This window comes from Vibrio sp. Y2-5, from assembly GCF_014596725.1.
Lineage (GTDB): Bacteria > Pseudomonadota > Gammaproteobacteria > Enterobacterales > Vibrionaceae > Vibrio.
Genome location: NZ_JACVEG010000007.1, coordinates 1 through 205,570, shown reverse-complemented (window position 1 = coordinate 205,570; position 205,570 = coordinate 1). Strand labels below are relative to the sequence as shown.

The window sequence follows — 205,570 nt, the reverse complement described above, 5'->3', positions numbered from 1 at the left end:
TTGCGACGTCTGCCGTGTCAGTGAGGCGGCATTATAGGGAGGAATTAAAACTGCGCAAGTGCTTTTTTAAAAAAAATTGAAAAAACAGCTCGTTCGTTTAATAAAGCAGCAAAAATAACAAAAAGAGGGCTTTTAGCCCTCTTTTTCATCTCGAATTTAGTAAGTTTTTATATAAAAGCGTATGCATCAGCAAACATCTTTTCACTCAACGCTTGTTTATTTTGAGTAAATTGTTCTCTCGCAGCACCAGCCATTTCAAAGCGTCCAGCAATATAGATATCAAAATCAGCCAGAGAATCGAAATCAGAGCTTATTGCTTGCAATACATTACCTACTTTTCCTTGCCAGTCTGTATCAGCTTCTTCAACTACCGGAATAAAATGGACATTTTCATGTTTCGCAGCTATCTGCTCGAGTTCAGTCAAAGCATAAAGTTGGCTTTCGTCACGAGCTCCCCAGTATAAATAGATAGGATTAGCTTTGTTTTGGGCAATACAGTGATCCAAGATCGAACGAACGTAGCTAAAACCAGTACCGCCAGCAATAAGTAATATCGGGCTTTCGCTGTTCTCTCTAACCCATGCATCACCATGTGGCGCATCAATTTCAACTTCAAGCTGCTTTTCTAATGCTTCACGCATCAGCTGTACAACTTCGATTGCATAAGCATTATGCTCAGCTGCACCAATGTGTAACTCAAGCTCACCTTCATGACGGCAAGGACTACTTGCGATTGAAAATGGACGTTTGTCTTTCTCGCCCATCACTACCATTAAGTACTGGCCAGCTTTGAATGTAACTGGCTGATCAGGATGAAGCAGTATTTGATATGTATTACTGGCTAAAGACTGTATCGACTTTACTTTACATTTAATGGTCATATTTATCCTTCTTACCTACTCTGAAAAAGTAAGTACCAAATGACTTTCAGCTACAGCTTGGCAGGGGAATATCCATCCTTCAGCTTGCTCTTTCTCTGTAAGCATAGGCTCTAGATGGTAAGTTACATCACCTTCCACTTTACGGCACAGGCATGCAGCACATGCCCCCACTTGGCAACGATGAGGAAATGGAATTTGCTGGTTGAGCGCAGCTTCCAATATCGTTTGCCCTTTTTCAACTTCAAACTGAAGCTCGCTTGGCAGCAAACGTACAGTAAAAGTCATAGAATTCCTAGTTCATCCCAGATGGCATCGATTTTCTCTACCAACTTAGGGTCTTTGTGAATTGGTGTTCCCCACTCCCGCGATACTTCACCCTCAAATTTGTTGGTTGCATCCAAACCTAATTTTGACACAGCACCATTTTGAGCGGGAATAACATAGGTATCTCGAGCTGGGTCCATTCTTGTTGTGATAGCCCAGATAATATCATTCCAATCACGAGCATTCACATCATCGTCGCACAGTACAACGAACTTGGCGTCAGTGTACTCAGCTAAAAAGGTCCATACTGCTTCCAATAATGCTTTTGATTCACCAGCAGAATATTTACGCATTGAAACGATAGCGATACGATTTTCAGATGTCGGTGGAAAATAGATATCTTCGACTTGCGGGAAACGTCGTTTGAACTCTTCAATATCCGCATCTTCTATTGAGTGAGATGGTCGAGCTTCGATTTTAGGTGTCATCGCAAGTTCGGCATCCCATTTCATCGTTGCATCTAAGCCCATCTTGGAACCTAGTCCCGCCACCGGAGAAGCAAAATCCAACGAATCGATCGGCGTGTTCTCTATCATTAATGTATCGCGTACCGGATCCATATGTTCACACATGGCTTGGGTCACGGAATGCCAATTTCGAGCATTGACGCCTTCATCAAGCACAACCACATATTTGGTGTACATGAACTGGCGTAAGAAAGACCACACGCCCATCATGACTCGCTTCGCATGACCAGGGTATTGCTTCTTCATTGTTACTACGGCCATGCGGTAAGAACACCCTTCTGGCGGTAGGTAGAAGTCTACAATTTCAGGAAATTGCTTTTGTAGAATAGGCACAAAAACTTCATTCAGTGCCACACCCAAAACAGCGGGTTCATCAGGTGGACGACCAGTATAAGTACTGTGATAGATAGGTTCGTTACGCATGGTAATGTGAGTCACAGTAAAGACATGATGTCGTTCAACCTCATTATAGTAACCTGTGTGATCACCATAAGGGCCTTCATCCGCGAATTCATTCGGATCGATGTAGCCTTCCAGTACTATTTCAGCACTGGCTGGCACTTCCAAATCATTACTGATTGATTTAACCACTTCTGTTTTGCTGCCCCGTAATAAACCTGCGAAAGCATATTCGGATAACGTATCCGGCACAGGGGTAACAGCACCTAAGATAGTGGCAGGGTCAGCACCAAAAGCGACCGAAACAGGGAAGTTCTTTCCTGGGTTTGCTTCCATCCACTCTCTAAGATCAAGCGCTCCACCACGATGAGCTAACCAGCGCATGATAACTTTATTCTTCGCGATCTTTTGTTGGCGATAGATACCCAAATTCTGACGCTTTTTGTTTGGGCCTCTAGTGATAGTTAACCCCCAAGTCAAAAGAGGGGCAACATCATCAGCCCAACAACTCATCACGGGGATTTTATCCAAATCGACATCTTCACCTTGCCAAATAATGTCCTGACACGGTGCTTTACGCAGCTTTTTCGCTGGCATGTTCAATACTTGTTTGAAGACCGGAAGTTTATCAAGAGCATCACGAAACCCACGAGGTGGCTCGGGCTCTTTCAAATATGCCAACAGTTTTCCAACTTCACGTAGATCTTGAACGTTTTCGCGTCCCATACCAATGGCGACACGCTCTGGTGTACCAAATAGGTTCGTCAGGACAGGAAAATCGTAACCAATAGGGTTTTCAAATAACAAAGCAGGGCCAGCTTGGCGTAGTGTTCGATCACTGATCTCCGTCATTTCATAATGCGGATCAATAGGATGAGAAATACGCTTGAGTTGTCCCTGTGCTTCAAGATGGTCAAGGAAATCACGTAAGTTTTTAAAGCTCATAACTGCTCTATGGATGATTAAACTGCACGCAGTATAACAAAAAACACTTTGCTATCGATTTCTCTTTTCTAAAAAGCGCTGTGCTCTTGTAGAGAGATTGTCCTGAGCATAGTGAACTCTTATTGCTGAGAAAGAACCTGTAGAATAGCTTGGCTTTCAACACGGCGATTGCTGTTCAACAGTTCTTTCAACCACGATTGATATCCTTGTTCCACAAGTGCTTGAGCCACGATTGGCGCATCCGAAGAGTTCTCTAAGCGCTTCACTAAAAACTGCTTCACTTGATCAGAAAAAGGTTTCGGTATTTGGACTAAATACTGCAATGCACTGGTCGCCAGTCGCGGATTGTCTGCGGCTAACATGATTTGATTAATGGCAAAATCATCACCAACATTTGCTAAACGCTCAAGCTCTTGCTCAACGTAAAAATCCGCGCGCATTAACCACAACAACTTATAAAGCTGAAGGTCACCTGTTACCTGTGCCATTTTAACCATCACACTCGATGAAGGTAACCAAACCACAACTTTTACCTGAGTCAGTTGCTGAACAAGATCGTGCTGTACTTTCTCAGACAAGTTATCGAACTCACTCAACAGCAAATTTTCCCGCTCTTGTACTAAATAGTCAGGTCCAGATAACCATTCATCCAGTTTTAATTCTCCACTTTCGGCTTTTAGGATGAAGTTAAGCACGCTCTGCTCTTGTTTCCACTGTTTTGTTAAGCGGTGAGCAATAGCTATGTAGTCAAATGCAGGAACGGAAAATTCATACCCTTCCCCCTTCTCTAGTACTTGATAAACAGGAACGATGTTTTTTTGCTTTTCAACAAAATGGAACAAATTCTCAGACAGAGCGACTTGCTGTTGTTCTAAGTGCTGCAGTAATAGAAAGCGAGCGACTTCCTGCTGTGGCAACGAGATACGTTCTACAGCAAATGAAAGGGCATCGATATCGTCTTTTATCGCCAAGTCGACCAGTTCTGTAACCTTCTGCTGTAGCAGATGATCTTGCAGCAAGTTTTGCTGGCTTGTTGATGAAACCTCAACAGCAGAAACCGGTGTCCAAGCAAATAAAAGAGAGAGGAATAAACTAAACAACAGTCCTTGTTGCATATTAACCTCCTGTTAACATTCCTCATAATTGTCGTGCGGTAATGAAAAGAATGCAAACAAAAACACCACCCAATGGGTGGTGCTTCAAAATAATCAATGTTTATTCATTACTGACGGCGCATTGCGTCAAAGAATTCATCATTGGTTTTGGTCATTGCCAGCTTGTCGATGAGGAATTCCATTGCGTCAGTTTCGCCCATAGGGTGAACAATCTTACGCAGGATCCACATTTTTTGTAGCTCATCAGGCTTAGTTAATAGCTCTTCACGACGAGTACCAGAACGGTTGAAGTCAATAGCAGGGAAAACACGTTTTTCTGCAATCTTACGGTTCAAGTGCAGTTCCATGTTACCTGTACCTTTGAACTCTTCGTAAATCACTTCATCCATCTTAGAACCAGTGTCAACAAGTGCTGTCGCAATGATAGTTAAGCTACCACCTTCTTCCACATTACGAGCTGCACCGAAGAAACGCTTTGGACGGTGTAGTGCGTTAGCGTCCACACCACCGGTAAGAACTTTACCTGATGAAGGGATTACTGTGTTGTAAGCACGCGCTAGACGAGTGATTGAGTCAAGAAGGATAACTACGTCTTTCTTGTGTTCAACAAGACGTTTTGCTTTTTCGATAACCATCTCTGCAACTTGAACGTGACGAGATGCTGGCTCATCAAACGTAGATGCAATCACTTCACCTTTTACAAGACGTTGCATCTCAGTCACTTCTTCAGGACGTTCGTCAATAAGAAGTACCATCAATTCACATTCAGGGTGGTTGTTAGCAATACTTTGGGCGATGTTTTGTAGCAACATAGTTTTACCCGCTTTTGGCGGAGCTACAATCAGACCACGTTGACCTTTACCGATAGGAGATGCGAGATCAAGAACACGTGCTGTAATGTCTTCAGTCGAGCCATTACCACGCTCCATTACCATACGCTCATTAGCGTGCAGCGGAGTTAAGTTCTCAAATAGGATTTTGTTACGTGCGTTATCAGGCTTGTCGTGGTTAACAGTGTTCACTTTCAGTAGTGCAAAGTAACGTTCACCTTCTTTTGGCGGGCGAATTTTCCCTGCAATCGAATCACCAGTGCGTAGGTTGAAACGACGAATTTGGCTTGGAGATACATAGATATCATCTGGGCCTGCAAGGTAAGAACTGTCTGCGCTACGCAAGAAACCAAAACCGTCTTGAAGAATTTCCAAAACACCGTCGCCGAAGATATCTTCACCGCTCTTCGCGTGCGCTTTCAAGATGGCAAAAATAATGTCTTGTTTTCTCAGACGCGCAAGGTTTTCTAGGCCTAGGCTCTCACCAAGTTTGACAAGATCAGATACGGGTCTGTTCTTCAGTTCTGTTAGATTCATTGTGGTGGATACTTGTTTAGTCAAAATAGGATCTATTTTCTAGTTAAGATGGATTTGGTCTCAGGATTGACCAAGAAGTGAACACTTGTTTAATTTACGTGCGATAAACTAGCACTAAATATTAGCCTAGTCTAGAAATTGTTTTTTACAAAAACAAAACCGTACATATTTCTATGTACGGTAAAGTTATGGCGAATTATAGGTTTGCGTCCAAGAACTCTTTCAGTTGAGTTTTAGACAGCGCGCCTACTTTTGTCGCTGCAACGCTGCCATCTTTAAATAGCAATAGCGTAGGAATACCACGAATACCGAACTTAGGCGGTGTACCTGCGTTGTGGTCGATATTCAATTTACCGATAGTGAGTTTACCTTCGTATTCTTCTGCGATTTCATCAAGAATAGGGGCAATCATCTTACAAGGACCACACCATTCTGCCCAAAAATCTACTAGAACAGGACCTGCAGCTTTGATTACATCGTTCTCGAAACCATCATCAGATAGCTGCAAAATTTTATCACTCATCTTCCACTCCAATGTGTTTTTTCTGCACTGATTTTTCACGAATCAGAAGGCTGATTGGTGAGTAACCAGTAAATAGATGCTCTATTGGAATGTATTTACTTCCGTATTGCAAGTGGAAGCTGATATTCTATAGCAATGAAAAAGACGCATATCACAGAGCAAAAATTCGCCGACTTGGATTTACATCCCCAAGTAATTGAAGGATTGGAAAAAAAAGGGTTCGAATTCTGTACCCCTATCCAAGCCTTGGCGTTGCCGGTACTGCTCACCGGCCAAGACATTGCAGGCCAGGCCCAAACGGGAACTGGTAAAACCATCGCGTTTCTCGCTGCTACTTTTAACCATTTGCTAAAAACACCCGAAATTGAAGGACGTAAAGTCACTCAGCCTCGTGCAATTATTATGGCTCCGACGCGTGAACTTGCGATTCAGATCTTTAATGACGCAGATTCACTCGTGGCGAGTACCGGTCTTAAAGCTGCGCTGGCTTATGGTGGCGAAAGCTACGATAAACAGCTGGGCAAACTTCAAGAAGGCGTGGATATCCTGATTGGCACAACTGGCCGTATCATCGATTTCTACAAGCAGCGTGTTTTCAATCTGAATAACATTCAAGCTGTGGTTCTGGATGAAGCAGACCGTATGTTTGATTTGGGTTTCATTAAAGACATCCGTTTCTTATTCCGCCGCATGCCTGAGCCGAAAGATCGTTTGAACATGCTGTTCTCTGCGACTTTATCTTACCGCGTTCAAGAGTTGGCATTTGAACACATGCACAACCCTGAGCACGTGGTGGTAGAGCCTGAACAGAAAACAGGTCACCGTATTAAAGAAGAGCTGTTCTACCCTTCTAACGAACACAAAATGGCACTTCTGCAAACTCTGGTTGAAGAAGATTGGCCAGATCGCGCCATCATTTTTGCAAACACGAAACACCGTTGTGAAAACATCTGGGGTGCTCTTGCAGCCGATGGTCATCGTGTAGGTTTGCTAACCGGCGATGTTCCGCAGAAAAAACGTGAACGCATTTTAGAGCAGTTTACTCAAGGTGAAGTGGATATTCTGGTTGCTACAGATGTGGCAGCTCGCGGTCTACACATCCCACAAGTAACACACGTATTTAACTACGACCTCCCAGACGATTGTGAAGATTATGTTCACCGTATTGGTCGTACTGGTCGTGCTGGTGAAAGTGGTCACTCAATTTCGTTTGCTTGTGAAGAGTATGCAATCAACTTAACTGCGATTGAAGAGTACACTGGACACTCAATTCCTGTATCGGACTACGATCCATCAGCATTACTGACGAATTTGCCGAAACCATTAACATTACGCTCTTCGTCACCACAGCGCCGCACCAATACTGGCGGTTCTCGCAACGGAAATCGTAAACCACAAAGACGCCCTCGCGCGCCACAGAAGCCAAAGGATTCGTAATTCATCTATGTGCCAAACTGTTTCTTCACCGTTATATGCTGCGATTGATTTAGGCTCTAACAGCTTCCATATGCTGATAGTGCGTCATGTCGACGGTAGCGTTCAAACCATGGCTAAGATCAAGCGAAAAGTACGTCTTGCCGCAGGTTTAGATGACCATAACGCGTTAAGTCATGAAGCCATGCAACGCGGTTGGGATTGTTTGAGTTTGTTTGCTGAACGCTTACAAGACATTCCACAAGAGAACATTCGTATCGTAGGTACCGCAACATTGCGTACAGCGACGAACATCAATGATTTCCTAGTGAAAGCGAATGAAATTCTAGGACATTCTATTGAAGTCATCTCAGGTGAAGAAGAAGCTGCCACTATCTATAAAGGTGTCGCTCACACCTCCGGAGGCGTTGGGCGCCGATTAGTGGTGGATATTGGCGGAGCCAGCACCGAAGTGATTATCGGTGAGGGCTTTGAAGCAAAAGCGTTAACCAGCTTAAAGATGGGATGTGTGACTTGGCTTGAACGTCATTTTAAAGACCGCCAGCTCAACACTACCAACTTTAACAACGCAATAGATGCAGCGAAAAAACGTTTAGCTCCCGTGTTAGAACAATATACCCAGTTAGGCTGGGATGTGTGTGTGGGAGCAAGCGGCACAGTTCAAGCTCTGCAAGAGATCATGTTGGCTCAGGGGATGGATGAAGTCATCACTTTGGCTAAGTTAAATCGCCTAAAAAAGCAGGCGATGCAGTCTGATCATCTTGAAGAGCTTGAAATTGAAGGACTAACTCTAGAGAGAGCGTTAGTCTTTCCAAGCGGTTTATCCATTCTTATCGCTATCTTCGAATCATTAAACATTGAATCTATGACGCTAGCTGGCGGCGCTTTGCGTGAAGGCTTGGTCTACGACATGATGGATGACTTGCGCCAAGACGACATCCGTTCGCGCACGATTCACAGTGTGCAGATTCGCTATCAAATAGATCAATGTTACGCACAACAAGTTTCTGATCTTGCCAACAAACTCCTCACTCAGTGTGGAGGGCAAAACTGGATTACTGAGCCGCAGGCAGAAATGCTTTTACTTACGGCAGCACAACTGCATGAAATTGGTCTATCCATCGATTTTAAAAAAGGTGGTGAGCACAACGCTTACCTGCTGCAGAATCTTGATTTACCCGGTTTCACGCGTGCACAAAAACACTTACTTGCAGAACTGACAAGACGCTACCGAGAGCAATTAACAACCTTGCCTGAGCAACATGCATTGTCCGTATCAAGCAGTAAGCGAGTATTACGCTTATTACGTTTAGCGGTGCTTCTGAGTCACCGCCGTTGCGTAGAATTGGAGCCTAATATTGTTCTCGCTGCCGACGATGATGAACTAACGTTAACCATCGACAAGCAGTGGCTACAAGCAAATCCATTAACTCGCGCGGAACTTGAACTTGAAGCAAACCGTCAAACAGACATAGGTTGGCCGTTGAACATTCAAGCGAATGAATAAACAATAGCTTTGACGTAATACTGCAAATATTAAGAAGCCCTCAAATGAGGGCTTCCTTTTATCCAATACGATTCAGCAGAGCTCTTAACTTCAACGGTTTAACGGGCTTAGCGATAAAGCTGAAACCATTGGATTTAATACCATCGAGAATATCAGGACTGCGGTCGGCACTGATGATCACTCCTTCAAAGCAATCCCCCAAACGCAATCGGCATTGCTGCAACACTTCTAAACCGGTACGTCCATTATCAAGGCGATAGTCAGAGAAAATGACATCGGGAATCCATTGATTATCGAGTGCCTTCATGCTCTGCTTAATGTCGAGAGCCGTTTTGACTTCACATCCCCATCGTTCCAACAAGGTCTGCATTCCAACCAGTATTTCTTCTTCGTTATCTACACAAAGAACTCGCAGATGCCCTAAATCATGTACCGCTTCCAAGACTGCTGCTTTTTGCGGCACCACCTCTTGTGGTTCAGCTCTGTCCAAAGTGAGCGAGAACACACTGCCTTGATCTGGCCAAGAACGCATTGAAATTTCATGGCCTAATACAAAGGCAATCCCTTTCGAAATAGCTAACCCCAAACCTAATCCTTGATCTGAACGTACTTGGCTACCACGGTTAAACTCTTCGAAGATCTCTTGTTGTTTATCTTGTTCTATCCCAATGCCGTTGTCCCACACATCGATACGCACCCTACCAGCAACTCTTCTTACACCCAATACAACCTTTCCTTTCGGGTTGTAACGAAAAGCATTGGTTAAGAAATTCTGAATAACTCTTCGCAGCAATTTTGGATCAGAATGAACATACAGTGAGGAAGATACCGTACTGAAATGAATCCCTTGTTGATGCGCCAGCGCTTCGAATTCCGCTTTCAAATTGGAAAGTACGTCATTGACCTTGAAGCTCTGCAAATGCACTTCAAGTTTTCCTGATTCCAAGCGAGAAATATCCAGCAGATCACCAATGAGATCTTCCGCAGCGCTAAGTGCACTTTCAATATGACGTGACAAACGCTTCGACTCTTCTTCCTGAGCAACTTCTGAAAGTGAAGAAGCAAACAACCTTGCCGCATTAAGCGGCTGCATTAAATCATGGCTGACAGCGGCTAGAAATCGTGATTTAGATTGTGACTCTTGATCGGAACGCTGTGTCGCGGCAACGAGCTTTTTATTCAGCGATTCCAGCTCGCGGGTTCGTTTCAATACTCTTTCTTCAAGGTTTTCATTTGCTTCTTTCAGCGTTCGCTCTGCATCACGGAATACCGTGATGTCGGTAAAACTCATCACGAAACCACCACCCGGCATTGGGTTTCCTTGCACTTCAATTACACGACCATCAGGGCGAATACGCGAAGAAGTATGGCGAGTCCCTTGCTCTAAGTGGTAAACCCTACGACGTACATGTTCTTCAGGATCGCCCGGTCCACACAAACCTTGCTGAGCATTGTGACGAATCACATCTGCAATCGGTCTGCCGACTTGTATCAAACCCAGAGGGAAATCAAACAATTCTAAATAACGTTGATTCCAAGCCACCAGCCGAAGCTGCTTATCAACAACCGCAATACCCTGCCCAATGTGTTCAATCGCCCCTTGCAGCAAACCACGGGTGAAATCATAAAGCTCAGAGGCTTCATCGACGATGGTCGCCACCTCTTCCAACTGCATATTGCGGCCTTGTAAAGCAGAAGTGAGCACTAACTTGGCAGATGATGCACCGAAGACACCGGCAAGCACACGCTCAGTGTGGCGAATCAACGTTGCAGGCGCTTGCTGATTGGGCATGAGCGTTTCACGTTGCTGCTCCCAATACTGCCCAAACGCTACACGAACCCTTTGTCGTCCAACAAAGCGCGAGGCAAGCATTTCAAGCTCACCGACCGTTACACGGCTTTGATACAAACTGATGTTTTCATTTTCCGGCAATGGCGTACCAACGAAAGATGCCGACTGTAATCGCTCACTTAAACTGGAGCGAGTTGCGCTGGATATCACCACATAGCAGATACTATTGAGAGTCACGCTCAGCAACATCCCCCAGTCGGAGTTTTCTAACCCCATATTGCCGAGGAACTGAGGCGGCGTGATCACCCAAAGTAATACGTTACTTTCATGGTCGCCTGCCAGCATATTGGTTGCACTCATCAGAGTAATCAGCCATAAGGTGAAACCCACCATGAGGCCGACATAAACCCCTTTTCGGTTGCCCTCTCGCCAATACATTCCACCAATTAATGCTGGTGCGAATTGAGTGATCGCAGAAAACGAAAGAAAACCAATCGCAGACAAAGATGGGATGGTGTCTAAAACCAGATAGAAGCCCCACGCCCCTAACAACAGCAATAAGATCAAAGTACGACGAATAATGACCAGCAAACCGGAAAAATGGCGATGATTTCGTTGTGACAAGCGCATTCGGCGTAACAACAAAGGCATCACCAAGTCATTGGATGCCATTATCGCTAATGCAATAGTCGAGACGATCACCATACCAGAGGCTGCAGAAGTGCCACCTAGAAACGCTAGCAGCGCAATGTCATTGGCGCCCACAGCAACAGGTACACTAATCACGAATGTGTCCGGTGAGGTGCCACTCAACAAACTCTGCCCCACCCATGCAATAGGCAGGACAAATAATCCCATCAGAATCAGATAAGAAGGGAAAAGCCAACGTGCAGTGTGCAAGTCTTGCGCGCGCTCATTTTCTACCACCATGGTATGGAACTGACGAGGCAAACAGATGATGGCTATCATGGTTAAAATGGTGTGGACAATTAACGTTGGCCAGTTCGGAGCCTGATAGGTCTCGCGTGCCACATCCAACAACGCAACATCTTGCTCTCTCAATGCAAGATAAAGGATGAACATTCCCACCACCAGAAATGCAACCAGCTTAACGATAGATTCGAAAGCAATGGCCATCATCATTCCTCGGTGATGTTCGGTATTATCAATATGACGAGTACCAAACAACATGGTGAACAGAGCTAGCGCCAAGACAACAAACCAAGAAACACTGTCGTCCTGATAACCAAACTGAGTGCCCAGATCTGGTGCTATGATATTCAGTCCCATGGTGATACCACGAAGCTGCAAAGCGATATAAGGCAGTATGCCTGCAACCGCGATCAGAGTGACGGCAACCGCTAATCCTTGCGATTTCCCATAACGCGCAGCAATAAAGTCAGCAATAGAAGTGATGTGCTCACGCTTGGCAATCAGGATCAGACGAGCCAGTATTCGCCAGCCAAACGTAAAGACGATGATCGGAGCAATATAAATCGGTAAAAATGACCACGGGTTCTGACTGGCTTGCCCCACCGTGCCATAGAAAGTCCAAGAAGTGCAGTAAACCGCAATCGATAGGCTATAGATCCAAGGTCGCCATTTCGCGAGCCAACGAGTTTGACGATCGCCATACCACGCGATGAGAAACAGCACGCCTAAATAAGCGAGTGAGACTGGAACCACCAACCAACCCTGCATTCGACTTCCCTATTCCCTGTGAAATCTTTGAACGTTCTAAAACAGCCAGTGAGGCTTATAAAGAAATAAAGCTTCTCCAAAAGGAGAAGCTTTATTAAACAGGGTTAGGATTTTATCTCAATCTGATTGGGCTAATTTTGTGCTTCAGGCTCCGATTTATGAACTGAAACATCGTTAACTTGTGATTGAAGCAATTCGACTTTCACAAACAGAGCCAGTACGCCCATTAACGCCATTCCCCAGAACACACCCGCACCCCAGCTTTCGTAACCCCAGCCGCTCAGCGTTGTCATCAGTGCTATCACAGCGCCAAGAGGAATTGCGTTATACAATGCCTGCAATGCAACCATCTTATTTTGTGGGGCATGTTGAATGTATTTAATGGTTGCGATATGAGCCAGAGCAAAGGTCACCCCATGCAAGGATTGAATCGCCACCAAGGCAACTAATGTTGTTGTTGATGCCGTTAATCCCCAGCGTACAATCACTCCTAGCGCAGAAATGATAAACAAGGTACGGATATTCCAGTTGGAAAACACGCGCTTGCTGATGGCAAACACCAGAATCTCAGAAACCACCCCTAAGCTCCACAAGTAGCCAATGATATCTTCTGAATGACCCGCCGCGCGCCAGTGGATCGAACTAAAGCTGTAATACGCCGCATGGCTACCTTGGATTAGAGCGACCAACAACAGAAACTTAATCACCGGCCATTCACGCAGTAATTCCGTTAGCTTAGGACGCACCTTATGTTCATGACTTTCTGTAACAGGCAGAACGGTGGGGTTACGCAGGCTGATCAGCAAAGTAACAAACGTGCCGAACAACGCGGTATAAACGATCATGTCTGAGCCATAAAGCACAATCAGATACCCCACCACCGTAGAACCTACAATAAAGGCAATCGATCCCCATAGACGCGTACGTCCGTAGTCCAGCATATTGCGCTTGGCATAGTGGTTAGCCACTGAATCTGATAACGGTAACACTGGCCCACACATCATATTGAAAAGAATCGTCGCCAAGGCTAACAACCAAAAACTACCACCCGTGAAAAAATGGAAAGCGGTAAATAACATAAGGGCAAATGTTACCCAGCGTAGTGCGGGTAGCAGATGTTCAACCTTGTGAATACGAGGTGTAATCACTAAGTTCGCCACACATCGAGTTGCAAAACCAATCCCCACTAATGCGCCGATATCACTGGCTGACACTCCTTGTCCTTCAAACCATAACGCCCAAAACGGTAGATATACGCCGTATGCAAAGAAGAAACCGAAAAAGTATTGAGAGATCCATCCGTAGGGAGAGGGTTTAAACATTAGTGATCCTAAACTGCATGAGAAAAGTAGACGCGGCCATTATGCAACGAGTCGAGCTTGTGAAAAAGGGAACTTTGTTGAACTAACTGTTTCCCCTATCACAACTTTCATTGCGTACAAAATGGCGTCATTAGACCAAAGTCGTCTGGAGGGCTTAAGGAAATTTGTCACACTTACCTTAGATATCTCTAACTGGTGAACTTTGTTATGCCTGATAAATTCAACATGCAATCGCCACCCTTTGATCGTTTGAACTCAGATCAACAGAAAAAACTTCGCGCTTCATTAGATGTGGCTTATTACCGGCTAGGCGCAACTTTGCTAAAAAGCGGGCAAACCAGCACCCATCTTCACGTCCTTATAAAAGGAACAGTAGAGGAGCGTTCACCAACGGGGAAAGAGATATTCGCTCACTACGCGAATGATGACATGTTCGATGTACGGGCCTTATTTGAAGAACACACCCGCCACCAGTACATTGCACTAGAAGATACTCTTTCTTACTTGATCCCAAGAGAAGTCTTTCTTTCCCTCTATAACGAAAATGGACAATTTGCCGCTTACTTCGATAACAACTTAGCTAAAAGGCAGGAGCTGATAGAAGCCGCGCAACAACAGAAAAACATTGCTGAATTCATTCTGACCAAGGTAGATAACTCCATCTACTCGCCACCAATGATTGTCACTCCTGAACAATCATTGAAAACAGTCACTCAGCAAATGAAAGAAAACGGAGTCGATGCCGCGCTGGTTGAGCTGGATGAATCCGATATTCGCTTAATTGATTCTACTCAGCATCCTTACGCCATCGTCACCCGAACCAATATGCTGCACGCCGTGATGCTGGAAGACCACCCGCTTGATACCCCAGTAGGAAAAATAGCGACATTTCCTGTCATGCATGTTGATGAAGGCGATTTTCTGTTTAATGCGATGGTGATGATGACCCGGAATCGTGTCAAACGCGTGATGGTGTGCGATGGTAACAATGCCATCGGTATGCTGGACATGACGCAGATCCTCAGTACTTTCTCTACACACTCGCATGTACTCACCCTGGCAATAGCACGAGCCTCCAGCGTTGAAGAACTGGCTTTAGCATCCAATAAACAAATAGAACTGATCGAAAGTTTGCTCAGTCGCGGCGTACGCACCCGTTTTATTATGGAGTTGATTGCGGCGGTCAACGAACAAATCATCGAAAAAGCGTTTGAACTTGTTGTGCCACCAGCGTTGCATGACCACTGCTGTTTTATCGTCTTAGGATCAGAAGGACGCGGAGAACAAATACTTAAAACTGATCAGGACAACGCTTTAATTATCAAGGATGGGTTGGAATGGCATCAATGTGAAAACGTCATGCAAGAGCTGACTCACACCCTATTGCAGCTTGGCTATCCTCTGTGCCCCGGCAAGGTGATGGTGAATAACCCTAAATGGGTTAAAAGCCAGTCGCAGTGGAAAAAAATGTTGAGCAGTTGGGTCAACTCCGCTAAGCCCGAACAAGTGATGGATATTGCGATAATGGCTGACGCTCACGCAATTGCAGGTAATAAGTCTTTACTGGCTCCTATCAAGTCGCATTTGAGTCACCTGATGGCCGATCAGGAACTGATCCTTACAGAATTCACCCGCCCAGCGCTGAACTTTTCCGTTCCTCTCACCTTATTCGGCAATGTGAAAAGCTCAAAAACGGGACTGGATATCAAGCAAGGCGGCATATTCCCTATCGTCCACGGTATTCGCGCCTTGAGCTTAGAACACATGATTGAAGTAAATAATACCTTCGACCGAATCAGTGAACTGGTCAAACGCCGTGTACTAGAAAAACAGACCGGAGACAATCTGAGCGAAGCGCTCAAGCAATTTTTCAAATTGCGCCTCGCGCAGCAATTAACTCATCCACTTAATGGTGAAACCAAAGGCAGTAACAACATCAACATTAACTTACTGGATCGAACTGAGCGGGACTTGTTAAGGCACAGCCTGCATGTGGTAAAGAAATTTAAACAGTGGCTTGGTTATCACTACCAAATCCGAGATTAGCGAGTATTACTATGAATTGGATAAGTCGTCGCTATTGGCACCACAAGCTTAAAGGGTCTAGCTACCAAAACCTGTTTGAAGCAAACAGTGGCAATGAGTATGTCTCGCTCGACTGCGAGACCACTAGCTTAGACCCGAACAGAGCAGAGCTAGTCACTATCGCGGCAACCAAGATCATTGATAACCGAATCATCACCAGCCAGCCATTCGAAGTTAGATTACGGGCTCCTCAATCTCTTGATTCTAATTCCGTCCGTATTCACCGTATGCGTCACCAAGATTTGATTGATGGTATATCGGAGAAAGAAGCGCTGATTCAACTCATTGCCTTTATTGGTAACCGCCCATTGGTTGGTTATCACATCCGTTATGACAAAAAAATCTTAGACATTGCATGTCGTAAACAGCTTGGTTTTCCGCTACCCAATTCCCTGATTGAAGTTAGTCAGATTTATCATGATAAGCTTGAGAGACATTTACCCAACGCTTATATCGACCTGAGTTTGGATGCTATTTGCAAACATCTTGGTCTGCCACAACAAGACAAGCACGATGCACTGCAAGATGCGATCTCTGCCGCATTGGTTTTTGTTCGCCTAACTCAGGGAGACTTGCCAACGTTTACCTCTTCTTATCACTAAAGTCTGATTTGTCACGCTACGACCTGATAAAACAAACGCCCTTAGCAACTAAATTCCGTTTTATTTATCCTTCAACAAACCGCATTTATCCTAAAGTCTAATTGTGAAACTTGCCGCTGTGACTAAGAGTTATAGCTATAACGAATTTCCTTGTTGGACGTTTTAAACGCCATCAAGGTGATCGCCGTATTCACAAGGAGAATTTGTAATGAGTGAAGCCCACATTTATCCGGTAAAAGAAAATATTAAATCTCACACGCATGCGGATAATGACACTTACCTAGCCATGTACCAGCAGTCAGTTTCAGATCCTGAAGGTTTTTGGAGCGAGCACGGTAAGATTGTGGATTGGATTAAACCATTCACTAAAGTGAAACAGACCTCTTTTGACACAGGACATGTTGATATTCGCTGGTTTGAAGATGGCACACTAAACGTTTCTGCAAACTGTATCGACCGCCATCTTGCTGAACGTGGTGATGACGTAGCTATTGTCTGGGAAGGAGACAACCCAGAAGAAGACAAGACTCTGACCTTTAAAGAACTGCATGAGCAAGTTTGTCGTTTCTCGAACGCCATGAAAGAGCAAGGTATTCGCAAAGGTGATGTTGTCTGTCTATACATGCCAATGGTTCCAGAAGCGGCCGTCGCGATGCTGGCTTGTACACGTATTGGTGCTGTCCATACTGTTGTATTTGGCGGCTTCTCTCCAGAAGCTCTGTCAGGTCGTATCATCGACTCTAACGCGAAACTTGTTATCACTGCCGATGAAGGTGTTCGCGGTGGTCGTGCAGTACCACTGAAGAAAAACGTCGACGAAGCACTGACTAACCCTGAAATCAAAAACATCAGCAAAGTGATTGTGTTTAAACGTACTGATGGCGAAGTTGCTTGGCACGATCATCGTGACGTTTGGTGGCATGAAGCAACAGCAAAAGTGTCGGCTGACTGTCCTCCTGAAGAGATGAAAGCAGAAGACCCTCTGTTCATCCTTTACACCTCTGGTTCTACAGGTAAACCCAAAGGCGTACTTCACACCACAGGCGGCTACCTTGTTTACGCAACCATGACGTTTAAATACGTCTTTGACTACCAGCCGGGCGAAACTTTCTGGTGTACTGCGGATGTGGGCTGGATTACCGGTCATACTTATCTAATTTACGGACCACTGGCGAACGGCGCCAAAACCATTCTGTTTGAAGGCGTACCAAATTACCCTGATACAAACCGTATGAGCCAAGTTGTCGATAAGCATCAAGTTAATATCCTTTATACAGCACCAACCGCGATTCGCGCTCTAATGGCAAAAGGCGATGAAGCAGTAAAAGATACTCATCGAAATAGCTTACGCATTATGGGTTCTGTAGGTGAACCAATTAACCCAGAAGCTTGGGAGTGGTACTACAAGACCATAGGTAACGAGAAATCTCCAATTGTGGATACTTGGTGGCAGACAGAAACTGGCGGTATTTTGATTACCCCACTTCCGGGCGCTACAGACTTGAAACCGGGCTCAGCGACTCGTCCATTCTTCGGGGTGCAACCTGCGCTAGTTGATAACATGGGTGAAATCGTGGACGGTGCAGCTGAAGGTAACCTAGTCATTCTTGACTCTTGGCCGGGTCAAATGCGTACCGTGTATGGTGACCACGAACGTTTTGAGCAAACCTACTTCTCTACCTTTAAAGGCATGTACTTTACTGGTGACGGTGCTCGCCGTGATGAAGACGGTTATTACTGGATCACCGGTCGTGTGGATGACGTACTCAACGTATCCGGTCACCGCATGGGTACGGCTGAGATCGAATCGGCTCTAGTCGCATTCGAGAAAATTGCTGAAGCAGCTGTAGTTGGTGTACCTCACGACATTAAAGGCCAAGCAATTTACGCTTACATCACGCTCAATGATGGTGTGTATCCAACAGCGGAACTGCACAAAGAAGTGAAAGACTGGGTGCGTAAAGAGATTGGCCCTATCGCAACACCAGATGTGCTTCACTGGACAGATGCACTACCTAAAACACGTTCAGGTAAAATCATGCGTCGTATTCTACGTAAGATTGCTACTGGTGATACCGGAAACTTGGGTGATACCTCGACCCTAGCGGATCCAAGTGTTGTCGATAAACTAATCGCAGAGAAAGCCGAACTGGTGTAACCAAACACACAGCTAAAGTCTAAAAGTAGAAAGCCCCAATTCGCTGGGGCTTTTCTTTGTCTCGACATCAATACTTATCTCAATATTAGTCTCGTCAACTTCACTCGATTAGTTAAATTGGTAGGTGTATGACGCAATAACACGTTTATCGGCTTCATCTAAGTAAGTGTTGTTGTCCATTAGAAAACTCATCAAGCTGAATGAGTGGTTCTTATTTGCCAGATAGCTAACGCCACCACCAAGGAAGTATCCTTTGTAGTTTTCACCTTCATCGTTTTCAGAACCATAAGTCCCCGCAGCAAAGCCCATTAATGTCACTTCTTGAGATAGTGGTTTCAAACCAAATGCACCGACATAGCCACTACTACCCGCTGAGTCTGCCATATAAAAGCCATTCTCAGCACTTGGCGTACCCACGAAGTTCACCTCTGAACATGCACTAGCGCTGTTACCATCACAACGAGGAGACTCACCATCGTTGTAGGTGTAACCCGCCATTGGGAACAACTGAACACCCAAAGGTTCAATACCAAATAAACTCATAGGAATAAAGGTACCCACACTGTAATTCGTTTGTGTTGCTCCGTTAGTGTATTCATTCTTACCAAAGTTAAAGTTCAAGATACCAACTGGAAATAACCAAGAGCCACCCACACGCCATTCACTCGCATCTGAATTAAGTCGAACATTAATCTTTCTAGCAGGATCAAACGCTAATGAACCGGAAAGAGAGACGTTAGAGTCATTAAAATCATAGTTGTTAGCATAAGACACACCCACTTTGGTCACTACCTTGGTTGGGTCATCCGCTAACTTAGATTCATTATCTTTAATATCTGAGCTCGGTGCTGCTTGCGCTGAACTTGCAAGAATTAACGTTGCTACCGATATGAATGAGGCTATTTTCATTTTTTAAATACCTTAATAACGAAGAAACCGTTGGCATAGATGTCTAACTCCATCCAACAATATTGTTCTTCGGATACACCACTGACTTGAGTGTAAGAACACTTTTTAAAGCCGAATTCATAAACTATAGTTTCTGATTGAGTCTTGAATATCAGATTAATAACAATATTCTGAATTTTCAGACAAATCTGATATTGGCTTGCTCATAAAAGAATGAAAGGCTTATGGATCGGCCTACTGTGTGCTGTTCCTTCCATTTCATCTATACTTAAAAGCCAAATAAAAGTGATAAGACCAGTAATTTGCTGCCATTTGCTGTGAATTAGCTATAATCTTGGTCAATTTGAAAATTTCTACGAATTTTTGACAAAAAATAGTGTCGAATACGAGAAGATTTCCAAGAATCTCCGATTCGCTCCACATTAGAGGAAGATAACGACACAATGGCTGCCAAATCACGCATTCTTGTCCTAAACGGCCCCAACCTAAACCTTTTAGGTTTACGTGAGCCGACACATTATGGTTCTAACACCTTAGAACACATTGTCACGACGTTGCGTGAAAATGCAGAAAAAGCAGGCGTTGAGTTGGAACATCTTCAATCTAATCGCGAATATGAGTTGATAGAAGCTATTCATCAGGCTCATGGAAATGTGGATTTCATTATTATCAACCCAGCAGCATTTACGCACACAAGTGTCGCTATTCGTGACGCTTTGCTCGGCGTTGCCATTCCGTTTATCGAAGTGCATTTGTCGAACGTGCATGCTCGTGAGCCATTCCGCCATCACTCTTACTTGTCCGATAAGGCACAAGGAGTAATTTGTGGTCTGGGCGCACAAGGTTATGAATTTGCTTTATCTGCAGCAATCAAAGCTCTGCAGGCAAAGTAACCAAACACTCTGCAGTCCTAACGGATTGTCTTACTCAACAAGATAAAAGAGAAAAGAAACAATGGATATTCGTAAAATCAAGAAGCTAATCGAGTTAGTTGAAGAATCAGGCATCGCTGAATTAGAAATTTCAGAAGGCGAAGAGTCGGTACGAATCAGTCGTCACGGTGTTGCTGCGCCAGCTCCAATTCACTATGCTGCACCAGCTCCTGTAGCTGCACCTGCACCAGTAGCGGCACCTGCTCCTACAGCTCCAGCGGCATCTGCAGAGCCAAGTGCGCCAGCAGGTCATAGCGTTCTTTCTCCAATGGTTGGTACGTTCTACCGCTCTCCAAGTCCAGATTCAAAACCATTCATCGAAGTGGGTCAAAAAGTGTCTGTTGGCGATACTCTATGTATCGTTGAAGCGATGAAAATGATGAACCAAATCGAATCAGACAAATCTGGTGTTGTTACTGCGATCCTACTTGAAGACGGTCAACCTGTTGAATTCGACCAACCACTTGTTGTTATCGAATAATAGAGGCCTTTTCTATGTTAGATAAAGTAGTCATCGCGAACCGAGGTGAAATTGCACTTCGTATTCTTCGCGCATGTAAAGAATTAGGGATCAAAACGGTTGCTGTTCACTCAACAGCAGACCGCGATCTGAAACATGTATTGCTAGCAGATGAATCTATCTGTATCGGTCCAGCGTCAAGCATGGAAAGTTACCTAAACATTCCACGTATCATTTCTGCTGCAGAAGTGACTGGTGCTGTTGCGATTCACCCAGGATACGGCTTCCTATCTGAGAACGCAGACTTTGCTGAACAAGTAGAGAAAAGCGGCTTTATTTTCGTTGGTCCTAGAGCAGAAACCATTCGCCTAATGGGTGACAAAGTTTCAGCAATCAACTCAATGAAAAAAGCTGGCGTACCTTGTGTTCCGGGTTCTGACGGTCCTTTGGACAATGACGAAGCGAAAAACAAAGCTCACGCTAAACGCATTGGTTACCCAGTCATCATCAAAGCATCTGGCGGCGGCGGCGGTCGTGGTATGCGTGTTGTTCGCTCTGAAGCAGAACTCGTTAACGCGATCAGCATGACTCGTGCAGAAGCAAAAGCGGCCTTCAACAACGACATGGTTTACATGGAAAAATTCCTAGAAAACCCTCGCCACGTTGAAGTTCAGGTGCTTGCTGATGGTCAAGGTGGCGCAATCCACTTAGGTGAACGTGACTGTTCAATGCAGCGTCGTCACCAGAAAGTTGTTGAAGAAGCTCCAGCTCCTGGTATCACTGAAGAGATGCGTAAGTACATTGGTGAACGTTGTACTCGTGCGTGTATCGAAATCGGTTACCGCGGTGCTGGTACATTCGAATTCCTATACGAAAATGGCGAGTTCTACTTCATCGAAATGAACACGCGTATTCAGGTTGAGCACCCAGTAACAGAAATGGTAACTGGCGTAGACTTGATTAAAGAGCAACTTCGTATTGCGGCTGGTCAACCTCTGTCATTTACTCAAAGTGACATCAAGATCCGCGGCCATGCAGTTGAGTGTCGTATCAATGCTGAAGACCCAGTACGCTTCCTGCCAAGCCCAGGTAAGATTACTCGTCTACACACTCCGGGTGGTATGGGCGTTCGTTGGGAATCGCACATTTACTCTGGTTACACAGTTCCACCGTACTACGATTCAATGATCGGTAAACTGATCACTTTCGGTGAGAACCGTGATGTAGCAATCGCACGTATGCGTAACGCGCTGAACGAAATGATTGTAGAAGGCATCAAGACAAACGTACCTCTACAACAAGACATCATGAAGGATGAGAACTTCCAACATGGTGGCGCGAACATTCACTACCTAGAGAAAAAACTGGGTTTGAATAAGTCTTAATAGACAAACAGAAAGAAATGCCCACTTCGGTGGGCATTTTTATTTCTGTGATTTTTCTTTTGTGGCTTTTTTTTGTGATGACCGTCATTAACGAACAAAGTTGCAGCAGCATCATCGCGAGAGTAAACTCTGCGCCAACATAAAGTACGAAGAGAGCAATAACATGCCTTGGATTCAAATTAAGCTTAACGCGACTAATGAAAACGCCGAACAAATTAGCGATATGCTAATGGAAGAGACTGGCGCGTTATCCGTCACTTTCCTAGATGCAAAAGATACCCCAGTATTCGAACCTTTACCGGGTGAAACTCGCTTATGGGGTGATACAGACGTACTAGCTCTCTACGACGCTGAAGTGGATACCGCACTCATCATCAGCCAAATTCGCGACAGCCAGCTTCTTCCTGAAGGCTTTGCACATAAAGTTGAACAGATTGAAGATAAAGACTGGGAACGTGAATGGATGGACAACTTCCACCCAATGAAGTTCGGTGAACGCTTATGGATTTGCCCAAGCTGGCGTGATGTTCCTGATCCAAGTGCTGTGAACGTAATGCTCGATCCGGGTCTTGCATTCGGTACAGGTACTCACCCAACCACAGCACTGTGTCTTGAATGGCTTGAGTCCCTCGATTTAAGCGGCAAAACCGTCATCGATTTCGGTTGTGGCTCTGGCATCCTAGCTATTGCGGCGATCAAACTCGGCGCAGCAAAAGTTATCGGTATCGATATTGATCCTCAAGCTCTGCTTGCTTCTAAAGACAATGCTGGTCGTAACGGCGTTGAAGACCAAATCGAAGTCTATCTGCCGCAAGACCAGCCAGAAGGTTTGGTTGCTGATGTGGTTGTCGCCAATATTCTTGCCGGCCCTCTGCGCGAACTTTCTGGCGTCATCAAAGGGCTTATGAAACCAAATGGTCTGTTAGCAATGTCTGGCGTGCTAGATACTCAAGCCGAAGACGTCGCCAACTACTACCGAGATGAACTGCGAGTTGACCCTATTGTGGAGCTCAATGAGTGGTGCAGAATCTCTGGACAGAAATTAAGCTAAAGATAAGTTATCTGCTTAATTGATTGAAAATTGGACTATTTACAAAAACAATTTGTAAATGCTCAAATATTAGTCTTTTCACGCAGTAAAAAAATGCGTAAAATGCGCGCCCTTGCTGGTACTAAGCTGTGAAGACGTTTTGAAGATCGGAAATTATCAACTTAAGAACAATCTTATCGTTGCCCCTATGGCAGGTGTCACTGATAGACCTTTTCGTGAGTTGTGTCTTCAATATGGTGCAGGAATGGCCGTCAGTGAAATGATGTCTTCCAACCCTGCACTGTGGAATACCGATAAATCAAAAAACCGTATGGTACATGAAGGCGAATCGGGCATTCGTTCGGTACAAATTGCGGGAAGTGATCCACAGCTTATGGCTGATGCGGCTCAATTCAGTGTTGAAAACGGTGCGCAAATCATCGACATCAACATGGGCTGCCCAGCGAAAAAAGTGAATAAGAAGCTAGCCGGCTCTGCACTACTTCGTTTTCCAGATCTCATAGAAGAGATTTTAAAAACGGTGGTAGATGCGGTGGATGTCCCAGTGACACTCAAAACCCGTACTGGCTGGGATACAGACAATAAAAACTGTGTCTACATCGCTCAATTAGCCGAAAACTGCGGCATACAGGCATTAGCACTCCACGGGAGAACGCGAGCGTGTATGTACAAAGGTGAGGCCGAATACGACAGCATTAAAGCGGCGAAAGAGGCAATCACTATTCCGGTTATCGCTAACGGTGATATCGATTCTCCGGAGAAAGCCAAATATGTGCTTGAGTACACAGGCGCTGACGCTTTAATGATTGGACGTCCTGCCCAAGGTCGTCCGTGGATTTTCCAGGAAATCCGACACTATTTGGAAAACGGCACCACAATGCCCGACCTTCCTCTTGAGGAAGTGAAAAGTATTATGCTTGGTCATGTGACAGCTCTGCATGGTTTCTATGGAGAGTATTTGGGGCCACGAATCGCGCGTAAGCACGTGGGTTGGTACTTAAAAGAACATGAAGAAGCGAGTGAGTTTCGCCGTACCTTCAACGCCATAGAGGCAGCATCGCTGCAATTGGAAGCGCTTGAAGGTTATTTTGATAACGTTGCATCATAATTAAGAGAAGAGCTAGACCGAATATGTTCGAACAAAATCTGACTTCAGAAGCTTTAACAGTAACTACAGTAACTTCACAAGACCAAATCACGCAAAAGCCACTACGTGATTCCGTTAAAGCATCTCTTAAAAACTATCTTGCTCAGTTAAATGGCCAAGAAGTAACAGAACTATACGAGTTAGTTCTAGCGGAAGTTGAACAGCCACTATTAGATACAATCATGCAGTACACTCGCGGTAACCAAACTCGCGCAGCAACTATGATGGGTATCAACCGCGGCACTCTTCGTAAGAAACTTAAAAAATACGGCATGAACTAATAGAAAGTGCTAACTAATTGAATTTAAAAAGCTCAGCTAGAAATAGTTGAGCTTTTTTATTGCATCATTGCCAAAGCCTTTCTCCCACCATCAAATTCTCATTACAACACCCACGCCAAATTTCAACTAATAATTGTTAGATCTTACCAACAGTTTTTACTTTTTTATCCTTTAGTCTCATATACAAATCAAAAGCCACATTGTTACATTAATGTTAACAACACAATTCATTATTCAGTTTGCTAGCCCGAATTGCCGTATTACAAGGAGTGGCTTTATGATTTTTGTCTCTTTACGCCGAATCAGCATCCGTGCTCGCTTATACCTGCTTAGTGGAATGATCACTCTGTTCCTTCTGTTTCCTCTTATGGTAATGGTGCAGGATTATCAAAGTGACCTAATAAAAGCTAAACAAACACAAACTCGCCATTTGGTTGAAAACACCCACTCTCTACTCAACCACTTCTATCAACTCCAGACTCAAGGAACCTTGAGTGAACAACAAGCTCAAGGCCAAGCCAAACAAGCCGTAGCCCAGTTGCGTTATGGAGAAGAAGACTACTTCTGGATGAATGATATGACCCCGACAATGGTCATGCACCCATTTAAACCTCAACTCGATGGTAAAAATCTTTCTGCGGTGAAAGATCCGCAAGGCAAAGCCTTATTTGTCGAAATGGCGAACATTGCCCGTGATCAGGGCGAAGGAACGGTTTATTACATGTGGCCTAAACCAGGTTCAGACACCGACGTTGAAAAAGTCTCTTACGTTAAGTTGTTTGAACCGTGGGGCTGGATTGTAGGTTCAGGGGTTTATATTGATGATGTAAACGCTTTGGTTTGGCAACGTCTGCAAAGTGTATTTACTGGCTTAGCCATCGTACTGGTAGCTATGTTGACTCTTGCGTATTTGATCGGTCTAAGTATTACCAAACCATGTGTTGCGACATTGCAGGCGATGGAAGATATCGCTAAAGGTGAAGGAGATCTTACCAAACAACTTGATGCATCAGGCAAAGACGAACTGTCGCGTATCGCTCAAGCCTTCAACCAGTTTACTCATAAGCTTCGTCATATAGTGCTGGATATTGTACCGGTGACTGATGGAGTGACCGATTCAGCACTTGAGCTGACTCATGTCGCTCAAAATGCGGCGGGTAAGGCAATGGAACAACAGCAATCGGTGGATACCGTTGCTTCTGCTATGAACCAACTTCACTCCAGCAATCAGGAAGTGGCTAACGCGGCACAAAATGCGGCGATTGCAGCTCAAACCGCTAATGAGAAGAGCCAGCAAGGGCGTGATGTAATCCATCAAGTATCCGTTTATATGGATTCACTATCAGAAAGACTTACCGCTACCGACAGCAACACCCAAGCCTTAGCCAAAGAGATTCAGCAAGTAAGCGCGGTACTTGAGGTGATCTACGGCGTAGCAGAACAAACTAACCTGCTGGCTCTCAACGCAGCCATTGAAGCAGCACGTGCAGGCGAGCAAGGGCGAGGTTTTGCGGTGGTTGCTGATGAGGTCCGTTCACTGGCAACTCGCACCCAGAGCAGCACCCAACAAATAGAACAGATCATCGCAGGGTTACAAGACCGAGCACATCAGGTGAGCGCGTCAATGGACGAAACTCAGCTACAATCGAAAGGTACTCAGGAACAGGCAGAAAAAGCTCAACAAGCATTGGATGATATTGATCAACAGATTCGACAAATCCTGCAATTGAATGAACATATCGCCGAAGCCAGTGCCCAGCAATCTTTGGCAACAGATGAAATCAGCCGTAACCTCACTCTGATAGCCGATCACAGTGCTCAAGCGGCCATTCAGGCAGAGCAAGTCACGGCAGCAAGCGAGCAGCTACAAGAAAACGGGCAACGTCTAACTCACAGCTTTTCTGTATTTAAGGTTTAAAGGGGAAGTGGGCAAGTGCCCACTTTTTTCTTCCTCACATCAAGCTTTTACTTATTAACACATCTATATCTTATTTTCTGACTACAATATCAACGGCTCAATCCACTCCCACTTCCCTACTAGAAATAACTTACTTTATTTACCTCTTCGTTACTTTTTTCTCTTGAAAAACCTGTTTTTAGAGTTTATTTTCCCCATGCCAAACGATTGCGCGAGATCTTTTGTAATAAATTGGTTAGAATACGCGCCATCCGAAATCTGGAAGACTATTGATACAGATATAGGGTCTTTACCAAAACTGACCAAGCTGTAATGAATCATCATTGCCCATGAACAGTTTTGGCAAACACCTTTCGTATCAACTCCATGAATTAAAGGAAAATGGAAGCATGAGTAACGCTCGTCCAATTCGCCGCGCACTGATCAGTGTTTCAGATAAAACTGGTATCGTTGAGTTCGCCCAAGCGCTAGCACAGCGCGGTGTCGATATCCTATCTACTGGCGGTACCGCTCGCCTGCTTGCTGAAAAAGGCATCGCTGTAACTGAAGTTTCAGACTACACCGGTTTTCCGGAAATGATGGACGGGCGAGTAAAAACGCTACACCCGAAAGTTCATGGTGGCGTATTAGGTCGTCGCGGCCAAGATGATGAAATCATGGCTACTCATGGTATCAACCCTATCGATATGGTCGTTGTTAACCTTTACCCATTCGCTGAAACAGTCGCGAAAGAAGGTTGTACGCTGGAAGATGCTGTTGAAAACATCGATATCGGTGGTCCAACAATGGTTCGTTCTGCAGCGAAAAACCATAAAGATGTGACTATCGTAGTTAACGCTTCAGATTACGACCGCGTTATTGCTGAAATGGATGCGAACGAAAAATCTCTGACACTTGCTACTCGTTTTGACCTAGCTATCGCAGCATTCGAGCACACAGCGGCATACGACGGCATGATCGCGAACTACTTCGGCACTATGGTTCCATCTTACGGTGAGAACAAAGAAGGTGATGAAGAGAGTAAATTCCCTCGCACATTCAACATGCAGTTCGAGAAGAAACAAGACATGCGCTACGGTGAAAACAGCCACCAAGCAGCGGCTTTCTATGTTGAAGCGAATCCGCAAGAAGCGTCTGTTTCTACAGCTAAGCAAATTCAAGGTAAAGCGCTTTCTTACAACAACATCGCAGATACAGATGCTGCGCTAGAGTGTGTTAAAGAGTTCGCTGAACCAGCATGTGTGATCGTAAAACACGCGAACCCATGTGGTGTAGCACTAGGTAAAGATATTCTTGAAGCCTACAACCGCGCTTACCAAACTGACCCAACATCAGCATTTGGCGGCATCATCGCATTTAACCAAGAGTTAGATGCAGAAACCGCATCCGCGATTGTTGAGCGTCAATTCGTTGAAGTGATCATCGCGCCAAAAGTTTCTGCTGAAGCGATTGAAGTTGTCGCAGCGAAGAAAAACGTTCGTCTACTAGAGTGTGGTGAATGGTCAACGCAAACAACTGGCTTTGATGTTAAACGCGTTAACGGCGGCCTTCTTGTTCAAGACCGCGACCAAGGCATGGTTTCACTTGATGACCTGAAAGTGGTTTCTAAACGTCAACCAACTGAAGAAGAGCTGAAAGATGCCCTATTCTGCTGGAAAGTTGCAAAATACGTGAAATCAAACGCGATTGTTTACGCAAAAGGCGATATGACAATTGGTGTCGGCGCAGGCCAAATGAGCCGCGTATACTCAGCTAAAATTGCAGGCATCAAGGCGGCAGACGAAGGTCTTGAAGTTGCAGGTAGCGTAATGGCTTCTGACGCATTCTTCCCATTCCGCGATGGTATCGACGCTGCTGCAGAAGCTGGCATTAAGTGCGTAATTCAACCGGGTGGCTCAATGCGCGATGACGAAGTAATTGCAGCAGCAGACGAACACGGCATGGCGATGATCTTTACGGGTATGCGCCATTTCCGCCACTAATTTTTACTCTTCATATTTGGCGTTGTAGCGGCATTAACGGCTTTCTCCCTCCCCAGTCCATAGATATCTATGCTTCTGGGGAAGTGCTCAATTGTCGCCTAGCTACATCACCAACTATTTTGAGTAAACATTTTTGATATTTTTGCATTTTAAATATCTGATATTTTGAAATGCGTTAGAGCAAGCCAATGGCTTTAGTTCAAGGAAAAAGCGCGCAGTTTATAAGCATAAATGAGCTCTTTTGACACAGAAATAATGGCATTGGCGCAGCTATAAGGATTTTAAAGAATGAATGTATTAATTATTGGTTCCGGCGGCCGTGAACATGCGCTTGGTTGGAAAGTTGCTCAAAACCCGAACGTTAGAAACATCTTTATCGCACCGGGTAATGCAGGTACAGCTCTTGAACCTAAACTGCAAAATGTGGCGATTCAGGTAGAAGATGTTGCAGGTTTAGTCGCATTCGCAAAAGAAAACGCAATTGACTTAACGATTGTTGGCCCAGAAGCGCCACTCGTTATCGGTGTGGTTGATGCTTTCCGTGCAGCAGGCTTACCTATCTTTGGCCCAACGCAAGCTGCGGCTCAGTTAGAAGGTTCAAAAGCGTTCACTAAGGATTTTCTAGCTCGTCACAACATTCCAACGGCGGCATACGCAAACTTCACAGAAATTGAGCCAGCATTGGCTTACGTTCGTGAACAAGGTGCGCCTATCGTTGTTAAAGCGGACGGCCTTGCAGCTGGTAAAGGCGTGATTGTCGCAATGACGCTGGAAGAAGCAGAAGATGCGATTAAAGACATGCTCGCTGGCAATGCATTCGGTGATGCTGGCAGCCGTGTTGTTGTGGAAGAGTTCCTTGATGGTGAAGAAGCAAGCTTCATCGTAATGGTTGATGGTGTAAATGTGCTACCTATGGCCACCAGCCAAGACCATAAACGCGTAGGCGACAAAGATACAGGTCCTAACACCGGTGGTATGGGCGCTTATTCTCCAGCTCCAGTGGTTACTCAAGAAATTCATGACCGTATCATGCAGGAAGTGATTTACCCAACAGTACGCGGTATGGCTGCAGAAGGTAATCCATACACAGGTTTCTTGTATGCTGGCCTTATGATTGACAAAGCGGGTACTCCTAAAGTTATCGAATACAACTGCCGCTTCGGCGATCCAGAAACTCAACCTATCATGATGCGTATGCAATCAGACCTAGTTGAACTTTGTCTGGCCGCTATTGATGGCAAGTTAGACCAAATGGAATCTAAGTGGGATCCACGCGCTTCTATCGGTATTGTACTTGCTGCGGGGGGCTACCCTGGCGATTACAACAAAGGTGATGTAATTTCTGGCTTACCAACAGTTGAAGTTGAAGGTCAAAAAGTTTTCCACGCTGGTACAACTGACAAAGACGGCAATGTTGTGACTAACGGTGGTCGCGTTCTATGCGCAACGGCACTGGGCAACACAGTATCTGAAGCACAGCAACGCGCTTATGAGTTAACTAAACAAATTCAGTGGGACGGTGTGTTCTACCGTAATGACATCGGCTACCGTGCTATCGCGCGCGAGCAACAAGCTGATAAGTAATAGCTAAAGCAATTAAGATTAAGGCGCTGTGGAAACTCAGCGTCTTTTTTATTGGTTGGAAACTCAAAAAACGTTATTCAGTTATCAACTGAGGCCTTTCGATACAGTCGTGATCGTCATCTGCAAGAATGAGCAATTCATCGATATAAACGGTGTTATTGCGGATTTTCCCTAGAAAACCAATGTAGTTATCCAAAGTAGACAAGCGACTCATAACGAAATTAGGAAGCGTATGGTTAAACTCAACCTTGTTGTAATCGGGTCCGTTACAACGTTCAAATGTCGAACCATCCCAATACCCCTGAATAAGCTCAAGACCTTGTTTATTTTGGTCTTTAGTCATTTTGGTAATGGCGTTTGCTTCTAAAACGTAGCGTTCTAATTGCCCTTCGTTGAGAGGTAAAATTTTCTTGTTCACTCTGTACTGCTGATATACCGCTTCGCCATCCTTATTAAAACGGACATGTGCAGTATAAGGAACCAAGTCACCATCTTTGAGTTGCTCACCTTTACGAACCACTTCACGCACACTTCCTTCATCCCAACGGTAAGAGGTTTCATACCAACCATAGGTTTCAGAGGTAACATGATCAGAAGCAGATAAAGCTTGAGATGCACTTTCGGTGTACCAGTAATAACTGGTTGCATCTCCGGTACGTTGACCACCAGAAAACTGACTCATTTGAGCGAAGTTAGATGTGTCGACGGAAGAAGAACATCCCGCAATAAGAGTGGCAGCGATAACAGAGGAAAGAATTTTTTTCATAGAAAAGAACGCCGAGATAAGACTACCTCGGCGTAGTATAGATTACTTAACAGAATCTTTCAGTGCTTTACCTGCTACGAATGCAGGTACATTTGCTGCAGCGATTTGAATCTCAGCACCAGTTTTTGGGTTACGGCCAGTGCGAGCTGCACGATGATTTACTTTGAATGTACCAAAACCAATTAGTTGAACTTGGTCACCATCTTTTAGTGCACCTTCAACTGCGCCTAGAGTCGCTTCAAGAGCAGCTTTAGCTTGAGCTTTAGATAGGTCTGCTTTTTCTGCGATAAAGTCGATTAATTGGGTCTTGTTCATTAGTTTTCCCTTCTGATAGGTTATCGAATTCGCTTCACTCTAAAGCATAAGTGCCCCAGCTGGCAAAGGTTTGTCACGCAAGATCTGCTTATCTGACGTAGTTTTAACCATATTCTGAGCATTAACTCACAATTTGCTAAATCAATTGGCTGCATATCCCCTTGCTTTACCGCAAAAAAGCCTTATTAAATAAGCATCAATGTGTTGAAACATCTGAAATATTAGGGTGTATTTCGCTCTCTTACCTAAGGAGTACTCATGTTTCTACTCACGATTTACGTCTTGATTGCGATTGGCGTGTCGTTTATTTGTTCGATTCTTGAAGCCGTGATACTGAGTATTACGCCAAGTTATTTGGCACAGTTACGTCAACAAAATCATCCTTGCGCACAAAAACTGGAACGCCTAAAAGCCGATATTGACCAACCTCTGGCCTCAATTTTGACGCTAAACACCATTGCGCATACAGCAGGGGCTGCGGGAGCGGGCGCTCAAGCATCTGTCGTATTTGGCAGTCAGTGGCTGGGATTATTTTCAGCCATATTAACGCTCGGTATCCTTTTTCTTTCAGAAATAGTGCCTAAGACTATTGGTGCAACTTACTGGCGACAACTTGCTCCGTTTACCGCAAAGATCCTGAACTGGATGGTATTGTTGCTTTTACCTTTCGTTTGGATGTCTAAAAAGATCACTCATGTGCTTACTCGCAACCGAACAACGCCCAAAGTTCGTGATGAGTTGTCAGCGATGGCTCAGCTCGCCAATGAGAGTGGCGAGTTTACTTCTGGTGAATCCAAAATTCTCTACAATTTATTGAACATTCAAAACGTGCCGGCAATTCAGGCAATGACACCGAGAAGAGTGCTTTTTAGAGTTGATGCCACAATGACCATCAATGAGTTTTTGTCCCAACACAAAAACACACCGTTTTCCCGACCACTGATCTATAGCGAGAACAAAGACAACATCCTTGGTTTTGTGCACCGATTAGAGCTGTTTAGACTGCAACAAAAGGGAAAAGGAGAAAAGCAAATAGGTAGTGTTATGCGGCCATTGCATGTTCTGCTGAACACTATCTCTTTACCCAAGGCTTTTGAGCAAATGATCGAAAACCGTTCACAACTGGCGATGTTGGTTGACGAATATGGAACTGTTCAAGGTCTGTTAACGTTGGAGGATATTTTTGAGAATTTGATTGGTGAAGAGATTATTGATGAAGCTGACCGTACAACCAACATGCAAAAATTAGCGGTTGAACGCTGGGAGCGCTGGAAACAAGCACACAGTGTGATTGAAAGTCGCGACAATGACGAGTAACTGAGTGAGATTGCCCTTAGCGCAACTCACTTAGGGCAATATAAAAAAGAATGGTTACTTAACCCGCAAGAGATGATGCGTCTGTTGGTCAAAGTGAAAAATACGAACCTGAGATCGTTGCATATCCTCGACCTGTTCTAGCATCACGGGAGTGTAATTACGACGCTTCATCCACTGTAAAGGTTCTTGAAAACTATCTTCGTTGATAACAAAGGATTCATCTTTCAATCTCGATTCAGATATTCGAATCACCCAAATGCGCGAATGAAAATCTAACGCTCGAACAACCTTGCTACTTACTGCACTTTTCAACTGCGCTATTTTTTTAGATAGAAACATAGCTCGTAAAACCTAAACAGAGTTAGAGAGTCACACCAATGTTGCTTTCGCCTTCATCACGAAGTTCTTGGCGTAAATCTTTAATTAGATTGATATCACGACCTTCAGCTTCACGCAGCGGACGATAAATTGCCCACTGAACGTCCCATTCAGCACAAACTGCTTCGTTCTGCTTTTGGTTTTCGTTAGTGATCTCTTCACCCGTTTGAGCTTCTTCCAATTGAGCGACAGTGGTTACCGATATCTGACTGACTTCTAACATGTTTTCAAACAGGTAGTCACGGTCTAGCAAGCCGTGTAGCAAGGTAGACAAAGCCACACAAGCATCTATGGCAGGATAAACGGCATACATATCGAAATCTTCAGAGTTCGGGATGATCTCTTCTAACTTCTCTAATTGATGCTCAAAGTTCACTTTGGCCGTTTTGACTGTGAGCTGCTCCCACACGCTATCTAAAATATCGCGATATACACGGGCATGAGCAAATTCAGTATTTTCACAAAACATGGCATAGTTAGGGTACATACGCTCACACAAGCAAGCCATGAAGGTAATTTGTTGCCAAGGCTCGAACTTTTCTAGACGAACCTGTACAGGATTTTGGAGCATAAGCACTCAACCGTTGAGGAAAATAGACAGCGGAAGTGTACTGGATAACCAACGGGGAAAAAAGCCGCTCTTATGAACAATTTCACTCACAAGCTTTATATTTTGACGGAACAAAACGACGTTTATCGAGAAAACGTTGAATCATTGATGCTTGAAGACTTAGTCATCACAGAACAAAGAGAAGAAGCGTCGATACTTTTGGCTGCGCCTCCCATGGCTGCGAAATGCCTTGATGACTTCCCAAAGCTAGAATGGCTACAATCCGCTTATGCAGGTGTAGATGCTTTAACTGCACCTCATCTTCGAAAAGACTACGAGCTGACCAATGTGAAAGGCATCTTCGGCCAGCAAATATCCGAATATGTTTTAGGTTACACAATTAGCCATTTCCGTCACTTTGCAACGTATGAGAAGCAGCAAGCTCAACATCAATGGCAGCAACACTTATATCAATCCCTTGATACCAAGGTGATGCTCATACTCGGCACTGGTTCTATCAGTTCTCACCTCTCTTCAGCAGCCGCGGCACTAGGTATCAAGGTGATAGGCGTGAATACGACGGGCATTCCTGCAAAATCGGGAAGATTTCATGATACTTATCATATCAATGAACTCGAAAACGCCATGAAACGCGCTGATATCGTCGTTAACACCTTACCAAATACCGCAGAAACTAAAGGGCTGTTAAACGCTAAAACATTGGGTTACTGCTCAAACGCTCTGCTGTTTAATGTTGGACGCGGTGCTATTTTGATTGAAGAAGATTTGATTCCTGCTATTGAACATGGGCATATCAAACACGCCTTTCTTGATGTGTTCATCAATGAGCCACTAATAACAGAACACCCTTTCTGGCAACATAGTAGTATCACTATCACACCACACATAGCAGCCTTGAGTTTTCCACATCAGGTGGTTGAAATTTTTGCTCACAACTACCGTTTATGGCGAGATGGCTTCCAACTAGAAAATCGAATTGATTTTGATAAAGGCTACTGATGTTAGATCTTCTACTCAGGGAAATCAGAGCTTGTGATGTATGTGCTCACTCACTTCCCTTAGGTGCAAACCCGATTATTCAGGCTAGCAAAGACGCTAAGTTGCTCATCATCGGGCAAGCTCCGGGAGTAAAAGTACACGAGACTTCTATTCCTTGGAATGACCCCAGTGGCAATCGACTACGAAGCTGGCTGGATATCGATAAAGAGACATTCTATAACCCAGAAAAAATTGCCATCATGCCAATGGGCTTATGCTATCCCGGCAAAGGTAACAGTGGCGATTTACCGCCAAGAAAAGAATGTGCCCCACACTGGCATCAAAGAGTGCTAGCCGAATTACCGAATATAGAAATGACCTTACTGATCGGTCAGTACGCGCAAAATTACTACCTAAAAGATAAACCCGTAACCCTCACAGAAACCGTACAGCAATGGCAAAAGTGGGCACCGAGGTTTATACCACTTCCACACCCTTCACCTCGGAACACTCTTTGGTTGAAGAAAAACCCTTGGTTTGAAGCAGAAGTTGTGGAGTATATGCGTAAGATGGTTATAGGTGTATTGTGAGGCATGCCTGAATGAGTTTATAAACGCTCTATTCCTCCCCTTTTCAAGGGGAGGCTAGGTGGGGTTTCCTCCACTAAACGTAAAAGAGTTACAATTCAGTCACCGACCTCACTTAAAATCAAATCAACTACACTATCTAAATCCGACATAACCTGAGAATTAGTTACCCGTAACACTTTCAACCCTAAAGAAATCATACATTCATCCCGAATTTCATCACTTTCTTTAGCTGAATTGGTGAAATGGCTATCTCCATCAATTTCAACAATCAATTTCTTCTTCGGACAATAGAAATCAACAATATATCGACCTATACCATGTTGACGTCGAAACTTAACACCTAAGTGATTATTACGAATACGGAACCACAATCGTTTTTCAGGTTCCGTCATGCTTGTTCTCAAGCTCTGGCGAAGCTTTTTATATTGCGGAACATTAAAGAGATTATTCATGACAAATTGCTCTTAGTTCTCCCCCTCAGATGAGGGGGGAGTTAGAGGGGGTTGAACCAACGATACTTATTAATAATTGCAATATTTATTAAGTTCCGTGGAAACAACCCCACCCAACCTCCCCTTCAGAAGGGGAGGAGTTTCATCACTCCACTACCTCATATCCTTTACTACGTAATAGCTCAGCAAAAGCCTGCTTGGATTCGAGCTCTCCGTGAATGAGATGAATCTGCTTAGGTTTGCTTGGTATACCTTCAACAAACTTGAGTAGGTCATCACTATCTGCATGAGCAGAATAGCCTGACATAGTATGAACGTGAGCGTTTACTGACACTCCTTCTTCATCAATCCAAACTGTTTTGTTCCCCTGTTGAATACATTTACCTAGCGTCCCCTCAGCCTGGAAGCCTGCAAAAATCACATCTGTTCTCTCATCAGGTAAAAGAGCTTTGAGATAATCCATAATTCTCCCGCCTTCGCACATGCCAGAGGCAGCTACCACAATCGCAGGTTCTCCTGTTGAAACCAGACGATTCACCAGTTCTTGATGCGCTTGATGGTCGCCAACCGTAATACATTGTTCAAACGCGAGTGGATGGCGATGCATTTTCAGACGTTGTTTAGCTTCCTCACCCCAAAGACTTCTGAATTTTTGATAAGACAAGGTGACCTTTTGCGCCATAGGTGAATCAAGAATGATAGGCAGTTTAGAATCGAGTTGGTGTTCATGAATCAATTGCTCGATATCGAATAACAACTCTTGAGTTCGCCCGACACTAAACGCCGGAATAAGGATTGTGCCACCATCAGACAAAGAACGATCGATGATCTCTCTTAGTTTCTGAGACCGGTGCTCTACCCCTTCGTGTTTGGTATTACCATAAGTTGTTTCAATTACCAGATAGTCTGCTTGCTTAGGCGGTAAAGGATCAGGTAATAGCGGAGTATTGCTTGGACCTAAATCGCCAGAAAACACCACAAGTTCCTGATTTGGAAGCTCCACTTCTAAATACGCAGATCCTAATATGTGACCAGCCGGATTAAATCGACAGCGGAAAGTATCGACATCAATCCAGCGATAATAATCCACCGGATGAAGCAGACGAATGATCGCTTCAATGATCGGCTTGCGAGCTTCTAACGTTAGGCCTTGCTGAATTTTAAGCCCATCATCAATCATCAAAGGCACTAACTCAGCCGTTGCTTTGGTGCAGTAAATGGGTTTATCAAACTCTTGAGTGATGAGCCAAGGCAAGCGCCCTATATGGTCTATATGCGCGTGAGTAAGTACTAACGCTTTCACGTTATCTAAAAGAAATGGTTCGGTAAGTTGCTGCGCATCTGCACCTTGAAACATACCGCAATCAATAAGAATAGAACGGTCACCGAATACCAGCTCGTGACACGAACCTGTAACTGTATTTTTACCGCCGTGGTGGATGAGTTGCATTGCCAACACTCCCTATCTTTGTCTTTAATTTCAGAGTAATACTCAAGACAAAAATAGGAAGATTAGCATTGTGAAGTTGCGGGGAACGTCGAGTTAAACGCGATCTCCAGATCCTTTGCCTGTCGCTGTTTGGATTAAATAAGTGAAATAGTTCTTCAATGACATGGTTTGAATCATCTTTTCATCCCATTCAGCCAACTTCTCAGGAGTAGACATATCAATTTCATTAACCTGAGCTAAACCTGTGACACCGGGAAGTACCTGAAAGACACCTCTAGCCTGTCTGGCATCAATAAGCTCTTTTTGATTAAAAAGACATGGTCTAGGACCAACCAAGCTCATTTCGCCTTTAACCACATTAATTAATTGAGGAAGCTCGTCCAATTTGGTTTTGCGTAAAAAGCTGCCTAGTTTTGTCACAGAGCTAGCACCAACCAAGTGCGTAGCAACCGACTGAGTATTTACTGGCATTGTACGAAATTTAATAAGTGTAAAAGGCTTCTGACTTCTGCCAACTCTCTCTTGTCTAAATATTGGAGAGCCAGTATCAAAATAACCAAGAACGCAAATAACCAATAAAATTGGCCAAAGAAACAATAAACCAAAAAAAGAAAACAAAAAGTCAAAAATACGGATCAAAATTTAAACCCCAAATGGCAAATAATCTGGTATCGATAGATTCTTAAACAGTTTCATATTGTATTGCTTTTTAAATAAGCATCCACCGTTTTCTGAATTCCATACTCAAATGAATAAGGTGGCTTCCACCCTAGTGTTTCTTCGGTATGTGATATATCAACTTGCAGGTTTCCGCATATTTTTTGAGATATTTGAGGTTTTCCAATCAATCGAGCTGCAAAATTTATCCATGACATTGGAATTGGTAACATTCGATTTGGTCTACCCATCGCTTTCGAGACACTATCAAGAAGCTGAGAAGTCGACACATCATAACCATCAGAGACTAAAAATGTTTGGCCTTTAGCATTCGGATGCGTACAGCAAGTCAAGATCAGATCAACTAAGTTATCCAAGAAAACCAAACTTCTTTGATTACGAATAGCACCTAAAGGCAGAGGTAAGCCTTTTTCCACCCAACGCATCATAGAATAAAAATTGGCTTTAACTTCCGGACCATAGACTAGCGGAGGACGAATAACTACCACTTCAAGCCCTGTCTCTTTTGCGATGTCCCACAGTCCTTTTTCTGCTTCATACTTACTAAGTCCATAAGGATCAGTAGGAACTTGATTTGATTGGCTAACAAAAGGAGCATCCGAAGGTGTAAATTCACCATTCACTTTTATCGAGCTGATAAAAACAAGGCGTTTAACACCGTTCTTTGCGGCTTGACGCGCCAAATTTAGTGTTCCGAAGGTATTTACACCTCGGTAAGCATCAATTGGTGATTCTATATTTTCTTTCATTTGATGCACGCGTGCCGCACAATGCACAACACAATCAACACCTTGAAGAGCTTCTTTCCAGTCTGTGTCTTCTGATATTTCACTTTTGAAAATAGAAATACCGTCAATGCTCTTACTACGCGATTGACCTATAACAGCCCAGCCTTTAACGACAGCCGTTTGGACAATCGAATGACCGACTAACCCAGAAGCTCCAGTTACTAATAGTTTCAAAGTAATTCCCACAAAAGTTTAAAGTGAAAACGTGACAAAGAGTCATTGGTATGTGCAAAGTCTATCACACTGAACGCTAGCTTATCGTACTCAAGAGTTTTACAATCTGGGCGATATAAAATAATAGACTCCACATAACAACTCATCTGTTGGCGAATAATTATAAGGCAAGCTGTAGCGCAATGTTCACACCTATTCGAATTCTACTTAACGCACAACGACATAATAAACGTATTATCACTTTGATTTACGATATTTTAGCGATATTTGCCTCACTACTTGCTGCGCATGCCTTAAGGCTGGATACACTGTCTTTTGATATAGGTTCCCGTGAATTACTCAGTATGATAACGACGGCTGCAGTCACTATTGTGTGCTTTGTGAAACTGGGAATGTACCGAGCAGTATTACGTTACATGATGTTACCTGCCATAGGTTATATCTTTTTATCTGTACTGATATCAGCAATAACGCTAGCCGTAAGTGGTTTCTTCTTTCAAGCATTCATTCCACGTAGTGTTCCGTTTATTTACGCAGGGTTGGCGACATTAACTCTTGGTGGTCCAAGACTTTTTATTCGCACCATTTACTATCACTACTACAAAAGACAAAAACCTAATGTTCTAATCTATGGAGCGGGCTCTACTGGACGAGACTTGGCCTACTCTCTAATCCAAGGAGGAGAATACCATCCGGTAGCGATTTTGGATGACGACACCAATAAAGTTGGCCAGATCATGTTTGGCATTCGGGTGCATCACTCTAGCGAGTTTGCGAATATTCAGTCTCTTTACCAACCAGTCAAACTCTTGCTTGCCATCAACAATATCAACAAGGGGAAGCGCCTGCGTTTGGTTGAAAAGCTGTCTAGTTGGCCAATCGAAGTGCAATCGGTTCCTTCGGTGGAAGATATAGCAACAGGTAAGGCACAAGCAACTGATGTACAGGATCTCGATGTAGCAGATTTATTAGGAAGAGCTCCTGTTGACCCAGATAAAGAATTATTAAGAAAGAATATCATTGGAAAGAGTGTCCTTGTAACTGGTGCTGGCGGCTCTATTGGGTCTGAGCTTTGCCGGCAGATATTGGCACAAAAACCAAAAACCTTGGTTCTTTTCGAACTTAACGAATATAACCTTTACAAAATTGACCAAGAACTAAAAAGTATTAAAGCGAACATCAAAGGTGAGACAGAGATAATTACCGCTCTCGGTTCAGTGCAAAACGAAAACCGACTGTTTAATATTATGACAACTTACCAAGTAGAAACCGTATACCATGCAGCAGCTTATAAACATGTTCCCATTGTTGAAGATAATATTGTTGAAGGTGTTCGCAATAACGTATTCGGCACGCTCTGTTGCGCTAGAGCAGCAATCCGGTCGCATGTTACTAACTTCACGCTTATTTCCACTGATAAAGCTGTACGTCCGACAAATATAATGGGAACCACCAAGCGCATGGCTGAGTTGGTGTTACAAGCTTTAGCTGATACTGAAACCAAGACATTATTTACCATGGTAAGGTTTGGTAATGTATTAGGCTCTTCCGGATCAGTTGTTCCACTGTTTAAAAAACAAATTAGATGTGGTGGCCCTGTCACTGTTACACACCCAGAAATCATTCGTTACTTTATGCTTATCCCAGAAGCCGCCCAGCTAGTAATTCAAGCGGGGGCAATGGGCCGTAATGGGCAAGTTTTCGTTCTGGATATGGGTGAACCTGTCAAAATCGTCGATCTAGCCAAACGAATGATTCACCTCATGGGAATGAAAGAATTCTACGATGGCAATAGTGAAGATGGTGATATCGAAATCAAGTTCACTGGATTGAGACCAGGCGAAAAACTGTACGAAGAGTTGTTGATAGGTGACAATGTCGAGGGTACAAGCCATCAAAAGATCATGACGGCTTCTGAGGACAAACTTAGCTGGGAAGAGATGGAAAAACTTTTGAAAGAGCTAGATATGTGTTGCCATAGCTTCGATGTCGAATGTATTAAGCGCCTTCTGTTGGAAGCGCCAACTGGTTATCAAGTGCGAGAATGCAAATAATGGCGTTGTTTATATCTGTTGTAAATCATAATCATGACGAAATGATTAGCGCAAATGATACGCTAAAAAACCTTGCTCAAAAACACACAGTAATCATTAAATCTAATACTGAAGCCAAAACATGCCTTAAGCAATACTGTCAAAAATCTGGAATACATCTCATTCAGGGCTCTTCGTTTAAAGGGTTCGGAGCAAATAACAATGAAGTCTTCAAAGTAGCTAAAACGTCATTTAACATGTGTAAAGAAGACTATTTTCTAGTGCTAAATCCTGATATTGAAATTAGCCTAGAATCAATTTCATCACTTTTAACTGAGCTTCAGCACACACCAACAGATATAGCGGCCATAAATCTTTTCAGAAATAGAGCAATGACTGAATACGATAACTCAATTCGCCATTACCCGAAGCTACTGAACCCTTTTAAAACATTACTTAGATTACCCCGCAAAGATTTTTATGATAAAAGCGTGATTAAACAACCAATATCAATAGACTGGGCGGCGGGCTCATTTCTATTGTTTAAAACTGGTTGCTATCAAGAATTAAAGGGGTTTGATGAAAAATACTTTATGTACTTTGAAGATGTGGACATATGTAGAAGAGCAAACGAACTTGGGTTAAGCATCATTTATTTCCCTCAAATAAAAGCTAAACACCTAGCTGCATATGATAATAGAAATTTCTTTTCAAAGAACTTTAGATGGTACTTAACTAGTTCTCTAAAATATCATTTTTCTATTAAATAGAAACTTACCAAGGATTACATTTTGAAGCAATTAACAAATAATAGATGGATTTTTATTTATAGCTCTTTAGCTTTAGTTTCACTCTATATTAGATACAAATATTCTTTTACTTCTGTAGGTGTATGGAACCAAGAATCTACATATCATGTATTATTAACCATAAAGTCATTAATAGGAAATGAATTTAACTTTCATCATTTATTACCGACGGTAACGCTACCAGGACAAGACAATTACTCAATTTCTTGGGGAGCAACAATGCCGACAGAAAATGGCGCTCAAATTTATACAAGCTTTGGTTCTTTAGGTTTTATTATTGCAGCAATTCCCTACTATATTTTTCCATAAGCCCAACATTAACAAGTCTCTATTATTACAATTTCCTTCTATTATTTTTCTCTGGATATTTATTCCTAATTACAATAAGGAATATGTGCAGCGATATAGGATTAAAAAGCTTAGATAAAGAACTAGTTACTTTTTCAGTAACATTAATTCTTATGCTTAACTCAGAATCATTGTTATCCCATGGGATAAATTTTTGGGTGTATAGCATTTTCCAACTCGTATTGTCAGCAGGAATTTATAGCTTTTACAATTACATCAATCATAATAAAAATTATATTCTACTATTATTTATTTGTTATGTTGGCCCGCAAATAGAATGGACAGGATACATTTTTAATATTGGTGTTTTTGTTTTTTTCTTAATCTTTAAGAAAAACGACTATAGGAAATTGTTTTATATAGCGATAACGACATTTACAGCAGGTACAACGCAAGTTATTCATTTTTCATCAGTACTAGGCTTAAATGAATATATGCAAAATTTGTTCTATCGATTTACATCAAGAAATATAACCAAAAGTAGTTTTTCGGATCTTTATAATGGTTATAAGGATAGCTACGGGTATTTTCTGTTAATAATACTATTTGCAGGGACAATAGTATTAAGCAAGAAAAAAACACCTTCATCTATACTTGCAACAGTTGGTATCTGTATATTTGTAAATCTAGAGAACATTATCATGTTGCAACATGCTGTTCAATTTTCATTTGATAGATTAAAGTTATCTTACTTCTTATCTATGCTTATCCTTTTGACTTTTATAAACGGTAGCCGTATAGTTAAGCATGTGTTTACACTGCTGCTACTCATCCCCGCAATTTATTCTATATCAACTTTTAAAAGTAATATTTATCAATACAACTACTGGAAAGAAATAAACAATCAAAATTCAGAACTAGCACTAGAGTCTTACAATAAATTAAATGACAAATGTAAAATAATAGCTTCCAGCGTGGGCGTAAGAGGCTATGCAAATATATTGTTTAATCAATCTATTTATGAGTACATTCCAAAAAATCTTTAGAAGAATTAAAAAACATCTCCAAAGTAAAATGTGGTGACATAGCTGTGGTTTATCTAGAAGGGTGCGGTGGTGATTTTCCAATATATAATAAGATGACTTTCATTTCCGAGGAAAGAACAGATTCAACATACACTGCTATTAACTTCTGTAATTAATTCTTTGGGGTATTGATATAAACATTTAAATACATTCTCTGAAAACTGATATAACTAAGAAGTATTTAATTACAACTAACATAGTATGGGCAAATGGAAAAACGTTGTAACCGAGAGCCCATACTTTCGACCAAATTTGTTGATATCAATTTTCCTTTAAAATGACCATGATTTACTATTCATATTATATCCCCCTACGTGGACTAGCTGAGTATGCAAGGCAGAGCAGAATGCTAGCTTACTTGTTGTCGCTAGCATCAGCTATTCAATAACGACTTGACGTAATTGTTGAACGGGAAAAGGAAATTGAGTTGTATACCACCTACGGTTATAGGTTATAGGCTTTAGGCTTTAGGCTTTAGGCTTTAGGCTTTAGCAAATTACCAAAAATACTGATACTTTTGGAGAATCTAAATAAACGTCCGATCCCGAAAAATACTTATGTACACAATTAAGAAATTTATAACCGAACTAATAATTTTACCTATTTAGGATTATAAAAACCCAAAGCGACTAGCAACAATTTCTTTATCACTTCAAGATTGCCTAAAATAGGACTAATTTTAGTTGGCACTTTACCCTTGCTTGGATAACGCCTAATTACTGGTATCTCTACACATTTCAACCCAACCTTTATGGACCGCAGAGCCAAATAATAGTGCAGCTCGTACCCATTAAATATATCACGAAAAAGAGATACGTCATTATTAAGAAGAAGGTTAGAGCTGTATGCTCTAAAGCCATTTGTAGTATCCGTGAACCTATAGCCCGATGCCAATCTCATTACTGGTATATGTATCAGTTTCAACCCAATCATTCGAGAAGTTGGAGTGTTAATTGCTTTTCCTCCAGGTATAAATCGAGAACCTTGCACATGATCATAACCTTCTCTCAGCTTGTTGATGAACTCAGGAATGCTTTCAACACTATCTTTGTTGTTACCATCAATAACAATGACACCTTTATAACCTTTCTCCAAAGCCCATGAAAAGGCGATTCGCATTTGTGAACCTAGTTTTCCTGAGTCTTTTTTGACCAACAAGGTATTAACATTATTTTTTTTTAAAATTGATATTTCTGTAGAGCCGTCTGTACTACCACCATCAGAGATAACAATATCTGCAGCAATTTCAATAGCGGACATCCGTTCTAACTGAGCGAGCAATTTCGTCCCTTCATTAATCACAAAAATAACCACACAGTAATCATGATTTTTATCGTTACCAAATTTCACTTCGTAGTTAGGTACTTCGTAATATTTTGGAATTCTCACTATTTATCCCTGCCTGTTTGGACCAAGTTAATATCTTCGCTTAAAGAGTCAAATAATACATTTTCTCTCTTATCATCTAACATAACAGAGCTATTCTTCTCAAAAATGACATTATATTCTCTATGCTCACTTCTATCATCTAAAAGCCTTGCTAAATATTCACCAAAAAATGAAAGCATCAAAAACTGCAACATAAATAGAAAAGACATAAACAATATCGTTGTAGTCCAACCTTCTGCAACTTTGTCATTTACGAAATTTATCACAATACTATAAATCGAAAATAGCATAGCAAAGCTACTTCCAGCTATACCTACAAAACTCATCCATCTTAGAGGTTTCGTCGAATTAAATACCATATGATGTAATATTTCGCTTATACCTTTAACGAGATTTTTCGTAAACTTTTCTTTAGTAGAAAACTCATAAGGTAAAGCTGCAATAGGATATCCAATGTTAGCCATTCTCATATGTAATTTGCAGTAAAATCTGCCTGATTCGGTTATAGCATTAACGGCTCTTCTACTTAAACAAAATGTACCCGTGGAATTTTCAGGTAAGGTATAACCAATAGTATTGATAACACAATTTGATGCTTTTCTTACTATTTTATAAAAGAAAGAATTTACATTTTTTGAGGTGCCAACAACTATATCGTATCCCGTCTTAGATAGTTCAACACAATCATTTATCAGTGATAACGGGTCCCTATCAGGATTAATGTTTATTACAAAATCACCAATAGCATTTTCTATCCCTGCAGCAAGAGCAACGTCATTGGGAACTTTTTGTGCTAATTTAATATAACGAACAGACTGAATACTAATTAATGCTTTATCCATGACTTTTTCAGTGTTATCTTGAGAGTTTTGATCGATTACTACTATTTCATAATCACTAAACCTAGGCTCAACATAAGAACTAATTTTTTCTAGGTAGCTATTTAAGTGCTCAGAGTTATTTTCAACTATAACTATAATAGTTATGAAATTATCACTTTTTTTCATCTGTCTAAACCTAAGTCTATAATAGTTTTAATCGCGTCATATACATTATCTATTTTCCCACCCATAATACAATGAAACCCGCGCATCGCATAATTTGCTTTAAATAATATAGGTCTTGAATCGTCTGAATCACTTCTAGGTAAAATAGTCTTAACTTCCCATATTGACTCTTTATATTGGATATCTTTAAAAGATGGAATATATCTCTGAGCATCTAGCTGCATACTTTTCCAAGCGGATTTCTTTTCTGAAAGATTGTAATGCTCATGAGCATCAATATATTGTGAAGACCCATCACTCCATTCGTAATGTGGTGTATATCTAACGTGACTAAATGAGTGAGCATTCTTTGATGGAAAAGGCATAGCAGAGAAAAATGGTCCACACATAACTGTAATACCAAGGTTACTGAAATCGTCGGGCATATCTACAATAGCCATTTCCGTCATTTCATGCCTAAGAGGGATTAAATCAATACCAGACCTCGATAACAAAGAGTTTAATAAAGAATATGTACAATTGAAAACCTGATCAGCAGTAATAATGTTATCACATCGTTCTGATTCTATAGCTAATTGCAACTTATTTGAAGAATCAGATTTTCTAACATTTACTACTCTAGAATCAAAAAATAATTCTAAGTTAGGCTTATCTAACCTATCCAACATAATTTCTTTTAAAATAGACGAATCAAAAGCGTATTCTTTTGTTCTGTAAATCGCATCAATCATCTGAGGATTGGTTAGTTTTTTTATATGATTTGGAGCCGGATCGCAAGTTGCTCCAATTCGCTCACAAAATTTAACAAACTGATTTGGAGATACTTTTCCAAGTTTTGTTGATATCATATAGTATTTATCAAAATCATTTTTGATACATGATGAAAACTCATCAACAAAACGAGGAAACGAAATTCTAGATCTTAGAGCTGTAAGTATACTTCTTGGATAATGATAACCATTATGTACTCGAGCTTGATTTACATAAGAAGCTCTTTGCATTGCATCAGATTCTTTTTCCAATACCACAACTGATTTACCTAGTTTATTAAAAAACTCGGCTAGATATAGGCCAAAGAAGCCGCCACCAATTATTGCAATTTGATAATTTTTCATAAATTACCTTATAGTTAATGCTACTACGCCACCCATAATCATCAATACACCCAACATATTTAGGATGCTCATGCTTTCACCAAACATGACTACAGATGCTATTGCGACTAAAGCTATAGAACCACTTGTTAATATAGGATGCGCAACATTAAGTGGCAATTTGGTTAGTGCCAATGCGTAAAGGACAAACGCAGCTCCATATAAAAGTACACCGATGAATAAAGGCCAATTTGCTAGTATAGTTAAGGGCTCTCTAATACTTATTGCTTGCTTCCGCTCTGTCATAGCAACTTTTATCAAAGTACTGGCTGATGCATTGGATAAAACACCTAAAATTAAAATCAACCATTTCATAATTTAACGCTTATAAAGTTTTTGTACTAAATTGACCGCTACTTCAACTTCTTGTATACATACATCTTTCGAAGTAGTGAGCATTTCAATTGCCAATGGAACATTAGGGAAATACTCATTAACAACAGGTGCAACTTTTGAATGATACTTACTATCAAACGATAATGGCCTTAGCTGAGGTTCGCTAATATGTATATGCCCTACATATGGGTATATTGATTCTATTATTTTCTTAGGACACTCATCATTAATATTCATAGCGCCTGTGTCCAACTGCATCTTTATATTAGAATGTCCTACTAATTCTACTATTTTTGCGGTGTCTAGACTATTGGTCATAAAGTTTGAGTTATAACATTCAGGATTAGGCTCTAAACAAACTATAACATTATTACTTAATGCCATTTCACCTAGATCGTAAAAAAAAGGTAGGGCAATATCCAATAGCTTACTATCTGGTATTTCAGAACGATCTCTATTTCGAGGAGAACCAAAAACTAGTTTTCTCGCATCCAATTTATTCCCAATTCGGCAGATATTAGATAAATGCGTCAGCATTCTATTTTTTACTTCTTTGTCACCAAATAAATTTAGACCTGTTGTACCAAAAAGCAATGATTGCATACCTAAAGGCTTTATACCTTTTGAAGACCAATATGAATTAATAATCCTAATTTCGTCATCAGAAATATTTTCAGGATTATTAAAATATTTAGCATGAGCGATATCAATATAATTAACCCCATAAGATATAAGTAAACCCGACATCTCATCATCAAAATCTACATCCCAAGCAATATTTGATATTGAAATCACGAATTCATTCCTTTTAGCTCAGACTGAGCATAAGATCTAATCGACAATAAGACTTCTTTTTTTGAATATTGATAGTTAAGTTTGCCTTCATAAATATCTACATAATTTGTTTGAAAATCATATTTAGGTGGGATATCTAACACTTCATTTTGGAAGTCTTTTATGCCAAATACCTTATCAGCAATTTCTGCTGTACTAATTGGTTCGGATGTTAAATGGATAATTTTTAAATTATTTTTTATGGCGATTTCTATATCCTGCCAAAGATTAACCATTGGATAAAACTGGAAAACAGACCGACTATCTATTGAAGATATATTATTATTATTTTGAAAATCATAAATAACATTTTTCTTTAATCCCGGACCAACTAATCCAGGAAGCCTTACAATAATATAATCATCAAAGTTTTTTTCAACAAACTCTTCTAAAAGTCTCCTATGCAATCCATAAGCATGAAGGCTTTCCTTATTTACAAAAGTTTCTTCATTAGACAAATTGGGAGAACTGAAAACATCAACTGTACTAATCAGAATAAACTTTTTAGCTCTTATCTTTGACAAATGAAAAATCAAATTTTCGATATTTTTTTTGTCACTATCCGGTTCTTTATTCGCCAACCACTTAACAGCCGGAGCTCCAGCGCAAACAATTGTGTCAAAATCACAACCAATAATTTCATCTATGTTAATGGAGCGATATAACGCATCAAAATGCCTCTGCTTTAACAAAGTTTGTCCGACAAACCCTGTATATCCTATTAACCCATCTTTCGACATAAAAAAACCTCTGAACTTTTATAAATCGTTTCAAAAATTATACTAAAAAATATAAATATACATATGGAAGCCGCCACGCTAGGCCAGTATAAATATCTAAAATCCGACGCTGGTAGAAAAATAATATAAGGAGCATAGTAAAGTAAAGAAGTTGTAGATAGTAACACTATCAACCTAAAAATATTTTTATCTTTCTTAATAAACAACGAAAGTGCCAATGTAAGAATATTAAATAAAAGCACATAAAAACCATTGATAACCCCATGTATATTAAAATATTCCACAATTGATAAGATAGCCATCTGACTATATAACCTAAAATATTTATCATATTCCCCACTAATATTCTTCATTTCAAAATTAGAAAAAAGCAGCTCTCTACTAGCATCATTTGAAGGCATTTGTGTAGAATAGAACCCACTGAACAAGAAGAATTTCATTAGTGAAAGTCTATGTTTAATATATGCGACAGGCTCTTCGAAAATTGATTTAAGCCATGCAGATTTTAATGCAGACAAATTTTCCTTATTAATAGTAAGAGGTAAGATTGAGGGTTCTTTATCTCTTAGAAAGACTAGTTTATTTGCATTTCCAGTAGTTTGTAACGATTCAATATAGTAGCTTTTAACTGCCTCAAAATTATAGGCTTCAGATTTTGTTATATACTCAGGGAAAAGAGATGTTCCAATTCTCGTTGAAATACCAGCCAAGTCATACAATTGTAGATACTGAATAGGGTAAGATTCCACGGAGTTAATATTTTTTTTAAATTCACCATTAGCCCAAAATACTAATAACGTAATAAAAGCAGTCACCATTAGTGTTTTTAATAATTTCAGCTTTCCGTTAAATATGTTATAAGATGCGTAAGAAATCATAAAAATAAGAATGAAAACTGCGTTAGTTCTTATACCCACTGCGATAATACTAAACAGTATCGAAGATGTATAAATAAAAAGCAATAAATATCTATTTTTACTGTAGTTGGTAAATAGAAGAATGGAAACAGATAAGAGAAGAAAAGCTGCTAGGAATACATCTTTCCAAACAACTCCTATAAAATTAACTATATATGGAGTAAATACTAACAGTGGGGTAAATAAAGCAGTTATATATCTATGCTCAATAACCAAAAATACTGAAACGCCTAACATCCCCAACACAAGTAAAACCACTATAATTGAATATAAAATTGGATAGCTTTGGGTATATGAAAGTAACATTGACCAAAAAAATGACATAAGCGGTGGATGCCAATCATTATAATTAGAAGTAATCGCTTGATGTAGTTGATCTGCTGAATCGTTCGTATATGTACCTGGGTAGAAAGCATATAAAACGATTGACGCAACTATAAAACTAATCACTGAGACAAGAAAAATACTATACGTTTTCTCTTTCATCAATAAAGAAAGAGTATAGCTGAATATAGAAAAAATAATGAATAGAAATATAAATAGGAAAATATCAAAATTCCCCCATATATTAAAAGGAGTTATCTCTATGAATTTTTGATATTTACTATATAGATTATAACTATATTCATTCCCATTTGATATAATAGTAACAAGACCTGAATAAGGATGCGTAGCAAAGGTTAGAGATGGTAAAGACTCCGAAGACAATGTCAACTTGGCTGGTTGTTGTTTGTATGAAACCCATACACCATTTCTATTTTCCCAACCATCGTCATAAGACTTAACTTGCCAGTTCTTTCCTTCTATTTTATACAGCCATATTTCTTTGCCCTTACTGTAATCTGAAGAATTACCTGTAGCAACTATCGTAACCAAATATTGAGATTTAACATCAGCATCTAAATTATTCACAATAGAGTAACACGTAAGGAGAAACGAAAATATGATTCCTACAAACATGTTATAACCAAGTCTTTTTGTATTGGTTTGCATATTATAATAAACTCATTTAAAGGAGTAATAAAAAGCAAAAGCGTTCAAAATAACACGCTTAAATATTGAACAACTTCTCGTTTGACTACGTGTTAAATCTTTAATGCTGATAGATTTTTCTTTAAATCGTCTATATTCTACGATTTGCTTCGCTACTATTTTTAATGACGCAATTGTATCTTCAATATAAATTAAGTTGTGAGCCAGATTTCTCTTTCTCCTTGCTCCAACCAAATTTCCGCCATGCTGTCTGTATTTGATAGTAGGTTCGCTAACAAATATGGGGCGCCCTATCGAACTTGCCACAACAGCAATCCACCAATCATGCATGGCAATATTGTCAATATTTATTATATTCAAAGATTTAATCACAGCATCTCTTAACTTACTGTTAATCATTATCGTAGCCCCTTGAACACAATTTTGATATAAAATACTACCATCCCTAACTGTATTAAAATCTAAATTTTGGTACTCAAAGAAACTAGTTTGCGTAACCTCTCCTACCTCATTTATTAATAACGAATCAGAAAAATAAAGTGTAGCAACGTTAGCACTACATTTATTAGCTTCTTCTTCATACAATTCAATTTTATTGTCTAACCAGATATCGTCTTGATCTGAAAATAAAACATACTCACTTTTACTGTGTCTTAATGATTGAAGGAAATTATACGTTACCCCTTTCCTTGGCCCATTTATTATCCTGTAATTAGTATAACTCAACTCATGGAATAAACTCTTAACTACTTCTAGCGTATAATCTGTAGAACCGTCGTCAGACAAAATAATATTAGCCGGCTTATTTTCTTGACCAATTATACTTTTTATTTGGTCTCGAATATATTTCTCTCCGTTATAAGTACAAATTATAACGTCATATTTAAAATCATTCATGTACGATATTTATCTACTATACGAACCTATTTTGTATTTTATTTTTCTAAGTTTAAAAAATAGGTTGGGGAAATTATTATTAATATAGTTAAGCGCCTTAAACCTTATTTGTTTGTACTTTGAAGCATTTCCTATTTTAGTACTTTCAACAGATTGCCAATAGGTATCCCACATTAAGCTTGCTGCTTTGAAAGAGCTTGTGTAATTATGCTTAACTTCAGAGCTGACGATGTTTAAACAAATATCGTTAAATACTTTGGAACTACTATCCCAGTCCGGCCAATCATTAGCAGTGTTGAGAGCTTCAAATTTCAAATTGTCAATCATCTTTTTATCAGCACACAACTGATTAATAAAGTTTAGAACTTCTTCGTCTTCTCTTGTAAAAGACACTAAAGCATTAGACGAGTGTTTTATATATTCATCATAGCCTGTAACATCGTAAGTAATCGATGTACAACCACAATGGAAAGCTTCTAAAGGTGGTCCAAACATGCCCTCAACAGTAGATAGCTTAACTAAAATATCGCAAGAGGCATATATTTGTCCTACTTTGGATATAGGAACACGGCTAAATAGTTTATCAACACCTTTCATTGCGCCTACTGGTGTTGATGTTAGCAGCCAAACTTCATCTGCATTACTTTTCTTTGCAATTTCTAAAGCTAGTTCGGTATTCTTAAAGGACACGTTTAAAGGTCCTTCAATCAATAATCTTGTTTTATTAGGCTCTCTTTTACATATAGGTTCGATTTGTTCATTGAAATACTCTTTGCGCACTCCATTTCTAACTAAGTGAGCATTTACAGCGTAATTATCAAACAAATATTCTTTTATCCAACTGGCTTCAGTTATAAACTCAACTTGAAGCGTGTAAGTTTGCTCAACTAAATTTCTTAGAATAACTTCTTCTTCAGGATAAAACTTTGACTCTATCGATTGGACAAAATATGCATATTTTTTTGCTTTAACTTTATGCAATGAGAATGTAGTCTTCCACCATGTAGCAATAGCTAAATCAAATAATTCGCCCTGAACTTCATTATAAGTTTTCCAAGTAACTTTCTCAGCACCTGGAAACCATTCTATTCTTTTTGTATTAACTTTATCATCTGTAACAATAGTTACTTCATTATCAAACTGAAGCATTCTTGTTGCATGCTCAAAAATCACATTAGTACCACCGCTAATGTCAGGGCTAAAAAGCAAAAAACAAACATTCATATTAAAAACCTAATTTATATTTTTTATATAGATAATAGACGTACATCAAAAAAGAGCAGCCGTTATTATAAAAAGCAACAGGCTTCCACCATTCTTTACCTATTTCAAAAGAAGGATTTTTAGCCACACCCATTAAGTAACCTAACCTTGATTTATTCCGCCCCCCTCCCAACACCGAATAGTCAAATGTTCCAAAGTTCTCATAATGTTTTATTTCGGAAATTTCCTTTATTTCAACTTCTCTTGGCAAAAGAACACCTTTAGCATAGTAATTAATAAGTTCATTTTCAAACTCCTTTGTAGATAAAGCATATTTTTCTCGACTGCTCTCTAACCATAATATTATATCTAAAAGCCTTTCTTGATACGGTCTGATTTTTGATGTGTATAAATTGCTCTCATAATCGTTGTGTTCTAATTCACCAAAACTAGGAAAACTGGTATATTTAATTAAGCTACCATGTGAAGCTGAACAAAATATTTCAAATGCAGCTCTAAACTCATTATATATACTAGTTTTATTAGTTCCGAATTGTCGAAACAATAGCCCGTGCTTAATACTATCATCACTAACACTAGCACCACTTAAGACACTACAGTAGTAGCCTGTAGTGTTCCTACCCGTCGCACTCCTAATATTATCTTGTATACTCCCTCTCCACCCAACATCAACTAAGTGAAGCTCCTCTTTACCTACTAAATAATCAATGTACTCATTGAGATATTTTTTTTGTCTAGCTCTTTCTCTATCATATACTTTGCAAAAAACTGGGTTAGAAATTAGTTTTTTAAATTCATCACTACTCTCTAAATTTTCATACTGTTCTTCAAATGATAGATCAGGTAATGCATCTTGAAAGCTATTCAGATGTTTATCTAATCCAAGAGAACTAATAAATGATTTCAGAGAAATCCTAGGGTATTGTTCTAGTAGTTTACTGAAACTTTCCTCGGCCAAATTTTTTAATGAAGGCAAATATGTAGCCCTTCGAGAAGCATACATATAGTGGCTTTGGGTAGTTGTTGAGTTTGATAAATTGTCATATATTTCTTTTAAAAACTCCCCCTCTCTGGCTAGAAATATAATATTCTTAATTTGATTAAACTCTAGATTCAATGTCAGTTTTTTTATAAATACATATAACGGTATAGCCATCCAGCAAAAACTAATGGATTTATCATCTCTAAATTTCTCATTCAGCCGACAGCGTAACTCTTTGATATTATTCTTAATTAAAGACTGTTCGTAAAACTGAAATGTCTCATTCCTGTCAATATGTACTGAAGACAAATCTTCTTCTAGTGCTTTTACATAATCACTGTGATAATTATCACCTATCATTAGCGTTTCAGTGGTACAAATATCATTTTCACATATTACTTTTCTATATAAAGCTCCAGTACGCTTTGAACTTAGACACTCACTTGAAACATATACCTTTTTAATAAATCTCTCAATTTTATGATGTCTAAGCAATTGTTCCATAAAACTTGAGTCCATATAAAAATCAGAAACAATATAAACATCAATCCCTTTGTTATAGCAAGACTTAATAAATTCGACGACATCAATATTAATATATTGATGTTTCATTTCAAGATTGAGTTCCAGTTCTATGCATTTACTAACAAACCGGCCCTTATTTGTATTTAGATTTAACTCCGAGGATAGTTGTTCAAACAGTAGTGATACTAATTCTTTATATTTAAATTCTTTTTCAAGCGTATGGGAAAAATTAATATCAGATAGTTCGCATTCAATCATCGAACGTAACTTGTACAAGTCTGCACTACGCATACTAAGATTGAAAGCATCAATCACATCTGAACACCACATTTTTTTAATTTCTTCTGGATGGCAGTTTCTTGATACTACAGTGTCGAAAAAATCTGAAAATATATTTTTTATATTTTCAGATATTGTTAAATTATTTAGATTCATAATAATTAAGTTCTATTCTAACCTTTCGTTTTAAGTTTTTTTATTTTCTCACCGATAGATTTGATAATTTTTTCAAATATAAAAAAATACTTGAACTTTTCTTCCATATCTTTAATCACTCTAAGCCTTTGCTCACAAATCTCTTCTGTAGCTTTTATTAATTCATATCTTTCTAGTGCCATTTTTTCTGCACATCTCATTGACTCATAAACAGGAATTAGCTGATCTTGGTCATACTCAACTAAGCTTTGTGATAGGAAGAATTTATTAGATATATCGTCTTTAATATTTTCATTACTACAAATAAATAAGAATGAGCCAAATTCTAGACTTTCGCTATTATCGACATGTTCAACTTCAAAATCACATTCATTTTCATCAATTATGAAGCAAGAAGATACTTGTCGCGTCATAACTCCAATTTTAACATTTACAAAATATTTCTTTAGGACCGTTTCCAATTTTTCCTGTGTAAATCTTGTAATGTGATATTTATTAGGGCCATAAACACTCTCACATTTATCATCATATTTTTTAGTCGGAACACTACCTATAAAAATTCCGTTAGGTTTAAGTACCCTAGTCACTTCGTCAAAGCAGTTATCTAAAACATCTTCTTCAACATGTTCTAGTGTTTCCATGCAAAAAAAAGTGTCAGCATAATTATCTTCCAAGTCTAAATTAGTTAGACTGCCAACTTTGAAATTAACATTCTCTTTTTTATAGTTGGAAAGTGCTATCTCAATAGAATCTTTTGAAATGTCAATACCAATATAATTTACTGCTTTAGTATGGTTTAAAATTATTTCGGAAGAATACCCAATACCACATGCACAATCTACAACACAGCCTTCTACTAGGTTAGAAAATAATTTATATCTTGAAAAATGCTCATCTATTAAATGTTTTTTTGTAACTAGTTCTTCATCCATTCTTTCCATTTTAGCCCCCAATAGTCCAGTAATGGTTAATGTTATATATTCCAACAGCTTTAAAATCATCTACTACTGTAAATTCACATGCAGGTGTAACTTCACTTAAAATCTGAATGCCTTCTTCATCATTAATAGCAAATCGCCAATAATACTTACCAGAAAGTAAATCTAACTTAGGAAAGGCAATTCTAACACAACCGTTTTCGGAGATAATATACGATTGATTACCTGTCATCAATGTAGTAGAACCACATATATATACACCATCAACACGATATAAGTTGAAAACAAAATGTACTTTGTTAATTAATTCTACGTCTGAACATTTAAAATCAAATTCTATAAAGACTGAATCTCCCGTTTTTATAGAATCCACATTATTACCATCAGAATTAGTAATTCTGCAATTAGTTATTTCAATGATTTTCTTTTCATTTACAGAATTACTAGAATCCACGCGCTCCTTTTTTTGTATACGATCTAGCTCTTGAAGATCTTGTAAGTAAAGATTAACACCTTCATTTACTTCACCAAAATATTTTTGCACCCCACTCTTCAAGTACAATACCTTATTACATATATTTCTCACTTGATAATCGTCATGAGATACAAAAAGTATGGTACATCCTGAATCTCTAATTTGTTTTAGTTTATTGATGCACTTTCTCTGAAATCTAGAATCACCTACGGATAATATTTCATCTACTATTAATATTTCAGGCTTTACGTGAATAGCAGTAGCAAAAGCAAGCCTAGCAAACATGCCACTTGAATAAGTTTTTACTGGTTGCTGTAGAAACTCACCTATATCAGCAAACCGTACTACATCATCAAATATTTCATCTATTTCCGGCTTGGATAAACCCATCAAAGCAGCATTGAGTCTGATATTTTCTAGACCTGTAAACTCTGGATTAAATCCGGCTCCTAACTCCAATAAAGCGGCAACTCTTCCATCAACCACAGCATTGCCACTAGTTGGAGCTAGGGTACCACAAATAATCTGCAATAACGTAGATTTACCAGACCCATTAACGCCTATAATACCAACTGTATCGCCTTTATTTACCTCAAAATTTATATCTACTAAAGCATTATATTTTGGACTTTGAGTTCTTAAGCCAAATATATCTTTCATCCTTTCTATAGGATTATTGAACAGTATAAAACTTTTAGATATTTTACTTACTTTTATGATAGTTTTAGATAACATCGGCAAAACCAACTTTAAGTTTATTGAACCACTTTGATGCTAGAAAATATGATATAACACAAACTAGAAAATACAATGCGTAAGGTATTACATCAATAAACCTCCCATATATAACCACATCACGCAAGCACTCAATAGCATAAGTAATAGGATTTAGATAAATCAGCCACCTATATTTTTCAGGCACACTTGTAATTGAATAAAATACTGGGGATAGAAATAGCAATATGGAAATTGCTACCGATATGATATGGCTAACATCTCTAACATACACACTTAGTGCTGATATAAACAAAATAAGTGCTAGTGCCATTATTATCATTGGTAGAACAATAAAGGGGACTAATAACTGGGAAGGCTGTAAGTCATATCCCATAACAAAATAGAACAATAAGAAAACGCAAAAAGAAATTAAAAACTGAAAGAAAGATGAAAGCAGGCTAACCCAGCATAGTATTTGTAGAGGGAAAATGACTTTCTTAACATAGTTAGCATTACCATGAATAAGGCCTGTAGCTTTCCCTAAACATTCAGAATAAAAAGCATGTGTAATGAGTCCAATAAACATTACTAAACTATAACTAATATTTGTATCTACACCCCATTTTGATTTAAATACAAAGCTGAAAACAAAAGTATAAATAGCTAACATAAACAGTGGTAAAGCTATGCTCCATAATAAACCCAAACTTGAGCTTCGATAGCGTTCTTCAATGTCTCTTTTTGTCAGCGATATTATTAGAGAGTAGTTTTTTGCTAAAGTTTTCATTATATTGCATCACTCAGTAATGGGGCTGTACTATCTTTTTCAGAAATTATTAAATCAGTATACTGATCTAAAGGCCACTCTATCCCAATGTCCGGGTCACTCCATACTATGGCACCTTCAGTATTGGGGTTATAATAGTCAGTACATTTATAGACAAATTCAGCTTCATCACTTGTCACATAAAATCCATGAGCAAAGCCTTCGGGAATCCACAATTGGCGTTTATTCTCAGCAGATAGAAACTCACCTACCCATTGACCAAACGTTGGAGAATTTTTACGAATATCTACTGCCACATCAAATACTTCCCCAGATACCACTCGTACTAGTTTGCCCTGTGCGTTTTTCGTTTGGTAGTGCAGACCACGTAAAGTAGCTTTCTTAGATTTTGAATGGTTGTCTTGTACAAATTGTGTAGGTTTACATGTGACTAATTCTTCAAATTTTCTCTGCTGCCACGTTTCCATAAAAAAACCACGTTCATCACTAAACACGGTTGGCTCAATAATTTTTACTTCAGGTATTTTGGTATCGATAACTTTCATATTTCACTACTTATAAGCTTGAATGTTTTCTAATGCCGTTTGCCAATCACTTGGCTTGATACCAAATTGATTGAAAATTTTACTGCAATCTAGGCGAGAATTAGCGGGACGCTTTGCAGACGTTGCGTACGCGGAAGTCGGAATAGCTTTAATTGTAGGCTGATTAGCTACTACGCCTTTACTTTCGGCTAACTGGAATATTTGGGAAGCAAATCCGTACCAACTGGTGTAAGGCATTCCTGCGAAATGGTAAACCCCCCATTCAGGCTTCTGCCCTTGTTCGACGTAGACGATCATAGCAATCAGCGCATCAGCAATATCTCGCGCATACGTCGGGCCGCCAAACTGGTCATCGACGATGTTAAGCTCATCTCTTGTTTGAGCGAGGCGTAGCATAGTCTTAACAAAGTTATTGCCATGCTCACCGAACACCCAAGCGGTACGTAAGATAAGGTGCTGTGAACAATTTTGTGCTACCGCCAACTCACCAGCAAGCTTACTTTGACCGTAAACACCTTGAGGTGCTGTTTGATCCACTTCTCTATAAGGTTGTTCACTTTCTCCATCGAACACATAATCCGTGGAGATATGTAATATCACAGCATTCACTTGCTGTGCTGCTTCAGCTAAATATTGAGGACCATCACGGTTTATCGCATTAGAAAGTTCAACTTCCTGTTCCGCGCGGTCAACGGCGGTGTGTGCCGCCGCATTGATAATGTAATCGGGTTTGAAATCCGCCACCGTTTTGCTCACTGCCTGTTGGTCAGTAATATCTAGCCCTTCATAGTCAAGGGCTAGAATCTCGGCTTTGCTTTTCAAACGTTCAGTTAAGCAATGACCCACTTGGCCATTGCAACCTGTGATGAGAACTCTCATTGATTTCCCTAATTATTTGACCAAAGAGTGTAGATACTGACCATAAGCATTTTTCAGCATTGGTCTTGCAATCACTTCTAACTGTTCATTGCTCAGCCAACCGTTGCGCCATGCAACCTCTTCCAAACACGCAACTTTTAAGCCTTGCACGTGTTCAATTGTCTGAACGAATGAAGAAGCTTCATGTAAGCTCTCATGAGTACCTGTGTCTAGCCAGGCAAAACCACGGCCAAGTAGTTCAACATTTAGCGTGCCATCGTTGAGGTACATCTCGTTTAATGAAGTGATTTCTAGCTCACCACGAGCAGAAGGTTTTACTTGCTTCGCAAGCTCAACAACACGATTGTCGTAGAAGTACAACCCCGTCACTGCGTAGTTTGACTTAGGCTTAGCTGGCTTTTCTTCGATCGAAACGGCTTTCATATTTACGTCAAATTCAACTACACCAAAACGCTCTGGGTCTTTCACTTGGTAGCCGAATACGGTTGCGCCATGATCGCGTGATGCAGCGCTCTTCAATGTTTTACTGAATGACTGACCATAGAAAATGTTGTCACCCAATACCAAGCAGACTGAATCCTTACCGATGAACTTTTCACCGATCAGGAACGCTTGTGCTAGACCATCTGGGCTTGGTTGAATCTCGTATTGCAGATTAATACCAAAATCACTGCCGTTTCCTAATAGACGTTTAAAGCTTTCGTTGTCCTCAGGAGTAGTAATAATCAGAATATCTTTGATACCCGCTAGCATCAGTGTAGAAAGAGGGTAGTAAATCATTGGCTTGTCGTAAACAGGGAGTAATTGTTTAGAAACACCGCGAGTAATTGGGTATAAACGAGTACCCGAGCCACCAGCTAAAATAATTCCTTTCACGGTTATTCTCCCGAGCCTAGACGCTCACGGCTATATGAACCATTTAATACACGGCTCCACCACTCTTTGTTATTCAGATACCATTCCACTGTTTTACGAATACCAGATTCGAATGTCTCTTGAGGTCTCCAACCCAATTCACGTTCAATCTTTTCAGCATCAATAGCATAGCGAACATCGTGCCCAGGACGATCTTTTACGTAAGTGATTAGGTCTAAGTATTGAGCAACACCTTGAGGTTTAACAGGCACGAACTCTTCCAATAGAGTGCAAATTGTTTTCACCACTTCAATGTTTGCTTTCTCGTTGTGGCCGCCGATGTTATAGGTTTCACCGACGTTCCCTTCAGTAACCACTTTGTATAGTGCACAAGCATGATCTTCAACAAATAGCCAATCACGGATTTGCATACCGTCACCATAAACAGGTAACGGCTTGCCATCTAAAGCGTTAAGGATCATTAATGGGATCAGTTTTTCAGGGAAGTGGAATGGACCGTAGTTATTTGAACAGTTGGTCACGATCGTTGGCAGACCATAAGTACGTAGCCACGCACGTACTAGGTGGTCACTGGAGGCTTTCGATGCCGAATACGGTGAAGAAGGCTCATAAGAAGTTTCTTCAGTAAACAGATCGTCAGTCCCTTCTAAGTCACCATACACTTCGTCAGTTGAGATATGGTGGAAACGGAATGCTGCTTTTTTATCGTTCTCAAGCGTGTTCCAATAACTACGCGCAGCTTCAAGTAAGGTATAAGTGCCAACTATATTGGTCTCAATAAACGCGGCTGGGCCATCAATCGAACGGTCTACATGCGATTCGGCTGCTAGGTGCATGACTGCATCTGGTGCGTACTGCTTAAATAGACGATCGAGTTCAGCACGGTCACAAATGTCTACTTGTTCAAATTTATATCGGTCACTTTGTGATACTTCTAGTAAAGACTCTAAATTACCAGCATAAGTTAATTTATCTACGTTAATCACGCTGTCTGATGTCTGTTTGATAATATGGCGAATAACCGCCGAACCAATAAAACCAGCGCCACCTGTCACAAGTATGTTCATATTCACATATCCACAAGAGTATTTAATAAACTAATTTAATAAATTTTAGACACGCTACCGCCCTTGGTTCATGCTATACCAAAAGCCATACACTACTAAATTTTTCCATATTTGGGGCAGAATCATACATCAAAAAGACTGGGGAGGCGATTATGTATAATGGTGTGAGCTTTTTTTGTGATTACAGCACTAAATCAACTCGCTATAATGCTGATATCTGTTCGCAATTTCATCATCCAAAAGGAACATTATGATCATCGTAACTGGCGGTGCTGGCATGATTGGCAGCAATATCGTTAAAGCACTTAACGAACAAGGTATCAACGACATACTCGTAGTGGATCATTTAAAAAATGGCCGTAAGTTCCAAAACCTAGTCGATCTGGATATTACCGATTACATGGATCGCGATGATTTCCTGACACAAATTATGGCTGGAGACGATTTCGGCCCTATCGATGCAATTTTCCATGAAGGAGCCTGTTCTGCCACAACTGAGTGGGACGGTAAATATATGATGCTCAACAACTATGAGTACTCGAAGGAGTTGTTGCATTACTGCTTAGATCGGGAGATTCCTTTCCTTTACGCTTCTTCAGCGGCAACTTATGGTGAAACTGATACTTTTATTGAAGAACCACAATATGAAGGTGCATTAAACGTTTACGGTTATTCCAAGCAACAGTTTGATAATTATGTTCGAAAACTTTGGGCAGATGCGGAAACACATGGTGAAAAACTTTCTCAAGTGACGGGTTTTCGCTACTTCAATGTTTATGGCCCACGCGAACAACACAAAGGTTCAATGGCATCTGTTGCGTTTCATTTAAATAATCAAATGAACGCTGGAGAGAACCCTAAACTGTTTGCCGGTAGTGAGCATTTTAAACGCGATTTTGTTTATGTAGGTGACGTTGCAGCGGTAAACTTGTGGTTTATGAAGCATGGTAAGTCAGGTATTTTTAACCTAGGCACAGGCAATGCAGAATCATTCAATGAAGTCGCTAAAGCAGTTATCAAGTTCCATGGTAAAGGTGAAGTGGAAACTATCCCATTCCCCGAGCACTTGAAAGGCGCATATCAAGAGTTTACCCAAGCTGACTTATCAAAACTACGTGCCGTAGGTTGTGACCACCAATTTAAGACTGTGGCTGAAGGTGTGGCTGAGTACATGGCAACCATCAACTAACTTTAATTGTTCGTAATAACGAGTCCATTGTGGCTCGTTATTACATTTTTCTTTCTTTAGCATCTCCACTTACTTATGAATTTTCGCCTAGATATTAATGCCTTAAGAGCGATTGCTGTTTCGTCCGTAGTCTTATACCATTTCAACTCAGCATTACTTCCAGGTGGATTTGCTGGTGTTGATGTATTCTTTGTCATCTCCGGTTTTTTGATGACAAGAATTATATTTACGCGTTATTCAGAAAATAGATTTAGCTTCGGTGAGTTCTATATTTCTCGAGCAAAGCGAATCATACCAGCACTCTCCGTAATGCTACTTGTCACATTAGTAGCTGGCTTTTTCACTCTTTCTCCTTTTGAGTTTAAAACGTTAGGCAAACATACGTTAAAAAGTGCGTTGTTCATCTCGAACCACGCGTACCTAAAAGAAGCTGGGTATTTTGACACTTCTTCGATGGATAAGTGGTTGCTCCACACTTGGTCACTATCCGTAGAATGGCAATTCTATTTAATTTACCCGCTAATAATTGTTGGGTTATTGAAAACATTTAAATATGAGACTGTAAAAAATTCAGTCCTATTTATATTTTTAGTGTCTTTCATCTATTCTATTTATACAGCTTATAATTCTCCCGATAGTGCTTACTACCTTTTAAGCTCAAGAGCATGGGAAATGCTGCTAGGTGGGATAGCATATTTATACCCAATAAAACTAAAGCGAACATTTGCTCAACTAGTTACAACAGCTCTTGGTATGTTATTGATTGTTGCCTCTTGCCTATTCATAGACAGCTCATTTGCATGGCCAAGTCAATACACTCTTCCTGTATCGATAGGCGCATACTTCGTTTTGTCTGCCAATTATCAACACGTTAGTTTTTACAATAATCTGATTATCAAGCAAATAGGCAAAAGCTCATATTCTATATATTTATGGCACTGGCCAATTTTAGTTTTGGGAAGCTATTGGCAAATACCTCATTGGGAAGTGGTAGGATTGCTGTTATCGATAGCTATAGGAATTTTCAGCACTAAATACATAGAGTCACTATCGTTTCAAGCTCCAAAGATATCTGTACTTCAACTAGTTAAGTATCCGCCTATAGCACTAACAGCTATCACTTTATTGTTATCACAACTCGTATACTCGACAAATGGCGCTCTAAGCTTATACCCTTTAAATATTCAAACCATCTCAAATGAAGCTACCAATTTGAACCCTGAAAGGGAAAGATGTCATGTGGGTACAGGAAAAGTGCCTGAATGCGTTTACGGGGAAGGACGTATTAATCAAATTGTGCTTGGTGATAGTCATGCAGCAAGCATTATAAGGAGCATTGACAAAGCATTCCCGAACTCAGCAACATTAGATTGGACAATGTCGGGATGTCGCACTGCATTCGACATTTATAATATTAGGGAAGTTAAGGAAGATCACTCTTGTGGAGAATTTATTGACTCCCGAATTGCTGCTCTAAAAAATTATCCGTCTGCATCTGTCTATATACTCAATCGCTATGCTTCACTACTTTATGGCGCAAATGAATATCAAGACAACGATGTTACAGAGTTTTTTGTTGGTAAATCAAGAATAAATCGAAGAGGAAAAGAATATACAGAGCAAGCTCTAAGCTCCATGTACGAGACAATCTGTGCCATATCGAAAGTCAATAAGGTATACGTGATTGACCCAATTCCTGAGCTCAGAAAACATGTTCCAAAAACCATGGCAAAGGAAATCATGCGGGGAAATTCTGACTATAGGGTATCCATTTCAGTCGATGAGTACACATCACGAAACAAAGAGATTTTTGCTTTATTTAATCAGTTAGAAACCGATTGTGATGTACATAGAGTCCAAGTCAAACAACTATTTTGCGACCAAGATTCTTGCTACGGTGACATAAAAGGAAGACCTCTTTATTTTGATGATGATCATCTTAGCGAATTTGGAGCAAGTCAACTAATACCAATAATTAAAGTCTTGTAATATAAGTCTGGTGTTTTCTCTACTTTTGTACGTTAGAATGATACTTCACGCCATCAAAACGACACTGGCAGTAAACAACAATTTACCGAATGTTGATGCTTGCTCAACTTACTTAACAATAAGATATTAATGATATTTCCAATTATTGAAACCAGTGCAATGTGCCTGCTGTTATTTTCTCTCTTTATCTCAAAAGCAGGTATCTACATTGGCTTAAGCTTATTGCTGCTAATTCAAATCTATTCCTTCGCTCGTAACAAAAGCTTCAGGGAGCTAGTGTCTAGTAATCGCCTTTTGTGGGGATTTATAGGCTTATTCTGCCTTGGTATTGCTTCAACATTGTCAATGGATACGAAAGACGCTATTACTTACTTTCGTAAAGCGAGCATTCTATTGGTATTTCCAATCCTTTACTTTCAACTACGAAAGAGTAATAACCTTCAGTGGGCACAAGTAAGCCTCATAGCTGGATTACTAGTCGGACTGGGAAATGCTTTTTATGAGTTAGCTCGAGTCACCGAGTGGCATGGACAAAGGATTACGAGCTTTTGGGATGTAGGCCGGTGGGCTGAGTGTCTAGGATACAGCTTAGCTATTTTAATACCTTTGATCTTTGAGCACCGCAATAGCTTCACTAAAGGTAAACGCCTATTTTACATAATTTTATCAGTCTGTTGTTTAATAGCATTAGTAATCTCAGGTGGTCGAGGGCCTCTTTTAGCGATTACCATCACCAGTACGTTATATCTTCTATTGCGTTCTCCAAAAGCTTTTTTCACTATCGCTCTAAGCTTATCCGCAATTTTTTATGTCGGTAAATCTTTTCCGCCAATAGAAGCAGTTCATCAGCGCATCTCCAGCATCGCTGATTTACATCACAATGATTCAAATAATGCACGACTTGTTATGTGGCAGAACGGTTTTAACTTTGCTAAATACAACTTAACCAATAAGCCCAGTGAGTTTTTTTTCGGCGTCGGTATTGACCACTTTGAGTCTAAGTATCGGCTGTTCTTAGAGCAGTCGACGAATGTTCAAAAGATGATTGAACAAACAAATGGAGAAGTCTCGTTTAAGGATTTACACAATACATACTTAGATTTGTCAGTCAAAATTGGGGCAATATACGCTTTAGCCTACATAGTTATTTTAGTGTTGATGCTAACATTCTTTCTGATGCATAAAGATCATGTAAGTGCATGGGCATACTCCGGTATTTGCTTAATCATAACGTACGGAATAACCTCTGTTTTCTATACTAGTGGGCTAGAATACCAAACGACCATATTCTTTTCCTTGGTCGCTTTATGCTATGCACGGGTTAATGTGGAATTAAAACAAAATGAATAAATATCAGTACGATGCTTCAGTCATCGTATCTTTTTACAATAATGTGGATTCATTGGCTTGTATCATCAAGGCACTAGATAATCAAAAAGAGAACTTTGAGATTATTGTTGCCGATGACGGGTCACGTGAAGAAAACGTGGCTAAAGTGAAACAACTCATCTCGGACTCTTCAAAGCCTGTCACTCATATATGGCAAAAAGACATCGGATTTAGAAAAAATCGCATATTAAACAAAGCCGTTAGTCATAGCAGTAGCGATTACCTCATTTTTATTGACGGTGATTGCATACCGCAAAGTCACTTTGTTGCCGATCATTTATCCAATAAACAGCCAAACTCAATCCTAAATGGCCGTCGAGTCGACTTAGCAACACAGTTTAAGGAACGCCTTTACACTAGTGCATCCCCAGATAAATTTTTCAACCGCAATAAATTAAAAATTTTTAGCCTTTATTTACTTGGTCACGGTAAGAATGTGGAGAAAGGGATTCGCATCACCCACCCTTTTTTGCTAAAAAAACTCAACACAAAGAAAAAAGGTATTGTTGGTTGTAACTTCTCTCTTCATAAAGAAGATTTCTTATCGGTAAATGGTTTTGATAACCGTTACGACATACCAAGTATTGGAGAAGATACTGACATTGAGTATCGTCTAGTCAAGCAGGGTAAGCAGATAAAAAATTTATTCTATCAAGCTATTGTTCTACATGTGATCCACACTGAGCTTCCTCGTTTAGAACAAGCGGAAGAATTATTCAGACAGACTCGCGAAGGAAATCACATCGTTGCTCTTGATGGTTATCATCAGGCGGGTAGCGTAGACTAGCACTTAATAAAAGACTTGATGAGCACACTATGAATATTTTAATGGCTCTTTCCCAGTTAGAAGTAACAGGGGCAGAAGTGTATGCCACGACAGTTGGAGATGAACTAACCAAACGTGGGCATAATGTTGTCTATGTGAGTGATACTTTAACTAAACCTCATCTTGGACCATTTTTCTCTTTACGATTCAACAAACGCAGCATTCCTCGCAGGTTCTGGCACGTCGCTTACCTTGTTTATCTAATTAAGAAACACAATATTCAACTTGTTCACGCACATTCCAGAGCTTCCAGTTGGAGTTGTCATATCGCTTGTAAAATCACTGGCACGCCAATGGTCACAACCGTTCACGGTCGGCAACCAGTTCACGCCTCGCGCAAAAAATTTCATGCGATGGGAGATAAAGCGCTTCCAGTATGCGAAGCAATAAAAGATCAACTCCATAAAGACCTAGCCGTACCACTTGATGAAATGGTGGTAAGTCGTAATGGCATACAAACATCGTATTTCAAATGGCAGGATGCGCCCAAGAATACTAAACCTGTCATCTCGATCATTGGTCGTCTAACTGGTCCAAAAGGTGATTTATGCTACAAGCTTCTCCAAGATTGCTTAGACACTGATAAATATGATGTGCGTGTTATTACTGGTTCAGAAGTGACAGACCGTTTTACTCCGTTCACTTCAAAAGTCACTTTTCCTGGTTATACCAATGATGTTCAGCAAGTTATGGCTCAATCCGACTTAGTCATTGGCGCTGGGCGAGTAGCGATGGAAGCATTATTATGTGGCAGACCTACTTTAGCTATTGGTGAAGCCAGCTGCATTGGACTCGTTGATAGCAACAATATTCATCAGGCTATGGCTACTAACTTTGGCGATATTGGTTCTAAAGACCTTGATATTGATTTCAGCAAAATAGCAAACATTGTTGAAGTAGCGTTAAAGACCAAGCATTGTGAAACTGAGGTTAACCAGCTTATCCAAGACAACTACGATCTCGCAAAGGTTGTTGATCATCTCGAAGATACTTATCAAACCGTTTATGTTGAGACGCTCCAGCGTGAAATGCCTGTGATCATGTATCATCGATTTATTCGAGATGAGAGTGAAAAAGGCGTTCACGGTACCTACATGCATGTGGATATGCTTGAGAAGCACTTCAAGTTACTAAAGCGAATGGGATTTGAAACTCTGACTTTTAGTGACTTGGCGGATAAAGGACTCATCCATAGACTCGAGTATGGAAAGCGCTACATCATTCTCACTGTCGATGATGGCTATAAAGACAACCACGAACTATTACTGCCACTGCTTAAAAAATATCACTTTAAAGCGGTCATCTATGTTGTGACTGGAGAAAAGTTCAATCGCTGGGACGTTGAAGTGCCAGAGAATCCAGAGAAATCCGTTCCGCTAATGTCTGCTGAACAACTGAAAGAGCTGCACAGTTCAGGTCTGGTCGAGATAGGTGGCCATACGATGACACATCCTCGACTGAGCACACTTTCAGAAGCAGAACAGAGAACACAAATAGAAACGAACAAACAAGAACTAGAAGAACTTCTACAAACTAAGTTATGCTCTTTTGCATATCCATACGGTGACCATAACCAGTGTTCTAAGGATATAGCTCAACAAGCTGGGTATCAATTTGCTGTTGCGACTAATAGCGGTCCATTAGCTATCCATCAAGATAAGTATCAAATTCGCCGTATTGCTATCTTCCCGAAGACAGACGTATTTGGTTTATGGCGTAAAATTCGTGGCAATTATACCTTTAGGAAAGTCAAAAAGTAGCAGTTCACTTATTCTCTTTTAATATGCCGCCTATATACATTCAATGTGAAAAACACTATGAAAATTCTGATTATTGGTCCTTCTTGGGTTGGTGATATGGTTATGTCACAAAGCCTATACACAACGTTAAGAGAGTTGCACCCTGCGGCACAGATCGATGTGCTCGCTCCTGCTTGGTGTAAACCGATACTTGAGCGCATGCCTGAGGTAAATAAAGCGATAGAAATGCCTATCGGCCACGGCTCTTTTAACCTCGCAGGACGTTGGGCACTAGGTAGAGAACTAAAACGTCAAAAATATACTCATGCCTTTATACTGCCGAATTCAGCAAAATCGGCGTTAATCCCTTTGTTCGCAGGGGTTCCAACTCGCACAGGTTGGAAAGGTGAAATGAGATATGGTCTTATCAATGACCTACGACCAGATAAACGCATTTTTCAATACATGGTCGAACGCTATGTCGCACTCGCTTATCCTAGGCAGACCATGCTTGAGCAGGTAACGCTTGAACACTGTCCAATACCAAAACTGACTGTTGATAAAAATGCTCAACAACTTACGCTTGAAAAACTTTCGCTAGATCTAGAACGCCCAGTTGTAGGCTTATGCCCTGGTGCTGAATTTGGCCCAGCGAAACGTTGGCCAGATAAATACTATGCAAAAATTGCTCATCAACTTATAGAAAAAGGCCAACAAGTTTGGCTGTTTGGTGGAGCAAAAGACAGAGAAGTCACAGATTCTATTCATCAACAACTGCCGCCTGAGCTTCAGCAGTACTGCCAAAACTTAGCAGGCCAAACATCCCTCATTGAAGCTGTAGATATGCTAGCGGCTTGCCATACGGTGGTAAGTAACGATTCAGGGCTAATGCACGTATCTGCTGCTGTAGGATGTAATATTGTTGCTGTTTATGGTTCTAGCTCTCCTCAATATACGCCACCGCTATCAAATAACGTTGAAATTGTTCATACAGACATCAGTTGTAGGCCATGCTTTAAGCGCGAATGTCCTTTGCAACATTTAAACTGCTTAAATAAGCTTTCACCTGAGACCGTTATGCAAGCTATTAACAAGTTTCTTAGCTAGTTATATCATGGCCTGCAATACCACTATAAAACGTCAGAATTATTTTTAATAAGGGACATTATGAGTCACTTACCAGTTATGGTCGCAAATCGCACAATTAAATTGATTGGCAATATCTTCAAGGTGTTGTCATACCCATTTCATTTCATATTACCTAAAGTGCGTTTTACTATCCCAGAATATTCACCAGCCAAGCTCAAAAGCTCCAATGATAGCGGTGTAACGAAAGTCATTTGGCAAACAAACTACTCTAATCGTAGTGCTCTGCCCGTATATCTGAATTATTTGTTTAATCGTTTGATGTCTCTCAGTTATGACTATCGATATGTTAGTACTGAGGCGAGAGAGGAGTATTTGAAAGAGAATGCTCCAAAAGAAGTCTATGAAGCTTATCTGAAGCTAACGGACGGAGCTGCTCAAGCCGATTTGTGGCGTGTGACCACCTTGTACAAAGAAGGTGGTATCTATATGGATATCGATGCGACTTTGGTTTGGCCGTTAAGCAAACTGCTTAAGGGAGTAAAAGACGCTTTATACATAAAGATTAAAAATGATACTGAAATTACAAATTACTTCTTAGCGACAGCGCCCAATAATCCGCACTTTAAGAAAGTCATGGATGCGATTGTCAATAACATTGAAAACTATGACCCAAAGAAAGGGGTTTATGGAACCACAGGGCCTAAAGTTTTTAATGATGTTCTTTCCAATGAAGCTATACAATCAAAGCGCCGCCGCTATGTTTGTATTCAGGGCACATTTACCAATGAATACTTTCAATACTTGGATAAACCGAGAGGCAAGTGGACCCATATGAAATCTGAAGACCTAATCAAGAAATAATCGAGGCTACCGTGCTCATTCGCTATATATACACTGCTTTGCTTGCTGTTGCCTCACCGTTTCTAATGTGGGGGCTATACAGACACCGAACAGGAAAACCAAGTGTAGGAAAACGCTGGAAAGAGCACTTCGGTGTAACACCTAAATTAGATTGCAGCCATGGACCAATATGGGTCCATGCCGTATCAGTAGGTGAAACTCTTGCAGTTACACCTTTGATTAAAAAGCTAAAAGCACAATATCCGCACCTAAGGATAGTCATCACAACAACGACAGCTACAGGCGCGGAACAAGCCGAAAAGTTAGCAGGAATAGCCGAACATCGCTATATGCCATTCGACTTCCCGTTTGCCGTTCGTGGTTTTATAAATGCTATAAAGCCTAGCCAGCTACTCATTATGGAAACTGAGCTTTGGCCCAACACTCTTCATACGGTCGCGAAAGCGAACATTCCTATTACCGTAATTAATGCACGTCTATCAGAACGTTCTTGCCAGCGCTACGCAAAGGTCCAGCCAATATTTGATATGCTATCCAAGAATTTAACTCAAGTCCTGTGTCAATACCCTGATGATGCAGAACGCTTTATTAGGCTGGGACTGGCAAAAGAAAAAGTCTCTGTCACTGGTTCAATTAAGTTTGATATTGAAGTTAGTCCAAAAGTGAAAGAAGAAGGCCAAGCGCTACGCAATCAGTTGGGTAATAATCGTCCTGTCTGGATAGCTGCCAGCACACATAACGGCGAAGATGAACAAATATTAACAGCACATCAAGAAGTATTAAAAGATCATCCTAATGCCCTGCTAATTTTGGTTCCACGTCATCCAGAGCGGTTTAACGACGTATTTAACTTATCTAAGCAAATGTTCCATACTGTTCGAAGAACTGAACAAAATGATGGACAGTTAGACACCAAAATTCAGGTTTACTTGGGTGATACTATGGGAGAAATGCTAACCCTCATGGAAGCGGCTGATATCTGTTTTATGGGAGGGAGTCTGCTAGGCGATAAGGTTGGAGGACATAACATGTTGGAGCCAGCTGCATTAGGGAAACCCATTTTAACCGGGGCGAGCTATTACAACTTCCTAGAAATTACAAAAGCGCTTAAAGACAACACAGCACTTTTAATAACAGAATCTTCAAAGGAACTCTCTGCGTCAGTATCACATATGTTCTCAGATACGTCTTACCGCGAAGTTTTAGGAAAAAATGCGTATTGTGTGTTCTCAAAGTCTTCTGGTTCAATACTAAATACTATAGAGAGAATAAAGCGTTACTTATAAAACCAATACGCTGTTTGCTGTAAAGAGTAACCAGATTTCATGTAGAGGTTCATCGCTTTAAGATTGCTCAATTGAGTTGCAACAGATAAGTTCTTACACCCCTTTTCAACAGCATAAGATTCCGCACACTGAATTAAAGCTCTTCCTAAACCAAGAGCTTGATACTCAGGTAAAACGCCAATTAAGCCTATTGAAGCATCATCATTGTCAACTCTAACTGTTACGAAACCGGCAATATTCCCACCCACTCGTTTAATTATACATAAATCATCAAACTGACCTAAAACCGCTTTTTTGAACCATTCCCTATAAAAACCGTCTTTTTCCTCTTCGGTAAACCACGGAGACTTAAAACGACTAGATAGATATAAGCCATCTGTAAGGTTCTGTACTGCTGGTAAATCATCTTTTCCCAAGCGCTCTACTTCAATTAGGTGTTTTACATTAAGGAGCGGTTTTACAAATAAAGCTTCTCCTTCACAAAAAACAAAACCAGCTTGATTCAAAAGGCCTATCTTATCCTCGTCCCTTGAGGAAACTTTCGTCGTAATTAGATCTAGATGTAAGCTCTCATTCGAACTAGGCGACCAATTAACATCCCCAATATGCCTTGAGAAAAAATCACTATCCCACTGTCTCAACTCAAAATTCATGACAATTATTTCTCAACCTCTCAAAATTCATAAAAACTATTTCTCAACTTCTATATTTGGTAAATTATACAGTAATTAAATTTCCACAATACTTAAGAGCTCACCATGTCTAGCCATATGGATTTTATTCCATTCAATAAGCCGCCAGTAACTGGCAAGGAACTACAATATATTTCTCAAGCGATTGCTGGCGATAAATTGTCTGGAGATGGGCCGTTCGCAAAACAATGTGAGCAATGGCTTGAAGAGCATACTCAATGTAATAAAGCTTTACTGACACCATCTTGCACTCACGCACTTGAACTTGCTGCCTTGCTTATTGATATTCAGCCTGGTGACGAAGTGATTATGCCAAGCTTTACTTTCGTTAGCACTGCAAATGCTTTTGTCTTACGTGGCGCCAAAATTGTATTTGTAGATATTCGCCCAGATACAATGAACATCGATGAGACTAAAATTGAAAACGCTATTACAGCGAATACTAAGGCCATAGTACCAGTGCACTACGCAGGAGTCAGCTGTGAAATGGATACCATTATGGCGATAGCAAATAAGCACAAGTTATTTGTTATAGAAGATGCAGCCCAAGGAATGATGTCTACTTATAAAGGGCAGTCTTTAGGTGCCATTGGTCATATGGCAACATTTAGCTTTCATGAGACAAAAAATTACACTTCTGGCGGAGAAGGTGGTGCACTACTTATCAATGACCAGCGATTTATTCAACGTGCAGAAATTTTACGAGAAAAAGGAACAAACCGAAGCTTATTCTTTAAAGGCATGGTAGATAAATACACATGGGTGGATATCGGCAGTAGTATGTTACCAAGCGAAATACAAGCTGCTTACCTTTATGCTCAGATGGAACAAGCTCAAGAAATTAATCACTCTCGCCTAAGCATTTGGAACAATTATCAAAATGCCTTTTTTAAGCACCAAACTGCTGGAGCAATCGAGCTACCTTCAATCCCTAGCGATTGCAGACACAATGCTCATATGTTCTATGTAAAACTTAGCGATGTGGATGTTAGAGATCAATTTATCACTCACATGAAGAATCAAAACATTCTGACTGTTTTTCATTACTTACCACTACATAGCACTGTGGCTGGCAGACAGTTCAGCCATTTCTATGGCGAGGATAAGTACACGACAAAAGAAAGCGAAAAACTTGTAAGACTACCTCTATTTTTTAATCTAAAAAAAGAAGAAGTGGATAGAGTAATCCGAGTCGCGTGTGATTTTTTCGACAAATTAGTTTGAGACGAGACAAATGCAAATACTGGTTTATTCGCAAAACTTTGATAGCAAAAATGGTGGTGTAGTTGTATTACATCGATTAGTACACCTTATAAATACGACTACAGAACACGAAGCTTTTTTAGTGCCTAACAGTTTAGATCTAACTATTAGCAAATATTCTATCGCAGGTCTAAAGAAGAAACTTAAACACAATAAAAAAGTAAAGCGTTATACAACTAAGTCACAATGGGCAACTCCTGTTCTCGATTCGCTACAAGGAATAGATCTGTCACAAGCGATTGTTGTTTACCCTGAAATTACTTCGGGCAACCCATTGAATGCAAAAAATATAGTCAGATGGTTACTCCACCAACCGGCTCATTTTAGCGGGCAGATCAACTATGGTGAGAACGAGTTAATTTTTAAGTTTAACTCCGCTATCAAAGACTTTTCACTACCTAACTCCAAGACATCCGAACAAGAGTTAAAAGTCATCTATTACCCAACAGATTTGTACAATGAAGAAGGTGTTCAACCTTATCAAGAGAGAACTCTGACTTGTCACGCCATCCGTAAAGGAAAACATAAACCCAAAGTACACCCTGAAGACTCTATTCTCATTGATTCGTTAAGTCATGAAGAAGTGGCACGCTTGTTTAAACAAACTAAGCGCTTTATCAGCTATGACGACTATACCGCTTACTCTATTTTCGCAAATTTGTGTGGGTGCGAATCAATAGTTGTACCTGATTCAGACACAACTATTGAGCAGTGGTATCCCAACATAACGGATCGATATGGTATCGCTTACGGTTTTGATGAAGAGCAACTTAAGTGGGCCAAAGATACTCAATCTTTAGTAAAAGAGCATGTAGAGAATGAACATCGACGTTCTGAACAGTGTGTGAAGAACTTTATAGAAGAAGCTCTGGATTACTTTCGACTATGAGTAAAAGTAGTAAGAGTTAATCTACTCTTACTACTTAATTTATAAATATTGGTCTATACCCTTCTTACAGAAATATATCCCTTTTTCCATATTCTCTTTGGTAATTTGTTTATTGACGTCAGCAAGCGAACGACGCGTAGGATGATCTAAGTGGTACACAGGAGACAGGAACTTTATGTTTCTCATCTCTAATCCCATCGCTATCATTCGGTGACTTAAATCATCATCTTCTGCACCGACACCGGGTAGTTCTTCGTTGTATCCATTGACTAACTTAAAGTCGTCGACAAAACATGAAAAATTACAGCCTACCAAATTGAGATATTTCTTTTTATAGAGTCTGTGCAGCAAAGGGTTGATAAAGCCAACTTCATAATTACGAACTTTATCTTTGTGCAAAGAGAAGATTTTACTTAAGTAAATGAGTGGGTTTTGCAGAGGAGCAATATTTTGGGGTTCTTGACGAACTAATTTAGAATATCGTTCTCCCAGAAACACTCGACGACCAATAAGCACACTACCTTTATTCCGTTGCTCTAAATGAATCTCTATATGTTTAAAGTGCGGAATACAGTCACCATCCAAGAAAATGACATAGTCTGATTTTGCTTTTGCCACCGCTTTATTTACTGCGGTCATCTTACGCCAACCAATGTCTTCTTGAGTGATGTGTACAAGTTGAAGATTATTGTAAGGTACTGAATTCAAAAACTTTGCAACTTTAGGATCATCCCCATCTTCCGCGATGATTACCTCAAAGTCAGAAATGGACTGCTTACTAAATGCATATAATATCGAGTTCAATGCCTCGACATCTTTATACATTGATACAATAACGGAAGCTTTTAACATTTTGCTACTCAATATGATTATTCTATTGCAGTGCTGTATTACACAGTATATCAACACTACCAGACTCTGTGATGATACTACTTCTAGCAACTTCTTTATCAAACGATCTCTTCAACCGTTCCAAATTGCTTAGCTTCCAACTATCACCATCTTGTTGGAAACATTTATCAAAATCGATAATCCATACTTTTCCTTGGTCATCGATCAAGATGTTATGGATATTTAAATCTGTATGATTGACTTGCGCATCGTGCATCTTGCGGATTTCTTGGCCTATTTTTCTATACATTTCAGCAGGCAAAGCTTGCTCTTGGAGAATAGACACTAAATCACGAGCATTAGGAATGCGCTCACTCAATAAGTCGGCTTGGTAGCAAAAAGTTCTCTTTACCGCTCTTGCCGCTATCGGCTTGGGTACATTGACACCAGCTTTAATGAGCGTGTTCAAAAGTTGGAATTCTTGATAACTGCGCGTTTTTTCCCAGCCCTGAAACCAATAATGATCTTTCACTAATTTACCAAACAGACCACCACGTCGATAATGGCGCAGCGCTGCCGAGCATTTTTCACCATCGACAAACCACGTAGTACCTCGACCCGTTGCGCTCCCCAAGACCTTGTCTTGGCGTTGCCAGAAATCGGCATCAAAACATTGCATTGGATCTTCAGCTAATAACGCTTCGTTAAACCAGATCGTTTGGTTTTTCTCTGTTAGTGTCTTGAACAAAAATCGAAATCCTCACAATTATCAACCAACCTCTCACGCTAACAACGTAAGTGCCTTAGCATTTTACATTTTATAGCGCACTCTGCATAATCTTGACTCAATATTTAGGTGGGTTCTTACATGGCGCTTTTTCAAACTGCTCCTCAATCAATCTGTATTTTACGTTTATCGGCTATCGGAGATGTGTGTAACACCATTTCTGCGGTTCAGGCAATTCAACGCGAATGGCCAGAAACGAAAATTACTTGGATAACAGGGAAGCTGGAAGCTCAGTTAATCGGAGATTTATCAGGCGTTCGTGTGATTGTGTTTGATAAGAAACAAGGCTGGAAAGCCTATCAAACATTATGGTCGCAGCTAAAGAATGACAGGTTTGATGCCCTACTCCATATGCAATACGCTTTTCGCGCTAGCATTGCCACTCTAGGTATAAAGGCTAGGTACAAATTAGGTTTTGACAAAGCGCGCAGCCAAGATTTTCAAACCCTGTTTACCAACATTAAAGTGCCTTCTCCTAATAAAACTCACGTTTTAGATGGTTTGTTAGCTTTTGTTGAGTTTATGGGTGTTAAAGATACACAAGCAAAATGGGAACTCAACTACCAGCACATTGATGAGCTGTGGGCAAATGAACAATTTGTCGCGGACAAACCCAAACTTGTTGTTGTTCCCGCAGCCAGTAAAGGATACAAAAACTGGACGGCAGAAGGTTACACTGAAGTAATTACTTACGCTCAAGCTCAAGGCTGGCAGATTATCTTAGCTGGCAGCCCTGCCAAAATAGAAAAAGACCTCGCCGAAAGTATCCAACAAAAATTAGCTGTACCAGTCATCAATCTCGTTGGTCAAAGTACTCTCAAACAGATGTTGGCTTTAATCGATAAGGCCGATCTTGTTATTGCACCGGATACCGGGCCTACTCATATGGCGAACGCAATGAATACACCTGTAATCGGTTTATATGCACACCATAATCCTGAGCGCACTGGCCCCTATAATTATCGTCAGTATGTGGTATCTGCCTATGAAGAAGCTTTACTCGCTGAAACCGGAAAGTCACCATCAGAAGTAAGCTGGCGTACCCGGGTTAAAGATGAACAGGCAATGAGCCGGATTACCGCGAAGCAAGTCATTCAAATGTTTGATAAAGCGGTACATGACTTTAAAATAGCAGCAACTAGCACAACTAAGGATCCATCGTGACCAAACCGACATTAGCCGTAGCTTTAATTGTTAAGAACGAAGCTCAGCATTTAGAAGCCTGTTTAGAAACCGTACATGACTGGGTCGACGAAATAATTGTTCTGGATTCTGGTAGCAGTGATAACACAGAAGAAGTCGCTCGTCGCTACACGGATAAATTTTTCGTTAACGCGACTTGGCCAGGCTTTGGCCCACAGCGACGCCTAGCGCAAAATCATGTCGAATCAGACTATGTTCTTTGGCTAGATGCGGATGAGCGAGTCACTCCAGAACTTAAAGAAAGCGTATTAAAAGCAGTCGCAGAAAATAAACCGAATACGCTTTACCAATTTGCACGTCTTAGCTGGGTATTTGGACGATATATTCGCCATTGTGGCTGGTACCCCGATCGTGTACTGCGTTTATACCCAACCAAACTGACTCAATATAATGACGCTCTCGTACATGAGAAAGTGGAAATGACTGGCAATATGCAGGTCGAGACGCTTCACGGGGATGCGATTCATTACACCTACAATGACATTCACCACTACCTAGTAAAATCGGCTGGTTATGCCAAAGCTTGGGCAGATCAACGTCAGGCGAAAGGAAAGAAATCATCATTAAGCCAAGGCATTGGACACGCTATCGGCTGCTTCCTGAAAATGTATGTGCTTAAACGTGGATTTTTAGATGGCAAACAAGGCTTTTTGATATCTTTACTGTCTGCTCACTCAACATTCGTCAAATATGCCGACTTATGGGTACGGAACAACGACAGTAACTATAAGATATAAATGAAAAAGCCTGAGACAATCTCAGGCTTTTTTGTCTATCAGAGGAAATTTTTCGCCCACGGATTAACTTGCCCGACAACCGTAGCAATATCAATTCGAGTCATGTTTTCTTGGCTCTGCTTGTCTTCTGCTTGTGGGGGACAAAATGCGATATGACGACCTTCTGAATTCAGAGGACGCCAACGCAGCGGCGTGGCTGAACGCTTAGCAGGGAAAAAACCTACCGTGGGTACATCTAATGTTGCAGCAATATGCAGTGGCCCTGTTGAGCCCGCAATAAACAGCTGAGCACAAGCTATAGAGCGAGTGAAATCTACCAGACCATCATTTTTATCATACAGAGCCACTTTACCGCCAAGCTTTTCAATAATAGCTTTTAGTTCTGCGGCCTTAGCTTCTTCACCTGGGCCTGCTGTTAACACAACTTCATGCTCGCCTTCCAAACCCTGAATTAAATTCGCGTACTGTTCCAAGGTTAGATTGTTTGCCGAGCCACCACTTCCAGCATGAACAAATATCCAAGGCTTATCGACATCAAGAACAAGTTGTTCTGAGAGTTTGTCTCGCTGAGCTTTCAATACTTCGTCGCTAAACGACAAATAAGGTGCACTAGGTTCAACGATTGTTATGCCTGTATCACGCAAAAATGCTCTGACTAAATCCAAGTTGTACTCGTATTCCGGTTTGGCCGATTGAGAGCGTTTCTGTTTGATGCGTTTGTTATAAAAGATTTGAGCCAGTTTTGTTGCAGGCGCAAGACGATAACGAATCCCAGCCTTCCACACTAACAACGCATTGTAGGTAGTGGAGAACAAGTTAATTGATGCATCGAAGTTTCGTGCTTTGATCTCTTCGATTAGCGCTTTCTGAGCGCTTTTATCTGACTTCTCTGTAGGATCAATCATCACAGCATCAATCCAAGGACACAACTCAGCCAATGCTGCCGTGTACTTAGGTACCAACGCAGTTATGTGACAATCAGGCATAGACGCTTTTAACATCGCAAAGCTTGGCCACGCCAGCATGAAGTCGCCAATTTTATCGTTGCGAATAACTAGTAACTTTTTCATTCTGTTCTGTTTATACTCAAATTAACTGGTTCAATCATACCGACTTCAAAGCCTTTTTGTTAGTATGGCGGACATTCCGTTCACTAAAGAGCAATAGATTGTGAGTCAAAAACGTATTTCTCGAGTGCTTTATCCGGGCACTTTCGACCCGATTACCAACGGTCATTTAGATTTAATTGAACGTGCGGCGAACATGTTTGATGAAGTCATTATTGCGGTAGCGGCAAGTCCTAGTAAACAAACCATGTTTACTTTAGATGAACGAGTAACCTTCGCCCGCGAAGTAACTAAACATCTTGATAATGTCACCGCGAAAGGTTTTTCTGGACTATTAGTCGATTTCGCTAAGCAAGAACAAGCCAATGTACTGATTCGAGGCTTACGCACCACAGTCGATTTCGAGTATGAGTTTGGTTTAACCAATATGTACCGACGCTTAATGCCCGGCTTAGAGAGTGTGTTTCTCACTCCAGCCGAAGAGCACGCGTTCATCTCTTCGACCATTGTTCGAGAAGTGGCGATCCATGGCGGTAATGTTGACCAGTTCGTACCGGAAGTTGTCGCAAGCGCACTGCATACCAAGAAAAAAGTTTAATTCTGACTCTTTTTTAATGTTGGCAAATTGGGCAGAAAAACGTATTTCTCTGCCCGATTTTTAGATCGATGATCGGCTCCCCACAACTTGGACATGCTTGTTTTGCTTTTCCATACACTTGCAGCTCTTGAGCAAAATAGCCAGGTTTACCATCCGCCTGAGCAAAATCTTTTAGCGTCGTACCACCTTGAGCTATCGCACCGGTAAGCACCGCTTTGATTTCTGCCACCAGCGTTTTCCACTCGTCCAAAGATAAAGAGCAAGCAGGGCGTTGTGGGTGAATTCGAGAGCTAAAAAGCGATTCACTGGCATAGATGTTCCCTACACCGACAACAACTTTGTTGTCCATAATGAACTGCTTCACCGCAACACGCTTGTTCTTCGCCTTTTCAGCCATGTATGGCGCATCAAACTCATCCGTTAGTGGCTCTGGGCCAATATTCCCGAGCACAGCGTGTGATTCTCCAATTGGGCACCACAGCCACGCGCCAAATCGTCGAGGGTCGTTGTAGCGTAATACTTTGCCATTGCTCAAAGTGAGATCAACGTGATCGTGCTTACCTGCGGTAATAAACCCATCCAACACCCGTAATGACCCCGACATCCCAAGATGCACGATTGCCGTACCGATATCGGTTTCAATAAGCAAATACTTCGCTCGTCTGGAAATGGAACGGATGACCTGCCCTTCCATCTGTTTCAGTTCAACGGGAATATCCCAACGTAATTTCGGTGTACGAAAGACTAATGACCGCACTTTCTGCCCCACAAGATGAGGAGAAATGCCCATACGACTGACTTCTACTTCTGGGAGTTCTGGCATAATACTTCCTGTCTCATTCTTTTGATTATTCGTTCTCAGGCAACAAGTAGCCTTGTTCAACCGAAATAGCTATCCACTTATCTTGCCAGTTTTTGAACAGCCAAAAACGCGGTGTCTGATAAAAAGTGATCCTTTGTGGTTCTTCGCGATCGCTGTACCACACCTCTACCGTTTGTGGATTACGCAGAATAGGCAGAAACGACTGATACGTTTCATCATCGACTTCAGTACCAACCAACGCTTTCCAGCGTTCTACCAATATTTCAGGTGCAATACTGGTTGGTGGCGTCGCTCTCCAGCGTCCTTGGTTCTTTTCTAAAGATTGCTGGGGAAAATGTATCGCTTGTAGCTGCCACTCTGCATTGAGCAACGTTGGGTAAGCTGGCGCGGGCGGTTCCATAAAGTAGGTTTTTATCACGGCGGGAAGATTTAGAACCCCGATAAATAACACCACAGCCAGAATAAGAATATTGTTCCACCGACGACGGCGACTAGGAGCAACACGCATGAAGCTATCCTTAATAAATGAGGAGATCCTTAGTAAAAGCGTGGATGTAGATTAACAGGAAGAAAATGCAGATCCTAGAGAGGAGTGTCAGAACAGTGAGCCTTTCAAGCAGAAGCTTGCAGAAAAAAGCATGGCGTAGAAAAGAAAAAACCCAACCTTATAGGCTGGGTTTTCTTACTACTTAAAGAGAGCAATCAATTACTTGATTTTCGCTTCTTTGTACATAACGTGTTGGCGAACTACTGGATCAAACTTTTTGATCTCGAATTTGCCTGGCATGTTACGCTTGTTTTTGTCAGTAGTGTAGAAGTGACCAGTACCAGCAGATGATACTAGACGAATTTTCTCACGAATGCCTTTAGCCATTGCTTAATTCCTCTTAAACGTTTTCGCCACGTGCACGGATGTCAACAAGAACAGCATCGATGCCTTTCTTGTCGATAATACGCATGCCTTTAGCAGTTAGACGTAGTTTAACAAAACGTTTTTCGCTCTCTACCCAGAAACGATGAGTTTGTAGGTTCGGCAGAAAACGACGCTTAGTAGCATTTCGTGCGTGTGAACGGTTGTTACCCGTTACTGGACGCTTACCAGTTACTTGGCATACTCGGGACATGAATGTCTTCTCCAAATCGTTTCAGCTCGATATCAACCTTGCTGGCTGAACCCCTTAATGTTCAAAAAGAACTGAGGTAAAAACCGCTATGGAAAATCCACGCAAGGCTATCAAAGGTCGCGCATTATACTAACTTGATACCCATTGCTCAAGACCCGAACAGATCCTTTTTGCAGGATTCGCTGATCTTTTTTCTCTGGCGAGCTGAATTAGTGTCAAAAAATGTGTGCGAATCATACCAGAAAACGACAGAAAGCTAAGCATTTTTTACGCATTCAGGCGAAATCATCAACAAATCTCTTTTAAGCATTGTTTTTTAACATAATGATAGGTTTAAACATTGCATTTTAGACTCGTTCATTCCATAGAAAATACAAAAGTTGGCAAGGTGTTGTTCTATTTTGCAGCTTGGGTTTGCTCATAAAAAGTGAGAATGAAGCGCTCAATGTTTACATCCACCCTCGCTCAGCAAAAGAAACGATTTCTCCGTCCCCAACAACAAAGTGATCCAAGACTCGAATATCCACTAAAGCTAAAGCGTCAGTGATACGACTGGTGATCCTTCTATCTGACTGACTGGGTTCAGCCACACCTGAAGGGTGATTGTGCGCCAAGATGAGCGCTGCAGCATTGTGGTGAAGTGCGCGTTTTACCACTTCTCTTGGATAAACACTGGCAGCATCAATGGTACCTTCAAACAAGATTTCATCCTGAATAACCCGATGCTGATTATCGAGAAAAAGAATATAGAAAGCCTCACGCTGCCTGTCGCGCAACACACTCGAAAGATACAACTGAGTCTGCTGAGGGCTGGTTAAAGCCTCTCCGCGCTTTAATGTTTCTGCCAAAAACCTCTGAGTGATTTCTAGTGATGCCTGCATCTGAACATATTTAGCTTCGCCTAATCCTTTGTGCTGGCAGAAGTGATCTTTGGATGAGGAAAACAGAGATCGCAACGAACCAAACTCTCGTAACAAAAAATCAGCCAACTCCAATACATTCATTCCTTGAGTACCTGTACGAAGTAATATGGCGAGCAGCTCTGCATCAGAAAGGGATTGAGGGCCTCGCGATAACAGCTTCTCACGGGGCATGGATTCACTAGGAAGAAATTTTCGCTTCATATCAGCTCCTGTCTATACTCTTCCAACTTGAAGCTGCAACTCCAAGTCGTTGAGGGATATTTGGCATACAAAAACGAAAAAATCCCCAAAACCGCAACTGGCTTTGGGGATTTTTAGACTGGGTTCAATATTGCTTGAAGCGAGGGTGTTGGTTAAACCTTAAAGTGTCCAACCAAGCTTCCTACTTTGTCTCCAGAATGCGTTAAACGATGGCTGATCGATTCCGAGTATTTCAGGTTTTCACTCAGATCATTCACAATATGCTGAATAGTCACAAGATTCTGGTTAATCTCTTCAGCTACTGCACTTTGCTGCTCAGCAGCGGAAGCCGTTTGGGTACTCATGTCTTGAATCACTGAAACCGCATTAGAAATACCAGAGAGCGTTTCTTTAATCTGAACTGACTCTAACGCCGTCTTCTCTCCACGTTCTTGGCTGACATTCATACTGGTGACCGCTTTGTTAACACCTTGATGCAACGCTTCAATCATGTCGCCAATCTCTTTTGTGCTGTTTTGCGTTCTGCTCGCCAGAGAGCGCACTTCATCAGCGACCACCGCAAAACCACGCCCTTGCTCACCCGCTCGCGCCGCTTCTATTGCTGCATTTAGCGCTAACAGGTTAGTTTGGTCAGCTATATCACCAATCACTTTAAGAACTTGAGTAATCTTACTGGTTTGTTGACTTAGCTCTTGAATAGCATCAGAAGTCAGATCGACTTCATTGACCAGAGCGCCAATGCCTTCAATAGCTAGGTTCACTTCTCTCTGAGCTTCGATAATTTGCTGATTTGCAGACTCAATAGCTTGTGCAGTTGCGTTGGTGTTGTTCGCCACCTCACGAGAGGTCGCACTCATCTCTGTTACCGCAGTGACAACTTTGTCGGTTTCTAAACAGTGTTCATTCATCTGATGGCTGGATTTAGACGTTTGCTTATCCAGCTCCATAGCTGCACTGCTTACGTCATCGGCAGAACGTCGAATATCGGCGATCATCGGATGAAGCTTGTCCATGAAATCATTGAATGCTTTCGCTACTTCACCAACTTCGTCGTGACTTTCCACTTTCAAACGAGCCGTCAAATCACCACCACCCGCAGCCACATCTTTCAGAGAGCCAACAATATGCTGCAACGGTGCTACACCACGAGCCACAAGCAAGCTCACAATCAAGCTAGTAATCAACAAGCCTAGGAAAGATAGACCCACTGCTGAATAAGTTTGGTCATGTAAAACGGCCAAGCGCTGCTTTTGATATTCGGCAAGCTGAGTATCGATATCATCGATGTAAATACCTGTACCTAACACCCAATCCCACTTCGGTAAATATTCTGCATAACCTAATTTCGGTGCTTGAGCCTTAATAGAAGGTTTTTGCCATGAGAAGTATAAGAACCCATCACCCGTTTTAGCCGCATCAATCAAACCTGCAATAACAGGGACGCCATTCTCATCCTTTAATCCGTAAAGGTTTTTGCCTTCCAGTGATGAATTCATTGCGTGAAGGGTATTCACACCTTTTGAGTCGTACGCAAAAAAGTAGCCATCGCTTTCAAAGCGCATCGACTTTAAGATTTCCTTTGCCAACGCTTTGTTTTCAGTGCTGCTGTCTTTTTCATAAAGAGACTTAACCGCCGTCACACCCATCATTAGGTAGGCTTTTAGCTCTTGCTTACGGTTGTTAACTAACTGCTCACGATATTGAGTCAGCTCTTGTTGCAAACTGTTCATCCCTATCCAGTAATACACCATAGAACTGACACTGGTTATCACAACTAACGGGACAACTGTTAGTAATAACAACTTGGTACGGCTTCTCATCGAACGAAACATAGGTGCTCCAGCGTTTGATTTTTTATATTGGTTTTATTGATACATAAGACATTATCTTCCGGAGGAATCTTTTCTTAAAGAAAATCTCGCCGATGTGTAAGCAAAATCTCATATATTCCGCCAGTGTAGATTGTTAAGTTGACACAGCTCATACATATTCTGGGAGTTGTGCTAACATAACCCGCAGATTTTTTGAGGAATCCAGAATGCAAACTTTGGCAGGAAAAAGAATTCTGCTTGGCATCAGTGGGGGCATCGCCGCCTACAAATGCGCAGAATTAACGCGACGTTTGATTGAGCGTGGCGCACAAGTTCAAGTAGTAATGACTGATGCTGCGCGTGAGTTCATTACGCCACTTACTATGCAAGCCGTCTCCGGCAATCCCGTTTCTTACAGCTTGCTTGACCCGAGTGCAGAAGCATCAATGAGCCACATTGAGCTGGCTAAATGGGCAGACTTAGTGCTGCTTGCACCAGCAACCGCTGATCTTATTGCACGTATGGCAGCAGGTATGGGTAACGATTTGCTCACTACTTTAGTACTGGCAACAGACGCACCTATTGCGGTCTCACCTGCAATGAATCAGCAGATGTACGGCAATCCGGCAACTCAGGAAAACCTAGTGACCCTTGCTCGTCGTGGCGCAATGATTTGGGGCCCGGCTTCTGGTCAACAAGCATGCGGTGATGTGGGTAAAGGCCGCATGTTAGAACCGATGGATTTAGTTCATCACTGTGAAGCATTCTTTGGTCAAAAACTCCTATCTACTGAAAAACCGTTAGATGGGAAACGCATACTGATCACCGCAGGTCCAACTCGTGAAGCACTTGATCCTGTTCGTTACGTGACCAATCACAGTTCTGGCAAAATGGGGTTTGCAATTGCGGACGCAGCAGCAAGAATGGGCGCGCAAGTGACTTTAGTCTCTGGCCCTGTAAGTTTGGCTACACCAGAACAAGTAAAACGTATTAATGTTGAGAGCGCGCTGGATATGCATGATGCTGTCATGCAAGCCGCGACAGAACATGATGTATTTATTGCTTGTGCGGCAGTAGCAGATTACCGTCCAGAACAAGTCGCTGAACAAAAAATTAAGAAAACGGGTGACAACGACACTCTTACCATCACTATGGTTAAAAACCCTGACATCGTCGCTTCCGTTGCGGCTTTAACAGAAAAGCGTCCTTTTACGGTCGGCTTCGCTGCTGAAACGCAAAACGTGGAGCAATACGCACGCGGTAAGTTAACCAGCAAAAACCTCGATATGATCTGTGCTAACGACGTATCTGTCGAAGGCCAAGGTTTTAATAGTGATGACAACGCATTAACCGTCTATTGGCGACAAGGCGAACAAGCACTGCCATTGGCAAGCAAAGCTGAACTGGCAAGCGCTTTAATGCTGCTGATAAACAGCTTCATCAATAAAACGGACAGTTAAACGCAAATCGTAGGTGGTGATTCCACCTACTTCCTCTTTAAATAATCTCGAACTTACGAAGTAATGGCGTCTATTCCACGCAACCATTATCTCGTGATAAGCAGTGATAACCAGAAGGAAGATACGGGTTATGGCCGGCAATAAAAAAACTAATCGCCGCGAAGAAATTCTCCAAGCTCTTGCTGAAATGCTTGAGTCAAACGAAGGTGCTTCACGCATCACGACTGCAAAACTCGCCGCCCAAGTTGGCGTTTCAGAGGCTGCCTTATATCGCCATTTTCCAAGTAAGGCGCGTATGTTCGAAGGCCTAATCGAGTTTATTGAAGAATCGTTAATGTCACGAATTAACCGCATTGTTGATGAAGAGAAAGATACCCTCAATCGCATTCGATTAGTGATGCAACTTATTCTGGCTTTCTCAGAACGTAACCCTGGCCTGACAAGAATTCTGTCAGGACATGCTCTAATGTTTGAAAATGAACGTCTGCGTGACAGAATTAACCAACTGTTTGAACGAATTGAAACCTCTTTGCGTCAAATACTGCGAGAGCGTAAAATTCGTGAAGGAAAATCATTCCCAGTTGATGAAAAAACACTAGCCGCCCAGTTGCTCGGCCAAGTTGAAGGAAGTTTGAACCGTTTTGTACGTTCAGACTTTAAATATCAACCAACCGCAAACTTTGAAGAATACTGGGCATTACTCAGCGCACAAATTAAGTAAAGACAATGAGCAAAAAAAGACCCGGCAAACCAGAGTTCTCCCTTTCCCTGCTGCATCCTAAATATTGGGGTGTGTGGTTTGGGTTTGGCTTACTCGCCTTAACCGTAAACCTATTGCCATACCGCATGTTGCTGAAACTTGGCCACGCAATTGGGGCATTTGGCATGCGCTTTGGCAAAAAACGGGTCTTTATTGCTAAAAGAAACTTAGAGCTCGCGTTTCCCGATATGTCAGAAGAACATATCGATAAAATGGTGCTCGAAAACTTCAAAAATACCGGTATGGCTCTGATTGAAACCGGTATTACCTGGTTTTGGCCAACCTGGCGTTTTAAGCGCATTTTGGACGAAAAAGATGTTGCAGTTGTGCGCAAACATGCAGAGAACGGTAAAGGTGCTTTACTGTGTGGCGTGCACGCTTTGAATTTAGAAATCACAGCTCGTGCCTTCGCAGTGATTGGCCTTAGTGGCTATGGTGTCTATCGTCCTCACAGCAACCCTGCGTATGAGTTTATTCAGTACCGCGGCCGAACACGCAATGGTAACCGACTCGTTTATCGCACCGATTTAAAGAAAATGATTCGTGTTATGCGCCAAGGTGAACGTCTGTTCTATTTGCCAGACCAAGACTACGGACATAACAAATCTGTTTTCGTGCCTTTCTTTGCGGTAGAAGAAGCGTGTACCACTACGGGCACCAGCATTCTGGCATACGCTAGTAAGTGTGCAATTGTGCCTGTTTCCGGTTTTAGAAATTCACAAGGTAAATACGAGCTGATTGCTGATCAATCCATTGAGGGTAACTACCCTCAAAACGATGAAAAAGCTGCGGCAGCCTACATGAATAAATTTGTTGAAGAGATTATACTTCGCGCCCCAGAACAGTGGATGTGGCTTCACAAGCGGTTTAAATCACTGCCAGATGAAACACAAACCAATGCCCGATACCAGTAAATAAAAGGTTCTGCTTGTGAGCGACAACGATAACAGCATCAATAAATACTTACATAATCCAACGTTTGAGTGGTCTTTTCTTCATCCGAAACATTGGGGCACGTGGATAGGTATCGCTTTCGCTGCTCTATTCGCTTTTATGCCCGTGTCATGGCGTGACGGATTAGCGCGTAAACTTTCTCGATTTGCCATAAAGAAAAATGGTCGAGTGGTTCGTCGTGCTCGCGTTAACCTAGCTTACTGCTTCCCTGAGAAATCCGAGCAAGAACGTCAGGAAATCTTAGAAGAAACGTTTGTCAAAGCGGCCCAGTACATGTTGGGGTATTCTGAGTTTTTGGCTCGCTCAACCAAACATAACCAAAACCGCGGTGTGATGATTGGCGAAGAAAACCTATTGCCACTTCTTGATGCTGGTGAAAAGGTGATTATCCTTGCACCGCATGCTTGGGCCGTGGATTACCCAGCGGTAATGCTGGCTGCGAAAGGCTACAAAGTAACAACCATCATGAAACCTCAGCGTAACCCAATCGGCGACTGGCTAATGCACGTTCAGCGTATGCAGTATGGTGGCCGCATCTTCGCTCGTGACGCAGGGGTTAAGCCTTTTGTTCGCTCTATCAAAGATGGTTATTTAGGTTACTGGTTACCGGATGAAGATTTCGGTGAGGCGAACTCCGTTTTCGTTCCCTTCTTTGGTACAGAAAAAGCGACCTTAAAAGGCTTTGGTAAAATGGCTCGCCTTTCAAAAGCGAAAGTCGTTCCTGTACTACCTGCGTATAACGACAAAACACAGAAATATGAAGTACATATTTTACCTGCGTTAGAAAACTTCCCGACAGGTGATGAAGAAGCGGATGCGCGCGCAATGAACCAAGCGATTGAAGACTTAGTTCGTCCTCATCCAGAGCAATATATGTGGCAGTTATCGCTTCTCAAAACTCGCCGTGATGGCATTGAGATTTATGACAACTCACATGATGGTGACCAAGAAAAACCGTTACCACCGACTCAAAACTAAAAAAGCCCCGTTAGGGGCTTTTTTATATCCATCACGCTTTATCAATTAAGCGTTAATACCATACTCAGCACGGTACGCTTTTACTGCATCAAGATGTTCGTTGTTCGTACCTTTCTCTTCAAGGTAAGTCACAAGATCAGTCAGGCTGACGATTGAAACCACTGCACAGCCAAAATCACGCTCAACTTCTTGAATAGCAGAAAGCTCACCTTTGCCTTTCTCTTGACGGTCAATCGCAACCAATACACCCGCTAAATCAGCACCGTTCGCTTTAATGATTTCCATTGATTCACGAATCGCTGTACCAGCGGTGATAACGTCGTCCACCAACATAATACGACCTTCCAGTGCGCTACCGACTAAGTTACCGCCTTCACCGTGGTCTTTCGCTTCTTTACGGTTGAAACAGTAAGGCGTGTCCACATCATGGTGATCAGCCAGAGCCACAGCGGTTGTTGTTGCGATTGGAATACCTTTATAAGCAGGGCCAAACAACACATCGTAATCAATACCTGAGTCCACAAGCGCAGCGGCGTAGAAACGACCTAGGCGAGCCAAATCACGACCAGTGTTAAACAGACCAGCATTAAAAAAATAAGGGCTCTTACGGCCTGATTTCAAAGTAAACTCACCAAATTTTAGCACCTGTTTCTCAAGGGCAAACTCTATAAATTCACGCTGGTATGCTTTCATCTTTCTCTTCTCTTTCGTAGTTACTTAAAAAACGTTACTTAAAAAAATAGCCCCCAATTGGGAGCTATAAAAACATCATTCTGCCAGAGCCAATTTTTGAACCTGGACGATATCGGCAATACCTTTCTTGGCAACAGCAAGTAAATCCAACAGTTGCTCGTGGCTGAACGGTTCGCCTTCAGCAGTACCTTGAATCTCGATCATCTTGCCTTCTTCTGTCATGACAACGTTCATGTCAGTGTCAGCTGCGGAGTCTTCTACATACTCAAGGTCGCAAAGCACTTCTTCGCCAAGAATGCCTACAGACACTGCGGCTACGTGGCCTTTCATTGGGTTCTTTTTCAAGCGGCCATCAGCAACCAACTTTGCAAACGCATCCGCCAATGCAACGCTAGCGCCAGTAATAGAAGCGGTACGTGTACCACCATCTGCTTGAATAACATCACAGTCGACTGTGATCATCACTTCAGGCATGGCTTCTAAATCCACCACTGCACGCAAGCTACGCGCAATCAGACGTTGAATTTCCATGGTGCGGCCACCCTGTTTGCCACTTGCCGCTTCACGACGAGTACGCGAGTGTGTTGCACGAGGTAACATGCCATATTCCGCCGTCACCCAGCCTTTACCTTGACCTTTCAACCAACGTGGCACGCCCTCTTCAACGCTGGCATTGCACAGAACTTTGGTGTTGCCGAATTCAACTAACACAGAGCCTTCTGCATATGCCGTGTACTGACGAGTGATTTTAATTGGACGAACTTGATCTGCAGCTCGATTGTCTGGACGCATAAGGTATTTACCTGTGTTGGGGAAACAAAGCTGTGTTAGTAAAACTAAGTCGGTAAAAACTCAGCCGGTAACCGAAATTTATTGGGCGAGGATTATATAGGAATTCCGATTCAGTTCCTAGGTGTGAATCTTCAACAACTAGATTAGCGCTCACCTATCCCATGTGTTTGTATGCTACTATTAGCGCTAATTAAATTGCAGAAGATTAATCAAGGATTCACTGATGATTTACAGTATGACGGCGTATGCACGCAAAGAAGTCAAAGGCGATTGGGGTAGCGCAGTATGGGAGATTCGTTCGGTAAACCAGCGTTACCTAGAAACTTACTTCCGCTTACCTGAACAATTTCGTAGCCTAGAGCCTGTGCTTCGTGAGCGTTTTCGTCAGCGTTTAGCGCGCGGTAAAGTCGAGTGTAACCTGCGCTTTGAAGCTAACCCTGCGGCGCAAAGTGAACTTAAAATCAATGAAGCATTAGCACACCAAGTGATTAAAGCCGCGGGTCAGGTTATGCACATGACTGGTGAACTGACTCGTATCAACCCATTTCAGGTAATGCAATGGCCGGGTGTAATGGAAACGCCTGAGCAAGATATGGATGCCATTAACCAAACGCTTCTAGAAGCGTTCGACGAAGCGGTTAAAGAATTTATTGATGCTCGCAGTCGTGAAGGCGAAAACATGAAAGAGTTGATTGAGCAGCGTTTGGTTGCAATCAGCGAAGAAGTAGTGAAAGTTCGCGCACGTATGCCTGAAATTCTGCAATGGCAACGTGAGCGTCTGTTCAACAAGTTTGAAGAAGCAAAAGTTGAGTTAGACCCAACGCGAGTAGAACAAGAGCTGATTCTTCTAGCACAAAAATCCGATGTTGCTGAAGAGCTGGATCGCTTAGATTCTCATGTCAAAGAAGCACGTAATGTGATGAAAAAAGGCGGCGCTTGTGGCCGTAAACTGGACTTCATGATGCAAGAGTTCAACCGCGAATCAAACACGTTGGCATCCAAGTCAATCAGCACTGACATCACCGCTTCAGGTGTAGAACTTAAAGTGCTTATCGAACAAATGCGTGAGCAAATTCAGAATATCGAATAACTCTAGTTCCCAATTCTAGAATGTACAAAGCCCTTATTTATAAGGGCTTTTTATTAGTTCAAAACAAAGCATAATTCATCGTTTCAATCTGTTTTACGGCCCTTTACTTGCTTGAAAGTAAAAATATTGGCCACCTCATCTTGAACGTTGAAGGCAAATTTGAGATGACCAACAGACTCATAAGACAAACAAATTAATTTAGCTTTCCTTCATCCAAAGCAGAAGCAACCCAAACTAAAGGCGCATTCCAGTTAATCGTGATCTCATTAAACGACCACGCATTAATGCTGTCTCTATAGCAGGTTTGACCCACACATAACCCTTTCAGCGTTGCAGCAACAGGATCGCTGTAGCTTGTTGAGTTTGGCCCACCCACTAGCGCCCCAGGTGCTGGAGCTGGTGAGTTTTCATCAGCGGCATGTGCCCAAAAACGGTGATGAGGGCTCTTAGCAGCGTTGGTACCGTAACCTGTAATGTAAGAGAGGTTCATTGGGTTAGCGCCAAGTAAGTAATCCATCGCATTTGCAGCCGCTTTCACATACTTAATATCGCCAGTGAAATCATTCGCATAGATTAAGAAGATAGCTCGGTTCACAAAGCTTGAGTTCGATCCCCATGGGTACTCTTCTACCGTGTAAGGAATGTGGTAACCCTCATTCTCAATCTGACCCACAAAGTTATCAGAGGTAGCGATTAGGTTATTTCTTGCTACTTTAATCTGCTCTTCACCCAGTCCGTTAGGAACAACCGCCAAGCTTATCGTGGCTAAAGGCGCGGTGTATCCCCAGAACATTTCACCATCAGCTTCAATGTTGCCTTTTGGTGTCTCTAGATAATGAGGAGAAGCTTTCAGTACTTTAAGGTACTTGCTATCACCTGTGGTGATATAAAGTTCACTTGCAGCCCAGTAGAACTCGTCTGAAAGCTCTTTATCATCATAAGGACCCGAACCAGTGAAGTTATCATAGGCAAGAATATTAGGATTTTTGCTCGCCGCTTCCCAAGCCCCTTGCGCCGCATTCAAACAGCTTTTCGAAAACTTAGGATCAATCTCTTTCCAAATACGGGCGCATTGAGCACCAATCGCAGACAAGTTCAACGTTGCAGCTGTCGTTGGGTAACCCACATATCGCTTCTGGGTGTCCATATGAGGAGGCAATGGCATACCTGTCCAAGCTTCATCAGCAACTTTATGGAAAGCCATACCTTTTGTGTCAATCTTTGTCAGTTTAAGTGTTTTGTCTCCAGACTGGTCACCTACAGGAACTGCGACAGGTTTGTCAGTTTGGATCTGCATCGCCAACATGAACTCGATATTCCAACGAGCTTCAGACAACAAAGGATTCACACCGTTTCCAGCTTCAGGAATTTTCACTTTCCCTTCAGCAAAAGGAATAGGTGCACTATCCAACCATTTACCTCTTTCAAACAAGTTCAACAGAGTCCAGGTTGAGATACCGCTGTTCACTGTGTACTTACCGTGGTCGCCTGCGTCATACCAACCACCAGTTACATCGACCGTAAAATCACAACCAGGCCATTTATTGCCCCAGCTGTCCGTCTTATCAAAACAGGTCACCATATCGCTCATATGACCGCCCGGGCGCGCTAAATCGTCACGCTGTACCAAGGCTTTATCGATATCGATACCACTGCGGTTTTGATAGAAATAAGACAACGCATCGTATTTCAACTGGTTGTAGACATCTTTGTTGATGCTGAATGGGAAGCTCTCGTCTTCGCCAACTTTCACTTTCAAACCACTCATATCCGATTTGTAGTTTGATAGGTCAATACGGTGAATAAACTCACCTGAAGCCTTATTTAGACCAAAAACTTCCGTCTTGCCCAAATCGATATTGATATTACTGCTGTTGGTTAGCACCCACTTTAAGGGCTCTTTAGATTCATTAGCGACAAATACAAACTTATCGGCTTGAGGAAGGTAACCAACTTGGTTCGCGCGAACAGAGCTGGTCTTTAGTTCTTCAATGTATCGATCACCAAGAATCGACACATTGCTGACGCATATAGTGCCAACTTTCTGTGCGCCCATTTGGAACTGGAATTCTGTCTTCGCATCACTTTCTACATCATGATTGAAGTTAAACTTATAGCTCTTCTTCTGAGTCGAGACCTTTGTTTCATCAATAAAGTAATGCGTGTAAGGAGGCCCTTCATGCTGGATCAGCGCTTTCATTTGAGTGTCGACAGTCGCGTACGCATCAAATGAAACCTGATAGTCTGCGCTATTGGCTAACCCAATGCCGCCTTGACCTAAAATCACATTCCACGAGTTTTCACCCGGATTTCTAATTTCGACGCACGCTTCGCCATTATTGATTTTTACATCTGCACCAGCATTCCACCAGCCATCCATACTACCGTCAAATTTACCGTTAATAAGCTGTTCATTTGCATAAACAGAACACGATGAAAGAATCAGTATGGTTGCCAGTGAGAGTTTGAATTTGTGCATAGTTACTCCTAGACATATGAATTACAACACGATGAAAGTAAGCGATTTCATAGCGAATAGTTTGATGTCTGCGCACAAATAAACTGTTCTAAAAATGTCTATTTTTCCCTTCGTGATACTACTAACACTTGCCTCTGAGCTTATGAATCTGTTTCAAGAAAATATCATCGATAAATCGACTTGGTAGACTGACGAACGATAAGATCAATCGGAGGTAATCTGACTTCGTGCCGCTCTCCGGAAAGCAAATTCAGCATAGATCTCGCACATAAAGCACCAATTTCTTCTATTGGCTGGCGCAAGGTGGTCAATGCTGGTGTGAAATATTGTGAAACGGGTAAATCATCAAACCCAACCACCGAGACATCTTCTGGTACTTTGTAACCATGGTCAGTCAACGCTTTGATCGCGCCATAAGCCGTTTGGTCATTGGCTGCAAACAGTGCTGAAAAATGCACTTTTGATTCGATTAATTCCACCGTCATTTTATAGCCGGTTTCAGATCTAAAATCGCCCTGCTTAATCAACTTAGGATTAGGTTTGATATTCGCTTCAAGCAAAGCTTTTTTATAGCCTTTAAGACGTGCTCTTGAGTCTGGTTGACTCTCTAGCCCTTTAATATGAGCGATGTTCATATGACCGAGTTGTAACAAGTGCAAAGTTGCAATATAGCCACCCATCACGTTGTCCAAATTCAGTGAACGGATGTTTTCGCCCTCGATGTTATAGCCTACCGCTACCACAGGGATTGATTCTGCCGTTTTCAAAATCATTTGTTCGCTTAGGCTACCAGTCACGATGATCAAACCATCAACTGAGCACTTCATTAAGTATTCAAGCGCATGCATCTCCAGCTTGTTCTGCCAATGCCCAGTCGCCAGCACTAAAGAATAGCCCTGTGCCAACAGAACTCGTTCCATATCATTGAGAATGCTACTGGTGTAAGGACTGTCAGGATGCTGAACTAGGACACCAATCGTCATAGAGCGACGACTTTTATCCTGCTGCATCTGGAAGTTTGGCTTGTAGCCTAGAGAGGTGATGGCTTGTTCGATCTTATGACTCTTCTCTTCCGCAACATAGGTAGTTCGGTTCAAAAAGCGTGAAACGGTGCTGGGTGATACACCAGCCAATTTTGCTACATCATAAACAGTTGGAGCTTTTTTCTTTTTGTTGGTCATCAGACTTACCCCCTCGTTCTTTTTTATAAGTATATGAAGCATAAAGTGGGATTGGCTTTTACACTCAATCCCACATATTCCACCTTTGAACTACCTAATCACTCTATCTATAGAGATAGGCGTAGATCATTCCAGGTCGGAAATAGCGTCCGGCTGTGTATTTCAAACCGGTACTCAACAACCAAGTGTGGAGTTCACGATAGTCGACGTTTGAAGGTAAGTTGGACAAACTCAGCGCAAACTCCTCAATGTTTTGAGTCAGCTCTGGATTCACCCGACCATCAGCAAACAAGTGACCAACCTTCTGTAAGTGCAGTAACAACTCACTCGCCATCTCTGACGTTAGGTCAAAGCGTTGTGCAATATCGTTGTCGCTTACAGTAACAGAGCAGTTAAACCCTTCCGGAGCAGCGAAAGGAATTTTTGCCATGCTGTAAAGTGCCTGATATACCGCGTCCATCAAACGTTCTGCTTGCACTTGCTTACCCGCAAGACGCAGTGCAGTCGCAACACTAAACTGAACGCCAATCCAAACATCTTGCGCCTGAAACGCATCGTGAGGTCTACCATCCGCCAGCGTCATATTCGCAACCCCCAATTTAGGGCTGTTAGTAATAAAGTTGGTTTGATAGATAAAATCTAGCGTGCGTTCAATGCGTGATGAATCAAACAAGCCCGGTAAATCGACCAGCTTCAGATAGCTGTCCGCCAATAGTGCGTCACCAAAACTGTTGTCGGAATCCGCTTCCAACTTGGCAAATTCAGCACTGAATGCTTGCGGCGCTAGCTCGATCAGTCGTTGTTTCTTAGCCAAACGTTGGTCTCGCTTGCTGATACTACTGTCTACTTCGTAAGCATCTAAATAAGCGTTGACCAAGTTAGCATCATGTACGGTATTACCTGTCAGCGTTAAGCCAAGTTTTTCAAGTGATTCGAAACCGTTTCCGGTTAAATGCTTAGCCTGTACTGGTGTGATGAAGAAATGATAGTAGCCTTTTTGCTCGTCCCAAAGTCCGCGCTCTAGTGTTTCAAGAGCATCCTTAGAACGTTGTGTATAACCCTGAGCCAGCTCTTCCTCACCGACTAACAACGCCAGCTCACTTGCTGCGCGCAACCCTGCTACCCATAAGCTACCACAGTAGATTGAAACACCATGAGAAGCAAGATTATCAAAGGTATCATCAGTACCACGGGTCAAAGGCAGAGTGTCTCCATCTTCAATAAGATTGGTCAGATAATCGATACTCTCTTTCACAGATGACCAACAACTTTCAACCACTTCGCGGTCGCCCGTTTTTTGCCAGTGGCGATACACCATCAGAATGAATTTAGGCGCTAAATCTTTCCACTCTTTGACGTTATGCCAACTGTAAGCATCTGGCTCAATATCAAAAGGACTGCCCAGATCGTGAATGACCGCCCCGCGTTCTGCTCTGCTTCCCTGATATTTCTCGTCCACCAGTTCCGCATAAGGCTTATCTTCATATTCCCAGTAGCGTCGCAGCTTTTCGTCACTGTTTAAGATAGCTTTGGCAAAGTGTTTCATTACGCAGCCATCAAGCTCTGGAAGCAGATAGAGCAGAGAAAATGAACCGTAGAAATACACATCTAGTGAGTTAAAAAATGGGTAATCAACACATTCTTTCACCAGAAGTACATTTTCCTTATCCCATACCGTAGATTCCGCGAGGAAGGACAAGCTGTTCATCGCCATGGTGGCGAAACGAAGCGCACTGTCATTATCAACAAAGGTTTGGCTGGCATTATCAAGGAACTCGCGCTGCTGACTGATAATGTTTTGCTCTATCTCGCTCAGTCTCGGTAAAGTCTGGTTGAGAATAGATTGGGCTCGCGATTGAGCATCTAAGTAACGGACATAAGCTTTTTCACTTTCCCAACCATCCAATAAGATTTTGCTGTGATCCATCACTTGAGCAAATCGAAGTGCAATCGTCTCACCAGGTTTAAGAGTCACTTGCACACAGACCAAAGCACTTAACGGCTCTCGACCACTATAGATACCACGATCAAAATGCGCATTGGTGCGGCCTGTTTTTAATGCTCGCTCAACTTGTTGATCCGCTTTGCTGCAGTAGACCTGAGGTTTGACGGTCACCGTTACTTGCTCAGCCGTTACCCCTTCAAATTGGGTATGCACGCCATACAAGACCTCACCTGAGATATCGCCATCATAAGGTGAGGTCGATGTCATACTCACGCCATGGAACTCAAAACCAGCACCAGAGATAGTTACTGGCTGATGTTGTTGGCTGATGGCATTTTGAACTAAGTGACAACAAGAATCTTGCACACCTTCACGTGCTTTCTTATAGGTTGAACCAATCAAATTGCGTAACGGTTGAACCAAGGTGACAAGCTGAGTTTTGTCACTACGGTTACTCATCTCGAAGTGGTTCCAGTGCATCGGCAAGCTACAAAGCATTTGGTCGTTTTTCACAATAGGTGAAATGACCTGACGCGTTAGCGCAACAGACTCAAGCCCTTGATATTCGTACTCTGCGATCGGATAAAGAGCACGGTACTCTATGTTGCTTGAGTCAATAGATTCAACGCTTGAACCATTATTAGCCGTCAGCGACAGAGCTCGTGCCGAGTTGTTTACCAATAAGCCATTGAAGAAATCGATCACAACAAGCAACTGGGTTTCAAGACTAGAAGGATCCTTGGTAATCGCTTGTTGGGTTTTATCGGAAAATTCAATCTGCCAACGTTCAAAGTTGGATTTATTATTTAGATAGAACAAGCCTGAACGCAAACAACCCTTTATTCCAAAAAGAATAGAACCTTTATTATTGGCATGAGAAATATCAAAAGAAAAATCAGCAGGATAATATTTTAAGAACAGTAAAAACTCACCAATATTTGGTATATCCAAATTATCCAGAGAGTGTTCATCCATCACAGAAAAATAAAAGTCATTAAAGTGAATACTTTCATGTTCACAATCAACGAATATGCCTGGAATGAAGCTAAAGTTTGGGGTGTTACCTTGCGGGGTTAAGGTAAATGTCGACCCTATACCACCCACAGCCATCCCTGTATTAGCAGGAGTTGTTGAGATCGGGGTATACCAAGGCTGAAGAAACTCAACGGCATTCCCTTTACTGCATAATGCACCTGCTTGACCTGAATACGATGTATATGGAATTTTATTTATCATAATTTCAAATCCAATATTGAATATTTAAACTCATCCTTTAATATCTAAAAAAAGGAGAATATTTATGTTTAAATTAATTAAAAACAATTTTGGGGAACTCAATTCCACAACCATATTAAACTCTGAACTTGGAGTTCAAGTCGATATTATTCAAGACTTCGGTGCTATCATTAATCAATATCGAGTTAACCACAGTCCATTTTCATTTATTGTGGGATACCAAGACAGTCAAGATTTAATTCAATCTCATCCTTTCTTTTCACGTAGCGCAAAGCTCTTCCCCTTTCCAAATCGCCTAAAAGCAGGCCAATACCGCTATAGACAACGTGATTACACACTGGCAGCCAACTTTCCATGGTCTGAGCATGCAGTACACGGTTTGCTCTATAACCAACCTTTTAAACTGGTCGCGCATGAAGCCAATAGTGAATACGCCGAGGCCACATTTCGCTTTGAAACCACTAAATTAGCGGATGGGTATCCCTTCGCGTTTCGTCTTGATGTCCGTTATCGGATTGATTATCAAGGAACCTTAAGCTGCAATACGACCATTACCAACTTAGGTACCGAACATTTCCCATTTGGAGATGCATGGCACCCCTACTTTTCTCTCGGCTGTGACCTCAAACATTGTCAGCTCACTATGGCGGCTCATACCGAGCTCGAACACCAACACGATTTACCTAGCGGGCAATATCTCTCTAGCAACGTCTTCTCTACTCCAACTTCATTGGAAGGAGTGAACCTCAATAACTGCTACCAGTTCAGTGACTCATCAGAGCAAACTCTTGAACTGATACGTGATGACAAGAGCGCTTCTTTGCAGTTCAACCAAGGCAAGGGCTATTCGTTCGTGCAACTCTACACGCCTCCTTCAGAGACTAGTATTGCGATTGAGCCAATGACTTGCCCTGCTGATGCATTCAATAATCACATTGGTCTACTGGAGCTGGCTCCAGAGGAAACCGTTCAATTTGAGTGGCAATGCCAAGCCACATTTATCTAGTTCTATTGGCGAGTTCAAAAAGTGGGGAGCGCAATGCTCCCCTCATTCACTAGCCGAGTCTTACCTCTACTTGATGTTCACCTTCAGTAAACACTGGCACTTTGTTCCCTGCTAGGACTTCACCATTCACGCGTAACTCAGCCACACCTTTACTTACTTTGTCTGGGTTGGTTACGTGAATATGGTAGGTAGCACCACGGAACTGGCGTTTAACGCGAAACTCTTTCCATTCAGATGGAATACAAGGATCAACAATCAATCCATCAATGTCAGGACGCACGCCCAAAATCCATTGTGTTCCGGCAACATAAGTCCACGAAGATGTGCCCGACAACCAAGCGTTTCGGCCAAGACCAAACTGCGGATGCTCATCACCAAGAATGTTTTGCGGGTAGCAGTAAGGTTCAGATTCAAAGATATCAATCACATCATTCTTTGATGCAGGGTTGATTTGGCGGTAGTACTCGTAAGCACGATCACCGTTACCCATTTTCGCTTCAGCAATCATCACCCAAGGGTTGGAGTGCAGGAAAATACCGCCATTTTCTTTCGCGCCCGGAGGGTAAGTTGAAACACCACCAAGGTTCGGGTTAAAGCCATTGTAACCAGGGGTTGAAAGCTTAATGCCGTTTGCCGTATTGAGTTTGGTGTATACCGAGTTAAGCGCCTGAGTTGCGCGCTCTTGCTCTGCAAAGCCTGCAATTACTGGCCAGCTTTGACCATTGGTATAGATTTGACCTTGCGCATTGGTATGAGAACCGACAGGTTGTCCCTGCTCGTCAAAGTAACGAACAAACCACTCACCATCCCAGCCACATTGGTTAACGATGGCCTTCATCTGCTCATACTGTGCCTGATATTGCGCGGCACGGTCATCTTCACCACGCAAGCGGCAGAGATCGAGCATATCGAGTAGCGCTTTACCGTACATGCTGGCAACCATTAGAGACTCAGCACCTGTTGGCAAGTTCACTGTATCGTTCCAGTCAGCGAAACCAAGCAGTGGCAAGCCATGTTGACCAGTATTACCACGAGTGAACTCAATCGCGCGGCATAAGTGTTCCCACACGCTCGCCGATTCAAGTGGTTTGCCTTGCTTATCTTTTTGATAGAACGGAATTAGCTTATCGAGAAACGCTGCATTACCTGTTTCTTTGACGTACTGCGTTACTGCATAAACAATCCACAAGTGGTCATCGCCGTAGTAATCAGGGCGGTCTTCTTCTTCACGAGAGTCACCTGCGTTCGCTTCCATCGTAGATGGGAAGAACTGGTGCATCGCTGAGCCATCAACGTTTTGTACCGAAAGCAGACGCTCGATAAACTCACGCGCTTCTTCAGGCATATGAGTGATAACACCAAGAGTGTCTTGCGAAGAGTCTCTGAAACCAATGCCGCGAGCACCGTAGCCAAGCTGATACAAAGACAAATAGCGTGACCAGTTTTTCGTTGTATGACACTGACGTGGGTTGTGAATGTTCAGCATTGAGTTCATTGCTGGATCTGGCGTTTCAACCTGAACTGCCGCAAGATAGTTGTCCCAATGAGTAGCCAGAGCGTCAAACGCCTTATCCACTTCTTGATGATCGCGATACTTCGCAAGCATAGGTTCAGCTTGTGCTAGGCTCGGCATTTGCGTTAGCTGTACAACGGTACGTTCGTTCTGCTGTGGTGCTAACCAACCTAAACGCAAGTTTAATGCGCCAATGTTGTCACCACGCAGACATTCACTATTACCCAGTTCAGCAGTAAACAGTTTTTCAGGCGCAGCCCAGCTGCCATAACCCATATTACCGAGGAACTTCTGGCGGTCACCATCAAAAGAGGTCGCAGGGCGATCTGCCGTCATCAGGTTTACCGCGTAGTCGCGTTTCATAAAGGCATACTGCTCTAGAACTGTATGTCCAGACGCTTGTTGATGCGCTTTTAAAGTCATGGTTTGAGGTACCCAGTCCGCGTTAACCAATTGTTTTAACGCGTCAAAATGGGTAAATTCAAACACAGGCACAACATCTACATGCAGCTCTTCATCACTTATGTTGGTGACTTTGATGTCTTCAAGTAGCACAGGAGCATCTTTAGGCACAAACATAGTAACTTCACATCGAACGCCATAGCCTTCTGAAATGATTTTTGTGTAAGAAAGACCGGTGTGGTTCTCGAACTTTTCCAGCGGCTTTAATGTTGGCGTGTAAAAAGGTGAAAATACTTCAACTTTCCCTTCACGGTTGGTCACTTTCAGATAGACAGTAGAGCCTTTAAAGTCTGAGTTTGGCAGTTGGGTAATGTATTTAGTGATGCGGTTCAGCGCAGGGTCACCTTTACACAAAACAACACCACCGTTGCTGTCAACCAGACCACCAAACTCCAGTGTTCCTACATAGTTACACCACTTAATCGGTGTACAAGGAGTGGTGGCGATATATTCTTTATTGTTATCGTCAAAATATCCGAATTTCATATCACTATCCTTAGCTCCCATACGTGTGGGAGCTAACTATTAAATTGATTCTTGGGTCTTGTATTTAGGCTGGTTACTAGTGAGCCAGTGATTTTTCACTCAACGCGTCAAACAAGTGAATAGCATCCAGGTCAACGTAAAGTGTCTGTTCTTTGCTCTCCACTTCTGCTGCCTGTGTTTCTACAGTCAAAGGTTGACCGCTCACTTCTGTTCTCAGCAAGATGCTTGCGCCAAGCAACTCTTTGTCTTTGATAGTGACTGGAATCGGCAGCACACGGTCATGATCGACTTGCTCTGGACGTAAGTGGATATCGGTTGGTCGAATGCCAAAGTGCAGAGCAAGATTCTTAGAAGCATGCGCTTTAAAACGCTCAGGGAGTGGAATCTTCACATCACCCAAAAGAATAAAGTATTCATTCTGCTCACTAATCAATTTCGCATCTAACATGTTCATTGACGGGTTACCGATGAACTGAGCAACAAACTTGTTTGCAGGACGTTTAAACACTTCCGTTGGAGTACCAACCTGTGCCACATAGCCATCTTTCAGAATCACGATGCGATCAGCCAATGTCATTGCTTCGATCTGGTCATGAGTTACATAAATAGTGGTTGTTTTCAGCTCACGGTGTAGTTGTTTGATCTCTTCACGCATCACACCACGTAGCTTGGCATCAAGGTTAGACAACGGCTCATCAAACAAGAACACTTTCGGCGTACGTACCATCGCGCGGCCCATCGCAACACGCTGACGTTGACCACCAGAAAGCTCTTTCGGTTTACGGTCCAGTAGCGCTTCTAGCTCCAGCATTTTGGCAGCTTTGCGAACTTCCACGTCGATGTCTGGTTTCTTCATGCCTTTGAGCTTGAGGGCAAAAGCAATGTTTTCATACACAGTCATATGTGGGTACAAAGCGTAGCTTTGGAACACCATCGCCAAATCGCGATCTTTAGCGTCAATCTTGTTCATCAACTTATCGTCAACATAGATTTCGCCAGAAGAGATGTCTTCAAGACCCGCAAGCATACGTAGCGTAGTTGATTTACCACAGCCAGAAGGACCAAGGAAAACCACGAATTCGCCATCATTTACTGTGAAATCAAAGTGCTTAACAACGTCCACATTTCCAAAAGACTTTTTAATTTTACGAAATTCTACTTTAGCCATTACTTGTTCTCCTCGGCGCGCTCTAGAAGCATATTGCGGTACGCAATAGCGCTCTGCTTCAATGTTCTTTTCTGGGTTACATAGTCAACATGGACAATGCCGAAACGCTGTTCATAGCCAAATGCCCATTCGAAGTTGTCCATTAAACTCCAAGCAAAATAACCATCGACACGAACACCAGCACGGATAGCGTTGTCAACCGCTTCTAGGTGAGTTTGGAAATAACGAACACGTTGTTCATCGTTAACTTCACCATCAATAATTGAATCGTTACCAGCCGCACCATTTTCCGTAACGTATAAAGGCGGTACATTGTCGTAACGCTGATCGAGCCTTACTAGAAGATCCGTTAGGCCTTGCGGATACATTTCCCAACCGATGTGAGTGTACTCAGCGCCTTCTGGCTTAATTGTTTCAATCTCATTTTGCTCATTGAAACGAGCAACACTGCGGCTGTAATAGTTAATACCGATGTAATCCACCGGTGCCGACATAATTTCTAAGTCGCCCGCTAGGATCATTGGCATATTGGCTTTTTGTTTTTCAACTACAGCACTCGGATATTGCCCCTTGAGTACAGGGTCAATGAACCAATGGAAGTTCTCTGCTTCACAGTAGTCAGCCGCCGCTTGGTCTTTATCAGTAGCCGGATAGCTCGGCGTTGCGTTGAATACGATGCCATGCATAGACTCAGGCGCATTTTTTCTTAGCACTGGCATAGCTAAACCATGACCTAACATCAGGTGATGAGCGGCTAGATAACCTTCTTTATCACCTTTAATACCCGGTGCATGTTCACCCCAACGGTAGCCTAAGAAAGCGGCAACGAATGGTTCATTGAGCGTGGTATATACATCGATCTTGTTACCAAAATGCGCGCTGACAACTTCTGCGTATTCGGCAAATTTGTACGCTGTTTCACGGTTCAGCCAACCACCTTTGTCTTCCAAATATTGAGGAAGGTCCCAATGGTAAAGCGTCACATAAACTTTCATACCGCGTGCATGACACTCATCGATGATCTGCTCATAGAACTTAAGACCCTCAGGATTAACCACGCCGTCTTGAGGCAGGATTCTTGGCCATGCAATCGATAAGCGGTACGCATCCACACCTAGGTCTGCAATCATTTCGATATCTTGCTTCCACAAGTGGTAGTGGTCACAAGCAACATCTCCGTTGTCACCTTTATCTACTTTGCCTGGTACCTTACAAAACGTATCCCAAATAGAAGGTGTACGACCACCTTCATGAATACCGCCTTCGATCTGATAAGAAGACGTCGCGACACCGAAAACAAAATCTCGAGTAAGTAGTGCCGAATCTTTCGGTAACTGGTATTTATTTATAGACATATCTTTTCTCTTAACCTTTAACTGCACCGGAGGTTAAGCCACTAATCATCTGCTTCGAAGCAAACAGATAAGTAATAACTAACGGTAAAATGGAAATTGTGGTTCCTAGCATTACTGCTCCCCAAGGAGTATTCGGAATACCTTGTACACTTCGTAGTGCCTGAGTAATGACATAATTTTCCGGTGAGTTAAGTACAACTAAAGGCTGCATGAACATGTTCCAGAAGAAGACGAACTGAACGATAGCCAGGGTGGCAAGTGCTGGTTTCATCAAAGGTAATACCACACTCCAATACGTTCTGAACTCACCTGCACCATCCAGTTTTGCCGCTTCTAGAAGCTCTTTAGGAATAGAAGCAACTACGTGCTGACGCATCAGGAAAATACCAAATGGTGTCGTTGTGAACGGAAGCCATACCGAAATATGGTTATCCAGCAAGCCTAAGAACTTAACGATCATGAAATACGGGATCAGGCTTAACACTGGCGGAATCATCATCGAACCAACCAACATGCCAAACAGGATGTTTTTGCCACGGAACTTAAATACCGCAAACGCATATCCGCCCATACTACAGAACAGCAATGAAATGGTTGTTCCTAGGAATGCTACGTAGATAGAGTTAAACATCGCCTGCCAAAACGGCATGATCTGTTGCAGTTTGGCGTAGTTGATTGCAAGACTGTCACCAATAGCAAAACTGATTCCTGTACCGAAGATCTCCCCACGGTCACGCGTCGAAAGCAGTGCTGACCAAATGAAGGGGAAAACAGTCACAATGGCTGACACAATCAGGACAAGTGCCAAAACAACCATCAAGATCTTAGTGAAACTTTCAATCGCTCGATCGCTAGGCTTAATCGAAGCCCATAACGACGAGTTTGATGTAACAGATTGAGTCGTCATGTTATTGCTCCCCCAAACCTTTTTTACCGAAGAAGAAGAATTGAACCATGGTACAAGCGGCAATCAGAGCAAACAGCAACCAAGAGATAGCTGACGCCGTACCCATTTCAAGCCATTCCCAGCCCACCTTGTACAAGTACATAGAAATAGTAAGACCAGCCTGACCAGTACCACCGCCGCCGCGCGTCAACACGAACGGTTCTTCAAACAACTGTAAGTTACCAATGATGGTCATAGTTACAGCGAAGAAAACAAACGGGCGAATCATAGGTAGTGAAATGTTCCAGAAGCGACGAAGTGCGTTGGCACCATCCATACGGGCAGCTTCAAGAATGTCTTTCGGAATCGTCATTAAGCCTGTGGTGTACAGTACGATGTTGAAACCTGTGTACTTCCAGAACACCATGATAGCGATAGATGGCTTAATCAAAGTTGCATCATCCAACCAGCGAATTGGCTGGAAATCATTCACCCAAGCAAATGCCCAACCAAACAGTGAACTGTCTGCCAGCGCCATCAAAGTCTGGTTGATGATGCCGGAGTTTGGTGAATACATGTTGAAGAAGATCAATGATGCCGCAACCGTAGAAGTGATGTACGGAAGAAAATACGCTGATGTTAACCAATGACGGATTTTATCCCCCATCGAAACAAGAATATACGCAACCGGAATAGCAATTAAGTGCTGGGCTAGGCCAGAGGTAATCGCTAACCAAAAGGTATTTTGTAGAGAACGCCATAGCCATGGGTCTGTGAGAGCGATTTGGTAGTTTTCAACGCCCACATATTCCATCGCCGCTAACCCTTCTACTGGGTTCCATGAGTGAAACGACAAGAAAACAGAAAAAAGTAACGGAAAAATTCCAAATACAGAAAAAATAACTAAAAACGGCAACAGAAACGAATACGGTGTAAGCGCTTTCAAATTCAGGCGAGAAAAAAGGCTTTCGCCGCCTGATGTTTTCACTGAGTTACCTGTAGATTGGTTCATAGTAACAACCCCTTACCTAGGGAGGCGTAAGTAACGCCTCCCAAAAATTAAAACAACTCTAGCTTACATGTTACGCGTACGACGTTTAATCAAGCGCTCAGCCTCTTCAAGCGCAGTCTTGATATCTTTGCCTTCGTCTAACACTTCCATCAGTGCATTTTCTAGGACGATAGAACGCGCCACGTGGTCACCTTTAGCAGGAGCAACTGGCTTGATGTTTTTCGCCACTTCAGCAAACAACAAACGAGCTTTCTGACCACCTAAGAAAGGCATTTCTTCTTCGAACATAGGGTCATCGTAAGTAGTTACGTTAGCAGGGAAAGCTGCGATAGTTTCAAAGTGTTTAAGCTGTACATCACGACGAGTTGTCATGTACTCAATTAACTTCCACGCTTCATCTTGTTTAGTTGATTGAGTAGGGATAGAAAGGAAAGAACCACCCCAGCTGCCGTAGATACCGTCAGGTAGGTGAGATACACCCCATTTGCCTGCAGTTCCCGGAGCAATCCAGTTGTTTAAGTGGCCAAGTAGCCAAGCACCAGATAGCTGAGTTGCAAACGTGCCGTTACGGAAACCTTCATACCACTCGTTTGACCAAGCTAGAATTTTGCCATCTAAGCCTTTATCACGAATTTTCTTTGCAACTTCAAATGCATGAACAAAGCGCTCAGAAGTGACCACTGGGTTACCTTCTTTGTCGAAGTACAGACCTTCGCCTTCAGGTACAGTAGTAAAAATGATGGCTTGTGCTACGTCAGATGCAGAAGCAATCAACTGAATGTTTTTCGCTTTTAGTTTTTCACCAGCCGCAATATATGAATCCCAGTCTTTGATCGCTTCATTCAAGTCGATCCCTGCATCCTTAAAGATGTCTGTACGGTAGTACATAACACCAGGACCAAGGTCGACAGGCATACCGTAAACATCACCATCAGCACCTTTGCCTTGTGTCCAAGCATACGGAGCAAAACGGTCAGCATACTTATCAGCACCGTATTTTTCAGACAAGTTAACTAAGCCACCAGACGCTACAAATGGACCGATTTTCTCTACATCCACAACGATCACATCACCAGCACCTGAACCTGTTGCAAGGTTAGTGGTTAGCTTAGTGTGGTGGTCACCATGGTTGTTCATTAAGTAATCAACCTTAATGCCCGTTTCTTTCTCGAAGTCAGGTAGCAGTACTTTCAAGCTGCTATCAAAATCAGGGAAACCATCAAAACGGATCTGGCTATCAGCTGCGGTTGCCGTTGTAGCAAGTCCCAGCGCAATCGCACTCGAAAGTGCTAAGGTCTTAAATTTCATGCTTTATCCTTAATGTAGTTATAGGGTACTCGTTATGTCCTTGACTGAATCTCGCACTACTAACGCAGGGTTGAGTTTGAAATTCACATCTTGTTTATTCTTGTTAAGCTTTTGCAAAGTGAGCTGTACTGCCTCAATGCTCATCTGCTCAATCGGAAAATTAATCGTGGTTAAAGAGGGAGTGAGATAACGAGCAAAAATGTTATCGTCAAAACCCACAAGTGAGACATCACCAGGAATGGAATAACCGGCTTCCCGTAACACCTCAAATGCTCCAAACGCCATATGATCATTTGACGCAAAAATCGCAGTGAACCGACAATCTCTCTTCAGCAATTTCTTCATGGCGATAACACCTGTTTCTTCAGTAAAACCTGCTTCAGAAACCAGTGCTTCGTTATACTCCAACCCTGCATCTTCCAAGGCTCTTCGATAGCCTTGTAAGCGTCCTCGAGCATCAGATTTGTCTAAAGGTCCGGTAATACAAGCGATCTCGGTATGGCCTTTCTGTAATAGATACTGCGTAGCGAGTTTTCCCCCCAGCTCGTTATCAATATCAATACAGCTTCGATACATCTCTGGAATAAAGCGGTTCACTAAAACAACAGGAATGCCCTGCTCTTCCAAAGAGATTAAGTAATCATCACTCAGGTGCTGAACATGGAGAATCAATGCATCGACTCTGCGCCCTAGCAGAAACTCTACAGACTCGCGTTGTCCTTGTTCAGTATTGGAACCCGCTGTCACGATGGCATGGTAGCCAAAGCGACGTAGGTTCTCTTCCAAGCAATGAAGAATGCCCGAATAAAAAGGCCCACCAAGTTCCGGAACAACAATTCCCACACTGCCAGTACGACTTGATGCTAAAGCCTGAGCGATAGAGTTAGGACGGTAGCCCAGCTCTTTAATCGCTTTTTCGACTTTTAGCTTTTTATCGTGACTCACACGACTAGTACCATTAATTACTCTGGATACTGTCGCCTGAGATACCCCCGCATGCTCAGAGACGTGTTTAATTGTTGCCACCGATACCTCAATACTACTTTTGTTGAAAACGCTTACAAGGTAAGTATTCCGTAGTTAGTGAGAGTAATGAGTGAGTATGGTCACACTAATTTTTGGGAAAAAATAGAGCTTTCATAAAAGTAGAGAGCTCTTACAATTTCATCCCCTTCCATGAAACAGTTTCATGAAACTTATTTTCCCAGTCAGGCATCCTTAGTTATAAATATTCTTATTAAAAAGCTTAAAATATTTAAAACGCCAATATTTAATTTTTATTTATACAATTTCTTTATTTCTTTCTTCCGATTGCAAAATAAAACTTTCCGTCAATTCAAATTGAATTTCAGCCAAACGCTCTAATTTTTCGCCATGCTCTGCTACTTGGGTTGACCGCTGTAAATTTTGCTCAGATAACGAATGAATATGACTGACATTTTTCGTCACTTCACTGGCAACGGATTGGTGAACAATCGTTGCGGAAGCGATTTGTTGACTACGATGAGACACTTGATTCAGCAGTTCATGCAACTTCACAAAGCGACCATTAACCTGCTTGGCTTGCTGCATGCTTTGGGTCATGCCAGAGAGGCAGTTGGAAATCTGTTTGCCAGCAATATCTGTTTGACGCTGTAAACGCTCAATTTTATTTTGAATTTCCTTCGCACTATGCGTAGTTTGAGCAGCAAGAATCCTGACCTCATCCGCAACCACTGAAAACCCTCGCCCATATTCACCTGCACGAGCCGCTTCTATCGCAGCATTCAACGCGAGTAAGTTGGTCTGTTCTGAGATACCAGAAATGGTATCCAAGATAGATTCAATGCTGATGCTCTCTTGTTCCAGAGCTTGATTCGTTGCCGTGACCTGATTTAGCTCTTGAGAAAGTCGCTCCAACATAGCCACATTCTCAGTCATATCCGTTTGCGCCTTATCGGAGTGCTCAACCGCTTCAGTCACTAAGCGCAGTGTGTCCTCAGTCGATTGGGCAATATCTGTCACTGAACATTCAATTTCTTCCATCGAGGAAGCTACTGATACCGTCTGCGAAGTTTGCTCGTAAATAGCGTCATTGAGCTCGGTACTGATACCTTGATTGGTTAATGAAGTGCTGTTGAGCTCGGAACTTGACTGACGTATGCGTTCAATAATCAGCGATAGATGGCGAACAACCAGGTTGACCTTTTCCGCCACTTGTCCAAATTCATTGTTTGCCGAATATTCCACTTCCTGAGTCAAATCTTTAGCGGCAATTCGATTTAATGCATTGAGCAAAAGTCCGGTCGCTTTACGTACCATATTGGTAAAACTCAGAACCAGACATGCAGTAATAAAAATGGAGGCCAACGAGATACCAATAAACAGCGAACGAGTCTCACTCGACGCTTGTCTTGCTTCATCATAGAGTTGGTTGGCGATTTGATTAGCATAACGAGAAAGGTTGTCGACATTCGCCAACTGAGCATCAATTTTTTGCTCTAATTCGGAGCGTAATTCTGCGAGATTCTCAGCTTGCTCAACCACATCAACATGCATCTTGACGGCGCCTGTTGGTTGGAAAGTGAGTTGTTTTAGTACGGATAGTGGTGTTTCAAGCGAAGAATAGAGCTTTGAGTGATTTTTGATCAGCAGTTGTTCACTCTCGTCAAGATAACGCTGGCGATTGGTCAGACGGCGCGCAACGGATCGAAGCTCCGTCATATCTTGCAACTTGAACACTTCGTTAGCTTCGTTGTTCAGCAAACCAACTTGGCTGATAAGTCCATCTAAGGCTTTTAGCGCCTCTGCCGAATCTGCGCTGCTGCGCGCACGTTGAAGCGCATTACCCAGCTGAGTAACGAGTGATTGGAACTGAGACTGCAACAGATAGCTCTGGTCTAACTGATCTAAGTAACTGGCATGTGCGTCAATAACAGCATTCAAAACCGCTAATACCTGCTCACCCTGCACTGTGATTGGCTCTACGTAATCGTGTAAGTCTGGGCGCTGCTGCGTTTGAGCAACAAACCAACGAAGCTGAGTGTTATAAGTCTCGATATTGGCTTGAATTGACTCAACAAAAGGCGGCAGTTCATCCAGATATTGCGCCGATAAGTAGGGAGTCAAACTGCGGTTAATGTTAAGAAAATCAATGGTAAGCTGCGCTGAGCGAAGCATCAGCGGCGTTGCATCTTGAGTGATGGATTCCATCTTAGCCGTAACGTTCTGGTTACTACTGACAGATAGCCATGCAGACCCGATCATAATTGCGATAACGCACATACAACCAAAATATAGACGAGAAACTAACGATTGAAAGGGCATACTCCACCTACTGATAAACAATTCACTACATGCTGTTCTTTGCAAGATAAAAAATGGGCACACATTGGTGCCCAAAGTTGGAGTTAAATTGGTTGGTAAACCAAGCCCCAATAATCTGCCTTTGGGGCTAATACATAGATAGACAGTAAACTATGAGTGGATTACCACCATGCCTCGAACATTGCACCTACTGTAACAGTATCTGCATTTGTTGAAGTAGAAGAACCTGCTCCAGTCGTTTCAACATCACCCACAGTGGTGTAGAAACGAAGCATTGGACGGCTCCAAGGTAGGCCACCAAGTGAAAGGTTTTGAGATAATGTTACTTTCCAGCCATTCACTTCTTTGCCATTGTCCCAATCTTCCATAGCATAACCCGCTTCTAGCCAAGTTGAATGCGTTTCATCCCATTGGTATTGAGGACGAACGATACCTGCGTATTCGTTTTTCTCATCTGCATCAGCACCGGCAATATTTTTGTAAGACACTAAGTAATCAATGATGAACTGATCCGATGCTTTAGCGTTACCTTCCAAACTTACGTATAGAACTTGTTTGTCGCCCGCCAAATCAAATGCAGAATCATCTGCACCGTCCGCATATTTTGTAACCAGTTTATTTGAGCTACCTAGACCAAGAGTAGCACCTACCTGCCATGACGTTTCATCTTGCTTAGCAGCATCAGCTTGGTCTGAAGCGAAACCGTAGTTTGCGTATAGGTCTAGATTACCGATACCCGCGTTGATGCCGTGCAGTTTTGACGTAATCGCGTAAACACCATTGTCATTGTTCAAGCTACCGCCGTTTGCATCGACTTTACCGACAAAGCCCATGTCTAACTTAGCGCCACCAAGATTTAAGTTGTTGAAACCTGCACCTTGACCATCGTGAGTGAATAGGAAGTAATCATTTAGACCTTGTTGTTGACGACCGTGGAAGTCACGACCAGCCCATATATACAGCTCAGGTTGGCTTTCAAATACATTGGTCACACCAGCGTACGCTTTTTTCAAACTCACACCACCGTCTGAACCCCAGCTACGATGGGCCCACTCGTCAAACATTACCACTATGTCCCACTTAGCGCCGTTGTCAGCTTGGAAGATTTTGCCTAACTGGAACTCACCACCGTTAGATTCATTACCGAGACGACCCAGCGATTTACCTGAACTACCAACTTCCACATAAGGCTTATCACCATCTGAATAATGTGCGCCATAACGTGCATAACCAGAGAAGATGAGGCCTTGAGGTACTTTTGTATCTGGCGTCAATACAGCTTGTTGTTGATCATTGACATAATCAATTTCAACAACCTTAGCTTCCAGCTCTTGAATACGCTTTTCTAAAGCTGACATATCGGTATCTGCCGCGAACACAGAGGCAGAGGATAAAATAGATGCCACAGCAAAAGTTATTGGTAAAACTTTAAAGTTCTTCATGTTATTTCCCTATTAAATTTAGGTTTGTTCTAATTCAGGGAAATAATAAGTAATGAAAGGTTTGAAAATATTTGCCGACCTCACACCCACGTATCGAAATAAATGGCATGAAACAAGCGCGAAGAGTCTTTGATATGGATATTAAATTGAATTCAACTAGTTAAGAACGAATTTTATCTTTTACTAATAATGAAATCGCTTTCATTTCATGGGGTTTAGCGAATTTAGTCACGAAATGTTCGTGCTCTTTGTGCTTAAAAAACAAACCGCCTGTGAAAACTTTCAATATTATGAAAACTTTCACAGGCAACTTTCTTCCACCGTTATATGAAAACAGCTTTATGTTACAGAAGTTTGAACCTAACCCAAGATGATGAACGCCATCTCACCAACATAATGATGCCACGCACCCATTCATCTAAAGCTATCGCCATCCAAGCACCAATGACCCCAAAGCCCCAATGAATACCTAAAAGATAAGAGAAACACACCCCGACACCCCACATACACAGTATGCCGATTTGTACTGGGAAACGAACGTCCCCCGCCCCTTTCAAAGCAGAGATAAAAACAAGGTTAAACACACGTCCAGCTTCAAGAATGATCGACCCCATCACTAATGTCCCTGTGAGATACAAGATCTCCGTTTGATGAGTAAACAGAGGCAATATCGAATCTCTAAGCAAATAAATAGCACTGGCAGCAGAAATAGAGACAACAAAACTCACCAAGAAATAGATCTGCACCCGCTTAAGAATACTCTCTATCCAGCCTTTTCCTATGTAGTAACCCGTCTGAATCTGGGTTGCTTGACCTATCGCTAAAGCGAAGGCAAACGAGAAACGCGCGATATTTTGCGCATAGGTAAAAGCAGCAAGCGAAGCGGTTCCCATCTGCACAACAAAGTAGACAATTGCAATCTGTGCCATGTTATATGACAACACTTCACCCGCATTCATTCCGCCTATTTTAAGAATTTTTTTGTATACCCCTGCAGGAACGTTCTTTAATGAGCCCATCGGCAATGAAATAGGGCTGTATTTCAATATGAAGCCGAGGGTGACCGTGCCAATCACCTGACTGATAACCGTCGCAACAGCAACACCTTGCACCCCATAAACAGGCAGCCCAAATGGCTGGTAAAGCGCAATATAGTTCCCAATCACATTCAACAGGCCACTGATCAGGTTCACCACCATAGGTGAGCGAGAATACCCATAACTGCGCAGAATTGTGGTAAAGACAATGCCGAGGGTGACATTAAACGTCATTGCACCACTAATGATGAGATACTCTTGTGCGTAGAGTTCAACTTGGGGTTCAAGACCATAAAACGAGATAAGATTCACCGCACCCAGTACGGCTACGACACTCAGCAACACCCCTACAACAACGGATAGCGCAATACTGGCAACGCCTACATTCGTCGCATCTTGGGTTCGCTCTGCTCCATTGTATTGAGCAATAAGAATGCCGGTGCCACTACTGACAAATGTAGAAACAATGATCAGGAAAAATGTCAATTGCGTGATTACACCAACGGCGGATACCGCTTTATCCGAATAACCAGAAAGCATGAATACGTCACTGGTACCGAGCGCCGTCCTCAGCAGAATTTCCACTAATATGGGCCACGTTAAAGCAACAATAGACATACGCTGATGAAATTTTTCATTTTTGGGCATTATTTTGACCTTAAAAGGGATAAGTAACGCTGTCCCAGAGTGGGCTGACAGGGAGTCATCACTGGCTAGATAAAAGAGTGGTTAATTCTATATTTTTGCCCGAACGGGATATGCAAGTATGGGTTTGATATTTTTTGGCGCTTAAGTCTATGATAGGCAACTATCTACTTCTACCAAAAACGCGACGAATAAAAGGAAAATAACGACATGGAGACCACCTATCACTTAAAACATCATCAGCGTTACCCACATCTGAATTTCGCCTATCTTGACTGCCATCACTACCACGATTTTGGCTTACACCGTCATGATTATTCCGAACTGTTTCTAGTGATAAGTGGCAAAGGTAATCACTTAGTTTCTTCACACATATACCCTCTCAATCCTGGAGATGTATTCGTGATCAATGGAGACATCGAGCATGCCTTTCAGGATGTCGATAAACTAAGAATTATTAACCTAATGTTTGAAGCCGATGCACCATTTTTTGAGACCCCTTCACTGAGAAGGCTCTCTGGTTATCAAGCGATGTTCAAAGTGGAGCCCATAGCTCGTCAAACAAGTAAGTACCGCTCACAGCTCACCTTAAACGATGAGCAGTTTCCTATCGTTGAAGAGCTCATTCAGAGGATCGGCCAAGAATATGATCAAGCTGAAAGCGGTTTTGAAACCATGCTGACCAGTTTAATGCAGCAACTGGCGGTCACCTTAGCTCGTATGTACCAGCAGCAAACGCAAGACCTGCCTCAGACCACAATGGCATTAGGTAGAGCACTGATATTCATTGAACAGAACTTTACCAATAGCAATATGCATAGTCGCGATATTGCCCAAGCCGCATTTATAAGTCAGCGGCAGCTCGAAAGGTTGTTTAAGCAGTTCCTCAACACCTCCCCTAATCTGTATTTAAGAGAGATGCAGCTAAAGCACGCACACGCCTTACTGGCTAATGATAATCCTATGCCGATTCAACAAGTGGCTGAGCAATCTGGATTCAGTGACAGCAACTATTTTTCCAAATGCTTTAAGAAGAAATTCGCCTTAAGCCCGCGCCAATACATCAAACAAAAAAGAAAACCTGAAACTGAAAATACGGCCGTGAACTAACCGGTTATAAGCCAACGTAGCTTTTAATTCCGTCAAGGAACATCTGTGTGGAGATCATCACCAGCAATAATCCCATTAGCCTCTCAACCGCTTTTAGACCTCTCTCGCCCAGTATTTTATGGAAGAACCCATTAAACATCAGAATAATGGACGTTCCTGTCCAGGCAATCATCACTGCTGCCGACAACTCCCACAACTGCGTTGGGTTTTGACTGGAGAGTAAAAGTAGAGTCGCAATCACAGTTGGACCAGCAATCAAAGGAATAGCTAAAGGCACAATAAAGGGTTCTTCGCCAGCGGCTAACCCCGTAATACTGCCCGCGCTAGGGAAAATCATCTTAATCGCGATGATGAAAAGGATAATGCCGCCAGAAATACTGAGAGTTTCTGGCTGAACATGCAAAAAGTCCATGATTGACTGACCCGCGAACAAGAACAGCATCAGAATCGCGAGAGCAAACAACATTTCTCGAATCAGAACAATACGTCTGCGTTTCGCATCAATGTGTTTCAGAATCGATAAGAAAATGGGCAGATTACCCAATGGATCCATGATGAGAAATAACAATGTTGCGGCAGATAAGATGTCCATAGCGTCTCAGTGTGAATAAGCATAATGGCGCAGTATATCAACGTAGTTTAGATTTTACGATTAGGAACAAGTGCAGACTGAAGCACGAAAAATACCGCCACCATCATACACTGATTAGTGTTGACAAATTTCTGCCAGATTTAAGTGCCAAACACCGTCTTTAATGATCACTTTCTGCTTTGTCTGAAAGAACTCAAGCACAGTATCGGTATCCATGCCGGAAAGTTTACAGGTGCGGAAAAGCACTTGGGTACCGAACTCATTAGCAATAAATTGGCGCAGTTGCTCTTCAGTCATAGGTTGCACCTTCAACTGATTCAAAATTTTATGAGCATGAATGTGTTGTTCCACTTTGACTCTCCTATTGAGTTTTTGAACAGAAGCAGTCTTAGCTTATCTCTATTACTAAAGAGTGGCGTTGATTTAAAACAGCCTTAAATGACCACTGAAGCAACAATTAGAGCTTGGGCGAGTAGATAACTTCCACCGATTAAGGCCTTGCCATAGCGTAGAGGCTGGCGATAGTCATGGATAGCGAGAATAATCGTCGAGACGATAAAACTTAAGCTACCGATAAAACCGAGCAAAGAAGCATGTGTTGGAGAGGTAATCCAAACTTCCCCTGATGCCCATGTCATCTGTAGCAAAGTCATTCCCATAATGGTTACAGGAAAAATAAGAGTATCGATTTGAGGTAGCAAGAGGAAAAACGCAACGATGCTAGCCGCGATAAGCAAAGCTGGTAACCACCAGATCATCGGCCCGGTAAGCTGTATCCAAAACGCTTTGCTATAAAAAAGCTGTACCACGAGAAAAGCGCTAAAACAAGCTTTAGCCTGCTTCTGCTGAATTCGATAAATATCTGCAATCACAGAAACAACCAATCCGGCAAGAACCCATAAGGATGCTACCGACCAACCATTTTGCTGATTACTTATTATCGACAACAACAGCATCAACGATAGCAGACCTAGGCACAGTGTATTGAACACCACAGCCAGCTTCGTTTTATTGCTCTCAAACGCAGATATGCTGATAAATCCAGATATTACAGCCGAAATCCAGCCCAACATGCCTATACCTCATTAACAATCTGCCGCCAGTGTAGAGAGGTTAGATCGGATGTCCAGAAATGAAAGGCAAAAATTGGATCTTGATTATGATTCATTGTCTTCCCTATTCCTCAGCCACCTATAAAAACCTTATCTACACATAACTTAAAATGCATTAAACACTAAAGTCAAACCAATAACAAAGCCTAGCCACCACCACACCACATCAACAACAATAAAACCAATAGCCAAACGTTTGCTTTTTCCACATTTAAAGAGCTAAATTAAACACTAAAACATTAAATAACAATGAATTAGAAACGTAAAACAACAAAAAAACAAAACACAAACAAGCTAATGACAAAAAACAAAATTATTAGCCAATAAATGATGAGATTTCTTGTTAGAAAGAAAGTTAATGAGAACAAATATCAACAATGACTAGATATACAAGATAAACAACCACAAATTTAAGTTAACAAGACCAAACCTTACCAAACCACCCTCCCAATCAATAAAATGAAATAGAACACTATTAAAACACATTTAAAGTGTTATTTTTCAATACCTTAAACATAAATAGAGCAATAAAAAGACACAAGGGTGATTAAATGAACGCACCAAAACCACACATAAACATCACCAAAATCGAGCAAATCAGACTAGTTAAAGTTATTATTTTAAGCCACTACGAAAGAATAAATTGATCAAGCCACTAAAACAGTGTTAATCTAATTCCACAGGTGAATAGGCAGAAAAGGAGCAGTGTTATGATTTCTTCATCTCAAAAACAAGGTTTGGTAATGATCGCAGTTATCGTTGGCTTGATGACACTGCCAATGATGTACTAACCCAATGTTATACAAATAAAAAAGGACGCAATTGCGTCCTTTTTTATTTTCAATTTTTTAGTGCATGACTGCTATTGAATGTGCTTACTCAGCTCTTCCCAGTGTATGTAGTAGAAAATAAGAGCCGTTACGGTCATGAACATGACTAATGAAATTACAATTCCCCATACAAAGCGACTACTGCGAGGTGTGAGTTCTTTTTCACACTCATTACACACAGATAAAAACGCTCTGCGGTCTTCAAGCTTATAGCGATCTTCATGCACCACTTTATTGCGAATTGTTGCGACAAAACGCAGTTTTGCGATGACATCATGAGGTAAACGCTCTTCACAGCTACTGATTAGCTGATGCAGTCCTTTTCCTCGTGCGTGGTACTGTTCGCGCAGCAATCTTTCTAACTTTCGAGTACGAAGAACAACTTGTTCTATGTCTGACATCGAAGTTCTCCTTTTAAAATCGCCATCAATGTACTGATTCTTCGACTTTCATTTATCGACTTTTCTCTTTATACGTATCTCACTTTAAGTATTGGCAAAGCCAACCAACAAAGTGTGAAGTGCGCCGAAAAAATAAGACCAATCAACGCGCTATATCCCTTTTATAACGTTACGTAACTCCAAAAATCAAACTAATACGTAAAATGAAGTCACCATTTTGCTTTAGGAGTCACTATGCAGATTACTTTGCTTGCAACACTCATCATGCTGCTTGTAGTGGGGCTCTTACTTTTTTTACGTTTCTACCAACGCCATATGCAAGGTGAAAATGCCCCAGAAAAACAAGCGCAAGTGACCATTTTAGATAAGCAGTCCATTGCTGTAGACAATCCTTTCGCTGGGGAAGATGATCAAGAATTCTGGATCTACGTGCAAAAAGGACGCTTAGGTCCCAAACGCGAGTTCCAAGTGGGAGTGCACTACTTTCACGCTCTTAACCCTGGCGACAAAGGTATACTTACCTACCGAGGAACTCAGTTCATTCATTTTTCCTTACTTCGTGAAGGAGAAGTTTGAGTTAATCCGTGAATAAAGAGATCCGCACTAAGGCAGCAACCAACGAGTCTTAGACGACTGCGATAATAACCAACTCACCGTCAATGCTCCTGCTCCGCTAATGATTATCCATAGAGGTATTACCCACGCTGGGTGCCCCTGATACCAACCGAACTCTTTCATTGGCCAAAGAAAAATGGGGTGAAGCAGGTAAATACCCAAACTATGCTGGCTTATGACGCTTACCACTTTCTTCGCACCTTCTGACAAGGACTCCCCTACAGCTCGACACAACACGAACACCATACTAGCCGCCACAACAACATTCAGTGTTTTGTATGAGAACCAGCGACCGACACTGTACTCACCATTTGCGAGACTGAGCTCCACTACCGAACTCACCGTAAAGTAGAAAGAAACACCACCAAGAATAACCGCTAACCCGACAGTGAATGGATTAATCGGCAACTTCTTATAAAGCATATACCCGAGTGGTAAATAACCTGTGTACAACCAAATCTCGTAGCTCCAAGGGCCATCAATGTGGAACAAAAATAATGTGGTGGTGATTAGCCACATGCCAAGATAGACATACCAAGCCGTATCATCCGTTCGCTTCATCAACCATTGCAGCACAGGAATAACGAAATACAGCGGGATGAAATAGTAGAAAAAGCCCAGATGGTAATACGTCTCATGGTGCGGGCTATTTTCCAGCACTTCCATTGCTAACGCAGAATCAAAGCCAGTTGAGCTCCAGCCCGAAAGGTAAGCATAGAATGCAGACCAGGCAATGAAAGGCACAAGTACCTTACCAAGACGTCTTTTTACGTAATAGCCAAAATCAAAAGGACGCGTATCACTCAGCATCAAGGCACCAGAGATCAAAATAAATACGGGCACAGCCCAGCGTGTCATGCCATTAACAGTGACGGCCGTAAGCCATTCACCAAAAGGAATGGTGTTTTGCAACTCGCGATAAGGAGCTAGGACATGAATCGCTATTACCGCTACGGCAGCCACACAGCGCATTAAGTCAAAAAATATTACTCGCTTGGTCATTCAACGATTCTCTCTCATCAATCTGCGTTCAGTACAATAAACAATACTACGTCAGTCCACTGTAAACCTTAGTCAACATTACACGGATTGAATATCAGAGAGTCAATAAACAGAAAAATTAGACGAAAAAAAGCCCTCATCGGAGGGCTTCGTATTTAAAACTCGCTACGGAGCACAAGTTCAGCTCTCACTGCTAAGTCTTGGTAAGCGTAATGAGATAATGGTGGTCAGAATTAGAAAGGCTAATGACACCCATAAACAGGCCGCCAAACCACTCACCTGAAATAAATAACCAGACAATATGGTACCAATCAGACGCCCCATCGCATTGGCCATATAATAAAAGCCAACATCAAGAGAGACACCATCACCTTTGGCGTAGCTGACAATTAAATAAGAGTGAAGAGAGGAGTTCACCGCGAATACCGCGCCAAACAGCATTAAACCAATAACTATCACCCATTGTGGATGCCAGTTTTGACTGATACCGATTGCAACCGCCGCGGTCACGATGCTTAACCCTAACGCCCAGCGAAATGCCGCATGTCCATCAGGGACTCGCCCCTGCGCTTTACCGGTAATTCTTGGTGCTTGGCTTTGTACAATACCGTACCCAATTACCCACAAGGCAAGGAAACCGCCCACCCAAAGATGATCCCACCCAAACACCGTTCCGAGATACACGGGCAGAGCAACCACGAACCAGACATCACGAGCGCCAAAAAGAAACATTCTTGCCGCAGAAAGAATATTCACTGCCGGAGACTTAGAAAAAATCTCAGAGAACTTCGGTTTGTTCTTCGCCTTACCCAGCTCCTGTTTAAGCCCTGACAGGCTGCCAATCAGTACGAGTGTCAAAACCGCAGCCATAAGCAGTACAGCACCTTTGAAGCCAATTGCTGTTAGCAACAAACCACCAAGGAAAAAACCCAAACCTTTTAACGCATTTTTTGACCCTGTGAGTACTGCAATCCAACGATACAGAGCTCCTTGTTGCTCATCTGGTACCAGAGTTTTAATCGCACTTTTCGCGCTCATTTTATTAAGATCTTTTGCGATACCAGACATGGCCTGAGCGGCCATAACCCAAGGAATCGTCAGCCATGCAGGAGGAACAGCAAGCATGACCAGAGCGATAATTTGCATCGCGAGACCAATATTCATCGTCCTGTTCAACCCGAGGCGAGCCCCTAACCAACCGCCAATCAAATTGGTCACAACACCAAAGAACTCATAAAACAAGAACAAAGAAGCTATGGCTAGGGTTCCATAACCCAACTGGTGGAAATACAACACCACCAGCATCCTCAATGCGCCATCCGTGAGAGTGAAGTTCCAGTAGTTGAACGTCACTAACATGTATTGGCGGATCGATGAATCCAAATTTGAAATCACTTTCAACATAAGTCTGATCCAAACAGAGCTTTGGGATCATGATGATCCCAAAGCTTAATTAGCTGATCACAGCCGCTACGTGTTCAATATATTCGCGTTGCTCAGGCTTAGTGAACGCTCCCGGACGCAGCGCTTGAACTTGAGAAATAATGGTTTCAAGTTCCCAATTCATATCCAGCAACAGATGTGCCGCTAATAATCCCGTACGCCCCGAACCACCCATACAATGCAGCGCAACCTTGTCGCCTTTTTTGAGCAGATGACGAAGCTGTGGACTGACGGTTGGCCAATGCTCTGCAAACACATCATCAGGTACAGCATCGTCTTCAATCGGTAGGTGAATCCAAGAAATTCCGTTGGCTTGCGCGATAGCACCCAGATCTTCAACGTGCTTTTCATGCATCTCTTCACGGGTAATTGCAGTGACAATCGCTTTCACACCACTTTCTTTTAACTGCTGAATACTTTCCGTTAAACCCAGATCTTTGGTGCCCGGACAAGGCATCAATACTAACGCTGATGAGTCAACAGTGAGCTCCCAAGTAGGGTGAACGTTTGTTGAATTAGACATTATTGTGCCTCCCCTACTTTACGAACGAGTTCTGCAGTGCGGGTTGCGTAGCCCATTTCATTGTCATACCAAGCGTAGATTTTCACCATGCGCGTCCCGACAACCATAGTCGATAGAGCATCAACGATGGTTGAACGCTGGTCACCACGATAGTCGATAGACACTAACGGTTTCTCTTCAAAACCTAGAATGCCTTTTAGTTCACCTTCAGACGCTTCTTTTAGCAGTGCATTAACTTCTTCAGCAGTGGTATCACGCTTGACGTCAAAAATGATGTCTGTCAGTGATGCGTTCGCCAAAGGAACACGAACTGCATGACCGTTAATTTTGCCTGCCAGTTCAGGGAAAATTTCCACAATAGCGGTTGCACTGCCAGTTGTGGTTGGAATTAAACTCATGCCACACGCGCGAGCACGACGTAGATCTTTATGTGGCGCATCGAGGATGGTTTGAGTGTTGGTTAAATCATGAATGGTAGTGAAAGAAGATTGCTCAATACCCAGTTTTTCATGAATCACTTTGACCACTGGTGCAATACAGTTTGTGGTACAAGAAGCCGCCGTCACAATGCGGTGATGTGCTGGATCAAAAATGTGGTCATTGACACCCACAACAATATTGGCGATACCGTCTTCTTTCACAGGAGCAGAAACCACAACACGCTTTACACCCTGCTCAAGATACTTGTTGAGGAATGAGGTTTTGCGGTGAACACCTGTAGATTCAATCACGACATCACAACCAGACCAATCAATCGCTGCGATATCACGCTCCTGAGTCGTTTTGATGCGCTTGCCAGCGATGACGATTTCATTGCCTTCAGCGGCAACTTCATGGTGCCAGCGACCTTGGATAGAATCGAACTCCAACAAATGTGCCAGCGTTGTGGCATCACCAGCCACATCGTTAATTTGTACGAACTCCAACTCAGGCCAATCGTATGCTGCACGCATCGCTAATCGACCAATTCGGCCAAAGCCGTTGATACCCACTTTAATTGTCATTTTTCATTTCCCTAATAATTGAATTTAAAAAGTCTTTGCAACAAGCGGCTCTTTTAATAAGAAGCGCTTGCGATATCATCAACTAACAACAAGACGGTCTGTCCGTCATATCGCTCAAACGCTGCATATCGACACTGTATTGCTGCTGTAAACAGTTTGACTGCTTCAAACCATCGATAATCTTGTTCAGCCACCCGGGTAACTGATCTGAAACTTTGTAGTACACCCACTGTCCTTGACGTTCGTCAATCAAGACACCCGACTGACGTAGCTGGGCAAGATGACGCGAAATTTTAGGCTGACTTTCGTCAAGCGCATGCGTTAACTCACACACGCACAGCCTTTGTTCTCTAGCGATTAGTAGTAAACATCTCATTCGCGTTTCATCGGCGAGAAGTTTGAAAAACTGATGAGGTAACATAGCCATCTCTCACATATACGGATATATGAATATATTAGATATAAAAAAGCACGCGTCAATGCGCGTGCTATTACTGTCATCAAAAATTCATCTATCGTGAAACCAATTAGAAGTGGAGTAAGCACTCAAAAGAGAGAAACGTTAAACGAAGCGGCTTAAATCAAATTGCTTGTCTCTTGGCTCCAGCGCTGTGCTTCACTCAGATCTCGTTCCACATCTTCATAAGGAAGCCCAAGCAAATCGCAGTAGTTCTGCACACCCTGCCAATCGGCTTTTTCAAAGCATTCTTCGAGATTTAGCAACTCTCCAAATGGTCCTAATCGCTTATTCAATGCTTCTTTAACGGACTCGGTCAGTGGCAATTGTTCAACAATAACGTCGAGAGAAATATCTAACATTGCATCCAATACCGAGAATAAGCCGATTAGAAACGCTTGATCTTTGTGCTCACTAAACTTACGGCGGATAGCCGTCAGTTGGCAGAACTGTGCACGTTGCAACGACAAGTTATACAGCTCTTTTGGCTTGTGATTGGAAATATAAGAAGCGACAGCCAATGATACGAAAATCTTAAGTCTATCCTGCCCAAGATAAACCAATGCCTGACGAAACGAAGAAATCGGTACCTCTATGCGCTCCGTTATACTGTTGACAAAACAGAGTAACTTATAAGACAGAGCGACATCTTTAGCCACCAGCTGTTCCACTCTGTCAAAGTTTACATGTGGTTTACACACTTCTTGGAACAGCTGCATAGCCACAATATGTTTTGGACTGACATAGCGTTGTTTGGTGATTTCCGGCTTACTGAAAAAATAGCCTTGGTATAACCGAAAGCCCGCGTCTCTGGCGGCACGGAATTCTTCTTCAGTCTCGACTCTTTCCGCCAAATAACGCTTTCTGCTACCTCTGGCAAGCTGCTTTTTCACCATTGCGCAAGCTGCATCAATCCCCATCGCCATGATGTCGAGCTTTATAATGTGTACGTACGGTAGAAATCGCTCCCACTCGGACGAGTAAACAAAGTCATCCAGAGCAAGCAAATAACCTTCGTTATGCAATTCAACAATCGCTTCGAAAAGCTCATCCGTTGGGCGGCAGGTTTCCAGCACTTCAATCACTATTTTTTGCTTAGGGAGAGTAAGTGGCAACCTACGTATCAGACTGTTATAGGGGAAATTGATAAAACAACGAGAATTATCAATTGCAGAATTCGTCCCAATCGAAAGAAAGTTTTCAACAATCAGACGATAAGTAGCACGGTCAGCATCCACATGCTGAGGAAAACTATTTTGCTCGCCATCACGAAACAACAATTCATACCCTAAAGTATGTCGTTTCGAATTCAATATCGGCTGTCGTGCTACATAAGTGGTATACATATTACCTTCAACGAATACAGTTCAGTTAAGCGTTATTGAATGCTCAGTATTGCAATAATACCCATAACTATAGAAGTAAACTGCTTAAGCAATTCAACTCTATGCGATCAGCCAGCAACTCATTTCAACTGCTTAAACTTTACTCTCCACGAGGACAATAAAAATAACACCAATCGGTCTAAAAGCAAGTAGGCAGATCAATTGCAATTCAGCCTAACTCCCTTATTCTTAACATTCTATTTTAGCGACAACGGGCTTTCTAGCACGTAAATTATGAGCCAAGAAAATACAACCTGTCACTCTTATACGCAAGAGTCAAATTTTACCCAGCGTATCGAAAATGAAATAAAAGCATTGTGGGAACAGCGACAAGAAGGGTTTCTGACATCATTTGATAAAAAGCCTCTTTACTGGTGCAAAATCACTTCCCAGGAACACACCAAAGCAATTGTGGTCGTCAATGGCAGAATTGAATCTTGTTGGAAATACCAAGAACTTTTTTACGATCTCTTCCAACAAGGCTATGACATTTATTCTTTTGACCACCGCGGTCAAGGATTATCGGCTCGTTTAATTGACAACAAGCAAATGGGCTATGTCGATGAATTTGAGAATTATCTTACGGATATGAATGATCTGGTTGAGCTCTTTAACCTCAGCCATTATCAACAGCGATTTCTGCTTGCTCACTCGATGGGAGGAGCTATTACCGCACGGTATTTACAGACTCATCCTCAACATCCTTTTGATGCTGTCGCGTTTAGCGCTCCAATGTTCGGCATTAACGTTCCATGGCAGATTCGTCCAATAGCCATCACCCTGACTCAAGTGTTGACTGCGACGGCAAGCAAGCCAACCTATGCTCCCGGATACACAGACTACTATCCAAAACCTTTTGAAGATAATCCTCTGACTCAGTGTGAGGTGCGCTATCGTTGGTTTCGAGAGCTCTATGAACAGAAACCTGAACTGAAACTAGGAGGCCCAAGTACCCGCTGGGTATGGCAGAGCTTAATGGCCACTAAGCAGTGCATTCAGCTCACAAGGCAGATCACCATTCCGACACTGGTTCTGCAAGGCGGAAAAGATACCATTGTCAGTAACTCAGCACAGATAAAGTTTGTCACCCGACTTGCGAAATCCAACCCGAATAGCGAACTGTTGATGATTCTTGATGCAAAGCACGAAATTCTTTTTGAAAAAGATGAGTTCCGTAATCAGGCACTGGACGCTGTACTGAGGCATTTCACCAACGCAGAAAAAACCGCTAATTAAGTTGGCTGTAAGCAGCAATCTTGTCTGAGAACAAATAGGGAAATGAAGGATAAAAAGGTTTTCCCTCTTTTTTCGACTTTTTTTGGCATACACTTAAGCCCAATAAAGAGCAACTTATACCCAAGTGACCTCAAGATGCAGGATTCAGAGCTTCATCAACGAGTTCAGAGCAAGCTTAATAACGGAAGGAATGGCATTCCCTTTCAACGTTATTGAGTGCAGAAATGAGCTCGTTGATGAGCTCCCAAAGGGCGAGTTTTATTCGCTCCTATGCTGCGTTACTGATTTTCTACGTAGAATAACTATGTCTTCAAATCAGAGCCTTGCCTAAGAGCGAATTAATTCTCGCTGAACAAGCATCTAGAGGTTACTTGGGTATATATCAATATCTAACGTAGTTAAGAGAGCGACATGAGCGTAGTAAGTAACGAAACCCCAATCAAAATCGTGGCTTCTGATCTGGATGGCACCCTATTGGCGCCGGATCACAAGCTCAGTGCTTTCTCGAAGAAAACGCTAAAAGAACTGCATGCAAAAGGCTTTACTTTTATCTTTGCAACAGGACGTCACCATGTTGATGTGGCGGGTATTCGCGAAATCGCAGGTATCCCAGCTTATATGATTACCTCTAACGGCGCTCGCGTTCACGACCAAAATGACGTTGAGATGTACAGCAAAAACGTCCCTCAAGATTTGGTACAAGCGATCATTGATTTAGTCAAAGACGATAAGCGAATTATCACTCATATCTATCGTAACGATACTTGGTTAATGAGCCGTGAAGATGAAGCTTTACACGCATACCACAACGAATCTGGCTTCCATTATCAATTGTTTGATATCAATAACGCCCCTAGCAATGGTATAGCAAAAGTCTTCTTCACCAATGAAGACCGCGACCATGAAATGCTCGTCGTTTATGAAAAGCTAATTAACGAAAAATTTGCAGGTCAAGTCAACGTGGCCTTCTCTACTCCTTACTGTCTGGAAGTAATGGGCCCAGGTGTTTCGAAAGGTGATGCACTAAAAGCAGTGGCGGAATCTCTGAATCTTAAACTGGAAAACTGTATCGCTTTCGGTGATGGCATGAACGATGTAGAGATGTTGTCGATGGCAGGCAAAGGTCTGGTGATGGGTACTGCTCATGAGAAAGTGATCAAAGCGCTACCAGAAACCGAAGTAATTGGCAGTCATGCGGATGACGCTGTTGCACATTACCTCCATGACCATCTGTTTTAAGGTCTAAGTCATCTTAAAAGAGTAAAAAGCGTTTTTAAAGAGTCCCCCAACTCTTTAATCAGGCAGCACGCGCTGCCTGTTTTTTTAGCGTGCGGACTTACCCAACTCTTCTTTACTTAAAATCGCCTGCCACTCTTGCTCTGAAACTGGCATGATCGACAAGCGGTTGCCTTTTTTCACTAACGCTAGCTCACTGAGTTCAGGCATAGCCTTTAGTACACCAAGTGGAATCACACGTTTTGTTTTACGTACAAATTCCACATCCACCATAACCCAGCGTGGATTTTCCGGGTTCGACTTTGCATCGAAGTAGTCACTTTCAGGGTCGAATGCAAAATGGTCTGGATAGGCTTCACGCACGACTTTGGCAATCCCAGCCACACCGATATTTTTGCAAGATGAATGATAAATTAGAACTAAATCGCCAATTCTGATGTCATCACGTAACATGTTTCTCGCTTGGTAGTTTCTCACCCCTTCCCAGCAGGAAACTTGTTGGATGCGTAAAGTATCAATCGAAAAGGTGTCTGGTTCAGTTTTGAATAACCAATATGCCATAATGAAATCCGTTCGTTTTTGCCATGAGGAAAAGCAACCATGAAGGTGCTGATTACCCCAATTGCCATTTTATCGGCTTGTCTTTTACAAGCTTGTTCAACAACGTCATCTGCGCCTGAGTTTATGCAAGATAACGTAAAAGCCAGTTTAGATCAGCCATCAAGCATCAAGCCTCAGACTTTCATCATGCGCGGAGAAGTTGTGGTTGGCAGTGATACTCAAACGTTCACTCCTTGTGATAGTAACCAGCAATTTCTGCTTGAGATGCCCGCAACTGTAACGCAGCAAGCGATGAAACTCTCCAATACGCCTTATCAAGCCATGTACGGCGAGCTGATTGGTCACTTAACGCCGCCTAGCCAAAACAGCAACAAAGGCGACTATCGTGCGAAGTTTGTGGTAGAGAACGTTAATATCATCAGTGCCGAAAATCCAAAACGCTGTCAACAGCCAAACTCTCCGACCACGGCTTTAGGTAATGAACCGAACTGGACAATTAAGCTGGGTAAAGACAAATTAACTTTCCAACCGATGGGTGAAGAACCACAGATCACCACGTTAAAAGGCAGTGAAATTTCACCAGCCACACGTCATTACCAGTTCAAGGGGGGTGAGCTTACTCTTGTACGACAAACCTGTTCCGATGGCATGAGCGACAGTTTATACGGATGGTCTTCAAGCCTCACGTTGGCCAATCGCAGCTACAAAGGCTGTGCGACTTTAGGCAACAGTGACCCAACACTATCATGGGCCGGAGAATACTTTGCCAGCTCGACACAAAACACCGATTTTAGTGTCACCCTCACACTGAGCAAAGACCATACGGCAACTACAGAATACACTTATAACAATGGCGATCCCGCTATTGTTGAAAAAGGTTATTGGCAGCAACTGAATCAAACACAAGTACAAGTCGTAATGACTCACCACCAGCAACAATACTTGGTATCCGAGCGAATTTTCACCAATCAAGATAAACAGCTTATTGCCGAGAAAGAACGGGTGGGCAACATCGTCTATCCGATTGCGAACGGCGGGTTAGTTCTGTTTTCTGCCAAAGACACCACCGAGTAAATCTAAGTATGTCGTTAGATTCAGTCTCGCAAGATTCAAACTGTGCGTGCCCCAAATGCGGATTGCGTTTGCAATGCGTCTGTCAAAATGTCCCAGCGTTGGACAGCGACATGCCGTTGTCGCTGCTGATGCATGAAAATGAGTATCTGCGGGAAACCAATACGGGGAAATGGCTGCTTGAAGCTCTGCCTTTATGCCAAGAATTCAAATGGAGCCGAGTGGAAGAAAACACATCGCTTGTTGCAAGAATCAACAACAGTGAGTACCACTCCTTTCTGGTATACCCAAGTGAAGAGAGCATTCCTTTAGATATGGCGTTAGACACCGCCAAACAACACGGCAAGACCGCGCATTTTATTATTCTTGACGGAACCTGGCAGGAAGCCAAAAAAATGGAGCGCAAAAGCCCGTGGCTGGACGAAGTTCCACGAGTTCACCTTACCCCAAGTCAGTTATCAAACTACCAGTTAAGGCGCAATCAAAGCGACGGACATTTATGCACACTAGAGGTCGCCAGCGAGATACTGGCGATAAACGGAAACCGGGGTGATGCAGAGAAACTGAATAATTTTCTAGCCTATTTCAGTAAAGTTTATCAGGCGGATAAAAGCGGACACGTCTATTAACGTCTGCTTTTAAGGCGAATAACTAGCTTAGGCGGCTTGGCTGACCAAGGTAGAAGCCTTGTAGGTAATCAATGCCCATATCCTCACTAATACGACAAACCTCTTCGTTGTGGACAAATTCGGCAACCGTTTTTGCATCCAGCACCTGGCATAACCTCACCAACTGCTGAGCAATTTTGCGTTGCTTAATGTCTTTATCGATATTGCGAATCAGGCTACCGTCGAGCTTAATTATTTGCGGTTCTAACTTCACAATCTCATCAATATTCGAATAACCACAACCAAAATCATCCACAATGATCGATGCGCCCAAAGAACGAAAATGGTTACAGACCTCAATCATATGTCCGTAGTCTTTAATTTGCTCCGTTTCCAATACTTCCAGACCGACTCTGGTTGGGTCAGCCAGCTTATGGATCGCATCTTCTAGATGGCGAAGTGTTCTATCACTCATAAAATCTTGCGGTGACAAATTAATAGAAAACGACTCGCTACGAGAATGCATTAACTCAAAAGTTCGGGATATCATCTGACGACTTAAACGCGAGTATAGATGCGTCCCTTCCACAATAGGAAGGAAGCGACCCGGCAGGATGATTTCACCGTCATCTTCGATACGAACCAGACATTCGTAAGAAGACAGTTCATGGGTATTCGCTTTCACAATTGGCTGAGCAAAAACCTGAACATTATTGCTAAGCACGGCTCGACTCACACATGAAAGCCAGCTTAATTGCTCTTGCCTAACCTGATCGCGAGAACGTAAATCACTGGCACAACAGAAATGCCGGTTCTGATTTTGCGCAAAGCGGCGAGCTTCAATAGCACGCAGTAATAAGTCATCTTTGCTCGCATCAGGGAAATCTCTTCGACTTACAAAACCTGCACAGAGAGAGACCGATAAGTAATCCACCTCAGGTAAGCCATAAGGTTCAAAGTTGAAGTTTTCTAGCTGCTCAACAAACATCGAAAATTGCTGGTGGATATAGTCGCTACCATAATCACTGCGAAACACACACGCCCACTCACCGACACCAATCGCGTATAATTTGCTGCGACCCGCTAACAATTGATTCATGTATTGTTGAAAATGATCGCTTAAATCTTGTAGCAGTTGATCACCCACTAGGTAACCGTATTTTTCGTTAATACGGCTGAAGTTGGTTAATTTTAAGGCGATCAAGTGATCATCATTGCCCATTAATGACAAACGTTCACGTAGCGCTTCTCGATTAGGTAAACCAGTTCGCTTGTCGATACGATAACTTGCTGTCAGCATTGAAGCCTGAGCCTGAATTTTTTGCTCAAGATTCTGGTTCATTCTGTCCACATCGGCCAGGGCATTGCGGATTAAACAGAATAACGGCGCAATAACACTGTGGCCTTGGGCTTCTTCAGAAGAGCGGTCTTCGACAATCTCCACTTCACCTTCCCGTAACGCCAAATAGGTCATGCTGTGATGTAGAACTTGCTGGTGTTCACCGGTGCGAATCAGTTCACCCGCACAGTAAGTACCGTAAGAATTAGCCACTCGTTGTAATGGGAGCAGTTCCGTATTTTCTTCCATAAATTGCAGTCGAGACAAACAGTTATAGACAAAAATTTGGTCTGGCTGAAACTTCAGTAAACGTTCAGCGCCAAGCTGAACCTGACCAAGAGTCAATGAAGGATGATCAAAACAAAATCGGACTTCATCGCCGATTTGCAATTCACGATTGAGTAAGATGCCGTCCTCAGTAAGACTTAACGGCAAGTAGACATCTTGCTGCTTACTGTCACCTTTAATCAGCGGGAAATGTTGCAGCAACTCGACGGGGACAGATTTAGAGTCTCCCAGATAACGATCATAAATCGTATGGATGGATTCACCATCTAGACACTGCAAGTTCCGCTCATAGGACTTCGTTACCCTAAACGGCCGTCCAATTGGGTTCCATTCTGTATAGCTGTCACCCGTAATATGCAAAGATTCACCGTGAAGTGCAGCAGCAACCAACGCGTTTTCATAAAACTTATTACCTAACAACACCCAACGACCATTGTCTGTTGAGCAAGATGCGCCACCAAAAATAGGAACCGTCGAAAACTGACTGAACTGAGTAACTCTCTCACGTTGAGTAAACTCCATGCGATCAGTGAAGCAAATTATCGCTTTGGTATCGGCCTTTAATTTGAGTCTTTGAGCAAGCTTGCTGCTGTCGACGAGCAACTGATCGGTGTAGTTCACTACAGTCGAACTCAGCATTACGTTCTGGAACCGGGTCAAAACCAGCAAAGTAGCGTTTTGGTGAATTGAGCCTTGGTAAATCACATTCGACGAGCTCATACCGATAATATGAGCGTTTGGATATACAACCTTGAGTTGGTTAGCTATTTCGACGACTTCACTCGGTGGCTGATTTGAAAATAGCTGAATGAGTGTAATGCCATCATGAGGGACAGCATTTTCATCAATAACACTCTTTACCGATTGCTCAGCTGTAATTAATAGTGATGACGTGAACATGAACGTTGGCTAGCCCGACTAAAGGTGAAAGGTTCATACCAATGCGTTATGAATCTTTTGTTATTATTGTTAATAATTATACCGCATGGATGCATAGGTATGTCACCTTATGAGTAGTGATAATTGCTCTATTTGATTAATTTCGAGATCTGGGAGGATTTTAGCCTTACGCGTTGCAAGTAATGTGAGACCTCGATCATTATACCAACATGCTTGAAAGCCATGCTTTTTAGCCCCCATCACATCTTTTACGGGATGATCTCCAACGTGTAAGATGGATTGCGCTGGCAAAGCTAAAAATTCCTGCGCACGTAAAAACATATCAGGGTACGGTTTCGCATGTCCGTCAGGGCCGGCTCTTAGTATCAGCTGGAAATACTGAGCTAAGCCAATTTTCTCTGGATCAACGTTGCCATTCGTAATCGCCACTAACGGAATTCTGGCAGCAAGTTCGGCAAGAACTTTGTGTGTTTCATCAGGCACATCCACTAAGTTTCGCAGCCGATGTACTTCCAGCATCGCATCAGTAGCGGCGATACGCGCATCGCTTTCCGAATAACCAAGCAGTATCAGACCTTGACGAATTTGCTCAAAACGCCACAAACTCACATCATGTGGTAGCCAAGGGTCATCCTTAGCTAATTTGGCTTTTAATGCTTTCCACCATACTAATGGTTTGGTCGCTGTCACTGGATGATGCTGAAACAGCCAAAGCGCCACTTGCTCTTCAACATGATGAATAACTGGACGGTTATCATAGAGAGTATCATCCAGATCAAATGTCATCGCCTGAATGGGTGAAAGGCTGCGATAAATTTGCATCACTCACTCCTTTTCTTTGTTTTGCTTGCGCTTATGAGCTCTTGGATGGGCTTGGTCGTAAACCTGGGCTAAATGTTGGAAATCCAAGTGAGTGTAGATTTGTGTTGTCGAGATATTTTCATGCCCCAACAACTCTTGCACAGCTCTAAGATTATTACTTGATTCAAGCACGTGAGTGGCAAATGAGTGACGCAGTTTATGAGGACTGATATGACTTGGAACGGCCTGTTTTTGTCCCCACTCTGCCATACGTTTTTGCACACTTCGATGAGAAATTCGCCCACCCAGCTTAGAGACAAACAACCCGTCTTCATCTGCATTCGCTAGCTGCCCACGAATTTTCAGCCAGTTGTTCAGCCACTCTTTTGCCATGCCAGAAAAAGGGGCGACACGTTCTTTATCGCCTTTACCGACAACGCGAATTTCGCCAGCGCTGAAGTTAACGTCTTTGACATTAATCGAAACCAGCTCAGCCAAACGCAAGCCAGAACCATACATCAGCTCCATAATAGCGCGGTCACGAATCGACAGAGGATCATCGTCGTTCACCTCAAGCAATTGCGCCATTTCATCCACATCAAGGTTCTTTGGCAAAGGACGCTTTTTCCTTGGCGCAGATACCCCTTTGGCGGGATTGGCGCTCATTTCACCACGCAATATCAGAAAATCAAAGAAACTACGCAGTGAAGAAAGACGAGTGGCAATGCTGCTCTCTTTCATTCCCGAGCGCATGCCTTTACTGGCAAGCTGACGAACCCAACCAGCATCGACACTTATCCAACCGTCGACGCCAACAGACATGAGATACAAACCCATACTCTCTAACTGTTGCTTATAATTCCGCTGCGTATAAAGGCTCAGCCCTTTCTCACTGCGTAAGTACTCATAAAAGCGTTCTAGAGGCTCAGCAAAGTTAGTTGACAAATGAGGTGTTAATTCGCTCATGGGACTCCTGCTGCCAAGGTAAGGTTTCGATTAAATGAGAAACAACCAAAGCAAGATGGCGCAAGAACAGGGTATCCATGGACGGTTGGAAATGACCGCCGTCTTCACTAGCAAACGCCAATATCCCCTGAGGGTTACGTTTCACTAACGGAAGAATCACGTAAGAACCCATTTCCGGCGCAAATCGTTCTTCACAGACCAGTTTTCCACCAAATACTTGCTCACCAAATAACAGATGGCGGTCAGGCTTTCTCAGGCGACCAAGATATGCGCTCTTGCCATTAAAGTGATTGGTCGAAAAACGGCTCCACTGCTCTTTGGATAAGCTGTACTTGGTATCTTGACTGTTCAGCAAACGCACATAACCAATCAGGTTCAATGTACGCGCCTTCTCTTCAATCATGGCACAAACATCGGCAAAGCATTCACATTTTAATATCTGCTCTTGCAGATCCATGAACTCATGAAAAGTACGATCATTACTCGCAGCTAAAGACATCAGAGAAGTAATTTCTTCTTCTAAATCTTCAATGCGCTGACGCTGACGAGCCATTTGAACGTGAACTAAAGAAACCGAGCCAGATTGCTGGCTCGGTAAAGATAAGCGGTCCACCAACTCTGGGCGGTGCTTAAAAAAGTCTGGGTTGTCTTTTAGATACTCAGCAACCACTTCGGCTGTCAGAGCATCTGCTTCCAGTTGTGACAAAACAATGTATTCCTTAACAACGAGTTATCCCTTCGCAGAGTCGCTTCTTCAATACAGCGACAAGGGACAATGAAATTAGCAGGAAACCTGACCGTCGTAGACGTGAGTCGCAGGACCTGTCATATATAACGGATAGCCCAAGCCTTTCCACTCGATTTCTAAACGGCCACCCGGTAGATGAACAACCACTTCGTCATTCAGTAAACCTTGCAGAATACCGACGGCTACTGCCGCACAAGCGCCACTTCCGCACGCTTGGGTTTCACCAGCGCCACGCTCATACACACGAAGCTTCACTTCGTCTCGGCTAACCACTTGCATGAATCCAGCATTGACTCGCTCAGGGAAGCGTTCATGGGACTCCAGTAATGGACCCAATGTTTCCACCGCCGCTGTGTCGATATCATCAACAACAGTGACTACGTGTGGGTTCCCCATGCTGACCGCACCACAAAATAGAGTTTGGTCTTCAACGCGCATGATATAAGTCTTTTCCATCTGCTTAGCGCGGAAAGGAATTTTGCTTGGTTCGAACTCAGGTACACCCATATTTACAGTGACATCGTCGCCTTCACCAACATTGAGGATCATCTTGCCCTTTTTGGTGCTGACGCTGATGCTGTACTTATTGGTTAAACCTTTCATGCGCACAAAACGAGCGAAACAACGGGCACCGTTCCCACACTGTTCTACTTCACTGCCGTCAGCATTAAAAATACGGTAGTGAAAATCCGTTTCTGGATCATAAGGGGCTTCAACCACTAATAGTTGGTCAAACCCTACTCCAGTATGACGATCCGCCAAACGGCGGATCAAGTCTGGAGAAAAATAGGTGTTTTGAGTAATGCAATCCACAACCATGAAGTCATTACCCAAACCATGCATTTTAGAAAAGTGGAAGTGCATAATAGGTCACTTTACTCCGGCAAAATATTTTCTAGAGCCCATAGGCTACTTAACTCTTCACGCTTACGCACGAGGTGAACTTTATCGCCATCCACTATCACTTCCGCTGCGCGGGTACGAGTATTGTAGTTTGATGACATAGTAAAGCCATAAGCACCCGCAGAACGCACCGCCAGAAGGTCACCCGCTTCCAATACAAGAGAACGGTCTTTACCAAGGAAATCTCCGGTCTCACATACAGGACCAACCAAGTCATAAGTTGCAGGCTCACCTTCACGTGGCACCAGCGGAATGATGTCTTGCCAAGCTTGGTAAAGCGCTGGACGAATCAAATCGTTCATTGCGGCATCAATTATGGCGAAATTTTTGTGTTCTGTGTGTTTCAGGAATTCGACTTTCGTTAATAACACACCCGCGTTGGCCGCAATCGCACGACCCGGCTCAAAAATTAGCTCTAGATCTTGATGATTCTGCAAACGTGCAAGCAGTGCTTTCGCATAATCCGAAGGCTGTGGTGGTAACTCATCACGATAGATAACGCCTAAACCACCACCCACATCAAGATGCTTGATCTTGATACCAGAAGCGGTTAGTTCATCGATTAACGCCAGCAGACGATCCGTTGCATCAATGAAAGGTTCAATCGCCGTCAATTGAGAACCAATGTGACAGTCGATACCACATACAGTTAAGTTCTCTAAGCTTTGAGCGAAACGGTAAGCGTCTGGCGCACGGTCAAAAGCGATACCAAACTTGTTGTCACGCAGACCTGTCGAAATGTATGGGTGGGTTTTAGCATCCACATCAGGGTTAATACGCAGTGAAATCGGCGCTTTCACACCCAACTCACCCGCGACTTTGTTCAAACGATCCAGCTCTGGCTCTGACTCAACGTTGAAGCACTTAATCTTCAGCTCCAAGGCACGTTTCATCTCAGCTTCGGTTTTACCCACACCAGAAAACACCACTTTAGCCGGATTACCACCAGCCGCGATAACACGTTCCAGCTCACCGCCCGAAACGATATCGAAGCCAGAACCTAAACGAGCTAAGGTATTTAAAACACCGATGTTTGAGTTTGCTTTCACCGCATAACACACAAGATGCGGATGGTCTGCTACAGATTTATCAAACGCATGCCAGTGACGTTCTAAAGTTGCGCGAGAGTACACGTATAAAGGAGTGCCAAACTGCTCCGCAAGTTGCGTTAAAGCGACGTTTTCCGCCCAAAGCTGGCCATCATCCTGATAATTGAAGTAATCCAAAATTCTTTCCCTTATTTTTCATTCGTTATTTATTATTAGAGCGTTATTTGCTCTGCTCACTGTTTTGAGCGTCATCTGGCATATAGAGTGGCCCTGTTTGCCCACAGCCTGCTAATGCAAGGGCAGACAAAAGAAATAGTGCTGTAATGGACTTTTTCATTTTGCATATCGTGATTATTGATTCAATGCCCCCTATAATCGCACCACAATCAGGAAAAGCAATAGGACAGATAGGATGAACGAGACTGAATTTCATCAACTGGTCGATAGCCAGATGCAAATCATCGAACAAGCCATTGATGATTCGGGTGCCGATATCGATTATGAAACGACTGGTAACGTGATGACGTTAGAGTTTGACGACCGCAGTCAAATCATTATCAACCGCCAAGAACCAATGAAAGAGATCTGGCTGGCGTCTAAATCAGGCGGCTTCCACTTCCAGTGGCAAGATGAACAATGGATCTGCTCTAAAACAGGCGTTGAGCTAATCAGTATGGTTAAGCAAGAGTGTGAAAAACACGCTGGCGAAGAGATTGACTGGGCGTAATCCCCCAATCCTCACACTAAGTAACCCGCTTTCAGAGCAGTTAGAAAAAAGAGCACCTAGGTGCTCTTTTTCATTTTGATTCTGACTATTTTTAATCGGGGGAATAACTGTTATGCGTTGACCGCTTTCGATGGTCGGGAATATAGCAATGAATCATTGCGATAAGGTACAACGTAAGTATCGCCCTCTACCGGATGAACAATCTGGTAATACTGAGGCAAATTGAAATTGATAAGTTGCGAGGCCAGTTCATTATCATCACGAACCGATGTGTAGAATGAGTTCACGCTCGCGATCATCTCATCTTTCTCACCATTAAATTGGTGATACACCTCTACGCGGTTGTTTTCATCCAATACGTAAATATTGAAACCCTTCTCGGTATCTTCAAAGAAGAACTGCACCAAACCTTCGCTGGCAAAGCCATCAACCACATTAGGTAGTTGATAATCTTCATCACGATCCAGCATCAACAACGGTGAGCCTTTCAGCTTGTTGGTTGAAATACTGCGGTAGAAATCTACGGAGTTCTCCAGTTTTTGTACCGATACACCACGGCGTTCGAAGAACAAACCATACATCTGGTCACCAATACGCAACGCCTTGAAGCGACGACGCTTTTCTTGCTCTACTGGTTTTAAGCGTAAATCGATGCATTCTGCCAATAGCTGATAAACCAGATTGCGCATCACGCCACGTAAGTTCTTGCTGTAGCAGAATACATCCACCGATTCTGGTGGCAAAGCGTCTTGGTGCATTTTACCAAGTACCGTTTTCAGCGCATCCATCATGGCGGTTTCGCCTTTAAAATGCAGTGTACGCACTTCCTGCCACGAATTTCGGTACACCAAGTCGACACTGCCGACTAAACATTTATGTTCTGTACCAAAGCTGAAAATATCCGTGTTCTTCAAGTCAACTTTCAAAGACTTACCACTTAAATCCGCAGTTGGGTCATTTTCGAAGTTGATGAACATCGCCAGTTGGCTAATTTCACACGGACTCGCCAACGCTTGCATCGTTGGGCGACGCTTACGCAGAGAGAAGGTATTCCGTAAATCACTCACCATCTGGTAGAACTTATCAATATCCAGATGAGCGCCGCGAACCACAGAGTGCAAACGCGTCGATTCAGTGATCATGCCGTTAAAGAATGACCAAGCGACTAACTTACTGAGGTATTCATTATGCTCAAGATAAGGCTGACCAATGATGCGATGCGCTTCGATTGGCTGCTTATACAGATACCAACCTGCTTTATTAGTTCGGCCTTTACTCACCTCGATAAAGGTTAAGTCTGGCTCATGCAGGTCAGGAGAAATCTGTGGGTTTAGCAAGGTAACTTTGCCCGGAAGAACTTCAAAAGCCGCGTATAACTTACGCGCCAAAATAGAAATATCTTGTGGGCTAATTGCCGACGTAATGTCATTACGGCGCGCAAACTGAATCAGGTTGCGGTAGCTGAGCATCAATGCATCAAGCAACGAGTGGTGAACCACCTTCACTTGCTCAACCTTCCAATGACGACGATTGTCCAGCTCTTCAATCTCAGAGCGTGACCATCCCCATTGCTGAGTCAATTCACCAAGCGCCTCACGACGCCACTCAACAGAGCCAGCGCCCGGCTCACGAGACATCTTCTCATGTGTTTTGAGATAGAAACAGCGACGCACCAAGTCTAAGCGCGTATCGTCACCAATACGTTCCAGATAACGCGTCACTTTTTCCAGCATCAGATAGTATGAGTCCATACTATAAAGATCAGGATCGTGAGCGAAGAAACGACGCTTGCTGTCGACACTCAATAACTGAGTTTGTGGGTACTCCCACGAATATGCCTCTAGCAGTATCGCCTTCAATACCGATTTGTACGGTGAATCGATACTCTTATACAGCTGCCATAAGTTCGCACCAAAGTACTCTTCTGCTGGGATATGGTTAAGTTGACCGAAGTCGATCCATTCTGAGCAGTCGATATAGGATTTTGAACACAGCTGAGTGACATATTCGTCGTAGCACTCTTCCATCTCTGGCGGCACCATTTGCCACAAAAGACGTTTACCAGCTAAGCGTACAGCCGAACGATAAAACTCATCCAGTAATAGCATATGTTGTGACGAACCACAGTTTTCGCCCGTCATCTCTTCTGATTGCTTAGAGCGGAATCGTTGCTCATCCATCAAGAAGAAGTTTGCTTCTACACCTTGGCTCTTGGCCCAATCCGTAATCAGTAAACATTTATTGGTTAAACGTTCACGCGCTTCACAACTCATCAACGAGCTAACACATACCCAAATATCCAAATCACTGGACGTACTTTGACCAATAGACGATGTACTGCCCATGGTATACAGACCCAAAATTTCTGGGTGCTCTGCGGTCGTCAGAGGTTGCTTGAGTGTTAACTCCGCATCACTAACAAACTGTTGCTGAACATCATTAAGTTCAAAACATTGAATGCCATGTGGAACTTCGTTGCTGAAATAGCCGGGAATAAGCGGATGATTGTAGTGAAATAAAGCGGGGATCAGGTGGAATACTCGCTGACTTTGCAAATCCATAAGAGCCAGCGCACGCTGAATGCGTTGCCGGTTTAACTTGTCTAATCTCTGGATTAACGTATGTGTGTAAGCCTGCAAGGTATAGTCCTTGGTTGAAACAAAAATGTGCACTTTGATTGTATTTCACACTAAAGCGCCATCAAAACGTGATCAATCTAACACTTTAATCAGCACTGGTAAAGCGTTCTTGGTACTATGTCACACTAAAGTATTATGGAATAACAGAGCTTGAAAGCCCCTAAATTCAACGTTGTAACTATCTACCGTAATTAAATAATAGATCAATCATTAAAGAGTGTTAATAGTCACACTAAGCTTCCCTTTTATTCGTAATAAAACACCACAAGCACAAGACAAATAACTAGTAGTGAAACTTTATTTTTTACGGTGGTAGACTAGGAGGCTGTAAATATTCTAGGTCAAATGCCTTCAAACAAATATTTTTTATCAGGATTACCATGACACAGACAACGCCTATTCGAATCGCAACTCGTCAAAGCCCATTAGCTTTATGGCAAGCGCACTACGTAAAAGATGCACTACAAGCTGCCCATCCGGGTCTCGAAGTTGAATTGGTAACTATGGTAACGAAAGGTGACATCATTTTAGATACACCACTGGCGAAAGTGGGTGGTAAAGGTTTATTCGTTAAAGAGCTGGAAGTGGCCATGCTTGAAGGCCGTGCCGACTTAGCGGTTCACTCGATGAAAGATGTACCTGTAGATTTCCCTGAAGGCCTTGGCTTAGTCACTATCTGTGAACGTGAAGATCCTCGTGATGCATTTGTATCAAACACTTACGCCTCTATCGATGAATTACCGCAAGGCGCTGTGGTAGGCACTTGCAGTTTACGTCGTCAATGTCAGCTAAAAGAAGCTCGCCCAGATTTAATCATCAAAGAGCTTCGTGGCAACGTGGGAACACGCTTAGGTAAGTTAGATGCTGGTGACTACGATGCGATCATTCTTGCTGCCGCAGGTTTAAAACGCCTTGAGTTAGAAGAAAGAATTCGTAGCTTCATTGAACCAGAACAATCACTTCCAGCGGTTGGACAAGGTGCAGTAGGTATTGAATGCCGTCTTAACGACGAACGTCTGCTAAAACTGCTTGCACCACTTAACCATGTGGATACTGCTGACCGAGTCAAATGTGAACGCGCAATGAACCTAACATTAGAAGGTGGTTGTCAGGTACCCATTGGCAGCTATGCACTTCTTAACGGTGATGAACTTTGGCTGCGCGCTTTAGTCGGTGAGCCGGATGGTTCCACTATCGTTCGCGGAGAAATCCGTGGCTCTCGTCAAGATGCCGAAAGTTTAGGTATTGAACTGGCTCACCAACTTCTCGATCAAGGCGCCAAAGAAATCCTCACTAAGCTTTACGCTGAACACGAATAAGCTCCGGCGGCAGAACAACAGATGGTGGCTGAGTAACTGATGGCGGTATTAGTAACGCGCCCAGAAGCGCAAGGCATAGAGCTATGCCAACAATTGGAAAAAGTAGGTCTTACCGCCCTGCACCATCCACTGATAACTATCGAGGCAGGTTCAGATCTGCCTCACCTTCTTCCTGATATAGCGCAATGTGATACGATCATTGCCGTCAGCCAGCACGCTGTTAATTTTAGTGACCAATATTTGAGACAACAGCAATCAAATTGGTCAACATCAACAAGATACCTTGCCGTTGGTCAAAAAACCGCACACCTTTTAAGCAAAGTCACCGGACAATCAGTAAACTACCCTCACGTCAGTGATAGTGAGCATCTGCTTGAACTGGCAGAACTACAATCCGTCTCTGGGCAGAAAATTATTATTCTGCGCGGAAACGGCGGACGTGAACTGATACATGAGACACTGAGTGAACGGGGCGCTTTGGTGACCTACAAAGAAGTGTATCAACGCCAAAATTTGCCTTTTGACGCCAATGCTTGTTGCAAGCATTGGCAACAACAACAGGTTGATACTCTAATTATTACTAGTGGTCATCAACTGGCTTTTTTTATGTCTCAACTCGATAACCCTACAACCGCGTCTTGGGCTTATCAGTTGAAGCTACTGGTACCAAGTGAACGTATCGCCAATGACGCTAGAACAATGGGCTTTGAACACATCGTTGTTACTCGCAGTGCAGCGAACCCAGATTTAGTGGCCGCTCTCCAGCCATAACGAACAGGACTCTCAGCAATGACAAGTAAAAAAGATAATCCGCAAACAGAACCGGAAAAAAACCAAGAAACGCTTTCTACTGCTGCTCCAACCGAGACTTCGTCAGACTCAATTTCGTCGGACTCTACTTCGTCAACTACGGACTCAAAAGAAGCACAATCAAAAGTGGAAACCGCACCCACTAAAGAAGCTTCTCCAGAGATCAAACCAACGGAACCTAAGCCAGTAAAAGGCAACATAAATTCCAATGCTGAGCAAATGAACAAATTAGACAAGCAAAGCAAGAAAGGAACAAAACTGGCAACCGTTGCCATTGTGCTTGCCGCATTACTAGGCGGTGGTCTTGCAATTCATATGCAACAGCAACAAACGCAGTATGAAGCACAAATTGCTGCCCTTCGCGCAGAGCTAAATCAGACTCGTAGCGCGATTGATACTCAGCTTGCAGAAGTCACTCAACAAGCGGCCGCCAAAGCCACAGAAATTACTCACCGCGCAGAAACTGTGCTTGAACAGCAGCAAAAAAGCATCCAAAGCTTGCAGCTAGCGGTGGCTGACGTCAAAGGTCGTCGCCCGAATGATTGGCTACTGGCAGAAGCTGATTATTTAGTAAAACTGGCCGGACGTAAGCTGTTCCTTGAGCACGATGTGGAAAGTGCAACTCAGTTGATGGAAGGTGCCGATCAACGTATTGCTTCACTGAATGACCCAAGTTTAACGCCACTGCGTAAAGCAATGGCGAATGACATCACCAAACTAAAATCCGTTCCTCTGATTGATCGTGATGGTTTGGTTCTTCGTCTGATTAGCCTGCAACAACAAGTTGATGCATTACCTCTGGCAAATGCAATATTGCCTGATGCACCACAAGAGACACAACAAGTCGTATCCGATGACATCAATAACTGGCAAGACAATTTGATGACCTCACTAAAGGACTTCGCAGAAAACTTCATCACTTTCCGTACACGTGACGGCAATGTGATTCCACTACTTTCGCCTGAACAACACTTCTACCTGAAAGAAAACGTGAAGGCGAAACTGGAGACAGCAATTAAGTCTGTTTATGTGGAGCAGCAAGAGATCTACACCACCTCGCTAAAAACAGCTCAAGAGTGGTCAACGTCATTCTTCAATCAAAATGACAACACCGTTCAAACCTTCCAATCGACACTGGGTAAGCTAGCAGAACAAAAGGTTCAAGTTGAGTACCCGGTAAAACTGGAAACGCAAAAACAGTTGTCTGATGTGATTAATGAGCGCTTACGCCGAGAAGTGACCTCAGTGATTAAGGAGGACAAAGAATGATTCGTTTAATCTTTCTTTTCGTTGTCCTTGGGGCGGGGCTGTTTGTCGGCACTCAATACGCAGGGCAACAAGGTTATGTTCTTATCTCAATAGCCAATAAAACCATTGAGATGAGCGTTACAACTCTGGTTATCTTTGTTATCGGCGCTTTGGCTGCGCTGTTCGCGCTTGAGTTTATTGTGAAGAAATTCTTCTACATGAGCTTCACAACCTGGAACTGGTTCAGTATCCGTAAACAGCGTCGCTCTCGTCGTTATACCAACCAAGGTATCATCAAGTTACTCGAAGGTGACTGGAAACAGGCTGAGAAAAAAGTAACTCGTTGGGCAAGCCACCACGATATGCCTCTGCTCTGCTATCTTGTGGCTTCTGAAGCAGCAAATGGCATGGGTGACCGTGAAAAACGCGACCGCTACCTAGAGATGGCTGCGAAGCAAGAGAATGCTACCTTATCCGTCGAACTAACCAGAGCGAAGCAACAAATCAGCGATGGCGATTATGACAAAGCAACGCAAACACTGACGACGTTGCAGCATCAGCATCCAAATAACACCATCATTTTGAACTTGTTGAAGCAAGCTTACCTACAGCAAAAAGAGTGGGCACCTCTACTCGACCTTCTGCCTAAACTAGTGAAAGCGAAACGCCTAACAGAACAAGAAGCAGAAAAACTCACATTAACCGCTCAGTGTGGTGCTCTAGAAACGATTGCCAGCCAGAAAGGTACAGAAGGTCTGCTCGCGCACTGGAATGGTTTAGCGCGAAAACTAAAAGCAGAACCAACACTAGTTAATGCCTTGATTCAACAACTGATTAAGCGCAAAGCCGACAATGAAGCATTCACCTTAATCAAAGAGAATCTGAAGAAGCAGGCAACGCCTGAGCTTTATGCTTTGATCCCTGAACTCAATATTAGTGACCGCTATCCTGCGATTGTCATGTTGAAAGATGCGGTGAAGAAAAGCGACAACAATGCGGAAGCGCACAGTGCTCTCGGACAACTCTATTTCCGTGAACAGGAATGGAAGCTGGCACAGGAGCATTTGGAAAAAGCCTTATCGCTACGCTCTAGTGTTTCAGATTACGCTTATTTAGCCGATGCTTTGCAACATCAGAACATGACTCATGCTGCTCACGATGTGACTCGTAAAGCGCTCAGCCTATTAGAAACAAACTAAACCCTGTTCTAAAAAGCCAAAAGCCAGCAACTAAGCTGGCTTTTATTTTGTTCTCTGTCCGTCGATTTCTCTATTCGTTAAATCACGCGTGAGAATTGCTGCTGACGAGCACGTTGACGCAAGTATTTGTCAAAACACATACAGATATTTCGAATCAGCAGTCGGCCACGAAGTGTAACTTCAATATACTGGTCATCCACCACAACCAGTTGGTCATCAATGAAGGTCTGAAGCAACGCTAAATCATGCTTAAAGTATTGATGGAATCGAACACCAAACTGCTGCTCAATATTTCGCTTATCTAGTTTGAAGTTACAAATCAGCTGTTTAATCACTTCACGGCGCAGTAAATCATCACTATCGAGACTCACGCCTTTCCATAAGGCATGACGCATTTCGTTCACTTGCTCGTAGTACTTTTTCAGCTCTTTTTGATTTTGCGCGTAAGCATCGCCAATCATTGAGATAGCTGAAACGCCAAAGCCAACCAAATCACATTCACCTTGGGTGGTATAACCCTGGAAGTTACGATGCAGAACACCGTTACGCTGAGCAATCGCCAGCTCATCATCCGGCAATGCGAAATGGTCCATACCGATGAACTGGTAACCCGCGTCCGTTAAGGTTGCAATCGAGTGCTGCAAAATCGCCATCTTTTCATCGGCCGACGGCAAATCTGCATCTTTAATTTTACGTTGAGCAGCAAATAACTGTGGCATGTGTGCGTAGTTAAACACCGATAAACGGCCCGGTTTCATCTCCAGAACTTTTTCGAGTGTCTGACTAAACGTCTCTAACGTTTGCTTAGGCAAGCCGTAAATCAAATCTAGGTTAGTAGAACGAAAACCTAACTGCTTAGCGCGTTCAACAAGCTGAACGATGAATTCTTCATCTTGCTCGCGGTTAACTAAAGCTTGCACTTCTTTGTTGAAATCTTGAACACCGATACTCAGACGGTTAAAACCTTCACTTCTCAAGTGATCAAGAACACTCAATTCAATTTCACGCGGATCAACTTCAATACTGATTTCCGCATTATCTTCAAAGAAGAATTCGCTACGCAGCAGCGTCATCAAACGTGTGATTTGTTTATTGCTCAAGAAGGTTGGAGTACCGCCACCGAAGTGCAGTTGAGTAACACGACGACCATGCAACAATGAAGCTCGTTGCTGAATTTCGTGTGTCAGGATATCCAGATACTCATCCGCTTTGTGCGAATGGCGAGTAATCACTTTGTTACAGCCACAGTAGTAGCAAAGCTTGTGACAAAAAGGGATATGAACGTAAAGTGACAGTGGTCGCTCTGGGTATTGCGCACATGCCCTATCGTAGTCTGCGATAGTAAAAGCTTCATGAAACTCTACTGCAGTAGGATAAGACGTGTAGCGAGGCCCAGAGTAGTTGTACTTGTCTAAAATAGCCTGATCCCAAACGATCTGCTGGCTCGGTACGACTTGCGACGACATAGTGACTCTTTCCGTTATTTAGGGTCTTTTGACCTAGTATCAATGGATGTATTTTGCCACACGACAAGAAAAGCGGCGGAAAGCAAAATAAAATTTAGTGACAAAATGTTCGAATCTGCTAGCGCGATCACTTACTAGCAGATGAACGAGTTATCACACCATTTGAATGGCAATTTGATTATTCAGTGGCTGAACACGTTTTTTCAATGCGTGCAGTTCTTCAATGATAGCGTCATTTAAGCGGCCTTCAGCCTTCTGACGAGTGAGGTTGTGTCTCATGCGTTCCTGTTTAGCCATCCCCTGACGAGCTTCGCCACGCGGCATATCTTTGACAATATGATACAGCTCAGAAATCGCCGGATATTCAGCGTCGAAGTCAACGCGGTCTTCGCCTTGCACATAATCCATGATGCAGTAAACGCGAATACTGATCTCAGAAAGGTCACATTGTCCCTGAATACCGGCCATACACAATACGTTCACACTTTCGAAAATGTTCGCATTGCGCTTTTCAATAGCCAGAGACTGATGTTGCTGCTGCAACACTTTTTGCTTTTTCAGTTGCAGCAGAAGATAGCCAGCATAAGATGCCAGACCAACAATGATCGCAGCGCCGACTATTACTAATAGGGTTACGTTCATTGAAAATCCTTAGCCTTTGTACTCGTTTAGATCGAGGTTTTCGAAATCAGACAGATAGTCATCATCTGTTTTTGGCTGACGCTTAGTCGATTTCGCCGCTGGTTGTTCACTAACAGGGGCTGACTCATCTTGCTCGTCTTCAGCATCAAGCTCTTCTTCGTAGATGCCCAACTGTTTCATCAACATTTCAATACGGTCTAATTTCTCATCCACGTATTTTTGCAGACCAGCACCTAGTTTCTCGCCGTTGTCGATACGATCCAGCAATACATTTAGCTGCGCATCATTCTCTAACATTTCCAGCTCTTTCTCAGCGGAAATACGACGCTCTTGTTTTGTTGGTTTCTTAGTATCAACAATCAAAGGAATCTTTTTCTTGCTGCCTAGGCGAGGGTCACGAGCTTGCGCTGCTGCTCTCTCTAATTGCAGATTACCTTCAGAGTGGCGGTTGCCGCTTTTCAAGCCTTTGCGTTTCTTCGCTTTCTTGCGTTCACGACCTTCGACTTCGTCATTCTTACGGTTATGTTTACGTGCGAAAACGAGATCGCCGTTAATACCTGTTTTAGTTTTCTTTTCTCTAGACATTACTGGGGTTTCCTCAGCAAAATTACATCGTTGCCTATAAATTCAATTTCGAGCTTATCTCGCTCAGCCAAAAACTGGAATGTGGCGCGACTAAAGAAGATCACATGTGTGAGGTCATTCTTATAGTGCCAACTAGCAAAAGCGTCTTTGTCTTTTACCATTTTGGTCATTAGACCAATCCAGCCTCCGGGTTTAACCAAATTCAACCATTGCTGCCACACCGTATCTGGGTGATGTAAATGTTCAATCACCTCTGTGGCAGTCATAAAATCGTATTCTGTCTGTAGCGCCTGTTCATTTGGATGAAAGAAAATATCGTACAAAGCCACTTTGTGACTGGCTTCTTCTAACATCAAAGAGAGTGTTGGTCCGGGACCACAGCCAAAATCTAACCCTTTCGAATCTGGAGCCAGTCTTTCAAGCATAGGATCACATACACGAGATAAAAAGCGACGATAGCCTGCGTCGTTTGGATCATTTTCATGTAAGTCATAAAACGCTTTTTCACGCTCAGCACTTAGACGGTGCTGCGGGTTTACAAATACCAACTGACATGTCTGACATTGAAGATACTCTCGATATTTATCTTCAAAATACGCAGCGGTTTTATCACTGTGACATAGAGGGCAGTTGTGCATTTCGGCATCCTTTAACGGGGGATGCGAAACATACCAGAAACTGACGCCAGAGTGGAGAGTAGACGAACATTTTTTCAACAATTTAGTTAAAAATAAAAAAAGCGATAGAGTTAACTATCGCTTTCTAAGTCGTCACGTATGTGACAAAAAGTGGGTCGTACCGATTCGGTACACCAATATTCCATTTGTTTTTAGTGCTTTCCCTGCCAAAAAGTGTGTTTTGTCATCATCCTGATGAATTTTGGCTTTCCCTCTTATCGCTACCTTTTATAGCAAATATCGCTACTTTTTATAGCAAGGTTACTTCCTGTAGCAAAGCGGTCCTTTGCTCGATCCTTTACACTGTCTTACCTTTAGACTAAGTGACCATCCCTATCCCAATAAGCATCCTACTTATTGTCTCTCCTTTACCGGAATGCAAGCTATCCCTACCTGCTCCTTGGAGACCTTCATGGTCTGATGTCCTCTGTCAGCGTCTTGCCAACAGGAGAACTTTACGCCGATGAAGCGTTTAAACAATGGATCTAGCTCTAATTTTTAAGCCAATTTCTTCATATCTAATCAAGTGCCATACAAATCAATCAGTTAAGATTCAGTTAACAATGAGGTAAGCCGTCAGCATGGCAAATGTCTCACAAGGACATCAGCCATTTCTTATTACTAGGCAATTTGGAACCACTATAAAGAAGAAAATGATAGCCCTAAAACGCAACAACCCCGAAGTGAACTTCAGGGTTGTTTACAATATTGCTCGAACTTGGCTAGGCTTCGTTAGTGCAGACCACCAACATATTTAGACAAAATTTCGATGTCAGCATCAGTTAACTTCTTAGCAACATCACGCATCATAGCGTTCATGTCATTACCACGAGAATCGTCGCGGAATTTCATCAGCTGAGCTTTAACATAATCAGCATGCTGACCAGAAATTTTAGGAAACCCTGATAGTTCTGTACCATTACCACGTGGACCATGACATGCGATACATGCTGTTAGACCGCGAGATGCGTCACCAGCTGTATATAGAGCTTTACCCGTGCTTACGACATCTTCAGGTGTAGAGTTAGAAGAGATAGGGAGTGAAGAGAAGTAAGCAGCCAAGTCAGACATGTCTTCGTCGCTAAGCGGCATCGCCATAGCGCTCATTACAGGGTCGTAACGGCCTTGTTTACCAGCACTCGTCGCACCAAGTTTGAGATCTTTTAGCTGCTTCTCAATATACTTAGCGTGTTGGCCAGCAAGTTTAGGGTAAGTTGTAATTAGACTGTTGCCATCAGCACCGTGACAGGCAACACACGTTTCGGATTTTGCTTTGCCAGCTTCTATGCTGCCTTGGGCCCATACGGAGCAGCTGGCTAAAAGACTCAATATTAGCGCTAATTTATTCATGACATTCCATTTATAATAATCAAGCTTCCAGTACCACTGTGGTACAATTGGCGACCTTATGCCGAGCACGGTTATTTTACACAATTTCACAAAAAAGTAATCAATCGACTACACAAAGTCGAGATGGAGTTAACAGTGAGCGTAAAAATTCATTATCAAAACACGCATTTCATTACCAGTGCACCAGACATTCGCCATCTTCCAGCTGACGAAGGTATCGAAATTGCGTTTGCAGGACGCTCAAATGCTGGCAAATCTAGTTCTCTCAATCGATTAACCAATCAAAAGAGCCTAGCAAAAACCAGTAAAACCCCTGGACGAACTCAGTTAATTAACTTGTTTAAAGTGACCGAAGGTTGCCACATTGTTGACTTACCGGGCTATGGTTTTGCTCAAGTTCCACTAGAAATGAAGAAGAAGTGGCAACAATCATTAGGTGAATATTTGCAAAAGCGCGAATGCCTGAAAGGCTTGGTGGTTTTGATGGATATTCGTCACCCAATGAAAGACCTCGACCAACAACTCGTTGTATGGGCGGTGGAATGTGGTATCCCTGTTCAGGTGCTGCTCACAAAAGCAGACAAGCTAAAGAGCGGTGCCCGCAAAGCGCAAATTCTGAAAATCCGTAATGATGCGAAAGAGTTTGGTGGCGATGTAAGCGTTGACGGTTTCTCTTCATTGAGCGGTATTGGCGTTGATATTCTACGCGCTAAGCTTGATGCTTGGTTTGCACCAGCTCTTGCAGAGCAGTTGGTTGAAGAAGTAATTGAAGACCAGCAGCAAGATGCTGAAAAAGAATAAATAGACGGTATTTGCCTTCACTTAAACATGAGCCCTGCCAAATGGCGGGGCTTTTTACAATTTAAAAGCGACAAATACAAAAATCCCCACCTAAGTGGGGGAATGGAGAGAATAAAAGCTAATCGTTATTGTTATGCGGTTTAGCATTCCCCAATCTTCTATTAAATACAATATGGCTTGATCACGAAAAATCCCTTCCATATTGGCTTACATTATTTCCCATTAAATATCATGCAGTTAGAAGAATACCCATAGAGCCATTACTCTAAAAATAGTCATAAATAGTACTGATATAAAATTACGAAACTGACTTTATAATTCACAAAATCACTGTGTGGAAATCGGCAGTAAAAGAAGAAAAGCTCAGAAGATATTTGGTAAAAGAAAGGCAATTTACGAGCAGGAAAAGTTTTGTAGCGCACAAGAAAAAACGCCCCAGTCTAAAGGAGACTGGGGCGGCTGAATCAGCCTAATCCAATAACGTGAAACAAAAGGTCTGAAAGATAGAACATCTTACCTCTGTACCCTACGGAAGTTAATGTACAACAATTGGTCAGAAATGAAAACCACTTTTGTAATTTTTTTTCATTAAGTTTTTATTAAGCTACATAAACATTTGAAATGCGTTTATTTTTTCATAGGTAAAAATAAAGCCAGCGATTGTGCGCTGGCTCATATTTATCTCGTATTTTAGATGATTATGTGTGATTAGTGTGCCTGATCCCAGTTATCACCATGCCCTGCTTCAGCAACCAGAGGCACTTTAAGAGAGGCGGCTGATTCCATCAATTCTCGTACTTTACTTTCAATTTCGGATAAAGCTGACTCTTCAACCTCAAACACCAGTTCATCGTGTACTTGCATGAGTAATTTCACTCGACCATTACCCTCTTCACGAATCCATTCATCAACCAACAACATGGCTTTCTTGATGATGTCCGCAGCAGTACCTTGCATTGGCGCGTTAATCGCCGCACGTTCTGCCGCTTTACGACGCATACCGTTACGAGACTTGATTTCCGGCAAGTGAAGACGACGACCAAAGATGGTTTCAACATAGCCCTGCTCAGAAGCAGCACTACGTGTATCTTCCATATATTGCATCACGCCAGGGTAGCGTTCAAAGTATCGGTCCATATAGGTTTGCGCTTCACCACGTGGAATGCCCAGTTGTTTTGCCAGACCAAATGCACTCATACCGTAGATCAAACCGAAGTTAACCGCTTTCGCTCGGCGACGCTGTTCACTGGTAACCTGATCAATACTGACGCCCAAGATCTCAGCAGCCGTTGCCGCATGGATATCTTTACCTTGCTGGAACGCTTCCAACAGTGCTTTGTCACTTGACAGGTGCGCCATAATTCGCAGTTCGATTTGCGAGTAGTCGACAGCCATAATTTTCCAGCCATGCGGAGCTATAAACGCTTGGCGAATACGGCGACCTTCCTCGTTACGAATTGGAATATTCTGCAAGTTTGGATCGGTTGAAGATAAACGACCTGTCGCCGTTACCGCCTGATGGTATGAAGTATGTACGCGCCCAGTTGTTGGGTTAATCATCTTAGGTAGCTTGTCGGTGTAAGTCGATTTCAGCTTCGCCAAGCCGCGATATTCCAAGATAACTGCTGGTAGCGGGTAATCTAATGCCAGCTCTTGCAGCACTTCTTCGTTGGTTGACGGTGTGCCTGAAGGGGTTTTCTTCACAACAGGAAGCTTCATCTGCTCAAACAGAATGGTTTGCAGCTGTTTTGGCGAACTTAAGTTGAACTCTTGCCCGGCAATTTCAAACGCTTTCTTTTCTAGTTCATCAAGACGAAGAGCAATTTCTTGCGACTGAGTGCCTAGCAGCATGTCGTTGATGAGAACACCAGTTCGCTCAATACGAGAGATCACCGGAACCAGTGGCATTTCGATATCACGGTAGATAGAAAGCAGCTTTTCATCTTGTTCAATTAACGGCCACAAACGATTGTGGAGGCAAAGTGTCACATCCGCATCTTCTGCTGCGTATGGCGCCGCTTGCTCTAAATCGATTTGATTGAAAGTCAGCTGGTTTTTACCTTTACCCGCAACTTGCTCAAACGAAATACAGGCATGCTGCATAAAGCGCAGTGCCAAGCTGTCCATATCATGTTTGCCACCCACACTGTTGTAGACGTAAGAAGCTAACATGGTGTCGTGAGCGATACCGCGCATCTCAATACCATAACGGGCTAACACACTGGCATCGTATTTCAGGTTCTGACCCACTTTGTGTTTGGAGTCGTCTTGCAAAATAGGTTTTAGTTGCTCAAGTACCCAATCACGACTGAGCTGCTCTGGAGCATCAAGATAGTCGTGCGCAACAGGCACATATGCCGCCTCGCCTTCAGCCACAGCAAACGATACGCCAACTAAGTTAGCGACCATGTAGTCTAAGCTGTCCGTTTCAGTGTCAAATGCAAACAGCTCTGCAGCTTGCAGCTTATCCAGCCACACTTTGAACGTCTCTTGATCGAGAATGGTTTGATATTGGCTACGATCGATTTTCACCGCTGAAGTGTCAGCTTGAAGTGCGACACTCTCAGCAGAACCTGTGGATGCGGTATCACCGCTTTTCTCAACAGCTTCAACAACACCTGTACCACCTTCTAGCAATTCAGATAACCAAGATTTGAACGCCATTTTGCCGTAAAGCTCAATCAGAGCATCACGATCCGGCGTTTGTTTATGCAGAGATTCTGGCGTGTTGTCGAGTTCAACATCAAGCTTAATGGTAGCTAACTTGTAAGACATGTACGCGTTGTCGCGATTATCTTCGAGTTTCTTCGCCATGGTTTTAGAACCACGGAAACCTAAGTCAGCAATCTTATCTAAATTCTCATAGAGTGTATCGATTCCGCCAATACCTTGCAGTAGTGCTGTTGCGGTTTTATCACCCACACCCGGTACGCCCGGAATGTTATCGACTTTATCACCCATTAGCGCGAGGTAATCGATAATCAACTCTGGCGGAATACCAAACTTCTCAATGACGCCTTCTCTGTCCATCACCACATTGGTCATAGTATTGATAAGAGTAACGTTATCATCCACCAGCTGAGCCATATCTTTATCACCAGTACTAATAAGTACCGGCATGCCCGCTTTTGAAGCCTGAGAAGCTAGAGTACCTATTACATCGTCCGCTTCCACGCCTTCAATAGAAAGAAGCGGCAACCCCATCGCACGAATAATGTTGTGTAGTGGCTCAATCTGGCAACGCAAGTCATCCGGCATTGGTGGACGATGAGCCTTGTATTCTGGAAACATGTCATCACGGAACGTTTTGCCTTTGGCATCAAAAATAACGGCAATACGATCCGAAGCAAATTGGCGCATCATAGAACGAACCATATTCACTACACCGTAAACAGCGTTAGTTGGAATATCTCCATTACTCATGGTGCCTGGATAAGCGTGGAATGCGCGATATAAATAAGAAGAACCGTCGATCAAAATTAACGGATTATCAGGAATGCGAGCCATAGTGTTGCTAGTCCAATGAGAAACAATTGGCGACTAGGATGCCACGACTGTGTTCAGGTTTCTATGCTACCTTGCAGACTCAAGTTCACGCTTTCGTTTAATTACTCACCAACACACAAGCCATTCTGTGGATAACTCTGTTTATAGATTTTATCCACTGGTTATTAAACCGTAAAAACCAACAACAAAATATTATTTAACAGTTTGTTTTTAAACAAAAAAATAAAAGATCGTGGTTTTTAAATACGATCATATTCAGATCATCAATTGTGGAAAAGACACTCGGTGTCCTTTTAGTCACCTTGAGATCTGGATCCAAAATGAATGATGAATTTTCATACTCTTACACAGAATTCTTACAATTGAGGATTTTTCTGACAGTGGCAAATTTGGTTACTCTCTGAAAATGAAAGCTTGTCACTATACATCCCATACCAAACAGAAAAATATAAGATCGCAACCTTGCCAGAGAGGAGCAGTGGATAAGTGGCATAAAAAAAGCGACATCGTTTGATGTCGCCTAGCAATATAAGGTCAGCCTGAAATAGAACGTTCAGCACTACCGAAAAGCTTAAAATTACACTGGAAGCAATGTGAGCAATGTCGTGTCAAAAAGAATAGGTTCGTTCATTCAGTTGTTCATTCTTTGCAATTAAACAAGTTTAAAAAGCAAGTCACTCACATCCTTATGAAATTCACTCATTCCCTAAGACAAAGTTAATAATAATGATTCTCATTTAACTGTCAACACTAAATGAGAAAAAATCTCATTTATTTTTTAACTGCTTCACAAAGTGGATACGGCTTTCCAATAGCGGCTCATACGGCTCAAAGTTCTCAATCAGGTAGTTATTCCTTAATAGCAGTCTGAGCATGGCTGGAAACTGATTGCGAGATTTAACCTTAAGCTGTTGATATCCATGGTCAATAACCCAGAATTCCTGAACATCTAATAGCTTTCGAGCCAACCCCAGATTACGAGCTTTAGGCGAAACACCACCAAACCAACTGTAGAACGTCTCTGAGTCGAGCTCATAGCCGATTTTGAAACCTAATATTTGCCCTTGTTGCTCTGCAACCAAAATCAAATGGCGCTTGCCTTCTAACCGCTGAGCTAAGCTTTGTTCGTTTTCTTTAACAATGAACTCATCAATTTCACTCACCACGGTTACAACTTCAGACAAACTGCCTTCACGTATCTTCATTATTGTTTCCTTAATTGAGTTCAAAAAGAAAAGGCTGGTCAATGGCCAGCCTTTAGTGACTTGTTCGTCTTCTGGTTTATTTTTGGGGTTTTACTTTAGAAACTGAGCCGCTTGAGCATTTTCTTCAGCCAGCCACTGCGCCACATCTTTAGCAAAGTAAGTCAAAATGCCGTCTGCACCCGCACGTTTGAAGCACAGTAGAGATTCCATCACTGTCTCTTTTTCCGATAACCAGCCATTGAGAATCGCAGCTTTGTGCATCGCATATTCGCCAGAAACTTGGTATGCGAAGGTTGGAACTTGCAGTTCTGTCTTAACACGACGAACCACATCCAGATATGGCATACCCGGTTTCACCATCACCATATCCGCGCCTTCATTCACATCCATCGCCACTTCATGAATCGCTTCATCGCTGTTCGCTGGATCCATTTGATAGTTCTTCTTGTTACCACCTTTCAGATTGCTCGCTGAGCCGACTGCATCACGGAATGGGCCGTAATAACAAGAAGCGTATTTTGCTGAGTAAGCCATGATTTGAGTATGAATGTGACCCGCTTCTTCTAGCGCTTCACGGATTTTGCCAATACGACCGTCCATCATGTCTGATGGTGCAACCACATCCGCACCCGCTTCAGCGTGCGAAAGCGCTTGTTTGATCAGCACTTCTGTCGTCTCATCATTCATCACATAACCGGTTTCATCGATAATACCGTCTTGCCCGTGAGTAGTATAAGGGTCTAGAGCTACATCGGTGATCACGCCCATTTGCGGAACGTGTTCCTTCAACAAACGAACTGCGCGCTGAACCAAACCATCAGGGTTGTAGGCTTCCGCAGCATCTAAACTTTTTGCATCTTGATTAACCACAGGGAACAGAGCGATAGCAGGAACACCAAGGTTTGCTAGATACAACGCTTCTTCCAACAATAGATCGATAGACAGACGTTCAATTCCCGGCATAGATTCAATCGCTTCACGGCGATCTTTGCCCATCAAAACAAACATCGGGTAAATCAGGTCATTTACCGAAAGTTTGTTTTCGGCCACTAGGCGACGAGAAAAATCGTGTTTACGTAAACGGCGTAGACGACGACCTGGGAACTGGCCTTGGATGGATACTGACACTCTACTCTCCTTCTTGGTCTGTCTGATTCATAAGTTCAGACTTTATTTGATGTGTAGATTCCCATTCAGACAGAAAGCACTCATAGAAAAGCACTTCAGGTGGAACAGGTTCAGGCGAAATCATATCACTCTCAAACTCTGGTGCTAGAGCCTTTGCGGAAAAATACAAAAAATGACCCGATGCTCACACTCACGTATACTGCCCGCTAACAGAATTTAGTGAGACAACACCATGATTGATACCCATGCCCATATCTATGCCAGCGAATTTGACCAAGACAGAGATGACGTCGTTCAGCGCGCCTTAGAGCAAGGTATCAAGCAAATTTTGTTGCCAAATATCGACTTAGAATCCATCGAACCTATGCTGGCAACAGAAACAGCCTATCCTGAGGTTTGCCGTTCTATGATGGGGCTTCACCCTTGTTATGTGGACACTAACGTAAAACAGACTTTGGAAACGATTCGTGCATGGTTTGATAAACACAATTTCATCGCAGTCGGTGAAATTGGTATCGACCTTTACTGGGATAAAACCTATCGTGCAGAACAAGAAATGGCGTTTGTCACTCAACTTAACTGGGCGAAAGAGATGGACCTTCCTGTGGTGATACACACCCGAGACTCTATTGAGGAAACCTTAGCCTTACTGCGCAAAGAACAAGATGGTTCACTACGTGGCGTGTTCCACTGCTTCGGTGGCAGTGTAGAAGAAGCGAAAGCAATCAACGAGCTGGGCTTTCATCTTGGCTTAGGAGGTGTGTCTACTTTTAAAAATGGTGGCATGGATCAGGTGATTCCTCATCTCGATCTTAACTACATGATTTTAGAAACCGACTGCCCTTACCTTGCGCCTGTTCCTCATCGTGGAAAACGCAATGAACCCGCCTACACCCAACTTGTTGCCAAACGAATCGCGGAACTGCGAGAGATGACCATTGAAGAAGTCGACACTCTCACTACGTTGAATGCCAAAAAGCTGTTCAACCTTTAATAAAAACAAAGCCCCCTAATCTTATAAGGGGGCTTTCTCATATTGAGCCAAGAGTTAGAGTTTTATTCCTTTCACCTTAGATTAATGTTCCTCCTCGTAGCCTGTGATCATAGTTTTGATATGACTGGTGGGTGTTGGCCCTGTGGTGGTCATGTAAATATGCCCAATCAAGAACACGACAAATAAAAACGCCACCAACAAATGCAATCCCGATAATGTTCCCAAAGGAATGATTTCAATGCCGAAGGGATGAAGTAATAACAAAGCGCCAGATACCCAAATTAAAGGGGCTAAAATCAACTTAAATCCCAGATAAAAAAAGCGCTGCAAAGGATTGTGCTTTCTCTCTGGTGTCGCCTGATATGGGTGTGGCTTCCCTAGGAAAATGCCTCGTATATAGAAACTCATCACATCAGAGAGTTTGTCAGTTGTAGGCATATATTGTCGCCATTCCCCTGTGGTGAAATGCCAGAAAATGGCAAACAGCCAAAGCACAATTAATGTGACTGCGCACAGTTCATGCCAAAACATAGCGGCTTCAAAACCTAACCATTGGTATGAACCATGAATTTCAAATCCAGTCACAATCATGGCAATAATCAGTAAGCTCTGTGCCCAGTGCCAGAAACGTTCAAAGCGTTTATAAACCATATGACGCATAACCTACTCCTTACCTTGTGGACGACGCGAGAACACCCTTAGCAAGCCGTGTATTGCGACTGCCAACACAGTCAGAGCGACCAACCACCACAAATATTGACTATTACCACCGAGGGCATCATCACGACCGGGAATATAGAAACCGGCAATTTTCGCCATTCGCCCATCTTTGCTATGGCAGTCCTGACATTCCAATGCTTTCTCTGCTGGAGCCACCATATGGGTGATCGGGAAGTGATAGTCAGTGTTAACGAACGTCATTTCACCGCCAAACTCTAATCCACTCGCCGCCATACCGGCTGTTGCAGCCGCTGCCCAGTCATATGATTTCCAATAAGCAGCACTGTCTTTACCAAACAAGTGTGGTGTTATCATTAGCTGATTTTTCACATCATAAGGCTGCTTTCCTTTCATCACTTTAAACGGCCAAATGCGAACCCCTTCTTCACCACAAGTTCCCTGAACTTTGGTCAGTTCAATCACACCATCGGCATTAGGCTGAACCTTCTCACCCACTGTGGTGTAATCAATCTCGCCATTAAAACAGGCATATTCAGGAACCACATTTTTCTCCCAGACAAAGTCCCCTTTTTTGGGATCATAGAGTGGATTACCCCACTCATCTTTGGTCATTGGACGTTTCTTATCACCAGCAGTAGACCAATCCCAGAAGGTTTTTGTCGCTTTTTCACGGGCAAATTCTGGAATATGGCATGTCTGACAGGCGACATTTTCTGCATGCTGATTAAGGCGAATGGCTTCACGTGAACCTTGGTGAGGCGTGGCACTATGGCAAGATTCGCAAGTCGCACGACTCATGTCTGTGTGTCCGGGAATATCGATACCGGAGGTATCTTTCGCATTCATGGAATAACGCGATCCCTGAGTGATATGAGCGCTGGTGGTATGGCAGTCCTGACACTTCAAATTAGCGCCCTCTTTGGCAAGGTGCACATCGAGTTCAGGCGAGGCAGAATTAAGACTTGAATCCATATCGCCGTGTTTGACGGCATCACCACCACCACCAAAGAAATGACAACTACCGCAGTTCTTTACTTCTGGTGTCGCAACACTTTTAGCGGACTTTGCCAAATCAACCGCAGGCAGAATTTTCCCCGAACCAACAGGCCATTCAGTATCGACATAATTGGGATGACCGGCAGCGGTAGGAAATTTTCGGTATTGACCCGATTGATCATGGCAAACCAAACAGTCGATACTCTCTTGCTTGGTGAAATCAAATTGGTCATTTTTCCAGCCATAGCCTGTATGGCAGCTTGTACAGCGCGGCTCGTTAGAAGCGGTGGAAATACAGAAGTTATTGACGACATTTTTCTTGCCGTAAATCTCATCAGAACTGGTCTGTTCATGCTCCCACGTCCAATGGGTAGAAGCTTGAATCTGCTCACCCGCTTCGGTGTGGCATTCCAAACACGCTTTCGTCACTTCCTGAGCTTTGTTAAAAGGCCCGTTCAGTTGTTCAAAGGTTTGATGATCAGCCGTTGACGCATAAGCCAATGGCGTTGTTCCGGTGAAAAGCGCCGTAAATAACAGTAATAACAGCGAATGGTGTCTAATCGTTATCGTTTTCATTCCGAACATACCTTCCTGGTAAATTAGAATTCGCTTATATAATTAGACGAAACAATGCCAAATGCGAAAGCAGATCGCAGCACAATTGTTTTAAATCAAACTATTGTGCAAAAAAACATCAATAACGCATCAGATCGTAAAACTGTGATAGCTATAGAATTTGCTCAGCCTGCGGGCACAAAAAAGGAGCCAAAGCTCCTTTTCATCTCGATTTTCCTATTGCTTATTGGCCTATTCTTCCACTTCCTCTTCATCCGCTTCATTCTTGGTGTAGAAACGAGCAAAGATAAGTCCAACTTCAAACAGTAAGCACATTGGAACGGCCAATAAGGTCTGTGAAATCATGTCCGGCGGCGTAAGTAGCATACCGACAATAAATGCGACCACTATGATGTACGGGCGCTTAGTTGCCAAAGACTTAGGTGTGGTTGCCCCTGTCCAACAAAGCAAGCAGATAGCGACTGGTACTTCAAAAGCAATACCAAAAGCTAAGAAAAGCGCTAAGACGAAATCAAGATAACTGGCAATATCCGTTGCGATTTCCACACCACCCAATGCAATAGCGGTAAAGAAACCAAACACCAGCGGGAACACCACGAAGTAAGCGAAAGCAACGCCGCAGTAAAACAACAGCGAGCTAGAAAACAGCAGAGGGAAAATTAAGCGACGCTCATGTTTATACAAACCCGGAGCCACAAATGCCCATACCTGATAAAGAATATAAGGCACAGAGAGAAACACAGCCACAATCAGGGTCAGCTTAAGTGGTGTAAAAAACGGTGAAGCAACATCAGTTGCGATCATCGTCGCACCTTCCGGTAAACGCTCCACCAGCGGCTTGGAGACAAATTCGTAAATGTCACCAGAGAAATAGATCAAAGCAAGAAACACAACCAGCACGCCCGCGATACTGTGCAATAAGCGGTTGCGTAGCTCAAGAAGGTGACTAATTAAAGGCTGCGTCTGTTCTACAGAAGACATTGGAACCTCATGTGACAGCTCATATAACTGAGATCATATAACAGAAAATGAAGAGCAACGTGTGCTCTTCATTTGATGGCTTATTCGGCTTTCTTTTCTGCCGATTTAGACTCTTCCTCAGTTGGCTGAGTTTGAGCTTGCGCAGTAACGTCTATCGTTTCAGAACCATTCATTGATTCTGAAACATCCTTAGCGTCTGCGACTGTTGCGGCTGAATTATCCGCTGTTTGCGTATTGTTCGATGCAGCATAAGGACGCTGAACATCTTGCGCCGCTTGCTTTAGCTTATCGACCGACTCTTGAAGTTCAGGTGAAAGATTCTTCATGCCCATTTGCTCTGCTTTGCGCAAGTTGTCTTGTAACTCTTGCACTTTAAGCTCATGAGCCAGTTCATCTTTCACACTGTTCGCCATACTTTTCGCCGCACCAATAAATTTGGTCACGCTGCGAATAGCATGTGGCAAACGTTCAGGACCCAGTACAACTAAAGCAACAACAGAGATTAATACCAGCTCCCAAAAACCGATATCGAACACTCTTTACGCCTGCTCTTTGTCTTTTTTGGTTTCTGTAGAAGCAGTTGTTTTTTGCTGCTCCAAGTTCTTTGGTTCAAAGTCAGCGTCTTTTTCTTCTGGCTTATCTTCTTCAGCCATCGCCTTTTTGAAACCTTTTACTGCGCCACCAAGATCACCGCCGATGCCACGTAATTTCTTTGTACCAAACAATAGAACTACGATCACAGCAATGATAAGAAGTTGCCAAATACTGATACCACCCATTATTTATACCTCGGGGTTATTTACTCATAATGATTTCTGAAGTTTATCGCCTAACGACGATAAGCCCGCCAACTAAACAGCCAAAATGTGAAGCCTGCAACCGCACTGCCCACAGCTAGCTGCTCAAAGTGACTGGCGACCAGTATTGCCGAGCATACGACTAATGTGGCGCCAATACCAAATAAAAACTTGCCTGTAGCTTGCTGACGCTTTGTCTCTCGATAGCCTTGGTAAAGCTGATCAATACGCTGATTCATCACTTTACCTTGGCGCAAACTGTCGTACAGCAGCTCTGGTAACTCAGGCAATTTTTCTGCCCAGAATGGCGCTCGCTCTTTCACTGCATTGATGACAGCTTGCGGCCCCACTTGGTTCATCATCCATTTTTCTAGGAAAGGTTTCGCCGTTTGCCACAAATCGAGTTGCGGGTAAAGCTGGCGACCAAGCCCTTCAACATAAAGTAGCGTTTTCTGCAGCAATACCAATTGTGGCTGAACTTCCATGTTGAATCGACGGGCGGTATTGAACAGGTTCAATAGCACGTGGCCAAAGGAAATTTCACAAAGAGGTTTTGCAAAAATAGGTTCACAGACGATACGAATTGCGACTTCAAACTCATCAATATTGGTATCGTGAGGTACCCAGCCAGAATCAACGTGCAACTCAGCGACTTTGCGGTAATCTCGGTTAAAGAATGCCAAGAAGTTTTCGGCTAAGTAACGTTTATCTTCGCTGTTGAGTGTGCCTACGATGCCACAGTCCAACCCAATCCACTGTGGATTTTCTGGATGTTCAGGGTTCACAAACACGTTGCCCGGATGCATGTCAGCATGGAAGAAACTATCGCGAAACACCTGAGTGAAAAACACGCTCACTCCGCGTTCAGCCAACAGCTTCATATTGGTGCCGTTTGCTTGTAAGCGTTCTACGTCAGACACCTGAATACCGTATATTCGCTCAGAAACCATGACAGTTTCATTACTCAAATCGCTAATTATTTCAGGTACGTAAAGTTCTTCACTGTCTTCGAAGTTACGACGCAAGCGAATCGCATTCGCGGCTTCTCTGCGCAAGTCCAGCTCATCAATCAGTGTTTTTTCGTATTCGCGAACCACTTCGACCGGCTTAAGACGTTTGGTTTCCGGAGTCGCTTTGGCAACTATACGGGCCATGCGATACATCAACTTAAGATCGGCATCAATCACAGGGCGAATATCAGGACGAATCACTTTTAAAACGATCTCGCGACCGTTTTCTTTCAGTTTCGCGGTATGTACCTGAGCAATGGAAGCGGACGCTAGAGGCTCGATATCAAAATCGTCAAACCACGTTTCTAAACTGCCGCCGAGCGCTTTTTCCATCTGCTGTTTGGCGAGTTTACCGTCAAATGGTGCAACTTTGTCTTGCAGCAGCGCAAGCTGATCAGCGATATGTGGCGGGAACAGGTCACGACGAGTCGACATCATCTGACCAAACTTAATCCACACCGGACCTAACTCTTGTAGTGCTAAGCGAAGACGCTCACCTAACGGCTTATCACTGTGTTGATTACGAATCCAAAACAGCGATTTACGCAACAAGCGCGGCGCTTTGGTCAGTTGATGTTCTGGAAGCAGTTCATCCAGACCGTACTCAAGCTGTACTTTAATAATTCGGTATAGGCGCTTTAGTTCTGAAGGCGTCATAAGTTATTTGGAAACCTCAGCGTTTTCCTTGCTCATTTTCTCTAGCAGTGCCGCTAGCTTTGCGTCTAAACGTGCTGCCTGACTTTTCACGTCATCCACTTGGTCACAGAAATAGGCAATTTCTAACGGAGCAGGTGCAATACGCCACTCTTCAGTCAACACTTGAGCCAGATGGTTCTGATGCTTGTTAAACTGAGAAGTCAGCAAAGAACCGACGTTTTTCGCCCCCTGAACCACAGTATGAGCGACCACATCACCAGTGGCTCGTGACATCCACTCTTCAATGTCAGGTTTGCAATCTGTCATCAACTGAGAAAATTTCTGAGCCAGTTGGATATCACCTTCCAGCACCAACTTATCTTGTTTGATGAGTTGAGTGATATTGGCTTGTTCACGCAGTTCAGGCAGGACGGAAAGATGCAGTGACAAGTAACAGTCTGGTTTGCCTTCATAATTTGCCAGTACATCGATCTGTTGGCTAAAGACAAAAGTAAGTGTCTTGTTCAACTCTTTGAGATGCACTTGAATCACTTGCCCTTTAAGGCGAGCAAGACGACGACCCAAGTTAGGGTCGTCATTAATCAGGGTATTTAGAGAGGTTTCAATCACCGCAGTGACGAGAGGTTCAAACGGCATAAGCGGTCCTTAGAATTTGTAACCGCGGTGCAGTGCTACGATACCACCCGTTAGGTTGTAGTAGCTTGCTTGCTCAAAACCAGCTTCAACCATCATACCTTTCAGGGTTTCTTGGTCTGGATGCATGCGAATCGATTCTGCTAAGTAGCGGTAGCTGTCTGCATCGTTAGCAATCAGCTCACCCATTTTTGGCAGGATATGGAACGAATAAGCATCATAAATTTTTGAAAGCGGATCTAAAACAGGTTTGGAAAACTCAAGCACTAGCAGACGACCGCCCGGTTTCAGAACTCGGTACATAGAGCGCAGTGCTTTATCTTTGTCTGTTACGTTACGCAGACAGAAGCTGATAGTAATACAGTCAAAATGATTGTCTGGGAACGGCAGTTCTTCCGCGTTCGCTTGTACGAAATCAATGTTGCCAACAATGCCACGGTCACGCAGTTTGTCGCGCCCCACGTTAAGCATTGAGTTATTGATATCCGCCAGAATAACGTGGCCTTTATCGCCAACGATACGAGAAAACTTCGCTGCTAGGTCACCAGTACCGCCACCAAGGTCGAGAATTTTTTGTCCCGGACGTGCGCCTGAGCAATCAATCGTAAAACGCTTCCATAGTCGATGAACACCACCCGACATTAAGTCATTCATGATGTCGTATTTCGCTGCTACTGAGTGAAATACCTGAGCGACTTTGGTTGCTTTTTCTTCTTTACGAACGGTTTCGAAACCGAAATGCGTTGTGTCTTGATCTGTCATTGCTGTATTGGTTTGCACGCTACTACTGTCCGTCATCGTTTCTATCCGTCATCGTGGTCGCTATTGCGCCCGCCATCATTCGTTTCTTTTCAATTTGGTTGCTATGCAGCGCTCTCTTTGTTTGAGGACTTTCCTGTTGAAAAAAGCGTTCAAAAAAGTGACTAAACTGCCGCGGACAATCAGTTTACTTTATCCTCTCCTTGATGTCTTTCTACTAAAGGGGCATTTTCATAATCTTCGCCAATTTGTGCCTTTTCCGCCCACTGAGAATGAATAGAACGTTTCACTTCTACCCCAAGCTGTTTAAAGCTTTCTGCCTGACTGATGGCATTTCCGCGACCAGTAACAAGCTTATTCATCGCGCCCTGATAATTTTGGTTGGCTCTGTCTAACGCAGACCCCAATCCTTCCATATCATCAACAAACAAACGTAGCTTGTCATAGAGCTTACTGGCACGCTCAGCTATTAAGCGGGCATTTTGGTTTTGGCGGTCATTACGCCATAGATTGTCAATGGTGCGCAGAGCCACCAGCAATGTGGTTGGACTGACAAGGATAATATTTTGCTCCATCGCATCTTTCACCAAGCTTGGATCAGCTTGAATCGCAACTTGGAATGCAGGCTCAACAGGAATAAACATCAACACATAGTCGAGGCTCTCAATACCGCGAAGCTGATGGTAGTCTTTCTGGCTCAATCCTTTGATGTGATTACGCAGGGCAAGCAAGTGATCACGCAGAGCTGCATCACGTTCTTCATCGGTTTCGGCATGGAAGTAACGCTCGTAAGCCACCAGCGCCATTTTCGAATCCACCACCACTTGTTTATCTTGTGGCAGATGAACAATTACATCCGGCTGATAACGTTTGCCCATATCATTTTGCAAACTAACCTGTGTTTCGTACTCATGCCCTTCACGCAAGCCTGATTCAGCCAGCACGCGAGCCAGTACGACCTCTCCCCAGTTACCTTGCTGCTTGTTGTCACCTTTTAGTGCCTGAGTAAGGTTCAACGCTTCTTTTGCCATCTGTTCATTGAGGTTTTGTAAATTACGCAGCTCGTGCACTAAGGTATGACGCTCTTTGGCTTCACTATTGAAGTTGTCATTCACCTGTTTACGGAAACCTTCTAACTGCTCTTTTAGCGGGCTCAATAAACCATCAAGGCTTTGTTTGTTCTGTTGATCCACTTTTGCCGCTTTCTCTTCAAACACTTGGTTCGCAAGATGTTCAAATTGCTGTTTCAAGCGTTCTTCTGCAGTTTCCAGTAAACGTAATTTTTCTGCATTCGATTCTAACTGCTGTTGATGACGCGCTTCCTGTTCACGCAACTGGACATCAAGCTGCGCTTTTAGCTCTCGTAAGTGGTTCAACTCATCATTGTACTGGTCACGCTCCAGCTTGACGGCATCGAAATAACGCAACTTTTCCATCGCTGCCATAAGTTTTCCGTGCAGTTGTTTTAGCTCGTACTCTGCTTTGTCACGCTCTTGATCCAGCTCTTCCAGCTCACCCAAACTGTTGTTCAAGCTTACCTTCAATTGCTCGATTTGCTGTTGATACCAGCGAGCGTCATTAATAATCTGTTGATCAAGCAGTTGGGTTCTGACCTGCATTTTTTGCTTAACCCAAAGCCCAATCACGCTCCCAGAGATAATCGCACTCGCAAGTGCAGGTGCCCAAAGCAGTATGTTGTTGATAATCCATTGCATCATAAAGGTTTACTTCGTCTAGTCGTGACTTAAGTCTGTTGACAAAAATGGTATTTCCATACTGGATAAATGTCCAGTTTGTGGCGCATTTATTCCACCGTTAGACTAGCCAAATAACGTCAAATAAAGTTAGGGAAAACCAATGAATGAGCGTCGTGCATTAGGGCTAGGGCTGTCCGCAGTTCTGCTTTGGTCAACCGTTGCCACAGCTTTCAAACTCACTCTGGCAGAATTCACGCCAATTCAAATGCTCACTGTCGCAAGTATTGTCTCTGCACTGGCTTTATTCATAATTTGCGCCCTAAGAGGTCATCTAAATCTGATCGCCAGCACCTTTTTTGCTAATCCTTGGTACTACTTGCTGCTAGGGCTGATTAACCCTCTGGCTTACTATTTAATTTTATTTAAAGCGTATGCTTTACTTCCAGCTTCGCAAGCTCAGTCCATTAATTATAGCTGGGCAATCACCTTAACGTTGATGGCCGCTGTTTTCTTAGGCCAGACTATCAGAAAGCAAGATTGGCTAGCCTGCGCCCTCAGCTATTTAGGGGTTATTGTGATAGCCACCAAAGGCGATATTCTGGGGTTGAAATTCGACAGCCCACTTGGTGTCGGTTTAGCGCTGCTTTCCACACTGCTGTGGGCTGGATACTGGATTCTCAACACCAAGAACCAAGCTGAACCTGTCGTCAGCGTATTACTTGGGTTCCTTGTGGCTATTCCGTTTACTATCGGATTAAACCTTTATGAAAGCGCTCCCTGGAGCCAAATAACCTTTAACGGCTGGGCCGCTGTGACCTACGTTGGGCTATTTGAAATGGGCATTACCTTTGTGCTCTGGCTCGGCGCGCTGAAAAGTACCAACAACACCGCACGTATCAGCAACCTGATTTTTGCCTCACCGTTTATCTCTCTGATCCTGCTGGCAACGATTATTGGTGAGGAGATTCACCCTTCAACGTTAATCGGCTTAGTGATGATCATCATTGGTCTTGTTGTGCAGCAACTGAAGTTTTCAAACAAGCTCGCAACTTCTAGCTAAGCTCAGATATCAAAGCCCACGCTTTTGCGTGGGCGAACTGAGTTTTGAGTCTCACTTAAAACAATTGATGAGCAAGCTCCACCCCATGCCCCCTGACTCGGTCAATTTCAATATAGACATCGGATGATAACGCCAATGCCTTCGCCGCAGGGTGACGAGTGAGGAAGGCACGTTTTTCTCGCTCATCAAACAGTGAATCCCAACGTTTGTGAATTTCGCGCGCTAAAAACAGCACACAGGCCAGACGCTTGGCTTCCGTAGCCTTACCCGGATGATTCACATTTTCTATCGCATCCGCCATATCTGAAGGGAACTGCCACTCACGAGCTAACCTTGCTCCGAGTTCCTGAGCATCGGTATCAAGCAGCTCTTTTTGTACCGCAATTAACTCCTCGCCATGATCAGCCCGATATTTAATTTGCGACGCGATTTCAGGTTCCAATGCATGAATCATGAGTTCACCGATATTGTGCAACACCCCGGTGGTAAAGGCTTCATTCGGGTCTAAGCGAGCAGCTCTCGCCAGCTTACTGGCAATCATGGCAATTTCGAACGTATTGGCCCAGTAGTCCTTGATATTGAGGGTTTCAAGTTTTGGGAAAACACCTGACACCACAGAAGAAGAGATTAGCGTACGTACCGCGCCACTACCCACACGGATGATCGCTTCGTTAATAGTTGAGACACCATGTGCGCCTCCAAACTGCGCTGAGTTTGCCATCCGCAAAACTCGGGCACTCAACACTTGGTCCATCGACATCTTACGCGCAAGCTCACTGAAGTTAAGGTTCTCGCTGTTAACCATGTTCAGCAACTCTTGTTGGATACTTTCAATACGAGGTAATTCATTAAAACGAGAGAGCAAGGCTTCTTGGTTCATTCTGGCTACTCCTTTTGCCAACCAACAAATCAACTATAGTTTAGAAATAATCATTGTTGAAAACGCCACACCCTTTACAGCTAAAGCTGGAATCTAGCTCAAGGTACTCATGTTGATTAAATTGATTGAGTCAGCGAAAAGACAAAGCCGGAGAACATCTCCGGCTTTGTTTGAAATTATATCTGTCAGGTAATTTTCTCTCGATACAGTTTCGGGCTAACCCCTGCTTTGCGCTTAAATACGCGAGAAAAATAGAGAGGATCGGAATAACCGACGATTCGACCAATATGGTTAACTGAATAGTGAGTAGTCACTAACAATTGCTTCGCGCGGCTGATTCGCTGATCATCGCGCCATTGAGTAATGGTCATTTTCATTTCATCACGGAACAAATGACCTAAACGAGATGGCGACAAGCAAGTATGCGCAGCAATTTCCTCAAGCGTGAAATCCTGATTGAGGTTTTGTGTCATATAGTTAATCGCTTGAATGATTCGCGGATCGAGTGGCTTACTGACCACATCCGGCTGCACCGATTTACAGCGAATCAGCAGCTGTTCAAGCAAGTTAATCGCCAAATCATCCCGATATGGAAGGTCCGATTTAGCCGTATATTCGATATCAACAAACAAGCTTTCAATGTGTTCGATATCCTGTGCAGACAAGCCACTGGTGACATAAACGCCATTGCGCTCTTCCTGCCAGTTTAACCAGTCATTCCAAAATGCACGCGGCCGGAAATACACCCAACGGTGAAACCATGAAGCGTTGTCTTCTTTGCGACGGTAATAGTGGGCGGCGCTAGGGGGAAACAGGAGTAAGTCCCCCGCTTTTACATGAAATTCATGTTCACCGGAAAAAATGGTGCCTTCACCTTTGCTGGTGATATTGATGATGTACCCTTTCATGCCATTTGGACGATCGATGGTGTAGTCGAGCTCGTCACCTTCGATAATGGGTGTGAGACCGGCGACTAAATGCGCATCAAAGTCATACCCCGGCTTGAGTGGATCTGTGTTTTGCATAGACCAACAATCATTAGAATTTTTTCTAGTGTATGTTGAGCCCGGAAGTATTGCGATTTTCGACATCACATTTTATCTAATACGATCCACTGAGTCGCTGAAAAAGCTTCACGAAACAGATCAGGTTTAATGGAGTGACGAATAGATTCACTAGGAAGACCGTGACGACAGCGTTGCCAATCCGGTTGTTCTGACTGTGGCGGTTTGTCATTACCCTCCGTTTCCAGAGGCACAATCGCATGTCGGATATCTAAACGGGTCGGAATGCTATTGCGCGCCAAATACTCAATCACGACGGCTTTATCGTGAAAATAGTAGTTCATGTTGACAGATAGCTTGTCGACATGGTGCAACTGGCACCATTGCTCAATGCGATCGTGGCGATGACGAAACTTCCACTGAGCCTCAGAAACATCCAACTGCTCACCATTGTTAATCAGTTCCAGCGAGCCTTGATATAACACTTTATCCCCATAAAGAAGTTCAAACTTCTCAGGGTTTTGGCCTGCAACTCGCAGTGTCCATTGGTGGTAGTTAATATCAAGCGGACTTTGAACATCGAAGCCCAGCTCTGTTTTAGATTCGTCAACAGTCATAATTACCTCTACAACCACTCCCTCACAGCCGTGTTACTGTGAGGGAGAATTTATCGATTAAACACCTGAAGCTAAACGGTAGTACAAGCTGTTGGTTTTCAGTTCTTGCTTGAACTTACGCGTCTCAGTGCTTTCGTCGATCACAACCATTTCCATCCCAAGGATATCTGCGTAATCCGCTAGAGTATCAACACTCACCTGCTGGCTGTAAGCGCTATGGTGTGCGCCGCCGGCATGAATCCAAGTTGCCGCCGCTACTTGTAGGTTTGGCATTGGTTCCCATAGTGCATGAGCAACCGGTAGGTGTGGCATACTTTGCGGAGGAGCGACCGTTTTCAACGTGTTCACTACCATGCGGAAGCGGTTACCCAGATCAATCACAGACACGTTTAGCGCATCACCTTCTTTACCACTGAACAGCAAACGAGGAACATCGCACTTCAGACCAATAGTATGACGGTGAATTTCCAGACGTGGTTTTGCTGCGGCAATCGAAGGACACACTTCTAGCATGTGAGCTCCCAATGCTTGGTCAGTAGCGCCGAAGTTATAGGTGTAGTCTTCCATAAATGAAGTACCACCTTGGCGACCTTTACCCATCTGTTTCATGATGTGAACCATTGCAGATGTTTTCCAGTCACCTTCACCACCGTAACCAAAGCCTTTCGCCATCAAACGTTGTGTTGCAAGGCCTGGCAGAGAACCCAAACCGGTTAGGTTTTCGAAGGTGTTAGTAAATGCACTGGCACCTACATCCGTTAAGAAACGCTCCATACCCATTTCTAGACGGGCTTCGTGTTGCATCAGTTTAAGCAGAGCAGTATCTGTCAGCAGCTCAGGTTTCATTTCATAGGTTGATGCGTACTCATCAAGCAGACGAGAGACATCGGCTTCCGACACCGATTGAACCGCTTCAGTCAGTTCTCCCAGACCGTATGCGTTCACTTCATAGCCGAACTGGATTTGAGCAGAAACTTTGTTGCCTTCGGTTACCGCAACTTGACGCATGTTGTCACCAAAACGCGCCACTTTTAGATTCTGACCAGCATTGATACCGATAGCTGCACGGCACCAATCATCCATTTCTTTATGCACTTGTGGGTTTTGCCAGTGCCCCACCACCACCTTACGGTCAATACCCATACGAGTACCGATAAAGCCAAACTCACGACAGCCATGGGCACTTTGGTGCGTGTTCATGTAGTTCATGTCGATGCTGTCCCAAGGAAGCGCCGCATTGAACTGAGTGTGAAGGTGCATGAAAGGTTTGTTCAACTGAGACAGACCGGCAATCCACATTTTGGCCGGAGAAAAAGTGTGCATCCAGAGCACAAGACCAATACAGTCAGGATCGTTGTTCGCTGCGCGACATACATTAAGAATCTCTTCCGGAGACTTGACTGTTCCTTTGTCTACCATGGGTACAGAGATTGCACTGGTTTCGTTGAAGCTTGCGACCATTTGACCGCTTTCAAACGCGACTTGCTCAAGTACTTTTGGTCCGTATAGCGTTTGTGAACCAGTGACAAACCAAACTTGTTTTTCATTAAATACTTTCATGACTTACCCTTTATTCTTAGCTGACTGACCGTAATAAGCATTGGCTCCGTGTTTACGTAGGTAGTGCTTATCGAGCAACGCTTGATTGATATATTCCACCGCAGGATTGATCTGCAGAGTTTGCAGAGCCATTCCGGCTACAACCTCCGTCACCACTGCGTTGTGCACCGCTTGATGGGCATCTTTACCCCAGCAGAACGGTGCGTGTTCTTTGACGAGAATGCCCGGAATCGCAATTGGGTCGTTGTCCCCTATGGTTTCTGCGATCACCAGGCCAGCATTCAATTCATAATCGGCAGCGATCTCTTGATTGCTGAGCGCACGAGTGCATGGAATGCTGCCGTAGAAGTAATCCGCATGAGTGGTGCCTAAAGCAGGAATCGCTTTACCTGCCTGAGCCCAAGCCGTGGCCTGCGGAGAATGGGTATGAACCACACCACCGATTTTGGCGTAGGTGCGATAGAGCACTAAGTGGGTTGCGGTATCAGATGACGGATTCAAATCGCCTTCCACCACATTGCCTTGCAGATCAACCACCACCATGTTTTCGGCACTTAAATCTTCATAAGCCACACCGCTTGGCTTAATCACCACCAAGCCAGATTCTCGGTCGATCGCTGACACATTGCCCCAAGTGAACGTAACAAGCTTGTGACGTTCGAGATCCAAATTGGCTTGCCACACTTCGTGGCGTAGCGTTTTCAGACGCTCTTGTTGGTTCAACAAATCACCCATGGTTACGCTCCTGAGCATGTTTTGCTTCCGAGATTTGCTCTAGATGTTGGCCCAGTTCACGGTAAGCAGAGTAACGTTGATCTCGCAGTGCGCTTGTTGTCGTATTCGGCTTGTAAACTTGGCTGATTGGGCTTGCCATCGCTTTTTGCGCCTGCTGCGCATCATCATAAATACCGGCTACAACTGCGGCGAAGATTGCGGCGCCCAGTGCACAACATTGCTCAGAGCTCGCTACCGCAATATCACGGCCGATAACGTCTGCACACATCTGCATCACATAAGGCGATTTTTGCGAAATACCGCCGATGGCGATGACGCGCTCTACGTCCATACCTTGGTCAACAAAGCAATCAACAATCGCTTTTGCGCCGTGAGCCGTTGATTCAACCAGAGCCGCAAACATCGCGGGTGCGGTTGAACCTAAGTTCAAATCGGTAACTGCGCCTTTGAGACGCTGGTTGGCGTAAGGTGTGCGGCGACCATTGTGCCAGTCCATTGCCAGTGGTGAGTTGTCATTGAATCCATATTGCTGTGCAGAATCTGCAAGCATTGGGATAATCGCTTTATCCAACTGCTCCATCACTTTCGCCGCTTCTGGATTGGTTATCGCTAATGCTTGGATTGGCCACATCAGCACGCGTTTATACCAAGCGTAAACATCACCAAACGCTGATTGACCTGCTTCCAGCGCCATCAAACTTGGCAGAGCACTGCCTTTGACCTGTCCACAAATACCGTGAATGGTGCGGTCGCCAACTTGGTCTGCATCGACCATTAAGATGTCGCAAGTAGAGGTACCAATCACTTTGACCAAGTCATGTTTACCAGCACCTGCACCGACAGCACCCATATGACAGTCAAATTCGCCGACCGCAATCGCTAAACCCGCAGGCAAGCCCAGCTTATCCGCCCATTCTTGAGTCAAATAACCCGCGACATCTTCAGAGGTATAAACCTCATCAAACATGCGATCACGAATACCATCGAGTGTTGGTGAAATTGCAGAGAGGAATTTTTGATCCGGTAAACCACCCCAGCTGTCATGCCACATCGCTTTATGACCCGCGGCACAGATGCCATGACGGAATTTACTTGGGTGTTCGTTGCCAGACAGTAACGCTGGGATCCAGTCACACAATTCCACCCAGCTATGAGCCGCTTTCGCCACTTGTTCGTCTTGTTCGCTGACACAAGCCGCTTTTGCCCAAAACCATTCTGACGAGTAGATACCACCGATGTATTTGGTGTAGTCAATGAACTCGCCACCGTGAGCCAGTTCATTAATCAACTCGGCTTTGGATACTGAGGTATGGTCTTTCCACAAAATGAACATCGCGTTCGGGTTTTCGGCAAATTCAGGTAACAACGCCAAGACATTACCTTGTGCATCAACGGGTGCTGGCGTAGAGCCAGTTGTATCGACACCAATACCCACCACAGACAGTGCGATTTCCGTAGGGACTTGTTCAAGCGCTTCACGAATCGCTTGAGTCATAGCTTCGATATAGTCTTTCGGGTGGTGACGGAACTGAGATTGCTCGGGCTCGTTGTACTGGCCTTCCATCCAACGTGGGTAGTAAGTGACACCAGATGCCACCTCCTCACCACTAACAGCGTTGACCAATAATGCACGCACCGAATCGGAACCGAAGTCCAGACCAATAACGTGTGCAGCTTGTGTCGCTAAATGCTTCATAACAACTCCATGTAGGGTGATATTTTTGTTTGTTATACCCCTGCATGGATGATTCAGCCATGACATTGCCTGCTAGATGTATGGACAAATCCGCCAAAAGAACATTTCTGTGCAGCTGTTTAAAAAATGTTCCAACCCTTTATAAACAAGGCGAAACTGCGGGTGTAAATGATTACACACGCACCAAAAGTAATCACAAATGCACTAAAAGGTAACATTTGAGATCGCCATCATGTTCACCTCCGCTAAATGAATGGACAAAATCGCTACATTTTTTTGATGTGATTTTCATCACTTCAACTTCAAATTAAATCTTCAAAGATGTCGGTGAAACAAACCCTACCCAGCGGATGGAATAACAATGAAACTAAAAAAATTATTAATAGCGACTGCCTTAACCGGGGCAACACTGTTAAGTGCTTCTGCCAACGCGTTCTTTGGTTCAAGCGACGACATGCGACTAGGCTACCTAGTTAAACAACCAGAAGAACCATGGTTCCAAACTGAATGGTCATTTGCCGAGAAAGCCGGCAAAGATCTAGGTTTCGAAGTGGTAAAAATGGCTGTGCCAGATGGTGAAAAAACACTAAATGCTATCGATACTCTTGCCGCGCAAGGCGCGAAAGGTTTCGTTATCTGTACTCCGGATCCTAAATTAGGTCCTGCAATCATGGCGAAAGCAAAAAGCTATGATCTGAAAGTCGTTACTGTTGATGACCAGTTCCTCAACGCTAAAGGCGAACCAATGACTGACGTACCTCTAGTAATGATGGCTGCAACCGCTATCGGTGAACGCCAAGGTACTGAGCTTTATAAAGAAATGACAAAACGTAACTGGGACGTAGCAACAACAGGTGTAATGGCGATCACTGCTGATGAGCTAGACACTGCTCGTCGTCGTGTTGATGGTTCTATCTCAGCTCTAAAACAAGCGGGTTTCCCTGAAGGTCAAATCTATCGCGTACCAACAAAAACTAACGACATCCCAGGAGCGCTAGACGCTGCGAACTCTCTACTTGTTCAATACCCTGACGTTAAGCAATGGCTTGTTGTTGGTATGAACGACAACACTGTTCTTGGTGGTATCCGAGCGACTGAAGGCCAAGGCTTCGGTGCTGACAACATCATCGGTATTGGTATCAACGGTGTTGATGCAGTTAACGAACTTGCTAAGTCTAAACCAACAGGTTTCTACGGCTCTCTACTACCTAGCCCAGACGTACACGGCTACAAGAGTATCGAATCTCTTTACAAATGGGTTAAAGACGACGTTGAACCAACTAAATTCGTAGAAGTAACTGACGTGGTACTTATCACTCGTGACAACTTCAAAGACGAATTAGCGAAAAAAGGGCTATAAGCTCAATTTCGGTGACGGCTACTTTGGCCGTCACCCTCTTGATTTAACGGAGAGAATGTCATGGCGAAGTCCCCCTCATACATCGAGTTTCGAAATATCTCGAAGCACTTCCCAGGTGTTAAGGCATTAAATAACGTTAGCTTCCGGGCAGACGCAGGTAGCGTTCACGCATTAATGGGAGAAAACGGCGCAGGAAAATCAACACTATTAAAAACATTAAGTGGCTTTCACCAACCCACTGAAGGTCATATCGCAATTGACGGTCAAGAGGTCGTTCTGAATTCAACTAACGATGCCCTAGATCACGGTATCGCAATTATCTATCAAGAGCTTAACCTGGTTCCCGAATTAACCGTTGCAGAAAACATTTTTCTAGGTCAGCTACCAACCAAAGGTGGCACCGTCGATACCGAAACACTGAACGCTAACGCAAGAGTTGCCCTTGAGCGATTGGGTGAAACCTTTGACCCTTCTTGCCAACTGAAAGAGCTATCAATCGGCCAATGGCAAATGGTGGAAATCGCCAAAGCTCTCAGCCGCAATGCACAAATCATTGCCTTTGATGAGCCAACCAGTAGTTTGTCACAACGTGAAATTCAAAACCTTTTCAAGGTTATTCGTGAACTGCGTGATGCTGGCAAAATTATCATGTACGTATCTCACCGTATGGAAGAGATATTTAACCTGTGTGATGCACTCACTATCTTCAAAGACGGTCAACATGTTCAGTCATTTACTGACCTTTCACAGCTCACTCATGACCGTTTAGTTGAGTTGATGGTTGGCCGTGAGATCAGCGACATCTACAACTACCGCTCTCGCGAACACGGTAAGAGCGGTTTACGCCTGGATAAGTTCGAAGGCCCAGGCTTATCCGCGCCAGTGTCGTTAGATATTAAACAGGGCGAAATTCTTGGTCTGTTTGGCCTAGTCGGTGCAGGTCGTACTGAGCTGACGCGCCTTGTTTTTGGTGCGGACAAAAAGACAGCCGGTGACCTGTACTTACACGATGTAAAAATTGGCATTAAAACACCGCAAGACGCCATTCGTGCAGGCATAACCCTTTGCTCTGAAGATCGCAAAGCGCATGGCATTGTGCCAATCATGTCGGTGCAAGAAAACACCAACATCAGTGCACGCCCTTGGCACCTGAAATTTAACAGCCTGATCGATTTCGGTTGGGAAAAAGAGAACGCTGCCAAACAAAAACAAGCATTGAATGTGAAGGCAGCATCACTTGACCAGCCTATCGGCAAATTGTCTGGCGGTAACCAACAAAAAGTCATTCTTGGTCGTTGGTTGTCTACCTCGATGAGCGTGATCTTACTGGATGAACCGACTCGCGGTATCGACGTGGGTGCAAAATCTGAAATTTACGAATTGATTTTTAAGCTGGCGGAAAACGGAGTCACCGTATTGGTCGTTTCCAGCGATTTACCAGAAGTGTTGGGGATCTCTGACCGCATACTTGTCATGAAAGATGGCGCAGTAACGGGCGAACTTCAACGAGATGAATTTAACGAACAAACCGCTCTTCGTCTTGCAATGCTCGACAAAGAATCAGCGGCAGCTTAAACCTGAGGAATATCATTATGTCTTTATCTAGCCCTACTAAAGCGATGGCATCAGAGGAGAAATCCGGCGGATTTCACTTCTCTAAAATCTGGGACAAATTTGGAATGCTGATGGTGTTTGCAGGTCTGTTTATACTCTGCTGCCTGTTTGTTCCATACTTTGCAACCTTCATCAACATGAAAGGCCTTGGCCTCGCGATTTCAATGAGTGGTATGGTGGCGTGTGCCATGTTGTTCTGTCTGGCTTGTGGCGACTTAGACCTTTCTGTTGCCTCTATTATTGCCTGTTCTGGCGTTGTCACCGCAGTGGCTATCAACGCAACCAGCAGCGTAGTTCTCGGCATTGGTGCAGGCTTACTTTCTGGTGTGGTGTTTGGTCTGCTAAACGGCTTCGTTATCGCCAAACTGCAAATCAACGCACTGATCACAACACTAGCCACTATGCAGATTGCTCGTGGTCTTGGTTACATCATCTCTGATGGTAAAGCGGTAGGTATCACTGAAGAGAGCTTCTTCAGCCTTGGCAACTCTTCAATTCTGGGTATCCCTACTCCAATCTGGTTGACGTTGATCACTTTTGGTGTGTTTGCTTTCCTATTGAACCGTACTGTTTACGGCCGTAACACACTGGCGATTGGTGGTAATGAAGAAGCGGCTCGTCTTGCTGGTGTAAACGTTGTTAAAACCAAAATGATAATTTTCACCATCTCTGGTTTCATCTCAGCATTAGCAGGTGTCATTCTAGCAGCACGTATGACTTCAGGTCAGCCAATGACTTCTGTTGGTTTCGAACTTGTGGTTATCTCAGCGTGTGTATTGGGTGGGGTTTCACTGAAAGGTGGTATTGGTAAAGTTTCTTACGTTATCGCAGGTGTCCTAATCCTGGGTACGGTAGAAAACGCGATGAACCTGTTGAACATGTCTCCATTTGCTCAATATGTTGTTCGCGGTGCAATTCTGCTTGCCGCGGTTATTTTCGACCGTTACAAACAGAAATCTCAGTAAAAGTATTAGCCAAACTACTTGGAATTGCATCAAAGCGGTTAGTTCGTAAGTCCACTGAGCATAAAAACAGTGTGATTGGGCAAACAAACGAAACCAATACGACTGCAATATCAAATAGAAAGGATAAATACACCTCCATATATACCTTTCTCATGTTGCCCTCTGTTTTATAAGAGGGCTTTTTTATTTAGAAAAATAAACTTCATATTCTCTACTCATTTAAATGCAATATTTTGATTGCACTTAGGTATTAGTTTTTTGGGAGTAAGTTGCTAATAAAATGGACTATTTGGCTACCAAATTTTTTATGTGATTAAAATCTAACCATAGGAAATTTATGCGTCTTAATATTTCATTGCTCATGGCTATTTTAATAATTTTTAATAACGAGCAATACGTGAAACAAGAATTTCTCAAGGTCTTTGAAATGTCAGTTAAGCAAAAGTGAACAGGTATCCTTAGCGTAGAATCGATGTAATGACATCTATGTTGCGGAGTAAGTACATTCATAAAAACGCTGTCGTTTCTTGAACGGAGAGAGAGTTAAACAAGATAGGGATTTAATCATGTTAAAAAAACTCACTTTAGCAACTGCTGTCAGTACCATCCTAATGTCTGGTTCACTAATGGCTGCCTCATTAACCGTTGGTTTCTCTCAAATTGGATCTGAATCAGGCTGGCGAGCCGCTGAAACAGCCGTATCCAAAGTTGAAGCAGAAAAACGCGGTGTGACACTGAAAATTTCTGATGCACAACAGAAACAGGAAAACCAAATCAAAGCGGTACGCTCTTTCATCGCACAAGGTGTAGATGCAATCTTTATCGCACCAGTAGTACAAACTGGCTGGGGGCCTGTGCTTGAAGAAGCAAAAGATTATGGTATTCCAGTGTTCCTGCTAGACCGTGGTATCACAGTAGAAGATGACTCGCTTTATATGACTGCAGTTACTGCTGATAACGTACTGGAAGGCGCTGTAGCGGGTAAATGGCTAATCGACAAAGTGGCTGGCAAACCATGTAACGTGGTTGAACTACAAGGCACCGTGGGTGCGAGTGTGGCTATCGACCGTAAAAAAGGTTTCAGCGACACTGTAGACAAAGTCGACAATATTAAAATTGTTCGTACTCAGTCAGGTGAATTTACCCGTAGTAAAGGTAAAGAAGTTATGGAAAGCTTTATTAAAGCAGAGAATAACGGCAAAAATATTTGTGCGGTATTCGCCCATAACGATGATATGGCAATCGGTGCAATTCAAGCAATTAAAGAGGCAGGTTTAAAACCGGGTAGCGATATTTTAATCGTCTCTATTGATGCGGTTCCAGATATATTTAAAGCGATGATGAACGGTGAAGCAAATGCGACCGTTGAGCTTACTCCAAATATGGCAGGCCCTGCTCTTGATGCACTTATGGCTTATAAAGATAAAGGCACAGTTCCACCGAAGAAAATTGTTACCGAGTCTAATTTATATTTACCCGCTGATGCAAAAGCTCAGTTAGAAATGAAAAAAGACTTAGGTTATTAATTTTATTATCACCCTCCCATTAGGGAGGCATGCTTTATACTCAAACCACTTGGAGTTGCAGGTAGGCGGCAAGTAAGTGAATCCCCATGAGCATAGATAAACTATGTGATTGGGGTGAACGAACGTAGCCCCTACCAAAACAGAAAGCGCTGCAGCTTCAAGTGGGAAGAGTATAGATTGTTGGAGTTATTATGCCGTTAAACAATCAGCAAGATGTCATATTAGACGCCAAAGGGATCTGCAAATATTTCCCGGGCGTTAAAGCGCTAGAAAATGTCGATTTCAGCCTGAGAAAAGGTGAAATAATGGCGTTATTGGGGGAAAATGGCGCAGGTAAATCAACGTTAGTAAAAACCTTAACGGGTGTGTATCAACGTGATGGCGGTGAAATTACTCTCGATGGTCAATCCATCTCTCCACAGAATACCGCTCATGCACAACATCTCGGAATCGGCACGGTTTATCAAGAAGTAAACTTGCTACCTAACATGTCTGTGATGGACAACCTTTTTATCGGCAATGAGCCTAAAAAATGGGGCTTTGTTGACCGCAAAACCATGGCTGAAAAAGCACGCAAAATCGTCACCAGCTATGGCTTAGATATTGATGTGACTCAGCCTCTCAACCAGTTTTCGGTTGCGATTCAGCAAGTGATTGCGATCGCCAGAGCGATTTCACTGTCAGCCAAAATACTGATCCTTGATGAGCCAACAGCCAGCCTTGATAGCAATGAAGTGAAAATGCTATTTAACATCATGCTAGGGCTCAAAGAAAAAGGCGTAAGCCTGATTTTTATCACTCACTTTCTTGATCAAGTTTATGAAGTGAGTGATCGCATTACCGTATTACGCAACGGTCAGTTGGTTGGCACCAAAGAAACCCGTGAACTACCACAGATTGAGCTGGTGAAAATGATGCTCGGCCGCGAGCTGGAAGATACGGCTCTGAAACGTGCGGGCAAAACACGCAAACATAATGAGCCAATGGTGTCCTTTGCTAACTATGGCAAAAAAGGCACCATTAATCCTTTCAATCTTGAAGTACATGCAGGAGAAATTGTAGGTTTGGCAGGGCTATTAGGTTCTGGGCGTACCGAAACCGCAAAAGTCATTTTTGGTATTGAACCTAGTGATTCTGGCACCTGTACTTTGAAGGGGCGCCCTATTCAGGTTCGCTCGGCTCGCCAAGCCTCCCATCTGGGTTTTGGTTATTGTCCTGAAGATCGCAAAACCGACGGCATTATTGGCGCGGCTTCTGTTCGTGAAAACATTATTCTGGCTTTACAGGCACAACGCGGCTGGTTTAAACCCATCTCTCGTAGAGAGCAGGAAGCAGTGGCACAACGCTATATTGACCAATTAGCCATCAAAACACCGAGTCTTGACCAACCCGTAGAGTTCCTCTCTGGTGGTAATCAGCAAAAGGTTCTGCTTGCTCGCTGGTTGCTTACTAAGCCGAAGTTTCTGATTCTCGATGAACCAACTCGAGGTATCGACGTTGGCGCTCATGCCGAGATCATTCGATTGATTGAAAGCCTTTGTGCTAACGGACTCGCTCTGTTGGTTATCTCATCCGAACTCGAAGAGCTGATTGGTTACGCCGACCGAGTCATTGTGTTGCGAGACAGAAAACCGGTAGCAGAGATACCCACAGAAGAACTTTCCGTACCAGCCATAATGCAAGCGATTGCGAGTTGAGGTGATTATGAATACGCTCAATCCACTGCAGTCAGTCAAGAAGCCAGAGCAGCGCAATAGATTTACACTGCCAAAAGGCACGCCACAGCTTGCTGCTCTTATTCTGCTGTTTATTGTGAACAGTTTGATTGCTGATAATTTTTTCTCTATCCACATTCAAGATGGCCGCTTATTTGGCAGTGTCATCGACATCTTTAACCGCGGTGCACCTGTCGCCCTACTGACCATAGGGATGACACTGGTTATCGCAACTGGCGGTATCGACCTTTCAGTCGGTGCTGTGATGGCGATAAGCGGAGCCGTGCTGGCCAGTATGGCAGAGCAAGGTTACGCGCCATCGACCATTTTACTTTGCTCAGTACTCGCCGGAGTGGCTTGTGGTTTATGGAACGGCTTTCTTGTCGCCGTGTGTAAAATCCAACCCATTGTCGCCACATTAATTTTGATGGTGGCTGGGCGCGGTGTCGCACAGCTCATCACAGAGGGACAAATCATCACCTTCAACAACGATACTTTGTCTTGGTTTGGTAGCGGTTCACTGTTCTATTTCCCTACCCCAATACTGTTGTTGGTGTGCGCCTTATTGATTGTTTGGGCACTCACCAAGAAAACAGCATTGGGGCTCTTTATAGAGTCTGTGGGTATCAATATCAAAGCAGCAAAAAATGCGGGAATTAACACCCCTGCAATTGTAATGTCGGTTTACGTTATCAGTGGTGTGATGGCGTCTATCGCAGGGATCATAGTCGCTGCCGACATCAAAGGCGCTGACGCAAACAATGCTGGTTTATGGCTAGAAATGGACGCCATTTTGGCTGTAGTTATTGGCGGCACATCTTTGATGGGTGGGCGTTTTAATCTGTTACTCGCACTGGTGGGCGCTTTTATCATTCAAAGCATCAACACAGGTATTCTGTTGTCCGGTTATCAACCGCAATGGAACCACATTGTGAAATCGCTTGTGGTATTAACCGTGCTGATACTGCAATCCCCAACGGTTATTCAACTGATTAAGAGGAAATAGATCATGATAAAACGTAACTTTCCTCTGTTTATCACCATCACAGTGTTCCTGATCGGCTATGCGTTTTGCATGGTGGAGTTTCCCGCTTTTATGAGCACTCGAGTGATTTGTAACATTCTGACGGATAACGCTTTCTTAGGCATACTCGCTGTCGGCATGACTTTCGTTATCCTCTCAGGCGGTATTGATCTGTCAGTAGGTTCGGTAGTTGCATTTACCGGTATCTTCCTCGCCACGGTGATTGGCGAATGGGGCGTTCACCCTTTCACAGCTATTATCATGGTGTTGGTGATGGGTTCGCTGTTTGGCGGTTTGATGGGCTGGATTATCGATACCTTAAAAATCCCGGCCTTTATCGTCACGTTGGCTGGTATGTTCTTCCTGCGCGGAGTGAGCTTTTTAGTCTCTGAGCAGTCCATTCCTATTGAACACCCTGTCTATCGCGAGATGTCTCGCTTTTCATGGCACATCATAGGCGGAGGACGCTTAAGCTTATTGGCAGTGGTGATGTTGTTCATCGTCGCTATCGGTATGCTGGTGGCTCACCGCACCCGTTTTGGTAACAACGTATACGCAATTGGCGGTAATGCGACTTCAGCGGGTTTGATGGGGATTCCAGTCAAACGAACCACAATCGGCATCTACATGCTTTCCACTTTCTTGGCGACCTGTGCAGGTATTGTATTTTCTATCTACACCTCTGCGGGCTACCCGCTTGCTGCTGTCGGTGTTGAGCTTGATGCCATTGCTGCTGTGGTTATCGGTGGTACTTTACTGTCCGGTGGTGTCGGCACTGTGTTTGGCTCGCTATTTGGCGTGCTCATTCAAGGCCTTATTCAAACCTACATCACCTTTGATGGTACTTTGAGCTCTTGGTGGACGAAAATCATTGTCGGTATTTTGCTGTTCAGCTTTATTGCTCTACAACGTCTGCTGATCATCATGAGCGAACGCCGAAAAGTAGTGAATACCAGCCGAATAGGCTCACTGGCAACCGGAGATTCTTAGCTATCTTCAACTCAGAAATATCGTGGCCTTAGAGTTAAAAACAAAGAAGCCAGTCCTGTGACTGGCTTCTTTTTTCGCTGTGGATTATCGATTCTCAAAGCGATTGTAATCCAGTAAGCCAAATTCAACCGGCTGATCTTTCTTATACCACTGATGAACTTTATCACTGAAAGACCAGAAATCAGGTGAACTGCGACGCACCGCAAAGCGATCCAATAACTGAACATAACTCTCTTCACCATCCAACGTTTTCAAACGTGCCACCAGCTCAGGAATTTCAGTTTCTTTAAGTGATAAATAGGCTGCCGGATAACTACCCAGTACGCCCCTTACTAAGGTTAAGGTGTCTTTCTCTGGCACTCGATTGTTCTCTTCATCAAACAAGCTGGAAATGTTGCTGTGCGCGTTATTATGGATCAGAGTAAACAGTTGAGACTCACCCGATTTGGATTCAATCATTAACATCATTAATTGAGGGATAGGTAAGATGCCCTCGCCTTTAATATAATTGATGCTGTTAAGGGCATATTCGTGCCCGGCGGTGAAGCCAGTATCAACGATGTCATATCGCTGGCTAAGTACAGGCTGGACATGCTCGCGTAGCTTATCAAACAGCTCTGATTTCGGATCATCCGTTGTGTACTCGATATTACTTGGCTCATCAAACGGCTTCACGTTACGCAATAGAAAATCGGTGAAATACGCGCTTTGATCTTGATACCAACTCGACAGCTCCTCATGTCTGGTTTTCTGTGGCAATAAGGTAATGAAGTTACTTTCACCTTCCAAACGTAAGAAATCCATGAACATACGAGTTACAAGTTGATGACCGAAGTTTCCATAGACATCAAAGCCCGCCACCAGCAAATAATGAATACGCTCTAGCAAAGCATAATCTAATACCCAAGCGGTTTTAGGTTTTCGGCCAACTAAACCTTGCGCCACAGACGCACTGTCAAAGTGACGAAATATGGTTAACGCTGCATTTGGGTTGGTCCCATCACCAGACCAGATTAAGTCTGTCGTCACATTGCGCCCATCTTTGAATTGCTTAGCCGTGAACTGAGATTTATCTTCCAGATAACGAGCTTGCTGCTTGGCATAGCTAATCCAGGTAGCAATTGGGTTGATGGTGTCTTCACGCTCCGCTGGCAGTTTTAAGTGATCAGCTTGAGAGCGGTAGAACTCGTTTACCTCAACAATATCGGCTTTATCTGGGTCTAAGAAGAACACCCAGAACTGATCATTAATCACGTTAAGTGCTAACTGACCACGGCACACCGGACCTTTGATAAACGCCATAACGGTATTTTGTGCGTTATCCAGTAAGAAACGGTATCGAGCATTGACAGGTAAATCGATGAAGGCCGTCATTGGGTTAGCCGCCACTGAAGGTTCATAGCTCGGCAGCTCATTAATCGTGTAATCCGCATTGATGAACCATGCTTTCCAATCGTGCAGACGTTTTTTATTCAGTGCATAAGGCATATGAGTTTTATCAACGATTGTGCCTTGCTCAGGGATAATACGATAGTAAACGCGGTCAACTTGCGGATCATCATATGGACGACGAGTCGCGATACGTTTGACAGGCTCGCCTGGTGGAGTTGCTGAACGAACAAGTGTAAAGAAACGCGGTGTTTTCTCTTTCAGATCAGAGAAATAAATATGGGATAAGAACAAGTGCTCGTAGATATAGCGGGCAGCCAACTGGTTCTTTTTGCCGTCTGCATTTAACAGTGTTTCGTAGTTATCAACCAAAGTCTGTTGCGATACGGTCAGCGGTATGTGCTCATTCATTTGGGCGCCGTTTTCCAGCCACGCCATTAGTTTGTTGTATTCACTCTTATTGAGATTTGGCATCCCAAAAGGCATTCCCCAGTCAGGATATTCTTGCTGATAAGCTTCATGCTCTTCTAGCGTTGGGCATTGTTGCTCTCTATAGATAGAAAAATCGAACCCCTCCAACTGATCTTGCTGCTGTTGAGGATGCAGCTCTTTTTGTTTCAGCAATCTAGCCACTAGCCCCGCTTCAAGATTCGCTCGTGTTGTTTGGTCACGTTCATTCAGCACAGGATGAAAACCAAAATCACGCCACTCTTGGGTAGTTTGTGCATCTTCAAATAGGCGTGTCGGTGTTGCCGCACTCAAACGCGTCCCTTCGTAGACTTGGGTTTTGCTTCCTCCTCGATCAATTCCCTCAACGGATGAAAGCTTCAACTGACAAGGCGCGTCATAACAGGCATGACAAACCACACAGCGGTTATCGATGATGGGTTTCACTTCTTGCATAAAATACTGAGCTTGAGGCGAGTCTAAAGCCACCTGACGCTCTCGCACTTCAGGTGTACCAAACAGTTCATCATAGTTAAGCCCTGCATAAGTGGCACAACCAGAGAAAACTAATACCAAAAAGACAAAAAAGAGTTTTCGTAAATTCATATAGTTATAGTGTTTAGTTAACCAACGTTAATTAAAGTAAAGACTACTATATTTTCAATGTACAAAAGAAAATACCATGTGAAATCTATCTTTTCTGATTCCGCATCTTCACTATTTATTACACAAATCATTTTTACTTAGGGTGATTGAGTGAAATAATCGTTCGGAATATTCCCAAACACCCTGAATAATGACGGATTAAGATACAGCCCACTTCGAAAAATCAGGGAAAGTAGATAAACTTTAACTAAGTAAGCAAGTAATTGACGTGCTGCTAACTGTTCACCCATTTACGCAGAGTGGCTAAAGCCGATAACTAAAATGACAAATCACACCGAACAAAGACAATATTTTCGTCTGAGTTACAAAACCAAAACTGTCATGCCCACACTCCGAATTCAAAGTAAAGAATTCAAAATCAGCGAAATATCGGAGCAAGGTATGCGTGTGATTGTGCGCGACTCTTCATTGTTTAAACTTGGTGATACTGTTAAAGGCGAAGTCTTACTCAACTCATTAGAAAACAACATTACCGTTGAAGGGAAAGTCTTAAGAATCGTCGGCAATGAAGTTATTTTTCATCTGCGTGAAGGTTTATCATTTAAGGATATGATTGCGGAGCAGCGATATTTACGTAAATACTTCCCTAACGTTTTACCCAAAGGAACCAAAGTCGAATAGAAAGTCATATTATGCATGACTATCTGATTGCTCAATGAAAGGCTCTGTCTCTCGCCTCTAAACTAAGCAATCATAGTGTCTAGACTGTTCTGGATAAAAGTAGCCAATAACTACACATTTTGCCCTGCAACATAGCCGCTCGACCAAGCCCATTGGAAGTTGTAGCCACCGAGCCAACCCGTCACATCCATCACTTCACCAACGAAATACAAACCTTTAATGTCCTTGCATTCCATTGTTTTAGAAGAAAGAACGTCGGTATCCACGCCGCCAAGAGTCACTTCAGCCGTTCGATAGCCTTCCGTTCCGTTCGGTACCACACGCCACTGCTCTAAAGTCTCTCTAATTACTTCCAGCTCTTTCGGGTTGAACTGTTTGAGAGGCTTGTCTACCAGTAATTTTCGCTCGATAAACACTTCCACTAAACGCTTAGGCAGCACGCGCGCTAAGGTGTTTTTGAGTGTCTGATTGGGATGCTTTTCTCGGGAACGAGTTAATAACTCATCAACATCGACTTCGGGTACCAAGTTAATGGTAACCGCTTGCCCCGGCTTCCAGTATGAAGAAATCTGCAACACTGACGGACCCGATAAGCCGCGATGGGTAAACAGCAGTGCTTCTTTAAAGCTATTTCCACATTCTGCCTGAATTTCAGCGGGAACGGCGATACCTGAAAGATCCGCTAATGCGTCTTTGTCTTCCACATGCAGGGTAAAAGGTACTAAGCCAGCGGTGGTTGAGATAACAGGTAAATCAAACTGCTCGGCAATCTTGTAACCAAATGGCGTTGCACCTAGCTTTGGCATTGAAAGACCACCGGTTGCTACAACCAAAGAGTCGCACTCTATGTCACCCTGTGTGGTGTGCAAGAAAAATCCCTGTTCGGTTTTTTGAATCTCGAGAGTCTCTACTTGATAGCGCTGACTAATGTTTGGTAGATCGCACTCTTCAAGCAGCATTTTTACGATGTCTTTGGCGGAGTCTAAACAGAAAAGCTGACCATGAGAACGTTCTTCGAACTCAATGCCATACTTGCTGACCATTGAGATAAAGTCCCAATTGGTATATTGCGAAAGCGCCGATTTCACGAAGTGCGGATTGCGGCAAAGGTAGTTTTGAGACGAGACATCGTAGTTGGTGAAGTTACAGCGACCACCACCGGAGATAAGAATCTTACGTCCTGGTTTTTTCGCATGATCAATCACCATCACGCGGCGTCCACGTTTTCCGGCTTGAGCAGCACACATTAAGCCAGCCGCTCCTGCGCCTATGATGACAACATCTACTTTTTCACTCATGACTCATACCAATGCCAATAATCGAAACTTGCCAGTCTAGAACTCTGTTATTTCCAAGAACAGGCAATAAAAAAGGACGTACAGCGGTACGTCCTCACTCACTTGAAGCGGCATTTTAACGGTAAACGTTCACTCTTACCAATGCGTTTATCAATACTCACGTATCTTCTTTTAGAGCATAAACGCTACCACAGAGGTAAACACTACGAGAGACGAAGAGAGAATGAAAAGCTCACGCACACGATCGCACTTGCCAGTAAACACTTCATCATGGTGATGAAGGTACTCTTTACTTTTCAAGTAGTGATATAGGCGAACCTGCTTAGACATGTTGCCATGTGTGGTAAAAAATCCCCGTCCATCAACTTGTTGATATAGCAACGGGTGAGCTTCTCGCATGATATAAATCAGAGCTCGTAGCGCGGTAAGATATCTTGCTACGTTAATACCAGTAACAATCATTAGCGCTAATAGGATGGTATCTCCACTGATCATCTTTTCCTCCCTACATCCAAAGTAAGAGGGCTACCCGGAGAAAAAGACGATCGTGTTTAGAGTCTTTTTACTGCAATTAAGCAGCAGGGGCATCCATTACCGAAGATGAGCCTTTTTGTGCCAAAGCAGCTAGATCTTTGTCGATAAAGAACAACGCTTTACCATCTTCACCAACCAGTTCTAGCTTGTCTAAAATCCCTTTAAACAACTTCTCTTCTTCATGTTGCTCCGCAACGTACCACTGAAGGAAGTTAAATGTTGAGTAGTCTTGCGATGTGAATGCCGAATGAGCCAATTTGTTGATTTTTTCTGTAATCATTTGCTCATGTTCATAGGTCTCACGGAACACATCACCTAAGCTTGCAAAATCATGTCGAGGAGCGGCAATCGCGCCTAAAATCGGCAATGAGCCCGTTTCGCTAACATAAGTAAACAGTCTTTGCATGTGCTGCATTTCTTCTGCCGCGTGAACTCTTAAAAACTCCGCTGCTCCTTCGAATCCATTATCTTCACACCAAGCACTCATTTGTAAGTATAGATTGGATGAGAAAAATTCGAGGTTAATTTGATCATTCAATTGATCAACCATCGTTTGTGAAAGCATAAGGCGCTCCTAAATCATTGTGCAAACTGGAAGTTACTATAACACGATCCATTATCATTTGTTTGTTTGAGCCGCCACCTCATTCAGCATGGATATGAGATCATCATGGCAAAAATGTTTCTAACTAGGTGCTAAAGTTTAATTAACATGACTTGAGAACAATTAAATGGAGAAGGCATCATGGGCTATAAACATATCTTAGTAGCTGTTGACCTATCTGAAGACAGTAAATTGCTGGTAGAAAAAGCTGTTGCACTCGCAACACCTCTCAATGCCGCTATCTCGTTTATCCATATTGACGTCAACTATGCCGAGTTATATACCGGTCTAATTGATATCAATTTGGCAGAAACTCAGCATCATGCGATGGAAGCATCGCAAGCTCAGTTGAAAGAGCTGGCTGATCACGCAAATTACCCAATCAACCATACTCTAGTGGGTAGCGGCGATTTGAGTAATGAACTCTGCGACACCATCAATGAGTTCAATATTGATCTTGTTGTGTGCGGTCATCACCAAGATTTTTGGAGCAAATTGCTCTCCTCAACAAGACAGCTCATTAATTGCTCACCTGTCGACATGTTGGTAGTACCACTTAATGACTGACGAGCAATAATAAATCAGATAGACTGCGGATAATTTCAAACATCCACTTATAGAAATATCAGGATTATGTTTTATTTATCTGCAGTTACCCTACTTTGGGCATTTTCATTTAGCCTGATCGGCGTTTATCTGGCGGGTCAGGTTGACTCTTGGTTCTCAGTGTTCATGCGCGTTGCACTGGCAAGCGTTGTTTTCCTGCCATTCTTGAAATTCAAGCAAGTACCAAAGAAACTGATTGTTCAGCTAATGTCTATCGGTGGCATCCAACTGGGATTGATGTACTGCTTCTACTACCAATCGTTTTTACTGCTCTCAGTTCCAGAGGTACTACTGTTTACGGTATTCACACCTATTTACGTCACTCTGATTTACGATTTGCTTAAAGCTCGTTTCTCTCCATGGTATTTGGTGACTGCGGCAATTGCCGTAGCGGGTGCGGTGTTTATTAAGTTTGCTGGCATCAATGAGAACTTCGTGATCGGCTTCTTTGTTGTGCAAGGAGCCAACCTCTGTTTTGCCATCGGTCAGGTGGCCTATAAATATGTCATGGAAAACCAAAGCGTAGAACTTCCTCAACGCACGGTATTTGGTTATTTCTACTTAGGGGCACTGGTTGTGGCGACAATTGCGTTCGCGCTTTTAGGTAACCCAGAGAAGCTACCAACGACCTCACTGCAATGGGGTATTCTGATTTACCTTGGTGTGATTGCATCTGGCTTAGGTTATTTCGTATGGAATAAGGGCGCGTGCTTGGTAAACGCGGGTGCGTTGGCAATCATGAACAACGCTTTGGTTCCAGCAGGTTTAATCGTCAATATCGTTATTTGGAACCGCGATGTGGATATTGCTCGCCTCTCTATCGGCGGCATCATCATTTTGTTCTCATTGTGGATTAACGAGACTTGGGTGAAGCGTAAAGTGGCTCAAAGCTACAAGGAAGCCAAAAGCGCTTAACCACAGATAGAAAAGAGTCAAATTGCAAAACGCCCATCGGTTTAACCGGATGGGCGTTTTTGTATTTGAGGTTTTAGGTACCCATTAGTGATACTGCGAAGTAAGTGAATACTCACTGTTGGTTACTTGATTTAACTTAGAAAACTTCAACTGTAATGCTTGCTGTTTCTTGGCAAGTTTACGTTGTTTCTTCAGCACTTTCTCCAGTTTCTTTTGATACTTTTTCTGCGCTTTAAGCGTTTTCTTGGCGACTTTTAACGCCGCTTTGCTGCTTTTATCAACGGTGTTACTTTCGTTCGCAACTGGAGCATTCACAGAAAAAGCCTGGGGCTTACATAATCTCTTTTTATCGGAAGATGAACGAGCGCACGAGCGACATAAGTACTTAGGTGCAGCAACGATTCGATGAATATCTGACAATGAAGCGGTGATGTCGTGACGACTTAATTTACATAAACGCTGAGCCATAAATACAACCGAACAAAAATGATAATGATTCTTGGTTATATATAACCCTCTGCTAATAAAAAGGCAAGCCTACTATTCGTCTGATATTTCTCGCCTGTTATCTTTCGCCCGTCATCGCAGCAATCACATAAACATCAAAGCGGTTCTTTTTGGTTTCTATTGCCATACTCGGCTTTTGCTCAGCCAGCCAATTTGCGTAATCGGGACGCTTCACCACCACTCGTTTGGTCGCAAGTTGCAATGCTGGTTCTAATAACGCGTCAGCGTCATTATCTGCTCCCACAAGAGACTGAAACACTCGCATCTCTTTCTTCACCAGTGCGGTTTTCTTTTTGCTCTCAGGGTGCGGATACATAGGATCGAGGTACACTACATCAGGGCGAACGAAGCTTTCGTCATTGGCTAGTTTATTCAGCGCATCGTGACTAGATGCGTGTAGCAGCGTCACGCGCTCTGAAACCCAGCCACCAATCTCGCTATCCTGTTTGGCTCGATTTAATCCGTCATCAAGCAGAGCAGCGACAACCGGATGACGCTCAACCATTTGTACTTTGCAGCCCAAAGAGGCTAAGACAAATGCATCTCGACCTAAGCCAGCCGTTCCATCCAGCACCGTAGGTGTGGCACCTTTATTGAGCCCTGCTGCTTTTGCAATGGATTGACCTTTACCGCCACCAAATTTACGACGATGCGCCACCGCTCCGGTGACCCAATCAACGAAGATGGCCCCCAGCTTAGGTTCATCGACTTTACGCAGTTCTAATTGCTCGCTGGTGAGTACCAGCGCAAAAACGCTTTGATCACTGTGAGTGAGCTTCCAGCGTGTTGCTATTTCATCAAGCTCAGAAGCGCGTTCAGGGGCTTCACAAATCAGTTGTAGCTGCAAAGTGTCATTCCATAGTGAGTTTCAAAAACGCTGCCAGTGTAGCGGATTTTCATCAGAAACCTAAGGTTTCAGTGTGATAAGATGCGGAAGAATCTTCGTTGAATAAGTGAACTAGGAACCTGTATGCAAATTGCCTCTACAAAGCTCGATGAGCTTGATCGCGCTATTCTGAAAATCTTAATGGATGATGCACGCACGCCTTATGCAGAAATGGCAAAGCAATTTAATGTCAGCCCTGCCACTATTCACGTACGCATCGAAAAAATGAAAGCAGCGGATATCATTCAAGGTACTGAAGTTGTGGTGAATACCAAGAAGCTCGGCTATGACGTGTGCTGTTTTATTGGCATTAACCTGAAAGCCGCGCGTGATTACCATTCCGCACTGGAAAAGCTTAATGCTTTGGATGAAGTGGTTGAAGCATACTACACCACAGGTGCTTACAGTATTTTCGTCAAGTTGATGTGCCGTTCGATTGAAGAGCTGCAGTTTGTATTGATCGATAAGCTGCAGGCGATTGATGAAGTTCAATCGACTGAGACTCTGATCTCGTTACAGAACCCCATCAACCGTAATGTGATTCCTTAATTCGGTGCTCAAAGGTAAAAGTCCAAAAAACAAAAACCCAAGTTTCAGACTTGGGTTTTTGTTTAAAGCATCAGTTATTTTTTCAGATAGCTCATTAGATCTTCAGCTGAGATACCTTGTTGAGCTAATTGCTTAGCCAATAAATCTACTTGCTCACCTTTACGCGAATCAATCACTTGTTGAAATTGATAAACTAAATCACGCAGAACTGGCAACGGAACTTGTTTAGCAGCGCTGCGAACTCGCTCAGAGCTTTGATTACCTAACTCGTTAAGCAACTTACCAAACATTACTTTTTCAGGTGATTCTTCTAACTGCTCGAGAATACGAGCCATTTCATAGGTAGTTAGGGACACTGTATTTCGATTCCAAGACGCTATTTCTAATGATAGTGAGCGAAATAATATACACCTGTTACCCCGATTAGAAAATAGCACGTCAGACTATTTACAAAACCTTGTAACTCTTCACTATTTCATTGAGTAAACGACGTTGCTGTTTCCTATTCCTGCTAATCACATCACTGAAATGCTAGTCGATGCCACTCTTTGCCCGCTTTAGACAGCAAAATGATTAGCGCGGGTGCAATAATCCACATTTGAAGTGCAATCATCATCTGAGGTTCAAGCTCCAAGCGTTGCAGTGTGCCTACGACAACTCCAGCCCCACTCATCTGAAACAAACCAAGTAACGCGGCTGCAGTACCCGCTTTGTCACCAAATGGAGCCAGTGCTTTGCCCGCAGCAGAACCCAGAATCCAAGCAAAGCCTACCGATGAGAAGAAGATTGGCAGCATAAAGGCTAAAGCCGTACCTTGAGACTTCATTCCAACCATCAGACCTCCAGCCACTAATAGCATCACGATTCCAGAGAACAGAATTTTATGTGTTCCCCATTTGTCCATAAGCTTAGGAGCAGATAAACAAGCCGCGATGTTAACCACAGCGTTAATGCCAAACCAGAAAGTAAACTCATTCATGGTTAAGCCTAAGTTTTCCATCAGAACCACAGGGGCTGAAGTGACGTAAGCCAAGATAACCGCCATCGCCAACATACAAAGCGAAGCATGGAACAAAAATGAAGGGACTTTTAACACAGACCAGTAACGCGACAGCTTAAATACGGCTTGCTTTTCAGTGCTTGGATTGGTCTCTTTCATACGAATCAATAACCAGAACCCAACGAACACGCCAAAACCCGCCATAAAACTAAAATTAGAGCGCCAACCAAATTGTTGCGTTAACCAGCTTCCCAGAATTGGCGCTAAAGCCGGAATAAAACAGATCGCCCCATTAAGGTAGCTGATCATTTTGCCACTGCGTTCAGGGCCAAAGATATCGCGAACCGTCGCAAAGGCTGCTACAGACGTTGCACACGCACCCAATCCTTGTAGCAAACGAGACATTAACATCCACTCAATACTTTGAGCGCCCCACGCCAATAAAGCGCTCAAGATGTAAATGCTAACGCCAGCCAATGCAACAGTTCGACGTCCTAGTTTATCTGCTAAAGGACCAGCAAACAGTTGCCCAACACCCATAGCAAATAAGAACCAAGTAATCGTATCTTGAGCTAAGGCATGTTCCACGTGAAACGCTTGCGAGATTTGTGGCAACGCAGGCAAATAAATATCGATCGCCAACGGACTAAACAGTACCAACAAAGTCAGTAGAATCATTTGCTGTTTGCTTTGCACAGAAGACTCTTTCACAGAAGAAGTTACGCTCAAAATAGGTTCCAAAAGTTGAATAATAAAGAGCGTGCATGATAGAAGAATGCTGTTATTCGAACAAATGGCTTATAATCATCAGTAATATTCCTCAGTGGAAAATCACATGAACATTGATAAATTAGCGCGAATTGACCTTAACTTGCTTGTTTGTTTACAAGTCCTTGGAGAGGAACTCAGCGTTACACGCGCTTCAAGCCGGCTGCACCTGAGTCAATCAGCCGTCAGTAAGTCGCTGGCAAAACTACGTGAACAATTCGATGATCCACTTTTCATCCGAACCTCTCATGGCCTAAAACCGACACCAAAAATGTTGTTTTTGAAGCCTAAGTTAGAAACCTTGGTTGACCAGCTAGAGCTGATTACTCAGCCTGAGCAGTTTTCTCCTCAGTCGAGCGAATATCGATTTCATATCGCGGCAGTAGAAAGTGTCTACCCATTAATCCTGCCCCATTTTTTGCCAGCAATATTCATGCAGGGACCAAATCTCAATATCAGTACTCATTCGTGGACTGACCAAACCTTTAAAAAGCTGCAAATGGGCGAGCTAGATATTGGTATCACAGGTAAAGATATCGACATCAACGATGCTAAGTTAACCATGCTTCCGCCAAAGGATATCTGCGAGCAGGAGATCTACCGCGATTCACAAATGTGTGTCGTTCGTCGAGATCACCCTGTTTTAAAACAGCAATGGAACTTAGAACGATATCTTACCCTGCGGCATGTACAAGTGCGCTGTGATGGCAGCGATCGCTGGCTACTGGATTACCGTTTAGCAGATTTAGGTTATCAACGAGATATTGCGATTACCGTTCCCGACTTTAACAGCGCAGCCAGCTTATGCAGCTACACAGATTTTGTATTTACTGCACCGAGCCATTTCACTCATCTTGTCGCCAAACATCTCGATTTAGTGGTACTTCCTCTTCCTCTTGAGTTTCCACCTATGGCTTATACGTTGTTTTGGCACAGAGACAGAGAGAACGACCCAGCACTCTCTTGGTTAAGGCAAATCATTCAGACGAAAACCTTACATTTGCGTTAAACAAACGCCCTATAACACTATTGATAAGATTAAGTTCAGCACATTTGCACACTCACTACAAAACGAGTAGCTTATCGGTTCACGTCCTGCACTACATAGATAGGCAAAGTGGGTATATCAACAGAAAGGATATATCGGCATCGGCTGAACAAAAGGACAATTATTAGGAGAATAGCAAGATGTACCAATCCATCTCCCAGCGTGTAACAGAACTTCGTAACTGGTTAACACGTAACGGTTTAGACGCACTCATTATTCCTCATGAAGATGAGTATCTTGGCGAATACGTACCAGAACACAACGAACGATTACATTGGTTAACTGGATTTACTGGTTCAGCGGGTGCCGCTGTGATTACACAAACTTCGGCAGCCATTTTTGTTGATGGCCGTTATACCGTTCAGGTTCGCAAACAAGTTCCACAAGAGCTGTTCGAGTACCGTCATCTTATTGAAGAACCGTATTTAGATTGGCTACAAAGCAATTTGCCTACAGGTAGCAAGGTGGGTTACGACCCAAGAATGCACCGTGCGAGTTGGTTAACAGCGACTCAAAGCAAACTGGCTGACGAGCTAGAATTAGTTGCAACCGAAGGCAATGCTATCGACAATCTTTGGCATGATCGCCCTGCTCCTGTAGTCTCTGAGATGCGTTTAATGAGTGATGAGCTGGTTGGTGTAAACAGCGCGACAAAACGTCAGCGTATTGCAGACATTCTGCGTTCTAAAAAAGCAGATAGCGCAGTGCTGACAGAATTAGATTCTATCTGTTGGCTGTTGAATATTCGCGGTCTAGACGTATCACGCTTACCAGTGTTGCTATCGCACGCCATTGTTCATGCTGATGCAAGTGTTGACTTCTTCCTTGACCCAGCTCGATTAGCCGAAGGCTTTGAAAATCACGTTGGTGCCGGTGTACGAGTGCATCATCCAGATACGCTGCAAACAGAACTTGAGAAACTTTCAGGCAAGAAAGTCATTGTAGACCCAGCCACCAGCAACGCTTGGTTCACCCTGACTCTGCAGAATGTAAATGCTGAATTAATTAAAGACGCCGATCCTTGCTTGTTACCAAAAGCCGCAAAAAACGCGACTGAAATTAAAGGCATGAAAGCGTGTCATGTTCGCGATGGTGCAGCAATGACGAAGTTCCTATCTTGGTTAGATAGCGAAGTGGCGGCTGGCAAACTGCATAACGAAGCGCAACTGGCTGATAAGCTTCAAGCATTCCGCGAGCTTGACCCAACACTAGCAGATCTGAGCTTTGACACCATTTCTGCCGCAACAACGAATGCGGCTATGTGTCACTACAACCACATGAACCAACCAGAACCAGGTAAGCTAGAAATGAACACGCTTTACCTCGTTGACTCAGGTGGTCAATATATAGATGGTACAACCGACATCACCCGTACCATTGCGATTGGTGAAGTCAGTGACGAAATGAAGCAGCAATTTACTTTAGTGCTTAAAGGGCATATTGCTCTAGCTAAAGCACGATTCCCGAAAGGTACTTGTGGCCATCAACTTGATGTTCTGGCACGCCAACATTTATGGGCTAATGGCTACGATTATGATCACGGCACAGGTCATGGTGTTGGTCACTTCCTTAGTGTTCACGAAGGACCTCAACGTATAAGTAAGGTATTTAACAACGTACCTTTGCTTGCGGGAATGGTGTTGTCGAACGAACCGGGTTACTACCGAGCTGACGGTTTTGGTATTCGTATCGAAAACTTGGAGTTGGTTGTGGAAGTCGAAACTCAAGGCGACTTCCATGTTCATAGCTTCGAATCACTCACTCGCTGCCCTATTGATGTTCGTGCTATCAACGTCAACATGCTGACAAAACCTGAGCTGAGCTGGCTGAATAACTACCACCAAAAAGTGTGGGACGAAGTCAGTCCACTGGTTGAAGGTGATGTCAGACAGTGGCTAAAACAGGCAACTCAGCCAATCAATCATTCGTAGTCATTCGCTTACCTATAAAAATCCCTTAGTGAGGAATCACTAAGGGATTTTTATGTTTCACGTGAAACATTTTTAATCACTATTCGTATCTTTATCTTAATTCGAATAGTTGGCAGGTGCTTTTAGCCAGAATAGGCAAAATGCCAATCTTGCCACACAGCTTCTAGCCCTCTGCTCTTCATCGCCAATGCAACATCATTTGCAGAACGTTCATCACTAATTGCAAACTGCTCTAGCTCAACATTTGAATTTGCATACCCCCCAGGTTGAGTTTTTGAAGCTGCAGAAATGCTGGTGATACCGAGCACTGAAACGTTATCTCTGAAACTCGCAGACTCGCGTGTCGATAGAGAAAGTTCTACTTCTCCATTCCATAGGCGATAAGCACAAATGAGCTGTACAAGCTGCTTATCACTCATGACAGTTTTGGGTTGCATGGCTCCCGCACACGGTCTTAATCGTGGAAAGGAAATCGAGTATCGGCTTTGCCAATACGTTTTTTCCAGATAATCGATATGCGCGGCTACATGGAAGCAGTCAGCTCGCCAATCTTCCAAACCAATCAACGCCCCTAGCCCAATTTTATCGATACCCGCTTTTGCTAACCGTTCCGGTGTGTCTAAGCGATATTGAAAGTCCATCTTCTTACCACGTAAATGATGCTTACTATAAGTCGACGGATGATAGGTCTCTTGATAAACCATGACTGCATCTAAACCTAACGTTTTTAGTTCCGCATACTCCGCTTGCTCTAGAGGCTGAACTTCCATCGCCAGATAATTAAATGAAGACTTAATCAGAGGAACAGTTCTTCGAAAATAATCCATTCCGACTTTGGTTTCATGTTCGCCAGTGACAAGAAGAACACTATCAAAGCCCATTTTCTTAATCGCTTCTACTTCAGCCTCTATCTCATCATCAGTTAAGGTTTTACGTTTGATGCGATTGCCCATCGAAAATCCACAATAAGTGCAATCGTTGGAACACAAATTTGATAGATAGAGCGGAACATAGAAAGACATCGTATTACCAAAACGCTGGCGAGTTTTGAGGTAAGACTGTTGTGCCATTTGCTCTAAGTATGGTTCTGCAGCAGGTGAGATTAGCGCTTTAAAATCTTCAAGATTTCGCTTTGACTTGCTTAACGCCAGTTCGACATCCTGAGAAGTTTTACTGTATATAGAAAGCTTAATGTCGTCCCAGTCAAGTCGTTTAAATTGTTCCAGAAAGCTCATCATGCGCCTCCCAGAAACTCGGTAAACGGACTTGACGCTACAGCGTGATTTACCTGACCAGCCAATCCACTTTCAAAAGCAATTCGCCCCGCCTCCACCGCAAGTTTAAATGCTTTGGCCATGGCAATCGGATCACCCGCAGTAGCAATTGCGGTATTTACCAATACAGCGTCCGCCCCTAGTTCCATAGCTAATGCAGCGTCTGACGGTGCGCCAATTCCAGCATCTACAATTACAGGAACATTCGCCTGGTCGATGATAATTTCTAGGAATTCACGGGATACCAATCCCTTGTTGGTACCGATAGGCGCTCCCAACGGCATAACAGCAGCACAGCCAACCTCTTCCAATCTTTTACACAGAACAGGATCCGCATGACAGTATGGCAATACGATAAAACCATCCTTAACTAGCTGCTCAGCAGCCAACAACGTTTCTATTGGGTCTGGCATCAGGTATTTGGGATCAGGATGAATTTCCAATTTAAGCCAATTTGTACCAAGGGCTTCACGAGCTAAATGCGCCGCAAAAATGGCGTCTTTTGCTGACTTTGCACCAGACGTGTTTGGCAATAAATTCACTCCAGCTTCTATTAACGGTGACAGAATATCATCATCACGGGTATCAAGGTTTACTCGCTTAAGAGCCATTGTGACCAATTCAGATTCACAAGCTTGAATAGCATTCGTCATTGTATGGCGGTTGGAAAACTTGCCAGTACCGGTAAGTAGTCTTGAGCGAAATGTTTTATCCGCAATGGTTAGTAAATTTTGACCTGAAAGACTGTTATTCGACATAACGTTAGCCTCCTGCTATCGCTTGAAAAAGAGAGATTCTGTCCCCTTCATTGAGCACCTGAGATGACCACAAGCCTTTAGGGATAATTTGATCATTGATGGCAAAGACGCAACCAACAGTAGGTAAATCTAATTGCTGTTGCAAAGAAGTAAGTGTGGTTTGCTGATTGATCTGTTGAACAACGCCATTAACGGTTACAGTGATGGACATACCACCCCCTCGTTATTGTTAGTATTGCCTTCTTTGGCTGCGCAGATTTCACAATCAGGATCAGCCATCAACTGCCACTTTTGCCAATCTAGGTATTTAGCGTCGAATGTCATTAACTGATGAGTTTTAAACTCAGGCAAATCAGCCAAATATTGAATGGCTAACAAGGCTTGTAGATTGCCAATCGTTCCTACCACCGGACCGATAATCCCATGGTCACTACATTTCCCCAGTTGATTGGTATCGTCGCGAGGCACCATACAGGCATAACAGCCAGTTACTTTGTTTGGTGCGGTAAAATCAAAAGCGATAACCTGACCTCTCCAACCAATTGCGGCACCGGATATAAGTGAAACCTGACACTCAAAGCACACCTGATTTACGAGATGTCGAGTCTCTAGATTATCCGAACAATCTAAAACCACATCCGCCATGGAAACTTCCAAAGGCAGCAGATTGATATCAACTCGTCGACACACTGTTCGAACATGGCACTCTGGATTTAATTCTCGTAACTCCTGCGCCAAAGCATCTACTTTTGGTGTTGATACATGCTGGTTACGGAATGCAATTTGACGAGACAAGTTCGAAACTTCGACCTCATCATCATCACAAAGAACCAGCTTTCCAACTCCTGCAGCAGCCAAGTACAGAGCAGCTGAGTTACCTAAGCCCCCACAACCTATGATAAGTACAGAAGAGTCACACAGTTTTTGTTGCCCTGATTCACCTATCTCAGGTAAGCATACTTGGCGTTGATATCGTAAAAAGGCATCATCAGATAGCATCGAACACCTCCTGTTTATTCACCGTACGATTAAATCTGGACTGCAACTCTCTTACGTTCGCTTCGACATTTTTTGCTTCGGTAATCGCTCTAACCACAGCAACGCTTGAAACACCCTGCTCGCGCACTTGCTGAATATTGTCTAAGTCAATGCCTCCAATCGCAACGCTTGGTACTCCGATGGATTTACCATAAGGCATACTATCAAGCAGCTTTTGATAAAGACCTAATCGTACTAAGCCTTGTGGTTTCGATGGCATTTGTTTCGTAGTGGTAGGAAATATATGTCCGAGGGCGATGTAGCTCGGTGATAGCTGATGGATACGTAACAACTCAAAATAGCCATGAGTGGATAAACCCAACGCCATTCCACTATCTGCGATAAGCTCCAAATCCGCGTCTAGTACGTCTTCTTGACCAAGGTGAATACCGAAGGCGTTATGTTTCAATGCCAACTGCCAATGGTCATTAATAAACACCTGTGCCTTGTGTTCTCGACCCAGTAGAATGGCTTTAACAATTTGTTGTTCTAAGCTTGTCTTGTTCGGATCTTTAATCCGTAGTTGTATGGTATTAATTCCTAACTTGAGCAATCTTTCAATCCATTCAACATCGTCAACGACTGGGTATAGACCCAATGAGTGTTTACTTAGAGTGGTGAAACCTGTTTGAGTAATAGAAACTGCAGGTTGCTCAATAAACGGAAAATGTTGGAATTGTGTCGGCCATGTTTCACGTGAAACATTCATTGCAGCCCGACTCAAAACAAGGGCATCTTCCAGAGGAAAATCGAGAGCCAGAGAGGCTACAACCCAGGCAAAATGACGCCAAGATTGATTCAAAGATAAGGTCTGAGTATGAATCAAGAGCGTTGTTTCATCTAAATGAAGCCAGCTATCGACCAGACGTTCATCATAAGAAACGCCAATTTGAACAACATTAGGTAGACAGATCTCTTGAGGTTGCCCCCCGTAGAGGAACATCAGTTCTCTCTCTAGATCACCGTCGCCACTTGATTCAAATAAATTGCTGTATAAACGAGAAGTCTCTGTATCAACAAGTTCAATACATTGGGTCGGGTTTACACCCAACTCAATGTGACTGATATTGAAACCCTGCTCAGCTGCGAGCAGCAAAACTTGTTGAACTTCTCCCGTAAACTCAAGGCAATGAGATGGGATAAGTATCTTCACAAGTTACTCCTCCGTAACGACAGAGTTCTGTTTAACTGCTGGATGGTAAAGCTCAGAACCTGATTGCAAAAACTCCTGAGATTTTTGACGCATACCTTGATCCACTTGTTCAAATAACAGTGGGTCATCCAGCATTTTGATTTCGATGGCTTGGTCAGCGGCAACTTGCTCTTTGTTATTCGCGTATTCCCTAACCTCTTGTGAGATCTTCATTGAACAGAACTTAGGACCACACATAGAACAGAAATGAGCAACTTTCCCTGACTCTTGAGGAAGAGTTTCATCATGGAAGGCTCGCGCCGTAACTGGATCAAGAGACAGGTTGAACTGGTCTTCCCAACGGAATTCGAAACGAGCTTTTGACAAAGCGTTATCGCGGACTTGAGCGCCTGGATGCCCTTTAGCAAGGTCAGCTGCGTGAGCAGCAAGCTTATAAGTAATAAGCCCTGTTTTTACATCTTCTTTGTTAGGAAGGCCTAAATGCTCTTTGGGTGTGACATAGCAAAGCATGGCACAGCCATACCAACCAATCATCGCAGCGCCGATACCAGACGTAATATGATCATAGCCGGGTGCAATATCTGTCGTCAGGGGACCAAGAGTATAGAAAGGCGCTTCGTGGCAATGCTTCAACTGCTCTTCCATGTTCTCTTTAATCATATGCATCGGAACATGACCTGGGCCTTCGATAATAACCTGAACATCATATTCCCAAGCGATTTTGGTTAACTCGCCAAGTGTTCTTAACTCAGCAAACTGCGCTTCATCATTCGCATCAGCCACCGAGCCCGGACGTAAACCATCACCTAACGAAAGCGAAACATCATACTTCGCACAGATTTCGCAGATCTCTCTGAAGTGGGTATAAAGGAAATTTTCCTGATGATGAGCAAGACACCATTTAGCTATGATTGATCCGCCACGAGAGACAATACCGGTTACGCGCTTAGCGGTCATAGGTACGTATCGAAGAAGCAAACCAGCATGAATCGTGAAGTAATCGACCCCCTGCTCAGCTTGTTCAAGTAAGGTATCGCGCATCACTTCCCAAGTCAGGCTTTCGGCGACACCGTTTACCTTTTCCAGAGCTTGATACATAGGAACGGTACCAATCGGAACTGGGCTGTTACGTAATATCCACTCACGTGTTTCGTGGATATTTCTGCCGGTAGAAAGGTCCATCACAGTGTCAGCACCCCAACGCGTCGCCCATACTAGCTTTTCTACTTCTTCTTCAATTGAAGAGCTGACAGACGAATTACCAATGTTGGCGTTTACTTTCACTAAGAAGTTACGGCCAATGATCATAGGTTCAGCTTCTGGGTGGTTGATATTACATGGAATCACCGCTCGCCCTTCAGCCACTTCTTTGCGCACAAACTCAGGAGTTATGTCTTTTGGTAGATTTGCACCAAAGCTCTGCCCTGAATGCTGTTGGTTGAGTTGTTCATCTTGGTAACGGCGATTACCCATGTTCTCTCGCAGCGCAATAAACTCCATTTCAGGAGTAATAATACCCTGACGAGCATAATGCAGCTGAGTAACGCGTTTTCCTTCTTTGGCACGACGAATCGAAGGCAAGTTACCATAGCGAAGCTCGTCCAGAGTTTCATCGGATAGACGCTCTTGAGCGTATTCAGAACTCATCGATTGCAGAACTTCAGTATCGTTTCGCTCTTCAACCCAGCCAGCTCTTAGCTTAGGTAAACCGCTGTATAAATCGATTTCATGTTCAGGATCGGTATAGACGCCAGACGTATCGTAAACACAAATAGGTTCGTTAGGCTCAGATATCGGAGCTTCTTTGCTTCCTCCGATTAAGCTATCAGCGAGTGAAATCTCACGCATCGGTACGCGTAAATCGGCACGAGAGCCAACGACATAGGTCTTACTAGAATTTGGATAAGGTTGAACTGAGAGGTTCTCGATAAACTGTTTTGCTTCCAGTCTCGCTTGTTTGCGACTCGACATAGCATTTTCCTTGTATTGTTTTAGGGATAAATGCTTGGCGGAAAAATGTGTCAATAAGAGATGAGTAGACGGATCTTAGGTTTGGGGCTTGTCGCCAGCCAATCTAGAAAGAGGGTCTTCTCTTGTTCCCTTCGCTGGTATTAACCAGATCAGGTTCAACGGATCCCGAATAAACGGTCTCAGCCTTATGGCACTCCGACAAGTGAAACGATTATAGATAAAGAAACTTAGTTAACCAAGAACAAAAGTAGAGTTTTTAATCAACCTTTTATTAACCATTGATAAGCTAGCCATGCTGCGGAGATGCTTAACAACACGTTTAGTAGCACGTTAAACCCAACCTTAACAAAAGCACCTTGCTGCATAAGAAGTACGTTATCCATTGAGAAAGTTGAGAACGTAGTCAGTGCTCCAAGGAATCCTAAACCGATAATTTGTCTCCAAGGATAAGGAGCTAGCCACTCATTCTCTACTGCAGCGATCAATAATCCCATAATAAATGAGCCGAGCACGTTAACGGTTAACGTACCATATGGGAAAGATCGGCCGAATAAGCTGACACACATTTCTGATACTAAGTATCGAGAACACGCACCGATCGCACCACCTATCGCAATAAGACCCAAAATTGAAAATTGCCCCATGTACCCTCCAAAAATCATTTCAGCCATTGTACTGATTTATTGAGCACAAAAGAGGCAAAAATGATGAAAATAATGTTCTCATAATAAGAGGAATTACCCTCTATAACTGATTAGTTTTAAAAAGTTACAGGAGTCACTTTAAGCAACTTCAATGTATCCCATCAAACCTGTTTTCATGTGTTCAATTACATGACAGTGATACATCCAGCGTCCTGGATTATCCGCAACGAATGCCGCCTTCGCTGAACCATTTTTTCCAAGCAGTACGGTGTCTGTATGAAAAGGAGTCTCAACAGGTTTGCCATCCAACTCTAACACGGTAAACGTATGTCCATGTAAGTGAATTGGATGGTGATACTGCGTGACATTTTTAAGATTAAAAATGTACGTTTTGCCGCGTTCTAACTTAGCGAGCGGAGCGGGAATATTATTGGCACTCATCCCTTCCCAAGCCCGCTTGTTCATCAGCCAAAAATTAGGTACGGCATGTCCACTTGCATCAGCAGGAGAAACAGCCCCTTCCCACTCAAAAACGAAGTCTATAGATTGAGCATTAGCTAAATCTATCTTAGGAATTGGATTCAGAGGCAAAGCTGGGATCTCGGTGTCTTCGGGTAGCTTTGATTGCTGGCATTTAAATTCGCACAGTGGGAACGGGAATTTTCCTTTCATCTGGCGCACGTAAACCACACTTCCAGCCTTCGGCGCAATAAAAGCGATGTCCACTCTCATTCCCGGTCCAATCTTATGCTCTGTTAGCGGATAAGGCGTTTTAATCGGGTTTCCGTCAATGGCCACAACCCAAACTTCAGCACCTTCCACAGCAATTGGGTAGGTAATCGTATTATCAACATTAGCAATTCTTAATCGAACGCTGGCATTTTGTTTCACATCGTAACTAGGGTTATGAATACCATTTACCGTTCCCCACTCCCCCTGAGTTCCCATTCGGGCGCTGTAGCGTGGAATCATCAACTCCTTCCATTGACCTTTCTTATCAAGATGCCAATGTTTAAGAACTAACTCATGTTCTTCATCGAACAAGACGGACTCAGTCTCTTCAACCACAATAAGACCAACCAGTCCCATACCCAATTGTTTTACGCTGTTCATATGAGGGTGATACCAGAAGGTGCCCGCATCCGGTGGAGTGAACTCGTAAACGAAAGTTTCACCGGGCATAACTGGCTTCTGACTTAGAAATGGAACACCATCCATACCAATAGGAATTCGTAAGCCATGCCAATGGATTGTGGTCGGCTCTTCCAGTTTATTGGTAAAGCGAATGGTCACTTTTTCCCCCTGACGACAGCGTATTGTCGGAGCAGGTATTGAACTATTAAAACCAAGAACTGTAGTGACATAGCCCGGAACGATTTCAGCAGAAGCTGCTTCCGCGGTAAGTTCATAAACAAATCTTTGCTGATCAGTCCGAATCAACGAGCAAGCAGGTAATAACGTCGACAGCCCAAAAACTGAACTAATTGAAAGAAAGCGACGGCGACTAATATCCATTTCTGCCTCAGGTAAAGCTACACAACAAAGTGTTAATAAAACTTATTCTCAACAAAATGTAAACAAGAGTGCCAATTTAAAAGCGAACAGCCAGCAGTTTTTCAATATCTACTTCTCTACAATGCAATTTCTGCCACTTCGTTTAGCAATGTACAGTGCTGAATCCGCTTTAATGAATGAACTGTCCAACGTATCGCTATCACCAACTACACTATAGCCAATACTCACAGTTACAGGACTAGGAAGCGCAGAGGCGGCTTTTATTTTGACACTTTGCCTCATAGATTCTAGGAGAGTTTTGATACTGTTAGAGTCTCTTTGAGAAAGAAAAATTACGAATTCTTCACCACCATAGCGACCAATGAGGTCTTGAGAACCAATAAATGAAGAAAGGATGTTAGAAACGGCTATTAGGGTATTATCGCCAACTTCATGACCATATAAATCATTTACTTTTTTGAAGTGATCGATATCTACCACGGCAATAACACCATCGGTTTTATCTAATAGTTGTGAGATTTTTTCATTGATGTAACGCCTATTATAGAGCCCAGTGAGCTCATCCCTAATCGAACGCTGATAATGCCAATCTATTTTATTAAACAGAAACAGAGAAAGCAGCGAACCCAGTAAGAAGAAACAAACGATATTCTGGGTAATAACCACAGCGACACGATAATATTCAGGTTTTGCACTGATAGACAAAGCAATCGTAGGAAAACTCGCGGCCATAATGCAAATCAATGGTGAAATAGCGAGCATCTTTTCACCCCTACCATTCGAGGCTCTATGCTCATAACAAACCAGAAAAGTGGATAAATAAACTATCGCGTAGTTAGCAAAAGCCAATTGAACTCGAAGCTCTAAACTCGCAGGCCAGAATAGGTAAATAAGGTACTGGGCAGTGGTATAGAACAGCACGTGTACAATAGCGAATTTCCATAGTAGAGGCTTAACATTACTCTGATACCAACTGATTGAACCAAATAAGAGTAAGTATGCAACAGCCATATAGAGCAGGTTATTAAAAAAAATGGAGTAACCTACAGGTAGCCAATCGCGTATGGCCATAGAAGCAAAAGCAAAGCCGAAAAAGAAAAAGAATAAAAAAAAGTAAGTTGCTGAGCGGCGTTGATAACCAGAAAGCCCTGAGCGAATCTGAAATAGAAATAAGCACCCAACGACACTACAGATAATGTTGTTAAGTACATTAGCCAAATTAATTAAATCGGAAGCTGTATTTATCACTATTTCGTTCTATTTAACTCAATTAAGTTGATAATATCACCGAAATCTATATCGAAGAAGAAAGTGATTTAGCAACCTTATTTCACAATGACGTTGAGTTAAAATGCAAAGTTTTATCCTATGTTTTTCTAAGTGTTAACTATTAAATTTCAACCTATAAGGCTGAAACTTATAAATATAACAATAGGGAGAGATTCGAACTCCCAATACGCGCTGGTCTTTGGTATTGGCGGAATCCGCTGCACTGCCAATAGTGCATTACAACAACTAGCCAAACGACTGATGTGAAAAAGCCCCAGTCTTTCGACTGAGGCTTCTAATAATGGCAAGGATGGAGAGATTCGAACTCCCAACACGTGCTGGTCTTTGGTATTGGCAGAATCCGCTGCTCTGCCAATTGTGTGTCGCTACACCTATCCAAACGGCAGATGTGAAAAAGCCCCAGTCTTTCGACTGAGGCTTCTAATAATGATAGGGATAGAGAGATTCGAATTCCCAACACGCGCTGATCTTTGGTATTGGCGGAATCCGCTGCTCTGCAATTTGTGTATCGCTACACCTATCCAAGCGACCGATGTGAAAAAGCCCCAGTCTTTCGACTGAGGCTTCTTACAATGGTAGGGGTGGAAAGATTCGAACTCCCAACACGCGCTGATTTTTGGCATTANATAATGGCAGGGGTGGAGAGATTCGAACTCCCAACACGCGGATTTGGAATCCGCTGCTCTGCCAATTGGAGCTACACCCCTGCAGAATTTCTATTCTTTAGATTTGCAAAAACCTCAGCTTTTCAGCTGAGGTTCTTTAAATAAGTGGCGGAGCGGACGGGACTCGAACCCGCGACCCCCGGCGTGACAGGCCGGTATTCTAACCAACTGAACTACCGCTCCACTAATTTTTTACTCAATAAAGTCTTATTGATTAGATGCTTTATTGAATTTTGCCTTCAGATTTTTCAAAATCTGAAAACAAGGAAGCAAGCCTGGCGATGTCCTACTCTCACATGGGGAGACCCCACA

185 protein-coding genes, 2 tRNA genes, 1 pseudogene and 1 riboswitch are annotated in these 205,570 nt (G+C 43.0%); of the genes and pseudogenes, 68 read left to right on the top strand and 120 right to left on the bottom strand.

The features are described 5' to 3' along the window. Positions 1-167: 167 nt before the first annotated feature. From fre to trxA, 6 genes are all read right to left on the bottom strand, one after another. Entirely contained in the window at positions 168-881 is a 714-nt protein-coding gene (gene fre / locus HUO09_RS16750; protein ID WP_188234648.1) for an NAD(P)H-flavin reductase, read from the bottom strand. A gap of 15 nt (positions 882-896) precedes the next feature. After that, complete coding sequence (locus tag HUO09_RS16745; RefSeq protein WP_188234647.1) at positions 897-1,166, bottom strand: 2Fe-2S iron-sulfur cluster-binding protein; 270 nt, start codon at positions 1,164-1,166, stop codon at positions 897-899. Next, positions 1,163-3,016, bottom strand: coding sequence for a 4-hydroxy-3-polyprenylbenzoate decarboxylase (gene ubiD / locus HUO09_RS16740; RefSeq protein ID WP_188234646.1), 1,854 nt, complete (start codon positions 3,014-3,016; stop codon positions 1,163-1,165). The genes HUO09_RS16745 and ubiD overlap by 4 nt, the downstream gene beginning before the upstream one ends. 119 nt (positions 3,017-3,135) lie before the next feature. Then, entirely contained in the window at positions 3,136-4,131 is a 996-nt protein-coding gene (locus tag HUO09_RS16735; RefSeq protein ID WP_188234645.1) for a hypothetical protein, read from the bottom strand. A gap of 107 nt (positions 4,132-4,238) precedes the next feature. Continuing rightward, a complete protein-coding gene (rho, locus tag HUO09_RS16730) occupies positions 4,239-5,498 on the bottom strand; it encodes a transcription termination factor Rho (RefSeq protein WP_102941608.1) in 1,260 nt (419 codons plus the stop codon). 196 nt (positions 5,499-5,694) lie between these two features. After that, positions 5,695-6,021 (bottom strand): thioredoxin TrxA, encoded by a 327-nt coding sequence (trxA, locus tag HUO09_RS16725; protein WP_042489933.1) that lies wholly within the window; start codon positions 6,019-6,021, stop codon positions 5,695-5,697. A gap of 135 nt (positions 6,022-6,156) precedes the next feature. On the opposite strand from trxA, the gene rhlB reads away from it, so the two are divergent. After that, positions 6,157-7,458, top strand: coding sequence for an ATP-dependent RNA helicase RhlB (rhlB, locus tag HUO09_RS16720; RefSeq protein ID WP_167411970.1), 1,302 nt, complete (start codon positions 6,157-6,159; stop codon positions 7,456-7,458). 7 nt (positions 7,459-7,465) lie between these two features. Further along, the gene (gene gppA, locus HUO09_RS16715) at positions 7,466-8,962 is read left to right on the top strand and encodes a guanosine-5'-triphosphate,3'-diphosphate diphosphatase (RefSeq protein WP_188234644.1); all 1,497 of its coding nucleotides are present in this window, start codon (positions 7,466-7,468) and stop codon (positions 8,960-8,962) included. A 58-nt stretch (positions 8,963-9,020) separates the two neighbouring features. Here gppA and HUO09_RS16710 read toward each other — a convergent pair whose 3' ends face one another. Both HUO09_RS16710 and HUO09_RS16705 read right to left on the bottom strand, forming a co-directional pair. Further along, a complete protein-coding gene (locus tag HUO09_RS16710) occupies positions 9,021-12,455 on the bottom strand; it encodes a PAS domain-containing hybrid sensor histidine kinase/response regulator (RefSeq protein WP_188234643.1) in 3,435 nt (1,144 codons plus the stop codon). Positions 12,456-12,586: 131 nt separating this feature from the next. Beyond that, on the bottom strand, positions 12,587-13,777 hold the full coding sequence (locus HUO09_RS16705; protein WP_188234642.1) for a 3-phenylpropionate MFS transporter: 1,191 nt from the start codon (positions 13,775-13,777) through the stop codon (positions 12,587-12,589). 207 nt (positions 13,778-13,984) lie between these two features. Between HUO09_RS16705 and HUO09_RS16700 the strand changes: the two genes are divergently transcribed. The 3 genes from HUO09_RS16700 to acs all read left to right on the top strand — a co-directional run bounded on the left by HUO09_RS16700 (position 13,985) and on the right by acs (position 18,622). Continuing rightward, positions 13,985-15,823 carry a DUF294 nucleotidyltransferase-like domain-containing protein gene (locus HUO09_RS16700; RefSeq protein WP_188234641.1) on the top strand — a complete coding sequence of 613 codons (1,839 nt, stop codon included), beginning with the start codon at positions 13,985-13,987 and terminating at the stop codon, positions 15,821-15,823. Positions 15,824-15,834: 11 nt separating this feature from the next. Further along, on the top strand, positions 15,835-16,464 hold the full coding sequence (locus tag HUO09_RS16695; protein WP_167411975.1) for a 3'-5' exonuclease: 630 nt from the start codon (positions 15,835-15,837) through the stop codon (positions 16,462-16,464). Positions 16,465-16,672: 208 nt separating this feature from the next. Beyond that, positions 16,673-18,622 carry an acetate--CoA ligase gene (gene acs, locus HUO09_RS16690; protein WP_188234640.1) on the top strand — a complete coding sequence of 650 codons (1,950 nt, stop codon included), beginning with the start codon at positions 16,673-16,675 and terminating at the stop codon, positions 18,620-18,622. A gap of 108 nt (positions 18,623-18,730) precedes the next feature. On the opposite strand, the gene HUO09_RS16685 is transcribed toward acs, so the two are convergent. Continuing rightward, on the bottom strand, positions 18,731-19,531 hold the full coding sequence (locus HUO09_RS16685; RefSeq protein ID WP_188234639.1) for a hypothetical protein: 801 nt from the start codon (positions 19,529-19,531) through the stop codon (positions 18,731-18,733). Between the two features lie 443 nt (positions 19,532-19,974). On the opposite strand from HUO09_RS16685, the gene aroQ reads away from it, so the two are divergent. The 10 genes and pseudogenes from aroQ to purD all read left to right on the top strand — a co-directional run bounded on the left by aroQ (position 19,975) and on the right by purD (position 30,271). Further along, the gene (aroQ, locus tag HUO09_RS16680; RefSeq protein ID WP_102962930.1) at positions 19,975-20,424 is read left to right on the top strand and encodes a type II 3-dehydroquinate dehydratase; all 450 of its coding nucleotides are present in this window, start codon (positions 19,975-19,977) and stop codon (positions 20,422-20,424) included. Between the two features lie 61 nt (positions 20,425-20,485). Continuing rightward, positions 20,486-20,944: an acetyl-CoA carboxylase biotin carboxyl carrier protein gene (gene accB / locus HUO09_RS16675; RefSeq protein WP_188234638.1), complete on the top strand. Its 459-nt coding sequence runs from the start codon at positions 20,486-20,488 to the stop codon at positions 20,942-20,944. A 14-nt stretch (positions 20,945-20,958) separates the two neighbouring features. After that, positions 20,959-22,308 (top strand): acetyl-CoA carboxylase biotin carboxylase subunit, encoded by a 1,350-nt coding sequence (gene accC, locus HUO09_RS16670; RefSeq protein WP_102962932.1) that lies wholly within the window; start codon positions 20,959-20,961, stop codon positions 22,306-22,308. Positions 22,309-22,471: 163 nt separating this feature from the next. Further along, a complete protein-coding gene (prmA, locus tag HUO09_RS16665; RefSeq protein ID WP_042489909.1) occupies positions 22,472-23,359 on the top strand; it encodes a 50S ribosomal protein L11 methyltransferase in 888 nt (295 codons plus the stop codon). Between the two features lie 139 nt (positions 23,360-23,498). Continuing rightward, complete coding sequence (gene dusB / locus HUO09_RS16660; RefSeq protein ID WP_188234637.1) at positions 23,499-24,467, top strand: tRNA dihydrouridine synthase DusB; 969 nt, start codon at positions 23,499-23,501, stop codon at positions 24,465-24,467. A 23-nt stretch (positions 24,468-24,490) separates the two neighbouring features. Then, positions 24,491-24,787, top strand: coding sequence for a DNA-binding transcriptional regulator Fis (gene fis / locus HUO09_RS16655; RefSeq protein ID WP_000462885.1), 297 nt, complete (start codon positions 24,491-24,493; stop codon positions 24,785-24,787). A gap of 277 nt (positions 24,788-25,064) precedes the next feature. Next, complete coding sequence (locus tag HUO09_RS16650; RefSeq protein ID WP_188234636.1) at positions 25,065-26,705, top strand: methyl-accepting chemotaxis protein; 1,641 nt, start codon at positions 25,065-25,067, stop codon at positions 26,703-26,705. 138 nt (positions 26,706-26,843) lie between these two features. Beyond that, positions 26,844-26,978: pseudogene (locus HUO09_RS16645) on the top strand (phosphoribosylamine--glycine ligase); the annotation flags it as partial. A 116-nt stretch (positions 26,979-27,094) separates the two neighbouring features. Then, positions 27,095-28,687, top strand: a complete 1,593-nt coding sequence (purH, locus tag HUO09_RS16640; RefSeq protein WP_112404815.1) for a bifunctional phosphoribosylaminoimidazolecarboxamide formyltransferase/IMP cyclohydrolase — start codon at positions 27,095-27,097, stop codon at positions 28,685-28,687. Positions 28,688-28,975: 288 nt separating this feature from the next. Further along, positions 28,976-30,271 carry a phosphoribosylamine--glycine ligase gene (purD, locus tag HUO09_RS16635; RefSeq protein WP_188234635.1) on the top strand — a complete coding sequence of 432 codons (1,296 nt, stop codon included), beginning with the start codon at positions 28,976-28,978 and terminating at the stop codon, positions 30,269-30,271. Between the two features lie 73 nt (positions 30,272-30,344). Here the strand turns inward: purD and HUO09_RS16630 are convergent, their stop codons facing one another. Together HUO09_RS16630 and hupA are read right to left on the bottom strand one after the other, a co-directional pair. Next, positions 30,345-31,037 carry a DUF1481 domain-containing protein gene (locus HUO09_RS16630; RefSeq protein ID WP_188234634.1) on the bottom strand — a complete coding sequence of 231 codons (693 nt, stop codon included), beginning with the start codon at positions 31,035-31,037 and terminating at the stop codon, positions 30,345-30,347. A gap of 42 nt (positions 31,038-31,079) precedes the next feature. Next, complete coding sequence (gene hupA, locus HUO09_RS16625; RefSeq protein WP_102941587.1) at positions 31,080-31,352, bottom strand: nucleoid-associated protein HU-alpha; 273 nt, start codon at positions 31,350-31,352, stop codon at positions 31,080-31,082. 258 nt (positions 31,353-31,610) lie between these two features. Between hupA and HUO09_RS16620 the strand changes: the two genes are divergently transcribed. Further along, entirely contained in the window at positions 31,611-32,669 is a 1,059-nt protein-coding gene (locus HUO09_RS16620; protein WP_188234633.1) for a CNNM domain-containing protein, read from the top strand. A gap of 54 nt (positions 32,670-32,723) precedes the next feature. Here HUO09_RS16620 and HUO09_RS16615 read toward each other — a convergent pair whose 3' ends face one another. Together HUO09_RS16615 and HUO09_RS16610 are read right to left on the bottom strand one after the other, a co-directional pair. After that, positions 32,724-33,008, bottom strand: a complete 285-nt coding sequence (locus HUO09_RS16615; protein ID WP_223159475.1) for a hypothetical protein — start codon at positions 33,006-33,008, stop codon at positions 32,724-32,726. Positions 33,009-33,030: 22 nt separating this feature from the next. Beyond that, a complete protein-coding gene (locus tag HUO09_RS16610; protein WP_102955103.1) occupies positions 33,031-33,618 on the bottom strand; it encodes a YjaG family protein in 588 nt (195 codons plus the stop codon). A 72-nt stretch (positions 33,619-33,690) separates the two neighbouring features. On the opposite strand from HUO09_RS16610, the gene HUO09_RS16605 reads away from it, so the two are divergent. Then, the gene (locus HUO09_RS16605) at positions 33,691-34,617 is read left to right on the top strand and encodes a D-2-hydroxyacid dehydrogenase (RefSeq protein WP_188234632.1); all 927 of its coding nucleotides are present in this window, start codon (positions 33,691-33,693) and stop codon (positions 34,615-34,617) included. Then, the gene (locus tag HUO09_RS16600) at positions 34,614-35,186 is read left to right on the top strand and encodes a uracil-DNA glycosylase family protein (RefSeq protein ID WP_223159483.1); all 573 of its coding nucleotides are present in this window, start codon (positions 34,614-34,616) and stop codon (positions 35,184-35,186) included. The genes HUO09_RS16605 and HUO09_RS16600 overlap by 4 nt, the downstream gene beginning before the upstream one ends. Positions 35,187-35,281: 95 nt before the next feature. Here HUO09_RS16600 and HUO09_RS16595 read toward each other — a convergent pair whose 3' ends face one another. From HUO09_RS16595 to HUO09_RS16580, 4 genes are all read right to left on the bottom strand, one after another. Further along, positions 35,282-35,638: an endonuclease domain-containing protein gene (locus HUO09_RS16595; protein ID WP_102962941.1), complete on the bottom strand. Its 357-nt coding sequence runs from the start codon at positions 35,636-35,638 to the stop codon at positions 35,282-35,284. A gap of 145 nt (positions 35,639-35,783) precedes the next feature. After that, entirely contained in the window at positions 35,784-37,088 is a 1,305-nt protein-coding gene (locus HUO09_RS16590; RefSeq protein WP_188234630.1) for an MBL fold metallo-hydrolase RNA specificity domain-containing protein, read from the bottom strand. A 93-nt stretch (positions 37,089-37,181) separates the two neighbouring features. Then, positions 37,182-37,730 carry a sugar transferase gene (locus tag HUO09_RS16585; RefSeq protein WP_188234657.1) on the bottom strand — a complete coding sequence of 183 codons (549 nt, stop codon included), beginning with the start codon at positions 37,728-37,730 and terminating at the stop codon, positions 37,182-37,184. 50 nt (positions 37,731-37,780) lie between these two features. Next, positions 37,781-38,728, bottom strand: a complete 948-nt coding sequence (locus HUO09_RS16580) for an SDR family oxidoreductase (protein WP_188234629.1) — start codon at positions 38,726-38,728, stop codon at positions 37,781-37,783. Between the two features lie 182 nt (positions 38,729-38,910). Here HUO09_RS16580 and HUO09_RS16575 point away from each other — a divergent pair, with 182 nt between their 5' ends. The 4 genes from HUO09_RS16575 to HUO09_RS16560 all read left to right on the top strand — a co-directional run bounded on the left by HUO09_RS16575 (position 38,911) and on the right by HUO09_RS16560 (position 42,904). Further along, entirely contained in the window at positions 38,911-40,782 is a 1,872-nt protein-coding gene (locus HUO09_RS16575) for a nucleoside-diphosphate sugar epimerase/dehydratase (protein ID WP_188234628.1), read from the top strand. After that, positions 40,782-41,531 (top strand): glycosyltransferase, encoded by a 750-nt coding sequence (locus HUO09_RS16570; RefSeq protein ID WP_188234656.1) that lies wholly within the window; start codon positions 40,782-40,784, stop codon positions 41,529-41,531. The genes HUO09_RS16575 and HUO09_RS16570 overlap by 1 nt, the downstream gene beginning before the upstream one ends. Positions 41,532-41,552: 21 nt before the next feature. Next, entirely contained in the window at positions 41,553-41,879 is a 327-nt protein-coding gene (locus HUO09_RS16565) for a hypothetical protein (RefSeq protein ID WP_188234627.1), read from the top strand. Positions 41,880-41,962: 83 nt separating this feature from the next. Continuing rightward, a complete protein-coding gene (locus HUO09_RS16560) occupies positions 41,963-42,904 on the top strand; it encodes a hypothetical protein (protein ID WP_188234626.1) in 942 nt (313 codons plus the stop codon). Between the two features lie 639 nt (positions 42,905-43,543). Here HUO09_RS16560 and HUO09_RS16555 read toward each other — a convergent pair. The 17 genes from HUO09_RS16555 to rfbB all read right to left on the bottom strand — a co-directional run bounded on the left by HUO09_RS16555 (position 43,544) and on the right by rfbB (position 60,660). Further along, entirely contained in the window at positions 43,544-44,332 is a 789-nt protein-coding gene (locus tag HUO09_RS16555) for a glycosyltransferase family 2 protein (protein WP_188234625.1), read from the bottom strand. After that, positions 44,332-45,339, bottom strand: coding sequence for a glycosyltransferase (locus HUO09_RS16550; protein WP_188234624.1), 1,008 nt, complete (start codon positions 45,337-45,339; stop codon positions 44,332-44,334). Before HUO09_RS16550 ends, HUO09_RS16555 begins: the two co-directional genes overlap by 1 nt. Beyond that, entirely contained in the window at positions 45,336-46,454 is a 1,119-nt protein-coding gene (locus HUO09_RS16545; protein ID WP_188234623.1) for an FAD-dependent oxidoreductase, read from the bottom strand. The genes HUO09_RS16550 and HUO09_RS16545 overlap by 4 nt, the downstream gene beginning before the upstream one ends. 3 nt (positions 46,455-46,457) lie before the next feature. Beyond that, positions 46,458-46,808 carry a multidrug efflux SMR transporter gene (locus tag HUO09_RS16540; protein ID WP_188234622.1) on the bottom strand — a complete coding sequence of 117 codons (351 nt, stop codon included), beginning with the start codon at positions 46,806-46,808 and terminating at the stop codon, positions 46,458-46,460. A gap of 3 nt (positions 46,809-46,811) precedes the next feature. Continuing rightward, entirely contained in the window at positions 46,812-47,624 is an 813-nt protein-coding gene (locus tag HUO09_RS16535; RefSeq protein ID WP_188234621.1) for a sugar phosphate isomerase/epimerase, read from the bottom strand. Further along, entirely contained in the window at positions 47,621-48,403 is a 783-nt protein-coding gene (locus HUO09_RS16530; RefSeq protein WP_188234620.1) for an NAD(P)-dependent oxidoreductase, read from the bottom strand. Before HUO09_RS16530 ends, HUO09_RS16535 begins: the two co-directional genes overlap by 4 nt. Beyond that, on the bottom strand, positions 48,385-50,232 hold the full coding sequence (locus HUO09_RS16525; protein ID WP_188234619.1) for a hypothetical protein: 1,848 nt from the start codon (positions 50,230-50,232) through the stop codon (positions 48,385-48,387). Before HUO09_RS16525 ends, HUO09_RS16530 begins: the two co-directional genes overlap by 19 nt. Before the next feature lie 93 nt (positions 50,233-50,325). Further along, complete coding sequence (locus tag HUO09_RS16520; RefSeq protein ID WP_188234618.1) at positions 50,326-51,210, bottom strand: glycosyltransferase family 2 protein; 885 nt, start codon at positions 51,208-51,210, stop codon at positions 50,326-50,328. Positions 51,211-51,219: 9 nt separating this feature from the next. Further along, positions 51,220-52,434: a glycosyltransferase gene (locus HUO09_RS16515; protein WP_188234617.1), complete on the bottom strand. Its 1,215-nt coding sequence runs from the start codon at positions 52,432-52,434 to the stop codon at positions 51,220-51,222. A gap of 1 nt (position 52,435) precedes the next feature. Next, positions 52,436-54,376, bottom strand: a complete 1,941-nt coding sequence (locus HUO09_RS16510) for an HAD hydrolase-like protein (RefSeq protein WP_188234616.1) — start codon at positions 54,374-54,376, stop codon at positions 52,436-52,438. A 17-nt stretch (positions 54,377-54,393) separates the two neighbouring features. After that, on the bottom strand, positions 54,394-55,317 hold the full coding sequence (locus HUO09_RS16505; protein ID WP_188234615.1) for a class I SAM-dependent methyltransferase: 924 nt from the start codon (positions 55,315-55,317) through the stop codon (positions 54,394-54,396). 1 nt (position 55,318) lies between these two features. Next, positions 55,319-56,524, bottom strand: coding sequence for an ABC transporter ATP-binding protein (locus HUO09_RS16500; protein WP_188234614.1), 1,206 nt, complete (start codon positions 56,522-56,524; stop codon positions 55,319-55,321). Beyond that, positions 56,514-57,293, bottom strand: coding sequence for an ABC transporter permease (locus HUO09_RS16495; RefSeq protein ID WP_188234613.1), 780 nt, complete (start codon positions 57,291-57,293; stop codon positions 56,514-56,516). Before HUO09_RS16495 ends, HUO09_RS16500 begins: the two co-directional genes overlap by 11 nt. Continuing rightward, on the bottom strand, positions 57,293-57,838 hold the full coding sequence (gene rfbC / locus HUO09_RS16490; protein ID WP_188234612.1) for a dTDP-4-dehydrorhamnose 3,5-epimerase: 546 nt from the start codon (positions 57,836-57,838) through the stop codon (positions 57,293-57,295). Before rfbC ends, HUO09_RS16495 begins: the two co-directional genes overlap by 1 nt. Before the next feature lie 6 nt (positions 57,839-57,844). Beyond that, on the bottom strand, positions 57,845-58,717 hold the full coding sequence (gene rfbD / locus HUO09_RS16485; RefSeq protein WP_188234611.1) for a dTDP-4-dehydrorhamnose reductase: 873 nt from the start codon (positions 58,715-58,717) through the stop codon (positions 57,845-57,847). A gap of 12 nt (positions 58,718-58,729) precedes the next feature. Further along, the gene (gene rfbA / locus HUO09_RS16480) at positions 58,730-59,593 is read right to left on the bottom strand and encodes a glucose-1-phosphate thymidylyltransferase RfbA (protein WP_188234610.1); all 864 of its coding nucleotides are present in this window, start codon (positions 59,591-59,593) and stop codon (positions 58,730-58,732) included. A 2-nt stretch (positions 59,594-59,595) separates the two neighbouring features. Continuing rightward, a complete protein-coding gene (rfbB, locus tag HUO09_RS16475) occupies positions 59,596-60,660 on the bottom strand; it encodes a dTDP-glucose 4,6-dehydratase (RefSeq protein WP_188234609.1) in 1,065 nt (354 codons plus the stop codon). 250 nt (positions 60,661-60,910) lie between these two features. On the opposite strand from rfbB, the gene rfaD reads away from it, so the two are divergent. From rfaD to waaA, 8 genes are all read left to right on the top strand, one after another. Further along, entirely contained in the window at positions 60,911-61,849 is a 939-nt protein-coding gene (gene rfaD / locus HUO09_RS16470) for an ADP-glyceromanno-heptose 6-epimerase (protein WP_188234608.1), read from the top strand. Positions 61,850-61,924: 75 nt separating this feature from the next. Then, complete coding sequence (locus HUO09_RS16465) at positions 61,925-63,838, top strand: acyltransferase family protein (protein WP_188234607.1); 1,914 nt, start codon at positions 61,925-61,927, stop codon at positions 63,836-63,838. 129 nt (positions 63,839-63,967) lie between these two features. Further along, a complete protein-coding gene (locus HUO09_RS16460) occupies positions 63,968-65,188 on the top strand; it encodes an O-antigen ligase (protein ID WP_188234606.1) in 1,221 nt (406 codons plus the stop codon). Then, positions 65,181-66,014 (top strand): glycosyltransferase, encoded by an 834-nt coding sequence (locus HUO09_RS16455; RefSeq protein WP_188234605.1) that lies wholly within the window; start codon positions 65,181-65,183, stop codon positions 66,012-66,014. The genes HUO09_RS16460 and HUO09_RS16455 overlap by 8 nt, the downstream gene beginning before the upstream one ends. Before the next feature lie 29 nt (positions 66,015-66,043). Beyond that, a complete protein-coding gene (locus HUO09_RS16450; protein ID WP_188234604.1) occupies positions 66,044-67,813 on the top strand; it encodes a polysaccharide deacetylase family protein in 1,770 nt (589 codons plus the stop codon). A gap of 57 nt (positions 67,814-67,870) precedes the next feature. Next, positions 67,871-68,899, top strand: a complete 1,029-nt coding sequence (waaF, locus tag HUO09_RS16445; RefSeq protein ID WP_188234603.1) for a lipopolysaccharide heptosyltransferase II — start codon at positions 67,871-67,873, stop codon at positions 68,897-68,899. A 60-nt stretch (positions 68,900-68,959) separates the two neighbouring features. After that, a complete protein-coding gene (locus tag HUO09_RS16440) occupies positions 68,960-69,742 on the top strand; it encodes a glycosyltransferase family 32 protein (RefSeq protein ID WP_188234602.1) in 783 nt (260 codons plus the stop codon). An 11-nt stretch (positions 69,743-69,753) separates the two neighbouring features. Then, positions 69,754-71,028 carry a lipid IV(A) 3-deoxy-D-manno-octulosonic acid transferase gene (gene waaA / locus HUO09_RS16435; RefSeq protein WP_188234601.1) on the top strand — a complete coding sequence of 425 codons (1,275 nt, stop codon included), beginning with the start codon at positions 69,754-69,756 and terminating at the stop codon, positions 71,026-71,028. Here waaA and HUO09_RS16430 read toward each other — a convergent pair. After that, positions 71,019-71,534 carry a GNAT family N-acetyltransferase gene (locus HUO09_RS16430; RefSeq protein ID WP_223159473.1) on the bottom strand — a complete coding sequence of 172 codons (516 nt, stop codon included), beginning with the start codon at positions 71,532-71,534 and terminating at the stop codon, positions 71,019-71,021. The two genes, waaA and HUO09_RS16430, sit on opposite strands and share 10 nt — an antisense overlap. 264 nt (positions 71,535-71,798) lie before the next feature. Between HUO09_RS16430 and rffA the strand changes: the two genes are divergently transcribed. After that, positions 71,799-72,944 (top strand): dTDP-4-amino-4,6-dideoxygalactose transaminase, encoded by a 1,146-nt coding sequence (gene rffA, locus HUO09_RS16425; protein ID WP_188234600.1) that lies wholly within the window; start codon positions 71,799-71,801, stop codon positions 72,942-72,944. Between the two features lie 10 nt (positions 72,945-72,954). Next, complete coding sequence (locus tag HUO09_RS16420; protein WP_188234599.1) at positions 72,955-73,872, top strand: WavQ; 918 nt, start codon at positions 72,955-72,957, stop codon at positions 73,870-73,872. A 39-nt stretch (positions 73,873-73,911) separates the two neighbouring features. On the opposite strand, the gene HUO09_RS16415 is transcribed toward HUO09_RS16420, so the two are convergent. Both HUO09_RS16415 and HUO09_RS16410 read right to left on the bottom strand, forming a co-directional pair. Next, a complete protein-coding gene (locus tag HUO09_RS16415; RefSeq protein ID WP_188234598.1) occupies positions 73,912-74,724 on the bottom strand; it encodes a glycosyltransferase in 813 nt (270 codons plus the stop codon). Between the two features lie 22 nt (positions 74,725-74,746). Next, entirely contained in the window at positions 74,747-75,451 is a 705-nt protein-coding gene (locus HUO09_RS16410) for a 3-deoxy-D-manno-octulosonic acid kinase (RefSeq protein ID WP_188234597.1), read from the bottom strand. A gap of 120 nt (positions 75,452-75,571) precedes the next feature. Between HUO09_RS16410 and HUO09_RS16405 the strand changes: the two genes are divergently transcribed. Together HUO09_RS16405 and HUO09_RS16400 are read left to right on the top strand one after the other, a co-directional pair. After that, entirely contained in the window at positions 75,572-76,654 is a 1,083-nt protein-coding gene (locus HUO09_RS16405; protein WP_188234596.1) for a glycosyltransferase family 9 protein, read from the top strand. Continuing rightward, a complete protein-coding gene (locus HUO09_RS16400) occupies positions 76,651-77,430 on the top strand; it encodes a glycosyltransferase family 2 protein (protein WP_188234595.1) in 780 nt (259 codons plus the stop codon). Before HUO09_RS16405 ends, HUO09_RS16400 begins: the two co-directional genes overlap by 4 nt. A 38-nt stretch (positions 77,431-77,468) precedes the next feature. Here the strand turns inward: HUO09_RS16400 and HUO09_RS16395 are convergent, their stop codons facing one another. Continuing rightward, complete coding sequence (locus tag HUO09_RS16395) at positions 77,469-78,500, bottom strand: glycosyltransferase family 9 protein (RefSeq protein ID WP_188234594.1); 1,032 nt, start codon at positions 78,498-78,500, stop codon at positions 77,469-77,471. A 100-nt stretch (positions 78,501-78,600) separates the two neighbouring features. On the opposite strand from HUO09_RS16395, the gene coaD reads away from it, so the two are divergent. Further along, positions 78,601-79,095: a pantetheine-phosphate adenylyltransferase gene (coaD, locus tag HUO09_RS16390; protein WP_188234593.1), complete on the top strand. Its 495-nt coding sequence runs from the start codon at positions 78,601-78,603 to the stop codon at positions 79,093-79,095. A 13-nt stretch (positions 79,096-79,108) separates the two neighbouring features. On the opposite strand, the gene mutM is transcribed toward coaD, so the two are convergent. The 6 genes from mutM to HUO09_RS16360 form a co-directional block, all read right to left on the bottom strand. After that, positions 79,109-79,918, bottom strand: a complete 810-nt coding sequence (gene mutM / locus HUO09_RS16385) for a bifunctional DNA-formamidopyrimidine glycosylase/DNA-(apurinic or apyrimidinic site) lyase (RefSeq protein WP_171138510.1) — start codon at positions 79,916-79,918, stop codon at positions 79,109-79,111. Between the two features lie 25 nt (positions 79,919-79,943). After that, positions 79,944-80,426: a hypothetical protein gene (locus HUO09_RS16380; RefSeq protein ID WP_188234592.1), complete on the bottom strand. Its 483-nt coding sequence runs from the start codon at positions 80,424-80,426 to the stop codon at positions 79,944-79,946. Positions 80,427-80,624: 198 nt separating this feature from the next. After that, the gene (gene rpmG / locus HUO09_RS16375; RefSeq protein ID WP_002535344.1) at positions 80,625-80,792 is read right to left on the bottom strand and encodes a 50S ribosomal protein L33; all 168 of its coding nucleotides are present in this window, start codon (positions 80,790-80,792) and stop codon (positions 80,625-80,627) included. Between the two features lie 13 nt (positions 80,793-80,805). Then, positions 80,806-81,042, bottom strand: a complete 237-nt coding sequence (gene rpmB, locus HUO09_RS16370) for a 50S ribosomal protein L28 (RefSeq protein ID WP_004728407.1) — start codon at positions 81,040-81,042, stop codon at positions 80,806-80,808. 449 nt (positions 81,043-81,491) lie between these two features. Further along, positions 81,492-82,166, bottom strand: coding sequence for a DNA repair protein RadC (gene radC / locus HUO09_RS16365; protein WP_102962975.1), 675 nt, complete (start codon positions 82,164-82,166; stop codon positions 81,492-81,494). Between the two features lie 152 nt (positions 82,167-82,318). Beyond that, positions 82,319-83,998: a methyl-accepting chemotaxis protein gene (locus HUO09_RS16360; RefSeq protein ID WP_188234591.1), complete on the bottom strand. Its 1,680-nt coding sequence runs from the start codon at positions 83,996-83,998 to the stop codon at positions 82,319-82,321. A 206-nt stretch (positions 83,999-84,204) separates the two neighbouring features. On the opposite strand from HUO09_RS16360, the gene coaBC reads away from it, so the two are divergent. The 4 genes from coaBC to lpxM all read left to right on the top strand — a co-directional run bounded on the left by coaBC (position 84,205) and on the right by lpxM (position 88,129). Beyond that, a complete protein-coding gene (gene coaBC, locus HUO09_RS16355) occupies positions 84,205-85,437 on the top strand; it encodes a bifunctional phosphopantothenoylcysteine decarboxylase/phosphopantothenate--cysteine ligase CoaBC (RefSeq protein WP_188234590.1) in 1,233 nt (410 codons plus the stop codon). A 130-nt stretch (positions 85,438-85,567) separates the two neighbouring features. Next, complete coding sequence (gene slmA / locus HUO09_RS16350) at positions 85,568-86,158, top strand: nucleoid occlusion factor SlmA (protein WP_102941544.1); 591 nt, start codon at positions 85,568-85,570, stop codon at positions 86,156-86,158. Positions 86,159-86,163: 5 nt separating this feature from the next. Beyond that, entirely contained in the window at positions 86,164-87,111 is a 948-nt protein-coding gene (gene lpxL / locus HUO09_RS16345; protein ID WP_188234589.1) for an LpxL/LpxP family Kdo(2)-lipid IV(A) lauroyl/palmitoleoyl acyltransferase, read from the top strand. A gap of 16 nt (positions 87,112-87,127) precedes the next feature. Next, complete coding sequence (lpxM, locus tag HUO09_RS16340) at positions 87,128-88,129, top strand: lauroyl-Kdo(2)-lipid IV(A) myristoyltransferase (protein ID WP_188234588.1); 1,002 nt, start codon at positions 87,128-87,130, stop codon at positions 88,127-88,129. Positions 88,130-88,174: 45 nt separating this feature from the next. On the opposite strand, the gene pyrE is transcribed toward lpxM, so the two are convergent. Together pyrE and rph are read right to left on the bottom strand one after the other, a co-directional pair. After that, positions 88,175-88,822: an orotate phosphoribosyltransferase gene (gene pyrE / locus HUO09_RS16335; RefSeq protein WP_102962978.1), complete on the bottom strand. Its 648-nt coding sequence runs from the start codon at positions 88,820-88,822 to the stop codon at positions 88,175-88,177. Positions 88,823-88,897: 75 nt separating this feature from the next. After that, complete coding sequence (gene rph, locus HUO09_RS16330; protein ID WP_102954617.1) at positions 88,898-89,614, bottom strand: ribonuclease PH; 717 nt, start codon at positions 89,612-89,614, stop codon at positions 88,898-88,900. Positions 89,615-89,837: 223 nt separating this feature from the next. On the opposite strand from rph, the gene HUO09_RS16325 reads away from it, so the two are divergent. After that, the gene (locus tag HUO09_RS16325; protein ID WP_102962979.1) at positions 89,838-90,704 is read left to right on the top strand and encodes a YicC/YloC family endoribonuclease; all 867 of its coding nucleotides are present in this window, start codon (positions 89,838-89,840) and stop codon (positions 90,702-90,704) included. A gap of 193 nt (positions 90,705-90,897) precedes the next feature. Here the strand turns inward: HUO09_RS16325 and HUO09_RS16320 are convergent, their stop codons facing one another. From HUO09_RS16320 to HUO09_RS16310, 3 genes are all read right to left on the bottom strand, one after another. Continuing rightward, complete coding sequence (locus HUO09_RS16320) at positions 90,898-93,183, bottom strand: glycoside hydrolase family 9 protein (RefSeq protein WP_188234587.1); 2,286 nt, start codon at positions 93,181-93,183, stop codon at positions 90,898-90,900. Positions 93,184-93,347: 164 nt separating this feature from the next. Next, entirely contained in the window at positions 93,348-94,364 is a 1,017-nt protein-coding gene (locus tag HUO09_RS16315) for a LacI family DNA-binding transcriptional regulator (protein ID WP_102954615.1), read from the bottom strand. Between the two features lie 103 nt (positions 94,365-94,467). Beyond that, positions 94,468-97,545, bottom strand: coding sequence for a GH116 family glycosyl hydrolase (locus tag HUO09_RS16310; protein WP_188234586.1), 3,078 nt, complete (start codon positions 97,543-97,545; stop codon positions 94,468-94,470). A 64-nt stretch (positions 97,546-97,609) separates the two neighbouring features. On the opposite strand from HUO09_RS16310, the gene HUO09_RS16305 reads away from it, so the two are divergent. After that, positions 97,610-98,551, top strand: coding sequence for an aldose 1-epimerase (locus HUO09_RS16305; protein ID WP_188234585.1), 942 nt, complete (start codon positions 97,610-97,612; stop codon positions 98,549-98,551). Between the two features lie 49 nt (positions 98,552-98,600). On the opposite strand, the gene HUO09_RS16300 is transcribed toward HUO09_RS16305, so the two are convergent. The 10 genes from HUO09_RS16300 to HUO09_RS16255 form a co-directional block, all read right to left on the bottom strand. After that, positions 98,601-101,012 (bottom strand): GH36-type glycosyl hydrolase domain-containing protein, encoded by a 2,412-nt coding sequence (locus tag HUO09_RS16300; RefSeq protein WP_188234584.1) that lies wholly within the window; start codon positions 101,010-101,012, stop codon positions 98,601-98,603. Positions 101,013-101,088: 76 nt separating this feature from the next. Then, positions 101,089-102,180, bottom strand: a complete 1,092-nt coding sequence (locus tag HUO09_RS16295) for an ABC transporter ATP-binding protein (RefSeq protein WP_102966449.1) — start codon at positions 102,178-102,180, stop codon at positions 101,089-101,091. Continuing rightward, the gene (locus HUO09_RS16290; protein ID WP_188234654.1) at positions 102,180-103,529 is read right to left on the bottom strand and encodes a GH1 family beta-glucosidase; all 1,350 of its coding nucleotides are present in this window, start codon (positions 103,527-103,529) and stop codon (positions 102,180-102,182) included. Before HUO09_RS16290 ends, HUO09_RS16295 begins: the two co-directional genes overlap by 1 nt. Before the next feature lie 16 nt (positions 103,530-103,545). Continuing rightward, positions 103,546-104,352 (bottom strand): carbohydrate ABC transporter permease, encoded by an 807-nt coding sequence (locus HUO09_RS16285; protein WP_373279377.1) that lies wholly within the window; start codon positions 104,350-104,352, stop codon positions 103,546-103,548. 91 nt (positions 104,353-104,443) lie between these two features. Then, the gene (locus tag HUO09_RS16280) at positions 104,444-105,433 is read right to left on the bottom strand and encodes a carbohydrate ABC transporter permease (RefSeq protein ID WP_102954610.1); all 990 of its coding nucleotides are present in this window, start codon (positions 105,431-105,433) and stop codon (positions 104,444-104,446) included. 63 nt (positions 105,434-105,496) lie between these two features. After that, positions 105,497-106,741, bottom strand: coding sequence for an extracellular solute-binding protein (locus HUO09_RS16275; RefSeq protein WP_188234583.1), 1,245 nt, complete (start codon positions 106,739-106,741; stop codon positions 105,497-105,499). Positions 106,742-106,759: 18 nt separating this feature from the next. After that, positions 106,760-107,767, bottom strand: coding sequence for a LacI family DNA-binding transcriptional regulator (locus HUO09_RS16270; RefSeq protein ID WP_102968434.1), 1,008 nt, complete (start codon positions 107,765-107,767; stop codon positions 106,760-106,762). Positions 107,768-108,022: 255 nt separating this feature from the next. After that, the gene (locus tag HUO09_RS16265; protein ID WP_223159471.1) at positions 108,023-110,047 is read right to left on the bottom strand and encodes a methyl-accepting chemotaxis protein; all 2,025 of its coding nucleotides are present in this window, start codon (positions 110,045-110,047) and stop codon (positions 108,023-108,025) included. A gap of 161 nt (positions 110,048-110,208) precedes the next feature. Beyond that, positions 110,209-111,489, bottom strand: coding sequence for a carbohydrate porin (locus HUO09_RS16260; RefSeq protein ID WP_188234582.1), 1,281 nt, complete (start codon positions 111,487-111,489; stop codon positions 110,209-110,211). Positions 111,490-111,833: 344 nt separating this feature from the next. Then, complete coding sequence (locus HUO09_RS16255; protein WP_188234581.1) at positions 111,834-113,174, bottom strand: MATE family efflux transporter; 1,341 nt, start codon at positions 113,172-113,174, stop codon at positions 111,834-111,836. Between the two features lie 207 nt (positions 113,175-113,381). On the opposite strand from HUO09_RS16255, the gene HUO09_RS16250 reads away from it, so the two are divergent. After that, positions 113,382-114,281 carry an AraC family transcriptional regulator gene (locus HUO09_RS16250; protein WP_188234580.1) on the top strand — a complete coding sequence of 300 codons (900 nt, stop codon included), beginning with the start codon at positions 113,382-113,384 and terminating at the stop codon, positions 114,279-114,281. Between the two features lie 4 nt (positions 114,282-114,285). Here HUO09_RS16250 and HUO09_RS16245 read toward each other — a convergent pair whose 3' ends face one another. From HUO09_RS16245 to HUO09_RS16230, 4 genes are all read right to left on the bottom strand, one after another. Next, positions 114,286-114,873 (bottom strand): YhgN family NAAT transporter, encoded by a 588-nt coding sequence (locus tag HUO09_RS16245; protein ID WP_167413294.1) that lies wholly within the window; start codon positions 114,871-114,873, stop codon positions 114,286-114,288. Between the two features lie 114 nt (positions 114,874-114,987). Further along, positions 114,988-115,224, bottom strand: a complete 237-nt coding sequence (locus tag HUO09_RS16240; RefSeq protein WP_188234579.1) for a YecH family metal-binding protein — start codon at positions 115,222-115,224, stop codon at positions 114,988-114,990. 83 nt (positions 115,225-115,307) lie between these two features. After that, positions 115,308-115,952 (bottom strand): lysoplasmalogenase, encoded by a 645-nt coding sequence (locus HUO09_RS16235; protein ID WP_188234652.1) that lies wholly within the window; start codon positions 115,950-115,952, stop codon positions 115,308-115,310. Positions 115,953-116,847: 895 nt separating this feature from the next. Further along, complete coding sequence (locus HUO09_RS16230) at positions 116,848-117,216, bottom strand: DUF4145 domain-containing protein (protein WP_167413629.1); 369 nt, start codon at positions 117,214-117,216, stop codon at positions 116,848-116,850. A 234-nt stretch (positions 117,217-117,450) separates the two neighbouring features. Between HUO09_RS16230 and HUO09_RS16225 the strand changes: the two genes are divergently transcribed. Next, positions 117,451-117,792 (top strand): DUF2500 domain-containing protein, encoded by a 342-nt coding sequence (locus HUO09_RS16225; protein WP_167413630.1) that lies wholly within the window; start codon positions 117,451-117,453, stop codon positions 117,790-117,792. A 27-nt stretch (positions 117,793-117,819) separates the two neighbouring features. Here the strand turns inward: HUO09_RS16225 and HUO09_RS16220 are convergent, their stop codons facing one another. The 6 genes from HUO09_RS16220 to HUO09_RS16195 form a co-directional block, all read right to left on the bottom strand. Beyond that, entirely contained in the window at positions 117,820-118,833 is a 1,014-nt protein-coding gene (locus HUO09_RS16220) for an acyltransferase (protein ID WP_167413631.1), read from the bottom strand. Between the two features lie 180 nt (positions 118,834-119,013). Next, positions 119,014-120,237 carry an organoarsenical effux MFS transporter ArsJ gene (arsJ, locus tag HUO09_RS16215; protein WP_188234578.1) on the bottom strand — a complete coding sequence of 408 codons (1,224 nt, stop codon included), beginning with the start codon at positions 120,235-120,237 and terminating at the stop codon, positions 119,014-119,016. A 49-nt stretch (positions 120,238-120,286) separates the two neighbouring features. Further along, positions 120,287-120,799: a cyclin-dependent kinase inhibitor 3 family protein gene (locus tag HUO09_RS16210; protein WP_167413632.1), complete on the bottom strand. Its 513-nt coding sequence runs from the start codon at positions 120,797-120,799 to the stop codon at positions 120,287-120,289. Beyond that, a complete protein-coding gene (locus tag HUO09_RS16205; protein WP_188234577.1) occupies positions 120,799-121,803 on the bottom strand; it encodes an ArsJ-associated glyceraldehyde-3-phosphate dehydrogenase in 1,005 nt (334 codons plus the stop codon). The genes HUO09_RS16210 and HUO09_RS16205 overlap by 1 nt, the downstream gene beginning before the upstream one ends. A gap of 82 nt (positions 121,804-121,885) precedes the next feature. Further along, complete coding sequence (locus HUO09_RS16200; protein WP_167413637.1) at positions 121,886-122,224, bottom strand: metalloregulator ArsR/SmtB family transcription factor; 339 nt, start codon at positions 122,222-122,224, stop codon at positions 121,886-121,888. A 155-nt stretch (positions 122,225-122,379) separates the two neighbouring features. Beyond that, a complete protein-coding gene (locus HUO09_RS16195) occupies positions 122,380-123,606 on the bottom strand; it encodes an EAL and HDOD domain-containing protein (RefSeq protein ID WP_188234576.1) in 1,227 nt (408 codons plus the stop codon). Positions 123,607-123,879: 273 nt separating this feature from the next. On the opposite strand from HUO09_RS16195, the gene HUO09_RS16190 reads away from it, so the two are divergent. Together HUO09_RS16190 and HUO09_RS16185 are read left to right on the top strand one after the other, a co-directional pair. Beyond that, positions 123,880-124,881 carry an alpha/beta fold hydrolase gene (locus HUO09_RS16190; RefSeq protein WP_188234575.1) on the top strand — a complete coding sequence of 334 codons (1,002 nt, stop codon included), beginning with the start codon at positions 123,880-123,882 and terminating at the stop codon, positions 124,879-124,881. Positions 124,882-125,292: 411 nt separating this feature from the next. Next, on the top strand, positions 125,293-126,120 hold the full coding sequence (locus tag HUO09_RS16185) for a Cof-type HAD-IIB family hydrolase (protein ID WP_188234574.1): 828 nt from the start codon (positions 125,293-125,295) through the stop codon (positions 126,118-126,120). 84 nt (positions 126,121-126,204) lie between these two features. On the opposite strand, the gene HUO09_RS16180 is transcribed toward HUO09_RS16185, so the two are convergent. Beyond that, positions 126,205-126,678: an EVE domain-containing protein gene (locus HUO09_RS16180; RefSeq protein WP_167410956.1), complete on the bottom strand. Its 474-nt coding sequence runs from the start codon at positions 126,676-126,678 to the stop codon at positions 126,205-126,207. A 39-nt stretch (positions 126,679-126,717) separates the two neighbouring features. On the opposite strand from HUO09_RS16180, the gene HUO09_RS16175 reads away from it, so the two are divergent. Together HUO09_RS16175 and HUO09_RS16170 are read left to right on the top strand one after the other, a co-directional pair. Next, entirely contained in the window at positions 126,718-127,752 is a 1,035-nt protein-coding gene (locus HUO09_RS16175) for a COG3650 family protein (protein WP_188234573.1), read from the top strand. A gap of 8 nt (positions 127,753-127,760) precedes the next feature. Beyond that, entirely contained in the window at positions 127,761-128,378 is a 618-nt protein-coding gene (locus tag HUO09_RS16170; RefSeq protein ID WP_188234572.1) for a tRNA-uridine aminocarboxypropyltransferase, read from the top strand. A gap of 22 nt (positions 128,379-128,400) precedes the next feature. Here the strand turns inward: HUO09_RS16170 and HUO09_RS16165 are convergent, their stop codons facing one another. The 7 genes from HUO09_RS16165 to HUO09_RS16135 form a co-directional block, all read right to left on the bottom strand. Further along, on the bottom strand, positions 128,401-130,884 hold the full coding sequence (locus tag HUO09_RS16165) for an EAL domain-containing protein (RefSeq protein ID WP_188234571.1): 2,484 nt from the start codon (positions 130,882-130,884) through the stop codon (positions 128,401-128,403). 102 nt (positions 130,885-130,986) lie between these two features. Continuing rightward, positions 130,987-131,706 (bottom strand): 5-amino-6-(5-phospho-D-ribitylamino)uracil phosphatase YigB, encoded by a 720-nt coding sequence (gene yigB / locus HUO09_RS16160; protein WP_167410960.1) that lies wholly within the window; start codon positions 131,704-131,706, stop codon positions 130,987-130,989. A 3-nt stretch (positions 131,707-131,709) separates the two neighbouring features. Beyond that, positions 131,710-132,651 (bottom strand): tyrosine recombinase XerC, encoded by a 942-nt coding sequence (xerC, locus tag HUO09_RS16155; RefSeq protein ID WP_167410961.1) that lies wholly within the window; start codon positions 132,649-132,651, stop codon positions 131,710-131,712. After that, positions 132,620-133,357: a DUF484 family protein gene (locus HUO09_RS16150; RefSeq protein WP_188234570.1), complete on the bottom strand. Its 738-nt coding sequence runs from the start codon at positions 133,355-133,357 to the stop codon at positions 132,620-132,622. Before HUO09_RS16150 ends, xerC begins: the two co-directional genes overlap by 32 nt. Positions 133,358-133,432: 75 nt before the next feature. Beyond that, positions 133,433-134,263: a diaminopimelate epimerase gene (dapF, locus tag HUO09_RS16145; RefSeq protein WP_188234569.1), complete on the bottom strand. Its 831-nt coding sequence runs from the start codon at positions 134,261-134,263 to the stop codon at positions 133,433-133,435. An 11-nt stretch (positions 134,264-134,274) separates the two neighbouring features. Further along, complete coding sequence (lysA, locus tag HUO09_RS16140) at positions 134,275-135,528, bottom strand: diaminopimelate decarboxylase (RefSeq protein WP_188234568.1); 1,254 nt, start codon at positions 135,526-135,528, stop codon at positions 134,275-134,277. A 43-nt stretch (positions 135,529-135,571) separates the two neighbouring features. After that, positions 135,572-135,784, bottom strand: coding sequence for a lipoprotein (locus HUO09_RS16135; protein WP_171138493.1), 213 nt, complete (start codon positions 135,782-135,784; stop codon positions 135,572-135,574). On the opposite strand from HUO09_RS16135, the gene cyaY reads away from it, so the two are divergent. Further along, on the top strand, positions 135,764-136,078 hold the full coding sequence (cyaY, locus tag HUO09_RS16130; RefSeq protein ID WP_167410965.1) for an iron donor protein CyaY: 315 nt from the start codon (positions 135,764-135,766) through the stop codon (positions 136,076-136,078). The two genes, HUO09_RS16135 and cyaY, sit on opposite strands and share 21 nt — an antisense overlap. Positions 136,079-136,188: 110 nt before the next feature. Here cyaY and HUO09_RS16125 read toward each other — a convergent pair whose 3' ends face one another. Then, a complete protein-coding gene (locus HUO09_RS16125; RefSeq protein ID WP_167410966.1) occupies positions 136,189-138,717 on the bottom strand; it encodes a class I adenylate cyclase in 2,529 nt (842 codons plus the stop codon). A 380-nt stretch (positions 138,718-139,097) separates the two neighbouring features. Here HUO09_RS16125 and hemC point away from each other — a divergent pair, with 380 nt between their 5' ends. Genes hemC through HUO09_RS16105 form a run of 4 tightly spaced genes read left to right on the top strand, consistent with a single transcriptional unit; the run spans position 139,098 to position 143,293 of the window. Beyond that, the gene (gene hemC, locus HUO09_RS16120; RefSeq protein ID WP_188234567.1) at positions 139,098-140,036 is read left to right on the top strand and encodes a hydroxymethylbilane synthase; all 939 of its coding nucleotides are present in this window, start codon (positions 139,098-139,100) and stop codon (positions 140,034-140,036) included. A 39-nt stretch (positions 140,037-140,075) separates the two neighbouring features. Then, entirely contained in the window at positions 140,076-140,807 is a 732-nt protein-coding gene (locus HUO09_RS16115) for a uroporphyrinogen-III synthase (protein ID WP_188234566.1), read from the top strand. Between the two features lie 18 nt (positions 140,808-140,825). Next, positions 140,826-142,115, top strand: a complete 1,290-nt coding sequence (locus tag HUO09_RS16110) for a uroporphyrinogen-III C-methyltransferase (RefSeq protein ID WP_167410969.1) — start codon at positions 140,826-140,828, stop codon at positions 142,113-142,115. Next, positions 142,112-143,293: a heme biosynthesis protein HemY gene (locus tag HUO09_RS16105; protein ID WP_188234565.1), complete on the top strand. Its 1,182-nt coding sequence runs from the start codon at positions 142,112-142,114 to the stop codon at positions 143,291-143,293. Before HUO09_RS16110 ends, HUO09_RS16105 begins: the two co-directional genes overlap by 4 nt. 77 nt (positions 143,294-143,370) lie before the next feature. Here the strand turns inward: HUO09_RS16105 and hemN are convergent, their stop codons facing one another. From hemN to HUO09_RS16080, 5 genes are all read right to left on the bottom strand, one after another. Beyond that, entirely contained in the window at positions 143,371-144,759 is a 1,389-nt protein-coding gene (hemN, locus tag HUO09_RS16100) for an oxygen-independent coproporphyrinogen III oxidase (protein ID WP_167410971.1), read from the bottom strand. 153 nt (positions 144,760-144,912) lie between these two features. Then, on the bottom strand, positions 144,913-145,401 hold the full coding sequence (locus tag HUO09_RS16095; protein WP_167410972.1) for a DUF2489 domain-containing protein: 489 nt from the start codon (positions 145,399-145,401) through the stop codon (positions 144,913-144,915). Positions 145,402-145,410: 9 nt separating this feature from the next. Continuing rightward, positions 145,411-145,986 carry a Der GTPase-activating protein YihI gene (yihI, locus tag HUO09_RS16090; protein ID WP_188234564.1) on the bottom strand — a complete coding sequence of 192 codons (576 nt, stop codon included), beginning with the start codon at positions 145,984-145,986 and terminating at the stop codon, positions 145,411-145,413. Further along, positions 145,986-146,624 (bottom strand): class I SAM-dependent methyltransferase, encoded by a 639-nt coding sequence (locus HUO09_RS16085; protein WP_167410974.1) that lies wholly within the window; start codon positions 146,622-146,624, stop codon positions 145,986-145,988. Before HUO09_RS16085 ends, yihI begins: the two co-directional genes overlap by 1 nt. Before the next feature lie 771 nt (positions 146,625-147,395). Beyond that, entirely contained in the window at positions 147,396-148,013 is a 618-nt protein-coding gene (locus tag HUO09_RS16080; RefSeq protein WP_102941502.1) for a cytochrome c, read from the bottom strand. Positions 148,014-148,148: 135 nt separating this feature from the next. Between HUO09_RS16080 and yihA the strand changes: the two genes are divergently transcribed. Continuing rightward, positions 148,149-148,814 (top strand): ribosome biogenesis GTP-binding protein YihA/YsxC, encoded by a 666-nt coding sequence (yihA, locus tag HUO09_RS16075; RefSeq protein WP_188234563.1) that lies wholly within the window; start codon positions 148,149-148,151, stop codon positions 148,812-148,814. A gap of 708 nt (positions 148,815-149,522) precedes the next feature. Here the strand turns inward: yihA and polA are convergent. From polA to hemB, 3 genes are all read right to left on the bottom strand, one after another. Beyond that, a complete protein-coding gene (polA, locus tag HUO09_RS16070; RefSeq protein WP_188234562.1) occupies positions 149,523-152,321 on the bottom strand; it encodes a DNA polymerase I in 2,799 nt (932 codons plus the stop codon). 767 nt (positions 152,322-153,088) lie between these two features. Next, entirely contained in the window at positions 153,089-153,526 is a 438-nt protein-coding gene (locus HUO09_RS16065) for a GNAT family N-acetyltransferase (protein ID WP_188234561.1), read from the bottom strand. Positions 153,527-153,616: 90 nt separating this feature from the next. Beyond that, the gene (hemB, locus tag HUO09_RS16060) at positions 153,617-154,654 is read right to left on the bottom strand and encodes a porphobilinogen synthase (RefSeq protein WP_167410978.1); all 1,038 of its coding nucleotides are present in this window, start codon (positions 154,652-154,654) and stop codon (positions 153,617-153,619) included. A 232-nt stretch (positions 154,655-154,886) separates the two neighbouring features. On the opposite strand from hemB, the gene HUO09_RS16055 reads away from it, so the two are divergent. Then, on the top strand, positions 154,887-155,648 hold the full coding sequence (locus HUO09_RS16055) for a TatD family hydrolase (RefSeq protein ID WP_188234560.1): 762 nt from the start codon (positions 154,887-154,889) through the stop codon (positions 155,646-155,648). Positions 155,649-155,729: 81 nt separating this feature from the next. Here the strand turns inward: HUO09_RS16055 and HUO09_RS16050 are convergent, their stop codons facing one another. The 9 genes from HUO09_RS16050 to rmuC form a co-directional block, all read right to left on the bottom strand. Continuing rightward, positions 155,730-156,308: a cytochrome b/b6 domain-containing protein gene (locus HUO09_RS16050; RefSeq protein ID WP_188234559.1), complete on the bottom strand. Its 579-nt coding sequence runs from the start codon at positions 156,306-156,308 to the stop codon at positions 155,730-155,732. Between the two features lie 3 nt (positions 156,309-156,311). After that, entirely contained in the window at positions 156,312-157,901 is a 1,590-nt protein-coding gene (locus HUO09_RS16045; RefSeq protein ID WP_188234558.1) for a tetrathionate reductase family octaheme c-type cytochrome, read from the bottom strand. 231 nt (positions 157,902-158,132) lie between these two features. Then, positions 158,133-158,882 carry a twin-arginine translocase subunit TatC gene (tatC, locus tag HUO09_RS16040; protein WP_167410983.1) on the bottom strand — a complete coding sequence of 250 codons (750 nt, stop codon included), beginning with the start codon at positions 158,880-158,882 and terminating at the stop codon, positions 158,133-158,135. An 80-nt stretch (positions 158,883-158,962) separates the two neighbouring features. Further along, positions 158,963-159,418, bottom strand: a complete 456-nt coding sequence (tatB, locus tag HUO09_RS16035) for a Sec-independent protein translocase protein TatB (protein WP_167410984.1) — start codon at positions 159,416-159,418, stop codon at positions 158,963-158,965. 3 nt (positions 159,419-159,421) lie between these two features. Beyond that, a complete protein-coding gene (gene tatA, locus HUO09_RS16030) occupies positions 159,422-159,661 on the bottom strand; it encodes a Sec-independent protein translocase subunit TatA (protein ID WP_167410985.1) in 240 nt (79 codons plus the stop codon). 50 nt (positions 159,662-159,711) lie between these two features. Then, positions 159,712-161,346, bottom strand: a complete 1,635-nt coding sequence (gene ubiB, locus HUO09_RS16025; protein ID WP_188234557.1) for a ubiquinone biosynthesis regulatory protein kinase UbiB — start codon at positions 161,344-161,346, stop codon at positions 159,712-159,714. A 3-nt stretch (positions 161,347-161,349) separates the two neighbouring features. Then, positions 161,350-161,982, bottom strand: coding sequence for an SCP2 domain-containing protein (locus HUO09_RS16020; RefSeq protein ID WP_188234556.1), 633 nt, complete (start codon positions 161,980-161,982; stop codon positions 161,350-161,352). Between the two features lie 9 nt (positions 161,983-161,991). Further along, positions 161,992-162,777, bottom strand: a complete 786-nt coding sequence (gene ubiE / locus HUO09_RS16015) for a bifunctional demethylmenaquinone methyltransferase/2-methoxy-6-polyprenyl-1,4-benzoquinol methylase UbiE (RefSeq protein ID WP_042487914.1) — start codon at positions 162,775-162,777, stop codon at positions 161,992-161,994. Positions 162,778-162,920: 143 nt separating this feature from the next. Further along, positions 162,921-164,453, bottom strand: a complete 1,533-nt coding sequence (gene rmuC, locus HUO09_RS16010; protein WP_167411018.1) for a DNA recombination protein RmuC — start codon at positions 164,451-164,453, stop codon at positions 162,921-162,923. Between the two features lie 142 nt (positions 164,454-164,595). On the opposite strand from rmuC, the gene HUO09_RS16005 reads away from it, so the two are divergent. Beyond that, positions 164,596-165,495 carry a DMT family transporter gene (locus tag HUO09_RS16005; RefSeq protein WP_188234555.1) on the top strand — a complete coding sequence of 300 codons (900 nt, stop codon included), beginning with the start codon at positions 164,596-164,598 and terminating at the stop codon, positions 165,493-165,495. A 55-nt stretch (positions 165,496-165,550) separates the two neighbouring features. Here the strand turns inward: HUO09_RS16005 and HUO09_RS16000 are convergent, their stop codons facing one another. The 6 genes from HUO09_RS16000 to HUO09_RS15975 all read right to left on the bottom strand — a co-directional run bounded on the left by HUO09_RS16000 (position 165,551) and on the right by HUO09_RS15975 (position 171,987). Beyond that, positions 165,551-166,375, bottom strand: a complete 825-nt coding sequence (locus HUO09_RS16000; RefSeq protein ID WP_188234554.1) for an HDOD domain-containing protein — start codon at positions 166,373-166,375, stop codon at positions 165,551-165,553. Between the two features lie 185 nt (positions 166,376-166,560). Next, the gene (araC, locus tag HUO09_RS15995) at positions 166,561-167,400 is read right to left on the bottom strand and encodes an arabinose operon transcriptional regulator AraC (protein ID WP_102941489.1); all 840 of its coding nucleotides are present in this window, start codon (positions 167,398-167,400) and stop codon (positions 166,561-166,563) included. A gap of 65 nt (positions 167,401-167,465) precedes the next feature. Further along, positions 167,466-167,996 (bottom strand): hypothetical protein, encoded by a 531-nt coding sequence (locus tag HUO09_RS15990; protein WP_188234553.1) that lies wholly within the window; start codon positions 167,994-167,996, stop codon positions 167,466-167,468. 57 nt (positions 167,997-168,053) lie between these two features. Next, positions 168,054-169,556 (bottom strand): L-arabinose isomerase, encoded by a 1,503-nt coding sequence (gene araA, locus HUO09_RS15985; RefSeq protein WP_188234552.1) that lies wholly within the window; start codon positions 169,554-169,556, stop codon positions 168,054-168,056. Between the two features lie 3 nt (positions 169,557-169,559). Then, positions 169,560-170,291 (bottom strand): L-ribulose-5-phosphate 4-epimerase, encoded by a 732-nt coding sequence (locus HUO09_RS15980; protein ID WP_223159469.1) that lies wholly within the window; start codon positions 170,289-170,291, stop codon positions 169,560-169,562. Next, a complete protein-coding gene (locus HUO09_RS15975; protein ID WP_188234551.1) occupies positions 170,284-171,987 on the bottom strand; it encodes a ribulokinase in 1,704 nt (567 codons plus the stop codon). Before HUO09_RS15975 ends, HUO09_RS15980 begins: the two co-directional genes overlap by 8 nt. 361 nt (positions 171,988-172,348) lie before the next feature. On the opposite strand from HUO09_RS15975, the gene HUO09_RS15970 reads away from it, so the two are divergent. The 7 genes from HUO09_RS15970 to yjfF all read left to right on the top strand — a co-directional run bounded on the left by HUO09_RS15970 (position 172,349) and on the right by yjfF (position 181,181). Then, on the top strand, positions 172,349-173,347 hold the full coding sequence (locus tag HUO09_RS15970) for an arabinose ABC transporter substrate-binding protein (protein WP_167410994.1): 999 nt from the start codon (positions 172,349-172,351) through the stop codon (positions 173,345-173,347). Between the two features lie 60 nt (positions 173,348-173,407). After that, on the top strand, positions 173,408-174,922 hold the full coding sequence (gene araG / locus HUO09_RS15965) for an L-arabinose ABC transporter ATP-binding protein AraG (RefSeq protein ID WP_167410995.1): 1,515 nt from the start codon (positions 173,408-173,410) through the stop codon (positions 174,920-174,922). A 17-nt stretch (positions 174,923-174,939) separates the two neighbouring features. Further along, positions 174,940-175,926, top strand: coding sequence for an L-arabinose ABC transporter permease AraH (gene araH / locus HUO09_RS15960; protein ID WP_217701655.1), 987 nt, complete (start codon positions 174,940-174,942; stop codon positions 175,924-175,926). Positions 175,927-176,492: 566 nt separating this feature from the next. Further along, the gene (ytfQ, locus tag HUO09_RS15955; protein WP_167410996.1) at positions 176,493-177,452 is read left to right on the top strand and encodes a galactofuranose ABC transporter, galactofuranose-binding protein YtfQ; all 960 of its coding nucleotides are present in this window, start codon (positions 176,493-176,495) and stop codon (positions 177,450-177,452) included. Between the two features lie 191 nt (positions 177,453-177,643). Then, positions 177,644-179,149: a galactofuranose ABC transporter, ATP-binding protein YtfR gene (ytfR, locus tag HUO09_RS15950; protein ID WP_188234550.1), complete on the top strand. Its 1,506-nt coding sequence runs from the start codon at positions 177,644-177,646 to the stop codon at positions 179,147-179,149. Between the two features lie 7 nt (positions 179,150-179,156). Then, positions 179,157-180,173, top strand: a complete 1,017-nt coding sequence (gene ytfT, locus HUO09_RS15945) for a galactofuranose ABC transporter, ATP-binding protein YtfT (RefSeq protein ID WP_167410998.1) — start codon at positions 179,157-179,159, stop codon at positions 180,171-180,173. Positions 180,174-180,176: 3 nt separating this feature from the next. Then, entirely contained in the window at positions 180,177-181,181 is a 1,005-nt protein-coding gene (gene yjfF / locus HUO09_RS15940) for a galactofuranose ABC transporter, permease protein YjfF (RefSeq protein WP_167410999.1), read from the top strand. An 84-nt stretch (positions 181,182-181,265) separates the two neighbouring features. On the opposite strand, the gene HUO09_RS15935 is transcribed toward yjfF, so the two are convergent. Beyond that, positions 181,266-183,623 carry a fatty acid cis/trans isomerase gene (locus HUO09_RS15935; protein ID WP_188234549.1) on the bottom strand — a complete coding sequence of 786 codons (2,358 nt, stop codon included), beginning with the start codon at positions 183,621-183,623 and terminating at the stop codon, positions 181,266-181,268. Between the two features lie 321 nt (positions 183,624-183,944). Between HUO09_RS15935 and HUO09_RS15930 the strand changes: the two genes are divergently transcribed. Continuing rightward, a complete protein-coding gene (locus HUO09_RS15930; RefSeq protein WP_188234548.1) occupies positions 183,945-184,304 on the top strand; it encodes a PilZ domain-containing protein in 360 nt (119 codons plus the stop codon). Positions 184,305-184,414: 110 nt separating this feature from the next. On the opposite strand, the gene HUO09_RS15925 is transcribed toward HUO09_RS15930, so the two are convergent. From HUO09_RS15925 to ftnA, 3 genes are all read right to left on the bottom strand, one after another. Continuing rightward, positions 184,415-185,602, bottom strand: a complete 1,188-nt coding sequence (locus HUO09_RS15925; RefSeq protein ID WP_188234547.1) for an NAD(P)/FAD-dependent oxidoreductase — start codon at positions 185,600-185,602, stop codon at positions 184,415-184,417. Between the two features lie 171 nt (positions 185,603-185,773). Then, entirely contained in the window at positions 185,774-186,097 is a 324-nt protein-coding gene (gene uspB, locus HUO09_RS15920; RefSeq protein WP_102941474.1) for a universal stress protein UspB, read from the bottom strand. Between the two features lie 76 nt (positions 186,098-186,173). Continuing rightward, the gene (ftnA, locus tag HUO09_RS15915) at positions 186,174-186,701 is read right to left on the bottom strand and encodes a non-heme ferritin (RefSeq protein WP_167411003.1); all 528 of its coding nucleotides are present in this window, start codon (positions 186,699-186,701) and stop codon (positions 186,174-186,176) included. Positions 186,702-186,881: 180 nt separating this feature from the next. Between ftnA and uspA the strand changes: the two genes are divergently transcribed. Both uspA and HUO09_RS15905 read left to right on the top strand, forming a co-directional pair. Continuing rightward, positions 186,882-187,307, top strand: coding sequence for a universal stress protein UspA (gene uspA / locus HUO09_RS15910; RefSeq protein ID WP_167411004.1), 426 nt, complete (start codon positions 186,882-186,884; stop codon positions 187,305-187,307). Between the two features lie 66 nt (positions 187,308-187,373). Then, positions 187,374-188,261: a carboxylate/amino acid/amine transporter gene (locus HUO09_RS15905; RefSeq protein WP_188234546.1), complete on the top strand. Its 888-nt coding sequence runs from the start codon at positions 187,374-187,376 to the stop codon at positions 188,259-188,261. Positions 188,262-188,345: 84 nt separating this feature from the next. Here HUO09_RS15905 and HUO09_RS15900 read toward each other — a convergent pair whose 3' ends face one another. Next, positions 188,346-188,729: a hypothetical protein gene (locus HUO09_RS15900; protein WP_188234545.1), complete on the bottom strand. Its 384-nt coding sequence runs from the start codon at positions 188,727-188,729 to the stop codon at positions 188,346-188,348. A 97-nt stretch (positions 188,730-188,826) separates the two neighbouring features. Further along, positions 188,827-189,615 (bottom strand): class I SAM-dependent methyltransferase, encoded by a 789-nt coding sequence (locus tag HUO09_RS15895; RefSeq protein WP_188234544.1) that lies wholly within the window; start codon positions 189,613-189,615, stop codon positions 188,827-188,829. A gap of 123 nt (positions 189,616-189,738) precedes the next feature. Here HUO09_RS15895 and asnC point away from each other — a divergent pair, with 123 nt between their 5' ends. After that, positions 189,739-190,203, top strand: coding sequence for a transcriptional regulator AsnC (gene asnC / locus HUO09_RS15890; protein ID WP_167411008.1), 465 nt, complete (start codon positions 189,739-189,741; stop codon positions 190,201-190,203). 74 nt (positions 190,204-190,277) lie between these two features. Here the strand turns inward: asnC and HUO09_RS15885 are convergent, their stop codons facing one another. Together HUO09_RS15885 and HUO09_RS15880 are read right to left on the bottom strand one after the other, a co-directional pair. Continuing rightward, on the bottom strand, positions 190,278-190,559 hold the full coding sequence (locus HUO09_RS15885) for a hypothetical protein (RefSeq protein ID WP_167411009.1): 282 nt from the start codon (positions 190,557-190,559) through the stop codon (positions 190,278-190,280). Between the two features lie 164 nt (positions 190,560-190,723). Continuing rightward, the gene (locus HUO09_RS15880) at positions 190,724-191,881 is read right to left on the bottom strand and encodes a multidrug effflux MFS transporter (RefSeq protein WP_167411020.1); all 1,158 of its coding nucleotides are present in this window, start codon (positions 191,879-191,881) and stop codon (positions 190,724-190,726) included. Between the two features lie 157 nt (positions 191,882-192,038). Here HUO09_RS15880 and HUO09_RS15875 point away from each other — a divergent pair, with 157 nt between their 5' ends. After that, positions 192,039-192,980: a LysR substrate-binding domain-containing protein gene (locus tag HUO09_RS15875; RefSeq protein ID WP_042490091.1), complete on the top strand. Its 942-nt coding sequence runs from the start codon at positions 192,039-192,041 to the stop codon at positions 192,978-192,980. Between the two features lie 179 nt (positions 192,981-193,159). Beyond that, positions 193,160-194,950 carry an aminopeptidase P family protein gene (locus HUO09_RS15870; RefSeq protein WP_188234543.1) on the top strand — a complete coding sequence of 597 codons (1,791 nt, stop codon included), beginning with the start codon at positions 193,160-193,162 and terminating at the stop codon, positions 194,948-194,950. Positions 194,951-195,072: 122 nt separating this feature from the next. Here the strand turns inward: HUO09_RS15870 and thiH are convergent, their stop codons facing one another. The 11 genes from thiH to HUO09_RS15815 form a co-directional block, all read right to left on the bottom strand. After that, positions 195,073-196,185: a 2-iminoacetate synthase ThiH gene (gene thiH, locus HUO09_RS15865; RefSeq protein WP_188234650.1), complete on the bottom strand. Its 1,113-nt coding sequence runs from the start codon at positions 196,183-196,185 to the stop codon at positions 195,073-195,075. Further along, a complete protein-coding gene (locus tag HUO09_RS15860; RefSeq protein WP_188234542.1) occupies positions 196,185-196,982 on the bottom strand; it encodes a thiazole synthase in 798 nt (265 codons plus the stop codon). Before HUO09_RS15860 ends, thiH begins: the two co-directional genes overlap by 1 nt. Positions 196,983-196,986: 4 nt before the next feature. After that, positions 196,987-197,193, bottom strand: a complete 207-nt coding sequence (gene thiS, locus HUO09_RS15855) for a sulfur carrier protein ThiS (RefSeq protein WP_188234541.1) — start codon at positions 197,191-197,193, stop codon at positions 196,987-196,989. Further along, entirely contained in the window at positions 197,178-197,981 is an 804-nt protein-coding gene (locus tag HUO09_RS15850) for a HesA/MoeB/ThiF family protein (RefSeq protein WP_188234540.1), read from the bottom strand. The genes thiS and HUO09_RS15850 overlap by 16 nt, the downstream gene beginning before the upstream one ends. Next, the gene (thiE, locus tag HUO09_RS15845) at positions 197,971-199,173 is read right to left on the bottom strand and encodes a thiamine phosphate synthase (RefSeq protein ID WP_188234539.1); all 1,203 of its coding nucleotides are present in this window, start codon (positions 199,171-199,173) and stop codon (positions 197,971-197,973) included. The genes HUO09_RS15850 and thiE overlap by 11 nt, the downstream gene beginning before the upstream one ends. A gap of 3 nt (positions 199,174-199,176) precedes the next feature. Then, complete coding sequence (gene thiC, locus HUO09_RS15840) at positions 199,177-201,144, bottom strand: phosphomethylpyrimidine synthase ThiC (protein ID WP_188234538.1); 1,968 nt, start codon at positions 201,142-201,144, stop codon at positions 199,177-199,179. 109 nt (positions 201,145-201,253) lie between these two features. Then, positions 201,254-201,352: riboswitch (TPP riboswitch) on the bottom strand. A gap of 52 nt (positions 201,353-201,404) precedes the next feature. After that, on the bottom strand, positions 201,405-201,788 hold the full coding sequence (gene crcB, locus HUO09_RS15835; protein ID WP_167411016.1) for a fluoride efflux transporter CrcB: 384 nt from the start codon (positions 201,786-201,788) through the stop codon (positions 201,405-201,407). A 138-nt stretch (positions 201,789-201,926) separates the two neighbouring features. Continuing rightward, positions 201,927-203,303 carry a multicopper oxidase family protein gene (locus HUO09_RS15830; RefSeq protein ID WP_188234537.1) on the bottom strand — a complete coding sequence of 459 codons (1,377 nt, stop codon included), beginning with the start codon at positions 203,301-203,303 and terminating at the stop codon, positions 201,927-201,929. A gap of 108 nt (positions 203,304-203,411) precedes the next feature. Further along, the gene (locus HUO09_RS22600; protein WP_373563704.1) at positions 203,412-204,551 is read right to left on the bottom strand and encodes a GGDEF domain-containing protein; all 1,140 of its coding nucleotides are present in this window, start codon (positions 204,549-204,551) and stop codon (positions 203,412-203,414) included. A 672-nt stretch (positions 204,552-205,223) separates the two neighbouring features. After that, positions 205,224-205,300 (bottom strand) — tRNA-Trp (locus HUO09_RS15820). Between the two features lie 64 nt (positions 205,301-205,364). After that, positions 205,365-205,441: transfer RNA gene (locus HUO09_RS15815), tRNA-Asp, on the bottom strand. Between the last annotated feature and the right edge of the window lie 129 nt (positions 205,442-205,570).

Bases quoted from the DNA above. Each gene is read 5' to 3' on its own strand.
- fre (WP_188234648.1), bottom strand. From the start codon at position 881: ATGACCATTAAATGTAAAGTAAAGTCGATACAGTCTTTAGCCAGTAAT.
- HUO09_RS16745 (WP_188234647.1), bottom strand. From the start codon at position 1,166: ATGACTTTTACTGTACGTTTGCTGCCAAGCGAGCTTCAGTTTGAAGTT.
- ubiD (WP_188234646.1), bottom strand. From the start codon at position 3,016: ATGAGCTTTAAAAACTTACGTGATTTCCTTGACCATCTTGAAGCACAG.
- HUO09_RS16735 (WP_188234645.1), bottom strand. From the start codon at position 4,131: ATGCAACAAGGACTGTTGTTTAGTTTATTCCTCTCTCTTTTATTTGCT.
- rho (WP_102941608.1), bottom strand. From the start codon at position 5,498: ATGAATCTAACAGAACTGAAGAACAGACCCGTATCTGATCTTGTCAAA.
- trxA (WP_042489933.1), bottom strand. From the start codon at position 6,021: ATGAGTGATAAAATTTTGCAGCTATCTGATGATGGTTTCGAGAACGAT.
- rhlB (WP_167411970.1), top strand. From the start codon at position 6,157: ATGAAAAAGACGCATATCACAGAGCAAAAATTCGCCGACTTGGATTTA.
- gppA (WP_188234644.1), top strand. From the start codon at position 7,466: ATGTGCCAAACTGTTTCTTCACCGTTATATGCTGCGATTGATTTAGGC.
- HUO09_RS16710 (WP_188234643.1), bottom strand. From the start codon at position 12,455: ATGCAGGGTTGGTTGGTGGTTCCAGTCTCACTCGCTTATTTAGGCGTG.
- HUO09_RS16705 (WP_188234642.1), bottom strand. From the start codon at position 13,777: ATGTTTAAACCCTCTCCCTACGGATGGATCTCTCAATACTTTTTCGGT.
- HUO09_RS16700 (WP_188234641.1), top strand. From the start codon at position 13,985: ATGCCTGATAAATTCAACATGCAATCGCCACCCTTTGATCGTTTGAAC.
- HUO09_RS16695 (WP_167411975.1), top strand. From the start codon at position 15,835: ATGAATTGGATAAGTCGTCGCTATTGGCACCACAAGCTTAAAGGGTCT.
- acs (WP_188234640.1), top strand. From the start codon at position 16,673: ATGAGTGAAGCCCACATTTATCCGGTAAAAGAAAATATTAAATCTCAC.
- HUO09_RS16685 (WP_188234639.1), bottom strand. From the start codon at position 19,531: ATGAAAATAGCCTCATTCATATCGGTAGCAACGTTAATTCTTGCAAGT.
- aroQ (WP_102962930.1), top strand. From the start codon at position 19,975: ATGGCTGCCAAATCACGCATTCTTGTCCTAAACGGCCCCAACCTAAAC.
- accB (WP_188234638.1), top strand. From the start codon at position 20,486: ATGGATATTCGTAAAATCAAGAAGCTAATCGAGTTAGTTGAAGAATCA.
- accC (WP_102962932.1), top strand. From the start codon at position 20,959: ATGTTAGATAAAGTAGTCATCGCGAACCGAGGTGAAATTGCACTTCGT.
- prmA (WP_042489909.1), top strand. From the start codon at position 22,472: ATGCCTTGGATTCAAATTAAGCTTAACGCGACTAATGAAAACGCCGAA.
- fis (WP_000462885.1), top strand. From the start codon at position 24,491: ATGTTCGAACAAAATCTGACTTCAGAAGCTTTAACAGTAACTACAGTA.
- HUO09_RS16650 (WP_188234636.1), top strand. From the start codon at position 25,065: ATGATTTTTGTCTCTTTACGCCGAATCAGCATCCGTGCTCGCTTATAC.
- purH (WP_112404815.1), top strand. From the start codon at position 27,095: ATGAGTAACGCTCGTCCAATTCGCCGCGCACTGATCAGTGTTTCAGAT.
- purD (WP_188234635.1), top strand. From the start codon at position 28,976: ATGAATGTATTAATTATTGGTTCCGGCGGCCGTGAACATGCGCTTGGT.
- HUO09_RS16630 (WP_188234634.1), bottom strand. From the start codon at position 31,037: ATGAAAAAAATTCTTTCCTCTGTTATCGCTGCCACTCTTATTGCGGGA.
- hupA (WP_102941587.1), bottom strand. From the start codon at position 31,352: ATGAACAAGACCCAATTAATCGACTTTATCGCAGAAAAAGCAGACCTA.
- HUO09_RS16620 (WP_188234633.1), top strand. From the start codon at position 31,611: ATGTTTCTACTCACGATTTACGTCTTGATTGCGATTGGCGTGTCGTTT.
- HUO09_RS16615 (WP_223159475.1), bottom strand. From the start codon at position 33,008: ATGTTTCTATCTAAAAAAATAGCGCAGTTGAAAAGTGCAGTAAGTAGC.
- HUO09_RS16610 (WP_102955103.1), bottom strand. From the start codon at position 33,618: ATGCTCCAAAATCCTGTACAGGTTCGTCTAGAAAAGTTCGAGCCTTGG.
- HUO09_RS16605 (WP_188234632.1), top strand. From the start codon at position 33,691: ATGAACAATTTCACTCACAAGCTTTATATTTTGACGGAACAAAACGAC.
- HUO09_RS16595 (WP_102962941.1), bottom strand. From the start codon at position 35,638: ATGAATAATCTCTTTAATGTTCCGCAATATAAAAAGCTTCGCCAGAGC.
- HUO09_RS16590 (WP_188234630.1), bottom strand. From the start codon at position 37,088: ATGCAACTCATCCACCACGGCGGTAAAAATACAGTTACAGGTTCGTGT.
- HUO09_RS16575 (WP_188234628.1), top strand. From the start codon at position 38,911: ATGTTCACACCTATTCGAATTCTACTTAACGCACAACGACATAATAAA.
- HUO09_RS16570 (WP_188234656.1), top strand. From the start codon at position 40,782: ATGGCGTTGTTTATATCTGTTGTAAATCATAATCATGACGAAATGATT.
- HUO09_RS16560 (WP_188234626.1), top strand. From the start codon at position 41,963: ATGTGCAGCGATATAGGATTAAAAAGCTTAGATAAAGAACTAGTTACT.
- HUO09_RS16550 (WP_188234624.1), bottom strand. From the start codon at position 45,339: ATGAAAAAAAGTGATAATTTCATAACTATTATAGTTATAGTTGAAAAT.
- HUO09_RS16545 (WP_188234623.1), bottom strand. From the start codon at position 46,454: ATGAAAAATTATCAAATTGCAATAATTGGTGGCGGCTTCTTTGGCCTA.
- HUO09_RS16540 (WP_188234622.1), bottom strand. From the start codon at position 46,808: ATGAAATGGTTGATTTTAATTTTAGGTGTTTTATCCAATGCATCAGCC.
- HUO09_RS16530 (WP_188234620.1), bottom strand. From the start codon at position 48,403: ATGTCGAAAGATGGGTTAATAGGATATACAGGGTTTGTCGGACAAACT.
- HUO09_RS16520 (WP_188234618.1), bottom strand. From the start codon at position 51,210: ATGAATGATTTTAAATATGACGTTATAATTTGTACTTATAACGGAGAG.
- HUO09_RS16515 (WP_188234617.1), bottom strand. From the start codon at position 52,434: ATGAATGTTTGTTTTTTGCTTTTTAGCCCTGACATTAGCGGTGGTACT.
- HUO09_RS16510 (WP_188234616.1), bottom strand. From the start codon at position 54,376: ATGAATCTAAATAATTTAACAATATCTGAAAATATAAAAAATATATTT.
- HUO09_RS16505 (WP_188234615.1), bottom strand. From the start codon at position 55,317: ATGGAAAGAATGGATGAAGAACTAGTTACAAAAAAACATTTAATAGAT.
- HUO09_RS16500 (WP_188234614.1), bottom strand. From the start codon at position 56,524: ATGTTATCTAAAACTATCATAAAAGTAAGTAAAATATCTAAAAGTTTT.
- HUO09_RS16495 (WP_188234613.1), bottom strand. From the start codon at position 57,293: ATGAAAACTTTAGCAAAAAACTACTCTCTAATAATATCGCTGACAAAA.
- rfbC (WP_188234612.1), bottom strand. From the start codon at position 57,838: ATGAAAGTTATCGATACCAAAATACCTGAAGTAAAAATTATTGAGCCA.
- rfbD (WP_188234611.1), bottom strand. From the start codon at position 58,717: ATGAGAGTTCTCATCACAGGTTGCAATGGCCAAGTGGGTCATTGCTTA.
- rfbB (WP_188234609.1), bottom strand. From the start codon at position 60,660: ATGAACATACTTGTGACAGGTGGCGCTGGTTTTATTGGTTCGGCGGTT.
- rfaD (WP_188234608.1), top strand. From the start codon at position 60,911: ATGATCATCGTAACTGGCGGTGCTGGCATGATTGGCAGCAATATCGTT.
- HUO09_RS16465 (WP_188234607.1), top strand. From the start codon at position 61,925: ATGAATTTTCGCCTAGATATTAATGCCTTAAGAGCGATTGCTGTTTCG.
- HUO09_RS16460 (WP_188234606.1), top strand. From the start codon at position 63,968: ATGATATTTCCAATTATTGAAACCAGTGCAATGTGCCTGCTGTTATTT.
- HUO09_RS16455 (WP_188234605.1), top strand. From the start codon at position 65,181: ATGAATAAATATCAGTACGATGCTTCAGTCATCGTATCTTTTTACAAT.
- HUO09_RS16450 (WP_188234604.1), top strand. From the start codon at position 66,044: ATGAATATTTTAATGGCTCTTTCCCAGTTAGAAGTAACAGGGGCAGAA.
- waaF (WP_188234603.1), top strand. From the start codon at position 67,871: ATGAAAATTCTGATTATTGGTCCTTCTTGGGTTGGTGATATGGTTATG.
- HUO09_RS16440 (WP_188234602.1), top strand. From the start codon at position 68,960: ATGAGTCACTTACCAGTTATGGTCGCAAATCGCACAATTAAATTGATT.
- rffA (WP_188234600.1), top strand. From the start codon at position 71,799: ATGGATTTTATTCCATTCAATAAGCCGCCAGTAACTGGCAAGGAACTA.
- HUO09_RS16420 (WP_188234599.1), top strand. From the start codon at position 72,955: ATGCAAATACTGGTTTATTCGCAAAACTTTGATAGCAAAAATGGTGGT.
- HUO09_RS16415 (WP_188234598.1), bottom strand. From the start codon at position 74,724: ATGTTAAAAGCTTCCGTTATTGTATCAATGTATAAAGATGTCGAGGCA.
- HUO09_RS16405 (WP_188234596.1), top strand. From the start codon at position 75,572: ATGGCGCTTTTTCAAACTGCTCCTCAATCAATCTGTATTTTACGTTTA.
- HUO09_RS16395 (WP_188234594.1), bottom strand. From the start codon at position 78,500: ATGAAAAAGTTACTAGTTATTCGCAACGATAAAATTGGCGACTTCATG.
- mutM (WP_171138510.1), bottom strand. From the start codon at position 79,918: ATGCCAGAACTCCCAGAAGTAGAAGTCAGTCGTATGGGCATTTCTCCT.
- HUO09_RS16380 (WP_188234592.1), bottom strand. From the start codon at position 80,426: ATGCGTGTTGCTCCTAGTCGCCGTCGTCGGTGGAACAATATTCTTATT.
- rpmG (WP_002535344.1), bottom strand. From the start codon at position 80,792: ATGGCTAAAGGCATTCGTGAGAAAATTCGTCTAGTATCATCTGCTGGT.
- rpmB (WP_004728407.1), bottom strand. From the start codon at position 81,042: ATGTCCCGAGTATGCCAAGTAACTGGTAAGCGTCCAGTAACGGGTAAC.
- radC (WP_102962975.1), bottom strand. From the start codon at position 82,166: ATGAAGCGAAAATTTCTTCCTAGTGAATCCATGCCCCGTGAGAAGCTG.
- HUO09_RS16360 (WP_188234591.1), bottom strand. From the start codon at position 83,998: ATGTTTCGTTCGATGAGAAGCCGTACCAAGTTGTTATTACTAACAGTT.
- coaBC (WP_188234590.1), top strand. From the start codon at position 84,205: ATGCAAACTTTGGCAGGAAAAAGAATTCTGCTTGGCATCAGTGGGGGC.
- slmA (WP_102941544.1), top strand. From the start codon at position 85,568: ATGGCCGGCAATAAAAAAACTAATCGCCGCGAAGAAATTCTCCAAGCT.
- lpxL (WP_188234589.1), top strand. From the start codon at position 86,164: ATGAGCAAAAAAAGACCCGGCAAACCAGAGTTCTCCCTTTCCCTGCTG.
- pyrE (WP_102962978.1), bottom strand. From the start codon at position 88,822: ATGAAAGCATACCAGCGTGAATTTATAGAGTTTGCCCTTGAGAAACAG.
- rph (WP_102954617.1), bottom strand. From the start codon at position 89,614: ATGCGTCCAGACAATCGAGCTGCAGATCAAGTTCGTCCAATTAAAATC.
- HUO09_RS16325 (WP_102962979.1), top strand. From the start codon at position 89,838: ATGATTTACAGTATGACGGCGTATGCACGCAAAGAAGTCAAAGGCGAT.
- HUO09_RS16320 (WP_188234587.1), bottom strand. From the start codon at position 93,183: ATGCACAAATTCAAACTCTCACTGGCAACCATACTGATTCTTTCATCG.
- HUO09_RS16315 (WP_102954615.1), bottom strand. From the start codon at position 94,364: ATGACCAACAAAAAGAAAAAAGCTCCAACTGTTTATGATGTAGCAAAA.
- HUO09_RS16310 (WP_188234586.1), bottom strand. From the start codon at position 97,545: ATGATAAATAAAATTCCATATACATCGTATTCAGGTCAAGCAGGTGCA.
- HUO09_RS16305 (WP_188234585.1), top strand. From the start codon at position 97,610: ATGTTTAAATTAATTAAAAACAATTTTGGGGAACTCAATTCCACAACC.
- HUO09_RS16300 (WP_188234584.1), bottom strand. From the start codon at position 101,012: ATGAAATTCGGATATTTTGACGATAACAATAAAGAATATATCGCCACC.
- HUO09_RS16295 (WP_102966449.1), bottom strand. From the start codon at position 102,180: ATGGCTAAAGTAGAATTTCGTAAAATTAAAAAGTCTTTTGGAAATGTG.
- HUO09_RS16285 (WP_373279377.1), bottom strand. From the start codon at position 104,352: ATGGTTGTTTTGGCACTTGTCCTGATTGTGTCAGCCATTGTGACTGTT.
- HUO09_RS16280 (WP_102954610.1), bottom strand. From the start codon at position 105,433: ATGAACCAATCTACAGGTAACTCAGTGAAAACATCAGGCGGCGAAAGC.
- HUO09_RS16275 (WP_188234583.1), bottom strand. From the start codon at position 106,741: ATGAAATTTAAGACCTTAGCACTTTCGAGTGCGATTGCGCTGGGACTT.
- HUO09_RS16265 (WP_223159471.1), bottom strand. From the start codon at position 110,047: ATGCCCTTTCAATCGTTAGTTTCTCGTCTATATTTTGGTTGTATGTGC.
- HUO09_RS16260 (WP_188234582.1), bottom strand. From the start codon at position 111,489: ATGAAGAACTTTAAAGTTTTACCAATAACTTTTGCTGTGGCATCTATT.
- HUO09_RS16255 (WP_188234581.1), bottom strand. From the start codon at position 113,174: ATGCCCAAAAATGAAAAATTTCATCAGCGTATGTCTATTGTTGCTTTA.
- HUO09_RS16250 (WP_188234580.1), top strand. From the start codon at position 113,382: ATGGAGACCACCTATCACTTAAAACATCATCAGCGTTACCCACATCTG.
- HUO09_RS16245 (WP_167413294.1), bottom strand. From the start codon at position 114,873: ATGGACATCTTATCTGCCGCAACATTGTTATTTCTCATCATGGATCCA.
- HUO09_RS16230 (WP_167413629.1), bottom strand. From the start codon at position 117,216: ATGTCAGACATAGAACAAGTTGTTCTTCGTACTCGAAAGTTAGAAAGA.
- HUO09_RS16225 (WP_167413630.1), top strand. From the start codon at position 117,451: ATGCAGATTACTTTGCTTGCAACACTCATCATGCTGCTTGTAGTGGGG.
- HUO09_RS16220 (WP_167413631.1), bottom strand. From the start codon at position 118,833: ATGACCAAGCGAGTAATATTTTTTGACTTAATGCGCTGTGTGGCTGCC.
- arsJ (WP_188234578.1), bottom strand. From the start codon at position 120,237: ATGTTGAAAGTGATTTCAAATTTGGATTCATCGATCCGCCAATACATG.
- HUO09_RS16210 (WP_167413632.1), bottom strand. From the start codon at position 120,799: ATGTCTAATTCAACAAACGTTCACCCTACTTGGGAGCTCACTGTTGAC.
- HUO09_RS16205 (WP_188234577.1), bottom strand. From the start codon at position 121,803: ATGACAATTAAAGTGGGTATCAACGGCTTTGGCCGAATTGGTCGATTA.
- HUO09_RS16200 (WP_167413637.1), bottom strand. From the start codon at position 122,224: ATGTTACCTCATCAGTTTTTCAAACTTCTCGCCGATGAAACGCGAATG.
- HUO09_RS16195 (WP_188234576.1), bottom strand. From the start codon at position 123,606: ATGTATACCACTTATGTAGCACGACAGCCGATATTGAATTCGAAACGA.
- HUO09_RS16190 (WP_188234575.1), top strand. From the start codon at position 123,880: ATGAGCCAAGAAAATACAACCTGTCACTCTTATACGCAAGAGTCAAAT.
- HUO09_RS16185 (WP_188234574.1), top strand. From the start codon at position 125,293: ATGAGCGTAGTAAGTAACGAAACCCCAATCAAAATCGTGGCTTCTGAT.
- HUO09_RS16180 (WP_167410956.1), bottom strand. From the start codon at position 126,678: ATGGCATATTGGTTATTCAAAACTGAACCAGACACCTTTTCGATTGAT.
- HUO09_RS16175 (WP_188234573.1), top strand. From the start codon at position 126,718: ATGAAGGTGCTGATTACCCCAATTGCCATTTTATCGGCTTGTCTTTTA.
- HUO09_RS16170 (WP_188234572.1), top strand. From the start codon at position 127,761: ATGTCGTTAGATTCAGTCTCGCAAGATTCAAACTGTGCGTGCCCCAAA.
- HUO09_RS16165 (WP_188234571.1), bottom strand. From the start codon at position 130,884: ATGTTCACGTCATCACTATTAATTACAGCTGAGCAATCGGTAAAGAGT.
- yigB (WP_167410960.1), bottom strand. From the start codon at position 131,706: ATGCAAATTTATCGCAGCCTTTCACCCATTCAGGCGATGACATTTGAT.
- xerC (WP_167410961.1), bottom strand. From the start codon at position 132,651: ATGAGCGAATTAACACCTCATTTGTCAACTAACTTTGCTGAGCCTCTA.
- dapF (WP_188234569.1), bottom strand. From the start codon at position 134,263: ATGCACTTCCACTTTTCTAAAATGCATGGTTTGGGTAATGACTTCATG.
- cyaY (WP_167410965.1), top strand. From the start codon at position 135,764: ATGAACGAGACTGAATTTCATCAACTGGTCGATAGCCAGATGCAAATC.
- HUO09_RS16135 (WP_171138493.1), bottom strand. From the start codon at position 135,784: ATGAAATTCAGTCTCGTTCATCCTATCTGTCCTATTGCTTTTCCTGAT.
- hemC (WP_188234567.1), top strand. From the start codon at position 139,098: ATGACACAGACAACGCCTATTCGAATCGCAACTCGTCAAAGCCCATTA.
- HUO09_RS16115 (WP_188234566.1), top strand. From the start codon at position 140,076: ATGGCGGTATTAGTAACGCGCCCAGAAGCGCAAGGCATAGAGCTATGC.
- HUO09_RS16110 (WP_167410969.1), top strand. From the start codon at position 140,826: ATGACAAGTAAAAAAGATAATCCGCAAACAGAACCGGAAAAAAACCAA.
- HUO09_RS16105 (WP_188234565.1), top strand. From the start codon at position 142,112: ATGATTCGTTTAATCTTTCTTTTCGTTGTCCTTGGGGCGGGGCTGTTT.
- hemN (WP_167410971.1), bottom strand. From the start codon at position 144,759: ATGTCGTCGCAAGTCGTACCGAGCCAGCAGATCGTTTGGGATCAGGCT.
- HUO09_RS16095 (WP_167410972.1), bottom strand. From the start codon at position 145,401: ATGAACGTAACCCTATTAGTAATAGTCGGCGCTGCGATCATTGTTGGT.
- yihI (WP_188234564.1), bottom strand. From the start codon at position 145,986: ATGTCTAGAGAAAAGAAAACTAAAACAGGTATTAACGGCGATCTCGTT.
- HUO09_RS16085 (WP_167410974.1), bottom strand. From the start codon at position 146,624: ATGCACAACTGCCCTCTATGTCACAGTGATAAAACCGCTGCGTATTTT.
- HUO09_RS16080 (WP_102941502.1), bottom strand. From the start codon at position 148,013: ATGAATAAATTAGCGCTAATATTGAGTCTTTTAGCCAGCTGCTCCGTA.
- polA (WP_188234562.1), bottom strand. From the start codon at position 152,321: ATGGCTCGCATTCCTGATAATCCGTTAATTTTGATCGACGGTTCTTCT.
- HUO09_RS16065 (WP_188234561.1), bottom strand. From the start codon at position 153,526: ATGAAGATACGTGAAGGCAGTTTGTCTGAAGTTGTAACCGTGGTGAGT.
- HUO09_RS16055 (WP_188234560.1), top strand. From the start codon at position 154,887: ATGATTGATACCCATGCCCATATCTATGCCAGCGAATTTGACCAAGAC.
- HUO09_RS16050 (WP_188234559.1), bottom strand. From the start codon at position 156,308: ATGCGTCATATGGTTTATAAACGCTTTGAACGTTTCTGGCACTGGGCA.
- HUO09_RS16045 (WP_188234558.1), bottom strand. From the start codon at position 157,901: ATGAAAACGATAACGATTAGACACCATTCGCTGTTATTACTGTTATTT.
- tatC (WP_167410983.1), bottom strand. From the start codon at position 158,882: ATGTCTTCTGTAGAACAGACGCAGCCTTTAATTAGTCACCTTCTTGAG.
- tatA (WP_167410985.1), bottom strand. From the start codon at position 159,661: ATGGGTGGTATCAGTATTTGGCAACTTCTTATCATTGCTGTGATCGTA.
- ubiB (WP_188234557.1), bottom strand. From the start codon at position 161,346: ATGACGCCTTCAGAACTAAAGCGCCTATACCGAATTATTAAAGTACAG.
- HUO09_RS16020 (WP_188234556.1), bottom strand. From the start codon at position 161,982: ATGCCGTTTGAACCTCTCGTCACTGCGGTGATTGAAACCTCTCTAAAT.
- ubiE (WP_042487914.1), bottom strand. From the start codon at position 162,777: ATGACGGACAGTAGTAGCGTGCAAACCAATACAGCAATGACAGATCAA.
- rmuC (WP_167411018.1), bottom strand. From the start codon at position 164,453: ATGCAATGGATTATCAACAACATACTGCTTTGGGCACCTGCACTTGCG.
- HUO09_RS16005 (WP_188234555.1), top strand. From the start codon at position 164,596: ATGAATGAGCGTCGTGCATTAGGGCTAGGGCTGTCCGCAGTTCTGCTT.
- HUO09_RS16000 (WP_188234554.1), bottom strand. From the start codon at position 166,375: ATGAACCAAGAAGCCTTGCTCTCTCGTTTTAATGAATTACCTCGTATT.
- araC (WP_102941489.1), bottom strand. From the start codon at position 167,400: ATGCAAAACACAGATCCACTCAAGCCGGGGTATGACTTTGATGCGCAT.
- HUO09_RS15990 (WP_188234553.1), bottom strand. From the start codon at position 167,996: ATGACTGTTGACGAATCTAAAACAGAGCTGGGCTTCGATGTTCAAAGT.
- araA (WP_188234552.1), bottom strand. From the start codon at position 169,556: ATGAAAGTATTTAATGAAAAACAAGTTTGGTTTGTCACTGGTTCACAA.
- HUO09_RS15980 (WP_223159469.1), bottom strand. From the start codon at position 170,291: ATGGGTGATTTGTTGAACCAACAAGAGCGTCTGAAAACGCTACGCCAC.
- HUO09_RS15975 (WP_188234551.1), bottom strand. From the start codon at position 171,987: ATGAAGCATTTAGCGACACAAGCTGCACACGTTATTGGTCTGGACTTC.
- HUO09_RS15970 (WP_167410994.1), top strand. From the start codon at position 172,349: ATGAAACTAAAAAAATTATTAATAGCGACTGCCTTAACCGGGGCAACA.
- araG (WP_167410995.1), top strand. From the start codon at position 173,408: ATGGCGAAGTCCCCCTCATACATCGAGTTTCGAAATATCTCGAAGCAC.
- araH (WP_217701655.1), top strand. From the start codon at position 174,940: ATGTCTTTATCTAGCCCTACTAAAGCGATGGCATCAGAGGAGAAATCC.
- ytfQ (WP_167410996.1), top strand. From the start codon at position 176,493: ATGTTAAAAAAACTCACTTTAGCAACTGCTGTCAGTACCATCCTAATG.
- ytfR (WP_188234550.1), top strand. From the start codon at position 177,644: ATGCCGTTAAACAATCAGCAAGATGTCATATTAGACGCCAAAGGGATC.
- ytfT (WP_167410998.1), top strand. From the start codon at position 179,157: ATGAATACGCTCAATCCACTGCAGTCAGTCAAGAAGCCAGAGCAGCGC.
- yjfF (WP_167410999.1), top strand. From the start codon at position 180,177: ATGATAAAACGTAACTTTCCTCTGTTTATCACCATCACAGTGTTCCTG.
- HUO09_RS15935 (WP_188234549.1), bottom strand. From the start codon at position 183,623: ATGAATTTACGAAAACTCTTTTTTGTCTTTTTGGTATTAGTTTTCTCT.
- HUO09_RS15930 (WP_188234548.1), top strand. From the start codon at position 183,945: ATGACAAATCACACCGAACAAAGACAATATTTTCGTCTGAGTTACAAA.
- HUO09_RS15925 (WP_188234547.1), bottom strand. From the start codon at position 185,602: ATGAGTGAAAAAGTAGATGTTGTCATCATAGGCGCAGGAGCGGCTGGC.
- uspB (WP_102941474.1), bottom strand. From the start codon at position 186,097: ATGATCAGTGGAGATACCATCCTATTAGCGCTAATGATTGTTACTGGT.
- ftnA (WP_167411003.1), bottom strand. From the start codon at position 186,701: ATGCTTTCACAAACGATGGTTGATCAATTGAATGATCAAATTAACCTC.
- uspA (WP_167411004.1), top strand. From the start codon at position 186,882: ATGGGCTATAAACATATCTTAGTAGCTGTTGACCTATCTGAAGACAGT.
- HUO09_RS15905 (WP_188234546.1), top strand. From the start codon at position 187,374: ATGTTTTATTTATCTGCAGTTACCCTACTTTGGGCATTTTCATTTAGC.
- HUO09_RS15900 (WP_188234545.1), bottom strand. From the start codon at position 188,729: ATGGCTCAGCGTTTATGTAAATTAAGTCGTCACGACATCACCGCTTCA.
- asnC (WP_167411008.1), top strand. From the start codon at position 189,739: ATGCAAATTGCCTCTACAAAGCTCGATGAGCTTGATCGCGCTATTCTG.
- HUO09_RS15880 (WP_167411020.1), bottom strand. From the start codon at position 191,881: ATGATTCTACTGACTTTGTTGGTACTGTTTAGTCCGTTGGCGATCGAT.
- HUO09_RS15875 (WP_042490091.1), top strand. From the start codon at position 192,039: ATGAACATTGATAAATTAGCGCGAATTGACCTTAACTTGCTTGTTTGT.
- HUO09_RS15870 (WP_188234543.1), top strand. From the start codon at position 193,160: ATGTACCAATCCATCTCCCAGCGTGTAACAGAACTTCGTAACTGGTTA.
- thiH (WP_188234650.1), bottom strand. From the start codon at position 196,185: ATGAGCTTTCTGGAACAATTTAAACGACTTGACTGGGACGACATTAAG.
- HUO09_RS15860 (WP_188234542.1), bottom strand. From the start codon at position 196,982: ATGTCGAATAACAGTCTTTCAGGTCAAAATTTACTAACCATTGCGGAT.
- thiS (WP_188234541.1), bottom strand. From the start codon at position 197,193: ATGTCCATCACTGTAACCGTTAATGGCGTTGTTCAACAGATCAATCAG.
- HUO09_RS15850 (WP_188234540.1), bottom strand. From the start codon at position 197,981: ATGCTATCTGATGATGCCTTTTTACGATATCAACGCCAAGTATGCTTA.
- thiC (WP_188234538.1), bottom strand. From the start codon at position 201,144: ATGTCGAGTCGCAAACAAGCGAGACTGGAAGCAAAACAGTTTATCGAG.
- crcB (WP_167411016.1), bottom strand. From the start codon at position 201,788: ATGGGGCAATTTTCAATTTTGGGTCTTATTGCGATAGGTGGTGCGATC.
- HUO09_RS15830 (WP_188234537.1), bottom strand. From the start codon at position 203,303: ATGGATATTAGTCGCCGTCGCTTTCTTTCAATTAGTTCAGTTTTTGGG.